Origin of the sequence: Merdibacter massiliensis, assembly GCF_900155395.1 — a bacterium.
Taxonomy (GTDB): domain Bacteria; phylum Bacillota_I; class Bacilli_A; order Erysipelotrichales; family Erysipelotrichaceae; genus Merdibacter; species Merdibacter massiliensis.
Genome location: NZ_LT699727.1, coordinates 1 through 230,686 on the forward strand (window position 1 = coordinate 1; position 230,686 = coordinate 230,686).

The 230,686-nt window shown below is 39.7% G+C and carries 208 protein-coding genes, 11 tRNA genes, 2 pseudogenes, 2 riboswitches and 1 other annotated feature (1 of these 224 cut by a window edge); of the genes and pseudogenes, 40 read left to right on the plus strand and 181 right to left on the minus strand.

Translation table 11 applies throughout. From position 1 onward, the window contains the following. Nucleotides 1-1,982, minus strand: a 1,982-nt coding sequence (gene feoB / locus BQ9859_RS07955; protein ID WP_075877678.1) for a ferrous iron transport protein B, incomplete at its 3' end; no start/stop codon positions are given. Continuing rightward, nucleotides 1,979-2,203, minus strand: a complete 225-nt coding sequence (locus BQ9859_RS07960; protein WP_075877679.1) for a FeoA family protein — start codon at nucleotides 2,201-2,203, stop codon at nucleotides 1,979-1,981. The genes BQ9859_RS07960 and feoB (BQ9859_RS07955), both read right to left, overlap by 4 nt. A gap of 225 nt (nucleotides 2,204-2,428) precedes the next feature. On the opposite strand from BQ9859_RS07960, the gene gdhA reads away from it, so the two are divergent. Beyond that, the gene (gene gdhA / locus BQ9859_RS07965; RefSeq protein ID WP_075877680.1) at nucleotides 2,429-3,760 is read left to right on the plus strand and encodes an NADP-specific glutamate dehydrogenase; all 1,332 of its coding nucleotides are present in this window, start codon (nucleotides 2,429-2,431) and stop codon (nucleotides 3,758-3,760) included. 235 nt (nucleotides 3,761-3,995) lie between these two features. Here gdhA and gmk read toward each other — a convergent pair whose 3' ends face one another. Next, complete coding sequence (gene gmk, locus BQ9859_RS07970) at nucleotides 3,996-4,574, minus strand: guanylate kinase (protein ID WP_075877681.1); 579 nt, start codon at nucleotides 4,572-4,574, stop codon at nucleotides 3,996-3,998. Between the two features lie 104 nt (nucleotides 4,575-4,678). Here gmk and BQ9859_RS07975 point away from each other — a divergent pair, with 104 nt between their 5' ends. Beyond that, nucleotides 4,679-6,346 carry an Rqc2 family fibronectin-binding protein gene (locus tag BQ9859_RS07975; protein ID WP_075877682.1) on the plus strand — a complete coding sequence of 556 codons (1,668 nt, stop codon included), beginning with the start codon at nucleotides 4,679-4,681 and terminating at the stop codon, nucleotides 6,344-6,346. Between the two features lie 33 nt (nucleotides 6,347-6,379). On the opposite strand, the gene BQ9859_RS07980 is transcribed toward BQ9859_RS07975, so the two are convergent. The 25 genes from BQ9859_RS07980 to BQ9859_RS08100 all read right to left on the minus strand — a co-directional run bounded on the left by BQ9859_RS07980 (nucleotide 6,380) and on the right by BQ9859_RS08100 (nucleotide 32,272). Further along, a complete protein-coding gene (locus tag BQ9859_RS07980; protein WP_075877683.1) occupies nucleotides 6,380-6,853 on the minus strand; it encodes a RidA family protein in 474 nt (157 codons plus the stop codon). An 83-nt stretch (nucleotides 6,854-6,936) separates the two neighbouring features. Continuing rightward, complete coding sequence (locus tag BQ9859_RS07985) at nucleotides 6,937-9,339, minus strand: DNA translocase FtsK (protein ID WP_075877684.1); 2,403 nt, start codon at nucleotides 9,337-9,339, stop codon at nucleotides 6,937-6,939. 20 nt (nucleotides 9,340-9,359) lie between these two features. Then, nucleotides 9,360-11,021: a ribonuclease J gene (locus BQ9859_RS07990; RefSeq protein ID WP_075877685.1), complete on the minus strand. Its 1,662-nt coding sequence runs from the start codon at nucleotides 11,019-11,021 to the stop codon at nucleotides 9,360-9,362. A gap of 137 nt (nucleotides 11,022-11,158) precedes the next feature. Continuing rightward, on the minus strand, nucleotides 11,159-12,610 hold the full coding sequence (gene miaB / locus BQ9859_RS07995) for a tRNA (N6-isopentenyl adenosine(37)-C2)-methylthiotransferase MiaB (RefSeq protein ID WP_075878029.1): 1,452 nt from the start codon (nucleotides 12,608-12,610) through the stop codon (nucleotides 11,159-11,161). A gap of 64 nt (nucleotides 12,611-12,674) precedes the next feature. Next, nucleotides 12,675-12,848, minus strand: coding sequence for a 4Fe-4S binding protein (locus BQ9859_RS08000; RefSeq protein WP_075877686.1), 174 nt, complete (start codon nucleotides 12,846-12,848; stop codon nucleotides 12,675-12,677). 106 nt (nucleotides 12,849-12,954) lie between these two features. After that, nucleotides 12,955-14,133 (minus strand): AI-2E family transporter, encoded by a 1,179-nt coding sequence (locus BQ9859_RS08005; RefSeq protein ID WP_083662786.1) that lies wholly within the window; start codon nucleotides 14,131-14,133, stop codon nucleotides 12,955-12,957. Between the two features lie 212 nt (nucleotides 14,134-14,345). Beyond that, a complete protein-coding gene (gene pyk, locus BQ9859_RS08010) occupies nucleotides 14,346-15,758 on the minus strand; it encodes a pyruvate kinase (protein ID WP_075877687.1) in 1,413 nt (470 codons plus the stop codon). A gap of 28 nt (nucleotides 15,759-15,786) precedes the next feature. Then, complete coding sequence (gene pfkA, locus BQ9859_RS08015; RefSeq protein WP_075877688.1) at nucleotides 15,787-16,749, minus strand: 6-phosphofructokinase; 963 nt, start codon at nucleotides 16,747-16,749, stop codon at nucleotides 15,787-15,789. 63 nt (nucleotides 16,750-16,812) lie between these two features. Further along, nucleotides 16,813-17,724: an ATP-binding protein gene (locus tag BQ9859_RS08020; protein ID WP_075877689.1), complete on the minus strand. Its 912-nt coding sequence runs from the start codon at nucleotides 17,722-17,724 to the stop codon at nucleotides 16,813-16,815. 4 nt (nucleotides 17,725-17,728) lie between these two features. Beyond that, complete coding sequence (locus BQ9859_RS08025) at nucleotides 17,729-18,922, minus strand: DnaD domain protein (protein WP_075877690.1); 1,194 nt, start codon at nucleotides 18,920-18,922, stop codon at nucleotides 17,729-17,731. Continuing rightward, nucleotides 18,906-19,508: a dephospho-CoA kinase gene (gene coaE / locus BQ9859_RS08030; RefSeq protein ID WP_075878031.1), complete on the minus strand. Its 603-nt coding sequence runs from the start codon at nucleotides 19,506-19,508 to the stop codon at nucleotides 18,906-18,908. The genes BQ9859_RS08025 and coaE overlap by 17 nt, the downstream gene beginning before the upstream one ends. After that, nucleotides 19,505-20,335 carry a bifunctional DNA-formamidopyrimidine glycosylase/DNA-(apurinic or apyrimidinic site) lyase gene (mutM, locus tag BQ9859_RS08035; protein ID WP_075877691.1) on the minus strand — a complete coding sequence of 277 codons (831 nt, stop codon included), beginning with the start codon at nucleotides 20,333-20,335 and terminating at the stop codon, nucleotides 19,505-19,507. Before mutM ends, coaE begins: the two co-directional genes overlap by 4 nt. An 8-nt stretch (nucleotides 20,336-20,343) precedes the next feature. Continuing rightward, nucleotides 20,344-22,923, minus strand: a complete 2,580-nt coding sequence (gene polA, locus BQ9859_RS08040; RefSeq protein WP_075877692.1) for a DNA polymerase I — start codon at nucleotides 22,921-22,923, stop codon at nucleotides 20,344-20,346. A gap of 154 nt (nucleotides 22,924-23,077) precedes the next feature. Then, a complete protein-coding gene (locus BQ9859_RS08045; RefSeq protein ID WP_075877693.1) occupies nucleotides 23,078-24,037 on the minus strand; it encodes a metal ABC transporter substrate-binding protein in 960 nt (319 codons plus the stop codon). Nucleotides 24,038-24,094: 57 nt separating this feature from the next. After that, nucleotides 24,095-24,841, minus strand: a complete 747-nt coding sequence (locus BQ9859_RS08050) for a site-2 protease family protein (protein ID WP_075877694.1) — start codon at nucleotides 24,839-24,841, stop codon at nucleotides 24,095-24,097. Then, a complete protein-coding gene (locus BQ9859_RS08055; RefSeq protein WP_075877695.1) occupies nucleotides 24,838-25,389 on the minus strand; it encodes a hypothetical protein in 552 nt (183 codons plus the stop codon). Before BQ9859_RS08055 ends, BQ9859_RS08050 begins: the two co-directional genes overlap by 4 nt. A gap of 49 nt (nucleotides 25,390-25,438) precedes the next feature. After that, nucleotides 25,439-26,218, minus strand: coding sequence for a septum site-determining protein MinD (gene minD / locus BQ9859_RS08060; protein ID WP_075877696.1), 780 nt, complete (start codon nucleotides 26,216-26,218; stop codon nucleotides 25,439-25,441). A 67-nt stretch (nucleotides 26,219-26,285) separates the two neighbouring features. After that, the gene (locus BQ9859_RS08065; RefSeq protein ID WP_075877697.1) at nucleotides 26,286-26,828 is read right to left on the minus strand and encodes a septum site-determining protein MinC; all 543 of its coding nucleotides are present in this window, start codon (nucleotides 26,826-26,828) and stop codon (nucleotides 26,286-26,288) included. After that, entirely contained in the window at nucleotides 26,801-27,355 is a 555-nt protein-coding gene (locus BQ9859_RS08070) for a rod shape-determining protein MreD (protein ID WP_075877698.1), read from the minus strand. The genes BQ9859_RS08065 and BQ9859_RS08070 overlap by 28 nt, the downstream gene beginning before the upstream one ends. A 1-nt stretch (nucleotide 27,356) precedes the next feature. Further along, entirely contained in the window at nucleotides 27,357-28,247 is an 891-nt protein-coding gene (mreC, locus tag BQ9859_RS08075) for a rod shape-determining protein MreC (RefSeq protein ID WP_075877699.1), read from the minus strand. 62 nt (nucleotides 28,248-28,309) lie between these two features. Further along, the gene (gene radC / locus BQ9859_RS08080) at nucleotides 28,310-28,981 is read right to left on the minus strand and encodes a RadC family protein (RefSeq protein ID WP_083662788.1); all 672 of its coding nucleotides are present in this window, start codon (nucleotides 28,979-28,981) and stop codon (nucleotides 28,310-28,312) included. After that, nucleotides 28,953-29,378: a hypothetical protein gene (locus BQ9859_RS08085; protein WP_075877701.1), complete on the minus strand. Its 426-nt coding sequence runs from the start codon at nucleotides 29,376-29,378 to the stop codon at nucleotides 28,953-28,955. Before BQ9859_RS08085 ends, radC begins: the two co-directional genes overlap by 29 nt. 117 nt (nucleotides 29,379-29,495) lie before the next feature. After that, nucleotides 29,496-30,341 (minus strand): DegV family protein, encoded by an 846-nt coding sequence (locus BQ9859_RS08090; protein ID WP_075877702.1) that lies wholly within the window; start codon nucleotides 30,339-30,341, stop codon nucleotides 29,496-29,498. 23 nt (nucleotides 30,342-30,364) lie between these two features. Then, entirely contained in the window at nucleotides 30,365-30,874 is a 510-nt protein-coding gene (bilS, locus tag BQ9859_RS08095; RefSeq protein WP_075877703.1) for a flavodoxin family protein BilS, read from the minus strand. Between the two features lie 123 nt (nucleotides 30,875-30,997). Further along, nucleotides 30,998-32,272 carry an L-cysteine desulfidase family protein gene (locus tag BQ9859_RS08100; protein ID WP_075877704.1) on the minus strand — a complete coding sequence of 425 codons (1,275 nt, stop codon included), beginning with the start codon at nucleotides 32,270-32,272 and terminating at the stop codon, nucleotides 30,998-31,000. A 187-nt stretch (nucleotides 32,273-32,459) separates the two neighbouring features. Here BQ9859_RS08100 and BQ9859_RS08105 point away from each other — a divergent pair. Then, nucleotides 32,460-32,548 (plus strand) — tRNA-Ser (locus BQ9859_RS08105). Between the two features lie 462 nt (nucleotides 32,549-33,010). On the opposite strand, the gene BQ9859_RS08110 is transcribed toward BQ9859_RS08105, so the two are convergent. Together BQ9859_RS08110 and BQ9859_RS08115 are read right to left on the minus strand one after the other, a co-directional pair. After that, nucleotides 33,011-33,086, minus strand: a tRNA-His gene (locus tag BQ9859_RS08110). Between the two features lie 126 nt (nucleotides 33,087-33,212). Further along, entirely contained in the window at nucleotides 33,213-33,557 is a 345-nt protein-coding gene (locus tag BQ9859_RS08115; RefSeq protein WP_075877705.1) for a hypothetical protein, read from the minus strand. A 184-nt stretch (nucleotides 33,558-33,741) separates the two neighbouring features. On the opposite strand from BQ9859_RS08115, the gene BQ9859_RS08120 reads away from it, so the two are divergent. Continuing rightward, the gene (locus BQ9859_RS08120; RefSeq protein WP_075877706.1) at nucleotides 33,742-35,262 is read left to right on the plus strand and encodes a 4Fe-4S dicluster domain-containing protein; all 1,521 of its coding nucleotides are present in this window, start codon (nucleotides 33,742-33,744) and stop codon (nucleotides 35,260-35,262) included. Nucleotides 35,263-35,360: 98 nt separating this feature from the next. Then, nucleotides 35,361-37,301, plus strand: a complete 1,941-nt coding sequence (locus BQ9859_RS08125; protein ID WP_075877707.1) for an NAD(+) synthase — start codon at nucleotides 35,361-35,363, stop codon at nucleotides 37,299-37,301. A gap of 129 nt (nucleotides 37,302-37,430) precedes the next feature. Here BQ9859_RS08125 and BQ9859_RS12920 read toward each other — a convergent pair. The 3 genes and pseudogenes from BQ9859_RS12920 to BQ9859_RS08135 all read right to left on the minus strand — a co-directional run. Continuing rightward, nucleotides 37,431-37,523: pseudogene (locus BQ9859_RS12920) on the minus strand (hypothetical protein); the annotation flags it as partial. Between the two features lie 39 nt (nucleotides 37,524-37,562). Next, nucleotides 37,563-38,414 (minus strand): hypothetical protein, encoded by an 852-nt coding sequence (locus tag BQ9859_RS08130; protein WP_075877708.1) that lies wholly within the window; start codon nucleotides 38,412-38,414, stop codon nucleotides 37,563-37,565. Nucleotides 38,415-38,459: 45 nt separating this feature from the next. Beyond that, the gene (locus tag BQ9859_RS08135) at nucleotides 38,460-39,260 is read right to left on the minus strand and encodes a hypothetical protein (RefSeq protein WP_075877709.1); all 801 of its coding nucleotides are present in this window, start codon (nucleotides 39,258-39,260) and stop codon (nucleotides 38,460-38,462) included. A gap of 176 nt (nucleotides 39,261-39,436) precedes the next feature. Here BQ9859_RS08135 and BQ9859_RS08140 point away from each other — a divergent pair, with 176 nt between their 5' ends. Further along, nucleotides 39,437-40,624 carry an iron-containing alcohol dehydrogenase gene (locus BQ9859_RS08140; protein WP_075877710.1) on the plus strand — a complete coding sequence of 396 codons (1,188 nt, stop codon included), beginning with the start codon at nucleotides 39,437-39,439 and terminating at the stop codon, nucleotides 40,622-40,624. 30 nt (nucleotides 40,625-40,654) lie between these two features. Here BQ9859_RS08140 and fusA read toward each other — a convergent pair whose 3' ends face one another. After that, nucleotides 40,655-42,736, minus strand: coding sequence for an elongation factor G (gene fusA, locus BQ9859_RS08145; RefSeq protein WP_075877711.1), 2,082 nt, complete (start codon nucleotides 42,734-42,736; stop codon nucleotides 40,655-40,657). A 12-nt stretch (nucleotides 42,737-42,748) separates the two neighbouring features. Next, complete coding sequence (locus BQ9859_RS08150; RefSeq protein ID WP_075877712.1) at nucleotides 42,749-43,420, minus strand: ankyrin repeat domain-containing protein; 672 nt, start codon at nucleotides 43,418-43,420, stop codon at nucleotides 42,749-42,751. Between the two features lie 410 nt (nucleotides 43,421-43,830). Here BQ9859_RS08150 and BQ9859_RS08155 point away from each other — a divergent pair, with 410 nt between their 5' ends. Next, nucleotides 43,831-44,331, plus strand: a complete 501-nt coding sequence (locus tag BQ9859_RS08155) for a flavin reductase family protein (RefSeq protein WP_143404405.1) — start codon at nucleotides 43,831-43,833, stop codon at nucleotides 44,329-44,331. A 47-nt stretch (nucleotides 44,332-44,378) separates the two neighbouring features. Here the strand turns inward: BQ9859_RS08155 and BQ9859_RS08160 are convergent, their stop codons facing one another. The 11 genes from BQ9859_RS08160 to BQ9859_RS08205 form a co-directional block, all read right to left on the minus strand. Beyond that, nucleotides 44,379-44,975: a manganese catalase family protein gene (locus BQ9859_RS08160; RefSeq protein WP_075877713.1), complete on the minus strand. Its 597-nt coding sequence runs from the start codon at nucleotides 44,973-44,975 to the stop codon at nucleotides 44,379-44,381. Between the two features lie 3 nt (nucleotides 44,976-44,978). After that, complete coding sequence (locus tag BQ9859_RS08165; RefSeq protein ID WP_075877714.1) at nucleotides 44,979-45,233, minus strand: spore coat protein CotJB; 255 nt, start codon at nucleotides 45,231-45,233, stop codon at nucleotides 44,979-44,981. Then, nucleotides 45,226-45,363 (minus strand): spore coat associated protein CotJA, encoded by a 138-nt coding sequence (locus BQ9859_RS08170; RefSeq protein WP_083662792.1) that lies wholly within the window; start codon nucleotides 45,361-45,363, stop codon nucleotides 45,226-45,228. Before BQ9859_RS08170 ends, BQ9859_RS08165 begins: the two co-directional genes overlap by 8 nt. Nucleotides 45,364-45,415: 52 nt before the next feature. Next, nucleotides 45,416-46,150, minus strand: coding sequence for a nucleoside/nucleotide kinase family protein (locus tag BQ9859_RS08175; RefSeq protein WP_075877715.1), 735 nt, complete (start codon nucleotides 46,148-46,150; stop codon nucleotides 45,416-45,418). 12 nt (nucleotides 46,151-46,162) lie between these two features. Next, nucleotides 46,163-46,381: a hypothetical protein gene (locus BQ9859_RS08180; RefSeq protein ID WP_075877716.1), complete on the minus strand. Its 219-nt coding sequence runs from the start codon at nucleotides 46,379-46,381 to the stop codon at nucleotides 46,163-46,165. A 74-nt stretch (nucleotides 46,382-46,455) separates the two neighbouring features. Beyond that, nucleotides 46,456-46,632: a hypothetical protein gene (locus BQ9859_RS12460; RefSeq protein WP_154666061.1), complete on the minus strand. Its 177-nt coding sequence runs from the start codon at nucleotides 46,630-46,632 to the stop codon at nucleotides 46,456-46,458. Then, nucleotides 46,629-48,641 (minus strand): ferrous iron transport protein B, encoded by a 2,013-nt coding sequence (gene feoB, locus BQ9859_RS08185; RefSeq protein WP_075877717.1) that lies wholly within the window; start codon nucleotides 48,639-48,641, stop codon nucleotides 46,629-46,631. The genes BQ9859_RS12460 and feoB (BQ9859_RS08185) overlap by 4 nt, the downstream gene beginning before the upstream one ends. Then, nucleotides 48,638-48,865, minus strand: a complete 228-nt coding sequence (locus BQ9859_RS08190; RefSeq protein WP_075877718.1) for a FeoA family protein — start codon at nucleotides 48,863-48,865, stop codon at nucleotides 48,638-48,640. The genes feoB (BQ9859_RS08185) and BQ9859_RS08190 overlap by 4 nt, the downstream gene beginning before the upstream one ends. Before the next feature lie 106 nt (nucleotides 48,866-48,971). Beyond that, a complete protein-coding gene (locus BQ9859_RS08195; protein WP_075877719.1) occupies nucleotides 48,972-51,533 on the minus strand; it encodes an ATP-dependent Clp protease ATP-binding subunit in 2,562 nt (853 codons plus the stop codon). A gap of 132 nt (nucleotides 51,534-51,665) precedes the next feature. Then, nucleotides 51,666-51,742 (minus strand) — tRNA-Pro (locus BQ9859_RS08200). A 90-nt stretch (nucleotides 51,743-51,832) separates the two neighbouring features. Continuing rightward, entirely contained in the window at nucleotides 51,833-52,381 is a 549-nt protein-coding gene (locus BQ9859_RS08205) for a tRNA 5-(aminomethyl)-2-thiouridylate-methyltransferase MnmM (RefSeq protein ID WP_075877720.1), read from the minus strand. Between the two features lie 45 nt (nucleotides 52,382-52,426). On the opposite strand from BQ9859_RS08205, the gene BQ9859_RS08210 reads away from it, so the two are divergent. Next, entirely contained in the window at nucleotides 52,427-53,791 is a 1,365-nt protein-coding gene (locus BQ9859_RS08210; protein ID WP_075877721.1) for a CCA tRNA nucleotidyltransferase, read from the plus strand. Nucleotides 53,792-53,798: 7 nt separating this feature from the next. Here BQ9859_RS08210 and BQ9859_RS12860 read toward each other — a convergent pair whose 3' ends face one another. The 3 genes and pseudogenes from BQ9859_RS12860 to BQ9859_RS08220 all read right to left on the minus strand — a co-directional run bounded on the left by BQ9859_RS12860 (nucleotide 53,799) and on the right by BQ9859_RS08220 (nucleotide 55,390). Next, a complete protein-coding gene (locus BQ9859_RS12860) occupies nucleotides 53,799-54,047 on the minus strand; it encodes a glycosyltransferase (RefSeq protein ID WP_328585271.1) in 249 nt (82 codons plus the stop codon). A gap of 395 nt (nucleotides 54,048-54,442) precedes the next feature. Then, nucleotides 54,443-54,799, minus strand: a pseudogene (locus BQ9859_RS12865) (glycosyl transferase family 1); the annotation flags it as partial. Nucleotides 54,800-54,892: 93 nt separating this feature from the next. Next, the gene (locus tag BQ9859_RS08220) at nucleotides 54,893-55,390 is read right to left on the minus strand and encodes a dCTP deaminase/dUTPase family protein (protein ID WP_075877722.1); all 498 of its coding nucleotides are present in this window, start codon (nucleotides 55,388-55,390) and stop codon (nucleotides 54,893-54,895) included. Nucleotides 55,391-55,528: 138 nt separating this feature from the next. Between BQ9859_RS08220 and BQ9859_RS08225 the strand changes: the two genes are divergently transcribed. Further along, on the plus strand, nucleotides 55,529-56,323 hold the full coding sequence (locus BQ9859_RS08225) for an HAD family hydrolase (RefSeq protein WP_075877723.1): 795 nt from the start codon (nucleotides 55,529-55,531) through the stop codon (nucleotides 56,321-56,323). A gap of 194 nt (nucleotides 56,324-56,517) precedes the next feature. Here BQ9859_RS08225 and BQ9859_RS08230 read toward each other — a convergent pair whose 3' ends face one another. The 36 genes from BQ9859_RS08230 to BQ9859_RS08405 form a co-directional block, all read right to left on the minus strand. Then, entirely contained in the window at nucleotides 56,518-57,174 is a 657-nt protein-coding gene (locus BQ9859_RS08230; protein WP_075877724.1) for an ABC-2 transporter permease, read from the minus strand. Further along, nucleotides 57,171-58,022, minus strand: a complete 852-nt coding sequence (locus BQ9859_RS08235) for an ABC transporter ATP-binding protein (protein WP_075877725.1) — start codon at nucleotides 58,020-58,022, stop codon at nucleotides 57,171-57,173. Before BQ9859_RS08235 ends, BQ9859_RS08230 begins: the two co-directional genes overlap by 4 nt. 3 nt (nucleotides 58,023-58,025) lie before the next feature. After that, the gene (locus tag BQ9859_RS08240) at nucleotides 58,026-58,397 is read right to left on the minus strand and encodes a GntR family transcriptional regulator (RefSeq protein WP_075877726.1); all 372 of its coding nucleotides are present in this window, start codon (nucleotides 58,395-58,397) and stop codon (nucleotides 58,026-58,028) included. A 217-nt stretch (nucleotides 58,398-58,614) separates the two neighbouring features. Beyond that, nucleotides 58,615-60,342, minus strand: a complete 1,728-nt coding sequence (locus BQ9859_RS08245; RefSeq protein ID WP_075877727.1) for a carbon starvation CstA family protein — start codon at nucleotides 60,340-60,342, stop codon at nucleotides 58,615-58,617. 68 nt (nucleotides 60,343-60,410) lie between these two features. Beyond that, nucleotides 60,411-60,656 (minus strand) — a binding site (T-box leader). Between the two features lie 171 nt (nucleotides 60,657-60,827). After that, the gene (gene rmuC / locus BQ9859_RS08250) at nucleotides 60,828-61,832 is read right to left on the minus strand and encodes a DNA recombination protein RmuC (protein ID WP_075877728.1); all 1,005 of its coding nucleotides are present in this window, start codon (nucleotides 61,830-61,832) and stop codon (nucleotides 60,828-60,830) included. Nucleotides 61,833-61,853: 21 nt separating this feature from the next. Then, the gene (locus tag BQ9859_RS08255; protein ID WP_075877729.1) at nucleotides 61,854-63,017 is read right to left on the minus strand and encodes a M20 family metallopeptidase; all 1,164 of its coding nucleotides are present in this window, start codon (nucleotides 63,015-63,017) and stop codon (nucleotides 61,854-61,856) included. 52 nt (nucleotides 63,018-63,069) lie between these two features. After that, nucleotides 63,070-63,747, minus strand: coding sequence for an orotate phosphoribosyltransferase (gene pyrE, locus BQ9859_RS08260; RefSeq protein ID WP_075877730.1), 678 nt, complete (start codon nucleotides 63,745-63,747; stop codon nucleotides 63,070-63,072). Nucleotides 63,748-63,884: 137 nt separating this feature from the next. Then, nucleotides 63,885-64,376 carry a PTS sugar transporter subunit IIA gene (locus tag BQ9859_RS08265; RefSeq protein WP_075877731.1) on the minus strand — a complete coding sequence of 164 codons (492 nt, stop codon included), beginning with the start codon at nucleotides 64,374-64,376 and terminating at the stop codon, nucleotides 63,885-63,887. Between the two features lie 10 nt (nucleotides 64,377-64,386). Then, nucleotides 64,387-65,817 carry a glycoside hydrolase family 1 protein gene (locus BQ9859_RS08270; RefSeq protein WP_075877732.1) on the minus strand — a complete coding sequence of 477 codons (1,431 nt, stop codon included), beginning with the start codon at nucleotides 65,815-65,817 and terminating at the stop codon, nucleotides 64,387-64,389. After that, on the minus strand, nucleotides 65,814-67,196 hold the full coding sequence (locus BQ9859_RS08275; protein ID WP_075877733.1) for a PTS transporter subunit EIIC: 1,383 nt from the start codon (nucleotides 67,194-67,196) through the stop codon (nucleotides 65,814-65,816). Before BQ9859_RS08275 ends, BQ9859_RS08270 begins: the two co-directional genes overlap by 4 nt. Nucleotides 67,197-67,262: 66 nt before the next feature. Next, nucleotides 67,263-68,090: a PRD domain-containing protein gene (locus BQ9859_RS08280; protein WP_075877734.1), complete on the minus strand. Its 828-nt coding sequence runs from the start codon at nucleotides 68,088-68,090 to the stop codon at nucleotides 67,263-67,265. A gap of 261 nt (nucleotides 68,091-68,351) precedes the next feature. After that, nucleotides 68,352-69,053, minus strand: coding sequence for an orotidine-5'-phosphate decarboxylase (gene pyrF, locus BQ9859_RS08285; RefSeq protein WP_075877735.1), 702 nt, complete (start codon nucleotides 69,051-69,053; stop codon nucleotides 68,352-68,354). Next, on the minus strand, nucleotides 69,053-69,961 hold the full coding sequence (locus tag BQ9859_RS08290) for a dihydroorotate dehydrogenase (protein WP_075877736.1): 909 nt from the start codon (nucleotides 69,959-69,961) through the stop codon (nucleotides 69,053-69,055). Before BQ9859_RS08290 ends, pyrF begins: the two co-directional genes overlap by 1 nt. Then, nucleotides 69,952-70,704, minus strand: a complete 753-nt coding sequence (locus BQ9859_RS08295) for a dihydroorotate dehydrogenase electron transfer subunit (RefSeq protein ID WP_075877737.1) — start codon at nucleotides 70,702-70,704, stop codon at nucleotides 69,952-69,954. Before BQ9859_RS08295 ends, BQ9859_RS08290 begins: the two co-directional genes overlap by 10 nt. Before the next feature lies 1 nt (nucleotide 70,705). Next, nucleotides 70,706-73,912 (minus strand): carbamoyl-phosphate synthase large subunit, encoded by a 3,207-nt coding sequence (gene carB / locus BQ9859_RS08300; RefSeq protein ID WP_075877738.1) that lies wholly within the window; start codon nucleotides 73,910-73,912, stop codon nucleotides 70,706-70,708. After that, nucleotides 73,909-74,988: a carbamoyl phosphate synthase small subunit gene (locus tag BQ9859_RS08305; RefSeq protein ID WP_075877739.1), complete on the minus strand. Its 1,080-nt coding sequence runs from the start codon at nucleotides 74,986-74,988 to the stop codon at nucleotides 73,909-73,911. The genes carB and BQ9859_RS08305 overlap by 4 nt, the downstream gene beginning before the upstream one ends. Next, nucleotides 74,985-76,259: a dihydroorotase gene (locus tag BQ9859_RS08310; RefSeq protein ID WP_075877740.1), complete on the minus strand. Its 1,275-nt coding sequence runs from the start codon at nucleotides 76,257-76,259 to the stop codon at nucleotides 74,985-74,987. Before BQ9859_RS08310 ends, BQ9859_RS08305 begins: the two co-directional genes overlap by 4 nt. A gap of 11 nt (nucleotides 76,260-76,270) precedes the next feature. Further along, on the minus strand, nucleotides 76,271-77,155 hold the full coding sequence (locus BQ9859_RS08315; RefSeq protein ID WP_075877741.1) for an aspartate carbamoyltransferase catalytic subunit: 885 nt from the start codon (nucleotides 77,153-77,155) through the stop codon (nucleotides 76,271-76,273). Between the two features lie 179 nt (nucleotides 77,156-77,334). Beyond that, complete coding sequence (locus BQ9859_RS08320; protein WP_075877742.1) at nucleotides 77,335-78,309, minus strand: exonuclease domain-containing protein; 975 nt, start codon at nucleotides 78,307-78,309, stop codon at nucleotides 77,335-77,337. 66 nt (nucleotides 78,310-78,375) lie between these two features. Further along, complete coding sequence (locus BQ9859_RS08325) at nucleotides 78,376-79,221, minus strand: radical SAM/SPASM domain-containing protein (RefSeq protein WP_075877743.1); 846 nt, start codon at nucleotides 79,219-79,221, stop codon at nucleotides 78,376-78,378. Nucleotides 79,222-79,242: 21 nt separating this feature from the next. Then, nucleotides 79,243-81,810 carry a calcium-translocating P-type ATPase, PMCA-type gene (locus BQ9859_RS08330; protein ID WP_075877744.1) on the minus strand — a complete coding sequence of 856 codons (2,568 nt, stop codon included), beginning with the start codon at nucleotides 81,808-81,810 and terminating at the stop codon, nucleotides 79,243-79,245. 116 nt (nucleotides 81,811-81,926) lie between these two features. After that, nucleotides 81,927-82,850 carry a transketolase family protein gene (locus BQ9859_RS08335; protein WP_075877745.1) on the minus strand — a complete coding sequence of 308 codons (924 nt, stop codon included), beginning with the start codon at nucleotides 82,848-82,850 and terminating at the stop codon, nucleotides 81,927-81,929. Next, nucleotides 82,843-83,667, minus strand: coding sequence for a transketolase (locus tag BQ9859_RS08340; RefSeq protein WP_075877746.1), 825 nt, complete (start codon nucleotides 83,665-83,667; stop codon nucleotides 82,843-82,845). Before BQ9859_RS08340 ends, BQ9859_RS08335 begins: the two co-directional genes overlap by 8 nt. Before the next feature lie 131 nt (nucleotides 83,668-83,798). Continuing rightward, complete coding sequence (locus tag BQ9859_RS08345; RefSeq protein ID WP_075877747.1) at nucleotides 83,799-84,239, minus strand: hypothetical protein; 441 nt, start codon at nucleotides 84,237-84,239, stop codon at nucleotides 83,799-83,801. 1 nt (nucleotide 84,240) lies between these two features. Then, entirely contained in the window at nucleotides 84,241-85,320 is a 1,080-nt protein-coding gene (gene ftsZ, locus BQ9859_RS08350; RefSeq protein ID WP_075877748.1) for a cell division protein FtsZ, read from the minus strand. A gap of 18 nt (nucleotides 85,321-85,338) precedes the next feature. Next, entirely contained in the window at nucleotides 85,339-86,592 is a 1,254-nt protein-coding gene (locus BQ9859_RS08355) for a cell division protein FtsA (protein ID WP_075877749.1), read from the minus strand. A gap of 126 nt (nucleotides 86,593-86,718) precedes the next feature. Then, nucleotides 86,719-88,899, minus strand: a complete 2,181-nt coding sequence (locus BQ9859_RS08360; protein ID WP_075877750.1) for a penicillin-binding protein — start codon at nucleotides 88,897-88,899, stop codon at nucleotides 86,719-86,721. A gap of 11 nt (nucleotides 88,900-88,910) precedes the next feature. Next, on the minus strand, nucleotides 88,911-89,225 hold the full coding sequence (locus BQ9859_RS08365; protein WP_075877751.1) for a hypothetical protein: 315 nt from the start codon (nucleotides 89,223-89,225) through the stop codon (nucleotides 88,911-88,913). Next, on the minus strand, nucleotides 89,207-90,160 hold the full coding sequence (rsmH, locus tag BQ9859_RS08370) for a 16S rRNA (cytosine(1402)-N(4))-methyltransferase RsmH (RefSeq protein ID WP_075877752.1): 954 nt from the start codon (nucleotides 90,158-90,160) through the stop codon (nucleotides 89,207-89,209). Before rsmH ends, BQ9859_RS08365 begins: the two co-directional genes overlap by 19 nt. Next, entirely contained in the window at nucleotides 90,157-90,588 is a 432-nt protein-coding gene (gene mraZ, locus BQ9859_RS08375) for a division/cell wall cluster transcriptional repressor MraZ (RefSeq protein WP_075877753.1), read from the minus strand. The genes rsmH and mraZ overlap by 4 nt, the downstream gene beginning before the upstream one ends. Nucleotides 90,589-90,812: 224 nt before the next feature. Further along, nucleotides 90,813-92,087: a ClC family H(+)/Cl(-) exchange transporter gene (locus tag BQ9859_RS08380; protein WP_075877754.1), complete on the minus strand. Its 1,275-nt coding sequence runs from the start codon at nucleotides 92,085-92,087 to the stop codon at nucleotides 90,813-90,815. Further along, the gene (locus BQ9859_RS08385) at nucleotides 92,068-92,820 is read right to left on the minus strand and encodes an HAD family hydrolase (protein ID WP_075877755.1); all 753 of its coding nucleotides are present in this window, start codon (nucleotides 92,818-92,820) and stop codon (nucleotides 92,068-92,070) included. Before BQ9859_RS08385 ends, BQ9859_RS08380 begins: the two co-directional genes overlap by 20 nt. A 52-nt stretch (nucleotides 92,821-92,872) precedes the next feature. After that, entirely contained in the window at nucleotides 92,873-93,250 is a 378-nt protein-coding gene (locus tag BQ9859_RS08390; protein WP_075877756.1) for a YbaN family protein, read from the minus strand. Next, a complete protein-coding gene (locus BQ9859_RS08395) occupies nucleotides 93,247-93,594 on the minus strand; it encodes a nitrous oxide-stimulated promoter family protein (RefSeq protein ID WP_075877757.1) in 348 nt (115 codons plus the stop codon). The genes BQ9859_RS08390 and BQ9859_RS08395 overlap by 4 nt, the downstream gene beginning before the upstream one ends. Continuing rightward, entirely contained in the window at nucleotides 93,591-95,249 is a 1,659-nt protein-coding gene (locus tag BQ9859_RS08400) for an amino acid ABC transporter ATP-binding/permease protein (protein WP_202613470.1), read from the minus strand. Before BQ9859_RS08400 ends, BQ9859_RS08395 begins: the two co-directional genes overlap by 4 nt. Then, nucleotides 95,230-96,984 (minus strand): ABC transporter ATP-binding protein/permease, encoded by a 1,755-nt coding sequence (locus BQ9859_RS08405; protein ID WP_075877758.1) that lies wholly within the window; start codon nucleotides 96,982-96,984, stop codon nucleotides 95,230-95,232. Before BQ9859_RS08405 ends, BQ9859_RS08400 begins: the two co-directional genes overlap by 20 nt. Nucleotides 96,985-97,177: 193 nt before the next feature. Between BQ9859_RS08405 and BQ9859_RS08410 the strand changes: the two genes are divergently transcribed. Further along, nucleotides 97,178-97,729, plus strand: coding sequence for a CDP-alcohol phosphatidyltransferase family protein (locus BQ9859_RS08410; protein ID WP_235846417.1), 552 nt, complete (start codon nucleotides 97,178-97,180; stop codon nucleotides 97,727-97,729). Nucleotides 97,730-97,931: 202 nt separating this feature from the next. Here BQ9859_RS08410 and BQ9859_RS08415 read toward each other — a convergent pair whose 3' ends face one another. The 9 genes from BQ9859_RS08415 to BQ9859_RS08455 form a co-directional block, all read right to left on the minus strand. Further along, entirely contained in the window at nucleotides 97,932-99,572 is a 1,641-nt protein-coding gene (locus BQ9859_RS08415; RefSeq protein WP_075877760.1) for a DAK2 domain-containing protein, read from the minus strand. Between the two features lie 10 nt (nucleotides 99,573-99,582). Further along, nucleotides 99,583-99,942 (minus strand): Asp23/Gls24 family envelope stress response protein, encoded by a 360-nt coding sequence (locus tag BQ9859_RS08420; RefSeq protein WP_075877761.1) that lies wholly within the window; start codon nucleotides 99,940-99,942, stop codon nucleotides 99,583-99,585. 97 nt (nucleotides 99,943-100,039) lie between these two features. Next, the gene (locus tag BQ9859_RS08425) at nucleotides 100,040-100,855 is read right to left on the minus strand and encodes a cell division protein FtsQ/DivIB (protein WP_075877762.1); all 816 of its coding nucleotides are present in this window, start codon (nucleotides 100,853-100,855) and stop codon (nucleotides 100,040-100,042) included. After that, nucleotides 100,843-101,745, minus strand: coding sequence for a UDP-N-acetylmuramate dehydrogenase (murB, locus tag BQ9859_RS08430; protein ID WP_075877763.1), 903 nt, complete (start codon nucleotides 101,743-101,745; stop codon nucleotides 100,843-100,845). The genes BQ9859_RS08425 and murB overlap by 13 nt, the downstream gene beginning before the upstream one ends. Next, the gene (gene murG / locus BQ9859_RS08435) at nucleotides 101,742-102,830 is read right to left on the minus strand and encodes an undecaprenyldiphospho-muramoylpentapeptide beta-N-acetylglucosaminyltransferase (protein WP_075877764.1); all 1,089 of its coding nucleotides are present in this window, start codon (nucleotides 102,828-102,830) and stop codon (nucleotides 101,742-101,744) included. The genes murB and murG overlap by 4 nt, the downstream gene beginning before the upstream one ends. 150 nt (nucleotides 102,831-102,980) lie before the next feature. Continuing rightward, nucleotides 102,981-104,075 carry a putative lipid II flippase FtsW gene (ftsW, locus tag BQ9859_RS08440; RefSeq protein WP_075877765.1) on the minus strand — a complete coding sequence of 365 codons (1,095 nt, stop codon included), beginning with the start codon at nucleotides 104,073-104,075 and terminating at the stop codon, nucleotides 102,981-102,983. A 78-nt stretch (nucleotides 104,076-104,153) separates the two neighbouring features. Next, entirely contained in the window at nucleotides 104,154-104,942 is a 789-nt protein-coding gene (gene srtB / locus BQ9859_RS08445; RefSeq protein WP_075877766.1) for a class B sortase, read from the minus strand. An 82-nt stretch (nucleotides 104,943-105,024) separates the two neighbouring features. Next, entirely contained in the window at nucleotides 105,025-105,747 is a 723-nt protein-coding gene (gene nagB, locus BQ9859_RS08450; RefSeq protein WP_075877767.1) for a glucosamine-6-phosphate deaminase, read from the minus strand. 85 nt (nucleotides 105,748-105,832) lie between these two features. Continuing rightward, nucleotides 105,833-106,696, minus strand: a complete 864-nt coding sequence (locus BQ9859_RS08455; RefSeq protein ID WP_075877768.1) for an aldose 1-epimerase family protein — start codon at nucleotides 106,694-106,696, stop codon at nucleotides 105,833-105,835. Between the two features lie 160 nt (nucleotides 106,697-106,856). Here BQ9859_RS08455 and BQ9859_RS08460 point away from each other — a divergent pair, with 160 nt between their 5' ends. Both BQ9859_RS08460 and BQ9859_RS08465 read left to right on the plus strand, forming a co-directional pair. After that, a complete protein-coding gene (locus BQ9859_RS08460) occupies nucleotides 106,857-107,204 on the plus strand; it encodes a helix-turn-helix domain-containing protein (protein WP_075877457.1) in 348 nt (115 codons plus the stop codon). An 8-nt stretch (nucleotides 107,205-107,212) separates the two neighbouring features. Beyond that, entirely contained in the window at nucleotides 107,213-108,076 is an 864-nt protein-coding gene (locus BQ9859_RS08465; RefSeq protein WP_083662729.1) for an IS3 family transposase, read from the plus strand. Nucleotides 108,077-108,134: 58 nt separating this feature from the next. Here the strand turns inward: BQ9859_RS08465 and BQ9859_RS08470 are convergent, their stop codons facing one another. Together BQ9859_RS08470 and BQ9859_RS08475 are read right to left on the minus strand one after the other, a co-directional pair. Continuing rightward, nucleotides 108,135-109,406, minus strand: a complete 1,272-nt coding sequence (locus BQ9859_RS08470; RefSeq protein WP_075877769.1) for an MFS transporter — start codon at nucleotides 109,404-109,406, stop codon at nucleotides 108,135-108,137. Between the two features lie 94 nt (nucleotides 109,407-109,500). Next, nucleotides 109,501-110,400 carry a LysR family transcriptional regulator gene (locus BQ9859_RS08475; protein ID WP_075877770.1) on the minus strand — a complete coding sequence of 300 codons (900 nt, stop codon included), beginning with the start codon at nucleotides 110,398-110,400 and terminating at the stop codon, nucleotides 109,501-109,503. Nucleotides 110,401-110,519: 119 nt separating this feature from the next. Here BQ9859_RS08475 and BQ9859_RS08480 point away from each other — a divergent pair, with 119 nt between their 5' ends. Together BQ9859_RS08480 and BQ9859_RS08485 are read left to right on the plus strand one after the other, a co-directional pair. Further along, nucleotides 110,520-110,765: a hypothetical protein gene (locus BQ9859_RS08480; protein ID WP_075877771.1), complete on the plus strand. Its 246-nt coding sequence runs from the start codon at nucleotides 110,520-110,522 to the stop codon at nucleotides 110,763-110,765. Continuing rightward, nucleotides 110,755-111,729 (plus strand): alpha/beta hydrolase, encoded by a 975-nt coding sequence (locus BQ9859_RS08485; RefSeq protein ID WP_075877772.1) that lies wholly within the window; start codon nucleotides 110,755-110,757, stop codon nucleotides 111,727-111,729. The genes BQ9859_RS08480 and BQ9859_RS08485 overlap by 11 nt, the downstream gene beginning before the upstream one ends. A 90-nt stretch (nucleotides 111,730-111,819) precedes the next feature. Here the strand turns inward: BQ9859_RS08485 and BQ9859_RS08490 are convergent. From BQ9859_RS08490 to BQ9859_RS08530, 9 genes are all read right to left on the minus strand, one after another. Continuing rightward, nucleotides 111,820-111,904 (minus strand) — tRNA-Leu (locus BQ9859_RS08490). A gap of 121 nt (nucleotides 111,905-112,025) precedes the next feature. Then, nucleotides 112,026-112,101 (minus strand) — tRNA-Phe (locus tag BQ9859_RS08495). Nucleotides 112,102-112,105: 4 nt separating this feature from the next. Next, nucleotides 112,106-112,182 (minus strand) — tRNA-Met (locus BQ9859_RS08500). A 16-nt stretch (nucleotides 112,183-112,198) separates the two neighbouring features. After that, nucleotides 112,199-112,289: transfer RNA gene (locus tag BQ9859_RS08505), tRNA-Ser, on the minus strand. Between the two features lie 12 nt (nucleotides 112,290-112,301). Next, nucleotides 112,302-112,378 (minus strand) — tRNA-Ile (locus BQ9859_RS08510). A gap of 15 nt (nucleotides 112,379-112,393) precedes the next feature. Continuing rightward, nucleotides 112,394-112,470, minus strand: a tRNA-Met gene (locus BQ9859_RS08515). 10 nt (nucleotides 112,471-112,480) lie between these two features. Beyond that, nucleotides 112,481-112,557: transfer RNA gene (locus BQ9859_RS08520), tRNA-Pro, on the minus strand. Nucleotides 112,558-112,573: 16 nt separating this feature from the next. After that, nucleotides 112,574-112,650: transfer RNA gene (locus tag BQ9859_RS08525), tRNA-Arg, on the minus strand. A 118-nt stretch (nucleotides 112,651-112,768) separates the two neighbouring features. Then, entirely contained in the window at nucleotides 112,769-113,359 is a 591-nt protein-coding gene (locus tag BQ9859_RS08530; RefSeq protein WP_075877773.1) for a LexA family protein, read from the minus strand. Between the two features lie 139 nt (nucleotides 113,360-113,498). On the opposite strand from BQ9859_RS08530, the gene BQ9859_RS08535 reads away from it, so the two are divergent. Further along, complete coding sequence (locus BQ9859_RS08535) at nucleotides 113,499-114,761, plus strand: Y-family DNA polymerase (protein ID WP_075877774.1); 1,263 nt, start codon at nucleotides 113,499-113,501, stop codon at nucleotides 114,759-114,761. Nucleotides 114,762-114,773: 12 nt separating this feature from the next. After that, the gene (locus BQ9859_RS08540; RefSeq protein WP_075877775.1) at nucleotides 114,774-115,115 is read left to right on the plus strand and encodes a YolD-like family protein; all 342 of its coding nucleotides are present in this window, start codon (nucleotides 114,774-114,776) and stop codon (nucleotides 115,113-115,115) included. 2 nt (nucleotides 115,116-115,117) lie between these two features. Here BQ9859_RS08540 and BQ9859_RS08545 read toward each other — a convergent pair whose 3' ends face one another. The 29 genes from BQ9859_RS08545 to BQ9859_RS08690 all read right to left on the minus strand — a co-directional run bounded on the left by BQ9859_RS08545 (nucleotide 115,118) and on the right by BQ9859_RS08690 (nucleotide 141,589). After that, nucleotides 115,118-116,041: a calcium/sodium antiporter gene (locus BQ9859_RS08545; protein WP_075877776.1), complete on the minus strand. Its 924-nt coding sequence runs from the start codon at nucleotides 116,039-116,041 to the stop codon at nucleotides 115,118-115,120. A gap of 121 nt (nucleotides 116,042-116,162) precedes the next feature. Continuing rightward, on the minus strand, nucleotides 116,163-116,579 hold the full coding sequence (locus BQ9859_RS08550; protein WP_143404406.1) for a cupin domain-containing protein: 417 nt from the start codon (nucleotides 116,577-116,579) through the stop codon (nucleotides 116,163-116,165). Between the two features lie 25 nt (nucleotides 116,580-116,604). After that, nucleotides 116,605-116,940: a hypothetical protein gene (locus BQ9859_RS08555; RefSeq protein ID WP_075877777.1), complete on the minus strand. Its 336-nt coding sequence runs from the start codon at nucleotides 116,938-116,940 to the stop codon at nucleotides 116,605-116,607. 88 nt (nucleotides 116,941-117,028) lie between these two features. Continuing rightward, nucleotides 117,029-117,913 carry a LysR family transcriptional regulator gene (locus BQ9859_RS08560; protein WP_075877778.1) on the minus strand — a complete coding sequence of 295 codons (885 nt, stop codon included), beginning with the start codon at nucleotides 117,911-117,913 and terminating at the stop codon, nucleotides 117,029-117,031. Nucleotides 117,914-118,008: 95 nt separating this feature from the next. Continuing rightward, nucleotides 118,009-118,755: an amino acid ABC transporter ATP-binding protein gene (locus BQ9859_RS08565; RefSeq protein ID WP_075877779.1), complete on the minus strand. Its 747-nt coding sequence runs from the start codon at nucleotides 118,753-118,755 to the stop codon at nucleotides 118,009-118,011. 17 nt (nucleotides 118,756-118,772) lie between these two features. Further along, the gene (locus BQ9859_RS08570) at nucleotides 118,773-119,495 is read right to left on the minus strand and encodes an amino acid ABC transporter permease (RefSeq protein ID WP_075877780.1); all 723 of its coding nucleotides are present in this window, start codon (nucleotides 119,493-119,495) and stop codon (nucleotides 118,773-118,775) included. A gap of 24 nt (nucleotides 119,496-119,519) precedes the next feature. Further along, the gene (locus BQ9859_RS08575) at nucleotides 119,520-120,344 is read right to left on the minus strand and encodes a transporter substrate-binding domain-containing protein (RefSeq protein WP_075877781.1); all 825 of its coding nucleotides are present in this window, start codon (nucleotides 120,342-120,344) and stop codon (nucleotides 119,520-119,522) included. 75 nt (nucleotides 120,345-120,419) lie between these two features. Continuing rightward, nucleotides 120,420-120,593, minus strand: a riboswitch (Lysine riboswitch). Between the two features lie 87 nt (nucleotides 120,594-120,680). Continuing rightward, nucleotides 120,681-120,956 carry a hypothetical protein gene (locus BQ9859_RS08580; RefSeq protein ID WP_235846418.1) on the minus strand — a complete coding sequence of 92 codons (276 nt, stop codon included), beginning with the start codon at nucleotides 120,954-120,956 and terminating at the stop codon, nucleotides 120,681-120,683. Between the two features lie 126 nt (nucleotides 120,957-121,082). Continuing rightward, nucleotides 121,083-123,008, minus strand: a complete 1,926-nt coding sequence (gene htpG, locus BQ9859_RS08585; RefSeq protein ID WP_075877783.1) for a molecular chaperone HtpG — start codon at nucleotides 123,006-123,008, stop codon at nucleotides 121,083-121,085. 624 nt (nucleotides 123,009-123,632) lie between these two features. Further along, the gene (locus tag BQ9859_RS08590) at nucleotides 123,633-123,965 is read right to left on the minus strand and encodes a DUF3795 domain-containing protein (protein WP_075877784.1); all 333 of its coding nucleotides are present in this window, start codon (nucleotides 123,963-123,965) and stop codon (nucleotides 123,633-123,635) included. Nucleotides 123,966-123,988: 23 nt separating this feature from the next. Next, nucleotides 123,989-124,378 (minus strand): GNAT family N-acetyltransferase, encoded by a 390-nt coding sequence (locus BQ9859_RS08595; RefSeq protein WP_143404407.1) that lies wholly within the window; start codon nucleotides 124,376-124,378, stop codon nucleotides 123,989-123,991. 28 nt (nucleotides 124,379-124,406) lie between these two features. Then, nucleotides 124,407-124,865 carry a VOC family protein gene (locus tag BQ9859_RS08600; RefSeq protein ID WP_075877785.1) on the minus strand — a complete coding sequence of 153 codons (459 nt, stop codon included), beginning with the start codon at nucleotides 124,863-124,865 and terminating at the stop codon, nucleotides 124,407-124,409. A gap of 182 nt (nucleotides 124,866-125,047) precedes the next feature. Then, entirely contained in the window at nucleotides 125,048-125,530 is a 483-nt protein-coding gene (locus BQ9859_RS08605; RefSeq protein ID WP_075877786.1) for an MGMT family protein, read from the minus strand. A gap of 310 nt (nucleotides 125,531-125,840) precedes the next feature. After that, a complete protein-coding gene (locus tag BQ9859_RS08610) occupies nucleotides 125,841-126,992 on the minus strand; it encodes a Fic family protein (protein ID WP_075877787.1) in 1,152 nt (383 codons plus the stop codon). A 5-nt stretch (nucleotides 126,993-126,997) separates the two neighbouring features. Further along, nucleotides 126,998-127,402 carry a (deoxy)nucleoside triphosphate pyrophosphohydrolase gene (locus BQ9859_RS08615; protein ID WP_075877788.1) on the minus strand — a complete coding sequence of 135 codons (405 nt, stop codon included), beginning with the start codon at nucleotides 127,400-127,402 and terminating at the stop codon, nucleotides 126,998-127,000. 48 nt (nucleotides 127,403-127,450) lie between these two features. Further along, complete coding sequence (locus tag BQ9859_RS12645; protein WP_075877789.1) at nucleotides 127,451-128,107, minus strand: DEAD/DEAH box helicase; 657 nt, start codon at nucleotides 128,105-128,107, stop codon at nucleotides 127,451-127,453. Next, entirely contained in the window at nucleotides 128,067-128,843 is a 777-nt protein-coding gene (locus BQ9859_RS12650; RefSeq protein WP_202613471.1) for a phospholipase D-like domain-containing protein, read from the minus strand. Before BQ9859_RS12650 ends, BQ9859_RS12645 begins: the two co-directional genes overlap by 41 nt. 348 nt (nucleotides 128,844-129,191) lie before the next feature. Beyond that, complete coding sequence (locus tag BQ9859_RS08635) at nucleotides 129,192-129,431, minus strand: hypothetical protein (protein ID WP_075877792.1); 240 nt, start codon at nucleotides 129,429-129,431, stop codon at nucleotides 129,192-129,194. Between the two features lie 72 nt (nucleotides 129,432-129,503). Beyond that, nucleotides 129,504-129,728, minus strand: coding sequence for an Nmad3 family putative nucleotide modification protein (locus BQ9859_RS12925; protein ID WP_075877793.1), 225 nt, complete (start codon nucleotides 129,726-129,728; stop codon nucleotides 129,504-129,506). Continuing rightward, nucleotides 129,725-129,985: an Nmad3 family putative nucleotide modification protein gene (locus tag BQ9859_RS12805; RefSeq protein ID WP_075877794.1), complete on the minus strand. Its 261-nt coding sequence runs from the start codon at nucleotides 129,983-129,985 to the stop codon at nucleotides 129,725-129,727. The genes BQ9859_RS12925 and BQ9859_RS12805 overlap by 4 nt, the downstream gene beginning before the upstream one ends. An 18-nt stretch (nucleotides 129,986-130,003) precedes the next feature. Continuing rightward, entirely contained in the window at nucleotides 130,004-130,597 is a 594-nt protein-coding gene (locus BQ9859_RS08650; protein WP_075877795.1) for a class I SAM-dependent methyltransferase, read from the minus strand. Nucleotide 130,598: 1 nt separating this feature from the next. Then, on the minus strand, nucleotides 130,599-131,702 hold the full coding sequence (locus BQ9859_RS08655) for an HNH endonuclease domain-containing protein (RefSeq protein WP_202613473.1): 1,104 nt from the start codon (nucleotides 131,700-131,702) through the stop codon (nucleotides 130,599-130,601). Nucleotide 131,703: 1 nt separating this feature from the next. Beyond that, the gene (locus tag BQ9859_RS08660; RefSeq protein ID WP_075877796.1) at nucleotides 131,704-132,042 is read right to left on the minus strand and encodes a nucleotide pyrophosphohydrolase; all 339 of its coding nucleotides are present in this window, start codon (nucleotides 132,040-132,042) and stop codon (nucleotides 131,704-131,706) included. A 19-nt stretch (nucleotides 132,043-132,061) separates the two neighbouring features. After that, entirely contained in the window at nucleotides 132,062-133,645 is a 1,584-nt protein-coding gene (locus BQ9859_RS08665) for a DUF2075 domain-containing protein (protein WP_075877797.1), read from the minus strand. Between the two features lie 526 nt (nucleotides 133,646-134,171). After that, nucleotides 134,172-136,577, minus strand: coding sequence for an ATP-binding protein (locus BQ9859_RS08670; RefSeq protein WP_075877798.1), 2,406 nt, complete (start codon nucleotides 136,575-136,577; stop codon nucleotides 134,172-134,174). Then, nucleotides 136,577-137,362 carry an ABC-three component system middle component 1 gene (locus tag BQ9859_RS08675; RefSeq protein ID WP_075877799.1) on the minus strand — a complete coding sequence of 262 codons (786 nt, stop codon included), beginning with the start codon at nucleotides 137,360-137,362 and terminating at the stop codon, nucleotides 136,577-136,579. Before BQ9859_RS08675 ends, BQ9859_RS08670 begins: the two co-directional genes overlap by 1 nt. Then, entirely contained in the window at nucleotides 137,362-138,915 is a 1,554-nt protein-coding gene (locus BQ9859_RS08680; protein ID WP_075877800.1) for a hypothetical protein, read from the minus strand. The genes BQ9859_RS08675 and BQ9859_RS08680 overlap by 1 nt, the downstream gene beginning before the upstream one ends. A gap of 451 nt (nucleotides 138,916-139,366) precedes the next feature. Continuing rightward, the gene (locus tag BQ9859_RS08685) at nucleotides 139,367-140,989 is read right to left on the minus strand and encodes an RNA-directed DNA polymerase (protein WP_083662797.1); all 1,623 of its coding nucleotides are present in this window, start codon (nucleotides 140,987-140,989) and stop codon (nucleotides 139,367-139,369) included. Between the two features lie 345 nt (nucleotides 140,990-141,334). Beyond that, the gene (locus BQ9859_RS08690) at nucleotides 141,335-141,589 is read right to left on the minus strand and encodes a hypothetical protein (RefSeq protein ID WP_075877801.1); all 255 of its coding nucleotides are present in this window, start codon (nucleotides 141,587-141,589) and stop codon (nucleotides 141,335-141,337) included. 526 nt (nucleotides 141,590-142,115) lie between these two features. On the opposite strand from BQ9859_RS08690, the gene BQ9859_RS08695 reads away from it, so the two are divergent. Further along, nucleotides 142,116-142,505 (plus strand): C-GCAxxG-C-C family protein, encoded by a 390-nt coding sequence (locus BQ9859_RS08695; protein ID WP_075877802.1) that lies wholly within the window; start codon nucleotides 142,116-142,118, stop codon nucleotides 142,503-142,505. Between the two features lie 64 nt (nucleotides 142,506-142,569). On the opposite strand, the gene BQ9859_RS08700 is transcribed toward BQ9859_RS08695, so the two are convergent. Beyond that, nucleotides 142,570-143,394, minus strand: coding sequence for a PTS system mannose/fructose/sorbose family transporter subunit IID (locus BQ9859_RS08700; protein WP_075877803.1), 825 nt, complete (start codon nucleotides 143,392-143,394; stop codon nucleotides 142,570-142,572). Beyond that, nucleotides 143,378-144,190 (minus strand): PTS mannose/fructose/sorbose/N-acetylgalactosamine transporter subunit IIC, encoded by an 813-nt coding sequence (locus BQ9859_RS08705; RefSeq protein WP_235846419.1) that lies wholly within the window; start codon nucleotides 144,188-144,190, stop codon nucleotides 143,378-143,380. Before BQ9859_RS08705 ends, BQ9859_RS08700 begins: the two co-directional genes overlap by 17 nt. Nucleotides 144,191-144,405: 215 nt before the next feature. Between BQ9859_RS08705 and BQ9859_RS08710 the strand changes: the two genes are divergently transcribed. After that, nucleotides 144,406-145,575 (plus strand): IS110 family RNA-guided transposase, encoded by a 1,170-nt coding sequence (locus BQ9859_RS08710; protein WP_075876442.1) that lies wholly within the window; start codon nucleotides 144,406-144,408, stop codon nucleotides 145,573-145,575. A gap of 175 nt (nucleotides 145,576-145,750) precedes the next feature. On the opposite strand, the gene BQ9859_RS08715 is transcribed toward BQ9859_RS08710, so the two are convergent. Genes BQ9859_RS08715 through BQ9859_RS08725 form a run of 3 tightly spaced genes read right to left on the minus strand, consistent with a single transcriptional unit; the run spans nucleotide 145,751 to nucleotide 147,392 of the window. Further along, nucleotides 145,751-146,221, minus strand: coding sequence for a PTS sugar transporter subunit IIB (locus BQ9859_RS08715; protein ID WP_075877804.1), 471 nt, complete (start codon nucleotides 146,219-146,221; stop codon nucleotides 145,751-145,753). Beyond that, nucleotides 146,218-146,967: a BtpA/SgcQ family protein gene (locus BQ9859_RS08720; RefSeq protein ID WP_075877805.1), complete on the minus strand. Its 750-nt coding sequence runs from the start codon at nucleotides 146,965-146,967 to the stop codon at nucleotides 146,218-146,220. The genes BQ9859_RS08715 and BQ9859_RS08720 overlap by 4 nt, the downstream gene beginning before the upstream one ends. Before the next feature lie 11 nt (nucleotides 146,968-146,978). Next, entirely contained in the window at nucleotides 146,979-147,392 is a 414-nt protein-coding gene (locus BQ9859_RS08725; protein WP_075877806.1) for a PTS sugar transporter subunit IIA, read from the minus strand. Nucleotides 147,393-147,522: 130 nt separating this feature from the next. Between BQ9859_RS08725 and BQ9859_RS08730 the strand changes: the two genes are divergently transcribed. Both BQ9859_RS08730 and BQ9859_RS08735 read left to right on the plus strand, forming a co-directional pair. Beyond that, nucleotides 147,523-148,248, plus strand: a complete 726-nt coding sequence (locus tag BQ9859_RS08730) for a GntR family transcriptional regulator (protein ID WP_075877807.1) — start codon at nucleotides 147,523-147,525, stop codon at nucleotides 148,246-148,248. Nucleotides 148,249-148,617: 369 nt separating this feature from the next. Further along, complete coding sequence (locus BQ9859_RS08735) at nucleotides 148,618-148,842, plus strand: hypothetical protein (protein ID WP_075877808.1); 225 nt, start codon at nucleotides 148,618-148,620, stop codon at nucleotides 148,840-148,842. A 95-nt stretch (nucleotides 148,843-148,937) separates the two neighbouring features. On the opposite strand, the gene BQ9859_RS08740 is transcribed toward BQ9859_RS08735, so the two are convergent. Beyond that, nucleotides 148,938-151,514: an ABC transporter ATP-binding protein/permease gene (locus BQ9859_RS08740; RefSeq protein WP_075877809.1), complete on the minus strand. Its 2,577-nt coding sequence runs from the start codon at nucleotides 151,512-151,514 to the stop codon at nucleotides 148,938-148,940. A gap of 250 nt (nucleotides 151,515-151,764) precedes the next feature. On the opposite strand from BQ9859_RS08740, the gene BQ9859_RS08745 reads away from it, so the two are divergent. After that, on the plus strand, nucleotides 151,765-152,439 hold the full coding sequence (locus tag BQ9859_RS08745) for a LiaF transmembrane domain-containing protein (protein WP_143404408.1): 675 nt from the start codon (nucleotides 151,765-151,767) through the stop codon (nucleotides 152,437-152,439). A 37-nt stretch (nucleotides 152,440-152,476) separates the two neighbouring features. On the opposite strand, the gene BQ9859_RS08750 is transcribed toward BQ9859_RS08745, so the two are convergent. Then, nucleotides 152,477-152,932 carry a pyridoxamine 5'-phosphate oxidase family protein gene (locus BQ9859_RS08750; RefSeq protein ID WP_075877811.1) on the minus strand — a complete coding sequence of 152 codons (456 nt, stop codon included), beginning with the start codon at nucleotides 152,930-152,932 and terminating at the stop codon, nucleotides 152,477-152,479. 12 nt (nucleotides 152,933-152,944) lie between these two features. After that, nucleotides 152,945-153,598, minus strand: coding sequence for an ECF transporter S component (locus BQ9859_RS08755; protein ID WP_075877812.1), 654 nt, complete (start codon nucleotides 153,596-153,598; stop codon nucleotides 152,945-152,947). 96 nt (nucleotides 153,599-153,694) lie between these two features. Next, nucleotides 153,695-153,809, minus strand: a riboswitch (FMN riboswitch). A gap of 86 nt (nucleotides 153,810-153,895) precedes the next feature. Here BQ9859_RS08755 and BQ9859_RS08760 point away from each other — a divergent pair. Next, nucleotides 153,896-155,758 carry a glycerophosphodiester phosphodiesterase family protein gene (locus BQ9859_RS08760; protein ID WP_075877813.1) on the plus strand — a complete coding sequence of 621 codons (1,863 nt, stop codon included), beginning with the start codon at nucleotides 153,896-153,898 and terminating at the stop codon, nucleotides 155,756-155,758. Between the two features lie 4 nt (nucleotides 155,759-155,762). Here BQ9859_RS08760 and BQ9859_RS08765 read toward each other — a convergent pair whose 3' ends face one another. Further along, entirely contained in the window at nucleotides 155,763-156,059 is a 297-nt protein-coding gene (locus tag BQ9859_RS08765) for an MGMT family protein (protein WP_075877814.1), read from the minus strand. A 47-nt stretch (nucleotides 156,060-156,106) separates the two neighbouring features. Here BQ9859_RS08765 and BQ9859_RS08770 point away from each other — a divergent pair, with 47 nt between their 5' ends. The 3 genes from BQ9859_RS08770 (at nucleotide 156,107) to BQ9859_RS08780 (ending at nucleotide 159,628) form a co-directional block, all read left to right on the plus strand. Next, entirely contained in the window at nucleotides 156,107-156,688 is a 582-nt protein-coding gene (locus BQ9859_RS08770; RefSeq protein WP_075877815.1) for a sugar O-acetyltransferase, read from the plus strand. A gap of 101 nt (nucleotides 156,689-156,789) precedes the next feature. Then, nucleotides 156,790-158,148, plus strand: a complete 1,359-nt coding sequence (gene trkA / locus BQ9859_RS08775) for a Trk system potassium transporter TrkA (RefSeq protein WP_075877816.1) — start codon at nucleotides 156,790-156,792, stop codon at nucleotides 158,146-158,148. Continuing rightward, nucleotides 158,135-159,628, plus strand: a complete 1,494-nt coding sequence (locus BQ9859_RS08780) for a TrkH family potassium uptake protein (protein ID WP_235846420.1) — start codon at nucleotides 158,135-158,137, stop codon at nucleotides 159,626-159,628. Before trkA ends, BQ9859_RS08780 begins: the two co-directional genes overlap by 14 nt. Nucleotides 159,629-159,686: 58 nt before the next feature. Here the strand turns inward: BQ9859_RS08780 and BQ9859_RS08785 are convergent, their stop codons facing one another. The 3 genes from BQ9859_RS08785 to pflA form a co-directional block, all read right to left on the minus strand. Then, nucleotides 159,687-160,637 (minus strand): magnesium transporter CorA family protein, encoded by a 951-nt coding sequence (locus BQ9859_RS08785; protein WP_075877817.1) that lies wholly within the window; start codon nucleotides 160,635-160,637, stop codon nucleotides 159,687-159,689. A 189-nt stretch (nucleotides 160,638-160,826) separates the two neighbouring features. Next, nucleotides 160,827-163,442: a translation factor GTPase family protein gene (locus tag BQ9859_RS08790; protein WP_143404409.1), complete on the minus strand. Its 2,616-nt coding sequence runs from the start codon at nucleotides 163,440-163,442 to the stop codon at nucleotides 160,827-160,829. 367 nt (nucleotides 163,443-163,809) lie between these two features. Then, a complete protein-coding gene (pflA, locus tag BQ9859_RS08795) occupies nucleotides 163,810-164,565 on the minus strand; it encodes a pyruvate formate-lyase-activating protein (protein ID WP_075877819.1) in 756 nt (251 codons plus the stop codon). A 255-nt stretch (nucleotides 164,566-164,820) separates the two neighbouring features. Between pflA and BQ9859_RS08800 the strand changes: the two genes are divergently transcribed. Continuing rightward, nucleotides 164,821-165,990 carry an IS110 family RNA-guided transposase gene (locus BQ9859_RS08800; protein WP_075876442.1) on the plus strand — a complete coding sequence of 390 codons (1,170 nt, stop codon included), beginning with the start codon at nucleotides 164,821-164,823 and terminating at the stop codon, nucleotides 165,988-165,990. 220 nt (nucleotides 165,991-166,210) lie between these two features. Here BQ9859_RS08800 and pflB read toward each other — a convergent pair whose 3' ends face one another. Then, a complete protein-coding gene (gene pflB / locus BQ9859_RS08805; protein WP_075877820.1) occupies nucleotides 166,211-168,466 on the minus strand; it encodes a formate C-acetyltransferase in 2,256 nt (751 codons plus the stop codon). 112 nt (nucleotides 168,467-168,578) lie between these two features. Continuing rightward, entirely contained in the window at nucleotides 168,579-169,286 is a 708-nt protein-coding gene (locus BQ9859_RS08810) for a serine/threonine protein kinase (RefSeq protein ID WP_075877821.1), read from the minus strand. Nucleotides 169,287-169,555: 269 nt separating this feature from the next. On the opposite strand from BQ9859_RS08810, the gene BQ9859_RS08815 reads away from it, so the two are divergent. The 3 genes from BQ9859_RS08815 to BQ9859_RS08825 all read left to right on the plus strand — a co-directional run bounded on the left by BQ9859_RS08815 (nucleotide 169,556) and on the right by BQ9859_RS08825 (nucleotide 171,781). Beyond that, the gene (locus BQ9859_RS08815) at nucleotides 169,556-170,518 is read left to right on the plus strand and encodes a P1 family peptidase (protein WP_075877822.1); all 963 of its coding nucleotides are present in this window, start codon (nucleotides 169,556-169,558) and stop codon (nucleotides 170,516-170,518) included. A 24-nt stretch (nucleotides 170,519-170,542) separates the two neighbouring features. Further along, a complete protein-coding gene (locus BQ9859_RS08820; protein WP_075877823.1) occupies nucleotides 170,543-171,139 on the plus strand; it encodes an ECF transporter S component in 597 nt (198 codons plus the stop codon). Nucleotides 171,140-171,247: 108 nt separating this feature from the next. Beyond that, entirely contained in the window at nucleotides 171,248-171,781 is a 534-nt protein-coding gene (locus BQ9859_RS08825; protein ID WP_075877824.1) for a biotin transporter BioY, read from the plus strand. A gap of 157 nt (nucleotides 171,782-171,938) precedes the next feature. On the opposite strand, the gene BQ9859_RS08830 is transcribed toward BQ9859_RS08825, so the two are convergent. From BQ9859_RS08830 to purF, 8 genes are all read right to left on the minus strand, one after another. Further along, nucleotides 171,939-172,304 carry a helix-turn-helix domain-containing protein gene (locus BQ9859_RS08830; protein ID WP_161941290.1) on the minus strand — a complete coding sequence of 122 codons (366 nt, stop codon included), beginning with the start codon at nucleotides 172,302-172,304 and terminating at the stop codon, nucleotides 171,939-171,941. A 63-nt stretch (nucleotides 172,305-172,367) separates the two neighbouring features. Continuing rightward, nucleotides 172,368-174,749 (minus strand): Cna B-type domain-containing protein, encoded by a 2,382-nt coding sequence (locus BQ9859_RS08835; protein ID WP_075877825.1) that lies wholly within the window; start codon nucleotides 174,747-174,749, stop codon nucleotides 172,368-172,370. Nucleotides 174,750-174,921: 172 nt separating this feature from the next. Continuing rightward, entirely contained in the window at nucleotides 174,922-175,539 is a 618-nt protein-coding gene (locus BQ9859_RS08840) for a recombinase family protein (RefSeq protein WP_075877826.1), read from the minus strand. A gap of 689 nt (nucleotides 175,540-176,228) precedes the next feature. Then, nucleotides 176,229-177,698: a glutamate synthase subunit beta gene (locus tag BQ9859_RS08850; protein ID WP_075877827.1), complete on the minus strand. Its 1,470-nt coding sequence runs from the start codon at nucleotides 177,696-177,698 to the stop codon at nucleotides 176,229-176,231. A 2-nt stretch (nucleotides 177,699-177,700) separates the two neighbouring features. After that, the gene (gene gltB / locus BQ9859_RS08855; RefSeq protein WP_075877828.1) at nucleotides 177,701-182,215 is read right to left on the minus strand and encodes a glutamate synthase large subunit; all 4,515 of its coding nucleotides are present in this window, start codon (nucleotides 182,213-182,215) and stop codon (nucleotides 177,701-177,703) included. Between the two features lie 15 nt (nucleotides 182,216-182,230). Further along, nucleotides 182,231-183,811, minus strand: a complete 1,581-nt coding sequence (asnB, locus tag BQ9859_RS08860) for an asparagine synthase B (protein ID WP_075877829.1) — start codon at nucleotides 183,809-183,811, stop codon at nucleotides 182,231-182,233. A gap of 45 nt (nucleotides 183,812-183,856) precedes the next feature. Then, nucleotides 183,857-185,950, minus strand: coding sequence for a glutamine synthetase III family protein (locus BQ9859_RS08865; RefSeq protein ID WP_075877830.1), 2,094 nt, complete (start codon nucleotides 185,948-185,950; stop codon nucleotides 183,857-183,859). Between the two features lie 235 nt (nucleotides 185,951-186,185). Further along, on the minus strand, nucleotides 186,186-187,562 hold the full coding sequence (gene purF / locus BQ9859_RS08870; RefSeq protein WP_075878040.1) for an amidophosphoribosyltransferase: 1,377 nt from the start codon (nucleotides 187,560-187,562) through the stop codon (nucleotides 186,186-186,188). Between the two features lie 280 nt (nucleotides 187,563-187,842). On the opposite strand from purF, the gene BQ9859_RS08875 reads away from it, so the two are divergent. From BQ9859_RS08875 to BQ9859_RS08885, 3 genes are read left to right on the plus strand one after another with little or no spacing between them, the layout of a single operon-like run. Continuing rightward, entirely contained in the window at nucleotides 187,843-189,039 is a 1,197-nt protein-coding gene (locus BQ9859_RS08875; protein ID WP_075877831.1) for a glutamine synthetase family protein, read from the plus strand. Nucleotides 189,040-189,065: 26 nt separating this feature from the next. Then, nucleotides 189,066-189,641 carry an ANTAR domain-containing response regulator gene (locus BQ9859_RS08880; RefSeq protein WP_075877832.1) on the plus strand — a complete coding sequence of 192 codons (576 nt, stop codon included), beginning with the start codon at nucleotides 189,066-189,068 and terminating at the stop codon, nucleotides 189,639-189,641. Nucleotides 189,642-189,644: 3 nt separating this feature from the next. Then, the gene (locus BQ9859_RS08885; RefSeq protein WP_075877833.1) at nucleotides 189,645-191,258 is read left to right on the plus strand and encodes a CTP synthase; all 1,614 of its coding nucleotides are present in this window, start codon (nucleotides 189,645-189,647) and stop codon (nucleotides 191,256-191,258) included. Nucleotides 191,259-191,419: 161 nt separating this feature from the next. On the opposite strand, the gene BQ9859_RS08890 is transcribed toward BQ9859_RS08885, so the two are convergent. The 3 genes from BQ9859_RS08890 to BQ9859_RS08900 form a co-directional block, all read right to left on the minus strand. Then, nucleotides 191,420-193,003, minus strand: coding sequence for an IS1182 family transposase (locus BQ9859_RS08890; protein ID WP_075877133.1), 1,584 nt, complete (start codon nucleotides 193,001-193,003; stop codon nucleotides 191,420-191,422). A gap of 91 nt (nucleotides 193,004-193,094) precedes the next feature. Beyond that, the gene (locus tag BQ9859_RS08895; protein ID WP_083662810.1) at nucleotides 193,095-193,817 is read right to left on the minus strand and encodes an N-acetylmuramoyl-L-alanine amidase family protein; all 723 of its coding nucleotides are present in this window, start codon (nucleotides 193,815-193,817) and stop codon (nucleotides 193,095-193,097) included. 89 nt (nucleotides 193,818-193,906) lie between these two features. After that, nucleotides 193,907-195,037, minus strand: coding sequence for a glycerate kinase family protein (locus BQ9859_RS08900; RefSeq protein ID WP_075877834.1), 1,131 nt, complete (start codon nucleotides 195,035-195,037; stop codon nucleotides 193,907-193,909). Between the two features lie 312 nt (nucleotides 195,038-195,349). On the opposite strand from BQ9859_RS08900, the gene BQ9859_RS12745 reads away from it, so the two are divergent. From BQ9859_RS12745 to BQ9859_RS08920, 5 genes are all read left to right on the plus strand, one after another. Further along, on the plus strand, nucleotides 195,350-196,063 hold the full coding sequence (locus BQ9859_RS12745; protein ID WP_235846421.1) for an IS110 family transposase: 714 nt from the start codon (nucleotides 195,350-195,352) through the stop codon (nucleotides 196,061-196,063). Continuing rightward, entirely contained in the window at nucleotides 196,060-196,533 is a 474-nt protein-coding gene (locus tag BQ9859_RS12750) for a transposase (protein ID WP_235846422.1), read from the plus strand. The genes BQ9859_RS12745 and BQ9859_RS12750 overlap by 4 nt, the downstream gene beginning before the upstream one ends. 279 nt (nucleotides 196,534-196,812) lie before the next feature. Then, a complete protein-coding gene (locus BQ9859_RS08910) occupies nucleotides 196,813-197,940 on the plus strand; it encodes a CdaR family transcriptional regulator (protein WP_075877835.1) in 1,128 nt (375 codons plus the stop codon). 56 nt (nucleotides 197,941-197,996) lie between these two features. After that, nucleotides 197,997-199,202, plus strand: a complete 1,206-nt coding sequence (locus BQ9859_RS08915) for an FprA family A-type flavoprotein (RefSeq protein ID WP_456237779.1) — start codon at nucleotides 197,997-197,999, stop codon at nucleotides 199,200-199,202. Between the two features lie 330 nt (nucleotides 199,203-199,532). Further along, the gene (locus BQ9859_RS08920) at nucleotides 199,533-199,964 is read left to right on the plus strand and encodes a DUF6198 family protein (protein ID WP_202613475.1); all 432 of its coding nucleotides are present in this window, start codon (nucleotides 199,533-199,535) and stop codon (nucleotides 199,962-199,964) included. A 1-nt stretch (nucleotide 199,965) separates the two neighbouring features. Here BQ9859_RS08920 and BQ9859_RS08925 read toward each other — a convergent pair whose 3' ends face one another. The 6 genes from BQ9859_RS08925 to BQ9859_RS08955 all read right to left on the minus strand — a co-directional run bounded on the left by BQ9859_RS08925 (nucleotide 199,966) and on the right by BQ9859_RS08955 (nucleotide 207,190). Then, nucleotides 199,966-201,207: a saccharopine dehydrogenase family protein gene (locus BQ9859_RS08925; RefSeq protein WP_202613476.1), complete on the minus strand. Its 1,242-nt coding sequence runs from the start codon at nucleotides 201,205-201,207 to the stop codon at nucleotides 199,966-199,968. Between the two features lie 329 nt (nucleotides 201,208-201,536). Then, nucleotides 201,537-203,414: an ABC transporter ATP-binding protein gene (locus tag BQ9859_RS08935; RefSeq protein WP_075877838.1), complete on the minus strand. Its 1,878-nt coding sequence runs from the start codon at nucleotides 203,412-203,414 to the stop codon at nucleotides 201,537-201,539. Further along, nucleotides 203,395-205,686 (minus strand): ABC transporter ATP-binding protein, encoded by a 2,292-nt coding sequence (locus BQ9859_RS08940; protein WP_075877839.1) that lies wholly within the window; start codon nucleotides 205,684-205,686, stop codon nucleotides 203,395-203,397. The genes BQ9859_RS08935 and BQ9859_RS08940 overlap by 20 nt, the downstream gene beginning before the upstream one ends. Then, nucleotides 205,680-206,147 carry a MarR family winged helix-turn-helix transcriptional regulator gene (locus tag BQ9859_RS08945; protein WP_075877840.1) on the minus strand — a complete coding sequence of 156 codons (468 nt, stop codon included), beginning with the start codon at nucleotides 206,145-206,147 and terminating at the stop codon, nucleotides 205,680-205,682. Before BQ9859_RS08945 ends, BQ9859_RS08940 begins: the two co-directional genes overlap by 7 nt. Nucleotides 206,148-206,376: 229 nt before the next feature. Further along, the gene (locus tag BQ9859_RS08950; protein WP_075877841.1) at nucleotides 206,377-206,583 is read right to left on the minus strand and encodes a hypothetical protein; all 207 of its coding nucleotides are present in this window, start codon (nucleotides 206,581-206,583) and stop codon (nucleotides 206,377-206,379) included. Between the two features lie 175 nt (nucleotides 206,584-206,758). Next, on the minus strand, nucleotides 206,759-207,190 hold the full coding sequence (locus tag BQ9859_RS08955; protein ID WP_075877842.1) for a PaaI family thioesterase: 432 nt from the start codon (nucleotides 207,188-207,190) through the stop codon (nucleotides 206,759-206,761). A gap of 110 nt (nucleotides 207,191-207,300) precedes the next feature. On the opposite strand from BQ9859_RS08955, the gene BQ9859_RS08960 reads away from it, so the two are divergent. Further along, nucleotides 207,301-208,731, plus strand: coding sequence for a deoxyguanosinetriphosphate triphosphohydrolase (locus tag BQ9859_RS08960; RefSeq protein WP_083662814.1), 1,431 nt, complete (start codon nucleotides 207,301-207,303; stop codon nucleotides 208,729-208,731). Nucleotides 208,732-208,872: 141 nt separating this feature from the next. Here the strand turns inward: BQ9859_RS08960 and BQ9859_RS08965 are convergent, their stop codons facing one another. From BQ9859_RS08965 to BQ9859_RS09005, 10 genes are all read right to left on the minus strand, one after another. Beyond that, the gene (locus BQ9859_RS08965; RefSeq protein ID WP_075877843.1) at nucleotides 208,873-211,209 is read right to left on the minus strand and encodes a hypothetical protein; all 2,337 of its coding nucleotides are present in this window, start codon (nucleotides 211,207-211,209) and stop codon (nucleotides 208,873-208,875) included. A gap of 62 nt (nucleotides 211,210-211,271) precedes the next feature. Beyond that, nucleotides 211,272-211,406 carry a hypothetical protein gene (locus BQ9859_RS12810; protein ID WP_268874600.1) on the minus strand — a complete coding sequence of 45 codons (135 nt, stop codon included), beginning with the start codon at nucleotides 211,404-211,406 and terminating at the stop codon, nucleotides 211,272-211,274. Between the two features lie 35 nt (nucleotides 211,407-211,441). After that, nucleotides 211,442-212,815, minus strand: a complete 1,374-nt coding sequence (gene rlmD, locus BQ9859_RS08970; RefSeq protein ID WP_075877844.1) for a 23S rRNA (uracil(1939)-C(5))-methyltransferase RlmD — start codon at nucleotides 212,813-212,815, stop codon at nucleotides 211,442-211,444. 92 nt (nucleotides 212,816-212,907) lie between these two features. Next, nucleotides 212,908-213,519: a hypothetical protein gene (locus tag BQ9859_RS08975; RefSeq protein ID WP_075877845.1), complete on the minus strand. Its 612-nt coding sequence runs from the start codon at nucleotides 213,517-213,519 to the stop codon at nucleotides 212,908-212,910. A gap of 49 nt (nucleotides 213,520-213,568) precedes the next feature. Next, on the minus strand, nucleotides 213,569-214,993 hold the full coding sequence (gatB, locus tag BQ9859_RS08980; RefSeq protein ID WP_075877846.1) for an Asp-tRNA(Asn)/Glu-tRNA(Gln) amidotransferase subunit GatB: 1,425 nt from the start codon (nucleotides 214,991-214,993) through the stop codon (nucleotides 213,569-213,571). Then, the gene (locus BQ9859_RS08985) at nucleotides 214,990-216,411 is read right to left on the minus strand and encodes an amidase family protein (RefSeq protein WP_075877847.1); all 1,422 of its coding nucleotides are present in this window, start codon (nucleotides 216,409-216,411) and stop codon (nucleotides 214,990-214,992) included. The genes gatB and BQ9859_RS08985 overlap by 4 nt, the downstream gene beginning before the upstream one ends. Before the next feature lies 1 nt (nucleotide 216,412). Then, on the minus strand, nucleotides 216,413-216,706 hold the full coding sequence (gene gatC, locus BQ9859_RS08990; protein ID WP_075877848.1) for an Asp-tRNA(Asn)/Glu-tRNA(Gln) amidotransferase subunit GatC: 294 nt from the start codon (nucleotides 216,704-216,706) through the stop codon (nucleotides 216,413-216,415). A 16-nt stretch (nucleotides 216,707-216,722) separates the two neighbouring features. Further along, a complete protein-coding gene (locus BQ9859_RS08995; protein WP_075877849.1) occupies nucleotides 216,723-217,808 on the minus strand; it encodes a CamS family sex pheromone protein in 1,086 nt (361 codons plus the stop codon). Next, entirely contained in the window at nucleotides 217,795-219,792 is a 1,998-nt protein-coding gene (gene ligA, locus BQ9859_RS09000) for an NAD-dependent DNA ligase LigA (protein ID WP_075877850.1), read from the minus strand. The genes BQ9859_RS08995 and ligA overlap by 14 nt, the downstream gene beginning before the upstream one ends. A gap of 15 nt (nucleotides 219,793-219,807) precedes the next feature. After that, complete coding sequence (locus BQ9859_RS09005) at nucleotides 219,808-222,021, minus strand: ATP-dependent helicase (protein WP_075877851.1); 2,214 nt, start codon at nucleotides 222,019-222,021, stop codon at nucleotides 219,808-219,810. 164 nt (nucleotides 222,022-222,185) lie between these two features. On the opposite strand from BQ9859_RS09005, the gene BQ9859_RS09010 reads away from it, so the two are divergent. Further along, a complete protein-coding gene (locus BQ9859_RS09010) occupies nucleotides 222,186-223,763 on the plus strand; it encodes an LCP family protein (protein ID WP_075877852.1) in 1,578 nt (525 codons plus the stop codon). A gap of 92 nt (nucleotides 223,764-223,855) precedes the next feature. Then, complete coding sequence (locus BQ9859_RS09015) at nucleotides 223,856-225,727, plus strand: LCP family glycopolymer transferase (protein WP_075877853.1); 1,872 nt, start codon at nucleotides 223,856-223,858, stop codon at nucleotides 225,725-225,727. A 47-nt stretch (nucleotides 225,728-225,774) separates the two neighbouring features. Here the strand turns inward: BQ9859_RS09015 and BQ9859_RS09020 are convergent, their stop codons facing one another. The 6 genes from BQ9859_RS09020 to ltrA form a co-directional block, all read right to left on the minus strand. Next, on the minus strand, nucleotides 225,775-226,965 hold the full coding sequence (locus BQ9859_RS09020; RefSeq protein ID WP_075877854.1) for a hypothetical protein: 1,191 nt from the start codon (nucleotides 226,963-226,965) through the stop codon (nucleotides 225,775-225,777). Between the two features lie 51 nt (nucleotides 226,966-227,016). Next, a complete protein-coding gene (locus BQ9859_RS09025; protein WP_075877855.1) occupies nucleotides 227,017-227,679 on the minus strand; it encodes a hypothetical protein in 663 nt (220 codons plus the stop codon). Between the two features lie 89 nt (nucleotides 227,680-227,768). Continuing rightward, complete coding sequence (locus BQ9859_RS09030) at nucleotides 227,769-228,638, minus strand: NAD(P)-dependent oxidoreductase (protein ID WP_075877856.1); 870 nt, start codon at nucleotides 228,636-228,638, stop codon at nucleotides 227,769-227,771. Between the two features lie 9 nt (nucleotides 228,639-228,647). Next, complete coding sequence (locus BQ9859_RS09035; protein WP_075877857.1) at nucleotides 228,648-229,397, minus strand: nitroreductase family protein; 750 nt, start codon at nucleotides 229,395-229,397, stop codon at nucleotides 228,648-228,650. A gap of 18 nt (nucleotides 229,398-229,415) precedes the next feature. After that, on the minus strand, nucleotides 229,416-229,988 hold the full coding sequence (locus BQ9859_RS09040) for a GNAT family N-acetyltransferase (protein ID WP_075877858.1): 573 nt from the start codon (nucleotides 229,986-229,988) through the stop codon (nucleotides 229,416-229,418). Between the two features lie 185 nt (nucleotides 229,989-230,173). Continuing rightward, nucleotides 230,174-230,686, minus strand: partial view of a group II intron reverse transcriptase/maturase gene (gene ltrA, locus BQ9859_RS09045; RefSeq protein ID WP_075877859.1) — the final stretch only. The gene runs 780 nt beyond the window's last position; only the last 513 of its 1,293 coding nucleotides appear in the window; the start codon falls outside the window, past its right edge — the gene reads right to left on this strand; its stop codon occupies nucleotides 230,174-230,176.

Here is a 230,686-nt window from a genome sequence, read left to right on the forward strand (position 1 = left end):
GGAAAAATACTCATTAACAAAATGCTGCATATCAGCAAGCGGTTTCCATATAATGTCCGGATCGTTGATAATGTCATGACGCAAGGAATGCTCAACAAGACATAAACTAAAAAACAGTATGCTTTTAAAGGCGCTTTTTCATCTTGCCATATCGTGAGCAGAGGGGTAGCGGTCTTTGCCTTTGTTTGCAGAAAGAGAGCTTGTTTTCCTGCCTGGATCCCTTCTTGTACAATAGCAAAAAAATCATTTACAAAGTCAGGTGCACGCATCACTTTTTCTTCCTGCGGATACAGATAAGTTAAGATGCTTTCCTTTGCAACGATCCCCCCTGGCAATGATGCAACACACTCCCAGCTATCGCCAAATCCTAATGGGGCAAATGCAAATGTTGCTTTTTGTGCTGTCTTTGCTAAAAAGCTGTCTTCCCTTTCTCCATTTGGAAAATAAGAAAAACACCATAATGCAACCGTCACCAGCAATACGACACTACAGGCTTTTTTCATATAGTTTATACATTCTTTGCATGCTTTTTTCCCCAATACGCGAATAGATGGCAGCCGATAAGATGGCAGCTCCATCATATAAATATCGTCTTCGCGAAAATAAGGAAACTTGCTCAATATCCACGCACATAAAAAAGCGATCAATAAACCAATTCCATATAATGAAAAAATGACAGCAGCTTCTTTTCCCCGAAAAAAACTGGCACAAAATAATAAATAAACGGGCAGTCTGGCCCCACAAGAGATAAACGGGACCAAAACGGCAGTCAACATTCGCTGTTTTTGCGTTTCCATCGATTTCGTAGCTAGAATACCCGGCACATTACATCCTGCGCCGAGTATAAAAGCTAAAAAAGCTTTCCCGCTTAGATGAAAATAAGACATGATCCGATCGCATAAAAAAGCAATTCGCGCATAGTATCCGCTTTCTTCTAAAAAAGCGATCCAAAAATACAATGTTGCTATCAGCGGCAGAAAACTCAACAGCGTTGCTATGGTCTGCAAGATTCCCTCTGTAAAAAAATCCAAAAAGAATTGCGGGCAATCTTGCAACCAATAACGTACATAGGGTATGAGATAGTCTTGTGCTAAGAAACGTATAAAATCGCTCCATGGCGTGCTTCCTTGAAATACCATTTGTAAAAACAAATAAAAAAACAGAATGCAGCAAGGATACGCTAACAATGGATGCAACAAAATACGGTCGATCCATGAATACACGCTCTTATGTTTCTTCTCTTTCATGACCGCATGCAGGATCTGATCGACCACTTCATCATAACGTGACCACACATCTTCCTGTTCATATCGCTCCTGCCATTGCTTCTCTACGCTTGATAATCCTTCTGTAACCTCTTTTCGAAAATATGCATACAAAGCAGCGTAACGCTGTCTTTCATCGGGAAATACGGTCTTTAAATGTGTATTGACCATCCGTACATGTTCATCCCAGTTTTGCGCAAACAATGGCGGGTAAACAGGGACAGACGAACGCTTTTTTTCTATCAGATCCCATAATGCCTGCCGGTCTTTTTTTTGATATGCACTCATAAAACAAGTGTCCATGCCTATAATAGCCTGCATGCGGTCACAGTCAATCCAAATTCCTTTCCGTATCGCCACATCATAAAAACTGCAAACAACGATCATCGGCAGCTGCAATTCTCTTAGCTGCATGGTCAAACGAAGACTGCGTCTTAAATGCAAACTGTCACAGACGTTTATGATCAAATCTACTTTTTGATTTTTTAAATAAGCAGCGGCGATCCTTCCTTCATCTCTTTTTTCATGCAAAGAATACGTACCGGGCAGATCAATCAAATGATAACAAGTACCACGATAAACAATCTTTGCCTCTTTTTTTTCGACGGTGACACCAGGCCAGTTGCCAACTTTAAATTGTGCATTGGCCAACAAATTGATCCATGCGCTTTTCCCTACATTCGGATTTCCTACAAATGCGACTACACATTCTTTCATAAAAGTTCCACCTCGATCAGTCTGGCATCTTTTCGACGTATGGCTAGTAATGTTTCATCCACTTCAAATAATAATGGATCACGAAACAACGTAGTGCCGTGGTATCGTATAATTGCATTTTTACAAATTCCCATCACAGTCAGCCGCTCTTTTTTTTCCTTTGAATGCTTTAATAATAAGACTCTGGCTGTTTGTTCATTCTTTAGCTGATCTGCATACATTTCATCACCCTTCTAAATTGTAAATAGTCCTAGATTCAAGAATTGTCAGATTTATTTGCATCAATTTTATTCTAAAATAAAAGCATTTTGCATATATATGCAAAACATGTTCAAACCACTCATATGAAAATATATTTCATTTAGAATGAAAATTATTTGCATTTGTATTTCATTTTAATTTCTTTTGCGATATAATAAAAATGTTTTTATGAGGAGGGAATTTAGATGAACGTTTTACAAAGCACTTTGGATCGTGTCATTGCTCGCAATCCAAACGATACGGAATTCATCCAAGCAGTGACGGAAGTTTTCACTTCCCTGGAGCCGGTGGCTGAAAAACATCCGGAATACATTGAAAATGGAATTTTTGACCGCATCGTTGAACCAGAGCGACAGATCATTTTCCGTGTACCTTGGGTAGATGATAATGGCAAGGTACAGGTCAATCGTGGATACCGTGTAGAATTCAATTCTGCAATCGGTCCTTATAAAGGTGGGCTTCGTTTTCATCCATCTGTAAACATCAGCATCATTAAATTTTTGGGATTTGAGCAGATTTTCAAAAACGCCTTGACCACATTGCCAATGGGCGGCGGAAAAGGCGGAAGCGACTTTGACCCAAAAGGAAAAAGCGATGGAGAAGTCATGCGTTTCTGCCAAAGCTTCATGAGCGAACTAGCACGCCATATCGGTCCTGATACAGATGTTCCTGCAGGCGATATCGGTGTAGGCGGACGTGAAATCGGTTATTTGTTTGGTCAATATAAACGTCTGCGCAATGAATTCAGCGGTACCCTAACTGGAAAAGGATTAAAATGGGGCGGATCTTTGGTTCGTACAGAAGCAACTGGATATGGTCTTTGCTACTTTACAGAAGCAATGTTAAAGGAGCATGGTACTTCTTTTGCAGGAAAAACAGTCGTTATCAGCGGAAGCGGCAATGTTGCCATCTACGCATGTGAAAAAGCAACACAATTAGGTGCAAAAGTAGTTGCTCTTTCTGATTCAAATGGTTATGTATATGATCCCAACGGCATTCAATTAGATATTGTCAAAGATATCAAGGAAGTGAAACGCGGCCGTATCAAAGAATATGCACAGCGTGTGGCAGGAGCTCAATATCACGAAGGAAAAGGCATTTGGAGCATTCCTTGTGACATTGCATTGCCTTGTGCTACACAAAATGAATTAAATGGAGAAGATGCCAAGACATTAGCAGAAAATGGTGTCATCGCTGTTTGTGAAGGTGCCAATATGCCATGTACTCCTGAAGCAATCGAAGTGCTGATGGAAAAAGGTATCTGGTATGCCCCTGGCAAAGCCAGCAACGCAGGCGGTGTAGCAACCAGTGGTCTGGAAATGTCACAAAACTCTTTACGTATCTCCTGGACATTTGAAGAAGTAGATGCTCGTTTAAAAGCAATCATGGAAGAAATCTTCAAAACTTGCAGTGAGACAGCAAAAGAATACGGTATGGAAGGCAACTATATGGCCGGTGCAAACATAGCCGGTTTCATCAAAGTTGCAGACAGCATGCTGGCACAAGGTATCGTATAAAAAATAATTATAAATTAACGTGAATAAATGGATGCTTCCTGACAAATACAGGAAAGCATCCATTTTCTTTTCATTTCATTATCCTGATCTGACATTTGGAAGTCACCTTTTGCGGTCGTGGTCACGGCATGCTTTCATCTAAAAAAACTCTCTGCTGTTTTTGTTCAGCAAAGAGTCTTCATATCATTTGTCTATTTTTATATTTCATTTCCAGCAAAAAAATCGAAACCGTACACTATACATTTTCTTCCACGTACATATGACGGCGAATGATCGAACTGATCAATTCTGCTGCCAACTGCGGGTCTTCATTACATACGATGTATTTATAATTGCTTACCATTTTCATTTCATTCTCAGCTTTCGCTAAACGCTGCTGAACGATTTCCTCTGGTTCGCTCCGCCGGCCGCGTATGCGTTTTTCCAGCTCTTCCATGCTCGGGGGGATAATAAAAATCGTTAACGCATCGGGGCATTTTTTTCTTACTTGATCCGCTCCTTGTACCTCAATTTCCAAAAGTACATTTTTTCCTTCTTCTCTCAATTTTTCTACTTGTGCTAACGGTGTTCCATAATAATTTCCGACGAATTCTGCCCACTCTAATAATTCGCCATTGGCAATTGCTTCCTCAAACTTTTCACGGTTGGTAAAAATATAGTCTACCCCATCTTTTTCTCCCTGCCGCGGTTTTCTTGTAGTCATGGAAATCGAATAAGTAAGCCGAAGCCGATCGTCATTCATAAAATATTGACGTACGGTTCCTTTACCGACTCCGCTGGGACCACTAATGATGATCAGCAAACCTTTTTTCATGCATCCATCCTCCCATTTTATTTACTGCATATTTTACCAGTGCATAAACATTCTGTCAAACTTTTTTTCATCTGTGATATAATCAATAAACAAGGAGTGATTATATGGCATTAGACGGCCTTTTACTATACCAGATACAAAAAGATTTACAAGAGATCTTGCCCTGCCGGATCAATAAAATACAAAATATCTCCGATGTAGAACTGCTTTGGACCTTGCGCTCTGCACATCAGACACATCGTTTGCTTATATCCTTGCATAGCACATACAATCGGATTCATCTGACGCAGGCAAACTACACGACATTAGAATCTCCTACAAATTTTGTCATGTTGTTGCGTAAACAAATTGAAGGCGGATTTATTCGGAAAATAGAACAGATCGGATTAGACCGCGTATTAAAAATAGCAATTGAAGCGCGTGATGAATTAGGTGATCTGCACATGCATGATCTCTACGTGGAGTTGATGGGAAAATATGCAAACTTGATCCTGGTCAACGAAGAAGGCATCATAGTAGATGCTTTAAAACGAATCCCGGTCTTTGAAAACAACCAGCGTTTGATCCATCCGGGCGCATATTATACTTTACCAAAACAAGATGAAAGGAAACAAGATCCATTCAACTGCGATACATCAAAATTGGATGATACTCAACCTTACAGTGCACAGCTGCATGGATGTTCCCCTTTATTATCACGTGAGCTGCAATACCGTTTTAAACACGGAGAATCACTGCATGCGATCATGCAGGAATTAACAGAAAGCCACACGCTCTACCTCTACCGAAGAGAAGGAAAGACCCTCTTTCATTGTCTAGCATTAACGCATTTAGGTGAAGCTGATAACCATTTCCCATTAACGGAAGGAATGGATATGCTCTTTTACGAAAAGGAAGAACAAGTACGAATCAAACAGCAAAGCGGCGATATTGCCCGTGTCATTCGCCGCGAACTGACAAAGAACAAAAATAAGCTGCCAAAACTGCTGCAAGCGCTGGATGAAGCAATGGATTGTGATCATTATCGAGAATACGGCGATCTCTTGTTCGCTTACCACTCGCAGATTCAAAAAGAGCCGATAATCACCCTTCCTTCTTTTGAGCGGGAAGAAAATGTGCAGATTCCTATTGACATGCGCTTTGACATCGCACGCAATGCCAACCGCTATTATCAGAAATATCACAAGCAGCGCCGTGCGCAAACGATCTTACAGGAACAGATTCATCTTTGCGAAGAACAAATTCAATATTTCGAACAATTGGATGCCCAGTTAGCGATTGCTTCTGTACCGGATGCCATCGAAATTCGCGAAGAATTAGTCCGCCAAGGACATATGAAACCGAAAAAAGCCGGGATCCACCGTCGTTCAAAAGGCAAACAGATTCCCCACTATACTACGTTCTCTATAGGTGAAACATTGGTATATCTGGGAAAAAACAATTTACAAAATGAGTATCTGACACGTACATTAGCCCGTAAAAATGATCTATGGTTTCATGCAAAGGGATATCATGGCGCCCACGTGATCTGCTGTAACAGCGAACCGGATGAATCTTTATTGCGCATTTGTGCCATGCTGGCTGCCTATTATTCCCAAGGACGTTATTCCAGCAGTGTTCCTGTCGATTATTGCCAGGTACGTCAGTTAAAAAAAGTACCCGGTTCAAAAAGCGGTATGGTAACGATGCAAAGTTATCGAACGATTTACATCGATCCAGATTCAGAAACAATCAGTCAGATTTACAAACAATACCATAAAAACAAAAGGTGATGAAATTGAAAATTTCATCACCTTTTATATTGACTAGCAGCCTCCGCAACCGCTGTCGCAACCGCCGCCGCAAGAAGAGCATCCGCCTTGCTGTGCAGCCATCTGCTGTTCATACACCATCGTATCGATTACCAGACATTCGATTTCCACTTTTGCACCTGCTGGAATATCAGCAACCGCAATGCAGCTGCGTGCAGGATATTGATCATCGAAATAACCAGCATATACTTCATTGAATGCTTGGAAATCTGCCAGATCTTTCAAGAAAACAGTTGTCTTCATGATATGGTCATAACGAAGACCCAGTTCTTCCAAGATCGCACCGATATTTTTCATGACCTGATGTGTCTGTTCTTCAATGCTGTCTCCAGCCAGTTTGCCTGTTTCCGGATCCAGTGGTACCTGTCCTGAAAGATAAACAAAATCACCTAATTTTGTAGCTTGTGAATAAGGACCGATCGCTTTTGGCGCCTTATCTGTTTGTACTTTTTTTACGAATACATTCATATTGATTCCTCCTGTATTTTCCATGCCCGTAGCACTATGTTATTTATTATAAAACTTTCTTTTGAAAATGCAACGATTCTGCATTAATAATCGCCTTGATTATCATCGTTTCCCTTTGCATACACCTCGCGTGGCTTTGATCCGCGCGAAGGTCCGATGATGCCTCTTTCCTCCAGCACATCGATCAAACGGGCTGCACGAGCATAACCGATACTGAATTTTCGTTGAATCAAAGAAGTGCTTGCTTTTTGCGAACGAATCACAAAATCACGAACTTCCTCATATAATGGATCTTCCTGTACTTCACTGGCGGAAGACTTGAATTGCTGATCCACTTCTTCTAAGCGGAAGAACGCATCTTCATAACGCGGTCGTCCTTGTTTTTTACAAAATTCAGTGATTCGCGCAACTTCATGATCATCGACAAATACGCCTTGGATACGTCTTGCGCTGGTTTCTCCTACCGGAAGATACAGCATATCTCCATAACCAAGCAATTTCTCCGCACCCATTTGATCCAAGATGGTACGGGAATCCACTGCACTGGAAACAGCAAAAGCAATGCGCGATGGAATATTGGCTTTGATCACGCCTGTAATGACATCAACGCTGGGACGCTGCGTTGCTACGATCAAATGGATCCCTGCTGCTCGCGCCAACTGCGTAATTCGCTGAATGCTGGCTTCCACTTCTTTTGCGGCAACCAGCATCAGATCGGCAAGCTCATCAATGATTACCACGATGCTAGGCAGCTTCTCATGGCCTTCCTGGGGATGGGCGTCTACATTTGCATTATATGATTGAATATTGCGCACGCCTGCCATAGCAAACATTTCATAACGGTCATCCATCATCTTTACGATGACTTTCAATGCTCGATTTGCTTCTTCACCATCCGTAATCACTGGTCCGATCAAGTGCGGTACTTCATGATAAGGGGTAAATTCTACTTTCTTAGGATCGATCAGCAGCATTTTCACCTCATCAGGTTTTGCACGCATCAAGATCGTGCAGATGATGGAGTTGATACAAACCGATTTCCCGCTTCCAGTTGCTCCGGCAACCAGCAAATGCGGCATTTTATTCAGTTCCCCATAGACGGCGTTCCCCATCAGGTCCATGCCTAAACAAAACAGCAAACGGCGGTCTGCCATGCTTTGCGGTATCGAACGCATCATATCTTTAAAATGAACGGTCGTCTTTTCTTCATTCGGCACTTCAATACCGACGGCACTTTTCCCCGGAATCGGTGCTTCGATACGAATATCTTTAGCGGCCAAAGCCATCTTTATATCATATTGCAGATTGCTGATCTTATTGACTCGCACCCCTAAATCCGGACGCACTTCGAACTTGGTAATGCTCGGTCCGATGTGGGTGCCCACCAGCGTTGCTTTGACACCGAATTGTTCCAAGATATCGATCAGCTGTTTTCCTTTTAATTTCGCAGCTTGCAGATTGGCTGTTGATTTACCCTTTTTTCCTGGTTCATTTAATAAAGAAATCTTGGGAAGCTTATAGTTGCTGTAATCTATATCAAATTTTGAGACAAAATCATCTTTTTTACCAATGATCTCTTCTACGACAGAACGTACTGGTTCCTGTACTGTATCCTGCTGAGGAGAATGATCTGTGCTCATTAAGATATGCACTCCTTCTCCATCATTTTCTACTTTTGGAACATCCAGATGGTCTGATGTTTCTTCAAACAGCTGCGGCTGTTTGAGACGATCCTGATCACTGCCGATATCTACGTTCATAAATAAGCTAGCACGCTGTTCTTTTTTACTGTGCCCTTCCTCGCTGGTATCGTCCGCCCGAATATCCGCCATCTTCGCTTCTTGTTTTTCTTTATGGCGCTGTTCTTTGACAATCTTACGCTGTTCACGTTTTGTTCGTGCTGCCTGTTGATGACTAGCAAAAGAGGCGCTCATCGCCTCTTTTGCAGACTTCATTCGCATAGAAAGGGTTCCGTGAACCGCTAAGGCTGCAGCCATTAAAAACAAAGCTACGACAACGATCTTTGTTCCGGTATAGTCAAACAAAAAGGTACATAAAGAAGTCACGGCAATGCCGATCAATCCGCCTCCTTGTGCGATTTCACCTCGAAAGATCAATGCTGAATTTTTAAGATAATTTGCGAACAACTCACTTCCTATCAGATCTTCTGTTGGAGGAATGCTTGCTAAGATCCCCCAGCCGATCAAAAACAACACGATTGCCAAGACATACTGCATTGGCAGCTGTTTCCACGATTTTCGAAAAATCGCTAATAAAGAGATAAGAATGACCACACCGTAAAAAACACCATACAGCGTTCCGATCAAATACTGTATGACAGAGGTCAACAGACCTCCGACAAAGCCGATCTTCAAGCAGCCGATCACGGCTATGGCAATTGCTGCCAACGCATAAATATAGACAAGGACATCACTTTGCAGTCCACCTTTTTTCTTTTGTGTTTTTCTGCTTTTTGTCTTTGCCATACACTTCCCCCTTTATCAATTTAGAGATTGATTTCCAAAATGACTGGAAGAACCATTGGACGTTTTCCCAGTTTCTTTACCAAATAACGTGTAATACGGTCACGCGCTTCATTGCGGACATCCATGTTATCATAACGTTTTTCTTTGACAGCATCGCGTATGCACTCTTCTAACATCACACCTGCTTCTTTGACTACATTCTCGGCATCTTTCAAATATACGACACCTCTGGTCTGTACATCTGGTCCATTAATGATCTCTTTCGTTTTTGCATTGATTCCGACCGCAACGATCATGACGCCGTCCGTAGACAAAATTTCTCGATCTTTCAAAACAACACCGGTGACGTCCCAGTTTTCTTTTCCATCGATCATCGTATCGGTCAACGGCAGATGTTCAGCAGTGCTTTTGATCTCGCCGTCTTCAAATTCTGCTACCTGTCCATTATCCAAAACCAAAATATTGTTGCTTGCATTGCCCATATCCATGGCCAAAGTGGCGTTCATATATAAATGACGATATTCTCCTTTGACCGGAATATAATATTTCGGCTTGAACAAATACAACATCATTTTTAGATCTTCCCTGCTTGGATGCATAGAAAGTACCTGACGAGAATCTAATGTAAAAATCTTGCCGCCCTCTTTATAAATTTCATTTTCCATGGAATTTGCTTCCATTTGCGTACCGCTGACGATCGGAGAAGCAATGATGATCGTATCCGTGTTGCGGAATTGAACAACCGGATCTTCTTTGTTGGCAATGTTATTCATCGTACGGAACAAATTCTTTCCTTGTCCGCTGATGATCACCAATACATCTTCCATAGCATTATTAAAGTTCTTTCGATCGATCAATAATTCACGAGGAACACGATAGTATTTCATTTCTTCCATCAACTTTAAAACATGCAACAGCGCATCATCATGAATATAGATCTTTTTATGAAATTTGATGGCAATATCCAATATTTCTTGAATTCGAAACAAGCTTTGGAAATAGGTAGAAATCAAGATTCTTCCCTCTAAATGCGTCTCGATGATCGGTTCGATCAGATTGGTAATACGATGATTAGGTGAAGTATGTCCATTTCTTTCCACGCCCTGTGACTCGCACATCAATGCCAGGACACCTTTTTTTCCAAATTCGCTCAATACGTTAAGATCGCAGTTATATTCATTCTGCATCATATCGTAATCAATGATAAATTCTCCCGTATAAACAATATACCCTTGATCTGTTTCAATAGCGATACCGTAATTATCCGGAAAAGAATGCGTCATCGGAAAAGAATGAATCTTCACACCATCGATGCGAATCGTGTCTTTTCTTTTTATGCGGTGCACTTTGGCATTGCGCACGCCTTCCTTTTTTAATAATTCACGGATCATCAACGCCGTCATCCCGCCGGTATAGACAGGTGCATTGATCTGTTTGAGCAGATATGGCAATGCGGCATCCACATCATCGTGTGCATGCGTAATAAAGATTCCTTTCACCCGCTCTTTATTCTGAATCAAATAGGTAAAATCAGGAATGATAAATTCCACTCCCAATGTTTCGCTGTCAGGATATTTCAGACCCGCTTCAATTACAAAAATTTTATCATCGACTTCCACGACGAGCATATTCTTCCCATCTTCATCGAGTCCGCCCAACGCAAAAATACGAACTTTACTCATAATTATCCTCCATTATCTTATTGTGCATAATTTATCTTGATCGTATCGTCCAGATACTTTCAATTATTATAAAACCTACACACATTATACTTCAAAGCAGAAGAAAAAGCCATCAATCAACGGCTTCTCTTCTAGATTTATTTATTTTCTTCCTTCAGCAGTTCTCCATGCAGGGACCATGTACGTGCCTGCGTAATTTTTACTTTGACGATATCTCCGCTCTGTACGCCCTCTCCCGTAAAATTGACCAGTTTATTCGTATCTGTATAACCGCTGTAAGCAGATTCATTTTTCTTGCTAGGTCCATCTACCAATACATCTACGATCTTGCCTTCATATTTCTTGTTTTTTTCAAGTGCATAGGCATTCCAGCGCTCATTCAATCGCGTTAAGCGTTTCTGTTTTACTTCCATAGGCACATTATCTTCCATCTGTGCTGCCGGCGTGCCTTCTCGCGGAGAATAGATGAAAGTAAAAGCATTGTCAAACTTGCAATAATCCACGATATCCATCGTATGTTCAAACTGTTCATCGCTCTCATTTGGAAAACCGACGATGATATCAGTAGAAACGGCACAATTGGGAATGCGCGCCATGATCTTATCAAACAAAGTTTTATACTCTTCTATCGTGTAACGGCGGCCCATGATCTTCAAGATATCGCTGTCGCCCGACTGCACAGGCAGATGAATGAAAGGCATGATATTATCATAGGTTGCGATCACTTCAATCATTTCATCGCTGAAATCCCAAGGATGTGAGGTCGTAAAACGAATGCGGTCAATGCCGGTTTTAGCCGTTTCTGCCAGCAAACGGGCAAAACCGCCTTCGATGCCTAGATCTTTTCCATATGCATTCACATTTTGTCCAAGCAATGTGATCTCACGATACCCCTCTTGTTTTAATGTGCGCACTTCATCCAGGATATCTTCTATCTGCCGGCTGCGTTCCTTTCCACGCGTATACGGGACAATGCAATACGTACAGAATTTATCACATCCATACATGATATTGACCCAAGCTTTATGTTTTCCAAAACGATGTACTGGAAGATTTTCAATGACATCGCCTTCTTTTGAATAAACTTCCACACATTTTTCATGTCCGATCATGACTTTATAAAGAAGTTCCGGCAAACGATGAAGATTATGGGTACCAAAAATCAAATTGACATGGCGATAAGTCGTTAATAACGTAGATACAATGCTTTCTTCTTGAGCCATACAGCCGCAAACACCGATCACAAGATCTTCTCTATTCTGTGCCAATTGTTTGAAATGACCAATTTCTCCTAAAACTTTATCCTCTGCATTTTTTCGAACAGCACATGTGTTCATCAAGATCAGATCCGCTTTTGCGACATCTTTCGTAGGCGTAAACTGCAGATCTTCCAGAATACCGGCAAGTGTTTCAGAATCACGCTCATTTGCTTGACAGCCGTATGTACGCAAATAATAATATTTTCCTCGTCCAATTCCCTGACATTGAGCTGGAATCGTAAATAACGCTCTTTCTATCTTACTGTCTTGATGTGTACGTTTTTGTGCTTCACGCAAATTTGGAAGTACCCATCCAGGCTGTTGTTTCATCATCTATCTTACCTCCATAAAAGACGGTCCAATAACCTTAAAAAAACCAAGCAGAATGCTCGGTTTACTGAGAAATTGCAGATACTGGGCAAGTTGATACGCAAGTGCCACAGTCGATGCAAGTACCCTCATCGCAAGTTGATTTACCCTCATCATCCATAGATAATGCAGATACCGGGCAAACACCAACGCAAGCACCACATCCGATGCAAGTATCTCTATCAATAGTTACAGCCATCTTTTGTTTCCTCCTTTACAACCGAAATTATTATAGCATTATCGATATGCAAAATCAACCGAAATGTATAGAGGAGTACTGAACTGCAAAATGTACCTTTTCTTACTCATGCTGCATCGGTCTTCTTTTCTGCGTTCATTTCTTGATTCAACCGTTCATTCACATCACGTTTCAATAATGTGTAGATGATCGAGCAAATCGGAATAAATACGATCATACCAATGATTCCCATCAAAGAACCGCCGATGGAAATAGCCACGATCACATAAAGTGCAGGCAGACCGACTGAATTGCCGACTACATGGGGATAAATCAAGTTTCCTTCTACTTGCTGGATGACAATGACCATAATGATGAAGTAAATAGCCTGCATTGGATCCACCATTGCAATAAATAACGCAGAGACCAAGCAGCCGAAAAAAGCGCCAAACATCGGAACCAAAGCAGTGACCCCGACGATCACCCCGCCTAAGAAAGCATACTGGATTTTTAAAATAATACCGCCGATCGTGACCAGAGAACCCAAGATCAGACATTCTGTACAAGAACCGCCGATATAATTCGTAAATGTTGTTTTGGTCAGATCCAGGACATACATCGTCTTCTTGTAGATTCTTTCATTGGTGTATACACGAAGCAGCTTTTTCCCGCCAATGATCAAACGCTCTTTATTAAACAGAGTTAAAATGGCGAATACAAAAGATACAATTGAAGTTACCGCCAAAGAAACGGTCGTAGATATCAGATTGACCGTAGTGGCAAAGATATTACCGGCACCTCCGCTTAATAACCAGCTGGATAAACTAGCTAGCATTTCATCATAATTCAAGTCAGTTAATCCAGCAATGCTGGAGCTTTCGGCAATGGCCTGCAATTTTGGATTATCCTGTGCCATTTTATTGAACCAGTTTACAAAATCATTTGCCGCAGATGGCAATTGCATGATAATGTTTTCAATAGATGCCGAAATATGCGGTATGACGACAAACAGAAAACAAATGATGACGACAAAAAATATCAACAAGGAACCGATTACCGCGATCCAACGTTTGATGCTTGCCCTTAATGAAGTAAACTTCAACAGATCTTCAATCTTGTTCACCAGAATATTCAAGACAAATGCAAATGCACCGCCAATCAGAAAAGGTGTAAAAACGGATAAGATTCGCATGATGATCGCCCATATCAGCGAAATATTTTGCAAACCAAAATAAATGATCAGACCAAATACGATCAAGTTGCGATACATTTTCATTTTTTCTCTATAATTCATGTCGGGTCGCATGGAATCCCTCCTCGCACTAAGGGAATACTAACATATTTTTTTACTTTCTTCAACCAATAACATTTGCTGCATTTTAGCAAGGACACCTTTAACAAACAGAAATGATGGATAATAAAAACCGTCCTGTTCTAAAGAACAAGACGGCAAACTATATGCTTTATCCTTTATCAAGATCTATACCAAATAAGTATTCCATCTCGGCATCAGAAGGATTAGACTTCGATGATCTTCATCGTGTTAGTAGCGCCGCAGCCAGTTGGATAACCGGCAACAACGATGATCGTTTCACCTTTATGAATGCCGTAGCTCATTGCGATATTTCTTGCTAAAGAAGCTTCATTTTCGCGTGTATTTACAGTATCTGAGCAAATAGCAGTTACGCCCCAGTTTGCAGCCAATGAACGTTGTGTGCGCTCATCAAAAGTCACTGCCAGAATCGGTGCCTGCGGACGGAATTTTGCAATGCGGCGAGCAGTTGTACCGCTTTGTGTAAATGCGATGATACCTGCTACATTCAACGCTGCAGATGTATCTGCAACAGAAATTCCGATTGCATCATTTTTCGTGCGTCGGCAAGATTTGATTGCTTTTTTCAAACGATCCTGATACGGAATGATCGGTTCAATTGCTTTTGCAATTTTTACCATAGTAGCCACGGCTTCTACTGGATATAAACCTGCAGCAGATTCGCCTGACAACATGATGGCATCCGTTCCATCCAAAATCGCATTTGCTACGTCGCTGGCTTCTGCACGTGTAGGACGTGGATTTCCTTGCATGCTTTCCAGCATATGCGTTGCTGTTACGACTGGTTTGCCCATTTCATTTGCTACAGCAATAATACGTTTTTGATAAATTGGTACCAATTCTAATGAAACATCGACACCTAAATCACCACGAGCGACCATGACGCCATCCGCAACTTCCAAGATCTCACGTAAGTTATCGAAACCTTCCTGATTTTCAATCTTTGGAAGAATCTGGATGTCTTCGCGGCCTTCTTCGATCAAGATACGGCGAATAGCAAGTACATCTTCTTTACGACGAGTAAAGCTTGCCGCGATATAATCCACACCTTGACGACAACCGAAGCGAATATCTGCATCATCTTTTTCTGAAATGAATGGCATGCTTAATTTGACACCAGGTACATTACATCCTTTGCGGCTCTTCAATGTATGCGGATTTTCCACACGGCATTTTAATACGCCATCGCCTTTTTCCAAAATGGTAACACGCATTTTACCATCATCCATCAGGATAGTACCGCCAACTTCAACATCATCGAACACTTCCGGACATTGAATATGGAATCTATCATGTGTACCTAATACTTTTTCACGCACGATCGTAACGATTTCACCTTTTTCGTACGTTTCCTGTTTATTTTCAAAATCACCTAAACGAATTTCCGGGCCCTTTGTATCCAATAAGATGGCAATGCTCTTGCCAGTTTCTTTTACGACCTCGCGAATTGTTTTGATACGATTGCCTTGTTCTTCATAATCACCATGTGAAAAATTCAGACGAATGATATCCATACCTGTTTCTACCAGTTTCCGCATCATTTCCTTGCTTTCTGAAGCTGGACCAATTGTACAGATGATTTTTGTTTTTCTATCCATATAGCCTTATCCTTTCCAATAACCTTTTTTATACTAATCTTTCGAACAGATTCTGCAACGGCTTGCGTGACGTACGTGGCATGACCAGAGCTTCCTGAATCGGAACAGAAACGATCTGATTCTCACGAATGCTGATACATTGCCCACCAATTCCCTGCATTAAAAGATCGACAGCTTTTTCTCCCATACGGGATGCCAAGATTCGATCGGAAGGAGTTGGTGCACCTCCTCGCTGAACATGACCCAGTATAGTGGCTCTTCCAGAAAAACCAGTATTTAAGCTGACCTTTTTGGCAAACTGGTGCACGTCCGTTATCTTTTCAGAGATTACGACGATCGCATGGCGTTTTTTCTTGATCAGATCCAAGTCACGTAAGCGTTCCAATACTTCGCTTTCTTCAAATCCAGTATCGCTTGTAATTACAATTTCTGCACCGCAAGCAATACCTGACCATAAAGCTAGATCTCCACAACGGTTACCCATGACCTCTACGATTGAGCAACGATGATGTGAATTGGATGTATCGCGCAATTTATCGATTGCTTCTACGATCGTTGTCAATGCTGTATCAAACCCAATGGTATAATCCGTACAAACGATATCATTATCAATCGTACCAGGAAGTCCGATACAATTGATGCCCATTTCTGTTAAAGCTAAAGCTCCACGATAAGAACCATCGCCGCCAATAACGACAACTGCTTCGATTCCTCGTTTTTTCAATTGTGTAACAGCTTTGCTGCGAACTTCAACATCTTTAAATTCTGGCAGTCTGGCAGATCCTAAAATCGTCCCGCCTCGGTCAATGATCTCGCCTACACTGGCTTTTGTCAAAGGTTCGATATAGCCTTCAACCATTCCTTTGTATCCATCATAGATACCAAAGACTTCAATACCGCTGTTCAAAGCAACGCGTGTGACGGCACGGATAGCTGCATTCATTCCCGGAGCATCGCCGCCGGAAGTTAAAACACCAATACGTTTCACCATATAACTTTCCTCCATTCACGAACATAATCATAGCACTATGTTCCGCTTTATTTCAAGAAAAAATTACCTTCTTGAACGCCCTTTTAAATTTTTTTCTTCACTAAGCGCTTTCACTCTTTCAAGCAAGCGTAAAGCAGCAACAGGTTCACTGTTTTTTGTGGCAGAAGCACGATATCGATCTTGTAATTCCTGCATCGTATAGTTGCTTGTAAAATAGGTTAAACGGTGTGCATTCATACGGGCATCCAGCAACGGCAGCAAGATATCATCCCTTGACCATGCAGTGACGCTTTCGCCTCCGATATCATCAAATACAACAACATCGGCATGCACGATCTTAGCCAACAATGATTCCATAGCTTCATTATCCTGAAACAGTCGTTTCAAAGAAGAAACCAGGTGGGCAACATTGACAAAAGCACAGTGTTTCTTTTGTCTTGCAAAATAGTTGGTAATGCCGATGCAGAGATACGTCTTTCCTACTCCCGGAGGACCGCTTAGATAGATTCCTCTGTTGAGATCCTCCTTTTGCAGATGCGAGATCACATGCAATACGACATCGCGGTATTCTTTGGTCTCGCCCTGCAACGGCAGGGTCGTCAGGTCAATCCGCAGGTCCGTACGCGAAAAATCCATTACGTCATAATATTTTTCGTGCCTATTGGCAAGCCGTTCATCTTTATAATATGTACATGGTTTTGATCCATACATCAAAACCCCGTCATATGACAAATCCAAATAATGGCCTGCCGGTTGAAATTGACAAAATGCAAGTCCCGCACAATTTGCACAGATATTTTTTGTTTGGATCCATTGTTGAAAGGTTCCACTATGCTGTTCAACAAACGCAGCATCTAATTGATGCTCTTTTAAAAATGAAAGCACTCTTTCATCTTGTAATAAATTGGTGATCCATGTTTGCTTTTTTGCCTTGGCTTCCTCACTCAATTCAAAGTCAAATGCCAATTTTTCCATTTTATCACCTCATCTCTTTTTTATCGCTCGTTTGTTTTTCTTTTAATTTCTGCTGCAGATCCAATAATGTTTGATCATCAATTTCTTCTACAGCATCATCCTCTACTTGTGCATACCAATCCGGAAGTTCTTTTTCTTTCTTCACTGTGGTCTTTGCCTGTTTATATTCTGACTCTGCCTGCTTTTTCGCCTTTTCAAGTGTGTCGATACCTTTACGAGCCCAGCTGGAGGCTACTTTTTCCACATAAGCACGGGCAAAAGTCTGATTGCTTTGCCTTAATACATATTCGATCAGCACATTGACTACTTCTTTTGGCAAATGATAATCAATCAGTAATGATTCGATCAAACGAGAATCACTCTCACTGACGGGAATATTCGGCTGCAAGTTTTTAAAGAATTGAACAGGCGGAGCCTGATATGGATCTTTGTATTCCATTTCGATATTTCTGCCTTTTGCTCTTACCTTCTTTTTTAACAGTTCGCTGTTAAATTCTTTGGTACGCGGATTCACGCACTGATTGACTAATTTGCGCATATCCATTTCATTGATGCCATGCACGCTAGCCAATTCCCCGATCAATGCCAAATTCTCTTTTGTCTGCAGCTGTACAGGAAAGCGGCGTTCAAACCCTTTCAAAAAACGTCCATAATCAAAATGGATCGCTTGTTTTTCCTGTTCGCTTTGCGTTGGACGAAGTCCGATAAATGCTTCAGAAGATGTCTGCAGCCATTGTGCATCTTCCAATGAAAAAGCAGTGGTCAGTTCTACAAGATCCTGTGTATTGATACGGTCTTTGGCAAAATACAATTTTGCATATTCATAAGCATCTTTCCCATACGCATGCAAATACAGCCGGCCATATACCTCATGGCGTAAAAATGCATTTCCGCTTTTCGGCAGAGCCACGCGGTATAAATACTCGTTTGTTTTTGGATCAAGGTACGATCTTAGCAAAAGATAGCGTTCTAAAGTCTGACGTTCTTTTTCAAAACGTTCGATGCTCATATGCAGCAGCTTACAGATCAAGATATGATTTTTGATCGGACGGCGCGCCTGGGCTAAAGCAGAAAGCAGCAAATACAGCTGTGCCGCCGCTGGACCGATCAATGGAGCATATAACAATTGAAAAGACTGCATGCTTTCTTCATCCAATGATACGCTCATCTCTAAGCGGCAGTTATCTTCGGCTTTCATCCTTTCCCTCACCTACTTTTGCCAATTGCTGAAGAACACTGTTTCTCAGTGCTTCTTTATCAGCATCATTGTATAACACGACATCACATAAAGCAATTTTTTCTTTTTGCGGCAATTGTGCAGAAAGACGCCGCAAAGCTTCTTTCTCATCAACACCTCTGCCTGCTTTCAACCGCTGCAATAATAACTCTTCCTTACAGGCAACGACCCATGTTTCATCAAAAGCAGTTTGCCATCCAATTTCAAACAGCAGCGGCACTTCAGCAACCGCAATAGAAGATGAGCAGGCATCCATTTGTTTCTCTAATTTCTTTTTTATGAGGGGATGCAGGATCTGTTCGATCTGCTGTTTTTCGCCTATTTCAAACATAAGGTCACTCATCGCTTTTTTATCAATTTCTCCATCTGCTTTTAAAATACGATTCCCATATCGTTCAACCAGCGCCTGATATCCTTTATTTCCTTTTTCTAGCAGTGTACGGTTGATCGCATCACAATCAAAGACCGGGATCTGCATCTCTTTTAAGATCTGGATGACGCTGGATTTACCAGCTCCCATCACGCCAGTCAGACCGATCTTCTTCACCTTTTTTTCTGACATTTTGCACAATAATAGGTGCCTCTTCCTCCTACAACGATCTTTCTGATCGGTTGTTGACAAATCGGGCATCTTTCTCCTTTCTTTGCATGGACACGCAACTGCAGCTGAAATCGTCCATCCACTCCCAAAGATGAAGTATAACTTCGAATGGTCGTTCCTCCTGCTCGAATTGCTCCATTTAAAATTCTGCGCATCTCTATGATCCAACGTTCAAAATCTTTCTTCCGCATCCTGCAAACACGGGTCTGCGGATGAAGTCCTAAAGCAAAACAGATTTCATCTGCATAGATATTTCCCACACCGGCAACTACGCTTTGATCCAGCAGCGCCTGTTTTAACGTTATATTTCGATGATGCAGGCGTTGATAAAGCCAGTTTGCTGTCAGTCTTTCATCAAAGGCATCAAAGCCGATTTTTTGAAAGCAGGGATAATCATGCAGATCTTCTTCATGCGCATACACATACATGCGTCCAAATTTTCTTGTATCGTGATAGCGAAGTTCTCTTCCATCATTTAAGTGAAAGATGACATGTACATGTTTTTGATCATACGGTTCCTGCGGCATTTGTAAATAAAATTTACCTTCCATGCGCAAATGGGCGATCCACATCACATCTCCGCAATCAAAACACAGGAATTTTCCTAATCGCCGGTAGCCTTGGATCTGATGATTTCTTAACTGATTTCGAAAGTTTTCCGTATCACCATCGATAATATTTTCCCAAAAGATCTCAATATCTTCTATCACAGGATTCCCCATTTGGTAAGCCAACGTATCCAATACGGTCTGTACTTCAGGCAGTTCTGGCATAGGATCACCTACTTTGCTTCATACCAAGTCTTGCCGAATGTCGCGTTTGCAACCAAAGGAACTTTTAATTGCATGACATTCTGCATGCCCTCTTCTACGATCTGCAGCATTTTTTCTTTTTCCTCCAGCAAGACATCAAAGATCAATTCATCATGGATCTGCAGGATCATTTTAGAACGTACCTGTTCTTCTTTCATGCGGCGCTCGATCTCGATCATCGCTAATTTTATAAGATCTGCCGCACTTCCCTGGATCGGCGCGTTCATTGCGGCCCGTTTGCCAAATTCACGCATCATATAGTTTTTGTCATTGATCTCCGGTATATAGCGGCGGCGTCCAAACATGGTCTTGACATATCCATGTTCTTCGCAGAAAGCAATCGTTCCATTCATAAATGCATGGATCTTTGGATAAGAAGCAAAATATTTTTCAATAAAACTATGTGCCTCTTTCCGCGTAATGCCCAGCTGCTCACTCAAACCATAATCCGATTGTCCATAGACAATACCAAAATTAACGGTTTTGGCACTGCGGCGCATAGAAGCATCTACTTCATCCTGTTTGACATCAAAGATCTGCATTGCTGTTTTTGTATGGATATCGATACCATGATTAAATGCATCGATCATCTGTGTCTCATCTGCCATATGCGCCAACATCCTTAATTCGATCTGCGAATAATCGGCAGAAAGGAAGATATGTCCCTCTTGTGCTACAAATGCTTTACGAATTTCACGTCCTTCTTCATCCCGCACGCTGATATTTTGCAAATTTGGTTCACTGCTTGACAAGCGGCCTGTTTGCGCCAGCGCTTGATTAAAGATCGTATGGATCTTATGATCCGATGTAATATGTTTTTTCAATCCCTGTACATAAGTAGAATACAATTTTGCATATTTTCGATATTCCAACAAGCAAGGGATGATCGGGTGTACATCTTTTAATTTTTCTAACACTTCCACAGCAGTACTGCGCTTTTTGCCTGCTTTTAATCCTAATTCATCAAACAAGATATTGGCCAGCTGCTTAGGTGAATTGATATTGAATTGCATGCCCGCATAAGTATATACTTTTTGAGCATATTCTTCCATTTTTTGACTTGTTACTTCGCCAATCTGATCCAATACGTCTTCACTGATGCATACCCCTTCTTTTTCCATTTCAAACAGGATATGTGATAAAGGCATTTCTAACCGGGTAAACAGTTCCCATAGATCTTGTTCTTGCAGCTGCTGTTTCATCTCTGATAGGATACGTGAATAACCTTGCAACTGTGCTTGCATATGCTGCAACTGCTGATTGAAATCCGGCAAGATGCTTTTCCCTTTTTTTCCATAAACGGCATCGATCGTAAGCGGCATTGCTATTTGATAGTGATCTAAAAAACGTTCATAGCTCGTGATCGAGCTATCTAACAGAAAAGCTCCCAACATCAGATCAAACGCAAATTCACTGCAAGGAATCTCATTTCTAGCACAAATATGATAGAACTCTTTTGCATTGAATGTCGTCTTTGTTTTGTTGGTGGCAAGATAAGACAACAATTGTGTATCCTTTTTAGCATCCTCATAGGAAATATAGACAAGCTGATCTGCATAAGATAATGCAAAACCATACAATTGCTTTTGCGTATAATGCGCATTATCATAATCAGCTAATATGATCGTATTCTCCTGTTCCAGATCTCCCTCAATATGATCCACGCATATGATCTTTTTCTCTTCCTTCACAATGACATCGCTTTGCTGTAAAAATGATTTCATCTCATACTTTTGATAAAATGCATTTACTTTTTCATCCATGCCATGAAAAGCGACATCCTCTAATGTATAAGGAATCGGCTCATCGATACGGATCGTTGCTAAAAATTTAGACATCATGGCACTGTCTTTTCCATCTTCCAGCTTTTCTTTCAGCTTTCCTTTGATCTCATCGACATGTGCATAAACGCCGTCTACACTGTGATAACTGCTTAACAGCTTTAATGCCGTTTTCTCTCCGATTCCTTTTACACCTGGAATATTGTCTGCACTGTCTCCCATCAATGCTTTTAGATCGATGATCTGTTTCGGCTGCAGACCGTACTGTTCCATCAGCGCTTGCCGGTCCATGCGCTGCATCTCGCTGATTCCTTTTTTCATCAGCAGCACATCTGTCGTATCATCGATCAGCTGCAATAAATCACGATCGCTCGTCAAGATCGTCGTATGAACTTCTGGATGTGCTTTAGCAAACGAACCAATGATATCATCAGCTTCAATTCCTTCACACTCATAACGGGCAATTCCGCAAGCATCCAAAAATTCGCGTGCAATCGGAAATTGTACGATCAGCTCCTGATCCAGCTCTTTCCGTGTTCCTTTATAATCTGTAAATGTTTCATGTCGAAAAGTTGGTTTCCCTGCATCCCAGGCCACCATGATGCCATCCGGGGCAATCTCCTGCAGCGCTTTTTGAAACATCGTGACAAAGCCGAAGATCGCATTTGTAGGGATCCCATTGCTTGTCTTCATCATCCGTCCGTATACGGTTGCGTAATATGCCCGAAAAAGCATAGAATTTCCATCTAATAAAAGCAGTTTTTCCATCTATTCAACACCCTGCAAGCATCATTGCAGGTTCTCCTTTCTTTTAGATTCTATTTTAACACATTTCTATCTTCTTTTTTACTAAGAAAGCTCTCCTGTTGTAAAACAAGGTTTTTCCCATCAAAAAAGGCAAGACAGGGCTTGCCTATATTTCTCATTGTCCATCCGCAATGCTTTGCAACACTGCCAGATTTTCCTGCATCATCGATAGATAATCCAGTCCTCTTTGCTTTTGTGCATCAGTCAAGGAAGAAATATTATACAGAGGCACCGGTATCAATCCTAATTCATTGATCAACTGCAAGCGAAGATCGATCATATCCTGGGGCAGGTTGCTTTCAATTGCCATATAACGAACATTATTTTCTATCAATGACTCTTTCATGATGGAAAGCTGTTCTTCATCAGGCAGCACCCCATATCGCGACAAACAGATCGGATAGATATTGATCCCATATGCATCTTGCAAATGACCAAAGTTTGGCGTCATCACCGCAATGGAAACATTGCTTCCTTTCAATTCTTGATATTGTGCATCCAAAGAGGAAAGATTGTATTCCAAATGTGCATAGTTTTTATTAAATTCTTCCTGATAAGCTGGATAACGTTCGCATAAGTAATCAAGGACACAGCTTGCCATCCCATTCATGGTGATCGCGTCCATCCAGAATGTAGGATCTGTATAGTACGTATCGATCGTACGAAAAGCACTTCCCTCATAATAAGAAGATGTCGTCTTTGATTCTACGCCATTATTGATCTTGATCGTTACTCTTTGAAAAGGAAAACTGCCTAATTGATCTGTGATATTCACCTTATCCAACGCTGCTGAACTGATTTCATCCGAATAAATTTCATAATACGATTCTAAAGGTGCAATATAGATCAAAGCATCGCTTTCTTTCAGCAACTGTTTGTAATCCTCTGCGATACCAGCTCGCTGGATGAGGGTATTTTCGCTCAACAACTGGCAGCTGATTCGATTGCCCACAATCTGTTCCACTAAATACTGCAAAGGGTAACAAGTCACTAAAACTTGATACTGTGTTCTTTGGCAGCCAGTTAAAAAAGGAAACATGAGCAATATTGACAGCAATATCTTTCGAAGTTTCATCCAACTCACCTCGCTGCTATTATAGCATACTTCCCTTGCCGTTTTTTATCTCACTTTCTACTTTTCCCTTAATATTTGTTTCAGCCATTCCCGCTCATGAAGCATTCCCTTTGATCCTATCAGATAATTTGTCCGCATTCGATATAGATCTTGTTGATGATGCAGACAAGGACGGCCATCAAACGGATGGTCCAAACGATACTGATAGAAATGCAAACGATCGATCAACCGCTGCATATTTTGTTTTATGATCTGTACCAGCAGGATTGCCAAAGTAAACATGCCCGCAGGATTGCTCATCCATCCCATTGCCAGTACGATTCCAATATCCATGATTGACAAATGATAAGCATATCGCTGTGCTTTTCCGTATGGAAATATCAAATGTAAAAAGCCAAAGAGAATCCGGGCCCCGTCTAATGGATAGATCGGCAGCAAGTTAAACAATACGATCGATTGATTTAACCATTGCAAGTAATCAGAAAATGCAACAGAGATCCAGCCAAGCCGCACCAATGCTGCAAACACAAAGGGATATAGTACATGCATACAAGGACCTGCAAGAAAAATGAATAGCTCCTGATACACATTTCCATAGCCAATGTCCGATATCTGCGCACAAAATCCGAAAGGAAATATATCGATATGTGACAGGGTATAGCCATATTTAAGAGCAGCACAGATATGGGCGCACTCATGCAGAGACATCATCAGGAATATGGAAACAATGATTTTCCAGATCCCTTGATACCAAGTAAAAAAAAGCATGATGACCCAAAAAGGCCACAGCCGCAGGCGAATCATGCTTCTACTTCCTCAAGCTTCACTTCATTTCCATCTAAATAACAATGAATCTCTACATACTCTTGATAAGTACCGATCACACTGCCTTCTTTTATACGTTCTTGTGTTTCTACTTGTACTTCTTGCAGATGCTCGATATTGACCAAAGTTCCATTGTCTAACAGCAAGGAAACACAATAGGTATCATTTTGCATTTCGATATGCCGAATCATCCCGGTAAAAGGGGCAACAGCTTGATTCGTATCATTTTGATAACGATGTTCCCCTATTGCTTGATAAGATGTCATGGTCGTTACGCTTTGCGTTTCTTCATTTTTGAACCAGGATTCAAAAGGCAGAAATGAACTCCACTGCAAGCTTTGTACATAATCCCAGGCATGTACGGCAAAAGGCAGCTGCATCTTATTTCCAATCATCAATGACAAACCAAGCACGCACACCAGCATCAATGCCAATATCAGATGATTAAATACACCGACAATGCGATATTTCGGCTCTTTATTATGATTTTTTTGAATTCGCCGACGAATTCGATCAATATCCCGCATGAATTTCACCTCATTCGTTACATGTTATGTATACCAAAAAGAAACTATGTTATGAAGCGAATAATTTTGCAAATAATCGGCGTTCGCTCAATTTCGGCAATGCAACTTTTTCTTTTAAAAACCGCCGCGTACACACATCGAAACAATGGTATACTTGTGAATCACGCGCAATCGTCAGCGGTAATCCGCGATTATTGCAGGATTGTACCTTCGTATCTTCTACGATATACCCCAATAATGGAATTGCAAGCCATTTTTCGGCATCTTCCATTCGTACACAGATTCCCTTTTCAATAGAGCGAACATTTACTTTATTCAGGATCAGTTCTAAATTGTTGATCCCTTCTTTCAACAATAAACCAATCACACGATCAGCATCCTGCAGTGCACTCACATCCAGATTTGTCACGATCAATGCACGTTGGGCAACACTGCTGGCATAACGAAAACCGCTCTCAACTCCAGCAGGAGTATCAATAAATAAATAATCAAATTGATTTTGCAAGACCCGCATGACACGAATAAATTCCTCTTGTCGGATCTTAGAAAAGTTGACGCCTTTGCATACAGGCAATAAATACAAATTTTTCTCTCGTTTATCCTGCAACAAAGCTCTTTCTAACTGACAGGATTCTTCAATGACATCCTGCATATCAAAAACCACACGGTTATCCAACCCCATCATCAGATCCAGATTCTTTAATCCTAGATCTGCATCAATCAAACACGTCTTATATCCTCGTGCAGCCAGCATCATACCTAAATGGATACAAACACTGCTTTTTCCTACACCGCCCTTGCCTGAAGTAACTGCAATGATCTCTCCCATGAATGTCCCTCCTATACTCTTTCCATGTTCTAATCTTACTGAGATGCAACTGCAAATCTTGTCGAAATTACTCAGAAGCGACGGTTTTCAAACATTGTGAATCATAATATACTTTACAAGGCTGCAAAGAATTTAACACAGCATAGGGTGTATCAGCAATCCGGATCCGTGCATTCTGCAAGGAAGAGGCATACAGAACACAATCCCGATGCAGCAGATCTATGACCCCGCTTACTCTGCCCATGACCGTGACGGAATGAGAACTAGTTACAACAGCACTAGAATGAATAGACCCAAAGAGCAGCAACGGCTGAGAAAAAGTGACTTTTTGTCCACTGCGGACAGTCCCCTCCTCCAGCCTCGTTGCTAAATCTTCCCTTTTTTGCGGATTGATCCCTAATAAAGTAATTTTTTCTGCTTTACAGATATTCAAAAAAACGAGTGCTTCTTTATCGCTCATTTTGGGAAGATAAAAAAAAGCTGACAAAGTGCCTTTGGAAGACAACAATGCCAGTTTTTGCGCAAACTGTTCCTGAAATTCTGCATAAGAATCGTATCTTACATGAATGTGCAACTGCTGTTTTATTTTTTTGACCGTAAGGTATACCATTTGACTTTCTCCTCCTGGCGGACCTTCAGAGCCTGTATACGCTGATAATCATTTTTGATTCGCTGCAGCAATACGACCAAAAATACTAAGACACCGTTTCCAATCAAAGAAAGGAATTCATAGCTGACGATCCATCCTGTAAAACTAAGCTCACTGATCCCGCTCATCCTCATATAGAAGAATATCAATAAGTCCTTGACGAAAATTGTCGCAATACACAAGATAACGGATTCTATAACAGAATCTCCCATATGCTTGGTCCACAAATGCAACAAGAGAGCTATCAAAAGATAGATGATCGCATACAACAAGAACGTATTCATGATCAATACATCCACAAGCAGTCCATACAAGAACGCCACCAAACAGCAATCTAACAGATCATAATCGCGAATGACCAAGATCATCGAACTAAAGCCAAGAGAAGAAACAAAGATCAGATCATTCATGCGAAAACTGCCTGGAAAAAGAACACTGATCGCCAGATCCAGCAAAGTACATAAAGTGAAGAAAAATACATTTGCCATCCTACTTCACCCCGATCACTGTTACATAATCGAAATACTGAAAATTAGAGACCGGCTCCACATAGATCACCTGGCCCAGCTGATTTTCCAATGACTCTGTTTTCTTTACCGTACCGACAAACAATCCGCTTGGATAGACGCCGCCTTTTCCGCTTGTGACCACCTGCATGCCTTCTTTGATTTCCTGTTCATCTAGTAAAGACACCACATATGCCTGCTCATCGCTGTCATAAGATTCTAAGATTCCTTCAACTGAATCCACTTGCTTGGTATCTTTTGCTTTCCCGCTGCTGTCTTTACTTTTTTCTTCGGCAGACGTATCTTCTTCAGTAGTGAAATTGATACGTACTGCTACTTTATTGCTTTTATCTTCACAAGTCAGCAGCTTAACGATACTGGTCGTATCCTGTACCTTGTAGATCTTGCCAACGACACCTTGTGAATTGACAACGATCATATCTTTTTCAATTCCATCATTGCTGCCAACATTCAACGTCAGCTGATCATTCCAATATGAAACATCGCGAGAAATGACTTTTGCAGAAATTTTCGTGTAATCTTCCAGCGTATCATTCATATCTAACAGTTCTTGTAATTCTTTTTTTTCACGCAGTGCATTTTCATACAATGTCTGGTAATTTTCCGTCATTGCCAACTGCTCTTTTAAATAATCATTTTCTTCCTGCACTTTCCATAGATTTGAAAAATCGCTTGCAAAATTTTTTATGGAAGTCAAAGGATAATCGATCAATCCATATTTCAAATAACTCAATGCACTATATCCTATATCACTGATGCTGGCTTGCCGCATACCTTGAAACAACAATCCTAAAGCTAAAAAAAAGCCAATCAGACACATCAGAATTTTTTGCGTTCTTGTAAATTTCGACATTTCCTCACCTTTTCTCGTCTATTCTTTTTTCTATTATAAAGGCTAAAGGAAAATGTTTCAATCTATAAAAGTCCACTTTCACGAAAACTAAACCAGGCATGTTTACAGATGATCAAGTGATCCAAAAGCGGTATACCTACGATTTCCCCGCTTTTCTGTATATGTTTTGTCAATGTTTGATCGGCCAATGATGGTTTGGCGTTCCCGCCGGGATGATTATGCACACAAATGATGCTGGCAGCACTGCAATGCATCGCTTCTTTAAATATTTCTCTTGGATGCGCAGTTGAACTGTTCAATGTTCCTAAAAACAGGCGCTGATGACGGAGGATCACATTTTGCTGATTTAAATAAATCACAACAAAATGTTCCTGCAGTTCATATCCATAACATAACTGCAGCCAATGGATCAGATCCTGTACGCAATGCACGCTTCGCTGTTCTGCTTCTTGCGTACAGATCCGTTTAGCTAACTCAATGCCTGCAAACAACTGCATGGCACGGACCTGTTTGATTCCAGAAATCTGCATAAGATCCATCGGCTGCATATACATCAATTTTTCTAAAGTTCCGCAGTATTTTAACACTTCATCTGCTAATTCCAAAACACTTTTCTGTCTCGTACCACTTTGCAGCAAAACAGCAAGCAGTTCCCGGTTGCTGAGTGTGTGCAGTCCTTGTTTCAATGCCTTTTCACGGGGTCGTTCACTCGGATCCAGTTCCTGTATCTTCATTTTCCATTTCCTGCAACACTTGCTCATACTTTTCAGCATCAATTGCTTCTATCATGTCGTTTCCTTCCACGGTGATCTTTTTCATCAGATAATTGATATCCATCTCTTTTAATGTTTCTCCTTCCTTTTTTGTCTCCTCCTCATTCTCATAAATACTGGTCACGACCACAAGCTGATCCTCTTTTTCCAATGTATACGGAACCAGATCTTTTTCACGCAACCGATCACACATCTTTTCTGCATTCGCACTCTCTTCGAAGATGCCCACTTGATTCAAATACAATACTCGAGAAGAAGATTCTTCAGCCCCCAACATCTGAAATAAGACATAATAAAACAAAGAAAATATACATGTAAAAATAACAGCAAAAATAATGATGATCTTACGGTTTCCCATGGATGCCCCTCCTCATCCCACTATATGAAAAAAGGAGCTGTCACTTGTATCAATCATCCTATACGGACAAAAAAAGAAAGAATACTAAAAAAGCTGCCATTTTTTGACAGCTGATCATTAATAATGGATACGGCGGATCCGTCCAAATCCAATTGTTCCTTTTCCCGCATGGGACAAGATAACTGCTCGAAAGACACGCTTGTCTACCGGACGTCCTGTCGCCTTTTCAAGATCTTCTCGCAAAGCGTCGCAAACAGAATCATTCCCGGCATGGATGATCATCCAGTCATATTCGCTTGGATCGATATTTTGCGTAACGTATTCGATTCCCGCTTTGTATGCGCGCTGTGCTGTACGCACCTTGTCCTGCACATCGATTCCTCCATTTTCCACTTTTAACAATGGATGAATTTTTAACATGCCTGCTAACGCAGCAGCTGCAGGTGAAATTCGACCGCCATTTTTTAAAGCTGTTAGATTTTCCGGAATCAGGATGGCAAATAACTCACCCTCTTTTTCGATCTTCTCTTTTATCTCTTCACAGCTGTATCCTTTTTCCAACATGCCTTTTGCTGCTTCCAGCATATATACGACCGGATAGCAAACAAAGGTGGAATCTATCACGATGACTTTTCCCTCATACATTTCTTTAGCTAATTTCATTGCACTGGCACAGGTTCCGCTCAATGCTTTAGAAAGAGGAAGATACAAAATTTGATCGTGGTCCTGTAATAATTCATCCCATTTACGTACCATTTCCCCCATGCTTGGCTGTGTTGTCGTGATCTTTTTTTGTGCCTGCAAAGCTGCAAAAATATCTTCATCAAAGATATCGATGCCCTCTACATATTCCTTCCCATCGACAATCACCGGCATACGTAAAACGTAGATACCTAATTCTTTGGCTTCTGCCTCGCTAATGTCAGCACTAGAATCACATAATAACGCTACTTTTTTGCTCATACTTTTTCTCCTTAATAATGATTTCAACCACATTGTGCCATTGCATGTAATGCAAATGCTTCTGCCTGCTTTTCATCTATTGCATCCGGATGGGTCTTTGCCTGATCAAAATTTTCGATCATCTGCAGGGCCATCGCATGCGTCTCTTCTTTGTCTAACATGGACTCATAACGTGTACGGATAGCCTGCGGCATCTTCCCTTGACAGACGAAACTGGCGATCACTTCATTGTCGGATGGCAATTGTCCTTTCATATGATCAGCAATTTTTCGAAAATATGCACTGTCCATGCCAAAACCACATGTTGCAAAAACAGCAATTTTTTGTTCATGCACATTTGCAATGAGCTCTTTCATCTGATCGCTAAAGCCTCCCTTATCACACCAAGAGCCTAAAAATAAAACATCTACGCTCTCTTTTGGAAGATGACTCCCAAAAGAAACACAACGGTCCTGTTTCAATGTATCATGAATCACTTGGGCAATATGTGCCGTATTTCCAGTTTTAGAATCAAAAACGATGGCGTATTTCATCGTTTCTCCCTCGCTTTCCTCCAGAAATCTATAAACTTGTATATCTAAGATTATACCATGATTTTTCTAAAAGCATTCTTTGAATTTCAAAAAAAACAGACATTTTTTGTGATTGTATATCCTTTAACAAGAAGTCATGATTTCAATGATCTCGCGATCTGTTTCCTGCATTCCTTTTTTTGCCAATAAACCTATATTGCGAATGGTGTTTTCCACGCCTTTGACAACGATTCCCTCGCCATCTTTAAATTGCTGTCCATTTCGAAACATCTCATAGCCCAGCAGTCCAGCTTCGATAGCGTTGGCTATCTTCGCAGCACAACTTGGTTTAGCGCCATCACAAACGGTACCAGATATCATTGCGATTGCATTGACCAAAGTATGCGATACTGCATAAAGATCTCCCCCATCTTGATAACAAATACCGCATGCTGCACCACAGCCGGCACTGACAACACCGCAATAGGCACTTAACTTGCCGATACCATCTTTCAAATGGATCGTTATCAAATTCGAAACGATCAAAGAACGATACAATTTGTCTTTCGATGCTTGATGTTCTCTTCCCCATACTACAAGAGGAATAGATGCTGTCATTCCTTGATTTCCGCTGCCTGAATTGATTACGACCGGAAGTTCGCAACCACTCATTCTTGCGTCACTTCCCGCTGCAGCATACGCTTTGCATCTTGTAAAAATATTATGCTGATCCATCGCTAACAAGACACTGCCAATATTTGCGCCATGATCATTCTTTATTCCTTCATTAGCAATTGCCATATTATAAGAAACCTGTCTGCAGATAATGTCTTCTACATCCTCTAAAAGAACGCTATCCGCAAAATCCAGGATGGATTCAACTGTCAGCAAACTATGATCTCCCTTAAAGCTTTCTTCAGCAGAAGTAACCTGAACTTCTTGCGGTACGCCGTCTTTTTCGATTGCCGTAATGTGATCATGCGCATTTGTGATTCTGACTGATGCGCTATGTTCTTGATGATGAACACACACGATGATATCCAATACTTCTTGCGAATCTAAACGCTGCACCTGGATAGGAACCTCTTCTAAAAAAAATGCCAGCTTTTCTAATTGTTTCACATCAACTTCGGCAATCACTTGTAAAGATCTGGAAGGTTCTCCCGCAATGATGCCAATTGCTGCCGCTGCTGCAATTCCTTTTCTTCCATTCGTATTTGGCACGATGACGCTCTTCACATTCTTTATGATATTCCCGCTCGCATAGACCTCTACTTGGTCGACTTCTGCACCCAAGATCGAACGTGCTGCTGCTGCACAATATGCGATTGCAATAGGCTCTGTGCATCCCATTGCAGGCACGAGCTCTTCTTTTAATATTTGAACAAATTGTTGATAACGTGGGTCTTCTCGATTCATTGATTATTCCTCATTTCTATTACAATCTCATTATACTTATTTCAATCCGTTACTACAAACCACAATTGTTGCATATTTCTAATTCTAAAACAAAAGAATATAATTCTACGTATTTTCATACAAAAGAATATAATTCTACGTATTTTCATTGACAAAGTGTCTGATTCCCAGTAGAATAAATGAGCATGGAGACTTGTCCGAGTGGTTTAAGGTGCGATGTTGGAAGCGTCGTGTGGCTAATACCCACCATGAGTTCGAATCTCATAGTCTCCGCCATATAGTACTGAAAGCCTTTATTTAAAGGTTTTTTTTAATATTTAAAATATTTATAGCGAAAATATAGCGAAAAATGATAATAAACGTTTTTACTATCCCTTTTTTTTATTTTCTTAATATAATTTCAGATAAATTATACTGTTTATACTGTATTTTAAATTCTATTCATCAAAAAATATAAATCTACATGAGTAATCTATTTTTTTCTACTTATGCCATACATACTTCTTTTATGCTTTTTCATAAGAATTATATTAAATAAAATAAAGGAGTTGTTTCTATAAAGAATCTACATTCATATAGACGTAATTTAATCATTTAAAATAAATATTTCCTTTCCTATTAAAATTAGTAAACAAAAAATATCTATTATATTGAATATTAATCTTTCTGAGAAATAAATATTCTCAAAATCTTCTCACATAACAAAAAAAGCCTCTATGCAAGGCTTCCTTTATTCAATGGGGCGACTGATGGGATTCGAACCCACGAGTGACGGAGCCACAATCCGCTGTGTTAACCACTTCACCACAATCGCCATGTGCATGATGTATTATACATGATTGCTATCTGTTTGTAAATAGTTTTTATCAAAAAAATCATACAAATGACTAAAAGCAAAAGTAAAAAGAAATGGGCAGGATCTGCCCATCTCTTTTATAGATTATTCTTCATTCTCATTACATTTATTGGCAAATGCTGCATAAGGATTTGAAGAATCATTTTCTTCTGAACAAGTTTCATCCTCATAACCACAAAGTCCCATACAATTTGCCACTTTTCTTTCAAACTCTTTTTCTGCACGTCGTAAACACGCGTAATCAATGGTTGGCTGTGAAGGTTGTGGCTGACATTGACAACATTTGCAACAATATGCATGACGGCAGCAGCATGGCCCATTGCCCATGACAGTAGATGAACACTGATTGACACGAATATGCTGTGCACGTCCAAACATTCCACAATTACAGCCGTTCCAACGGCGATTTTGATTACAATTACAACTCATTTTAATCCCTTCCTTTCCTGAGATTTCTCATCTCTATCACAGACTATGCTCCCTCTTTTTCAAGCCGTAGACATCTAACTATTTTTATTTTTTAAAACTTTCGTTAGAATCATGTGAAATTTTTCACTTTTTGTTTTACAAATGCTTTCGATATCGGCTATAATAATGACGAGGTGAATAAAAAATGAGAGGAATCTACAATTCAGTAACAGATATTCGTAGAAAGGTCTTTACTGAGATTGCAAGACTCGCCTATGAAGGTGGAGATTACGCAAAAAAAATCGAGGATCTTCCATACAAGATTCTGCCAGGTCACAAAGCAAGCTACCGTAACAGTATCTTTTTGGAACGTGCAATCATCGGTGAACGTCTACGTTTAGGGATTGGTCTTCCTTTACGTACAGTGGAAGAGCAATCTGCATTATCCGAAGGAATCGAAGAAAGTGCAATTGCGGAAAAATACTATGATGATCCATTGATCAACATCATCAAGTTTGCCTGCAATGCTTGTCCAGAAAAGAAAGTAGTCGTTACTGATACATGTCAAGGTTGTTTATCACATCAATGTACAGAAGTTTGTCCTAAAGATGCCATTCACATCGTAAATGGAAAAAGCCTGATCGACCAAGATAAATGTATCAAATGTGGACGATGCATGGATGCTTGTCCATATCATGCAATCAACAAGTTAGAACGTCCATGTGCTGCAAGTTGCGGAATGGATGCCATTCATTCCGATGAAGAAGGATATGCAGAAATCGATTATGATAAATGCGTGTCTTGCGGTATGTGTTTGGTAAACTGTCCATTTGGTGCTATTGTTGATAAAGGTCAGATTTTCCAAACAATCCATGCAATCAAAGGCGGAAATGAAGTGATTGCAGCGATTGCGCCTGCATTCGTAGGACAGTTTGGTCCAAGCGTAACACCAGATAAAGTAAAAGGTGCATTAAAAGAACTAGGCTTCTCTGATGTAGTAGAAGTAGCAATCGGTGCCGATCTCTGTACGATCGAAGAAGCAGAAGACTTCTTGGATAAAGTTCCAGAGAAGCAGCCATTCATGGCTACATCTTGTTGCCCGGCTTGGTCTGTTATGGCAAAGAAGCTTTTCCCAGATTTTAAACCATATATTTCCATGGCTCTTACACCAATGGTATTAACAGGTCGTTTGATCAAGAAAGAAAAACCAAATGCCAAAGTTGTCTTCATTGGTCCATGTGCTGCAAAGAAATTGGAAGCAAGCCGTAAGAGCATTCGTTCCGATATCGACTTTGTACTGACTTTTGAAGAAGTAATGGGTATGTTTGAATCAAAAGGAGTCAACTTAGAACAGTTGACAGTTAGTGATCCATTAACTGAAGGAACAGCTTCCGGTCGTGGATTTGCTGTCAGCGGCGGTGTTGCACAAGCTGTAAAAGATCAGATCTTAAAAACGCACCCAGATATGGAAGTGAAAGTACAGGCAGCAGAAGGCTTGAAAAACTGCAAGACGATGTTGATGATGGCAAAAGCAGGACGTCTTAACGGCTATCTGTTGGAAGGTATGGCTTGTCCAGGCGGATGTGTCGCTGGTGCAGGTACCTTGCAGCCAGTCATGAAATCAAGCGCTGCTGTAAAGAAATATAAAAATGAAGCGGAAAAGAAGATTTCAGGAGAAAGTGCATATAGCGATAATTTAGATCTCTTGACAGAACATAACGCTTAAAATCAAACAGAAAAAGGACGTGCGCGTCCTTTTTTCTGTTGGTAGCTATTTGTTTCAGTTTTAAAGTCTGTTATACTTAATAACAAGAGGGTGAAATTATGATAAATTATGGATATTATCATGTTGCTGCCGCAACGATCAACGTAGAGATTGCTGATGTATGGGCCAATACACAGGCAATCATTGAAAAAGCAAAACAATGTGATAAAAGAACCAACCTGCTGGTATTTCCTGAGCTTTGTCTCAGCGGCTATACATGCGGTGATCTTTTTTTTGAATCCGCTTTGTTAGATGCTTGTGAACAAGCATTAGACATACTTTGCAAAGAACTGCCAAATGAACTGATGGTCATCGTTGGTGTGCCGCTGCGAAAAGATGATCATCTTTACAATTGTGCTGCCGTCATATTTCAAGGAAGCATCTTAGGAATACAAGTAAAGTCGTATATTCCAAATTATAATGAATTTTATGAAAAGCGCTGGTTCAGTGACAGTTTTGAGCTGAAAGAGGAAACAATTTCTCTCAATGGCAATACAATCCCATTTACTTCTCATCTGCTCATTCACGACCAGACGACAAAAGCCGTGATCGGCATCGATGTGTGTGAAGATCTATGGGTTCCCATTCCTCCAAGTACGCTACACGCATTGCATGGTGCCAATGTCATCGTCAATCTTTCAGCATCCAATGAAACCATCGGCAAAACCCCTTATCGCCGCTCACTTGTTTTATCTCAAAGCGCAAAATGTTACTGCGGCTATGTCTATTGCAGTGCAAATCAAGAGGAAAGTACAAGTGATCTGGTCTTTAGCGGCCATCGCATCATCGCCGACAATGGCGTATTGATCAATGAAACGACATTTGAAGATATGGATGACAGCATCCTTTATGGAGAAATTGACATACAACGCTGTACACAGGATCGTTTACGATTTCATACCGCAATGAAATCGCCCACAGAAGCAGTCAATTATACCCATATTTATATAAACAGTACACCGCCAACCGATTCATCTTTACATTTGATTCGTAAGATCGAACCATATCCTTTTGTACCGCAAGATCATGCACATCGTATCAAACGCTGCCATGAGATCCGCCATATGCAGGCAGTCGGCCTGGCACAGCGTTTAAAAAAGATCCATTGTGATCATCTTGTCGTCGGGATCAGCGGCGGTCTAGACTCTACCTTGGCATTGATCATCGCTGTTGAAGCCTTCCAGCTCAACGGATATGACAACAAAAACATCTTTGCTGTTACTATGCCGGGTTTTGGCACCACAAAGCGTACACACACAAATTCAACCTCTTTAATGGAATTATTCGGTACTACCAGTTTAGACATTTCCATCCATGATGCCGTCAATCAACACTTTAAAGACATTCAACAAAACAGCGAAACACATGATATAACTTATGAAAATTCACAGGCACGTGAGAGAACACAGATATTGATGGATCTTGCAAATAAGTACAATGGCATCGTTCTTGGCACCGGTGATCTAAGCGAATTAGCACTTGGCTGGTGCACCTACAATGGAGACCATATGTCCATGTATGCAGTAAATGCATCAATACCAAAGACACTTGTACGTTATATTGTTGAAGGATATGCAAAAGAACAAACAGATAAAGGAAATACTGCATTGGCAGATACCCTTTATGACATCTGCAATACGCCGGTATCTCCGGAATTATTGCCTCCGACAAAGGATGGTAAAATCGCACAAAAAACAGAAGAGACCATTGGTTCCTACGACCTGCATGACTTCTTCTTATACCATTTATTACGTAATCACTTCCCGCCGGCAAAAATTTATGCATTAGCACTCTACGCATTTGGAGAAGAACAAAAAGAAACGATCCTCTCAACATTAAAAACTTTCTATCGTCGTTTCTTTACACAACAGTTTAAGCGGAATTGCATGCCTGACGGCGTAAAAGTTGGAAGTGTCTGCCTGTCTCCTCGTGGCGATTGGCGCATGCCTAGTGATGCTTCTATGCAGCTGTGGATGAAAGAAGTCAATCATCTCTCCTAGCAGTAAATGATTTTCCCTACAAGCAAATCGAAAGATTTGCTTTTTTCATAAAAGAGATTTCCTTTTATTTCATAGTAAAAAAAGGCCGTATGTTTATTACATACGACCTTTTTTCTGTTAAGAATCAAATTAATTCAATTCTTTCTTTTTCTTTAAAACGATAGCGATAGCACCAGACAATATTGCCATACTTGCAAACAATCCAGTTGTAACCATTGCACCTGTTTCAGGAGATTCTGTTTTTTCATCCGTTGCAGGAGTCTAAACAGGTTTTTCTGTAGTTGTTGTTCCATCAGTTGTTGGAGCCTCAACCTTAACCAACGCCATGCGTGCCTCTTTCAAATCAGCCAATACTTGATCAATTTCACCTTGCAATGAATTAGAGTCTGCCAATACTTCTTTTGCCGCATTAAATGCATTTTCAAATTTTTCCCAACTTTCAGCTGTAAAATTATTTTCAATTAATGCGGAATCACTGTTTACTTCTTGTTCCAGATCGCTCTTATCTACAGTTACATAGATACCTTTTTCTTCATCATATGCTATATTAGGATTTTTAGAATAATCAATAGTGATTGTACTGTTTTGTGCTTCTCCCTTAAACAGCAATGCAAACGTTTCAGGAGTTACAATATCTACATTTTCTTCAAATTTAATAGATGTATTGCTTCCCGTTTTAGAAGTCTCTAAATCAATACCATATTCACTATTACCTTCAAATGTCAATTTAGAGTCTTTGGCAACTGTTACAGAAGCATCATCTCCAATTGCATTATCTACATTAACCGCATACCAAGATTTTGCCCCAGTAATAAATTTCATATCACCTGCTAAAGTAACATCTGATGAATTTATTACTAATGGAGCTCCTTTAGCAGCATTTGTATGATCTAATGTCAAATTTTCTAATGTTGTATTTTCTGCCCCATAAACATTCACTACATGTTTATTTTTATCAGTTGCTACTAATGTACCATTTTCAACTGTTACATTTTTACCACTAATATTAATTAAATGAGAATCATTATCAAATGTAGATTTAAACTCATCAGAAGCAGTTATTGTATTTCCATTTAAATCTAATACTACATTATCTGTATTCATCTGTAACATAGAATCAATTGCAATATCATCATATAAGACAACTGTCGTACCTGATTATAATTTATCGTTGAAGATTTGTCCATTCAAATCGATATTGCTGTCAACCAAGATGGTCATGTCCGTATTATTCACTTTTACATTACTGCTTGAATTAAAGATTCCTGGACACCATCCATAACCATATGCTTCATCATAGTAACCAGCATAACTATTATCTCTAAAATCGATCGTTACATTATCTGCTGTTAAAGTTCCTGTTTCTGAATAATTTGTTGAAACCCATGAATATAACGTAACATTTTCCAATACAGCACTTCCGATATCACCAGCAGAATCCTGTGAATTGAAAATAATTGATCCGCTTCCATTTTCATCTACTTTTTTGATTGTGGAGTTTTTCAAAGTGAAATCTTTGCCCATAACTTCGATTGCTTTATTTTGTTCTTTCTTACTTAAAATATCCACATTATCGATAGTTACATTATCGCCCCATACAGAGATGAAATCTTGGCTAGCCCAAACACCATTCTGTGTTTCATAATCAGTCGTAATGGTAACATCACCTTGACCAATGATTGAAATACCATCCTCTATAATTGGGAAATACCAATTTCCTTGTCCACTTGTTCCTGGTTTTATATCAGCATATTTAGATAAATCATCTTTTGTTAGACAATACTCTCCAGCACTGATATACCAAGTTTCTCCTTCAGTTTGAGTAGCGATTGCTTCTGCCAGTTCTTCAGTAGAATCAATATATCGAACTGTCGTATTTGCTGCTTTTACCGGCATTGCCACAAATAGTGATAATACCATCAAAGCAGAAGAAAACATACCAAGTATTTTTTTTCTCATTGTGTTATCCCCTTTCCTTCGTATGTGTAAGAGCGCTTACGTTTTAAATTTACACCCTTCTATTAAAAAATCAATTGTTCGTCAACAAAATTAATAATTTTTTTACAATAGTTCCAACTCGTTTATAATATTGGTTTATAATAAAGATAGTAATAAGAAAGAGAGGAAGCTTTGATATGATACACTTTAGTTATCATGCGCCAACAAAGGTTGTTTTTGGCAAAGACAGCATTCTGCAATGTGCTACTCTTTTAAAAGAACACCATGTACATAAAGTGTTGGTCCATTATGGAGGAAGCAGTGCCTTACGTTCTGGTCTGCTTCATCAAGTATGCCAGATCTTGCAAGATGCAGATATTCCTTATACAACATTAGGAGGAGTAAAACCAAATCCACGTTTGTCAAAAGTGGAAGAAGGTATAGAACTGGTAAAAAAAGAAGAAATTGATTTTATTCTGGCAGTCGGCGGCGGCAGTGTGATCGACTCTTCCAAAGCGATTGCCTATGGCTGTGTCAATGAAGGAAATCTCTGGGATTACTATGAGAGAAAGAAAAAAGTAACAAATGCTTTACCCGTCGGATGTATTGCGACCAATGCCGCTGCAGGAAGCGAAATGAGCAATTCAAGTGTAATCACAAATGAAAACGGCTGGTTGAAAAGAGGATTGTCTTCCGAATTTGGGTATTGTCAGTTTGCCATTTTAGATCCTACCTTTACGTATACATTACCGGCTTATCAAACGATGTCCGGCTGTACAGACATCTTGATGCACACGTTAGAACGCTATTTTACAAAAGAAGATACATTGGAGTTATTCGATCAATTTTCATATGCATTGATGAAAGATGTGATCAAACATTCAAAGATCTTGCTGGATGATCCTGCAAATTATTCATCACGCGCAGAAATTTTATGGGCAAGCGAAGCATCTCACAACGGAATGACTGGCGATCGTACATTGGGGGATTGGGCGTGCCACCAGCTGGAACATGAGTTAAGCGGTATGTTTGATGTGGCACATGGTGCCGGTCTTGCTGCTATTTGGGGCAGCTGGGCGCGTTATGTACTAGACAGTGCTCCGCAGCGTTTTGCTCAATTAGCAATCCATGTATTTGGTATCGAAGCAGGAGCTGATGTGAGTGATACTGCGATCCAAGGAATCGAAGCTATGGAATCCTATTTGAAAGAAATTGGGATGCCGACTTGTTTATCTGAATTAAATATTTGCTTAACAGAAGAACAGATCAATGAATTAGCGGAAAAATGCTGTTTCTTCCATACACGAACGATTGGCGGCATTCAGAAATTGGATTATGAAGACATACGCAATATTTACCTGTTGGCAAACAAAACAAAAGCATAGGGAAATCTGATATAGCCCTATGCTTTTGTTTTATTCTTCCATTTCTGCTTTTGCAGCCGCAATGATCTTGTCTGCCAGATTAGATGGCACCGGATCATATCGGTCAAAGCTTTGGGTATAAATACCCATGCCTTGGGTCATGGCACGCAAATCAATCGGATAACGCATCATTTCTGCCATAGGCACTTGTGCAGAGATGATCTGATAGCCGTCTACCAGATCCATTCCCATGATCGAACCGCGGCGTTTATTGAAATCGCCGATGATCGTTCCTGTATATTCATCCGGTACTTTGACTTCTACATTCATGATCGGCTCCAGCAAGATCGGATTGCATTTTGGCATTCCATCTTTAAATGCCAGACGTGCTGCCATCTTGAATGCCATTTCACTGGAATCGACGTCATGATATTTACCGTCTAATAAAGTTGCTTTGATTTTGACCATCTTATAGCCTGCCAAATACCCGTGTTCACAGCATTCGCGAAGTCCTGTTTCAACTGCAGGGAAGTATTGACGAGGCACCGCACCGCCAAACACCTTTTCTTCAAAACGCATATCTTCGCAGGTCTCATCCGGTTCAAATTCAACAAAGACATGTCCAAATTGTCCATGACCGCCGGACTGTTTCTTGTGGCGTCCTTCTCCGATCGCCTTTTTACGTATCGTTTCGCGATATGGAACTTTTGGATTTGCCAAAGTCACTTCTACTTTAAATTTAGAACGCAGTTTAGCCAGGATCACTTCAATATGCTGATCACCGACACCATACATGACAGTCTGTTTTGTCTCTTTATTATTTACGATCTTTAATGTTTGATCCTCTTCCTCCATTCTTTGCAGCGCATTGCTTAATTTATCCTCATCATTTTTTGATTTAGGGAATACAGCTTGTGCATACATCGGTTCACTGAATACGATCTCCTGTGCTTTGACAGGTTTTGCTTTATCACAAAGCGTATCGTTGGTCTGGGTGCTCTGCAATTTGACAACTGCCCCAATATCGCCGGTAAACAGCTTTCCTGCTGCTGTTTGGTGTTTTCCCTTGATGATGAAGACGCTGGATACCTTTTCTGTTTTTTCTTTGTTGACATTATATACGCTGGAATCACTGCTCAATACACCAGATAAGACTTTCAAATACGAGATTCGTCCAACAAATGGATCGACGATCGTCTTAAATACTTGCGCACTCAAGGATTCTTTTTCGTTTGTTTCCATCTCCACCGGTTCGCCATCTGCACTATAAGCAGTATAGCTTCCGCTTTCTCCATAAGTAGGGAAATATTTTAAGATCAGATCCATCAAACGTTCAATACCGATGCTCTGCAAAGCACTTCCTGAGAACACTGGAGTAATTTCTCCGTTTCTTACGCCTAAACGCACACCGCGTGTCAATTCTGCTTCGCTGAAGCTTTCTCCGCTGAAGAATTTTTCCATCAGTTCATCATCGCCCATAGCCACTGCTTCTGCAATCTGATCTTTGTAACCATTGATTGCATCCAGCATGTTTTCTGGAATCGGCTGTGCCTGATCAGGATCTGCCAAAGGCCCTTTATAATACCAAGCTTTGTCACGCAAGACATTGACTGAACCGATGATTTCCCCATTTTCTACGATCGGGACTTCAAAAGGAATAACGCTCTTGCCAAATGTTTCTCTCAGCTCTTCATACGCTTGATCAAAAGAAGTATGTTCTTCATCCAGTTTATTGATGAAGAAAATCGTAGGCAGCTTTTTCGCCGTTGCTCTCTCCCAAGCAATCTTTGTTCCGGATTGATTCACATCTTTTGCATTGACGACGATCAGCGCATTATCGGCTGCAGCCAGGCCGGCTTCGGCTTCACCGCAGAAATCCAAATAGCCCGGTGTATCGATAAAATTGATCTTGCAGTCTCGCCACTCAATCGGCACCAGCGATGTATAAACAGAGATACCACGACGAATTTCCTCACTATCATAGTCGATCAAAGAACTTCCTTCGCTGGTCTTTCCGAATCGATCTGTAGCTTTCGTATAATACAGCATAGCTTCCAGCACGGCTGTTTTCCCGCTTCCGCTATGTCCTAAGACAGCTACGTTGCGCACCTCATGTGATAAATAATCTCTCATACTTCCATCCCCCTACTTCAAGATCGGCTTTAGCTGATCCAAGCAGTGTTCACGCACATAATGGATGGCCTTATTGCCCTCTTTATCAACCATTTCTTTATCTGCACCATACGAAATCAATTCTTCTACCAAACTTGCATATCCGCCATAGGCAGCTCGCATCAATGCCGTACAGCCGTTATTATCAAATAAATTAACATCTGCCCCGCGTTCCAGCAATATACGGATCGCACCTTTTTTAAATGCAACACAGGCTTCCATCAATGCGCTTCTTCCTGCTTCATCCTGTGCATTGATATCCGCACCGGCATCTAACAGCACTTCGATGCAACGTTCCTGTCCTAAAAAGGCTGCTCGCATCAATGCCGTACGTCCGCGGTCATCTTTTGCATTGACATCGGCTCCTGCTTCGATCAACTTTTTCAAGATCGTACGGTTTCCTTTTTTTGCAGCTCCCATAATTGCTGTTTTTCCTTTATTATCTACTAAATTGACATCTGCTCCATTATCCAAAAGAACACGTACGATATCTTTATAGTCGCGCTTTGCAGCACGCATCAAGCCGGTTCTTCCATCACCGTTTTGATAATTGATATCACATCCTTTTTTGATTTCAGCACATACTGCTCCAAAGTCGCCGCTTGCACAAGCATCCCAAAATACTTGGTTAAATCCCTGATCCATGATGATTTCCTCCTTTTATTTTCTTATACAAGACCAAAAAAACGGACGTAAGCAATATTTTCTTACATCCGTATGTTCCACGATGAAATGCCAGTATTTACTGGTCCTTGCGCGCGTGTCTGAACTGTTCCTTGTACCTTATTCATCTTCACCACGCTCCTTCATCCTTATGACTCTATTTTAATCTATTTTTGTATTTTTGCAAGCGTTTACATTTATTATTTCCAATCTTGCATTTTTTGCCATAATCCCATCCAATTTTACCAAATGCATCATTTTCTGTTGACTCCCTTTCCGCTCTCTTTCTCCTATTTGTGTTATAATGTGCTTGTATTCAGATTTTTTAATCGTAAGATGGATCACACATGCATAGAATACAATGCATGCATCAAATAGAAAGGGTGAATGATATGAAGGAAATAACAATCTCTGCATATGATAGCAATGTTTTTGATGCCATCGGCAAACAATGGATGTTGATCAGCGCGAAGAATGCAACAGGAGTCAACACGATGACGGCTTCCTGGGGAGGATTCGGCGTCTTATGGAAACGCGATGTTGCGACGATCTATGTACGTCCGCAACGCTATACCAAAGAATTTATTGACCAAAGCAACTATTTCTCTCTGTGTTTCTTTGATAAAAGCTGGAAAAAGCAGCTCTCTTATCTGGGAAGCGTTTCCGGAAGAGACGAACCAAAGATCCAGCGTGCCGGATTAACGATCTGCGATCAGGATGTGGCACCTTATTTTGCAGAAGCGAGCTGCGTAATGCTTTGCCGCAAGCTGTATGCACAGGAACTGAAAAAAGAGTGTTTTTTGGATCCTGCTGTGTACGAGCAGAATTATCCTTTGAACGATCTGCATACGATGTATATTGGAGAGATCGTAAAAATGTATGTAAAAGAGTAAAAGAAGGTCATTTCAAGCATTTGCTTGAGATGACCTTTTCTTTGTAATTAATGGTCAAAGGATGGATTGAAAGCATAGTAATTTGCTGGATCCAAACGGGTCTTTACAAATTCCAATGCTTCTCCAAAACGCTGATAATGCACGATTTCCCGCTCGCGTAAAAAACGAATCACCTTTTTGACTTCTTCATTTTCTACCAGCCGCAAGATATTGTCATAAGTCGTTCTTGCTTTTTGCTCAGCAGCCATATCTTCGCTGAGATCCGTGATTGGATCTCCTTTGGACTGAAAATAGCTGGCTGAAAAAGGAACGCCTGCTGCTGATTGGGGATAAATGCCCAATGTATGATCGACAAAATACGCATCCATTCCTTCAGCTTTGATATCCTCAATCGTCAATCCTTGGGTCAATTGATATAAGATTGCAGAAATGATCTCGACATGTGCCATCTCCTCGGTTGCGATATCTGTCAATAATGCCTGTATCTCAACATAAGGCATCGTATAACGCTGCGATAGATAACGCAGCGCAGCTCCCATTTCACCATCCGGACCGCCTAATTGCGATAAGATGACCGTTGCACTTTTTGCATCTGGTCTAGTGATCTCGACTGGATATTGTAATTTTTTCTCATATACCCACATCTTTTATTGCCCCCTTTCCCAAGGAAATGGCTCACAAGCATATTTGCTATAGGCAAAAGCATCTAAGCTGCGATTGCTCAATGGTCCATATTCTCCTTCATATGCACTTTTCTTTTCATCATACAAGCATAAATAGCGTTGATAATAAGCTAAAGCTGCCGGATCTTTGGGACGCAGATCCAAAAACAAGCTGCTGTCTTGCAAAGCAAAATCTAATTTCATGATTTCCAGCAAACATTTTTTTCTTTGTTCATTCATGCGGACACGCTCCCACAAATGGCTTGTTCAATTCACAAAAGATCGTCCCATGATCAAATGCTTCATGAATGGAATATAGATGCTGGAAACACTGTATCCGAATCGAACAGATCGTTAATTGATCCCACATTCTATTCACCTCCTCTCTATGCTACGCAATATAAAAAAAAGGGGTTGGTCATTTACCCCTCACTGATCTTATATTCGCCATCTTCTAATAAAATTGTGATATCGGCAGGCATGCGATGCCCTAAGACACGTCGAACATTCACTAAATCGCTTTGTTCACAAAATGCCACTGCCTCATGCGGAAGAAGTCCTCCCATCAGCTTTCTCTGGATCAAACGAGTGCGTACCTCTTCTTCTTTCACCGAAAGAAAGATCGAAATATCGCAATACTGCTTCAATGTATTCCACGGCGTTTCCTCTAACAATAAATAATTACCTTCTAATAAAACGACAGGAGAAGATACTTCTATCTGATCATCGACCACATCATGTTTCCTTCGATCATAAAGCGGCCACTTCAAATGTTCTTCCTGTTTTAAACGTTTTACAAAAGTCTGTAAACGGTCAAAGTCAAAGCTTTCCGGACAGCCTTTTACTTTCTTCATCGGCAGTATCTTTCCATCTCTTGCAACCGTATGGGTCAATATGTAACGCTGATAGTGATGAAAGCCATCCATTCCTAAAGCCTGGACCCACTTTCCTTTTTCTTTTGATAGTTGTTCAAACAATAATGCCAGTGTGGACTTTCCTGCACCCGGAGGAGCTGCTAAAAACACAACTACCCGCTGACCGCTGTCTTCTGCCTTTGACCACCATACATCGATCAATCGCCTTGCTTGTGCAACAAATGCCTCTGAATAGGACGCTTTTGTCAGATAACCATTTACCATAAATTCAAATGTTTGCATGCAGGACACCTCTCAGATCAAAGACAATTCTTTTTGTACATGATCAAACGCCAGATCATAACGCTCTGGTTTCACTCGATCTAACACGTATTCTAAAAAGCGTTCCAATTCTTCTTTCGTGTATGTTTCTTCCAAAAAACAATCCATTGCCATGTTTACTTCTTCATGATAGCGGACCTCCACCTCATGGATCAGCCAGGCAAACAAACGCTCTACTATTCGTTGATTCATACTTTCACCTCATTATTTGTTCATTGAGATAATATTATCATAAAACCGAATATTTTGTAGAAAAAAGGCATCCTTTATAGATGCCTTATGACCACATAGGGATGATCCTTGCGGTATTGTTCATAAATATTTGTTTGACAGGCGTGACAATGACCGCTGCAGCCATGACATCCATCACCTTTTGGTTTTGTCAAACGATAAATAAAGATCAGTACAACGGTCAAAGTAACGATCACCAATAAATCTATCATAAAAATACACTTCCGATCTGAAAAATCAAGAACGCTACAATATATGCAACCAGCGTTTGAAATAGAACGACCATGATTGCCTGCCGCCACGAACCAAGTTCGCGTTTTGTTGCAGCAAAGGCAGCAACACACGGCATATATAATACAGTAAAGCACAGGAAGGCAAATGCGGAAATCGGTGTAAACATCGACATCAGGGCTGCGCTGAGATTAGCATCCGAACTTGCATTCGTCAAGATTGTCAAAGTTGAAACAACGCTTTCTTTGGCAGTGACACCAGTGATCAAAGCGGTAGAAGCCCGCCAGTCTCCAAAGCCAAGCGGTTTGAACACGATCGAAAGAGTGCTGCCGATATTGGCTAACATAGACTGCGATGCATCACTGACTGCATGAAATGAGAAATCGTAGCTCTGCAAGAACCAGATAATGATCGTTGCAGCAAAGATGATCGTGAAAGCTCGATGCAAGAAATCTTTCGCTTTTTCCCACATATGCAATAATACGCTTTGTGCCGATGGAATGCGATAAGCCGGCAATTCCATGACAAACGGCACCGGATTGCCGGTAAACAGTGTTTTCTTCAAGAGCAATCCGCACACGATTGCTACTACGATTCCCAACAAATACACGCTTAACATGACCAATGCAGAAGAATGTGAGAAGAATGCAGCCGTGATCATGCCATATATCGGCAATTTCGCACTGCAAGACATAAACGGGGTCAAAATGATCGTCATCTTGCGGTCCCGCTCGCTGCTCAATGTGCGGGCAGACATGATTGCAGGCACGCTGCAGCCAAACCCGATGAGCATCGGCACAAAGCTTTTTCCTGATAGTCCTATCTTACGCAATGCTTTGTCCATGATATAAGCAACCCGTGCCATATATCCGCTGTCTTCCAATAAACTTAAGAAGAAAAACAAGATTACGATCAATGGCAGGAAAGACAAAACGCTGCCGACTCCTGCACAGACTCCGTTGATCAGCAGATCATGCAGCCAGGAAGAAACATTTGCCTGAACCAAGGCTCCATCTAACCAGGAAACGCCCATGTCGATCCAGCTCTCCAATAAAGACTGCAAAGTACCGCCAATAGGAACGAAAGTCAAATAAAAGATGATCAGCATGATAACCAGAAAAATAGGAATACCTAAGTATTTATGTGTAAACCAATAATCTAATTTCTGGCTTCGCTGTTGTTCCAATGTCTCCTGTTTTTTGAAGACACATTGTGAAACAAGTTCTTCGATGAAAGAATAGCGCATATCCGCCATTGCCGCTTCGCGATCGGTATCCAGTTCTTCTTCCATTTGTTTTACGATATGCTCAATGATCTCCTGGTCTCCTTCATGAATATTCAGCCGTTTGGTGATCAATTCATCGCCCTCGACCAAACGAGAAGCTGCAAATCGTTTCGGCACATCTTGTTCTTGTGTATGATCTTCAATGATGTGCATGATCGAATGGATCGCACGATGGACCTCTCCCTTGCAAAAATCAAGGTTAGCTGTATATGGTTTGTTTGCTATAGATTTTACTGCATCCAGCAAATCATCCAATCCATCCCGATGAGCAGCACTGATCGGAATGATCGGCAATTTCAACAATTCTGCCATTTTCTTTACATCAATATGATTTCCGCTGCGATTGACTTCATCCATCATATTCAGCGCAATGACCATCGGCCGTTCCAATTCCATCAACTGCAATGACAAATATAAATTTCGTTCAATATTGGTCGCATCCACGATATTGATGATCACATCTGGATGTTCATTCAATATAAAATCACGGGTCACCACTTCTTCGCTCGTATAAGGAGAAAGCGAATAGATTCCCGGCAAGTCAACAACTGTCATTCCTTTCTCATTGCGAATATATCCCTCTTTTTTTTCAACCGTTACGCCTGGAAAATTGCCTACATGCTGATTCGATCCCGTCAATGCATTAAACAAGGTCGTTTTTCCACAATTTTGATTGCCGGCAAGTGCGATCAATAATTTTTTCATTGTTTTTCCACCTCGATCTTATTTGCATCTTCTTTACGCAAAGTTAATCGATAACCTCTCAAGTAGAGTTCCATTGGATCTCCCATTGGAGCCATCCGTTCTACTTTCACTAATGTCTTTGGGGTCAGGCCCATATCCAATAATCGATGACGCAGTGCACCACTGCCGCCAACACGAACGATCACACCGGATTCCCCCGGTACCAAACTGTCTAATGTAATCATATGCATTCCCCCATTTCCGTGAAAATGTTAGCATATGCTGACGAAATAATCAATCCCTTTGCTTATAATTATAAGAAAGAAAAAAGGAATTCGCACTGGAATTCCTTTATGCTTCTTTGTCATGAACAATTTTCACATCATATTCGCCATTCATGACATCTACCATGATGGTATCTTCCTTGCCGGCACCGCCTTCAATGATCTTTTTCGCAATCAAAGTTTCAATGTTGCGCTGGATATAACGTTTCATCGGACGAGCACCGTACACTGGATCCACGCCTTGTGTCGCAATCAACTGATATACTGCATCACTAACCTGTAAATGCATATCGCGATGCGCCAAACGTTCACTTAATTCCATCATGAATTTATGGGCGATCTTCGCTAACATATCGTCTGTCAATGCGTTGAAGACGATGATCTCATCGATACGATTGATAAATTCCGGTTTGAAGTAACGTTTTACTTCGCTCATATATTTCTCTTCACGGCCTTCTTTTTCAAAAGCATATTGGCTTCCTAAATTGCTGGTCATGATCAATAAGGTGTTTTTAAAATCTACTGTTACACCTTTCGAATCCGTGATACGTCCATCATCCAGGATCTGCAACAATACATTGAATACATCCGGATGTGCTTTTTCGACCTCATCGAACAATACGATCGAATATGGATTACGACGTACTGCTTCTGTCAGCTGACCGCCTTCATCATAACCGACATATCCAGGAGGAGCACCAATCAAACGGGCCACGCTGTGTTTCTCCATGTATTCGCTCATATCGATACGAACAATATGCGTCTCACTGTCGAATAACTGTTCTGCCAATGCTTTTGCGACTTCTGTCTTACCAACACCTGTCGGACCTAAGAACAAGAAACTGCCGATTGGCCGATTTTCATCTTGGATCTGTGCTTTACTACGCAATATAGCATCGCTGACTAATTCCAAAGCCTGATCTTGTCCAATGACACGCTTTGCCAAAGCATCTTTTAAATGCAGCAGTTTCTGCCGTTCGCTTTCTACCAGACGAGTGACTTCGATACCGGTCCATTTTGAAACGATTCGCGCGATCGTTTCTTCATTGACTGTCTCTTGGATCAAAGCATCTTCTTTTTGTTTTTCTGCTTCTTTGCGAATTTGTTCCTCTAATTGCGGAATGACGCCATATTGCAGTTTTGCTGCTTCCTCATAACGTGCTTCATTTTGAGCCTGTTCCAATTCCAGACGTGCCTTTTCCAGACGTACCTTTGCATTCTTGCTTTCTTCCAGCTCTGCTTTTTCATCTTCCCATTTTGTATGCAATTCGTCACGCTGCATCTGCAATTCGGCCAATTCTTTATGAATATCTTCACGCCGTTCGATGGCCTTCTTATCTTCTTCCTGTTTCAAAGCGGTCTCTTCGATCTGAAGTTGCATGATCTTTCGCTGTAATTCATCCAGCTCTTGCGGCATGGATTCCATTTCTACCCGAAGAGTAGCACAAGCTTCATCGATCAGATCGATCGCTTTATCTGGTAAGAAACGATCCGTGATATAACGATTCGATAACGTTGCAGCCGCAATGATTGCTTCATCTAAGATTTTCACACCGTGATACGATTCAAAACGATCTTTTAATCCACGCAGAATAGAAATGGTATCTTCTACGGTTGGCTCTTGTACCATGACACGCTGGAAACGACGTTCCAAAGCGGCATCTTTTTCAATGTATTTACGATATTCATCAAATGTAGTGGCACCAATACAGCGCAGTTCACCGCGAGCCAGCATTGGTTTCAATAAGTTTGCTGCATCCATAGAACCTTCTGTCTTTCCTGCACCGACCAAATTGTGAATCTCATCGATAAACAGGATGATGCCGCCGTCTGCATTTTTTACTTCTTCCAATACTGCTTTTAGACGTTCTTCAAATTCACCGCGATATTTCGCACCAGCGATCAAGGCCCCCATGTCTAATTCGATTAATTTCTTTTCTTTTAAAGACTGCGGCACATCGCCTTTCATGATTCGCCATGCGATTCCCTCTACAACGGCTGTTTTACCTACACCAGGTTCACCAATCAAGACCGGATTGTTTTTTGTTTTACGTGATAATATCTGAATGACACGACGAATTTCATCATCACGGCCAATGATTGGATCAATCTTGCCATTTTTGACATCTTCTACTAAATCACGGCCATACTTGCTTAATGCCTCAACATTGTTTTCTGCATTTGGAGTATCCATTTTCATCCCTCCTCGCCGTTTTAATTCTTCTTCCTTGCATTGTTCCTCTTTTAAATGGAATGCTTTTACTAACTGTTTGGATATATAAGAACGATTAAACATCAATGCGATCCACACAGAAGCAACGCTTAGATACGTCTCTTCATGCTCCTTCGCCCATTTCTCTGCTTTATCAAATCCTTGGGCGACTTCTTGGGTAAACTGCGGATTGCTCTGAGAAACACGCGCAACGTGATCCATCTCTTCGTTGATCATCGATAAGGCTTTTCGCTTATCAATATTTAAACGCTGATAGAGTCCGTCCAGCACATCATCCTCAAAAATAGCTTTTAACATGTGAATCGTATCAACATTTGCATGTCCATACGATTTACAAATTTCGATTGCTGACATAATAATCTTTTGCAGCCTTTCTGACATTTGCTCAAAGTTCATAGGTATCCCTCCTTTAGCACTCTATATCTTTAACTGCTAATTGTATTATAGCACTATTTTTAGCACTGTCAACAACAGAGTGCTAAAAATTTATAAAAAAAAAACAATCTGCTGATTGTTTTTAAATTAAACTGGTCGGGATGACAGGATTTGAACCTGCGACCCCTTCGTCCCGAACGAAGTGCACTACCAAGCTGTGCTACATCCCGATGCATCCCTTATTCTATCACTTTATGCTTAAAATGCAAGATACAATCTGCTTTTTCATGCAGTGAACAGACAAATAACACACATTATTTTCATCTTTTCTTCTCAATGATCTGAATATATGGACAAAGGGCTTTATTGCTCATTTGAATACATGCACAATCATAATATTTAGATGGCAGTATTTTGATCCATTGATCAAAATACTGACTTTCCATCTTTCCTTGTGCATGTCCCGGATATAATACCAGCACCAAGATCCCGCCTATTGTCAACAATTCCAACGCATCTTGTACAGCCTGTTTCGAAGTATCGACCATCGTAGTGATCTGATGATCGCCTTTTGGATAAAAACCAAAGTTAAAGATCCCTGCGCTTAATGGTTCCTTTATATATTCTTTCGCATGTTCATGGCCTGCTAAGATAAACGTTACTTTCTCATATCCTTTTTGACCATATAAAAACTGTTTTGCATCCTGAATTGCTTTTTCTTGTACATCAAACGCATATACTTTTTCAACATTGCTTTCTCCCATCAGCATGGCACAATCATGACCGGCGCCTAACGTAAAATCAGCAACCGTTCCATGCAGGCCATATTGGCGAAGTATATCATGAGCGATATCAACTACTTTTTTCATACTCACTCTCTTTTCTCTTAGCTGCATCCATTATATAATAAATATATGAAATTTGTGAATATCCGCTTGCTTCCGCAGGAGGCATTGCAAGTGATCGAGACGCTCAATGCACATCATTTTGATGCTTTTTTCGTTGGCGGCTGTGTACGCGATCTGCTGTTAGGACATGAGGTACACGATTATGACATTACGACCAATGCGCAGCCTGCACAAGTAATTGAAATTTTTTCAAATATATGCAAGGTCCTTTTGACCGGGATCAAACATGGTACCGTAACGCTATGTTTTGCTCCTATGGCAATCGAAGTAACGACCTATCGCATTGAAACAGAGTATCTGGACCATCGTTCCCCAAACAAGATTGCATTTACAAATGAACTGCGTTTGGATCTGGCACGACGTGATTTTACGATCAATGCGATGGCCTTTCACCCTTCATTAGGAATCATTGACCTGTTTGATGGACAAACGGATCTAAAAGAAAAACGGATCCGCTGCGTGGGAGATCCAGAGAAACGACTAGAAGAAGATGCTTTACGCATTTTGCGCGCTGTCCGTTTTTCTGTCACGCTTTGCTTTACGATAGATCCTGCTTTGCAGTTTGCCATACAAAAAAAAGCGGCTTTGCTTACCTATTTATCAAAAGAACGGATACGGGATGAGCTCAATCGGATCTTGAAAAGCAAACAAACACGACTGCTGCGTATGTTGGACCAGCTGTTTATCTTGCCCTATCTTTTTCCGCAGTTAGTTCCTCTTCGCTTGTTAAAGCAAGAAACACCATGGCATCTTTACGATGTCTTTGAACATACCGATCGTGCCCTGGATCACAGCATTGGCGCCCCGCTGCCGCAGCGTCTCGCCCTGCTCTATCATGATTGCGGGAAAGCATATACAAAGACGATGGATGCAAATGGAATTGCCCATTTCAAGGGACATGCATCGATTTCCGCAAATATAGCAGAAAGTGCCTTAAAAGATTTAAGATACGATAAGAAAATGATCCGGCAAGTGACCTCGATCATTTATTATCATGATACTTATGTAAATACCACTGAAGTCGATATCCGTCGTTTTCTTTATGGCATTGCATTTGATTATGCGCTTGCCTATGATATTTTTGCTGTGCAATTTGCCGACAATTGCGCTAAAAATCCACATAAGGCTCAGATCAAAAACGAAAACATCAAGCAAATCCTTTCCATCTTGCATGAGATGGAAAAAAAGAACATACGCTATACGTTGCATGAACTGGCGATCAACGGATCTGATCTGCTTGCTTTGGGATTTCAAGGCAAAGAAATCAAGGCATGTTTAGAGGCTGCTTTGCTTCAGGTCATTGAAGATCCGCAAAAGAATACACGTGAACAATTACTGAATTACATTCAATCCAACAAAAAGGACATCTAGTCCTTTTTTATTTTTGCAGCAGTTCTTGATATACTTCTTCCAATTGTCTGGCAACTACCCGGATATCTCTTGCTTTCGCACATTCTCTTGCCTTTTTCCCTAAGTTAGGCAGACGATCCTGCAAGACTCCTTCTAACAATCGCAGCATTTCCCATGTATCTTTTCCTTTATAACAATGCACACCATGGAGGAGCCATGGATGATACACCGGAATATCTCTAAGAATGACTTGCTGTTCACAAGCCAAAGCCTCCAATACAACAATTCCTTCTGTCTCTTCATGGCTGGGAAAAAAAACGCATCGCTGCCGCTGAGTGCCCCTTTTAATACATCCTGTTCCACATAACCGGGAAACAAAAGATTGTTTGGCGCATGGTGCACACAGCGTTTGACTGCATGCGGAGTCAAGATTCCTGCATCATTTCCAAACCAGACAAACCGTACGTGAGGAAATCGTTTTGCCGCTTCTATAAAATCATAGATGCCTTTTCTTTCAAATAACAGTCCGACCCCGATCACAACTTGTTCATCCTTCTTGAATCCAAAAAATTGACGAAATTTTTCACCTGCTTGCACATCCCGATAAAATTGCTTTGTATCGATTCCATTGCTGATCACATGAATGGGCTGGGTCAAACCATACGATTGTAACAGTCCTTTCGCATATACACTTGGTGTGATCAAATGATCTCCCATACGATACACATGTAATAAACGTTGATAAAAAAGAGGGGAAACAAGATTGCTAAAGCGAAAAGAATGCATAAAATCTTCTTTCGTGCTATGCGCATGCAGGATGACTTTTTTTCCTTTTGCATGCGCCTGTTTCGCTACGCTCACACTTTTAGGTCCAATCGTATTGATATGTGCAATGTCATAGTCATCATCAGGTGACATTGTATAGGATATCCCTATGGATCTTAACGCACATGCCTGATGCTGCAATGCTCTGCCGATCCCGGAATGCGAAATCCATTTTTGTCCTTCAGCGTATAATAATATCTTCATCTCTCTTCATCCTTTCACAAAGAGATTATCATTTCATTTTAAAGAACAGCCTGCAAAAAAATGAAAGAAAATAAAAAGATGATCCAAAATGAATCATCCCGTACTGCCAAAGCCTCCCCTGCGTCTTTCCACAGTATCATCATCGATCGTTATTCCGAAGGGAAGAAATATTCCCTGCACGAAAGCGGTGCCTTTTTTTAACTGTACACATTCCTGTTTTAAGGAACGATTGGTAATCTGAATCAGGATATGACCTTCATTATCGGCATAAAAATAATCCGCATCGATCACCCCAACCGTATTATCCAATTGCAACTGATAACGTGTTCCTAAAGAGCTGCGCGGATACAAAGTCAATACCCAGCCTTCTTCCATTTTACAGCGAATCCCGCTTGGGATACGGATACTTTCATTAAAAGCTAACGACACGTCCATCGGCAAAAAGAAATCATAGCCAGCCGATCCAGCTGTTGCACGTTTCGGCAATTGAATTTCCACATAGGAATCATTTTCTTCTTTCCAGCCGTATTTTTCAAGATCTTTTTGAAACTGCTGTTTTGATACTTTCTTAAACTGTGCAATTTTTTGCATTTCCCTGCTCCTTTTGTCTATGCATGCATATTGTACCAAAACAGGATGTGGTACACAATGCTAATGACTCTTTATTCACTATCTTTTTCAGCATAGCTATGATACAATCGTTTCAGTAAAAAAAGGGAGGAATCTTGCATGATTCGACTCATTATCACCGATATGGATGGTACTTTGCTTCATAACGATAAATCCATGCCGAAAGATATCTTTCGATTGATCGAGCAATTACAACAACGACACATTCATTTCGCTGCGGCCAGCGGCCGGCAGTATGCCTCTTTAAGAGAAAGCTTTCAACAATATGCATCACAAATGCATTTTATTGCAGAAAACGGCGCGGTGATAGCGGATGGTTCAGATAATTCGATCATTGAAACACATCCTCTGCCTCCCTGCGATATTGGCGAAATGATTCGATTGGCGCGTTCTCTTCCCGATACAGAAATCGTCGTATGCTGCCCAACTGTTGCCTACTATGAATCAGACAGCCCCATCTTGCAAGCAAACATTGCCCCTTATTATCACGCACGCAAACGTGTAAAAGATCTAACCGCCATACAGGAAGATATCGCAAAACTTGCCGTGTTGAACATTCGCGGTACCGCGCAATATGTCTATCCGCATTTTTCATCTTTTGCTAAACACCTATCAATTGTTGTCTCTTCCTTTGAATGGATGGATATCATGATGCCAAACGTGCATAAAGGAATTGGTGTAAAAGCACTGCAGCAGCGTCTGCATATCCGTAAAGATGAAACGATGGCATTTGGCGACTTTATGAACGATTATCAATTATTACAAGAAGCGACATACAGTTATGCAATGAAAAACGCATTGCCGCAAATCAAGCAGATTGCCAATTATGAAACAAAATATACCAATGAAGAAGACGGGGTCATTCAAACGATAAAAGAAGTGTTAGATTTATAAATGATCCCTGCCTATATACAATATATGTAATAAAAAGCAAAAAAAGAATGTCATCTCTTTTTGAGAAACATTCTTTTTTTTATCAAGTTCATTGCTTATTTACATAGGTTTGTTTCTTTTTACGAAAAGCCAGTAAGCAAAAACGATGATTCCTATCACGCATAGAATACTGTCCATCATGACCTCCGCTGCCCCTAAAATTCTTTATGTTTCATAATGGAAAGACTTACCTTCAAAGAGATATACAAACAAAACAGTGCAATGAGTGTCAACAATAAGAGCAAGATACCCATATGAATCGATGTCAATCGATCAAGAACAGCGAATACATCTATGTGAAAGAAGAAATCTGCTCCCTTTGTCAACAAGATGCCCAAAACAGCAATTGCGCCAAATACACCGATCATTGCAATACGACCCTTCTCTCCTCCAAATTTCAACTGGAAAGGAAGCATGATCGCTTGCATCAAAATGATCATTGGTACGATCAAAAATGCAATCATGAGCAAATCTGCGATTGGCATCGTGCCTTTTATGCTGGATGCCGCCAATCCCATCAAGACAGCAGCGATCCATGAACCACTGCCTAACAACAGTGCTAGACCATATTTTTCAATCACATATTCTTTACGGGTAATCGGCAAAGTAAATAGAAAAGCATTTCCATTATCAAATTCATCATAACTGATCGTCGTCAGCACAAACAATGACATAACAAAGCTGAGAAAACACAAAGGGAAGATGACATCTTCATTTAAGATCATCATTCCGATGACAACGGCCAAGATCATAAATAAGAAGTTTTTCTGTAACAGCATGATCTTTAGATCTTTGATCATCAATCCTATCATATTGATTTCCCCCTGCTCATCATCATGATCACTTCATCAATCGTTCCTCTTTCGACAACGACCTGCGGATAATTTTCTACATAAAATTGTTTTTGATCCGTTAAACAGCGATAACCAAAACTTTCTTTTTTTATGCGTAGAATATACTGTTTATCCATTTCTTTATACTGTTCCTCTCTCAGTTTTAAAACACCATAATCACTTAGTAAAACATCCGTATCTTCATGCAAGATGATCTTTCCATCATCGATCATATACAGATCATCACAAAGTGTCTCCAGATCACTGGATATATGCGAACTGATCAAGATAGCACGATCTTCCTCTTTTTCCATATATTCTCTTAACATTTCTAAAAGTTCGTCTCTGGCAATCACATCTAGCCCGGAAGTTGGTTCATCCAAGATCAAAAGCTTGGCATCATGCGAAACAGCAATCAATACTTTTAACTTTGCTTTCATCCCGGTTGAGAAATCTTTTATTTTCTTATCTAACGGCAGCTGAAATCTCGCAACCTGTTTCAGAAAAAAATCTTTATCAAACTTCGAATACAATTTTTGTAAGATCAAAACAAGATCTTTGATTCGCAAATAGCCGCTGAATCCAGAGTCTGACAATACGACGCCGATCTTTTCTTTATCTTTTGCGGATAAATGACTGCTGTCTTTTCCTAATACAGTGACATCTCCTCCGTCGATAGAAATCAATCCTAATATTGCTTTAAAGGTCGTGCTCTTGCCAGCCCCATTTTGTCCGATCAAACCGCTGATACAACCGGGACGGACCTCCAGTGAACATGCAAGAGAGAAGTTTTGATAATGTTTCTTTAGATTGGTCATTTTTATCATCGATTATCCCTCCAAGATCAATTCAAATAGATTTCTGATATCTGCATCGCTGATACCGCATCGCCTTCCTTTTTGAATGGCTTTTTCCAAATCCGCTTCGAGTTCCTTTTTTTGTTCTTCTAATAGCAGCTCAGGATTGATTGCGGTCACATATGTTCCTTTTCCATGTATCGTTATCGTAAACCCTTCGCTTTCTAAACTGTCATATGCTTTTTTAACAGTCAGAGCACTGATCTTTAACTGTTTTGCTAATGTGCGAACCGATGGCAAACTATCATTTTCTTGCAATTCGCCATTACGGATCATCGTTTTGATTTGATCAACAATTTGTTCATAAATAGGAATCATCGAAGAAGTATTGATAATTATATTCATTTGACACTCCTCTTTCTGCTTGTAAACAGTGTATAACAGTATTTAACTGTTGTCAAGTGTTATACACTGTTTATTTATATTTTATTAAAAACGATCCGTTACAGCCTCTCGTAATGAAACAGCAAAACTGCAAGCAAAAAAAAACCGAGTCCTTGTTGAAAACAAAGATCTCGGTCTTATCGTTAATTAAAACATTGTCTTTTCTGTCAATAAAGTACTAATGTGCTTGATGCAATCTGCTTTGTTCTGGAGAGTCCACTAATTTTTTGCCTGAAGAGAATGTGATCAACAAACCTAAAGCAACCAACAAGATTGCTACGATCAATTGCAGACCATCTGTCATAAATACAAAACCGCCAGATACAAACAATTTTACACAAATGTTATAGATTGACATTCCTAATGAAGTCATCGTGATCACTAACATGGCAATCATTGGTACATACAGCATGAATCCTTTTCTTCCTGTTACTTTCAAGAATACAGAAAGTACGATCAATACCATGGCAGCCAATAACTGGTTGGCAGAACCGAATAATGGCCAGATATTATTGTATCCACCTAGTGATAACAGATAACCACCTAACAATGTAATGACTGTTGCAACATATTTATTTGTCAAGAAACGAACAACTCCTGTTGCTTCGCTGCCAGTATTTGTCTCAAAGAATTCCTGGAAAGACATACGGCCGATACGTGCAACTGCATCCAAAGATGTCAAAGCCAAAGCTGATACGAACATGGTCATGATGCAAAGTCCCCATTCTTGAGGTAATCCAAGTTGAGAAATCAAACCAGTAACACCAACGGAAAATTTAGTAAACGGCGTAGCTCCATCAGCCATGGCCATAGCACTTAAATTACTGTCTAAAACACCGCTGGCACTTAAACTAGCCAATGATCCGACAACAACGATAACCAATACAGCTAACAATGACTCTAACAGCATGCTGCCATAACCTACTTGCAGCATATCTTTTTCATTACTGATCTGTTTGCTGCTTGTTTCACTTGATACTAATGAATGGAATCCGCTGACTGCACCACACGCAATCGTTACAAACAAAGTTGGGAACAAATAGCTTCCACTGGCAGAAGTAAAGCCAGTATACAGTGGTGTAGAGATCTCAGGATTGCTCATGAATACACCAACGACTGCTGCAACGATCATCGCGATGAACAAGAATGTTGTCAAGTAATCACGCGGCTGTTTCAAGATCCACATTGGTGTAACAGAGGCAAAGAAGATATAAACAAAGACAATATAGATCCAAGATGTCTTGTCAAAATAAACTGGGAACATGATGCCGACAGCAAGCATCGCAATGATCAATACAATTGCAATGACCACTTGCTTCCATCCGCCGATCTTTGTTTTTCTTAAAAACAGTCCAAAAGCAATTGCAACAAATACATACAAGATAGAAATAGAACCCGCAGCTGCATTTGGCTGTAATTGTGCACCTTCAGCAGAGTAGCCATTTAATGTACCTGCTACCATATCAGCAAATGCTGCAATTACCAGCAAAGTAAACAACCATGCAAACAAGAAAAATAAACGACGACCTTTTTTACCGATGTAATCTTCGATCAACTGTCCCATTGATTTTCCATGTGATTTAACAGATGCATATAAAGCACCAAAATCTTGTACAGCACCGAAGAAGATACCACCGACAACGATCCATAAGAATGCAGGCAGCCATCCCCACATCATTGCCATGACAGGTCCTGTTACAGGTCCAGCACCGGCGATAGAAGAAAACTGATGTGCAAAGACTTCCCATTTGCTACTAGGAACAAAATCTGTTCCATCTTCCTTTTCTACTGCAGGCGTTTTTGCTTTTGGATCAATGCCCCATGTTTTCACCAAATAGCGTCCATACAGAAGATAGGCCCCAATCAGTATGACACAAGTAATGCCTAACAAAAGTAAACCATTCATACAAAATTCCTCCCTCTGATTCAATATTTAAAAAAGGTTTCCATCTTTCGCCCAGAATATAGATTCTGCGCTAAGACGAAAACCTGATTTCCGCGGTACCACTCAGCTTGCAATAAATGCCTCTTTTTTCTCGTTCGTTTGCTAAACGAGATCCCTTTAACGCAGGGAATACGATAACGCTTACTAACAATCCTGTGTTCAGCATACAGCTCGCAAGTGATAATTGTTTAATCGTCTCCTGCCATCTTTCAGCTTACGGTGGCTCTCTGTAAGGGGATAGAAGAAAACAATGTTGTCTTGTTCAATGCTTTTAAATATTGAATACTGTATCATTTTATGCACAATGCTTTTATATGTCAATAGTTTTCTGAAAATTTATATGTAAATAAAATGAATTTATTTCAAAATTATTGTAAATCGCTTTCATTTTAAAAAAAACAAATAAAAAGATACATTTGACTTCCAAACATATCTTCTTATCTATTTCATTTGCCGTCATGTATTTTTTCAATTCGCTTTGCAATTTTATTTGCTGAGATCTGGGCATCGTTCATAACCGACATTGCCTGTTCCAATGCGTGTGCACTTTTCTCAAGACGGATAGTCAATCGATTGGCATCTTCTAAAAGATCTATGATCTCTTTTTCGATTTCTTTGATATGTTCTCCGCGTCGCATTTCCCTGGTTGCATGTACAAGGGTAAAGACAACACCAATCAATGTCGTCGGAGAAGTGATCAATACGTGCTGCTGCAGTGCATATTCCAACAGGCTACTGCAATCTGAACATAAAAACATATAGACCGCTTCACTAGGAACGAACATGATCGCCTGTTCACTCGTTTGCGGCGTTATATATTTACGTGCAATATCCTGGATATGTTTTTTGATGTTAGACTTGAATGTAGATAGACTTCGGGCATATGCATCTGGCTGTCCTTCATTCTCTATCACTTTTTGAAAATTTTCCATAGGAAACTTGGAATCAATACACAAAACCTGTGCAGTGCCAGCTAAATGCAATACAAAGTCAGCGATCATTCCATTCTGCAAAGAATACTGTCTTTCATAAACTTCTGTACAATCGCCAGCATAGAGTTCCAACAACATACCAAGCTGGTATTCGCCCCAATTTCCTCTTGCCTTTTTATTGACCATGATGCGATTCATTGCTAATACATGTTCCTGTACCTGGTCAAGCGTAGCGCCGGAAGCTGCCGTATCTTTTCCTAATTGATTCAGTTCTCGAAACAACAGTTGAACCTGTTTATTCATTGCCTCAATTGAAGTTACCGTTTGCTGTGTCTTCATCAATAAATTCTGATCAGTGCTCTGTGATAATGACAACTGCTGGCGTAACAAATCCATTTCTCTTTGTTTTTGCACGATTGAATTTTCCTCATGCAAGCTATGATGACGAAGCTGTAGGATCACCAAGGCAAATCCTAAAATGATGATCAAGATCAAGATAAAAAACATCCCTGTTTCCATCTATGTATTCCTCTCTCTTATTTATTTTTGCAATGTCTGTTTCTGTTCCTCTTTTACTTTTGCGAGCAAAGCAGGATCTTGCAGCAAACGCAAGCCAACCAAAGCCAAGGCGATTCCTCCATCATGGAGTGCGCTTTCGCCCTGTGGAGAAATCGTTGCAGCTGCCATTTCTTTGGAATGACCATTGACACAAGCATCTGCAATCTTGATATAACCGTGCAATGTCGGGCACACATAACTGACCGCACCTATATCACTGGAGCCTGCCGGAATCTCATCTACTGGAAGTACGTTGTTTCTTCCTACTTCTGCATATGCCTCTTTTAGAAGATCACAAAGGGTATAGTTCACGACATTATCTTCATATGGACATTCATATACGCTCATTTGATAGGTACAACCGCTGGCCGCACAAGCACCTTTGACACAATCTTCGGCACGTTGACAAAGCTCTTTGACATACGCCATCGTTTCTCCTCTAAAATAATATTCCATGCACGCATAGGCAGGAATGACATTCGCCGCTTCTCCGCCATTACGGATGATTCCGTGAATATAAGTATTTGCCTTGGTATACTGCCGTAATAAACTGATACCGGTATAGCTCATGATTGCCGCATCTAATGCAGAACGGCCGTTTTGAGGATGGCAGCCATGTGCATTTTTACCAAAGAAATCAAACTTTAATGGATTCAAGGCCAACGTTCTTCCCCCGAGACGGTCTTCCGTAGAAGGATGAATCATCATGGCGACATCAACATCATCAAAGACATGATTGTTTGCCATCGTCACTTTGCCTCCAAAATTTTCTTCTGCCGGAGTTCCGATGACACGCACCTCCCCGCCTGTTTCTTCGACCATTTCTTTTAATGCCGCTCCTGCCGCAATGGAAATAGCGGCAATCAGATTATGACCGCAACCATGTCCGACTTCAGGCAATGCATCATATTCACAAAGATAGGCAATGACTGGTCCTTCTTTTGCAGAGCGATACACGCCTTGAAAACCAGTGGGGCATACATACGCTGATGTTGTCGCAAATCCAAGATCGTTCAATGCATCGCAAAGCAGCGCCATCGTTTGAAATTCTTCATTCCCCAATTCCGGATGCTCGTACATGGATTGTACCAGGCTCATATAATGATCTAAGTGTTCTTCTACATGTTTCTTGATTTTTTCTTCCATCATTTTTCCCTCATTTCTTTTTATTTATAAAAAGCCCTTCCGATGAAAGGCTTTATTTTACTCCATATTCTGCATAGTAAGCATCGATTCGATCTTTTAATTCATCATTGATGACCACTTTCCCATTGCATGGACAATTGTATAAATAAGATACGACTTCCGGCATGCTTACGATTGCAGCTGTATCAAATCCATAAAGATCTTTAATTTCTTCCAACGCTGTCTTCTCACCATTTTTTCCTTTTTCGTTACGATTTAAAGACACGATCAATCCCTTGATATCAACGTCAGCTTGTGCTTTTAAGATCGGATATGTCTCTTCGATGGATTTTCCTGATGTTGTGACATCCTCAATAATCACCACACGGTCTCCATCCTTCAGTTTTGATCCTAACAAAATTCCTGTATCCCCATGATCTTTTACTTCTTTTCGATTGGAACAGTAACGGATTTCTTTCCCATATAACTCACTGATAGCCATCGTCGTTGCGACTGCCAAAGGAATTCCTTTATATGCCGGGCCAAACAATACATCAAAATCCAACCCATAATGATCATGGATCGCTTTTGCATAATATTCTCCTAATCGGCGCAACTGTGTACCATTCACATAAGCACCTGCATTCATGAAGAACGGTGATTTACGACCGCTTTTTAAAGTAAAGTCACCAAATTTCAAGACTTCGCTTTCCACCATAAACTCGATAAATTCACTTTTATATTTCTCCATATAGTATCCTCCAAAAAAGTATTCTTTTATTATATTATCATAAGTATTCCACCGATTCAAACGCTTCTCCATTAAAAAAACACTTCGTTCATTTAGACGAATTTTCTAAATGACAAAAGTGTTTTTTGCTGATCTAATTATTTTGTAATAATTTGCCCGCGATTTACTTTTCCATAATCAATGAAGGAAATGCGTTCTTCTTTATTCACAGGTTCTGTAACCACCAGCATGGTCGTTGTCTCCAGTCCAGCTTTGTGCACAGCTTCTAGATCCACTTCAATGATTGGATCATTTGCATGGACCTCATCCCCCTGTTTCACATAAGAATGAAATCCTTTTCCATTTAAACTTACTGTATCAATACCAATATGAACCAGAAGGCCTGTTCCATTTTTCATACGTACAGCAAACGCATGTTTACTTGGAAATAGTACCTCTATTTTTCCATTCGCTGGCGATACGATCTTGCCATTTGTAATTTGAAAGCCAATGGTCTGCCCCATCAATTCTTTTGCAAATGTCATATCTGAAATATTTTCCGGGCTGATCATTTCACCATCCGCAACTGCAACAATCACATCATCTGCATATACATTTGTCGTTTTTTTCCATTTATCAAATAGTCCCATATTTTTACCTCTAACATTCTCTGCCGTTGGACGCGATTACTGTTTTATACCAGTAGAAACTATCTTTGCGATAACGCATAAAGGATCCATTTCCATAATCATCGCTGTCGACATAGATAAAACCATAACGTTTTGCCATTTCCCCTGTAGAAGCGCTCACGATATCAATTGCTGACCAAGGCGTGTATCCCATTACATCTGCACCATCTTCGATTGCAGCCAACATCGCCTGAATATGCTGACGCAAATAATCAATTCGATAAGGATCATGAACGCTACCATCCGTCTCCAGCTTATCAAATGCGCCCAATCCATTTTCTACGATCATAATTGGCAATTGGTAACGATCATATAATTCTTTTAAGGTATAACGCAAACCATCCGGATCGATCTGCCAGCCCCATTCGCTTGCCTTTAAATATGGATTTGCTACCCCTGCCAACAAATTGCCGCCAATCATAGAATGATCGTCTTCATGTGAAACACAGTTGGTTTGATAATAAGAGATGGCAATATAATCCACCCTTCCCAGCATGAGATCCTGTTGATCTTCTGGAAGGATTTCTAACTGAACATCCATCTCTTTCCACATCTTATCTGCATAAGCGCCATATGCTCCGCGCACCATGACGTCCGTACAGTAATAATTGATCTCTTGCCACTGTTTTTGACATTTTAACAAATCTTTTGGATGACAAGTCAGCGGATATGTCGGCATCATTGCGATCATGCAGCCTACTTGTAAAGAAGGATCGATCGTATGTGCTAATTGGACTGCCTTTGCACTGGCCACCATCTGATGATGCAAAGCTTGATAACGAAGTTGCTTGTCATCGACTTGCTGTGTAAAAGAACGTGTACCTGCATTGACGATACCTAGTGACATATAATTGCCTAATGCCAAAGTACCGCAATTGATTTCATTAAATGTCATCCAATAAGTGACCTTTGTATGAAAACGTTCAAACAATACCTTACAGTAGTTCAAAAACAGGTCGATCACCTTGCGTGATGCCCATCCATTGTAATGATTGACCAAATATATAGGCATTTCATAATGTGAAATCGTAACCATTGGTTCAATACCATTCTTTTTTAACAGATCGAATACCCGATCATAAAAAGCTAATCCTTCTTCGTTTGGCTCCGTTTCTTCACCAGTGGGAAAGATACGTGTCCAAGCGATGGACATACGATAACACTTTAATCCCATTTCAGCCATCAATGCGATATCTTCTTCATAATGGTGATAAAAATCTGAAGCAATACGATTTGGATAATACAATGATTCTTCGGTTGTTTGCGGTGTGATCTGACGAGGATGTTCCTTGGTTCCATTTGAAAGCATATCCGCACAGCTCAGTCCTTTTCCTCCTTCATCAAATCCGCCTTCTACCTGATTAGCAGCAGTTGCTGCTCCCCATAAGAAGTTCTTTCTCATTGTGCATCCTCATCACGATATAGGATAAATGTAGCAATGAATGTGGCGATGATACCAATAAGGATTGCAATGACCATCATGATCACATTATTACCTTCCGGTGAAACAAAACAAGGTAATGCAACGATACTGGATGCACCTGCAAACGCATAAATATAGACATGTACCAGACCGGCAAATGCTCCTGCGATACAGCTGCCGATCATTGCTCCTGCCATTGCCTTTTTATAACGCAAGTTAACACCATACATCGCCGGTTCTGTAACGCCACCGATCACTGCTGTGATTGCACAAGACAAAGCAGTAGATTTTAATGTTTTGTTTTTTGTTTTTAAAGCGACTGCTAAACTAGAGATACCTTGATCGATATTAGAGATTACTAAAGCAGTAAAGAAAATTGGTTCATAACCTACTGTTGCAAACATCTGTAACAAATAAGGAACAAATGCAGAATGCATACCTGTCATGATCAGGAACGGCATAACAGCAGCCAGTACTGCTACCCCAACAAATCCTAATGTATTGTATAACCAAATGACTGCGTTGGAAATATAATTTCCTAAGAATGCTCCAGCAGGTGCCAATAAGCAATAAGCAAGTGGAACCATGATCAGCAAAGTACATACCGGTTCTAGAATAGAACGAAGCATCGTAGGAGAGTATTTTGCAAAGAATTTTTCAATAGGTGCCATCACCCATGCACATAAGATAGCCGGAAAGATCGTGCTAGTGTAAGAAGCATTATATACCGGGATTCCTAAGAAATCCAAACCATTTCCTACTGCAGCGATAAAATCCGGGAAGATCAACATTCCACCAACGACCATCCCCAGTCCTTGATTTGCGCCAAACTTTTTAGCTGCATTTCCACAAACAATTACCGGCAAGAAGTAGAAACCTGCCTGTCCTACATAATATAACAATAAATAAGTGCCGCTTGTTTGATCCATGCCTAAAGATGTTGCTATGATCAGCAATACCTGAATCATACCACAACCGATCAAGGCTGGAATAGAAGGAGATAAAGAGCCGGAGATACCATTTAGTATTCCATTGATCACGCCGCCAAAAGTAACTTTTTTCTTTTCTTTGGTCTGTGTATCTGCACTCACTTCTCCACCTTCATTAAATCCATACGTCTTGCAGATTTCTTGATAAACGTCATTTACCGCTTGCCCAATAATGACTTGCAACTGCCCATTTTGCCATTGTACTCCTAAGACACCGGAAAGTTTCTCAATATCTTCTTTCTTCACCAAACTTTGATCCTTTACATTAAAGCGTAAACGTGTAACACAATGTGTAAAAAAGTCTACATTGTCTTTCCCGCCAACATACTCGCCAATCTTACTGACAAGTTCCTCATATTTCTTTTCCATCGTATTCTTTCCTTTCTTTTCTTTATGCTAATTCATGAGCCGTACGCTCTCATGATACTAGTCTTCTTATTGTATGCTTTCTCTCGAACGCAGACGATTGATATGCAAGATCAAATATAATTGTTCTTCTTCGCTTAACTCCCATCCCATATTTTGTTGCAGAAAACGATCGATCTTCTCTACACATTCATATGTTTCTGGATACTGCTGGCGAATCGAAGAAAATAACGACTGATTTTCACTCGTTATTGCCATTTGATCTTTTTGCCGTCGTAATAGAAACTGCATATGAGAAGCAAAACGTGAATAATTAAATCCTTTTTTATCAATATCAATCTGAAACTGCGATTCTATGATCTGCGTTACTTTATTTAAGATATCAGATTCATCTATACTTTCTTCTTTATTAAAATTTTGTGAATTTACTATATGCAAAGCAATGCTGATTGCCTCTTGTGCCTCTAAATGAATCTTCAGTTGTTGATTGATATATTTGACTGCCCATTCACCTATTTCCATCTCTTTTTCAAATTGCTGCTGAAAATCATAAGAATATGGAGCCTGTACAAATATTCCTTTTTGATAGCGGTCATATGCAAATTTAATATGATCTGCCAAGGTAAAAACGATGTTTGGATTCAGTTCATGTTCGATCTTTTCTTTTGCTTTATCTACTATCACAGAAGATATCGTAAAGATGCGGTCTGGTATTTCATTTAACAAACCATAATATTTTGCATTTACACCATAAAAAGTTTTTCTTATCTTGCTCATATCTTTTAATGTGTATGGCATTTTGGGAAAACCGATTCCGTTTCCTAATGCAATCAATTGATGTCCATTGTCATCGATGCATATAGCGACGTTGTTATTTAATTTCTTGATTACACGCATGAACTGATTCCCTCCTTTCACAAAAAAAGCTCTTCCAACGCACATACACTATGAAAACACACAGGTAATGCCTCAGAAGAGTAACAATCCATCATCTAAACGCTCACTATTCATGATTTCCATGATTATTCTACTTCATCCTTCAATAAAATGCAAGCGTTTTCTGCTTATATTTAAAAAATCTGTTTGCTTGAACAAAAAGAGAGAAAATTGTCTCTTTTACTAACAATTCCTCTCTTTATATTCCAATACAATAAGTACCTATCCTTCCATCGTTGCTTCAATGGCAAGATATGTTTTTAGTGGATCTGCACTTTTGGTAATCGAGCGTCCGACTACGATATGGTCACAGCCTTGTTCTTTTGCATAAGCAGGTGTTGCAACACGTTTTTGATCATCTTTTGAATCATCTGCCAGACGAATGCCTGGTGTGACTGTTAAGAAATCTGTTCCACAAGCTTCGTGGATCGCACGTGCTTCATGAACAGAACAAACGACACCGTCCAATCCTGCTTCTTTCGCATTCTTTGCATATTTGATCACACAATCAATGACTTCTCCCGGTATTCCCAGTTCATTGTTCATCGCTTCTTTAGAAGTCGATGTAAGCTGTGTCACACCAATACACAATGGACGTTTTCCATTGACTGCACCTTCTTCCAGACCTTCTATAGCTGCCTTCATCATAGCAATGCCGCCGGCGCAATGTAAATTTACGATATCGACATCCAGCTTCGCTAAATTTTTCATTGCTTGTTTCACAGTATTAGGAATATCGTGCAGTTTTAGATCCAAAAAGATATGATGACCCATCTTGCGAATTTCGGATACGATGTCTAAACCAAATGCATAGGTCAATTCCATTCCGATCTTTACATAAATCGGTTGTTCAAATTTGGACAAGAACTGGAATAAATCTTCTTTATTAGAAAAATCCAGTGCTACGATCGTCTTATCATTCATTATTTATAGCTCCTTCCGATTGCTTGCGCAATATTTGTTATGTGATATTTTTCAAAAACTTCTGGAAGATCATCAATGATCTTAATACAGCAATATGGATCCACAAAGTTTTGTGCACCTACTTCTACCGCACTTGCTCCAGCATACAAAAACTCTAAAACATCTTCCGCACTGGTAATGCCGCCAACACCGATGATTGGAATCTGTACGGCCTGGGCTACTTGATAAACCATGCGGATCGCAATTGGTTTAATAGCCGGTCCGCTCAACCCGCCTGTGACATTGGCCAAGATCGGCTTGCCGCTGCGTAAATCCAATCGCATACCCATCAATGTATTGATCAATACCAATCCATCTGCACCAGCTGCTTCTACTGCTTTTGCAATCGAAACAATATCAGTGACGTTCGGACTTAATTTAACATAGACCGGTTTGCTTGCCGCTTCCTTTACTAAACGGGTAACATGAGCTGCCAGCTCCGGTGTCGTACCTAAACCGATACCGCCATGTTTTACATTTGGACAGCTGATATTGAGCTCATAGGCTTTTACAACCGAAGATGCATTCAATTTGCGTACAACTTCTACATACTCTTCTTCCGTAGCACCTGCTACATTTGCAATGATCTCTGTATCAAATTGTGCCAGCCAGGGCAGTTCCTTTTCCATGATGACATCCACGCCCGGATTTTGTAAGCCGATTGCATTTAACATTCCCATCGGTGTTTCAGCCACACGTGGTGTTGGATTTCCCAAGCGCTTATGCAACGTAGCGCTCTTGATGGCAATACCGCCTAGACGGCTTAGATCATATAATTCAGCAAACTCTCGCCCAAAGCCAAAGCAGCCGCTTGCCGGAATGATGGGATTTTTTAAATTTAATCCAGGTAATTTTACGCTCAGATCCATTCAAATGCCACCTTTCCAATAGGGAATACAGGTCCCTCTTTACAAATGCGATGATAAAGATCCGCTTCCTTTTTGTCTCTGGCAATACAAGCCATGCATGCTCCAATACCGCAGGCCATGCGGCTTTCAAAGCTGAGATATCCTCTTTGATAACGGGCATCTACTGCTTTTAACATAGGCAGCGGACCGCAGCTGCAGACAAAGTCAATCGAAATGCCGGCTGCATCGATCGCATCGATCACGGTTCCTTTTACACCGTAACTTCCATCCATCGTCGCGATAGATACTTGGCAGCCTAAGTTTTCAAATTCTTTTTCATAAAAAACGGAATCCTGATCATTAAAGCCCAGCACAACTGCGACCTTTGCATTTTTGGCACGATATCGTTTTGCCAGTTCATAGAGAGGAGGAACGCCTACTCCCCCTCCGATCAACAATACTTTCTTTTCCTCTGTAACAGGATAGCCATGTCCTAAAGGACCAAAGACATTCAATGTGTCTTGGGCAGACAACTGGCTTAAACGCTTTGTCCCATCTCCGACCACTTTGTAAATAATGACAAAATGTTGTGAATCCATCACTTCACAGATAGAAATCGGACGGCGCAAAAAGAATGTATCAATGGCAATATTCACAAATTGGCCCGGCTGCATCTGTGCTGCCATTTTTGCTCTTAAGATCATGCGATATGTATCGCTCGCGATCTGTTCATTTTCTAAAATACAAGCTACTTCTGGTTCCATATCAATGCTCCAATTCATTCATGCTGATGGTCGTATAGCTCATGGATTCGACTACACGCAGGATTGCATAGGCAGTATCTAAAGAGGTAAAGCAGCTGATGCTGTTTTCTGCTGAAACGCGGCGAATCAAGAATCCATCATTGGATGTGGTCTTATGTGTACCTTCCATCGTATTGATCACATAATTAATACGTCCCATACGGATCAAATTTAATATATTCTTGTCTGGATTTTCACTGATCTTAATTGCATCATGCACATAAATGCCTTTTTCTCTTAAATAACTAGCCGTACCGCTTGTCGCATAAATGCCATATCCGCAATCAAAGAAACGTTTTGCAATATGATACGCTTCTTCTTTGTCTTGATCTGCTACTGTGATCAGGACATTTCCCTGCATAGGCACTTTGACGCCGCTTGCGATCAATGCCTTATGCAATGCTTTTTCTAAAGTGACATCGCCGCCAAGTGCTTCTCCTGTTGATTTCATTTCCGGACCTAAGGTCGTATCAACGCTGCGCAATTTAGCAAATGAGAATACCGGTGCTTTTACAAAGACACGGTCTTCTTCTTCTTTTACACAATCCAATGGATAACCCTGTTCTTTCAATGAATGCCCTAATACGCATAAAGTAGCAATATGTGACATTGGCACACTGGTGATCTTGCTCAAGAACGGTACTGTACGGGAACTTCTTGGATTGACCTCCAGCACATATACATTATCATCTTTATCGACGATAAACTGAATATTGTATAATCCGATAAAGTGGAATCCTTTTCCAATACGGATTGCATAATCAACGATCGTATCTTTGATCTTTTGCGAAAGCGTCGGTGCCGGATAAACAGAGAAAGAGTCACCAGAATGGACGCCCGCACGTTCAATATGTTCCATGATGCCTGGAATAAAGACATGTTCACCGTCAGCGATCGCATCGATCTCACATTCTTTACCGACAATGTATTTATCGACCAAGATCGGCGCATCATGTGAAATTTCTTTTACTGCGGTTGCCATGTATACACGCAAGTCATCATCATTCTGCACGATTTCCATCGCACGTCCACCCAATACATAAGAAGGGCGTACCAATACCGGATAACCGATGCGGTTGGCAATTTTGACAGCTTCTTCTACTTCAATTGCCGTTTCTCCTTTTGGCTGCGGAATATCCAGCTGATGCAGCATCTCTTCAAATTCATGGCGGTCTTCTGCACGGTCAATGTCCTCTAAGCTCGTACCTAAGATCTTCACGCCGCGATCGACTAATTTATCAGCCAGGTTGATTGCTGTCTGTCCGCCAAATTGTACGATGACACCTAAAGGCTGTTCCAGATCTACGACATGCATGACATCTTCAATCGTCAATGGTTCAAAATACAATTTATCAGAGATAGAGAAATCAGTAGATACTGTTTCCGGGTTATTGTTGATGACAATTGCTTCATAACCTGCTTCACGCAGTGTTTTGACACAATGAACAGTTGCGTAATCAAACTCGACACCCTGTCCGATCCGGATAGGACCGCTGCCCAGTACGATTACTTTTTTATTGTCACTGCGTTTTGATTCGTTTTCCTGTTCATATGTTGAATAATAATATGGTGTTGCACTTTCAAATTCCGCTGCACAAGTATCTACCATCTTGTAGACCGGTATGATTCCATTTTCTTTACGCAGATCATACACTTCCCGTTCGCTCATATTCCATTGACGGGCGATATAAGAATCTGCAAAACCATTGCGTTTGATCGCATATAACACGTTTGGATCTTTTGGATGTTCCATCATCTGTTTTTCCAATGTCAGAATATTTTGGAATTTGTCTAAGAAGAAGTTATCGATCATCGTAATTTCATGGATACGTGCTTTGTCAGCACCTCTTCTTAACAATTCAGAAATAGTGAACATACGCAGATCATCTTTGATTGCTACACGTTCCCATAATTCTTCATCACTCAGAGCTGCGATTTCCTTATTTTCAATATGATCGCACTTCATTTCCAAAGAACGTACGGCTTTTAAGAAACTTTCTTCAAAGTTGCGGCCGATCGACATGACTTCACCGGTTGCTTTCATCTGCGTTCCTAAACGGCGATCTGCACTTGGAAACTTATCAAATGGGAAACGGGCCAGTTTTGTTACGATATAGTCTAATGCAGGTTCAAAACATGCATAGCTTGTTTTCGTGATCGGATTGATGATTTCATCCAATGTCATGCCAACTGCAATTTTTGCAGCCAATTTAGCAATTGGATAACCAGTTGCTTTCGATGCCAGGGCTGAAGAACGCGATACACGCGGATTCACCTCAATGACATAATATTTGAATGAATTTGGATCTAAAGCCAGCTGTACATTACATCCGCCGCAGATTTTTAATGCACGGATGATCTTTAAGCTTGCATTACGCAGCATCTGATGCTCACGATCGCTCAACGTCTGCACTGGCGCAACGACCATTGAGTCGCCGGTATGAATTCCCACCGGATCAATATTTTCCATGTTGCAGACAACGATGGCGTTGTCATTGGCATCACGCATGACCTCATACTCAATTTCTTTAAAACCGGCAATGCTGCGTTCGATCAAACACTGATGTACAGGAGAGATCTTCAATCCATTGGCTGCGATATCGCGGAGTTCTTCCTCATTATCTGCAAATCCACCGCCGGTTCCGCCTAATGTGTAAGCAGGGCGCACAACTACAGGATACCCGATCGAATTTGCAAAATGCACTGCTTCTTCAACTGTATGGACGATGTCGCTTTCCGGTACCGGTTCATGGATCTCATTCATCAAATCGCGGAACAATTCACGATCTTCTGCTTTGTTGATGGCTTTTAAATCAGTACCCAAAATCTCAACACCATATTCTTCTAGAATACCTGAGTTTGCCAATTCTACAACCAGATTTAATCCTGTTTGACCACCTAATGAACCAAGCACAGCATCTGGACGTTCTTTATAAATGATGCGGCTGGCAAAATCCAGTGTCAAAGGTTCAATATAAACACGGTCGGCAATTGCTGTATCCGTCATGATCGTTGCTGGATTGGAGTTGATCAGCACGACCTCATAACCTTCTTCGCGTAAAGACTGACAAGCCTGGCTGCCTGCATAATCGAACTCTGCGGCTTGTCCAATGACGATTGGTCCAGAACCAATCACTAAAATCTTATGTATATCTGTACGTTTTGTCATCTTTTTTCTGCCTCCTTCTCCATCAGCTCCATAAACTGATCAAATAGGTAATTGCTGTCTTCCGGTCCGGGAGAAGCCTCCGGATGATATTGTACGCTGAAAATCGGATATTTTGTATGACGTACACCTTCTACGCTCTTATCATTCAGCGCTTGATGCGTCATTACCAGATCTGTTCCTTCCAAGGAACTTGCCTCTACGGCAAAACCGTGGTTTTGCGAAGTCATCTCTACTTTTCCAGTTTCTAAATTGACGACCGGATGATTGCATCCGCGATGTCCAAATTTCAATTTTACCGTATTTGCACCGCTTGCCAAAGAAATCAGCTGATGTCCCAAGCAAATACCAAAGATGACAACATGACCCATCAATTGACGGATGGTCTCGATTGCAACTGTCATATCTTTAGGATCTCCAGGACCATTGCTCAACATCACGCCATCTGGTTTCATGGCTAAAATCGTCTGTGCATCTGTATCATAAGGTACGACCGTCAGATCACAATTTCGACGGGAAAGTTCACGAATGATTCCGTTTTTCGCTCCAAAATCCATCAAAACGACACGTTTTCCGCGGTTTGGAATCGGGAAAGCATTCTTTGTTGAAACCTGTGCAACCTGATCATGCATCAGTTCGCTCTTTCGTAAAATCGCTACGATTTGTTCAACATCCGCACCTTCATCTGCCATGATTGCTTTCATCGTACCGCTTGTACGGATCTTTCGTGTTATCGCACGTGTATCCACACCTTCGATTCCCGGAATTCCTTTTTGCTTTAAAAATTCATCCAATGTATAGTCACAGCGGAAATTGCTTGGTTCTTTGCAGCATTCTCTGACAACAAATCCAAAAACTGCAGGAGCCAAGCTTTCAAAATCATCGCAATTGATTCCATAATTGCCAATCATTGGATACGTCATCATTACGATCTGACCGCAATAAGACAGATCGCTGAGCACTTCCTGATAACCGCTCATACCTGTATTGAAGACCAATTCTCCCATGCGATATTGGTTGGCTCCAAAGCCTTCACCTTCATAGACGCTGCCATCTTCCAAAATCAGTAAACGCTTCATTCTTTATCCTCCTCATATATGATCGTTCCATCTACGATCGTTTTCTTGATACGGCCTTTTACACGCCAGCCGTGAAATGGCGTATTCTTTCCTTTGGAATAAAAACGATCTCGATTAATAATATATTCTTCATCTAGATCCACCAGGATCATATCGCTTGCATATCCTTCTTGCAAAACACCTTTCTTTTGCATGCCAAAGCGTTTGGCTGGCGCTTCGCTCATCCAGTAAACAAGTTGAGATAACGTGATCTCCCCTGCGCAGACCAGTCGGCTGTATAACAATGGGAAAGCCGTTTCCAAAGAAACGATGCCAAACGGTGCTTTATCCATCGGCCGCTGTTTTTCTTCTTGGCTATGCGGTGCATGATCATTGGCAATCAGTGTCAATGCCCCGCTTTTCAATCCATTGATCAATGCCTGACGATCCTTTTCTCCTCTTAATGGCGGATTCATCTTCCAATTGGGGCCAACCACATCATGTTCATTCAAAAGCAGATGATGCGCAGTAACTTCTCCGCTGACATCGCAGCCCTTCTTTTTATACTCTTCCAGCAACTGTACGCTTTCTTTTGCAGAAACATGACAGCAATGATAGTGTGCGCCTGTCTCTTCTACTAGCTGCAGATCACGTTCCAGCTGTTTCCATTCGCATTCACTTGGAATCCCGATCCAATGGCGGTCATAAGCTTCACTTCCAGCATGCACACAAGCGCCTTCTTTGCGGTATTGCATATCTTCGGTATGGGCAACGATCATGGTGTGCAGATCATGACTTTTTTTCATTGCCTCCCGCATGATGTCATCGTTTTGGACGCCGACCCCATCATCGCTGAATGCATGAATGTCCATCTTTGTGAAAGCTTCCATGTCCACAACTTCTTTTCCGGCTTCCTGACGGGTAATCGTTGCGTAAGGAATGACATGAACGTGTGCATCGTGCTGGATCTTATCCATATATTGTTTCATCGTCTCTACATTGTCCGGATACGGAATGACATTCGGCATTGCCATGATCGTTGTAAAACCACCGGCTGCTGCCGCCATCGTTCCCGTATCGATGGTCTCTTTATACTCATATCCCGGCTCCCGCAGATGGACATGTACATCGATCAATCCAGGTAAAAGTGTATACCCTTTTCCGTCTATGATCTGCGCCTCTTCTGCATCAATATGATCATCTATTTTCAAAATTTGCTGGTCATCGAATAAAATTTCTTTGTCAACCAGCTGCTCATTCTCTAATAGTTTGACATTTTTTAGAAGTTTCATAACCATTCTCCTTAAAATTGTGCTCCAAATGCCCGTTTGACCACCGCTTTGCGCACCAGCACTCCGTTGCTCATCTGTTTGAAGATGCGGCTGTTTGGCGCCTCTACCAAAGATGTATCGATTTCAACATTGCGATTGACAGGTGCAGGATGCATGATGATCGCATGTGGTTTCATTTTCGCTGCTCTTTCTATTGTTAAACCAAATTTCTGTAAATATTCTTCTTTGCTCATCTGCATCATCGATGCATGGCGTTCATGCTGAATTCGAAGCATCATCACAACATCTGCTGTTTCAATGGCTTCATCGATATCCATGTATGGATATCCTTCTCTCTGCCATTCTTTCGGTCCGCTGAAAACGCAGGTTCCTCCCAGCATTTCCATTGCTTCCTTGTTGCTGGAAGCAACTCGTGAATGCGAGATATCGCCGATAATGGCCATACGAATATCTTTAAATGTTCCAAATTCCTGATAGATCGTCAATAGATCCAGCAAGCACTGTGTAGGATGATTTCCTGCCCCGTCACCGGCATTTAAAATTGGAATTGAAATATCGTTTAATTCAGTAAAATATTCATCTTTTGGATGACGAATGACCACAGCTTCATAACCTATGCTTTCAAATGTCTTGACCGTATCATACAGGCTTTCGCCTTTTTCTACGCTGCTGCCCTGGGCGCTGAAGTTTTCGACCATGCATCCAAGTTGATGTTCTGCAGAAGCAAAGGAAAAATGGGTGCGTGTGCTTGGCTCAAAAAAAAGATTAGCAATCAACTTTTTCTGTGGTAATTGCCAATCTTTTTTAGAAACGCCAAAAAGCTGTGCATCCTTTAAAATGCCCATGAGTTCATCTTTCGATAAATCGCGGATCCGTAACAGACTATTTTGGTTCATACTATATCCTCCTATAACCTATTTACGAAAAAAGGCCACTTTTTCTGCACAAAAAAGGACCTTGCTTGATAAGGGATCGGATTTCGCCTTCATAACCTCTCTGGATTATGTTAAAGGACCTTTTTTCTACTCCTATTTTAACATAACGTTAAAATATTACAAGTAATACAGATAAAAATTCATGCTTTTGGTTTCACCTCTGCAAAGAACCATTGATTCAAAAATTGATGTAAAGCTTCCACATTATGGTAACTGCACAATATTTGATATCGAACCTCATGGTCAAAATAGATAAAAGAGAACCAACAGCTTACATATTGATTATTACACAACAAATAGGCACGTACCTGTAACGGACTTTTTTGTTGTCTAAGCGAACGAAGGGCGCTGAAATGCAGCTGTGTGCCTAAATGGATCATAGCATCATAAAAAGGCGTCCATTTTGTTAAAGCCGTGTTTGAGAGATACAGGACCTTTCCCATTTTATCTTCCATACGTTCCTTGCATCTTTGCAATTGATGCTTGCGCCGTTTGATCGCACCTTCTATCTGTCTTTGATGCATGGATCGATAGAGTTCTTCGATGTATTGTTGATCCAGCGCTGTTTCTTCTCGATACGCCTGATGAATATGGTAAAGATCCAAGGCATCGCTTAATGCATTGTGATTTACCTCTCCTTTTACCTGATAAATATGCTTTAATGATTCTAATGAATGTGTTTTTTGAAATACTTTTCCCTGCCAAGTTACACGAGAGGACAACAAGGTCTGCAAATCAATCACCTGTTTGAACACCGCTTCACTTTCATGGTGATAGAAAGCCGCATTGTCAGAAAGCGTACGCCCATCATCAGGCCCGAAACTGTAAATAGACACTTCCTCATTTTGTGCTTGTTGTTTGATCCATTGTTGAAATTGGTCAGCAACAGCAGGAAACTTCTGCGCGCTGCGAATATCTTCATCTCTTAAATGGGTCATTCGACGTACATGCGGAGAAAGACAGCGAAAACCTGCAGGGCGGACAAAAGCATAAAAAGAACTGATGCGATGAAAATGGTCATCACACATCCAAGCACCAATTGCAATGACTTGCTGCATATATTTTCCATGCATGCGCACAGCGTCAAATTCATCATCGATATATACATGTATCATAACATCATCCTTCAAACGCTTCTATGATAACAGAAAAGTAGGCTTCTGCCTACTCCTGTCAAAAAGTTATTTTTTATCAAAACGCGTACGATAACTGCATCGCTGACACAAAGGGGAGCTGATCTTTCCTTGTCTGAAAGCTTCCCGCAATTGAACAGTATGCGGTTTTTCCAATATTTCTTCTAATGTTTCTTCAAAGATATTTCCTAAACACTCGCTTCCCTGCGCATCCAGACAACATGGAACGACACTGCCATCGCTTAAAATAGCTACCATTTCCAATAATCCTTTGCATCGTCCTGTAACAGAGATGACAGGATGCTGCAAAGAGGGCCAAACAAAAGGACGGTCAAAGCTCAAAAAACGGTTGTTTGCCAATGGGAGGCTGTCTTTCCATTTTGGCGGCATTGCAACTGCGTAATGTTTGCAAATAGTCTGTAGCAGTTCTTTTGTATGAAGATCTTCTTCATCCGCCCCTTTGACCTGCCATAATCGATAGGATATATAACTGCTTTGCGAAAGTTGATCTCCACAGGATAAAATATCATCTAAATAGTTTTTTGCCAGCGAATCAGGCTGTTCCCAATAGGAATGAACCGAAATATTGATCTGACGAGGGGGATATCGCAACAATACCGGTAGTTTTTCTTTCAATAAAGTTCCATTTGTCGTCAATTGTACATACAGACCTGCCTCTTTGCAAAGTGATAAGATCGTTTCGATATCCGGATGCATCAAGGGTTCTCCCAACACATGCAGATAAACATACTGCGAATAATGCCGTACCTGTGAAAAAATCTGCTGCAGCTGCTCGACATTCAGTTTTCTGGCTATTGCAGGACGAGAGGTACAAAAAGAACAAGATAAGTTACACGTATTGCATATTTCTACATAAACGCGTTTCAGTTTCATATGATCACCGGATTCATCTTATCATATTTTTTGTTCAGAATGAAACAACTTGGAAAATTCATTGATCACAAGAATACTGGCGCTTAATCCAAAAACAATACACCAGCTTTGTAAATCTAAAGAAACAGTATGCAGCAGCAATTGGAAAAACGGCAGCGAGCATACAAGGATCTGCAAAAGGATGCCAAAGAAAAATGTCAATATCAGCCAATGATTCTCGATCAGATCTTTATGGAAAATCGAATGGGATATTGAATGCAAGTTTAAAACATGAAACAATTGTGCCATTGACAATACCATAAAAGCCATCGTTTGTGCATGAGCAAGATCCTGATCCAGACCAAAACGAAACGCAACCAATGTGATCGTCCCGATGTACATCCCGTTCAAGATCGTAAATATGCCCATTCCATGTGCAAACAGTCCTTCTTTCACCGGTCGGGGAGGGCGTTTCATCACATCTTTTTCTTTTGGATCTACACCGAGGGCTAAAGCTGGAAATGCATCGGTCACCAAATTGATCCATAAGATCTGTACAGCAGCCAAAGGAGAAGAAAGCGATGGCAGCAGCAAGATCGATAAAAATAAAGTCATGATTTCTCCTAGATTACAGCTTAACAAATAGAGCACTGCTTTTTGAATATTCATATACAGATGTCTTCCTTCGCTGATCGCATCAATGATCGTTTGAAAGCGGTCATCTGTCAAAATGATATCGGATGCCTGCCGGCAGACATCACTTCCTTTTTTTCCCATGGCAATACCGATATCTGCACGTTTTAAAGAAGGGGCATCATTCACGCCATCGCCGCTCATGGAAACAATTGCACCGCTTCGTTTGAACGCTTCTACAATCGCCACTTTATGAGCAGGTGTCACACGTGCGAATACACGCACATATTGTACTTTTTCCTGCAGATCCGCTTCACTGAGCATGTCCAGCTGTGCTCCGCTCAAGACCTGTTCTTCCTGCTGCGCTATATCCAGTGCTTTTGCGATGGCAAAGGCAGTCAGCGGATGATCTCCTGTGATCATCACGACTTCTATGCCTGCTTGTTTGGCCACTTCGACACTTTCCTTTACGTCCTCTCGCAAAGGATCGATGAAAGCAACATACCCTAAAAAGGTCATATGCTCCTCTTGAAAAGAACCATCTTCTCTTTTTTCGGCAAATACGAGCAGCCGCTTCGCCTGCTTGGCCAAGATTTCACATGCATGTTGAATTTGCATGCGATGTTTTGCCTCCATACGGACACGCCTATCCTGTTCCCAGCAATAAGTACAGTGCGGCAACACTTGTTCTAAAGCCCCTTTTACATACATGATAGCGCCTTGCGGGGTATGATGAATGCTTGTCATCCGTTTTCGTGTCGAATCAAATGGAGTTTCTTGTATACTGGGACATTCTTTCCTTATATTTTCAATATCCACTCCTTGTTCTTGCGCATATTGCAATAATGCAATTTCCATCGGTTCACCAATCGGCGTATTTCCTAAATGCGCATGATTGCAAAGAATCGCTGCTTGTAACAAATGTCTCCCTATATCTGTATTTCCCTCCCCCAGATACACATCCACTACCTGCATTCGGTTTTGAGTCAATGTTCCTGTCTTATCGCTGCAGATCACATTTACAGACCCTAAAGTTTCCACAGCATGCAAATGACGAACGATTGCATTCTTTTTGCTCATTGCGGTTACCCCAAATGCCAAAACGATCGTAACGACGGCAGGCAATCCTTCCGGTATGGCTGCCACAGCCAAAGAAATAGAGAGCAACAGCATCGCAAAGATATCTCTTCCCTGTAACACTCCGATAAAAAACATCAAAGCACAGATACAAATAGAACCGATACCTAAGATCTTTGATAGAAATGCCAGCCGTTTTTGTAATGGTGTCTTTTCTTCCGGCTCCTGTTTCAGCAGGGAAGCAATTTTTCCGACCTCACTGTCCTTTCCGCAGCGTACAACAATTCCATAACCATGTCCAGCAGCAACCACCGTTGACATAAATGCCATGTTACGCTGATCGGCTACCGGCATTTCATCGGGATACAGGATCGTCGCATCCTTGTCGACGAGATCACTTTCCCCAGTCAGCATGCTTTCTTCACAGCGCATGGATACAGTTTCCAGTAAACGAAGATCAGCAGGAACGATATTTCCTGATTGCAGGAAAACAAGATCCCCTACAACCAGATCTTTTGCATCAATGCTTTGGTATTCACCGTCTCGTAAAACCTGCGCTTTCGGAGATGATAAATTCTTCAAAGCTTGCAATGCCTGCTCACTGCGATACTGCTGGAATACACCGATCAGCGCATTTAATATAACGACGGTAATGATAATGGAAGCATCGATCATTTCTCGCAAAAGAAAAGAGATGATCGCACCAAGCAAAAGGATCAAAATCATCGGATCTTTGATCTGATCCCAAAACAATCGCAAAATCGACCTTTTTTCCCCTTCTTCAAAAACATTGGCACCAAAATGCTGCCGCCTTCTATCTACATCTTCACTTTTTACCCCGACATTCACATCCACTTTTAAATTTTTTAGAATTTTATATGTAGGCGTTTGATATGGCATATCCACCATCCTTTCAACAAACCTTATGCAGGAAAAAAGAAGATATGCTCTTGTTGTCAAAAGCAGACAAAAAAAGTGCCTGTATGTACTATACAGGCACTGGCAAATAACATTTATTATTTTAAAACTTCATTGATCTTGTCGGCAATGGCTTTTGCATCGATCTCATATTTGCGCAACAATTCACTTGGTTTTCCGCTTTCACCAAATGTATCTTTTACACCAACTTTATAGACACGGCAGCCAAGACCCTTATCTGCCAATACATCACATACGGCACTGCCAAGTCCGCCAATGATCGAATGCTCCTCTGCAGTTATGATGATATCATGTGTCTTTGCAGTTTCAACGATCAATTCTTCATCAATTGGTTTGATCGTATGGATATTGATGACTGTTGGATCGATATCCACCATATCGCAGGCTGACAAAGCTTCTTGAACCATCAGTCCCGTAGCGATGATCGCTACTTTGCTTCCTTTACGGATCGTTACGCCTTTTCCCAGCGTAAAGTGATAATTTTCATCAAATACATCTTCCACTTCAGAACGTCCTAAACGAACATAGCAAGGTCCTTCCATTTCAGCAACTGCTCGAATCGCCTGCATCGTTTCTGTTCCATCACATGGTTGTACTACGGTCATTCCTGGAATTGCTCTCATCAAAGCCAGATCCTCGATGCATTGATGGCTGGCTCCATCTTCTCCCACGCTTAATCCTGCATGTGTCGCACAAACTTTCACATTCAAATGCGGATAACCAATCGTATTTCGAATCTGTTCATAAGCTCTTCCGCTTGCAAACATGGCAAAAGTAGAAGCAAACGCAATTTTTCCGCTAGCTGCAAATCCAGCCGCTACATCCATCATGTTCGCTTCTGCGATACCCATATCAAAATGGCGTTCCGGACAAACTTTTTTAGCCTCGGACGTCTTCGTGCTGCCAGCCAAATCTGCATCAAATACAACGATTCGATCATTTTCCTGTATCAATTGTGCCAATGCTTTTCCATAAGCATTTCTCGTTGCGCATTTACTCATGATCAATACCTCCCAACTCTTTCATTGCTTGTTCATATTGCTCATCATTTGGAGCTGTTCCATGCCATCCAGCTTGATTTTCCATGAAGGAAACCCCTTTTCCTTTTGTTGTCATCGCAATGATCGCAGTTGGCATACCCTTCGTTTCACGAGCCTCTTTTAATGCCGCTTTGATTTCATCATAATCATGACCATTGATCTTGATCACATGAAAGTTAAATGCTTTGAATTTATCCTCTAAAGGATCTACGTTCATGACTTTTGCCACTTCTCCATCAATCTGTAATCCATTATGATCCACGATTACACATAGATTGTCCAACTGATAGTGGCCAGCTGCCATGCTGGCTTCCCAAACTTGTCCTTCCTGACATTCGCCATCACCTAACAGTGTATAAACTCGATATGGTTTTTTATCCAGTTTATTGGCCATTGCCATACCAACTGCTGTCGAAACACCTTGTCCAAGTGAACCAGTAGACATATCGACACCTGGTAAGTAATTCATATTTGGATGTCCTTGTAAACGAGAATTTATGTGACGGAAAGTCAGCAATTCTTCCTCTGGAAGGAATCCCTTTTCACATAAAACAGCATAAAGAAGCGGTGAAGCATGACCTTTGCTCAATACGAAACGGTCTCTTTCGATCGAATCGACATTGTCAGCAGTAATGTCCATTTCGTCGAAATACAAAGTTGTTACGATATCTGCAGCTCCAAGGCTTCCTCCTGGATGCCCGCTATGAGCTGCATGAATCTCAGTTAGAATGTTTTTTCTTACATTTGTTGCATGTTCTCTTAATTTTTCGTTTTCCATATACTCTCTCCTTTATTTATTATAATAGTAAAAAAATTGTTTTTTTTCAATTCTCATTCCATAAAAAAGGACAGGCAAAGTAACTATTTTTACCTCATGAAAAGGGCAAAAAAGAGAGTTAAAACTCTCTTTTAGTGATAGATATGCTTTTTTGACCCAAACTTTTTTCGTAAGATATCTTCAATTTGATCCGCAAGATCCATCATGGCATCATTTTCATGATGCATGAAAAAATCTAAATAATACCGTTGCGCCAGCTTATTTTCGGTATTGATTCGATAAAAACTGCCGCTGGCACAATGACAGACAGCGCTCTCTTCCAATATCAGACGATCTGCATACAGATCACAGACTGCATCATCCAAGCGAACCTTGCAAGGGCTTGTCAATATTGTAAATTGTGTACTCATCTTTTCAATAAACTTGCTCAACTGCTCAGATTCTTTTCCTAGAACAGATATCAAGATCAGCGAAGGCGGATCTTTTTTCAAATGTTCTTGTAAACGTATATACATGGTCTTTGAAAATGCCGATTGTTGAAAAAAGGAATCATCGATATAATAAATGATCATATTAACGATTGAAGAAGAAACTAGGAATGCTCTTGTCTAAATCGTCATCGCTGTCATCTTCTTTATTTACTGTAGCTGAAGCTCTAGGAGTAGGTGCAGTACGCACCGCAGCCTTTGGCGCTGCTGCTTCTTCGGTTTGTTCTTTTTGTTCAAAACCAGTAGCGATTACCGTTACGATGATAGCATCGCCCAATTGCTCATTGATGGCAATACCAAAAATCGTATCGATCTCTCCTCCAGCTGCATCCTGAATGACAGCAACAGCACTTTGTGCATCATACAAAGATACTTTATCGCCGCCGGTAATATTGATGATCGCACTTTTCGCACCAGTGATCTGTGCTTCCAGCAACGGTGACTGAATGGCTTTTTCCGCTGCATTGATTGCTTTATCCTCACCATCAGCCATACCGATGCCAATCAAAGCAGCTCCCTGATTTTGCATGACGCTACGTACATCAGCAAAGTCCAAGTTTACCAGAGCCGGCACTGCAATCAAATCTGAAATTGTCTGGACACCTTGACGCAATACATTATCCGCTGCCTGGAATGCTTCTTCAATTGGTTTTCTACCGATTACTTCCAATAAATTGTTATTGGACACAATGATCAAAGAATCCGTATATTTCTGCAGTTCGCTCAATCCGGCAATGGCATTGCGTTCACGGCGTTTTCCCTCAAACATAAATGGTTTCGTAACGATACCAATGGTCAATGCGCCTTCTTCTTTCGCAATCTTTGCAAACAAAGGAGCAGCACCAGTTCCTGTTCCTCCGCCAAGACCTGCAGTCAAGAAGACCATATCGCTTCCTTTGATGGCTTCACGAATTTCGTTCTCTGTCTCTTCAGCTGCTTTCCGGCCAACTTCCGGATTTCCTCCAGCACCTAAACCTTTTGTCGTTTCACGACCCAAAACGATTTTGTTTTCACATTCAGAATTGCGCATTACTTGCACATCCGTATTTGCAATATAAAACGTAACTCCTTTTACTCCGTCTGCAACCATTCGGTTGACCGCATTGCTTCCACCGCCGCCGATTCCAAATACCTTGATATTTGCTACTTGATTAAATTCATTCATACCGCATGTCCCTCTTTCCTATCTATCATTCAACAACATATTTTTTAATTTTCTGGTAAATCCGCCTTCTCCTTCATGAGCGATCTTTCGGATTGCCTCAACGCTTTCTTCCATTTCATTGCGATTGACGCTGATTCTCTCGTCTTTACGGATTTCTTGAATTTCTTTCCAATTATAGATCATACCAATCACGCTCGTGAATGCTCCATCTCTTGCTCCGATCGTCTGTGGTATGTACGCGCTCGCCGGTGCACTAAATTGATCCAACATCTGTTCCAGCACTTGAATGTTCATTCCTTCACCGCTTAATACATAACGTGTGTTTCCGCCTTGTGTAATTGGCTGGCAAGTTTCATTGATTTCTACGATCCAATCCTGGATCTTTTCATAACAAAGTTCATATACATCTTTTGCACTCAGCTGGATCTGCGTATCATGGATACTATCTAAGAAAATGACATTATCACCATTTTCATTTGGATATTTGCTGAAGATATTTTGCAACAAGCGATAACATACACTATCGCTCAGACCATATTTTGCCTTCAAATCCGCATACCATGCCGCATATCCTTCTTTTAATAAAATGCATTTCATTAATTTGCCATGGGCAAATAAAGAAAGACAGGTATTAAAACGGCAAATATCGACTTCTACGATATAGCGATCAATTGCTTGCTCAAAAACAGCTGCCTCTTGTGCCATTGCATAAGAATCCAAACATATATCTAGGATTTCCAGATTTGCCTGTTCTACGCATCTTGCATATGCATAAACTGCTTTTTTCTGTGCAAATAACAGATCCATATCCATTACAAAGCTGTCACAATTTTCACCTAAAGGTATTTTTCGAGATGTGATCCCATTCACCTTGTATTTGATACACCCTACATTGACTAACTCCACGTTTGAGCCGGCCTTGTAACTGATGGCTTTATTAAAACCGCTTTGAATATGAAACAAACGAATGGTGCGGGTCCCATCCTCGATAGAAACTTGTATCTTTTGATTTTGACGTGTTACTTCCAGCGACGGGATTGCTAATAAAACCCGTTCTATACGGTAGCCCAAGGCAATTGTTGCATTCGCTACCGCTTTGCGGATCGCAGACACCACTGCTTTTTCATCTGTGATCTCTTTATTGCTTACACCGCTCACCTGTACTCTCTCAGCACGAAGAATATTCAGCCTTGCTTCGTAAAGTTCTCCAATGACAAGGCGTACTTCGTGATCAGCGATTTCCAAAGCAGCGTAGATTTCCTTTCTGCCCATAGACTTTCCTCACTTCTATATAATACCTCTACTATCATATCATAAAAAACTTTGTTCCTAAATAGGAAATTCTCGCATTTCCATCCCTTTTTTCAACATTTTTTACATTTTTCTACATCCCTCATTCTATTTCATTTTTACAGTGATCTCACTTTCTGCACTGATCGATGTTCCTTTCTTTACACTTTGCGAAGACACTTTCCCATTTCCTTCTATATTGATTGAGATACCGCTCAATTCACAAAAAGCATCAACATCTTTTCTAGTCCAGCCGATCATATTCGGCATGGTATAAGAAGTCCCGTCTGTCAGCAGCAATAACCGGTCATTGGATGTGAGCGGTTCATCTGCATTTGGATATTGTGCAACGATGCTGTTGCCATCGCCGATCATCACTGTTTCCACATCATATTTTTTCAATTTTTCATTGACATAGTTCAAAGAGTGATTAACAAGGGATGGCGTTGCATAGCTTTCCCAGGAATCACTGTTGTCTTTATCCGTTATGTTCTCTGAATCGCCTGTTACGCCAACCGAAACCAACGCTTCTTTGAATACGTTCTTAATTGGTTCATCGTTAAAATTAATAATATCATTGGATACGAATACATAATACAGCATGACTTTCGGATCATCTGCCGGTGCTGCCATCATGACACTGGATGTGTATTTGGAATCTGTATATCCATGTTCACCAGCAATCTGACCTGTACCTGTTTTTGCTATCACATCGATATCATCCAGTTGATAACGATGTCCTGTCCCATAATCTTCAGATACGACCCTGGCCATCTGCTTGCGCATATATTCGCTTGTTTCTGCACTGATTGGCTGCCCTACTTCTTCCGTGGTCCATGATTGGATCGTTTCGTTATTATAACTGTCCACGATACGATCAACAACATAAGGACGCACCATGACACCGTCATTGAATATTGCCGTATAAGCCTGTACCATCTGTAAAGCTGTTACAGAGGATGATTGCCCGAATCCCGTAGACAAGATATCACTTGGATGCGAAAAGTTTTTTACACCTGTCACATTCGAAACAAAAGGAATATCTACAGACTTGAAAAATCCGAACCTTTCCAAATATTCTTCATAAGTTTTTGCCGGAAGATAATCGGCTAGCAAACAGCAGATACCAACATTTGAAGAACGGACAAAACCTTCATCAAACGTCAAAGTACCATAGTCTTTTCCCTGGGCATCCGTAATGGTCGGATAAACGGTTTTTTGCGAAGTACGGGTAATTTTTCCCGTTTCTTCATCATACGTATAATTAAAAGCTTTCGCACGATAAGTCTGATTATACGGGTATGTTCCCGAGTCCACAGACGCGGCATACGTGATTCCTTTCATGACGGAACCTGGTTCGTATGCATTATCGCTGGCCATGTTCAAATACTGTGTAATATCGTGTTTGTTCATATCAAAGGTTGGATAACTTCCCCATCCCAAGATCTTTCCAGTTTCTACTTCTACCACTAAACCCCACGCGCTTTCACATTTACTGCTCTTCATTGTCGTTTGCAAACTTGTTTCCAGCACGGATTGCACATTGGAATCTAACGTAAGATACACATCATTTCCATCAACCGCCTGTGCTCCAACATAACGGGTTCCCGGCAATTCAGTGCCGTCTGCTGCTCGTTGATACTGCATCCATCCATCTTCTCCGGTCAGATAATCATTGAGTGCATATTCTAAACCCATCTTTCCTATGATTTTTTGTTCATCCTCATCATAACTGGCAAACCCGATCAAATGCGATGCAAAGACACCTGTTGGATAATCTCGGTCGCTTGTCTCAAGAAAGTCGATACCCGGCAGGTCTAGTTTTTGGATCTCTTCCATCTTTTCTTTACTTATTCGCTTTGTGCCTGTCCCCAGTTCTGTCTGTGTACGGCCATTTTTCTTGGCTTCTTCCATCGTTGAAACCAGGTTTTCCGCTTTCACGCTGCCTCCCAATACATCCGCTAATTTTTCAGCGGTATCTGCAATATCAACAACATAAGCAGGTTCTCCATTCAGTTCCCGATCTTCATCCAGATAAGCTATGATCGTATAGGCTGTTTTGTCTTGAGCAATAACTTCTCCGTTGCGATCATAAATCGTACCGCGCTGGGCAGTCGTCGTTGTTTTATAGATGTCCGTTCCATTTAATGCTTGCAAAACATTTTCCTGGCTCCATAAATGTTTATGTGTAAACATTGTAAAAAGGACATTCATAACAACCAATGCCCCTGCTATTACTATGATGCACATTAAGTTCAGCAATCTACGATTTGTTCGCTTCAACCGCATGATACGCTCTCCTATTGCTCACTGCTGTCCCCATCGACAACATAAATATTTTCTTGATTCGTATTGATGCCATCATCTTCAACCATGGCTAAAACACGGCTGCGTTCCTGTAATTCGTTGACATCTGCTTTCAAAACATTTACGCTGTTTTGCACATCGCTGAGCTGGGCAGCCGTTTGTTGGCGTTCATTAGACAATACGATATTATAGGATGCCAGACAAATTTTAGACAGCGCATACAAACCTGCTGATATCATCAGCACCAAAACCAATACACCCTCAATGCGAATTCTTCTTCTCCGTTTGATCAGTCTTGCTTTTGCCATATAGGCTCCCTCACTTTCTCTATAATACGCAGTTTTGCAGAATGTGAACGATTATTTTCCTGCAATTCCTCTTCTTTCGCTAAAATCGGCTTTCTGGTAATCAACCGATAATTTAACTGTTCAGCTTCTACCACAGGCAGCCGTTTGTTCACTTTTGCCGGTTTTCCAACCTTTGCAAACGTTTCTTTTACGATACGGTCTTCCAATGAATGGAAACTGATCACACACAGTCTTCCGCCTACATTCAATAATTCCAGTGCTTGTTGCAAAGCATCTTGCAGTTCCTGCAATTCTCCATTCACTTCAATGCGAATGGCCTGAAAGCTTTTTTTCGCTGGATGACCCTTTTTATTCAACACTTTTGCCGGCAAGGCATCTCGTATGACATCCACCAGCTGAAAAGTTGTATCAATGGAATGCACCTGGCGACGGCGTTCAATTGCACGTGCGATTTGCTTAGCAAACGGTTCTTCTCCATAACAATGAAGAACTCTGCACAATTCCTCATAACTATATGTATTGACCACTTTCCATGCATCTAATTCTTGTTGCTGGTCCATGCGCATATCCAATCTTGCGTCATACCGGTAAGAGAAACCTCGCGATGACTCATCCAATTGCGGACTGGACACTCCCAAATCCATCAAGATACCATCCACGCGTTCTACTCCGTATTCCAGCAGTTTCTCTTTCATTTTTGAAAATTGTGAATGAATACAAGTAAAACGATCAGAAATAGCAGCTAAGCGAAGCTGACTTTCTTGAATTGCCTGCATATCTCTGTCAAACGCATACAAGTGACCGGATGAAATTCTTTTTAATACTTCACTGCTGTGTCCGCCTCTTCCTAAAGTGGCATCTACATAAATTCCATCCGACTTTATCTGCAGTCCTTCAATACATTCATTCAACAATACACTGATATGCCCGCTCATAGTTCAAACTCCGTTAAATTTTCTGCTACATCTTCAAAACAAGCATTTTGTTCTTCTTCTAATGCTAACCAAGTTCCTTTATCCCATATTTCGATATGTGTTCCTACACCGACTACTTTGCATTCCTTTTGTAAATTGGCAAGTTTTACCAATCCAGCCGGAATCGTAATTCGTCCTTGTGCATCAAATTCACATTCCGCAGCTTTGCTCAGCATCATACGTGCATACATACGAGCATCTTTGCGTGTACTGGGAAGCGTGGACAGGCGTTGATAAACTTTGGCCCATTGCTCTTTGGTATATACATACAAGCATCCATCTAATCCACGATTGACAACTACACTGTCGCCTAGTTCATCACGAAATTTAGCAGGTAGGATCATTCGTCCTTTTTTATCAATGTTGTGATCAAATTCTCCTATCAGCACCTTTCGTCCCCCACTTTCCACCTTTTTCTGGAACTTTTCACCTCAATTATAAACTTTTTTTATTTTTTTGTATAGTATTGGACTATGTTTTTTTCATTTACATTTTTTCCCAAAATTCCTTTGTTCTCATTGCATTTGTTGAAAAACATACATATTATTCGAAAATTTCCGACTTTTTGATCTTTTCATACAAAAAAAAGAGGCCATGCCTCTTTATGTCTTCTCTATGCCCGCTTCATTCGTTCAAGCAAACTATCATAAATTGGTTGAGATCGGCAAAATTGTGCAGTGAAATATGCTACAAAAGAAACAAAACACAATGACAGCAACTGCGGCATGCCTCCGCTCATTTCCATGATCAGCACCACACCAGTTAATGGTGCACGAACGATAGCGCTGAATAAGGCTGCCATCCCTAAAATGATGAAATTATTTAAAAAAGATGTGTCCAAGTCACTGATCAAAAAAACGGCATTTCCGTAAATGGCGCCTAAATAGCTTCCCAAAACAAGCATAGGAAAGAAGATCCCGCCAGCAGCACCGCTTCCAAAGCTGATCAAAGAAAAGAAAAATTTCATAAGCAGCAGCAAAAGCAATGTTTGAAGCAGCTGTTTGGATTCAAGAAGAGAGACCATCACATGTCCACCGCAAAGCACTTGAGGCAGAAACAGCAAAAAAAGCAAACTGGCAAAAAGTGCTACGAAAACGCTGCGGCGATTTCTCAAACAATACAGCTTTGCAAACAGATCTTGTATATGCAGTGTAGCATAGTTATAAAAGGCTCCTGCCATGCCGCAAACGATTCCCAGCCCAATGATCCATCCATAGGCAGCTAGCGGCAATGAGCGGTCGATCCAAAAAGAGAAAGAAGGAGCGAAACCAAATACCATCCGAGATAGAAAATCACCTGTCATGGCTGCCGCTAATAAGCTTAATAAAGTTGAAGTGCGCAGATCTTTTGTCACTTCTTCAACACAGAACAATACACCAGCCAATGGCGCATTAAAAGCAGCTGCTAAACCTGCTCCCGCACCACAAATGATCAGCTGTTCTTGATCTTGTTCTTTATGCAAGAGCTGTGCAACGCCTTTCCCGCACATTCCTCCCAATTGAATGCTCGGACCTTCTCTTCCTAAGGATAAACCCGCCAAGGAGGCAAGCGTACCGGCAATCATCTTACATGGCAGTACACGTCGCCAATTCTCTTGAAAATCGCCATGCACCTCTCCCTCAATTTGCGGGATCCCGCTTCCGGAAATCATAGGTTCATAACGTAAAAGCCGGATGATCAATACCCCTATCACAAAAAAAAGCAGGGCTATCGGGATCAATAAATAAAGATGTGCATGAATCAGTTGACTAAGCCACATGACCAGATCTTCTGTCCAGGTAAGCAACTGCCGATAAAGTACAGAAATGATGCCCGCACAGCCCCCAACTAGAAACGCTTCTAAAATCAAGCCATATTTTTTTTGACTGTTACCCTCTTTCAATCGCATCTTCTTTCCCCTCTTCTATCTCTTGTAAAAAAATTCTCTGTAATCCTTGCATATCATCTACTTCCATATCGCCGCGAAAAGAAATAGACTGCGGTTGTTCGCTTAAGTAAATATGACTCCATATCGTCTTCCAACCTGCCTGATGTGCTCCTAAAATATCGGATGCATAACTATCTCCGATATAATAGACATGATCTTCCTTTTTTATCTGCAGCTGCTTCTCGACCCAGCGAAACAAGCGAATATCGGGTTTGTCAATTCCGATCATACCAGAAAAAAACTGGTGTTCTCTCCTTATATATGCATCCACCCCTAAAGCAATCGCTTTTTGACGTTGATGATCTTCATCGCCATTACTGATCAGCGCTAATCGTACTTTCCTATTTTTCAGCAGAAGCAGGGCTTTCTGCATCCCTTCTTCCATATATAAATGCTTTTGATAATAGGCATACGCTTCTTGAATATCCTCCAACACCTTTTGCTCTAAAGAAATATGATAATCCAAGAAAGCTGCTTCATTGCGCAGCATGACCAGTTCTTTTTCTTCATAATCCCGTTTTGCACGCAACGCATCACTATGACGCCGGCTTGCCATAAAAATCTGCTGTAGCTGTCTGTCATCTGGAACACGATCTTGCAACACCTGTTTGCACGCTCTTTCAAAAGGCTGATACAAATCATAAAGTGTCCCGTCCATGTCAAATATCACATATGTATGCATTTCATCACCCATATCATTATACACTTCTGAACATGAAAAAAAAGAGCTTTTTCACTGCTCTTTCTTAGAGTGGATCTGTGGTCTTCGTACGAATTTTAAAAAGAAAATAACATACATGAAATACCCATGCACAAAACAGGAGAATACGTGCGATCCATATTTCCCGCATCATGACAAAAGCGAAGAGCATCATGATCGTCGTGATGCTCATCATCGTTGCTTTTTGGCGAATCGTCAATCCTTCCCCGTTAAAAAAAGGAGTCATATGCTTTTGATACAGCGGTTTCGAATGCAGCCAAGCCTGTAATCGAGCAGAGCTTTTAGCAAAGCACCAAGTTGCCAGCAGATAAAACGGCACTGTAGGCAGAACAGGCAAGAATGCCCCTATCGTTCCCAATACAAATGCAATCAATCCCAATGCTGCATAAATCATCTTTTTCATCGTTCTGTCTCCTTCTTCAATCGTCGTTTTTCCTTTATAGATTCAATCATATGCGAGATGACCAGAAACGGATGGTGAAACAACATCCGCATCCCGCTGTAACGCATTACTTTTTGAATTTGTTTTCGATAGTTCGGTTCATAACAATGAACCTTGCAGTTTGAACAAAATGTCTTTTTTTCCATGAACGGACAGTGCTGAGTGCGCATGCGTGCATAGGCGATCAATTCCTCACAAGATGGGCACAATGTTTTCCCGTGGTTGCCTCTGCAATACAATTTGATCATTTCTTCAACGACGCGCATTTCTTTTGCCCGCTTTTTCTCTATATCCCTTTTTTTCATGAATGCTTCCTTCCAAATGAAGCCTGTATGCAATGGTCACACAACCGCAGAGTAGAAGGTCGATGAGAAACCAGCAAGATCGTTTTTTCTTTTTTCTGCTGATCCAGTGATTTTAGTATGACAGCTTCATTCAACGCATCCAGATTGCTGGTAGGCTCATCCAGCAAAATCAGATCCGCATCATACAGGAAGACACGGGCCAGACCAATACGTTGTTTTTCCCCTCCGGACAATGACTCTCCCAGCTCTGTTACATGACTTTCATACCCGTTTGGCAACTGTATGATAAAATCATGGATACTCGCTTTCTTGCATGCTTCAACTATTTCTTCATGCGTTGCCGCTGGTCTTACAAAGCGGATATTATTTTCGATCGTATCATGGAAAAGGTGTGTTTCTTGTGTCATATAGCTTTCAAGATCACGCAAAGAAGATGTTTTCATTTGCTGAATATTTTGATTATCGATCACTACTTTTCCTTTATCAACATCCCAGAAGCGCATCAGCAACTTTAATAATGTTGATTTCCCGCTGCCGCTCGTACCTAAAATACCTGTCATTTCTCCTTTTTTGATATGCAAAGATACATCTTTTAATATGGCTTCTTTTTCATAAGCAAAAGTGACATCATTAAAATATACATCCCCATTCGTTGCCAGTGTTCCCTCACGGTTTTCTTTCACTATTTCCTCTTCATCAAGTACATCTAATACCCGTTTGCCGCTGGCCAATGTATTCTGCAATGTGGTTCCTAAATTAGCTAAAGCTGTTACCGGTCCAAATGAAGACAGCAAAGAAACAAATGTGACAAGAACCGCTTCTTTTCCAATGAAACCACTGTTCCATAATCCATAAGCAAGAGCCAACATTCCTAAACTGAGCGTCAAAATAGCTGTATTGGTCAGTGCGCTGCCTTTGCCAGATGCAATGCGCAGCTTTCCTTCCACTTCCGAAAGGACGCTGCTTTGTTCATTTAATTGTTGGGCCCTGCTTTCTCCTGCGCCAAATTGCAAAATCACTGACACTCCGCGTAATGATTCCAAAAGAAAACTTGCAAAAGTACCTGCACTGTTCCTGCTTTCAATGCCTAGATCTTTACAATGATGTGAAAGATAAATAGGTAATACAACACCCACAACTATGTAGCTCACACATGCAAAGACACCTAATAACAGATGCCATTGAGCGATCCACAAACTCATGACGATGCTTACGATTGCTGCAATCAAGATGGGTGAGATCGTATGGGCATAAAATACTTCTAACAGTTCTACATCGCTTGTCAGCATATTGATCAAATTTCCTTTATCTCTTCCTTCCAACTTGGCCGGACAAAGCCGCCGCAATGCGCGAAAAACACGATCTCTGATCAATGCCAGTATCTTAAAGGCAATATAATGATTGCTCGCCTGTTCCCCATAACGCAAGATTCCTCTTGCTACGCCAAAAAATCCCATCGCCCCTAACAGAAACATCCAGTTCATCGACACACTGTATCCGAGCACTTTTATGATCCCAATTGCGCCAAACACCGTGATCATGATCGAGCAAAGAAAGCCAAGCACGCCTAAAACAACAGCAGCGATCATCCACATCCATAACGGACGTACCAATCCAATCAAATCGTACATGATTCTAATTCCGCTTTTTTTCATCTTCCTGCTCCTTTCCATAGTTTTCTAACGCTTGTTGCGCATTCCATAATTTGTTGAATATCCCTTTTTGATTGCATAATGTATGAAAATTGCCTTGTTCTGCCACTTGTCCTTTTTCCATCACATAAATTTGATCTGCATGACGTGCATTGGCTAAACGATGTGTAATAAGGATCACAGTTTTCTTTCTTGCAAGTTCTTCAATCAACTGCATGATCAAATTTTCACTTTCTATATCGATATTGCTGGTTGCTTCATCAAAGACATACACATCGCCGTCCTGCAACAAAGCTCTGGCAAGAGCCAAACGCTGACGTTGTCCGCCCGAAAAATTGGAACCTTGCTCTTTCAGGATCGTATCCAACCCATCTTGTTGCTTCAAATATGCAGCTAATTGGACTTTTTCTAAAACATCCCATAATTCCTTATCTGTCGCTGCAGGCTTCGCTAAACATAAATTTTCTTTTACAGTTCCAGCAAATAAATAAGATTGATAAGATACACGTGTGATCCATCGCAAACGATCTGTTTCGATCACATCTCTGGCATCTTGCATTCCAAAACGAATATCTCCGCTGTAATTTGTCAATTCCCCCATCAGCAAAGATGCCGCTGTACTTTTGCCACAGCCGCTTTCACCAATGATGGCGGAAAAGCTTCCTTTATCGAATTTCATATTTAGATCATGGATCACTTCTTTGCCCGGCTCATATGAAAAACCGACATTGGAAAAAACAACAGGGAAAGGTTGCTCTGTCAATGGCTGTGTTCCTTGTTTTGCAGCTGGACTTTCTATCAATGAAAAGATCTTGTCGCTTGCTGCCATACCATTCATCGCAATATGGAAATAAGAACCTAATAATCGCATAGGTATAAAAAATTCTGCAGCCAGCAAGAGTGTCATCAATGCCGCTTGCAACGTAATCGATCCATGTTGAAATTCAATGATCGTGATGCCAATGCCAAGTGCTGCTCCGCCAAAAGCAACTAGATCCATGATCGTGATCGAATTAAGCTGCATCGTTAATACTTTCATCGTGATCTTTCGAAATTTTTCTGCTTCCTCATTCATGATCTGTTGCTGACGTTCATCGGCCTGGTATATTTTCAAAGTGGTCAATCCTTGTAAATTTTCAAGGAAATGGTCGCCTAATTTTGTATATTGTCCCCAATAACGAGACAATAATCTTTTTGCAAAAGTCTGAACAGCAGCAATCGATATCGGAATGAGCGGTACACAGAGAAACAGGACCACAGATGCTTTCCAATTGAAAGGCAATAAAATAACAAACAAGGTCAACGGGGCCATCATACTATAAAAGAACTGCGGTAAATAGCTTGAAAAATATACTTCCAGCTGATCTACTCCCTCTACGCACACCTGGATCAATTCACTCGTTGCGATTTTTTCATGATAACTTCCCCCCATTGCCAATATCTTGTGATATATTTTCTCACGTAACTGCTGTTTTACTTCTCTAGAAGATTTTTCGCTGTATACAGCAGAACGGCAAGCCAAATAATAACGTGTTAAAATAACAGCAATAGCGATTACGATCAGCAGTAAAACAAAACCAGGATCAATGACCCTATCCATAAATAGCGAAGAAAGAAACCATGCGATCATGGTGATCAACAGAATATTCAAAAGTAACATCCCCCACTGACATATCACATTTTTTTTGATATAACGTAACGAAGAATTTACTTCTTTGATTAATTTTTTATTTATCATCTGGAGCTCTCCTTTTTAGTTATCTTAAGCTAACTTATAGGTTAGCAGAAACTAACCTTTCTGTCAACTCTATTTTGTTTGCCAATCTTTACTGTTACCTTCCGTTCACCTTCCCTATCTCCCTTTTCTTGCATTGTAAAACAAACATGTTATAATGGTTTAGATATTAATTTACAGAATGTGGGGTTATAACGTGAAATTCAAACAACTGTTTGCAATACCAAATGTATTGTGTTATATACGGATTGCATTGATTCCTTATTTTATAACAAACTATCTGCATGCTGAAAAAGCGATTGATTATCTATTTTCGGCCTTGATCCTAGCCTTTATGGAAATAACTGATTTTCTTGATGGATACATTGCCAGAAAATATCATATGATTACAGAAATAGGAAAGATCATTGATCCCATAGCGGATAAACTGCTTCAATTAACACTGCTGGTCTTACTGCTCTATCATTATCCGCTTGCCGTTTTCGTATTGATCTTATTTTTAATCAAGGAAACAAGCATGACCATTTGCGGGTTGCTCTCCATCCACAAAAAGTGCCGGTTAGATGGTGCCCTCTGGTGCGGAAAAGTTTCAACAACTGTCTTTTATCTCTGCATGGTCACATTGATTCTCCTGCCAACGATCCAGCGCTCATTCGCGAATGTGTTATTATTGACAACTGCAGCTTTTCTGCTTTATTCGTTCATCATTTATATGCGTACTTATCATCAGATGTTAAAGCGCAGGTAGACTTCGAGCTTAACCATTCATTTATAAAAACGTGCTGATACCGGCACGTTTTTTGTATAGACGAGGGCATGTTCTTCTTAAAATTGCAGACGATAGCAAAGAAAAAGAGCAACATCTGCATGATACAGACGTTGCTCTTTTTATATATTCATTATAACAACTGTATTATGGAATAATGATATTCCCAGTTTGAAAGATCCTTTTATTCAACACTTAAGATGAAAGAGTAGACTGGCTGTTCACCATTATCAATCTCTACTTCTACATTACTGATTTCTTCGATATGTGCTGCAACCTGGTTTGCTTCTTCTTCTGTTGTACCCTCACCGTAAATCAAAGTAACGATTTCACTGTCTTCATCTAGCATCGCATCCGCCAGCTTGCATGCTGCTTCCACCTTGTCTTCCACAGATACGATGATATCTTTTTCCATGATTCCCATGAACTGTCCAGCTTTGATTTCCATTCCTTCAAAAGTTGTATCTTTGATTGCATATGTCACCTGTCCCGTCTTTACAGTGGTGATTGCATCGCTCATCTCCGCAAGATTGCTTTCAAAATCAACATCCGGATTAAACATGATACATGCACACAATCCTTGCGGGATGCTCTTGCTTGGAATAACGTGTACCTGTTCTTCTTCACAAACAGTTGCGGCTTGCTGTGCAGCCATGATGATATTTGAGTTGTTTGGCAGGATGAAAATATGTTCTGCATTCACATGATGAATGGCATCCACAAAATCCTCCGTAGACGGGTTCATCGTTTGTCCTCCGCTGATCACATAATCGCAGCGTAATTCTTTGAACATATTTTTCAAGCCGTCGCCTGCAGCAACCGTAATGATCGCATACTGCTTTCTTTCCTGCTTTTTCATTGTTGCTTTTGCTGCCGGCTCCATTGTTTCATCGTCGATCAAGTTATCATGCTGTTCCTGCATATTTTCTGCTTTCAACTTGATAAAAGTACCATGACGTCTTCCCATTTTTACTGCCTTAGCCGGTTCTAACGTATGTACATGCACTTTAACGATATCGTCATCTTGTACACAGACAATTGAATTTCCTATTGTTGCCAGTTCTTCACGCATGCTGTTTTCATCAAAGTTGCGTGCGCCTACCTCTGACAAGCGAATGATAAATTCTGTACAGAATCCGTATTCTTCACTGTCAAGAGCCGCTCCTGCTTTTTCTTTGCTTGTTTCAACAGCCTGAGGCTGGATCACTTCCCCACGAATGGCAGAAAGAAACCCTTCCAATATCGTACATAAACCACAGCCGCCACTATCTACAACGCCTACTTCAGCAAGCACCGGCAATAGTTCGGGTGTACGCTGTAAAGAAGCATTGGCCTCTTCCAGCATTTTTGCCATTACTTGTTCGCATGTAACATCTTCCAGGTCCATAGCATATGCATAGGTATAATCCGCAGCTTCCCGAACAACGGTTAAGATCGTACCTTCTACCGGGCGCATAACTGCACGATAAGCAACTCGTGAACCATTAACTAAAGCTTTTGCCAACTGTGCTCCATCAATGACATCCATTCCTTCAACGCCTTGATAAATACCGCGAAAGATCTGAGAGGTAATGACACCTGAATTTCCGCGTGCTCCCATCAGCAATCCTTTAGAAAGCACCTTCATGATCTCACTTACACTATTGCTCTGGACATTCAAAGCATCTTTTACACCAGCACTAAATGTCAAAGACATATTTGTTCCTGTATCGCCATCCGGTACAGGAAATACGTTCAATGCATCAATTTCACTGGATTTATTGGAAAGCAGATTCATCCCGCTCTCCAGCATCTGTTTCAACAATGTACCATTGATTGTTTCCATATTCATCATCCTACTTCATCACTTTGACGCCTTGAACATAGACATTGATTGCATTGAATTTTAATTCCAGCGTCTTTTCCATCATATATTTTACTTTCTTTTGAGCCTCATGCACCACTTCACTGATCTTGATTCCATGAGAGACGATAATATATAGGTCGAGCTCCAATCCTTTTTCATCTTGGCGCACAACGACACCCTTTGAGTAGTTTTCCTTTTTCAATAATTCAGCGATGCCATCTTTTACAAACTTTTGACTTGCCATACCAACTACACCATAACATTCTGTAACAACACCACCTGCCAGTGAAGCAACAGCATCTAATGAAATATTGATATTTCCAAATTCGGTACTCTTAGAGATTGACATACGATTACCTCCTCCATATCAGAATAATTATATAACAATTGTTCGCTAAATTGCAATCATTGCCCGCTTTCTAACGAGAAATCGCAATACTTTGCATTCATGAATCTTCATCTTTACTGTCTGACGCTGCAAATTCATCACAAGAAATTTTGGACATAGCCCCATTTTCCTCATCCATATACAAACAAACATTATTTCCTTGCAGTTTTGTTAGAACATTTTCATATATTTGCAATACCCCAACAGAATCATAACTTCCATACAGCGTATTGCCATCACGCATGACAACACGCATCATATTTGCGTTAAAAGATGTTTCATACGGCAAAATTTCAGATATGCGAAATAAAACATTTTTATTTATCTTATCTTTCACCGTATCAAATGCGTTTGTTAATGCATCTAACTGATCATCATTAAAACCGCTGAGCAAAGGATATCTTTTAACAGAAGAAAGATCTTTATCACTGACTTTGATCTGTTTTCCTTCACTATCCAATAAATAATATTGATCATCTTTGATAATATAACCTACGACCAATTTCTCTTTGACCTGGATATGAATCACACCGTCTAGACCTTTTTCCACTTCTGCACTTTCGATCAATTGATTGTTTTGCAATGCATTTTCCATCAAAAAGGCCGGTTTTAGCAAATAACGGGTTTCATAATTCACTCCAGCTATTTCATAAATTTCTTCATCACTATAAAAATAATTTCCTTCAACGCTCAAGGAACGCACTTTAGAAAGGTCACTGAAAAAGTAAAAGCATACCATGGCAAGCAGGGTCAAAAAGATAAAGCGGCGAAAGCGGCGGCGTTTTCGCATTTTGCGTTGACGCTGAGCACGAATTTGGCGTAAACGTTCCGCACGCTCATCATAAAGAAGTTCTTCTTTGCTTATTCCTTCCAATTGAACCTCTCCACCTCAGTAATCATCTCAATGCCATAACGCTCTTTCACTTTATCTTGAATCTCTTGAATCAGCTGATATACATCATTTGCTTTTGCATCGCCGACATTAACGATAAAATTAGCATGTTTGTCACTTACCATGGCACCGCCGATCACCTTTCCGCGATAGCCGATGCTTTCAATCAACTGCCATGCCTGATTGTCTTGCGGATTGCGAAAAACACTTCCGCAATTTGGTTTATCTAACGGCTGAGAAGCCAGACGGCGAGCACGTCTGGAATCCATCAGTGTCCGTATTTCTTTTTGATCGCCTTTTGTAAGCTTTAATTTTGCACCCAGGATGCACCACGTCGGTTTTGATTGAAAAATGGAATGCCGGTAAGAATAATCTAATTCTAGTTTATCGATCCATTCTAAACGTCCTTCACGATAGACAAGGACTTGCTGCACAAAAGAAGCCATTTCGCTTTTATATGCACCGGCGTTCATATATAAAGCTCCGCCTAAAGTCCCTGGGATCCCGCTGGCAAATTCCAGTCCTGTAAAAGAACGGCGCATCGCTTCTTGCGCCAATAAAATGATCGAACATCCAGCTTCTGCCAAAAGAGTCCCATCTTCCTCAAAATAAAAATTATTAAAATAACGATCTAAACAAATGACCACGCCATGAAATGCATCATCACTGCATAAAAGATTACTGCCTTTTCCAAATATCTGATATGGAATCGCCTTTTCTTTCAATATCTGCTGTATACGTAAAAAACAGAGAATATTTTTGGGATATACGAAATAATCACATTCACCACCAATACGGAATGTTGTATGTTTTTTTAATGGCTCATTGCATAGCACATCGCCATATTGCTGTAACTGGTCAAATACATTCATTTGTTCATTCCACCTTCTAATTGTTCGCACCAATCCAGAATATCTTGACATGCTCTTGGTTTTCCTAATCGACGTGAGCATATTTTCATATGTTCCATCCGGATTGGATCATGCAAAATGCCAGAAATAGCATCATGCAGTGTTTTTGCACAGAGATTTTTTTCCTCTATCATAACTGCTGCTTCATTTTCTACCAAAACAGAAGCATTATAAAATTGATGATTGTGTGCAACATAAGGACTAGGAACCAATATGGCAGGTACTCCTAACGCCGTTATTTCAGCCAATGTAGTTGCTCCGGCACGGCACACGATCAAATCGATATGCGATAAAATCGCTAATTGATCCACATAGTCAACCACATGGATCGATGGATATTCTTTAAATACACTTGGATCCATGGAATTATTTTGTCCACAGACATACAAGAACTGACAATCTTCCTGAACTTTTCCCAATGCATCCTTCATCAGTTCATTAATAGAACTTGAACCTAATGATCCCATTACGATCAATACGGTCTTCTGCTGAGGATCCAGGCCTAATGAGCGGAAATACGCTTCATCAAAGGATGTTTGTGCTGCAAATGTAGCACGGGGATTTCCTAAAAGCCTAGTTTTATTTCGATCAAATTGTGAAAGGCATTTCTCATAGCAGCAAACGATGGCATCTGCTTTTTTCATCACCAGCTGATTTGCCTTTCCAATAATTGAATTTTGTTCATGAATCATGGTTGGAATACCGAGATGATGTGCCGCCAGAATAACCGGTGCGCTCACATATCCGCCAAAACCGATGACGATATCTGGATGAAAAGAACGTATATATTTTTTTGCTTTTTGATAAGCACGTAACAATAGAGCAACCGCCTTTGCCTTATCAATTGCATTTCCCACAAATCCGCTCGTATGCAACGCATAAAATGGATATCCTTTTTCTGGAATCAATTTTGCTTCCATACGATCATCATTCCCTACAAAGACGATCTCTGCCTGTTTTCCATATCGCTGTTTTGCTCCTTGTGCCAAAGCTAACGCTGGATAAATGTGCCCACCGGTCCCTCCGGTAACGATCATCATTTTCATAGTTTCTCTCCTCATACCAGTCTATTCTTCAAACGATAAAATGATCTTTTTTTCACTCTTATCGTGCTTATGCGAAAGATTGCACTCGTATTATACCACAGAACATTTCGAATGACATTGAAATATTCAAAAATAGAGGATCCCTGATCCTCATTTTTTCTTTTCTTTGTTATTTGCAATGCTCATTAACAGTCCCATGCTAGACATCATAACGATCAGCGAACTGCCGCCATAAGAAAGAAACGGCAATGTGATCCCTGTCACCGGAAACAAACCGACTACAACGCCCAGATTGATCATCACCTGAATGGCGAATAAAGCGGTAATCCCAATCGCCGTATAGCAAAAAAAAGGCTCTTCCTGGGATATGGCAATTTTGACTCCTTGATAGATGAGCGCTAAATATAAAGCAACCAGTGCAACACATCCTAAAAAGCCAAATTCTTCTGCAAATATAGCAAATATAAAATCGGTTTGCGGTTCCGGCAGATAAAAATGCTTTTGCATCGACTGATCAAAACCCACACCTAAGATTCCTCCAGGGGCAATAGCAAACAAAGATTGGATGATCTGGAATCCACTGCCAAGGGGATCTTTCCACGGATCCAAAAATGATATGATTCGCGCCATGCGATAAGGCGCAGATACGATCAACGCAATCAATGCGGCAATTGCAACGATAGCCAAACGAATAAAATAAGAAATGGGCGCATCTGCAGCCAACAAAATAACGACAACTGCGCACGCCATCACGATACCGCTGCCAAAATCCGGTTGTAACAAAATGAGTCCAAAACCGATGCCAATCAAAAGAAAGGGAAAGAATAAATCCTGCCAAAAATGTTTGATTCGATATTTTTTTGACAAAAAATCAGAAACATACAATATGATCGCAATCTTAAAAAACTCGCTAGGCTGGATCAGAAAACTGCCAATGCCGAACCAGCTGCGGCTGCCGTTGCGCAAAACGCCAATTCCCGGAATCAAAACCAAGATCAAGGTAATGACACTCACCCAGAAGATCTTTCGTGTATTCTTTTGCAAAAACGAAAAAGAAATACGCGAGCAAATATTCATTGCAATAAAACCGATAATTGCAAATAATCCCTGACGCCATGCATAGTAAAACGGATCTTCAAATTTATAAGCTGCCCAAACACGCGAACTGCTGGCAACCATCACGATTCCAATCACGACCAATGCAATGACCTCTATTGTCAATAAACGACATTTTCGTGTCCACATCTTATCACCTACATTTTATTTTATGCAGGCATGACTTTCCCTCATGTCAAAAAAAACCAGGTACTACCTGGTTCATCTCTATTCAACATAAGTAATCGTACCCTCCCACGGAACAAGTCTAGCATGCAGAAGAATACGTTTATCCGAATCCAATCCATAATCCAGATCACATGTGCTCAGCATTATCAATGAATCTTGCGTACTGACATCCTCAACTTCCCTAGATAAATCTGCCTGTGCATACATACGATTGAAATAGTCTGTTTTTTGGGCATCGCTCCCAAACCAGGTTTGATATAAATCCGATTTAGAGTCTGTCTTTGTCAATGCCAGTATATCACAACGATACGTCTCCTTCGGTGTCAGCAAATACAGATACGGATGTGCTTCAAAAAAAGAAGAATCCGCAAATGAGGCAATTTGTGTAAACATCACGGAGCTGTTCATTACGCTGTGTCCATAAATGATAGATTGAAAATTGGAAAAATCCGATGCTGCATTTGCATCCAAGAAGATGGCACCAATCGTATTCGACGCTTTTAAAGAAGAATGATCCAAATAGAAATCATTATCGCTGCCTTGAACGATCGGATAATTGATTTCCGTGTCCGGCACATAGATCCAACCAATGATATCCGGATTCGAACTCTGCAAGGCATCCCAATCCGGCTGCAAGGTTACGATCTTTTTCTCATCTTTGTCATCTTCGACCAATACCATTTGTTCCATCTGCTTTTGTGTCTCATTATCTTCGTGTTCCTGCAGAAGCAGCGGAATCAAATGCCACAAAGAAAAAAGCATGACGCCTAAAAAAAATACGATAGCAATATTATATATCCAATTTTTTGTTTTTCTCTTTTTATTCATATACGATCCCTCGTATCATTTATATCACAAAAAAAGTCATAACTCCACTAAAAAGTACAGTCATGACTTTCTAAAAATCCTTTTATTTTGTTAATTTGCTAGCTGCTGCTTCATCTACAATGACCACGACATCTTTATGGTTCTGCAAAACGGAAGCAGGGCATTGTGTCGTCACATCGCCTTCGACCATCGCTTTGATTGCATCTGCTTTATTTTCACCTGTAGCAACCAGCAAGATCTTTTTTGCTTTCATGATCGTTGCGATTCCCATCGTAATAGCATGTGTTGGCACTTTGTTAATGTCGCCTTCAAAGAAACGCGCATTATCTTTTCTCGTTTTTTCTGTCAATGTCACGATATGTGTTTCTTCGTCAAATGGCGTACCTGGTTCATTAAATCCGATATGTCCATTTGCTCCGATACCTAGTACCTGAATGTCCACACTGACATCTTCCATTGCCTTTTCATACGCTTCACAATCTGCTTTCGTATTTCCGTATGGCACATGCACATTTTCTTCTTTTACATCAATCCCGGAAAACAAATTCTCATGCATGAATGTCCAATAAGACTGCGCATGATCTCGCGGGATACCTACATACTCATCCAAATTAAATGTACGAACATCTGCATAACTTGTACCATTTTCTTTATGATCTTTGATCATATTTTGGTACAGACCAATCGGGCTGGATCCGGTTGCAAGTCCAAGCACAGGTGCTTTTTTGCTTGTAACGACCTCCTTCATGACCTCAAACGCTTTTTGGCTGACTGCGTCATAGTCTTTCACAATAATTACTTCCATGTGATAATCCTCCTATTTCCCGCATTTATTATAACACATGCAAATAAGGAAAACCGCCTTTTTTTGTTGATTTACTACATCTGAATCAAAAGAATTCTACTGTATATGCGCAAGTAAAAGTTTTTCCTTCAGAAAGAAGCATAGTGCCCTCTCGATGATAAAAATCTTCTTTTACTTCAGAAAAATCACCGTGTCCAAACCAAGGCTCTAAGCAAACAAACGGTGCTCTTGCCTTAGGTGTCCAAACAGCGAATAATGGATATCCGCTAAATGAAATCTTCACGCCATGTCCTTTTGGACCTGACAACGTCGCATAGGCACTTTTTACGCCTTTATAAATCAATGTCGGATCTTTTTCAAACAAAGCATAATCTAGATGGATCTGCTGCAAGCTGACCTCTTTTTCACGATATGGCTGTTTCCCTTCTTTGTCTGGAATAACTTGTATCAATGTTTCAGGATTTGCAAATCGGATCGTATAGTCTTCAAATTTTTCATCTTCACATAACGGACATAGAAAGCCCGGATGCAAACCAAAAGTAAACGGCATCTCTTTATTGCCGGTATTCGTAATCCGATAACGGATCGTTAACGTTGCATCTTGTAATGCATAATGAATCTCATAATGAAAATCAAAAGGATACTGCTTTTTCGTTTCCTCGTCGCTATCCATTCCCATGACAACTTCGCCTGCATCAGATGGCAGTTCTTTCAAATCCATGTAACGAATCAAACCATGATTTTTCATCTTATATGTCTTACCTTCGATTGTATACTCTTTGTTAAAAGTACTGCCGACCATCGGAAACAATGTTGGATTTTTCCCGCTCCAATATGGTGTATCGCCTTGATACATATATTGAATACCTGTCACTTTATCCGTAAAAGAGGCAATTTCACCTCCTTTTGTCGTAAAAGTCGCTACATAACGTTCATTCTCTAGTTTCATATCTCGCTGCTCCTTTATTTCTTGCTTTCATTATACATCATTCTTGATTCATAAAAAGAACAAAACAAAAAAAAGAAAACCACAGAATTTGTAAAGCCCCAGTTATAATAGACATGTATAATAAAACCACACATGACTCTAATAGAAAGGGGCTTTTATCATGGCTAAAAAGAGTACAAAATTTAATAAATATACTCCAGAGTTAAAAACTAAAGCAGTAGAAGATTATCTAAGTGATGAATATGGTGGATTACGCAGCATATGCAAAATATATGGTATCAAAGATAATAGAACCTTAAGAAATTGGATAAGACTATATAAACAAAATCCAGAATTACTTAAAGATGATGGCAGACGCTTAGGTAAAAAAGATGGAGTAAATAAAGGTAGATCTAAGAAAATAGATCTTGATTATATGACCAAAGATGAACAGCTAGAATATCTTAAGATGGAGAACGAAATATTAAAAAAAGCGAAGGCTCTCCGCAAAATATACGGAGAGCACTAAGATATTCGATAGTTTATGATTTAAAAGATAAATATCCAGTTAGAAGATTATGTAATTATCTTAAAGTATCAAGTAGTGGATATTATCGTTGGTTAAATATAGGCAGGCCTATAAGGTATTCATTTGATGATTTCTTAGCCGATCAGATAGAAATGATATTTTATGAATCTTATAAAGGATATCGTTATATAACAATGAAAATAGCTTTAGATACTGGTGTCATTTATAATGAAAAGACTGTTTATCGTTATATGAAGATATTAGGTTTATCCTCACCTATCAGGAAGAAAAAGTTTAAATGCTGTACGATTCAAGAAAAAGACAAAAAAGCAAGAACAGTTTGTGATAATGTCCTCGCTAGAAACTTTAAAGCTTCACGTCCTTTAGAAAAGTTAGTTACTGACGTAAGCTATATCTATTGTCAAAAAGGTCGTATGTATATTTCCGTTATTAAAGATCTTTATGACAATTCTATTTTAGCATATAAAATATCTAAATTTAACGATATGAATATCGTTATGAACAATATAAAAGAGATCATCAATGATAAGATATGGAATCCAACAATTGAATGCATCATCCATAGCGATCAAGGTTTCCAGTATACAAATATCATATATATCAAATATCTTGATAGTTATGGAGTTACAATATCACATTCAAGAAAAGCGAATTGTTATGATAATGCCTGTTGTGAAAATTTCTTTTCTCATCTTAAATCTGAATGCTTAGAACTTAATAACAATATCCCAAATACCTTTGATGATCTTATTAAGAAAGTTGATGATTATATCTACTTCTATAATCATCAAAGACCACAAAAGAAATTAAAAGGTATGCCTCCTATGAAATACAGAGAATCCTACCTATAGTGTGGTTATTTATAAGTGTCCCATTTTATTGGAGCTTTACAATTTCTGTGGTTCGTTATTACTTTGGATCTTTCACAAATATCAACAAGATGCCGCCGATCAGCATCATTGGAATCAATCCTAAAATACCGATATTGGTCTCGCCTGTGATCATGATGATCAAAGAGATTGCCATCGGACCAAGGATCGATGAAAATTTAGAAAATACTGAAAAGAAACCAAAGTATTCATTGCTGTCTTCTTTATCAGGAATCAAACGCGTAAAATAAGAACGTGAAGTGGCTTGAATTCCGCCTTGAAACATACCAATCAAGATACCCACGATCCAGATGAAATTTACATTGACCGGGATCAAAGAACCGTAAATGATGATAGCTATGTAGCCTAAAATACTGACAAACAGCATTGGACGGGAACCGAAACGCTTGACCAGCTTTCCAAAATATATAGCACAAGGAAAACAGAATAAATTGATCACGATGACTAATACTAAACTCATCACATCACTGACACCCATATCAGTAGCTAAAGATACTGCCATCTTAATAACGGTATTCACACAATCTATGAAGAAAAAATAAGACAGACAGAATATAAAAATATTACGATTTCTGCGTACATTGCGGAAAGTTGACCATAACCGCACAAAAGATTCTCTCACGACATGTTCGACTGGTTCATGATATTGACGCTGACGAACATTTTTTAACATAGGACGCGAATAGATCAGCCACCACAAGACAGCCATCGCCATCGTCAAGCCGCATCCCCATCGATAGGTCAAAGTAAAAGGCCCAATCTGAACATCACCTAACAGTGTCACAACGGCAAATGGAATCACAAAGATCAAAAAAGGCAATGTAGATCCGATATATCCCCACGCATACCCGGCAGCAGAGACTTTATCCACACGTTCATCATTCTCGCAGACATCTACGATAAACGCATCATAAAAAATAATTGATCCATTATAACCGACCATGGCAATTACGAAGATGATCAGCGCCATCCGATAGTCGATAAATGGAAGTGCCAATGCAAAACCGCCGACAATACCAATATAAAGGAAAAAACGAAACATCTTCATCTTCATTCCTTTATAATCAGCGACAGTTCCTAAAATAGGCGACATCAAAGCTAATAACAAACCATATACGGTATTTGCCCAACCCACATAAACACTGGAATCGCCCGGTGTGATATAGGCGATCAATAATGGAAATATCACGGTACAAGTAGTTAAAACTTGTGCAGAATTACCTACATCATACAAGATCCAGCTGGCTTCTTCTTTTGTATAGCCGATTTTTTCAAGAAATCTTGTGAACATACATATCCCTCGCTTTTTAACGAGATTAATTATAAAACATTTTGTTAAAAGAAACATCATAGAAATGTCAAATTATCATGATTTTCTCATCTTTTTACTCTTTTTCAACAGTGAAACTACTAGAAAACAAGCTTTGCAAATGTGCGATAAAGCGTTTGGTAATCGGCGTGAACACTTGATGGCGGCGCCACAATAAATACATCTCATTCTTCAGTTGCGGAAAAAGCGGACGAAAAACAAGACCGCTGTCTGCGCTCGTATCGATCAAGTGTTCAAATGTTAAAAGATAACCTAAACCTTCTTTTACAAAAACAGATCCGTTATAAGACAATCGAAAAGATCCTTCCAGTATTAACTGTTCTCGTCGATCTCCGCACCACCTAGGAATATCCGCATCCCAGCTCTGCTTGGAACAGAAAAGCGGTAATCCTAACAGATCCTCATAAGCGATTTCTTTCTTTTGCGCCAAATCACAATGAGCACTCATTACGACTCCCCATCGATCATATCCCGGCATTTTCAATACATGATATTTTGCATAATCAGGTCTTTCCACAATCAGGGCGAGATCCAGCAGCCCGCGATCCAATCGTTCCAATACTTGTTGTGTATCTCCGCTCGTCATGTGATAGTGAAAATCGGGATATTGTTGTTTGAAACTGCGGATAACTTTTGCAAGATGGCGAATCTGATAAGATTCTGCACACCCTAGATATACATTTCCGCCGATGATATCATCCATCGACAAAAACTCTTGCGTGATCTTATCGCTCATCGCAACCAGATCTTCGGCTCGTTTTCTTAACAACATGCCCTCTTCTGTCAATTCGATAGAAAAACTATGCCGTATAAATAAGCGTTTTCCCAGCTCTTCCTCTAAGTTTTTTAATTGTTTGGATAAAGTGGATTGTGATACATGCAGCCTCTGTGCTGCTTTTGTCATATTTTCTTCTCTGGCTGTTTCTAAAAAATAACGCAATGTACGAATTTCCATTCTCCCACCTCTATAGTATCCTATCATATTATGACATTTATTCATATCACGATATGAGAAAATACTATTTTTAATTTCATTGTATTACGATTATAATAAAGGAGAAAAGGAGAAGGTACATGACACATTTTACGCAAAAAGAACTAGTGAAAGATCTAATACAGTTAAATTGTGATATGGACTTGATCCAAGCAATCTGTGATGCGTTGCAAGCAAGGCACTATGATGAGGTACAGCATCTATTGATTCATCATAAGTGCCGTCTTTTAGAGCATTTGCATCAATCACAGGCAAATGTGGATCTAATTGATTTTCTCCTTTACAAATTAAAAAAAGAAAGAAAGGCGGTAGAATATGAAACTTGAACAATTACAGTTGGATCCCTCTTGGGACAAGACCTTCCCTAAAAGCGAAAAAGTGGACCATAAAAAGATTTCCTTTCATAATCGATATGGTATTTCCCTGGCAGGTGACTTGTATGTACCTAAAGATTTACAAGGAAAGACTGCCGGGATTGCCGTTTGCGGACCGTTTGGCGCCGTAAAAGAACAAGCAAGCGGTTTATATGCGCAAACGCTTGCTGAAAGAGGCTTTGTCACCGTAGCATTCGATCCTTCTTTCACAGGAGAAAGTGGCGGCAACGTAAGAAATGTAGCTTCTCCTGATATCAATACGGAAGATTTCTGTGCTGCTGTCGATTACCTATCCACATTAGAAAATGTCGATTCCAATCGAATTGGAATACTTGGTATCTGCGGATGGGGCGGCATGGCATTGAACGCTGCTTCTATGGACACCAGGATCAAAGCGACTGTTACTTCTACGATGTATGATATGTGTCGGGTAAGCACTTATGGTTATTTTGATGCCATGAACGAAGAAGAACGTTATCAATCAAAAGAAGCGCTGAATCTTCAGCGAACAAAAGATTACAAAGAAGCTAGCTATCAACGAGCAGGCGGCGTAGTGGATCCACTGCCGGAAGATGCACCATTCTTTGTAAAAGATTACTACGATTACTATAAAACTAGCCGCGGCTATCACAAACGTTCTCTTAATTCAAATGAAGGATGGAATACCACTTCCGCCCTTTCATTTATGAACATGAAGCTATTAAGCTATAGCAGCGAAATAAAGAATGCCGTACTTATGATTCATGGTGAAAAAGCTCATTCCTGCTATTTTAGCAAAGATGCTTTTAAAAATTTGAAAGGCAACAACAAAGAATTGTTCATCATTCCGGATGCTGTCCATACAGATTTATATGATCAAACAAACATCATCCCATTTGATAAGATCTGCACCTTCTATCATACGTATTTAAAGTAATCATGACAAAAGGAACTTTCAGCCTGCCGAAGTTCCTTTTTTATCCTATAATAAAAAAACCGTTCTGTTCAAGAACGGCTTACTGACAAATGGTGCGGGCGACAGGACTCGAACCTGCACACACGAAGGCACCAGATCCTAAATCTGGCGTGTCTGCCAATTTCACCACGCCCGCAATTACATTGCACAATGCTATATCATTATAGCATATTTTCTTTTGGTTGCAAGCTTTTTTTAATTCAATCATTCTATAAATTAAAAAAGCGATGAATTGCTTCATCACTTTCTTTTCTTCATGGTGGTCTCGGTCGGAATCGAACCAACGACACAAGGATTTTCAGTCCTTTGCTCTACCGACTGAGCTACGAGACCATCTTGGTTGCGGGAGAAGGATTTGAACCAACGACCTTCGGGTTATGAGCCCGACGAGCTACCAGACTGCTCCATCCCGCGATGTCTTTTTCCTTACTGGCGGAGGAACTGGGATTCGAACCCAGGCGCCGCTTTCACGACCTACCGGTTTTCAAGACCGGACCCTTCAACCACTTGGGTATTCCTCCATCTCTTTTTTTTGGTGGACCCTGTAGGACTCGAACCTACGACCCACCGGTTATGAGCCGGATGCTCTGACCAACTGAGCTAAGGGTCCTTTTCTTATCTCATTTGGTGGCTGGAGTGAGACTCGAACTCACGACCTTCCGGGTATGAACCGGATGCTCTAGCCAACTAAGCTATCCAGCCATTTTTTTCATGGTCGGGATGACAGGATTTGAACCTGCGACCCCTTGATCCCAAATCAAGTGCACTACCAAGCTGTGCTACATCCCGTTCTCTTACAAAAAAATGGCGCGCCCAGCAGGAATCGAACCCACAACCTTTTGATCCGTAGTCAAACGCTCTATCCAGTTGAGCTATGGGCGCATATCTCTGATGTCTTCACATCAGTGCTCGTATATAATAGCAAACTATTTCCTTTTTTGCAAGTATTTTCTTGCTTTTCTATCACCTTTCTTTATATTTATCTTAAAAACAGACTTTTTTAATAAAAATCTGTCCGCACAAAACGGACACGTCCGATGACTTTTACCGGCAGTTCTTCAATCTCTTTTGCATTGAAATATCTTGACTCTATTTTTGGATTGCTGGCTTCCAGGATCATCCATCCGTCTTTATAAATCACTTTTTTGATCGTAACTTCTTCTCCGATCATGACAACTGCAATTTTTCCGTTTTCTATTGTTTCGCATTGCTGCACATAGATCAGATCACCGTCATAAATATGAGATCCTTCCATTGAATCTCCACAAACACGTAAAAAATAATCACCATGTTTTGCATCCTGATCGCTCACTTCAATATATCCTTCGATCATTTCTTGCGCATATTGATCATACCCTGCTTTTGCACTTCCCAACAGCGGCTTTACATTTCCATCCTTGGCTAGCAGCAAAGAAAGATCACAGCCCATTACTCTTGATAATCGCTGCATCGTTTCATTTTGCAAATGCACATCTTCCTCACTGATCCAGCGATAGTAAGTAGAACGCGATACACCGATCAGCCGTGCCATCGTTTCATGATTCAGATTATTCTTGTTTTTAAAATTAATCAAAATATCTTTTAATTTCATCTGTTTTTCTCCATCATTATTGTATCGTAATCATAATCAATATGCAACAAATTTACAAAAAATGCAAAAAAATGTCCCGAAAAATTATTGATTATCGGACATAAGCATTATACAATGTGATCGTAAGGAGAAATCTCTCATGAGTGAACAAAGAATCTATTTATGCATTGATCTTAAATCTTTTTATGCTTCAGTCGAATGTGCCGAAAGAGGTCTGGATCCTTTTCAGTTCAATTTGGTTGTCGCTGATCCAGCCAGAGGAAAAGGTGCCATCACCCTGGCAGCAACACCGGCAATCAAACGCCATGGCGTCAAAAGCAGAGGCCGTCTTTTCGAAATTCCGGACACGCTCGAATATATGATCGCCCCTCCCCGTATGCAATTATACATGCAATATTCAGCCCGTATTTATGGAATCCTTTTGCGCTATGTCGCTGCTGAAGACATTCATGTGTATTCCATCGACGAGGCCTTCCTCGATATTACGCCCTATCTTCGTCTTTACCATCTTCGCGCAAAAGAATTGGCAAAACGAATCATGGAGGACATTTATCAGCAGACGCATATTACTTCAACAGTCGGTATCGGGACCAATCTTTTCCTGGCAAAAGTAGCTTTAGATATCACCGCAAAGCATTCTCCTTCGAATATCGGCATGCTGAATGAATCGATCTTCCGCCAGACATTGTGGCATCATCAGCCATTGCAGGATTTTTGGATGATCGGCAATGGCAGCGTGCAGCGCTTGCATCGATTAGGAATCTATGATTTATATGACCTAGCACACTATCCAGCAGAACCGCTTTATCAAATGTTCGGTATCCATGCACGCTATTTGATCGATCATGCATGGGGGATGGAGCCAACGACGATCCAGCAGATCAAGAACTATGTACCTAAGACAAACTCGATCTCTAACTCGCAAATATTATTCCGCGATTATACGTATCCAGAAGCTCGTCTTATCCTGAAAGAAATGGTCGATGCCAATGTGCTCTCGCTTTGTGAAAAAGAACTGGTCACAAATCATATCGCATTGACCATCCATTATTCAAAAGAGAAAAAAAAGAAAGCACACGCATCGCGAAAACTGTCTAATTTTACAGGTTCCTGCAAGATATTGACTGCCGCATTTCTGCGGCTGTATGAACAAATCGTAGATCCGCAACAGCCTATTCGTCAAATTGCCATTTCTTTTGGCAATGTTCAAAAAGAAAGCTTTGCCCAATATTCCTTATTTGCCGATGAGCAGAGCATCGAAAAAGAACGACAGCTGCAGCAAACTTTGGTTCATATTCGAAAGCGTTATGGAAAGAATGCCATTTTAAAAGGAATGAATACATGCGAAGCTTCTACACAAAGATATCGAAATCAAACAATTGGCGGGCATAAAGCTTTTTAGGAGGAATCATATATGAAATCATTTGAAGAACGCGCACAGATCTTTCAACCGTTTGATTCATTGAAAGGATTTCGTCAACTGCTGAAGCAGCAAGAACACATTACTGTCAAAAAGCCTTTTTTCAGTGAAGATGAATTGCAGGAGCTCAATACGAAACTCACTTTGATCAGAAGAGGGATGCTCCTAAGCGTTTGTTATTTAGAAAATGACGAATGTTTAGAGATACAAGGGATGGTCGCAAATATAAACATGGATACAAAAGTATTGCAGATAGTGAAAAAAAAGATCCCTTTCCATCATATCCTTTCCTTGCAGGGGGATGAGATTGAAAGCGATCCTTTTGCACTGCCATGATCCTATCGCATTAAGATATAAGCCATATAACCAACATATGTACAGATCATCAAGATGCCGATCTTGCGATCCAAGGTATGTATTCTGCAAAGCAGCCAGTAAACTACCGTGATCACCAGCAAGAACAACGTATCATATAATGCCGTTGTTTCTACAGTGATGGGACGCAAAACTGCAGAAATTCCTAAGATACATAACACATTAAATAAATTTGAACCGATGACATTGCCCATAGCAATGTCATTTTCGCCTTTACGGGCTGCGACAATAGACGTAACAAGTTCAGGCAGACTTGTACCGACAGCGACAATGGTCAAACCGATCAAAGTTTCGCTCCAGCCAAGGATCCGTGCAAGAGAAGTAGCTCCTTCCACTGTGATCTGACCGCCAATGGCAATTGCCACGATACCGATCAACAAGAATAACAACAATCGTATCATGGAACGCTCTTCCGGGGCTACATTTTCTTCTTGTTTCGCATTTTTCAATTGCAGCAGCAAGGTACAGACAAACAATACAAGCAGTACACCGGCTTCCAATCGCGAAATGTGCAGATCCTGAAACAAAAACAAAACCAGCAGCAGTTCTGCGATTGCCGATAACGGCCAATCTCTTTTCAGCAAGATGCGATCACAGATCAAAGGAAAAATACAGGCACTCCCACCAGCAACGATCAATAAATTAAAAATATTCGAACCAACGACATTTCCAACAGCAATTTCATTTGCCCCTTCCAAAGCAGCAGTGACGCTGACTGCCAGCTCCGGCAAAGAAGTACCAAAGGCAACGATCGTCAAACCGATGATCACAGGTGAAATCCCTAGTTTTTTAGCAATTCCCGAAGCATTGTCTACAAATGCATCGGCGCCTTTTACCAAAAAAACAAATCCGATGACGATCAATAAAATGGAATATAAAAAATTCATATAAAGTCTATCCTCCGCAATATGTCTATCATATTAAAAAATTACCATATTTATTTTAAACTTTTATAAATAAAAAAAGAAGTAGATTTTTTACCAATGGTATAAAATCCGCTTCATTCTCTTATAAACTATTGTATTCGCTATCGCTTACCGGTTCGCACCATTCATTTGATCCATGTTCACTAGGTACTTCAACAGCAAGATGTGCAAACCAGCTGTCTTTCGCGGCGCCATGCCAATGTTTCACCTCCGCAGGAATATTGACTACATCACCGGCCTTCAATGGGCGAGCTTCTTTTCCCCATTCTTGATACCATCCGCGCCCTCCGGTTACTAACAAGATCTGTCCGCCTCCGTGATGAATATGCCAATGATTGCGACAGCCTGGTTCAAATGTAACATTTCCAATGGCAACACCCTCTGTTGTCAGCATATTCAAATAACTGGTACCGACAAAATATTGTGCATAGGCACTATTTTCCTGACCTATTGCAAACAACTCCCCATTCAGATCCTTCAACATTTGCTCGTTTTTCATCATTTCGCTCCTTTCAGACAACCTTTTATCTGGTCATTTCACTTTCTTTATTTCGCAGTTGATCGATTAAATGATCCACTATATCTAAACGCTGATTTTCTTTATGCACTCGCTTTATGATCTCACAGCGCCGATGACGAAGACTGAATAATAGTTCCGATCGATGATTCTCTGCATCCAAATAATAAAACAACATTTTTGTTATATCCTTTTTCATGTAACCTAACTTTTTGAGTGTTAGCGCCATAGATATTTGCTGTATGACCTGCTGTTCATCGTCATGCGCAAATACACCAATTTCTTTTAACCATTGTATTTGCTGATTGGAAAGGACAAAGCGCTTTTGCATCTCTTCTATCATCAATGACCTCCAAAAAAAAGCTGTCTTTTGACAGCTACATTGTATCGCTAGTGTGTTTATATGTCGAATACTTATTTTACATCATTTATCATGCATTTATGTAATGATATACTTGTTCCAAAAAACGACCTAACAGAGGAGAATACATCTGATGTTTTTTCCAGACAAAGACCGTTCCTGTTAATAATTTTGGTGAAAAAGGAATAAATTTTACCCTCTGATCCACATGTGTTCCATAAGCCCCTCTTGTCGTAATCACCACTGCTGTATTATTTGCCGCATAGGCAACTGCATTCGATAATAAATCATAAGTAGCTACGACCGTAAGATTTTTTTCATCCTCTTGCAACCAGCTGGTGATCTCATTTTGAACGATCGAGCGTTTGGCCAGAAACAAGGGAATTCCATGTAAATCCGCAGGCAGCAAAACATCTTTTTTTGACAACTGGTAAGAAACAGAAACCAAAGCCCCCCATTGTTCAAAAAATGGAAGACGCACAAAATCATAGCGTTGCAAATCGACCGGTTCCATCAAGACACCAAAGTCCAGGATCCCGCTGTCTAATTGATCACGAATCAAATCCGCTGTACCAGAAGAGAAAGAATAGGTTACTTGCGGATAACGCTGATTAAAAAATTGAATGATCTCTGGCAAAAATACTTGAGCAGCCTCACATTCAGCTGCACCAATAGCGATCGTTCCAGTAAAGGAATCACTTTGATCTAATAGTTCTTTTTCTGTTTTATCAACCAAAGCGAGGATTTCCTCCGCCCTGCGTCGTAACAATAAACCTGCTTCTGTCAATTGAATATGGCGTTTTCCACGAATGAGCAGCTGTGTCTGCATTTCTTCTTCCAGCGATGCTAACTGACGGCTCAACGCCGGCTGGCTCAAATGCAGTTTTTCTGCAGCTTTTGTGATATTCCCTTCTCTTGCAACAAACAGAAAAGAATGCAGTGTACGAATTTCCATCTACTCACCTCTCTTTCTTTCATTGTACATATGGATCATGAACAACACAACCAAAAATCTCCCTGCTTCAACAGCAGAGAGATTATAATGATCCATCAGTTACCTTGTGTACGTAAATAACGGCTTAAAAATTCTTTGGTACGCTCTTGTTGCGGATGTTCAAAGATTTGCTGCGGTGTTCCCTGTTCTGTGATCACGCCGCCATCCATAAATACAACACGCGTAGAAACATCTTTCGCAAATGCCATCTCATGTGTGACGATGATCATTGTCATATTTTCTTTTGCCAATTCTTTGATGACATCCAGGATCTCGCCTACCATCTCCGGATCCAAAGCGCTGGTCGGCTCATCAAACAGCAAGACCTCCGGCTGCATACATAATGCACGGGCTATCGCTACACGCTGTTTTTGTCCCCCGGAAAGCTGAACGCTGCCAGCATGAGCAAATTGTTCCATGTCAACTTTCTTTAAGTATTTCATTGCCGTTTCACGCGCTTCTTCTTTGCTTTTCTTTAAAACTTTCATTTGTCCGATCATACAGTTTTGCAGGACGCTCTTGTTAGCAAAAAGATTAAAGTTTTGAAATACCATTCCGACACGGGAACGATATTGATTCACATTCATTCCCTTTTCAGCAATATTTTTCCCATGGAATAAAATTTCACCGCCGCTTGGTGTTTCCAGCATGTTTACACAGCGCAACATTGTTGACTTTCCTGAACCGCTCGATCCGATGATCGTGACAACTTCACCTTTCTCAATGTTAAAATCCACATCATGAAGTACTTGCAAAGAGCCAAAATGTTTTTTTAGATGACGTATTTCAATAATTGGTTCCATATTTCCATTACTCCTTTTTATGCACAATAATCATGATAGGATGATTGCAAATTCAAACGCTTTTCAATCTGATTTAATACAAATGTTGCAACCGTCGTTAAGATCAAATACAAGATTGCTGCTACAAAATATGTTTCGATCATCAACAAATTGCTTCCTGCAATCGATTGACTTTGAAAGAACAAATCTGTGACTGACAATACATTCAGCATACAGCTGTCTTTGATATTAACGATCAATTGATTTCCAATAGATGGGAAGGCATTTCGTATTGCCTGCGGGAAAATGATCGAAATCAGGGTCTGGACTGTTGTCATACCTAAGCTTTTTGCTGCCTCTGTCTGTCCTTTATCCACCGATTGCAATCCGGAACGGATGATCTCCGCCATATAAGCACCGGTATTGATCGATATGATAAACATACCAGCAACCGCCATGTTCCATCCGATGATATTTTTCAAAAAGTAATAGAAGAATAACGCTTGCACCATCATCGGCGTACCACGAAATACCCAAACATAAAATGCTGTAATAAGATGCCCTGCTTTTTTCAATACTTTGGTAAATGTAGAATCCGATTCGTTAATTTCTAATCCACGAATACCTCCCAAGATCAGACCAATCAAAAAACCTGCAAGGGTACCAATGATTGCATACAATAATGTAATGCGAATGCCATAAAAGAACATATCGGCATTTTGTGTAAATATTTCCCAACATTTTATTAAATCAAGACTCATAATTTTCTCACTCTATCGCCTTTCTTATTCTTGAGCAGGTTGATTCTGAACAGCTTTTTCCATATAAGCCAAACGCGTTTCTTCATCAATGTTATCCAATGCTTTTTGAACCGCCTCAAAGTCTTCGCTTCCGCGGCTGCCTTCTTTCATCGCAATGGATACAGTCGTATCTGCTTCAAATCCTTTTCCTTCATCAAATGTGATATAAGTTAGATCCGGATTTGCCGCAATGACACCTTTTGCGACTGCAACTTCTGCAGTGATGCCATCGACATCTCCAGCACGCAAAGCAACAACCATTTCCGGATATGTTTTCTTAGGCGTTACATGATTGACCCCTTTAATTTGATCGATCACATCATCATAGCTCGTTCCCAATTGTCCAACAACATTTTGACCGCTGAACTGCTGAATATCCGTATAAGATGCTTGCTCACTGTCTTTACGAACAATCATGATCATTCCTTTTGAATCATAGTACGGTGTCGTAAAATCTGCACCTTTCTCACGTTTATCACTGGCAGTCATACCGGCAATGATCGCATCCGTATCTCCTGATGTCAGTGACGGGATCAAACTATCCCAAGCAATTTTTTTGATCACTAATTTTTTTCCTAATTGATCTGCAATATTTTGAGCGATCATGACATCGTATCCATCTGCATAACCGGCTCCATCCAGAGAAACCGAAGTATCTGTCTCTTCATTTGTCTGCCAGTTGAAAGGAGCATAACCTACTTCCATACCAACGACAAACTGATCTTCTCGATCATCTCCGCTTCCACAACCGCTCAGCATCGTAAGCATCATGGCAGACGCGCACACAATAGCACCAAATCTTCTTTTCATAAACATTTCCTCCCTCTGATTTTATGCTTACAAAATAAGAGTCATGCTATTAGCACGACTCTTGATTCGATCTGGTCCTCTAATAGCGCCTCTTCATAAGATTCTTATGAAGGAGTGATGCAAGTATTTCCTGCAACCCCAGGATCGTATCTGCCGATACTTCACCTTCGGCAATGATTACCTTTCCAGTTGTTCTTCGCCCGCCGGCTCCCAGCTGTACTCTGATGCATTGCTGCCTCTAAACTCTTATTTGTATGTCAATCATTATACAGTGTTTCTCTATTTTGTCAATGAATATCAATTCTTTTTTGAACAATAAGTGAAAAATAGGGTTTTTTAAAAATGATGATGCTGTTGAATATATCGGATTCCTGTATAAATAAGCAGACACAAGATCAATCCATCTAATATTGCAATCAAAGCGGCAAACGGATTTGCACATTGCAGTTGATCTTGCAAATATTGCAGATCGTTGGGCGCATATCCTTTTTCATAAGGATGGATCGCACGACAACAAAAAAAGATCATATTTACCAGATATACTGTAAATGCACCTGTTGTTATCATGCTTTTTTTAATTTGCGGCTCATTGAGCAGTTTCTTCCATTGCATCTTCATATTTTCAGTATGAACCGCATGCTTCCTTTCTATGAAGAGAACCACTGCAAAAAATGTCGAAAAGACAAAAAAACTATTCGAATACGATCTGGCATCGATCTGTATCCGAATAGTTTTGTTTTATTGTGCAGCTTTGACCATGAAGTCACATACCTTACGTGAATATTCCATTGGATCTTCTACCGGGAATCCTTCGATCAGCATTGCCTGTGTATATAAAACATCGGCATACTCTTTAACTGCTTCTTTATCTTTTGCATATACCTTTTGCAAAGCGGCAAAGATTGGATGTTTTGGATTGATCTCTAAGATACGTGTTGCTTTCATACCATATGGATTTCCTTCCGGCATTGCAGACAATACCTTTTCCATCTCAAAAGACATTCCTTCATCACTTGACATGCAAACCGGATCATCTACTAATCGAGTAGAAATTTTTACATCCTGTACTTTATCTTTCAAAGCTTCTTTGATATCAGCTAAAAGATCTTTGTTATCCTCTGCTGTTTGTTCTACTTCTTTTTTCTCTTCTTCACTTGCCAGGTCTAAATCGCCTTGTGAAATATTTTTGAATTGTTTTTCCTTGTAGCTGCCCAATGCCTGCAAAGCAAACTCATCTACATTATCTGTTAAGTACAAGATTTCATAATCTTTTGCTTTGACAGACTGTACCATCGGCATACGGTCGATCTTTTCAACATCTTCGCCGGATACAAAGTAAATATATTTTTGATCTTCCGGCATACGAGCAATGTATTCGTCCAATGTCACTAACTTCTTCTCATGAGAAGAATAGAACAACAATAAGTCTTGCAGCAATTCTTTATGCATACCGTAATTGTTATAAACACCAAACTTGATCTGCAAGCCAAAATTGCTCCAGAACTTCTCATATTCTTCACGTTCATTGCGCAGCATCAACAGCAATTCAGATTTGATCTTCTTTTCGATACGATTTGCGATCACTTTCAATTGACGATCATGCTGCAGCATCTCTCGGGAAATATTCAAAGAAAGATCCTGCGAATCGACCAAACCTTTTACAAAACGGAAATGTTCTGGAATCAGGTCTTCTGCCTTGTCCATGATAAATACGCCGCGGCTGTACAGCTGCAGACCTTTCTTATAGTCTTGTGAATAATAATTCATAGGCGCTTTGCCTGGTATGAACAACAAAGCTGTAAAGCTGACATTTCCTTCTACGCTAAAATGAATTACTTTCTGCGGATCCGTATAATCCATAAATTTATCTTTATAGAAATTGTTATACTCTTCCTGTGTAATATCATTTTTATTACGTTTCCATAAAGGAATCATCGAATTTAATGTCTTCGTTTCTACGACTGTTTCATACTTCGGTTCTGCTTTTTCATCCGCATTTTCTTCCTCAACGCGTTTTTGTTCCTCAACTTCCATGCGAATTGGATAACGGATATAGTCTGAATACTTTTTGATCAAACGTTCAATTTCATATTGGGCTAAGAATTCATCATAGTTTTCATCTTCTGTATTCTCTTTCAGGTATAAGGTGATCTCACTTCCCCATCCTTCTTTTTCACATGGTTCAATGGTATATCCATCACTGGCATTGCTTTCCCAACGATAGGCTTCCTCTTCCCCGTATTTACGAGAAACGACAACGACCTTTTGGGCAACCATGAATGCAGAATAGAAACCGACACCAAACTGGCCAATGATGTCAACATCGCTTTCTTTGCCATCTTCTAATTTTTGTTTGAAAGCTAAAGAACCGCTTTTTGCAATCGTTCCCAGATTTTCTTCTAATTCCTCTTTATTCATACCTAGACCGTTATCACGAATCGTAATCGTACGTGCATCACGATTGACATCCAAATGAATCTCAAACGCATCACGATCAACATCCTGATAATTTTCAGTGAGTGATAAATAATACAATTTATCGATTGCATCACTTGCGTTAGAAATTAATTCACGTAAAAAAATCTCTTTATGTGTATAAATAGAGTTAATCATTAGATCCAACAATCGTTTGGATTCCGCCTTGAACTGTTTTTTTCTGCTCATCGAACATTCCTCCTTGTTAGCACTCATTATTTAAGTCTGCTAAAAGTATAACGCACATTCTTAGCACAGTCAACACCTGAGTGCTAAAAATCAATGTTTTTTTTTCAAAACTTTATGATCAAAAAAACTGCAAATAGTTTTTTGAAGTATCATATGCTCTTCAATGTGAGATTCAAAAAAAGTTGCTGATTTTGCTACCAATCTTAGATCAATGAGCGTATTATCCTGTAAACACAAATCTTATCATGAAACGTTCAATGTTACATCCTGGTGACAAAGTCTTAAAATTTATGCTGATTGATATATAAAATCAGATGAACAAGATAGAAGATCTTAATCAAAAAATAGAAAAACGATTGCTCCCCAAAGGAGTAACCGCTTCACATAAAATATTATCTTTTTTCAAGAAGTACTAGTAATCTTTTATGCAGTGAATTTAATTCACGTCTAAAATTCCTGCACTCTTGATCAACTTGTTTAATTTTTGATATCTAAATATCTTTATTGAATTTTCCAATCTATTAAATTCATTTTGCATCCATAAACTTCTCCATGATAAATTTAGATTTTTCTATAAAAATACTCCTTTCCTATTGATAATTTAGAAATTTTCAAATCGTGGATTTACCTTTTCAAATTGTTTAAAGCTGACGAATTACTTTCTAAGATTGCCCCAACAGCAGAGCAGCTTTCCAAATCTGAACAGTCACCACAAGTAGCAACCCCTTTTCTCATTGCACATTGACGGATACCACACATACTGTTGCAGAACACCGTTTTAATCCCCTCGCCACGACAGCCTTGACAGTTAATATGTTCAGGAAGAATAGGTGCATTGTTTAATTCTGCCCATAGTTTTGCCGTTTTTTCTCGCAGTTTTTGGTCGTCGTTGATTGTTGCGATATATGCGTCGCATTTTTCACAATCCAGTCCACAATATGCAATCATTTCTTTCATGAATATATGCCCCCTTATATCTATTAAGTCTGATTATCTTTTTCAATGATGTAAGACTGCAGGCTCTTTTTACACCCATTCTTTTCATAAAATTCTTCTATCCCTTGTTGTGAGCCAAAATAAAGCATGGTTGGTGTATGTTCTTTAGCAAGTTCAAGCAGCTTGCTTCCAATTCCCATTTTTTGATACTCTGGCAGGACAAGCAGCTCTGTGATTGTTCCAAAATAATAACCGTCTGTAAGTATTCGTAAACACCCGACAAGTTTATCTTTATCATAGGCAGTTATATTCAAGGTCTTTGATAGAGCATAACTCGTTTTTTCTAAATCATAATTTCCTTTCCAGACTTGATTTACAAAAGAGATAAATTGTGAAGCAGACAGGTTTTTATCGCTGATTTTATATTCTATCATCTTACATATTCCTAACCTTTATCAGAGATCATCGCATACAGGCATTTACAAATTTCATGGGAACATTCATACGCTCTGCAACCTGTTCTGGCGTCATTCCACTATCCAAGAAACGCTTGCAGACCACTTTCATGTTTTCGCCCACTTCAATTATGTGCTTGTCTGGGTCATAGAAACGCACGACACGCTGTCCCCATGAATGTTCTATAACAGGGTGAACATACTCGATTTGATATTCTTTTAGCTTATCGGTAAATTTATCGAAATTATCCTCTTCAAAGTAGATTTCGAAATTATTTCCTCCAAAAGAAATGTCGTCTGTCCCTATAAATTTACGGTATGTTTCCAGTGTCTGCAACGCTAATCCGCCAGTTAAAGTCTTATTGGCTCCAAAATCCATGATGACATGCAGTCCAAATACTTTTTTATAAAATTCAACGGACTTCTCTATATCAGATACTACCAGCATAGGATTTTTTAATTTCATTTTTTACAGCCTCCTTTAACTATTTTTATATTCAAATTATACCAGTTATAATTAAGCCATTCAACGAATTCACAGTATGACTATTTTTCTTTCACTCTAATCTGAAATTTAAGTATAGAAAAAGCGGTTGATCTCCAAGGGAGTAACCGCCTTTCATATGAAGCATGAAATTGTAGTAAGATTTACACCTCCAAATCAAAAAGAAATTTTTCGTAGTCCTTTACATAATATCGTATGTTTTTACGTCCTTTTTGAATAATAGTGTGTCCCTCTGCTTCCAATTTTTCTTTCTGTGCTTCAATACCATTTGGATATTTAACATTTAGTTCCCCGTTTGCTTTCAATGTTCTCCAATAAGGTGTTTCATTTTCTGAACGTTGATAACTTGCCCACGCTGCAATAGAAACAAAAATCCCTGCTGTAATCGGTTCTGTAAAATCTGCACCGCTCAATTTTGCAAAGTATTCTCGTATTTTTCCAACAGTAATTACTTTACCATACGGAATTTTTTTCATTACTGTATCATAGTCGATAGGTGGAGCAAGGTACATTTTACTTCCGCCATATTTTTCAATGCTTTTCTGGTCTGTAATAGTCTGAAATTTTGGCATATCCTTATTATCGTGCAACATAGCATTGAAATCCTTTTTATCTTCATTTGCCATTTTGCCACCTCCTGCTTTAAGGATAATCAGATTATCTTGACTATGCAATGAGACTGTTTGAAAAATGTCAACAATTTCAAATTTTGTATAGATCCGCACAATAATGATTGCTTTTTATTTGGCTATCTCTAAACACCGAGTAATTTAATAAAGTCTTGACACTTCTATATCAATTGGTTCAACCATACTCCATTTACCGCCTCAGCAATACTTGTAATTACAACACCTGGGTGCTAATTTTTTAAATATTTTTCTAATATTAAATAACGACTGCACCTTTTCTAATTTTAAAAGTACAGACGTTATCCTTTTACTTTTTCATTTGTCCTGATTTAAATTTATATTTGCCTTTCCCATATCCAGACACCGGTTCTATGATTTCTGCCTCCACTAAATTTGCAAGAAATTTAGATGCCCCCGATTCCTTCAATTCAAGAAGTTCCATAACAACACTTCTGCCAAATATTTGGTCAAAACCAAATTCATCGAAGAGTTTCCTGATATGAGACATAGTTTTAGCAGAAAAATGATTTTCTCTTCCAGAAATCACACTATCAATATCCACTTTTCTATTTCCAATATCTACTTTTCCATCTTGAATATCCACTTTTTGAGTTTCAACGTGTATTTTCATATCATTTAATATCCCGCTTATATGCAGATTTCTATTGTGAAGTTCATGTTTCTCGTTTAGAAGCAGATTTCTAAGAAACATCTCAAGATATTCTGTAGTTTCGAAAATACCTTTTTGTAGATTTGTATAGTTAGCACGGACAAGTGCATTTCTGAAATACCATGCATTTTCCGCAAATATATCATTCGTCGCCGAAAACCCAAGTGTTCTTAAATATTTAATGAAAAATACTGCTGTTGTTCTTGTATTGCCCTCACCAAATATATGAATTTGCCACAATCTTGAAATAAAAACGGCAAGATGATGAATAATTTCATCTATTGTAAGACCTTTATAGCTAAAACCTTTCTCCAAAGACAAGTCATATTCAAGTGTAGCCCTCAATTCTGAGGCACTACCATACATAACTGTTTCACCATCGAGCACCCATTCTTTTTTCGTAATATTATAATCTCTGATTTCCCCGGCATGTGCATATATTCCCTGAAAGAGTTTGCGATGAATCGAAATATACTCATTTGGAGTCAGTGAAAACGCTGTTTCTGAAAGTATCTCCACAATACGGGAAGATACCTTATCTGCTTCTTCAGTACGCTCCTCATCTGACAGATGTACAGGTTTTTCCTCATAATAGCTGTCAATGAGAATTTGTGCTTCTTTCAGAGTAATTTTACCCTCAATATTCTGAATAGCAGTATCAATCAGATATTTTGACGGTTTAAGACCATCTACGTCCTGAAGTCCGATTGCTGTGCTCCATGCATAACTCTTTCTTACTCTGTCCGGTTCAGATTCTTTCAAATATTCCTTAAACGGATCCTTTTCCACCTCTGTTACCTCATTTCATAATAATACATTTTTTCTTTTATCTTTTCAATCAATTCCACGTCTGACGGAAGCCATTCTACACTATGCAACTTCTCTTTTGTCAGCCATTTAGCTGCTTCATGCTCTTTCAACTCCAATCCACCTTTCACAATCTCACACCAAAAGCAATCCATAGACAGGTGAAAATTGGGATAATCGTATTCGATTGTATCAATCAGATCTCCTACATTGATATCGGTATCCAATTCTTCTTTGATTTCTCTGGCAAGGGCCTGTTCAGGTGATTCCCCATCTTCAATCTTACCTCCAGGAAATTCCCATCCATCCTTGAATTCTCCATATCCTCTTTGCGTAGCAAAAATTTTATCATCTTTTCTAATCACCGCTGCTACTACACGTACAGTCTTCATCACATTTCTCCATTCTGATTCTTTTAGTTATTTTTACGTTTTTTACCATTAATCACTCACAATATAATCATAGATATCACTTCTTACCGGCACGTCTAATCGATAGTCTATCTCAAAGGCATTATCCTTTGTTTTTTCCATATAAATTTGTCTCGGATTTCCCTCCGCAAAGATTTCTCCCAAAAAATAGAATTCTTTTGCCTCATCTTTTCGACTACAGAAAATTAGCCCTTTTACTCGATCTCCGCTAAATCCATAGTAATTTGCTTTCTCGATTACATAATTGACTCGGTCATCAAAAATCAGATTCGAAAAATTCTTTACACCTGCATTGTCATCGAATACTTCTCCATTTATTTCCAGATCTGTAATTCCAAAATAATGGAAAGGACATAATAAATCTTCCTCAAGAGCCTGCTGAAGACGTATTTCATAGGCAATATGATGTTCAAAAATCGAATAGATATCATACTGATTGGTATCTGGACTGGCTGTCATTCCCAGCCAGAACTTTGGTTTGAAATACCGCATAATCTTCTGGTAACTCTCAGCACCAGCATGATGACACTCATCGAGAATAATCACGTCAAAATCCGTGGGGCTATAATGGGACAGAATATCTTCTTTCGAGAGCATTTGCATAGTAGCAAACAAGAAATTTGCCTCAAACTCTCTGCTGTTTCCGCGTACGAAACTTTTTTTCATTCAGATACTCTTGACGATAAGTATCAATAAAATCTTCAAAAGCCAAGGAATGCTCATCTTGCCATAGATCATCGAATTCCCATAAAACTGCCTGAGTCAGCTCACCCTGTTCTGTAGAGACAATTTTGGTATTCCACTCTTTGTTTTTTGTGATGGCACTGAGTGTCATATTGGAACTTCCGATGATAATCCGATAAATTTCTTCTTCACGAAAAATATATCCTTTTGTATGAAATCCACCAGTTTCTAAACTTGCAACAAACATTTTCAATTCAATGTTTTTTAATCCAGCCAACTTTTCCAAAGCCTCTGGCTCACTGAACATAAGATAATTTGTCGTCAAGATTTTCCCTGGAATATTTTTTTGTTCCAAATCTTTTAAAGTCTGAAGAAGCGGTGTAATTCCGCTTTTGGTAATAAAAGCGACACTGATACAGAATTCTTCACATCTCTGTAATTCCTCTTCAATTGAAACAAGAACTTTTTTTCCAAGCTTATAGTTATTTGAAATAAATTCTGGTCGATATGCCAGATTAGAATTTGCAGTATGATCCAGATATGCTGTCTGAATTGCTGTCTGCAATGTTTTTATTTTGTCATTGTATAACTGCATTACCACTAACCTCCCTGAGGTTTTAAGTTGTATATATTGTATCACAATTTCCCTTTTCTCACTAATGATAGATATTTTGTTCCTACATAACTTGTCAATGTTTGTTCCAATATTGTTCTTCATTATAATACTTCTCAAAAAGAATCACTTTTAAAATGTCGCTTTCTATTTTATATAATTGCATAGACTTTAATTCTTTATGATGGGTATGGATCTAACCTATTATGTTTTTTCTCTGAATAAAAATCGGAACAAATCCATATATTATTCTCCTTTGAAATCCGTATACTTACATTACTCTGTAAATCATTACATTTTAATTTACTTTTTAAATTTTCAAATATTATTTCTTCCACTTCTCTTTGACACTTTGAATCTGACAAGTACCTTTTTCCATAAATATCCACTATACCTCTGTGTACCATCAACAACAGATTACCAAAATAACAATTTCGCCCATTCTTCATAAAATTAATTTTCTATTAAAACGATCTCCTTCCTGATTCTGACATAATAGATACCTTCATCAATACTTTTCACAGAATTCTTTCGATTGCTTTCGATGTTATCAGTATCATATACTTTGCAATATTTCCAGGTCGCTTTTGATTTTCCAGGCATCGTCAGCACACGTTTTTTATCATACAGAAATGTGCCTGCACCCGGCATTTCGGGAGCAAGGGAAAGTTGTTTGCTTGCTGTAAAAATCACATTATTCTTCTCTTCATAAATACGTTTATCACAGGCATGTGGAGCCAGAACAATTTCTTTTGCTCGTCAGGATCAGTGATAATGCCCCCCAACCTGTAAATATCCCCATACGACCTGCAGCGGCATTCCCAGATAAGTATCCTCTGTTTTATCCGTTCTTCGAACATATTCATACTTTCCATGATTCTGCTTTATATGGCGAAAATTGCCAAAGAAAAGAAATAGATCTCCTTCAGAAATATGTTGATTCTTTAGATAAGTTGCAGCTTGATTAATCTGTCCAAAAGCCGGTGTCACTCACGAATTGATTCCCGCCTTCTGTCTTTCACCAGATCGGGATCCAAATGGCAATGTTCTGCTCCCCGATACCCAAGCGCATTCAAAATTGTTTTCATGCAAATTCCATCACAAAACAATTCGTCATATCGAATGTTGTCCTTCTCCACATCTTTACTTGGGATAGGGAATGAAACCATTGTCCCATCTTCAAAAATAGGACTCATGATACCGCCATTAGCGCTATCAAATCCTTTACGACTTAAAACTACTTTCATTGCTCTCACCGCTTATCATTAAGAGTTATTTCTTCTCAATCTTAAAACCGCATTCAGCCACCGAAATCCCCGTCTCCCTCTTACATCTTCGGTATACCACAGCTGCTCCAGCTTCAATTGTTTATTTACCGTCAGGATTTTCTCTACCAGCTGTTCAGTAAACTCAAGAAAAAAACGTCCATCCTCCACTTTTCCCGTGGGAATTCCATTTTTCCCAGAAATGTATATAATTCCATTGTCATCCAGATACTGATCGATCTTTTCAAAAAACTGCAGTACTTCTTCTTCCTGCAGATGAATCAATGATGCACACGCCCAGATCCCATCGTACCGTTCCGTCGGCCGATAGTTTTGGATATCTGAACATATAATTTTTCCTGAGAAAACTTTCCGGATTTCTCTGCCTAGATTCTTCGACGGTTCCAATGCAGTCACCTGATATCCCTGTTTCTGGAAATAACATGCATCACGTCCGCTACCGCTTCCCACATCCAGAATCTTGACCCCATTTTTTAACAGGGGAAGGAATCTTTGATACTGTTTTGACATATCAGCGGAAAATGTTTCTGCCACATAGCGTTCTGCATTGCTTTCGTAATAGTTACTCATCATCTTATGTCCTCAAGCTCCAACTGGAAAATCCCATACTTTTTGCCGACTGATAGACCGGAAACATAATCTCTTCCAAACGCCCGGAAAACTCCGTTTCCGTCAGACCTCTCTGATAAAGTCTATGCCTGATCTCCTGATTGTTCAGATGCTCCTTCGCACATTTTTCAAAGGCTTTATGTACTTCCGGATATTCCCACATCAATTCATAGGACAAATATTCCATTTTACATAATAATGGGAAATACATATTCCAGTCTGGAAGGCTGTTGCTTTTACTGCTGTTGATACTCCGGGTTGTAGGCGTCAGATTCCACAATTCATCATGTGCCACATACGACCAGGGTACAAAATGATCAATGGATAAATTGTTTTCACTGAGTCGATTTTCCCCATAGATTTCACAAATAGGTTTTATGGAGACAAGCATTTTCCAATATTTTTTTACCTTTTCCAGATTCCGTTCTTTTGGCGGATAAAGCTTGTCCACAATTCCCGGAACACTGGGATTCCTTTTCTGAAGATACTGGATCAGATTCAATTCCACCCATCCCTGTATGATTTCATAATTGCGGTCAATATAATCCGCCCATTCTTCCTGTATCTGGATTTGGGTATTTAGGCCACTGAATTGCAGGAAATAATACATCAGTCTTTGTTCCTGGTTGATTCTTTTCGCAAGATTTTCCCCGGATCTGTTCCATTCTTTTCCTTTCATAGATTCCATAAAAGGCGCCTGTAAACGATAGGGAACATTATAAGATAACGTCCGTTTCATGGCTAAAACTTCTTTATCTTTACATGTCTTCACATACTCCAGAACAACGTCTTTCTTCTCACAGGATTTCATATTACTGATCTCACCCAGCCGGTGAACCAACCGTTCCAGTGCATCATTAGGGCCAAGATTCAACCGGTACTCCAAAACCATATACCAGGCATCTGCGATCATTTCATCAATCAACGTTTCAAATGTAATTGTTTTCTGTCCTTCTTTTATTTTCCGTGCGATTGCCTGAAACCAAAATAATTTGTAACACTCGCTTTTGTTATCAAACAATCTGGAAAAATGGGCAATATCCAATATATCAGAATGTGGCAGCTGCATGTCATTCTCCCAGTTCCGTATATTTCTCTTTATGTCCGTATGCTTTTTCTACCGGATATTTTTCTGCATTCCGCTTTACCTTTTCCTGAATGATTTCATCTAAGTCCAATCCGCAGGTATCTGCCATTAAAATACAGTAATTCAGTACATCCGCCAGTTCTTCCCTGACCTTGTCTTTTTTCTCCTCGCACCAGACATCATCTGCACTCCACTGAAATATTTCCAGCAATTCCGCCGCCTCCAGGCTGATGGAAATAGCCAGATCTTTCGGGTTATGGAACTGTTTCCAGTTCCTATCATCTCTAAACTTCAATACTTCATCTATTGTCTCCTGTTTCATATAGACCTCCCCTTTTTTCTTACTGTACATCTATATACTGTGAAAAATATTCTCTCAAATCAGGATCACATATATAAAGATATGTGCCTTGAATTCCTCTGGTCATCAGTACATAATAAATATGTTGAATATACTCTAATAGTTCTCCATAATCTGCTGTTTTTTTACCGTTTTGATCAAAATACTCTTGTGGTCGAATGATGATACGTTTTTTATCTGTATCATAGCCTATTTCATTTCCCATAATTATAAAGCCATAATTCAAATCGTATCCCTGAGTAGAATGTATACAGCCCACTTCATCAACGGCTTCTTTCGAAAGGACCCATCCCTCTGTACAATGATTCCATTGTTTTTTTATTCCCTGAATTTCAATATCGTATAATGACTTATTTTTTTTACTGATCCAATCCCAGGCATATCCTGCCGCCATTCTTACTAACTGAACTTCTTTTTCTTTCTGATACATCAGCTGATTAAATTTTTTAAAGTCTGTCACTATTTTCAGATCATAATTTGAGAAATTCTTCTTCTCTTTCACAGTTCCAGATAATAATTCTTTGACATAAGAAATATAGTCATTTCCACCTCTTACTCTCATCTGGGTAAGGAGATTAAAATACGTTAAAATACGTTTTGATTGATCATTCTTCATCTTCCTACGAAATCTTTGTACATCAATTCCCGATGGTCCTACCACTTGCATTTCGTCATAAAATAGTATGGGACATTTGCATTGGTGCAGAATCCAGTCTAATTCGTCACTTTCTGTAGTTAATCCTATACGCTCACAACATGCCTTAAAGGGGCCCATATATGAAATATTCTTATATTGATGAAGCCTATGCGCTTCATCCACAAGCAAAATATCGTAATACTGTTTTGTTACATCCGATGGAGATAAAATATCTGATGCTTTTAATCCATAAATACTTTTAAAAATCCCTTTCAGTGTTTTTCTTAATGAAGTCTGAGGAACTACAAAACCAATTTTCTTTTCTCTGAATTCTTCACTGTCTTTCAGATATTTCATTAAAAAAATTGCAACGATTGTCTTTCCACTTCCAGGCATCCCATTTACAACAATTGTTTGGTTATCTTCCTTTTTTAAGGATTCCATAATTTTGTCCACCGCTGCTCTCTGATCATTATTCAGCTCCTTGAACGGTGAATATTTAAACAAATCAGAATTTTCAAGTTCTTCCAAAGAATGCTTAACTAATTTTGATCTCTGGAGACTTCGCCACAAAACATGGAATTTTTCATCATATTCTTTTTTCCCGTAATATTCTTTATCAGCCATCCCAGCATTTTTATTACGAACCTCATATAGTTCATCCGCAACAATATACTGAATGAGTTTCGATTCATAATCGAACGTAACTGATTGATTAAATTTGGAAGAATAGATGAAATGTACTTTATCAAAAATGCGCTTATCTATAGAATGATAATGTTGAGACATACGATTTATCACATGATTAGATTGCCCGATATATGCCTGTTTGCCATTTTCTAATATGTAAAGCATTGGCCAGTTTGACAGATAACTTTCGTCTCCATATTTTTGCTTTTTAAAATCACCTTCTGTTATCTTAAACATCCTTACCACCTTGATTCATCATTTTTCGGTTAAAAAATATCAGCCCACCTGTAATAATTTCCCTGAATGCCCTTCTCGATGAACATATATTTTAAATTTTATCATAATACCCATTATTTTTCTATATAACTAAATGCTATATTATCCCCCTCCTATTGCCCATATTATTCTTCACCCTTATGCTCCTTAGATTGTGAACCCCATTCAATATATACAGTAAACCACATACATATTTAACACTTCCAAGGAAAACTCAAAAGCCCGTAAAGCCTTGTAAAATAAGGCTCTACGAGCTTTAACAACGCAGAAAAAATCATACAAAACGAGCTAAAATTTAACACCAGATGTTTCTAAGCTCCATGAATTCATTCGGATCTTCCCCATTTTTTCCAATGCAAAACTGCCTCATTCGCGCTTGCTTTATTCACGAAATGGGGCACTATGAATTTTTTATTTCTAACATACAAATATTCTAATCTGATTAGCAATACGAAAATATTCTATACTAAAGCACTTTTTGAATAACTTATCCATATATTTCTTCCTTTACATTAAACGATTGTCCTACTTGATTATATTTATAAAATTTATATAAAATATAGTTCTCTTTATCTATTTCGTGTGTCGATAAGATTATTTGTTTATCCGAAAAATCGTTTCGAAGCACTTCTAATAAAGAAGAAATATTTATATCATCCATAGTTTGTACTGGATCATCAATAAGAATAAATCCAATGTCATCCGAAGACGCTTTAATATACTGTTTGTTCATAGCAAAAAGGAACGCTAAGACAAAACCAGAAAGCTGACCCGAGCTAAAAGTGTTTAATATATCATGTTTAGCATCCCCCTTTGAGACAAATCTCATTTCATCCTTACTTACAAATACACCTAGTCCACTTTGATAATCTTGAAGTATTTTTCCTGTATATATCAATAAAGGTACTCTTAATTGCTTTAAAGTAAAATTTTTATATTCTTCCGCCGCTTTTTCATATGCTTTACCTAATTTATGTAGCTGTTGACGAATTTTTGTTACTTTTGCTTTCCTGATAATTAATTCCTGCATTTCTTTCCTAATTGTATATTTTTCGATGTTCTCCTTTTCCAAAACAATTCCTTCAAGATATTTGCATTTCTTTTTTACGAGATCTATCGGGAGCAATTTCTTCATCTCAGCAACATCTATACCATAAAGTTTTTCTATATTATCATATTTATATTCATCATATAAACTTTCAAATTCCGTATTCTGAATATTTTTAATCAGTCCAGATAATACTCTTTGTATATCTACCACCATTTTATTCCTGTCTGTTTGCGGCACATAATCTGTATTAGCTAAGTATTTTGCAACTTTCTCAACATTTGCTATCCTCCCTAAATCACTGATAAACCCTTTTAATGATGTTTTGCTTTGAGCAATTAGGTTAATTGTATTTTTGTCTAATCCATCCATGTATGGATGAATTATTTTCTTTACCCGTTCAACTTCACTATCCAGCTCATTTCTTTTTAGTGCAATCCTTTCCCCTGTACTTCCACTTTCATTTTGCAATAATTTTTCTACTTCCTCAAAGCCATCATTTAAAAAAGTTACATTTGTAAATTTTGTATTACAAAACGGACATGATGTTCCCTGTTTATCATACTCATCTTTCGCATTTTTCAACGCATTTCGAGCACTTGATAGTCTATCTATTATTTTTTGACTAGTAGAAAGTGTATTTCTTAAGCTAAGTATTTCATTGGATATATTTTTAATTAATGAAAAGTCATATTCCTTCAATTCTGGAATTAATTTTTTTAGCACAACAACATCTTCGTCTTTGTAATTAGACGCATCTGGAGTGGCCTGTCTAAACATCAAGGTACTATTATATATCTGTATCATAGAATCCCACTTTTCCAGTTGTTGCTCTGCTTTTTGCCTTGAAACAAGATTGTCAATTATATACTCTCTATTATCTACATAATCTCTTATCGAATTCCCTTTAAGTATTTTCAAGATATCTTTATTCCATCTATAATTTCTATAATCACTTTCATTCTCCCAAAAAGAAATTATACCATCTAATATATGCAGGCCCCTTTTAATCTCAGAAATATTTGCTTGCGCAATATCCTCTCTATCCCAAAAATATAAATTTGAATCTTTCTTGTAAAGACCCAAATCCACGTACTGGGACTTTTCTGTCTCGTCTTCCGAGTTATTATTTAACAAAACTTTTAGTTTTATTGCCTTATTTTTCAATTCATTTTCCAAATTCCTAATCTCATCATTAACCAAATGCCCGCTTGTTCCATTTTTATTTCCAATAAGATCTGTTACAACATTTTTTCTCCCATCTATAAAATCCGTTTTTAGCAAAACATTCATTGCATTTTTCCTATCAGTAATAGTTCTTTTTAAAAAATGCACCGATTCCGCCTGTGAAACATAATAATATACATTAAAATTGTCTGCTCTATATTTTAATGATGTTTTATTATCTAAAGTATCGTTCCAATTATCGTAACTATGAAGAAACTGATCCAATTCTTCTGTAAAAATAAATTTGTTAATATTTCCATAATATATTGAATTTTCAATCTCTAATTTATGAGAATTATTTGATATTTTTGCAAATAGTGTAAGGAACTCATTTTCTTCTCTTTTTAAAGTTAAAACTACATATCCGTCCACATCTGCTTTATTAAGCAATATATTTTTCCCCAGATTCGTTTTCTTATTCTCAATTGCTTTATCAAGACGTGTAATATTCTTGGAAAATATTAATTCGATTGCATCAAAAAAAGTAGTTTTTCCAAAACCATTTGGCCCAGATAAAATAATAGGATTTTTTTCATAATCAATACAGAATTCATAAAACTTTGCATTATCAAAACACTTAAAGTTTTTCACACGTAAATTAACAATTTTATATTGCATCATTCCACCTCCTTTATTAATTGATTTATAATTTCATCAATCTCTTTTTCGCTAATGTTCTCTTCTTCTAAAGATATTAATTCTTCCAATGCAATTCTATTTTCTTTAATCGCTTCGTCATACTTTACTAAATCATCGGTCAAAGACTCTTTGACTATTTTTTCCAATGAAATATCATCAGATGTTGCTTTAAATCGGTATTGTAAAAAAGGTATCTTTGAAAACAGCCTAATTACAAACTCATAGACGCTATTATTATTTGTTCCATTCATAAGAGAATAATAATTCTCCTCTACATCTGCCAACTGAGAAAGTATCTCAACAATATTTTTATCACTATAATCAGCTAAAACATTTTTCAATCCAGCAACTTGCTTTTTTGTATATGGGAGAATATATCTTTTGAAATAATCCGGAGATTCTTCAATTGAATAAATCAGATTCCTATATTTAGACAAAATATTTATTTCCGAAAATTCAACAAGATATATTGCGGATGTATTTTTATCAATCTGCGACACCTCCTGCTTATTTTCAAAGGAGTTAATTATGGAATACTTGATTCCTTTGTTTTCATTCCTACCATTAACATATTCCTCCTCCAATTTACTTAATTCTTTTCTTATCAACTCTTCATCATCTGAGATATTAGTACAGTCAATGAAATTTAAAATAAAATAGCTTACAATGTTTTTGTCTGCATTAATAAAAAACATTTTGTTATTTTCTTCCCAGGTTTTTATAAAGTTGTATTCTCCAAAAAGCTTAATCATTATATCTTTCATTACTTCAATTCTCCTAATGCCGTCTTTCTATCTACAAGTCTGATAACTTTAGGTCTATTACAGTCCTTTTTCATCTTCTCAACTGTAGAAGAAGTTATTCCACTTATCTCCCTTAATTCGCTTCCTCTTAACACATTTATATCTCCCCCATTAAAGAATAGATTTTCCTCACATAGACGATCTGTAATCAAAACATCACATTCATATAATAATGATCTATCTGTTTCTTTTTCTAATTCCTTTCTCAAATTTCTCTGAAATTCATCTATGTCATAACTACTATCTAATGTTAACCTGTATGTCTTATTTCCATCTTTTATCGTTTCATAGGCATTATTTCTACTAAGCCCTAACGTTTTAATCTCATCCAAAAGATTCAGAAACAAATGAGAAACTAAACTATCTTGTGGTAAATTGTTATTTTTACCTATTTGCGGGGTTCTTAATAATAAATTATGTATTATCAAGTTTTTATCAGATTCTGGTTTACCATTCAAAATACTAATCTGTTTAAATAAATTGCAGACATCAGAATCTGCACAATCACCACAATTACTTTCAACACAATTATTCCACGGTTCACTTGGATACTCTGCATAAGCATCCCGAATACTTCTCAATACTTGAAAATACTGATATTCAATTGTGTCTATTCTTTCATGATAGTCTATCACTACCTTTTTTACTATCTCATCAAATGTTAATATACATTTCCCTCTTCGATTTCCCTTAATATAAAAGTCTGTTATTATTTCTTTCATATACAGAAATATGCTGTCATATACTAATGCAGCATAACCGACATCAACAAATGTATAGTGAAGGCATTTTATTTTTAATATATCAATTATGATATCATATGCTTTTAGACGAATCTCTTTTGTATTATCATATTTTTCTTTATATACACACAAATATGCTTCATCTTCAGACAAAGATGGATTGTCCTTTTTAAACGTTGCTATCTTTTTCTCTATGATTTCTTTATATGTTTTTAAAGCATTATCAATCTCACTAACTGCCCATTCTATTTTTGCTATATCTTTTACATTTCCAGACACAAACTTTATTATGCTGTAAATATCTGCCTTTTTATGGTTGCCAGACACTTTATCGCAAATAATATAATCGTCTTCTTTATCCATCGGCGGAATATCTTTTTTTAAAATAACCTTTTGCCTCAACTTTTGCTGTAGCGTATTAATATAAGCCAGTGTTGTTGAAACAAAATCTGATGGGATTTTCTTACTTTTTGATATATGAAAATACCCATATTCTGCTTTATTCTGAAGAATCCCTATTATAAATGAAAATTTATCACTCGCATCTACATTTACTGCTCCTGCCTTAACTTGATGTAAGGAAACGTATTTATCGTTTTTTCTTATAGAAAAATCTTCTTCTCCCTCAATTTGCAAGTCATATTCAGAAATACTTTTTCCACTCTGTAATAAATCATATATATTTTTTAAAGCAATGTACAACGCTATATGCCCTTGATATTCATAGTTCTCCCATGAAGTAATTGCGTTAAAAGGCTCAACTAATATCATCTATATTCTTTTTAACAAATTGCTTGTTAAAAAATCCTCCTCCCTGTTTCTCATAAAAAATTTAATACTTCCACATTATAAATCATAAAGACAAATATCTCCAAAATCAACATTTTACTATACCATTTTCATAAAATGTGACTATTGGAGACATGCCAGATAAAAAGTAAGAACTCGCAAAATCCTTATTTTATAAGGATTTTGCGAGCACAAACATCTGCCCTACGAGCTACCGAAATCCCGGAAATGATCAATATCATCTGGACTTCCGTTTCCTGTTCTGTAATAAAAGGCAACATTCTAGTCGGTTAATACGTGAACAATAACTAGGAAGTAGCTGTCGTAACATAACCATTAAATTCCTTTATGAACAACAAAATAATTTCACCCTGTTTATATGTGCAAAGTAAAACTGCTAAATCTAAAAAAGATAATCTCAATTTATTTTCCATCACTTACTTTTTTTAAATAAATACTTTAACCATACATCATCTGTATATATTTCAACATCCTTGTAAAACGGTCTCTTTTCTCCAGATGAAAAACCTTCATCGATTAATTTTACAATCTGACGGCGTTCCCAATTATCTGCTCTATAAAAATACTCTCGTATTTCTAACAATTCTCCTCTGCTAAGCTTGCCTTCTAATGCCTCTAGCAAGGCTCTCCCTATATAATCACCTGAATTTCTTTTAAGATTTCTAAACAAATTTAATAAAATCTCTTTATTATTAAACATTTTCGAAGCAAATAATCTTACTAAATACACTTGAATATATTCTGGTGTATCTTCAATAAACCATTTTTCAAACTCTTCTTGTATAATTTTTCTATCTTGTTCAACAATATTTTCTCCTGTCTTTAGCATCACATCTACAAAATAGGGAATAAATTGTGGGAATTTCTTTAATATCAATGGTAACTTTACTAAATGCTCATATTTTTCTTGTGCTACTATAGTTTTAATTAATTCTGTTACCTCTTCAGGTTCTATTAGCAAACTATTTTGTGCTTTAGTAATCAGTTCATCTATATTATTTTGTAATAATTTTTGTTTTTGACTTTCTGATAACTTTCGAAATTTTGTGGGTATCAGACCCGAATATCCCCTTATAATTTTAGCTCGCTCTTTTTGAAACTCATCCTTCCTTTCATCGAACACATCAGAATTTTTTTGAGCAGTTGTATCTTTAGCACTTTCATTTTTATGATTTATACGAATTTTATCGGAAATATCCTTAATTTTGGTTTTTTGCGTATTTAAACAAATGCCCTCTCTGCTCAAACAATGAACTAAAATGGCTAAATGGCTATGTGCCGTATATGCATCCTTTGCAAAAATCCGATAATCATCTACGAAACGACAAAAATCAATTTTTTTAGAAATCAAATAATTATCTACTTCTATCAATGAAGCTTCTGCCAAAATTCTGGATGCATTAGATCCCACTGGCAAACCATATGAATCTCGATTTGCCCAAAATAATAAAACTTCATTGATTAATCTTACAATATCCTCATCTATACTATTCGAAGATAACAGAATTGATTCAACTCTATGTATATTTAAGCGATCATAAAAATTGGCAAAATCACATTCAACCATTACTTTATTTTTATTTATTTCACTTTTCTTGACGATTTCATCACGAAAAGCTGAATAATTATACTGATTATCAAATAACCTGCCATTATCTTGTGGTTTAAATCGATAAGAGAAAACTCTTTGTTTACTTTTATTAATACGCAAACATTCAACTTCGGCAGCAACAATTAGGGTCAGTGTTAAAAAAACTATTTCATCATAAATTTCCGTCAAGGCACACTTACGATAATCAGACAAACTTTTTTTAGGAATCAGCACATGTCCTAATTTATGTAATTTTAATTCTGATAATTTTCCAGTTAGAATAGATCTCGTAATATTACTACATAGCTCATTTGCAAGTTTTTCATGTTTTAATAAATCTATTTCAAAAGGTCTATTAAACAACTCTACATCTGTAGTTCCTTCATATAGTATATTTTTGATTGCCATACGACAATATTTCTTCACAATCTCTTTTTTAACCATAAATCTCCTCTAAATTCATTAAATTTTCCTTCACCACAACCAATTTTTTCTTCTATTATAACTACCCATACTGATTCTAAAATACGTTTGCATTTCCAACAAAATAAAGTGTACAAGAGAAGTAACTTTAACACTTTAATTTTTTAATGTCCTCTTCTTTATGCATATATTTTATCAAATGAGATAGAAATTATCACTTTTTAGAAAGCAAGTTTTTATTTATTACCTCCAGTGTGTTTCTTGCACTCCGCCGGAATTTCTTGTTTAATGATAAAAATCCACCTGCTCCTAGAATACAGAGAACTATTCCCGTAATCTTTCTAGTGGAAGATTCTCTTTCAGAACTCAGAAACTCGTTATTTTTTCAATTGCTTTCTCCATGATACAATCCAATTCTTCAAGTCGCTTATATGCTCCATTAATTTTTTCCGCATCATCGCTTGTTTTAATTATTTCGTAAAGCTCCATACGCTTAGATTTTTGAGAATCCGATACAATTTTTGCATATTCATTTGAAGCTTTCACTGTTTGTACATGAATTCTTCCTATAGAATCCATCCCTTTTTCCGCCCTTTCTTTAACAGTGGCCAGCTTATCCATAAATTTTAGATGGGCCTTATCACCTCGTGTTAGTTTAGTATTATTTGTAAATTATTTTGCCATAAATAATCCTCCCCTATTTTGTTTGGTTATAAAAACTCAATCCTAAAAATCAGCTCTATTATTTTGAATGTCATTATATTCTTTTATTCAATTATACCATCACTAATTAAATTACAAAGATTTCCTTTTTAGGTTCACATCGTTATTTTAATGTAAATCTATTAAAATAATTTTACCAGATTTCCGTACTTTCTCCAATTTCTATTTTTAATTACTTATTCTGAGTTTTATATCTTTCCCACTACACCATTTACTACACCATTTTCTTTCAAAATGACGATTTTTGACGCTCTCAGACAAAAAGTAAGAACCCGCAAAAACCTTATAAAATAAGGCTTTACGGGCTCTGACACCACAGGACAAAACCACCCCAAACGAGCCAAGAGGTGAGTGCTAAATTTCTCGCTTTATTTTGTTGATTATTTATCATTCATGATATACTGATTCAAAGGAGGAATGATCGATGTTAAAAGAAAAAGCAGAAAGCTATTATTTATCAGGATACAACTGTGCAGAATGTATTCTCCGCGCGGCTAATGATCTCTACGTATTAGGTCTTGATGAAAATGCACTTCATTTAGTATCTGGATTTGGCGGCGGTATGCAAGTTGGCGATGCTTGTGGTGCGCTTTGTGGTTCAATCAGTGTAATTTCCCGGCAGCTTGTCAAAACGAAGGCACATGATACCGCTTCATTACAACCAATGATCCAAAAAATGGTTTCCGATTTTGAAACCCAATTTCATACCATTCGCTGCAGAGAGATAAAACCGCAATGTTTTGACCCGGACACTCGATGCTTGAAGACCGTACACATAGCTGCCGATATACTTGAGAAAATCATCACACAGTGAAAAGAAAAGAATCTATAAAAAATGTGACAGCCCGATTGATCAGCCGTCACATTTTTTAGTGTTTTTATAAAATACCAAAGAACGCACAAATACAAGATAGAATGATCAAAAATACAAGAATGGTAGTCGTTTTAATGTTTTTTCCTAACAGCCAGTACATAATGCCAAATGTAAGCAATGGCAATAAACAAGGCATGATCTGATCAATGTACTTTTGCAATGGTTCACTTGCTCCCGATACACCAATTTCTAAAGGGATAGTAATGTTCACTGTCGAAGCAATCATTGCCCCAATGACCATAAGGCCTAAAATGGACGCTGCTTTTGTTAAATTTTCAACAATTCCAGATTGACTCATGTCGCCAAAAAACTTGACCCCATAACGCATCCCTGCTTTCAAGCAATAGAATCTAGCTAAAAATCCAGGGATATTGATAATTAGCAAAAATGCAATTGGACCAATGATGCTTCCTTGTTGTGCAAACGATACGCCAACACCAATAGCGATAGTTAATAAGGTTCCCCAAAAAAACGAATCGCCAATCCCTGCCATCGGCCCCATCAAGGAAGTTTTCACAGCACTGATGCTGGAAGCATCAAAATTTTCATCTTTTGCATTTTCTTCTTCCATAGCCGCTGTGATTCCAGCTAACAGTGAAACAATATGTGGAGTACAGGACATAAATTCCAAATGTCGCTGTAAGGCTGCTGCCATCTGCTCCTTATCATCTTTGTACAATTTTTTTAATACTGGAATCATCATATAACAATACATCAAATTTTGTTGTCGTTCATAATTCCATCCTGCATCCAAAGTACAGGAACGAGTAAAGACTTTACGAAGCTCTTTATTCGTGATCAATGATGTCTGGTTAAAATTCGTTGTCATCGATTAAAACCTCCTTCTGTTTCTTGTTATCAGAGAAAAATCCCAAAGCTGCAATGACCAAGCCTGCCAACGCAACGCCAAATACAGGAATCTGTAGATAAGCAGCTAACAAGAAACCTGCTAACAAATACGGAGACAGTTCTTTTGTCACGATCATTTTTGCCAACATTGCAAAACCAACTGCCGGCAAGATACCTGCAGCTACATCCATGCCATGGGTAATAAATTGTGGAATCATAGCTAACACATCTTCAATGACAGGGACTCCTAAATAGAAAGCGATACCTACCACAACCGACAATACGATCTTATTGCCGATACCAGCAAACCGTGCGATCCATTCTACTTTTTTATAATCTCCTAAAGCTGCATATTTATCTGCTAAATGTGTTGCCCAGGTTAGTAAAAACATCATCTGCAGATTATCAAACAGAAGAACCAAAGTTGCTACCGGTACCGCCAATGCTACCGCTGCACCTACTTCTTGGCCGGTCAAAATCACAAAAGATGTACCAATAATCGCACCGGAAGTAATATCAGGAGGATTGCTCGCACCGATAGGGACCGCACCTAAGAAAATCAATTCCAAAGAAGCACCAACCATGATACCTGTTTTTAGATCCCCCAGTACGAGACCCACTAAGGTGGCTACTACAATAGGGCGATTATTCATCGTTGATCCCCAATAACTATGCATGTAACCAACAAATGCTACCAATGTGATCAATAATGACTGCATCAATAAATTTTCATTCATATATTTCTTGTATGATACAAATGTACCTTGTCGTAGCATTCATATCACTTTTCCTTTCCAACCTTTTATATAATGTAGATAGAACCTTAGTACTCTTATATATTTATGTGGTTTATCTACTCAAAGGAGAGTGAATCTATAGGATCTTATTACATCTGTTTATAGCTGGATAGGTTTTGATATCTTCATGTCACGCAAGTTTACACTAGTAAGACCACTATAGAATGACAAGGTTCTAGAAAGGTGGTCTTTTTATGTCTAAACTGTTTTGTGGTATCGACGTTGCTAAATTTGAACACGTCGCAAGTATCTATGATCCTTCTACTGGTGAAATGATTCTTGATTCACTTCATTTTGATAATAACGATAAAGGTTTTAAAACATTATTATCTTCTCTTTCTAAATTGAACAAACGTTGCGAAATACTGATTGGTTTTGAATCAACCGGTCACTATCATCAGGTCTTATTCAATTTTCTAACTTCCAAGAAATATAAGTGTTTTTTAATCAACCCTTATATGACCAGTAAGTTTAGATCTATTTCTTTGCGTGATGCCAAGAATGACGATATCGATTCCAGAGCCATCGCAAAGTTCTTATCGTTTGAATATAAATCTTTGATTGAACAAGAATTCTTAAGCAGCGAATTGAAAGAGCTGGTTAATCAAAGACATTTCTTAATAATCGAGTCTTCAAAAATGAAAATCAAGCTAAAATCATATCTCGATAGAACATTTCCTGAACTTGAATCCATTGTTGATATCAACACAGCTGCTATTCGAGCTATTTTAAAGGAGTATCCAACCGCTAATTCTATATCTGAAGCTAGAATAGATAAACTAAAGAATCTAGCTAAAAAGGCTTCTAAAGGTAAATATTCTCTATCAAAAGTTGAAGCTGTTAAAGAAGCAGCTAAGACTTCAATCGGAATTCACTCTTTAAGCATTGGTTTGAATATCATTCAATGTATTGAAACTTTAGAACTAAAAGAAAGGCAGATTGATAGAATCGAAAAAGAAATCAAAGAACATCCTACTGTGCTTGATTCTCCTTTACATCAGTTAATTGGGATTAACGATATAGAAATCGGTTATATCATGTCTGCCATTATTAGTATAACTCGTTTTAGCTCTCCAGAAAAGATAGTAGCTTATGCAGGTTTAGATCCAAAGGTTAGACAATCCGGTACATGGAAGGCAAATACGACTAGAATGTCCAAAAGAGGAAACAAACTATTAAGATATGCTTTGATATGGACAGCTTTCAATATGACCAGAAGACCTGGACCTATGAAAAACTATTTTGCGCTAAAGAAGTCTCAAGGAAAGTCTCACTACAACGCCTTAGGACACTGTGCAACAAAACTTTGTCGTTACATTTTCTGGATACTTAATCATCCTGATTCAAACTTTGAATACCAATAATTTCAAACAATATTTTCATAAAACAAACTTTTTTATATAAATATATCATTTATAGCTATTCGTTATTTAAGACTACTTATATAACTGAGCTTTCGTATACCCTAAATATACTTTATTGAATTTTGACAATTCTTATCTTTTTTTACTTGACAGATTCATAGCTGGTCTCCTTTTCCTATAGCAGATCCATAACATCTTGTTTGGAATCACCTGGAACCAAACGTACTTCTAACTCAATTCCCTGCTCTCTTATCGCTCGTAATTTTTGTTCATCTTCTTTACTGATGAACACGGCCTTTGCAATTTGTCTTCTGCCTTCCATCTGTTTCATACCACCGATATTGATCGTATCGATGCATTTTGTTTCTTTGCTTAATCGATAAGCATCCTCTACACTACCGACGATAATAAATAATTTATACTTATCTGTTACATTGCTATTCAACGCCTTGATGGAATCATCGATGGATTTCATCACTAATTTGACTCCAGTCGGTTTCGCCATCCGCATGGCGCTCATCTTTAATTCATCTTCCATCAATTCATCATTGGCAATCAAGATACAATCCGCATCTAGAAATTTTGTCCAAGAAAATGCAACCTGTCCATGCAGCAATCGATGATCGATTCTCATAAGTTTTATCATGCTTCTCTCCTCCTGATTCTTTCTGCGGCCTCCACAATGGCCTTAACATGCTCACCGCTGACTTCCCCATCATCTTTATAAGTATCTTTAAAATAACTTCCTACAATTGCTCCATCTGCATAGGCAAATTGTTTTTCCATGTTTTCTGGCGTAATTCCTGCTCCAACGATCAATGGGAAATTTCCGATTCCTTTTCGAAATTGTTGAATTTTTTCTAAAGATGTTTCTTGTCCTGTGGCATCTTGTGTCACGCAAATTGCATCACAACGCTGCATTGCAATCTTCAAATCTTCTTCTAAAGTATTGGCTGATAAAACCGGCTGATATTTAAATCGGACTCCACCTAGAATCTTTCCTGTATATTTACTTCTGCATAGTTTGAAAAAAGCATCCAAGGTATCTTCATCCCGAGGTTTTACATGTCCAACCACGGAATCCAATTGTACAAATGAAGCTTGATATTTTTCTGCCAAATAAAATCCCATTGCATCCACATTCAAACAATTTACACCGTAAGGAATGCTGAGATTCAAGTTTTTCACATATTGCAATGCTTTTTCCATATTGTGATACTGACCAAAGTAATTTTCTATAATGATGCAATCTACTCCATTTTCTACATATAGATCAATTTCTTTTTTCATCCTTTCTTCAATATCTGCATCCGTATCACCTTTTAGATGCAGCATTGCTAATATAGGTTTTTTCTTGCGAAAAATAGATAAAAAATCTCTTTTGTCATCCATAAATACTCTCCTCAAAAATCTTCTTCCTCTAATTTTGTAATACCAACAGATTTTATACCTTGTTGTGCATCAGATTGGATCTGCATTACTGCTCTTTCATCCAAAGCATTTGGATATTCCAGACATAACGACAGCAACATATTGATATTCATTCCTGTAAATAACCAAACATTTTTCAAAGCGGACAGTGGATACATGGCTGAAAACACGCTTGCTCCATATAAATCTGTTAAGATTACGAATTCTCTTTGCGGATGTGCTATAATTTCTTGTGACAATTCTCTGCTAAAATCTTCTGCTAATCTTCCGGGCTGCAATTCATATGTAACAGCCTCATAAGCAATTTCACCAATGATCATCTTTGCTGTATCAAGCAATCCTTCCGCTAACTTTCCATGAGATGCCAATACAATAGTTCTTTCCATCAATTTCCTCCTAACTTGTATTAACTTGTATTTTCTAAATACATCTTAACATGTTATGTAACCGCTGTCAATTCTTGCAAGTACATTTTTTTTTACTATAATTATTACTATAGAATATAGGAGCTGAACGATGAAACCATTAAAGCAATTCTGTGCTGTTACACTACAAGAACAGCTGCATGATGAATTATTTGAACAAATCCAAAGTGGAAAATATCAACCAGGAGAACGTATCCCTTCTGAAATGCAATTAAGCCAAATGTATAATATAAGCCGGGTAACTGTTCGCAATGCCATTCAACAATTAGTAGATGAGAACATTTTGGTCAAACGGCATGGCAAAGGTACATTTGTAAAAGTAGAAGTACATACCGAAGGCGTTTTCACTGGCGGCAGCTTTACCGATACTTGTTTGCGAATGAATGCCACACCTTCCACAACGATCATCGAATGCAAGATCAATAAGATAGAAAAAGAGGTTGCTTCTTATTTTCAAGACCATCCTTCTCACTGTATCGAAATCAAACGTGTTCGTTTTGTAGACAAAGACCCCTGCATCATTGAACTGGACTATTTTCCAACTAAATATGATTTTCTATTAACAAATGATTTAAAAGAGCTCTCTCTTTTAAAATTCGTCTCTACACAGACAGGTCTAAAGCCGTCAAATTTTGAAGATCATTTTACAATTGTTTATGCGAATAAAGAATTTGCTGAATTATTAAATTGTACAATAGGTACACCTTTGCTCGAAGTACAGCAAAGAGTCTTGACATTGGATGATACAACTATCTATGTTAATAAACAATATATTTTAACCAGCAAATATATTTATGCCGTTCGTTCATCTAAATAATTATTTAAACATAAAAAAGGATGATTCCTGCATGTAGAGAAACCATCCTTTTTTCGCACTTATTATTTTTCTACCTGGATATACATCACTGCATATCCATTAATGAATCCACAGGATGCGCCTTGTCCTTTCTAATACATTTTTCAATTTGCATCACCTTCCTTGTGTTATGCTTTCTGCTTATATTATGTCACATATTGCTATCTATACAAGCATTGTGGAAAATTTGGATACATTCCTGGTAAAATGGGCAAATCTGACTATCCAAATTATTCACATTATGCGAAATTATGTGAATAAGTGCAAAAAGCGTGCAACCTTTCCTGATTTCTGTATAATAATATTATCAAAGAAAGGTAAGGTGACCACATGTATCTGTTATACTTTTTTGCAATCATTTCCATCCTGCAGTTGGTTATGTTCCGCATGCCAATGCTCTTGCTGTTCCTTGTGGTCGCATATGCCGTTTATTCCCTGATTCAATCACGAAAGGCACATCAAAGTGCAGGCCCCGCTTATACGCAGCAAACATCGTCCTCTCGATCCTCGAAAAAAGATGTCATTGATGTAGAATATACAGAGCATGAACTTTAGAAGCAGAATACTGCTTCTTTTTTTATGAAAAAGATCCCGCTTTTAACTGTGTAATGAATCGTTTCACAGTACCTCTTTGCGGGATCTTATTTGTTTTATTCGCTGCGAAGTGCTTCCACCGGATCTTTCTTTGAAGCGATACGAGAAGGAATCAGACCAGCAATCGTTGTCAGCAATAATGAAATCAAGATCAAGACAATTCCACCGGCAAGCGGCAATGATGCGATATTCGGCACATCTGTTAAATTCTCAACGATGATGGAAATCGGAAGATTTAACAATACTGTCACACCAATACCTAACAGACCGGAAATGAGACCAATGATGAAAGCCTCTGCATTGAATACATGCGAAATATCCTTTTTGCTTGCACCAATCGCACGCAGGATACCGATTTCTTTCGTTCTTTCCAACACAGAAATGTACGTGATGATACCGATCATGATGCTGGAAACGATCAAGGAAACACTGACAAACGCCATCAATACATAACTGATCATGTCAATGATCGATGTGATGGATTCCATCATGGTTCCTACCATATCATTGTAAGTGATGACATTGGCATCATTTCCGCTTTCCTGTTGTTGTAAATTATAGTCATCGATCAAATTAGAAATCGTTTCTTTATCTTCAAATGAATTTGCATAAATGCTGATCGTATTAGGAGAATCTAAATCAATTGCTCCTAATTTATTCAAATTGCTCTCATATGTTGCATTTTTATTTTCGCTGTAGTCAGCCATATATTGTGCAAGCTCTTGCTGGCTCATCGTAGCAAACTGCATTTGCTGCTGCGGAGAAAGAGAAGTGATGTCAAATTCACCATCATCGCCAAATTTTGTTTGAGTGAACACATTGATGTCTGGATCTGCTTTTTGCTGTTTAACGATTTCTGAATCTTCCACCTGATCGATCACATACTGCTGCAGATCCTTTGTGTAATAAATGCCTCCAGTTTCTCTTTTAGAAGAATTTTCACTTGGCATAATGATACCAACGACACGAATGGTCTCTCCCTGATCAACCGCCTTTTCAAGAAAATCTTCATCTTCGCTCATATCGATCCACAAACCGTTCACATTTTCATAAAGGTCGCTATTTAATACTAATTGAAATTCCATCCCTAAAAGATCTTTTGGCTCATAGCTCACGCTTTCTCCTAATTCTACTTTTCCGCCGTCTTGCAAAGCCTGAAACCCGTCAATGACTTCCTGCTGATCCAACAGACCTAACGAATAAAGAGCAAAGTCGGTAATTTCACGATTTTCATCCACTGCCAACACGACTTCATTATATGCTGTCGGCCATTTTCCTTCGACCAGTTCATACTCTTCATCCCGCAGCGTTTCACTGTCTGGAAGCTTGTTCCAAACTTCATTTTGTGCAGTCGATATGCTGCCCATGAAAGATTCACTCAATTGGGTCATCGTAGAAAAACCGATTTTATCTAACAATGTATTGGGAGAAACTTGTACCAATCCGGCATCACTATTCTTATTGTAAACATTTAACTGCAGATCATATCCATATTCGATAGCCTTTGCATAGGTATCAAAAGTGGAAGCATCACTGTCTAGGAATTCTTTAAATGCAGCTAGATTATTTTTTTCCATCTTGTCAGACATCGTTTCCAAGATATCCTTGATCATGGCTTTTGAATAAATTTTGTCATCTTTATGTGTTTTGCTTTCCTCATTCAATCCCATCATGGTCTGCATCATCACGCTCATATCCATTGAACTGTCTTCTATGGTGAGCGGATAAGAAGACAAGGTATCTTTTTCCACACTGTTAATATAAGACTGCACTCCATTTGAAAGCGATAAGATCAAAGCGATTCCAATGATACCGATACTTCCGGCAAACGCCGTTAAAAAAGTTCTGGCTTTTTTGGTCATCAAATTATTTAAGCTCAAAGAAAGAGCAGTGACAAACGACATAGAAGGTCTGCGCTTGTTTTCTTTCTTTTTTATCTCTTTTTGTTCATCGATCATAAACGGATCGCTGTCATCTACGACATTGCCATCTAATAAACGGATGATCCTAGTGGAATATGTATCCGCGAGCTGTGGATTATGGGTAACCATGATCACCAGTTTATCTTTTGCAATCTCTTTCAACAGATCCATGATCTGTACGCTGGTGGCGGAATCTAGCGCTCCTGTTGGTTCATCAGCGAGCAGTATATCCGGATCATTGACCAATGCACGCGCTATGGCAACACGCTGCATTTGCCCGCCGCTCATTTGGCTTGGCTTTTTATGCAGCTGATCTGCCAATCCTACTTTTTCCAGGGCTTCTTTTGCCCTTGCTCGCCGTTCTTCCTTTGAAACTCCCGATAATGTCAATGCCAGCTCAACATTGGATAACACATTTTGATGCGGAATCAAATTATAACTTTGAAAAACGAATCCAATCGAATGATTACGGTATTCATCCCAATCGCGATCTGTAAAATCTTTCGTGGATTTTCCATTGATGATCAGATCTCCTGTTGTATAGTGGTCCAAACCACCAATAATATTTAATAATGTCGTTTTCCCGCAACCGCTTTGTCCTAAAATGGAAACAAATTCACTTTCACGAAATGATAAAGAAATTCCTTTTAATGCATGCACCACTTCATTTCCGCTGCTATAATCTTTTGTTATTTGTTTTAACTCAAGCATAAATTCGTTCTCCTTTTTATCTACATCTTATGATACCATTTTTTGCTATGAAAAAATGGTATCATTGTCCTATCAAAAAAACAATAGCGCCCTTTCCTGCATTTTTCCCTTTTCAATCGAATTTTAAAACATCTTTCTCATAGAAAGTTTACAGATGTCAAAAAATATGTTTATCTATGTTATGGAAAACAAGTTAAAAACAATGAAGGATCCAAAACCCTTGTTTTCCAACAGAAAGGAGATTTCTACCATGCAGAATAAAAATAAATTATGGGGATTCTTATTTCTTTTTGCCGCAGTCCTCGTTTTATTAAACCAGTTTTCTATTTTTCAAGATATTTCTATTTGGCGTATTTTATTTACCATAGCTTTGATCATCTGGCTGCTGCAATCCATTTTTTATCGTTCGATGACCGGTATCTTATTTTCCATTGCTTTTCTATATCTTCTTTATGATGAATGGATCCCGCTTCCGCCGATACGCCCGTTTCCTTTGTTGTTTGCAGCCATGCTGGGCAGCTTAGGATTTCATTTTCTCTTTCCTAAAAAGCAGCCTGTGATCGATAAAGATCCAGCTGGCGGAGAAACAGTATATGGTTCTTATATACAGATAAAAACAACGATGTCCAGGCAGACAAAACATATTTATACAGATGATTTCAAACAGGCAAATATCGATTGTTCCATGGGTTCATTAAAAGTCTACTTTGATCATGCCACAATGTTGAACACAGATGCTTATCTGCATATTTTGGCAAACATGTGCAGCATAGAATTGTATGTTCCTAAAGAGTGGAAAATCCAGACAAATTGCCAGCATACTTTCAGTTCTATTCAAGAAACAGGAAATCCGCTAAACACTGAAAAATGGATTCGGATCGAAGGAAATCTATCCTTCAGCAGCATCAAAATATACTATCTGTAAAAAGAGTTCATTCAGCTTAAAACTGAATGAACCTTTTTTAATCATACGGCTTATATTCCACTTCTTCTTTGTCAAAATCAAGAAATAACTGGAATGCATTGCGGTTTTCATCTTCATCCCAAATTTCAACAAACTTTGGTGTTACTTCGATCAAGATCTCACTGTCTACATGAGAATAGGCATTATAGCTCTGCCATAGATATTCTTTGTATTTTTTTTCAAACACGCGTCCTTCTTCCTCAATGACCAATCCTTTGTTTTTTGCAATGCCTTCCACTTGTACTCCGTTAAAACACATGGCTACCCGATTATTCTCAAACAGCTGCTGCGTCTTACGGAAGTTTTTATCTGTCTTAAAATAGATCTTGTCATTGTAAAAAATACAGCTTACATTACGCACCATGGGATAATCATGAACACAGCTGGCAAGTGCCATGATCTTATATGCACCTAATTTTTGATCCATGATCTTTTTTGCTTCTTCAAATGTCATCTTCTTACCTCCCTAAATGATCCCTTGAAATCCAAGCACAAAACAAACAGCAGTGATAAATAAGAACAAACCGATAATGGCCATTGTTTTTCCATTGGAAACGATTTGCTGGCTGTGGCTTTGCTCAACCAAATTGCCGTTTCGAAACAAAGTAACCAATGGTTTGTAAAGAAATAATGTAACACCCGCATTCATTGCACACTTTAACAAATTAAAAGGTACGATTCCCGGTACCAGAATAGCTACGACAGCTTCTCTAGGCATTCCAAAGTAAATCGGCGTTACGATATAATTCCATAATACCATGCTGCACACACAGCAAACAGTTCCAAGTCCCAGGCCGATCAAAGCACCATTGCGTGTATGTCTCTTTTTATAGATCCATGCCGCAACACACGCAAATGTACAAGTAGAAATCACATTCATCAGCACATCTAACAATGTTCCTCCGCGATACATGATCTCCAAAAAAGAAGTGATCACGCTCATGATAAAAGCGGTCATTCCTCCATATATGAACCCGCCGATCACGATGATGATATCTTTTGGATCATAGCTCAGGAAACTGACAGCAGGAACCATCGGGAAATGGATGAGAAGATTAACGATCACCGAAAGCGCACAAAGCATTCCGACCGTTGTGATTTTCTTTGTATTTGTATTCATCTTCACCACATCCTTTCAAAACAAAGAAAACGTGCCTAAAATATACTTCTAGACACGTTTTTTCCGATGGACACATAACGAATATTCCAATAAGAAAAACAACTTCTTCCATCCAGACTTTCACTGTTGCTATCGGAATTTCACCGATTCGGCCCGAAGGTTCGCGGAGTTTACCGCCAGTCGAGAATTGCACTCTGCCCCGAAGTTATATTTTATGCGTTTTCATCATATACCTCATCGGCTCAATTGTAAAGACCTTCATTGCAACTGTTACAGACTTCTAGTATAATCATGAATATGAAAAACGAAAAAAAGAGAACTTATTCCAATCATTATTTTCTGCTGTGGATCCGCAATACGATCCGCTTTGAATGTATGTATCGTCTGATCATGATCATCATTGTGTATCCCCTGACCAATGCATTGCTCAACTATTATATCAGTCAGGTAAATTATCAATCTTCTTTGACCAATTATACGATCTTTTCCGCTTTTCTTACTCCCTTTGGAATCTTTGTATTATTGATCATTGCCTTGACCGCTGTGTTATCCATTGTATTTGAATTATTGACAATGCTCGCCATGACTTATTGTATGCTGCACAAAATAGAATATACGACATCTTCGCTTTATTCGACCACTTTTGCCATGCTGCGATCATTGCGTCATCCTTCCTCTTTTTTTGCACCCATTTATTTTGCCGGATTGCTGCCGTTTACCCATATCGGTTATCTATCCACATACTTAACAACCTTGCGCATTCCGAATTTTATTACAAATGAACTGTCTATGACGACTTCTGGAAAAGTATCGGTGCTGTTCTTTTTCATCTTAGCTTTTATTCTATATGGACTCTTCGTCTTTGTACCCGTGCATTTTTTCAAACAGGAAACTTCTTTTTGGAAAGCATGTAAAAAAAGCATTTGCGAAGTACTTCATTCTTCCATCCGCACAAAGATCAAATTATCCTTTCTCCTTTTAGTAGGCTTTATAAGCAACATCATCGTATTGCGCTGGCTACAGGTACCTGTGTTAAAAAACAGCGATTTCAACATCTACCTCTTTCGTTATCTTTTTCATTCGTATCATTTTCGGATACAATTCATCTGTACGATTTTCTTTTGGATCTTCCTGTATGTCCTTTCACTGTTCTTCCTTGTATGTATCTTAAAAATGTATGAACAGGATCAAGAAACAATCAACTTTACATTGAAAAAAGAAGACCGTCCTTTTTTTGCCTATCGAATATCTTCTTTATTTAAACATTCAGCCAAACATGTTCGCCGCTATTTTTTAGAATATTATACGCATGCCCCTCACCGGAAGATCGTGATCCTCATTTTATGTCCGCTCATGCTGTTGGTCATGTTTCAATATTTAAATCAAAAACCGCTTTTGCATTCACCTTGGATCATTGGGCATCGAGGAGATAACAGTGCTCCTGAGAACTCTTTGCTCGCCATACAAAGAGCACAGCAGCACGGTGCCAATTACGCCGAAATCGATATTCAATTAACAGCAGATGGGCAGCTGGTTGTCTTTCATGACAGTTCGACCAAACGCCTGGCAGCACAAGATCTTTCGATCCATGATCATACTCTTCAAGAACTGCAGAAAGTACAATTATCCTCTCATGGACAATCCTATTATATGCCTTCTTTGCAAGAAGCCATTCAAACAGCAAAGCAGACAGATCCGTCATTTGGGTTATTGATCGAATTAAAGCCAAAAAAAGGAGAAGAGCAAAAAATGGTCAATCAATTGATTGAACTGATTGAAAAAAATCATTTTGAAGAAAGAGCGATTTTTATGTCCATTGACTATGAGGCTGTGACCTTATTACAGCATCTTCGGCCAGAATGGTGGATCGGATATTGTGTCTTTGGTTCTCTGGGAAAGATCGATTATCATCTGGATGTCGACTTTTTAGCAGTGGAGGAAGAACAGATCAACACCAGATTTTTGGAACAGGCAAGAAAAAATGGTATTCCTGTCTATATATGGACCGTCAATAATTATTATGATGTTTTGAATTATCTTCGCATGGGCGTCAGCGGTATCATCGGCGATGATGTCAAAGAGATGCATCGGGCAATGGAAGATTATCAACGATACGATGAACAAACATATTTTTATGAAGGAGAAGGATATCCTCACTGATTCATCATTGTTTCCATTGATCAACCGCAAGATCTACGCATCCATTCCTTTGAAACTGTACGCCTTCTTCTTCTAACAAAAGACGCTGTTCTTCCCAATTCGGTGCAGTCCTTCCTTTGCTGTTGACCACACGATGACATGGATAATTACCATATCGATTGGCATTTGCCAAAATACGGGCAACTAATCGCGCATTCTTGTCTCTGCCCGCCAATCGGGCAATCTGTTGATAAGTAGCCACTTTCCCATAAGGTATTTCTTCCACAATGGAAAGAACCAGATAAACAAAATGTTCTTCCATATTTCTCACATCCTATAAACAGTATAAATCAGAAAGGAGATCTTGCGATGAGCGAAAAAGAAAAAATGCAAAAAGGTGTATGGTATGATGCCAATAATGATGAAGAGTTATGCAAAGAAAGAGCACAGGCAGAAGAGCTTTGCTTCTTATTGAATCATCTGCATCCAGGCAACTGTGAAGAAAAAGCGCGCTGTATCTCAAAACTGCTGCCAAATGCAGATTCTGATATAACGATCTTATCCCCTTTTTATACCGATTACGGGTATAATTGTTTTATTGGAAAACATACATTTATCAATCGCAATGCGTATCTGATGGATGGCGCCAAGATCACGATTGGCGAACATTGTTTCATCGGACCCAATTGCGGCCTTTATACAGCAAACCATCCTCTGTGCTGGCAAGACCGCAACAAAGGATATGAGAAAGCTGAACCAATCACGATTGAAAAAAATGTATGGATCGGTGCGGATGTAACCATCCTGCCAGGAGTGACGATCCGTGAAGGCGCCGTGATTGGCGCAAAAAGTGTTGTTGCCGAAGATATTCCTGCACATGTTATTGCTTTTGGAAATCCCTGTAAAATAATTCGGACAATTACAGAAAAGGATGCGATCAAGTATGATTGAATAAAGCATCCCTTCATAAAATAAAAGAAAAATATAGACTTTTTTTTATGTTGTAGTAAAATGTAGGCGCATATATCAACATTTAGAAAGATGGGGACAGGATGAAAATCGTAATTATCGGGGATGGAAAAGTCGGTTTTGCAATTGCTAAACAATTGAGTCATGAAGGTTATGATATCACGATCATAGAAAATAAACCGCAGGTATTGAATTTAACAATGAATTTATTAGATGTTGTCGGTATTCAGGGAAATGGCGGCAATTACGATGTATTAAAAGAAGCAAAAGTCCATCAGGCAGATCTGGTGATTGCTGTTACCTCCAGTGATGAAATCAATATCATCAGCTGCTTATTAGCTAAAAAACTAGGAGCAGATCATACGATTGCCCGTATTCGCAATCCCGAATATGTCCATGGCATGCGCATGCTGAAGGAAGACCTTGGTTTAAGCATGCAGATCAATCCTGAACTGACTGCAGCAAGAGAGATCCTGCGCTCTTTGAGTTTTTCCAACGGCATCAAAGTCAGCTCTTTTGCAAAAGGAAGGATGGAATTAGCGGAAATCAAGATTTTTGAAGAAAGCCCTTTGTGCAATCAAACCATCCATCATATCGACAGTGCTTTAAAATCTTCTATCCAATTTGTAGCCGTCCAACGCGGAGAAGAAGTAGTCATTCCTGAAGGCAATACCACATTGCAAAAAAATGATAAAGTTACGCTGACTGCCACTGCCAAACAGTTAGAAAAGTTCTTATGCGAAGTAGGTATCATAGAACATAGAGCTATTCATGAGGCAATGATCATCGGAGGTGGAAAGATTACCTTTTATCTTGCACCGATGCTGATGGAAATGGGAATCGATGTAAAAGTAATTGAAATCAAACGGGAACGGTGTGAAGATCTGGTAGAACGGTTCCCTAAACTGACCGTCATCCATGGAGACGGAACGGATCATGAACTCTTATTATCCGAAAATTTAGAGGAGATGGATGCATTTATCGCGCTCACCGATAATGATGAAGAAAATGTCATCATTTCCATGTTTGCTTCCAATCATGGCGTACCGCGCGTCTTGCCAAAAGTAAACCGTATGGCGCTTGGTTTCCTGTTAGAAAAACTAGGTTTGGAAAATACGATCACACCTAAAAATCTGACTGCCAATCAGATTGTACAGTACGTACGCGCCATGCAAAATACGCTAGGCAGCAGCGTAGAGTCTTTAACAAAAATTGTGGATGATCAAATCGAAGTCTTAGAGTTTCGCGTACGTGAAAATTGTCGGTTCATCAATAAGCCGATCAAAGAAATCCAGTTCAAAAAAGGAATATTGCTCAGCAATATCTTACATAAAGGAAAAGCTTCTATCGCAAGCGGCAGCTCTCGAGTTGAATTAGGCGATACAGTGATCATCATCAGCCAGTTACAAGGCTTAAGGGAGATCAATGATGTTCTCGCTTAAGCGTCATCTCCATAAATTGAACTGGAAAATCATTGGAAGCATCATTGGCTATGCTTTGATCATTGAAGGCTGTTTGCTCTTTCTTCCTGTAATCGTCGACTTTTTATATAAAGAAGGTCATGCCTCTGCTTATCTTTTTACCATCGTGCTCTGTTTCCTATTTGGCTTTGCTTTAGCCTCTTTAAAAACGAAGCATTCTTATTTTGCTAAAGACGGCATGTTCGCAGTCGGACTGACCTGGATCACCATCTCTATATTCGGAGGTCTTCCTTTCTTTTTCACCAGAGAAATTCCTTCTTTTGTAGATTGTTTTTTTGAAACCGTATCTGGCTTTACTACCACCGGATCCAGTATCCTTACAGATGTAGAAGCACTGTCTCATGCGTCCTTGTTTTGGCGAAGCTTTACTCATTGGATCGGCGGAATGGGCATCCTCGTCTTTTTATTGGCAGTTGTTCCACGCTCCAATGGACGTATGATGCATATCATGCGCGCAGAAGCACCTGGCCCTGTCATTGGAAAGCTGGTTCCCCGGATACGGGAAAGTGCAGCGATCCTTTACAAGATTTATTTAGCGCTGAGCGCTTTGATGCTGCTTTTCCTGCTTCTTGGCGGCATGCCTTTATTTGATGCATTATGCACGACATTTGGCACCGCTGGAACAGGCGGCTTTGGAATCAAAAACAACAGTATTGCTTTTTACGACAGTGTCTATCTCGAGATGGTCATTTCATTCTTCATGTTGTTATTTGGCATAAACTTCAACTTATTCTATTTTATGCTGATCAAAAATGCACATTCTGTTTTACACAATGAGGAAGTGCGCATGTATCTACTGGTAGTAACATTCAGTATAGTAACTATTTCACTCAACATTCAGTCTATGATGGATGGTTCGCTGTTATTATCGCTGCGCTATGCGATCTTTCAAGTCGCGTCGATCATCTCTACGACCGGCTTCACAACTGCAGACTTTAGTCAGTGGCCCTTGTATTCAAAAACGATCCTGTTGATCCTCATGCTGATCGGTGCCTGTGCCGGCAGTACTGCAGGAGGTTTGAAAATCAGCCGGCTTTTGATTTTGTTAAAACAAACCAAACTGGACCTGCAGCGGCTGATTCATCCGCAAAAAGTAGATGTGATCACCATGGATGGAAAAAAGGTAGACCATAACATTGTTCATCAGATCTGCAGCTATTTCTTTTGTTATCTTCTCATCCTGGTCATTGTCGTATTGATCGTTTCTTTAGACAATTTCGATTTAGAATCGACCATTGGTGCATGCTTTGCTTGTTTAGGAAATGTTGGCCCCGGTTTAGGCATAGCGGGTCCATTAGGCAATTTTGCGTTATTTTCCGATCTTTCCAAGATCACCTTGTCTTTTGCCATGTTGATCGGGCGGCTGGAAATTTACCCAATATTGATCTTTATAGCTGCATTTTTTCAACAAGACAAGAGGAAATATGCCATGAAAAAATAAGTTTTATCACTCCTTCGCCAAGGAGTTTTTTTATAAAGAAAAAGTGGACCTTCGTCCACTAATGAAACATATCTTTCTTGATAAAGATCCAAGTTGCAATTCCCATTGCAATCAAAGCCACGATCATTGGAGCAAGCCATGTTTGCGCCAACGGCAGCCCGTTTACATTCATTCCATAAAAACCAAATACGATATTCGGAATAGCCATAACGATCGTGATGACCGTTAACACCTTCATGACGATATTCAGGTTATTCGAAATAACGGAGGCAAAAGCATCCATCGTACCGGATAAGATATTGGAGTAAATATTACACATCTCTATCGCCTGATGAATCTCGATCAATACATCGTCCAACAGATCTTGATCCTCTTCATACAATTTGATCAACTTTCCGCGCATGATCTTGTTCAGAACGATCTCATCGCTTTTTAATGACGTCGAAAAATAAACTAACGATTTTTCCAAACCAAGCATCTGGATCAATTCTTCATTCTTCATCGACTGATGCAATTTCTGTTCCGTACGAGATGACAGGCGGTCGATCTGGCGCAGATAAATCAAATAACGTTGTGAGATGCGCAAAAACAACAGCAATAAAAACCTTGTTTTCATATCCGTGCGTACACCGCGCACAACCCCGCTGGCCATGTCCTCAATATTCAAATTTTCATGTAGGCTGATCGTGATGACATACCCCTTCATGATAACGATACCTAATGGCAATGTCGTATATTGCAAGGTATTTTCATCATATTTATCCTCTCGCTCTTCCGCACTAGGATAATCAACGATGATCAATGTCTGATTTTCATCATCGTCATAATCGATATGGGAACTTTCTTCTTCATCTAACGAAGACTTTACAAACTCTGGCAAAACACCCACTTTGTGAACCAAAAAATCAACTTCTTCATCACTTGGAGATACGGCATTGATCCAGCAGCCTGGTTCTGGCTGCACAATGTGTTTGGTTTCGTTGTCCAATGTCTTGTAAAACTCAAGCATTATTCTTCCTCCTTATTGACAGGAGGATTATTTTGCATATACCTCCTGATACTCATTTTTACTTTTATTCTTACGGTAATTCGCTTCGGGCTCAGGAGCCATATACAACACCTTCTTTCATTCCTTGGCTATTATAACACAAATATAGGAAGCAATGTCTATGAGAAAATAAAATTTGAGTAAAAAACATCATTTTTCTTTATCCTGCCATTTTCGCAAATCCGCCAACGGCTGAGACAATCCATTTCCTTGGTAATCCAGCGCTCGCTGTGTCCCTTTGCCGTGTTCCCGCATCACTTCTTCATGAAAGCCGCGGGCAGAAATACGGATGGCACCATGACCGCCGGCTATCAATTGTTCCAAGCCATCCGATGTTGCTACCGTAACGCGATATTCTTTTGCTAAATGGTGTGTTGCTTGTTCAATATAACTGTCTGCCGTTTGTGCTGTCTTTGTATAAACCACATAAATATTATCTATTTTTTGTACGCTGCCGTTTTGATCTTTGACCTTATACGCATCAAAAACAAGAATCAATGTACATTTGCGATATCCTTGGTAATTGCACATTAGATTGATCAACGCATGACGTGCCGCATCCAGATCTTGATGAGCGGTCTCCCGCAGTTCTTCCCAATCATGGATGATATTATAACCATCGACCAATACACATTCGGGCAGGAACGATACCGTTTCCATTTTTCTTTGCTGTTCATGTCTTTCATAGGTTTCACGGTCTTGTATCTTTTTCTTCTTTGACTTTGACCCATATGTTTTCTCAAAAATAGCTTGCAATTGTGCATCTTCTTTGTCCGAATCTTGTTTTTCTTTCAAAACACGTGGAAGCGAAACAACTGTCTGTTCTTCCTTTTTCTCATTGAGCTGGTAAGGAAGATGCATATATTTTTCTACTTCGTCCCAAGGTACATAAAAACCTGCTCCATGCGTACAGAAAATAGACCCGCATGGATGTTGCAAGTCACGGTCACAATCATATGCCTTTTCTTCTAAAACGGTTTCTGCATGCTGGCAGGGATGATAATTTTCAAATGTATAGTAGATTCTTCCCTTGCCTTTCGTATAAGAAGGCAGTTCCTTTGCACATTGTTGAATGCCGCACAGAGGCGCATTGCCTATGACTTGACTCATTCCCTCTTGCGCATCCTTTAATTGAAATGTCCCGTTGATCTTTTCGATATCATAGATCACTCGTCCGATATTTTCTTGCGGTACTTCTATTCGAAAATTTCCATATGGTTCCAATAAGATGCTTTTTCCACGACGCAATCCATGGCGGATCGCACGATAAACGGCTTCGCGAAAATCACCGCCTTCCGTATGTTTTAAATGTGCTTTCCCATTTAATAACGTGATTCGGATGTCAGTTACAGGAAAACCGCCAAGCACGCCGACAGGCTCTTCTTCCTGAATATGGGATAAGATCAAACGCTGCCAAGAGGGAGCCAAGTCCTCTTGTGCACATTGATTGGCAATCTGAATGCCGCTGCCCGCTGGCAAAGGTTCCAACATGAGATGTACTTCCGCATAATGACGCAATGGTTCAAAATGTCCGACACCTTCAATTGCTTCCGCCAAAGTCTCTTTATATAGAACACCGCCTTCATCTAAATCAACTTCCAGAGCAAAGCGTCTGACTAACTCTTGTTGCAATATTTCTCCTTGAATTTCCCCCATCAGTTGAACATGCAGCTGTTGCGTGCTGGAATCAAACTGCAGATGTAATTGAGGATCCTCTTGCGCCAACTGTTTACAGGCTGTATATAGCTGAGTGATATCACCTCCTGCAACAGGATGCAGCTGATAGGTCATAAAAGGAGCCAGTGCAGGCTCAATTTTTTTCTTTTCAAACCCCAGTCCCTCTCCTGGATATAATGTCTGCACCCCTTTGATTGCACAAACCATTCCAGCAGAAGCAACATTGAGCAATTCAAAATGTTTTCCACAATAGCGGCGGATCTGGTCTGCCTTCTCATCCTTCCCTATTTTTTCTTTGACTTTGAGCATTCCCCCAGTGATCTTTACAAATGTTAACCGATTTCCCTGTTCATCTTGATTCACCTTAAAGACACGTGCACCAAAATCATCCGGATACGCAGGCATTTTGGTATACTGGTCGATCGTATCCATCAATAAATCAATACCTTGCATTTTTAAAGCAGATCCGAAAAGGACAGGAAACACTTTCCGTTCTTGAATCATCTGCATGATCCTGTCTTCTGATACATGTCCGCAAGATACATATTGTTCCAAAGCTTCTTCATCGCACAAAGCAATTTCTTCATCCCTGCGTGCAGGATCAAGATGAAAACAGATACAATGCGGATCCAGTTCTTTTTGAACCTGCAGTAAAAGCTCTTCTTGAGTCATATGCGTCAGATCCATCTTATTGATGAATAAAAAAGTAGGTACCTTGTATCGTTCTAATAAACGCCATATCGTTTGGGTATGCGACTGTACACCATCCAATGCACTGACAACGACCAGTGCATAATCCAATATTGCGAGCGTGCGTTCCATTTCTGAAGAAAAATCCACATGTCCCGGTGTATCCAACAAAGTATAGCCATTTTCATGATACGTGATATAGGCTTGTTTAGAAAAGATCGTAATTCCACGATCCGTTTCCTGTTGGTAAAAATCTAAAGCGGCATCTCCATGATCCACTCTTCCGCGTTTTCGAATAGCACCGGCAAGATACAATAAGTCTTCGCTCAATGTCGTTTTTCCAGCATCAACATGAGCAAGCAGACCTAATGTTATTTGTTTATTGCTTCCTATTTTCATTTTTGACTCCGGCATGGTGAATCTACCCTTTCTATCTTTTTATACATGCATTATGATAGCACAGACTCGCTTTTCCGTCGATAAAGATGCAGAGCTCTTTTCTTCATTCAAAATAAAAAGACCGAAAACGGCCTTTTTATCTGGTTGTAAAGTTTGCAAGCTGTAAAGTGTTATCCAAGTGCTGTATGGGAGGAAGTTTCGTATATGTAATCATTTGGTTGAGGTTATTGAGAGGATTTCATCATACGAATAATGGCTGTAATCTCCAATACATCAGTTACCCTTGTCTAACTGATTATAGGATAACATACTTTATTGCAAAAAGCCAGTATTTTTATGAAAAAAAGTTAGTTATTGCTAATAAATGTCATGAATTCCGAAATTCTTGATAATCTGCTGTATGCAATATGGCATTGGCATGATCGATCAATTCCTGAGAAGGAGGATCGATTCCTTCTAACGGATAAGGAATGCCCAGCTCTTTCCATTTATAGACCCCTAACGTATGATATGGAAGTACCTCAAATCGTTTTACATTGTGCAAGGAACGCACAAAGGTGTCTAATTGATACAGATCTTCATCTTGATCATTTCTTTGCGGTACTAATACATGACGGATCCAGACTGGTTTATTGATATCCGATAGAAAACGTGCACATTCCAAAATATTAGCATTGGATTTTCCTGTTAATTGGATATGTTTTTCATTGTCCATTACTTTAATATCCAGCAAAACAAGATCTGTTACTTGCATCAGCTGTTGAAATTTAGAAAAAAATGGTTCGTCTTTGGTAAATGGTTGACCACAGGTGTCGATCACCGTATGCACGCCTTCTTTTTTTGCCAATGTAAACAATTCTAACAAAAAATCGATCTGCAGCAGAGGTTCGCCGCCGCTCACGGTGATGCCTCCTTTATCGCGCCAGTAACTTTTATAGCGTAAAGCCTTCTTTAATACTGTCTGTGCACTCTCCGTTCCTTCTTTTCTCTGCCAAGTATCCGCATTATGACAGAACTGACAACGCATCTGACATCCTTGCAAAAAGATCACATAGCGTATGCCCGGTCCATCCACCGATCCAAAAGTTTCAATTGAATGCAAGGCGCCTTTCTTGTTTTCCATATAAATCCTTGTATGATACAAATGTACCTTGTCGTAGCATTCATATCACTTTTCCTTTCCAACCTTTTATATAATGTAGATAGAACCTTAGTACTCTTATATATTTATGTGGTTTATCTACTCAAAGGAGAGTGAATCTATAGGATCTTATTACATCTGTTTATAGCTGGATAGGTTTTGATATCTTCATGTCACGCAAGTTTACACTAGTAAGACCACTATAGAATGACAAGGTTCTAGAAAGGTGGTCTTTTTATGTCTAAACTGTTTTGTGGTATCGACGTTGCTAAATTTGAACACGTCGCAAGTATCTATGATCCTTCTACTGGTGAAATGATTCTTGATTCACTTCATTTTGATAATAACGATAAAGGTTTTAAAACATTATTATCTTCTCTTTCTAAATTGAACAAACGTTGCGAAATACTGATTGGTTTTGAATCAACCGGTCACTATCATCAGGTCTTATTCAATTTTCTAACTTCCAAGAAATATAAGTGTTTTTTAATCAACCCTTATATGACCAGTAAGTTTAGATCTATTTCTTTGCGTGATGCCAAGAATGACGATATCGATTCCAGAGCCATCGCAAAGTTCTTATCGTTTGAATATAAATCTTTGATTGAACAAGAATTCTTAAGCAGCGAATTGAAAGAGCTGGTTAATCAAAGACATTTCTTAATAATCGAGTCTTCAAAAATGAAAATCAAGCTAAAATCATATCTCGATAGAACATTTCCTGAACTTGAATCCATTGTTGATATCAACACAGCTGCTATTCGAGCTATTTTAAAGGAGTATCCAACCGCTAATTCTATATCTGAAGCTAGAATAGATAAACTAAAGAATCTAGCTAAAAAGGCTTCTAAAGGTAAATATTCTCTATCAAAAGTTGAAGCTGTTAAAGAAGCAGCTAAGACTTCAATCGGAATTCACTCTTTAAGCATTGGTTTGAATATCATTCAATGTATTGAAACTTTAGAACTAAAAGAAAGGCAGATTGATAGAATCGAAAAAGAAATCAAAGAACATCCTACTGTGCTTGATTCTCCTTTACATCAGTTAATTGGGATTAACGATATAGAAATCGGTTATATCATGTCTGCCATTATTAGTATAACTCGTTTTAGCTCTCCAGAAAAGATAGTAGCTTATGCAGGTTTAGATCCAAAGGTTAGACAATCCGGTACATGGAAGGCAAATACGACTAGAATGTCCAAAAGAGGAAACAAACTATTAAGATATGCTTTGATATGGACAGCTTTCAATATGACCAGAAGACCTGGACCTATGAAAAACTATTTTGCGCTAAAGAAGTCTCAAGGAAAGTCTCACTACAACGCCTTAGGACACTGTGCAACAAAACTTTGTCGTTACATTTTCTGGATACTTAATCATCCTGATTCAAACTTTGAATACCAATAATTTCAAACAATATTTTCATAAAACAAACTTTTTTATATAAATATATCATTTATAGCTATTCGTTATTTAAGACTACTTATATAACTGAGCTTTCGTATACCCTAAATATACTTTATTGAATTTTGACAATTCTTATCTTTTTTTACTTGACAGATTCATAGCTGGTCTCCTTTGGATAAAAAGGTCTGTTCCACAAAACAGACCTTTTATGATTATTTTTTTATAGATGATCGTGGCACGTACGTGCGATAACATCTAATTGTTGTTCGCGTGTTAAATCAATAAATTTGACAGCATAACCGGAAACACGAATCGTAAAGTTTGCATACTCTTCTTTTTCTGGATGTTCCATCGCATCTTTTAATTTTTCAACGCCAAATACATTGACATTCAAATGGTGTGCTCCTTGATCAAAGTAGCCATCCATTGCTCTTACCAGATTTTCTACACGCTCTGCTTCATCATGACCCAAAGCACCCGGGTTGATCGTCTGCGTATTAGAAATTCCATCCAATGCATACTCATAAGGAAGTTTTGCTACCGAGTTCAAAGATGCCAGCAATCCGTTTTGTTCTGCTCCGTAAGAAGGATTTGCTCCTGGAGACAACGGTTCTCCTGCTTTACGGCCATCAGGCATAGCACCTGTTGCCTTTCCATATACCACATTGGATGTAATCGTCAAAATAGAAGTCGTCGGTTCTGAATTACGATATGTATGACGTTTTTCAATTTTTCCCATGAAGGTCTTCAACAGCCATACGGCAATATCATCCGCACGATCATCATCATTACCATAGCGTGGGAAATCTCCTTCCACTTCATAATCCACTACCAAACCATCTTCGTCACGAATTGTTTTTACTTTCGCATATTTGATTGCGCTTAAAGAATCAACTACGTGAGAGAAGCCTGCGATACCTGTCGCAAACGTACGTCGAACATCTGTATCGATCAGTGCCATCTGCGTTGCTTCATAATAATACTTATCGTGCATGTACTGGATCAAATTCAAGATATTGACATAAAGATCCGCCAGCCATTCCATCATGACATCATAACGATGCATGACTTCATCATAATCCAAGTATTCACTTGTAATTGCTTTGTATTCTGGACCAACCTGTGTCTTGGTTCTTTCATCCACGCCGCCATTGATCGCATATAATAAACATTTTGCCAAGTTTGCACGTGCTCCAAAGAATTGCATTTCTTTTCCTGTCTGTGTAGCAGACACACAGCAGCATACAGAATAGTCGTCGCCCCATACCGGACGCATCACATCATCATTTTCATACTGCACAGAACTTGTCGCAATAGAAATCTTCGCTGCATATTTTTTAAATGTTTCCGGCAAACGGGATGAATAAAGAACTGTCAGGTTCGGCTCAGGTGAAGGCCCCATATTTTCTAATGTATGCAAGAAACGGAAACATGTTTTTGTAACTTGATGACGTCCATCCATTCCTAAACCTGCAACATCCAAAGTTGCCCATACAGGATCTCCAGAGAACAATTGATTATAAGAAGGAATACGGGCAAACTTCACCATACGGAATTTCATTGTCATATGATCGACCAATTCCTGTGCTTCTGCCTCAGTCAAGATTCCTTTCTCCATATCTCTTTCAATATAGATATCCAGGAAAGTAGACACACGTCCAACGGACATTGCTGCGCCGTTTTGTGTTTTGATTGCTGCTAGATAAGCAAAATATAACCACTGGAATGCTTCATGGGCATTTTTTGCCGGCTGCGAAATGTCATAACCGTAGATGGCTGCCATTTCCTTCATTCCATGCAATGCTTTGATCTGCTCTGCCAGCTCTTCACGCTGACGAATGATATCATCGCTCATCGTTCCGCAGCCGCAATTTGCTTTATCTTTTTCTTTTTCCTGAATCAAGAAATCGATACCATAAAGAGCTACACGGCGATAATCACCAACGATACGCCCGCGTCCATATGTATCTGGTAATCCGGTGACGATCTTGTTGCGTCTTGCCAAACGCATTTCAGGTGTATATGCATCAAATACTGCCTGGTTATGTGTTTTATGATATTTTGTAAAGATCTCGTGTAGTTTTTCACTCGGTGTATAACCATACGTCGTACAAGCTTCTTCCGCCATCTTGATACCGCCATATGGCATAAATGCACGTTTCAATGGCTTATCTGTCTGAAGACCAACAACTTTTTCCAAGTCTTTTAATTCTTCTTTGATATAGCCTGGACCATAAGATGTTAAAGAAGAAACAACTTCCGTTTCCATATCCAGAACGCCGCCTTTGGCACGTTCTTCTTTCTGCAATTTCTGCAATTCACTCCAAAGCGTATTTGTTGCCTCTGTAGGTCCAGCTAAAAAGCTTTCATCCCCATCGTAAGGTTTGTAGTTATGTTGAATAAAATCGCGGACATTGACCTCTTCTTTCCAGATTCGTCCACTGAATCCTTCCCATTCTTTACGTTCAATATTCATTTGCTTGAAGCACCTCCTGATTGATATTATAAGGAAAAATTTCGACAGAATCAACTAATTCAACCAGAACTTCGCAAAACGAAGTTAGTATAAGCTAACTATTGTTGAGGAATCACTTCTTTTCAATGAGATCCTTTTTTAATTCCAGACAGCTCTGATATCTATTTTGCGGACGATATTGTGTACATCGATCCAAAATATCCCATAATCTGCCATCTCTTTCTTTATCCCATAACCGATACATAAGTACTCCTAAAGAATAAATATCGCATCTTAAATCACTTTGTCCCATACCTCCATATAATTCAGGTGCTGCGTATCCTTTACTGCCTAATAAAAATGTATCCTCCTTTTTATCTGGCTGATATCTTCGAACAGCTCCAAAATCAATCAAAACCAAAGTATCCTGTTTTGTTACCATGATATTTTGCGGTTTTAGATCTCGATAAACAAGCGGCTGTTCCTGAGAGTGCAAATAATGCAATACTTCGCACAAGGAGATTCCCCAGCTTCTTATCAGCGAAAATGGAAAAGGACCTTCCTTTCGCCATTTTTTGTCTAAGGTCTCTCCATGTATATATTCCATTCGAAAGGAAGTTTTTCGCTGATCGAATCCCTTACAAGCCGGAATCATCGAATGTGACAGCATAGAGAGTAATGCACATTCCTTTCGAAGCAAATAAACAGAGAGCGGATCCTGCTTGTATGCGCGTTTTACAACAAAAAATTCCTTTTGCTGCGTATCCCAAAACAATTTTGTCGTTGCAAATGGATTTTTTCCCAAGATGCGAATCAATTGATGGTGCTTTTTTCTATACATCAAAAATCCCCTTTTTTTAATGTATACGCCCAAATATCCGTTTTGCGCTAAATTATCACGAACCTGCTTTCGTTTTGAATGGATCTGTGTTATCATTTTCTACGGTGGTATTCCCATATATAGGAAACTGCACAGAAAAAGAAAAAACGATAAAGGCTGTATTCAGGAGAAACAGTACTTTGCTCAAGATGCAATGATTCCTTTTTGGAATGCTTTTTCTGTGCTGCTCATGCAGCTTTTTTATTTACCATTCGAATGGAGGGAAAGATATGAAAGAAATTACCATCTCTCAGATGCGCCATGTGCAGGTAGGACAAGCACAAGATGAGGTAAATGCAACCGGTTGTACAGTCATTCTTTGTAAAAGAGGTGCAACTGCCGGAGTAGATGTCCGCGGAGGCGGTCCAGCTACACGCGAAACAGACTTATTGAATCCGAAGAACATGGTGCAGCAAATACATGGTGTCATTCTTTCAGGCGGCAGTGCATTTGGCTTGGATGCTGCTGGCGGTGTCATGCGCTATTTAGAAGAAAAAGAATGCGGATTTGCCATTGCCGGCCAACATGTCCCTATTGTTTGCGGAGCATCTCTGTTTGATCTTTGCGTCGGTAATGGAAAGATCCGTCCAGATGCTGCCATGGGGTATGCGGCATGTCAAGCCAGTGAACAAAACCTTTTCCTGAATGGAAATTATGGAGCCGGTACAGGTGCAAGCGTCGGAAAACTGTTAGGCAGTGACTATGCGATGAAATCTGGTCAAGGCATGTTTGGGGTGCAGTGTAACGATCTGCAAGTGTGTGCAATTGTAGCAGTCAATGCATGCGGCAATGTAAGGGATGTTGCAACCAGACAATACATTGCTGGAGTCTATAAAGATGAACAGCTATTGGATTCTCTCTCCGTGATGGAACACATGCAGGCAGCAGATCAGTTGCCGCAAGGCAATACGACCATTGGCTGTATCCTGACAAATGCCAAATTGGATAAAGCACAATGCAACAAGATTGCCAGTATTGCACACAACGGCTATGCCGATGCCATCTTTCCTGTACACACGATGAGCGATGGTGATACGATCTTCACGTTGGCTTTGGATGAAGTAGATGCCATGCCAGATGTCGTCGGTACACTTGCTGTTTATGCGATGGGAAAAGCTATCAATCGTGCCGTTTTGTCCGCCCAAAGCGCTTATGGGCTGCCATCGGCCACATCCATACGCCGTATCCGTTAGGAACGACAGTAGAAAGGAATTTATATGAAAAACACAAAAACAAAAAAAATGGTCTTATTTTCTATGCTGTTAGCAATCGAGGTAGTACTTTCTTTCACACCCCTTGGGTTTTTACGTGTTGGTTTTCTAAGCATTACCATGCTGCATATCCCAGTCATCATATGTGCCATGGCATTAGGAAAACGATATGGGGCAGCACTGGGCTTTGTCATGGGATTTTGTTCCTTTTACAATGCAACCTTTTCACCGACGATCACCAGCTTCTGCTTTACACCATTCTTCTCTATGGGAGGGGTACAGGGCAGCTGGACATCACTGCTCATCGCATTTGTCCCTCGTATTGCTTTGGGTTATGGCAGCGGCTGGTTCTATGAGAAACTATCTGCCAAAAATGAAAAAGCTGCACCGATAGTAAGCGGCCTATCCGGTGCTTTGATCAATACGATCGGTGTTCTGGGAGGCATCTGGATCTTCTTTAAAGAACCCTATGAAACCGTATTAGGAAATACGATCGTTACTTTATTATTAACGACGGTAGGAATCAACTCAATTGCAGAAGCAATCGTTGGTATGATCGTCGCTATTGCTATACATGCCGTCTTAAAACACAAGACATTATAATGGATCGTTAACAGGGGCTTACATGCTCCTGTTTCTTTTTTTTTGTTTTGTTTGATTTTCAAACTTTCTTTTGCTATAATCACTTCAACACAAAAAAAGGAGTACTTTATGCAAACAAAAGAATTGACCTGCTGCGCATTTTCAGCAGCATGCATCACATTATGCTCATGGATCTCGATACCCCTGACTATCCCCTTTACATTGCAAACATTGGCAATTTTCTTTATCTGCGGTGCACTGGGAGGAAGAATTGCTACTTTCAGCATCATTCTATATTTATTGTTAGGCTGTATTGGAATCCCTGTATTTTCAGGCTTTCGCCAGGGGTTTTCGACACTGTTTTCGATGACCGGCGGTTATATATTTGGATTCTTGCTTAGTTCCTTGTTATTGTGGAGCTTGGAAAAATGGTGGAAAGATCACACGGTCCGTTTCTTTTTTTCATGCCTTTTTGCGCTGATGATCTGTTACTTATGCGGCACTCTGTGGTTTGCCTTTCTCAATATGCAAACCACAGAGCCTCTTGGGATCCTGTCGATCATAGCTCTATGCGTATTGCCGTATCTCTTGCCTGATCTCTTAAAGATCCTGATTGCCATCTATTTGATCAAACGTCTTCGCATCTTTTTCATCACAAAATAAATATTATATTGGATATTTCTGGATCGAAGCAGTTCTATCTATGCCGATTGATTTGCTGTGTTTTCCCTGCTTCAAATATAAAAAAGCGATTCCTCTTTATTTGTACGGTATCCACACTTAGATACTCGGCAACATTTTTATAGAATCGCTTTTTTCATCATCTGGTTTCCATCTTTTTCGGACGTCCCCGTTTATGTTCGATCACAGTATTGCCATTTCTTATATAGTCCTTTATCCATTTTGTTAAAGCGGTCTTGCTGGATAAACCGTATTTGATAGCAGTGCTCCCGATGCTTTTGTTCTCGTTTAAGACCTCGCGTATGGCCTGCTCTTTTAACTCTACAGGATAATGGCGGCTCCTGCCATTTCTTAAGATGTCGTAACCATGCACATCAATTAATCGAATCAGGTATTTTACTCCTTCTTTGCGCAATCCATATTCTTTTGCCAGTGCATTGATCGTTGTTCCATCTTGCCGCTTTTCATAGAGCTCTATTTTCTGCTCTCTAGACAATTTTCTCAATATATCCTCCTCCTATATGACAAATAAAGGCAGCTAGGATCAGCTGCCTTTTGAACATTCGTATTATTTATTCAGTCTACGCTTTGTCAATGTTGCAGCAAATCCAACCAGCGACACAGATGCAAGCAGCATCCATAAAGAGGTCACGCTGGAAGAAGAGGTATGTACATCTTCTTCCTCTGCTGCATCTTTGTTCGGTGATGTATGATCTTCCTCCTGTTCTTCTCCCGTCGAAACAGGAATATACGTATTGGTAATGATGAAACCTTTATCCATATTGCCTGTAATCTCTGTCGTATAACCGCTTACTGCATCTTCCGTGATCGTGTATGAAATGGGCTGTCCATTTTTATAGGCAGGAAGTGCATCAAACACCCAGGTCCAATCGTTTTGTGCACTGAGCACTGCTTGTTTTGCTTCGGTTCCATCCGCGTAAAGATGAACAGTCACTGTTTCAGGACGAATTCCATTTTTATCATTTTCATCCTTCCATATTTTCTCCACTGTTACGTTCACTGGCAGCATCTCATTTGTCACTTGCACCTGGTAAGTTGCCGTCTCTTCATTCAATGTTGTTTCACTGACAATGGATTGCATGTCATCTGGAACATTCAGTTCTTTGACAGTGTAATTTCCTTTCGGCAATCCTGTAAAAGCGGCTGTCCAGTTATTCTCTTTGTTTAAAGTAACACTGTCCAGCGTATATCCGTCACAAACTAAAGCTGCTTCAATTTCCTGTTTTGCTGATGCAGGAACGTCGGCAGACCATTTTTTTGTTACTTCTAATGTATATTCTGTAGTCTCTTCTCCTGTATTTGGCGCATCCCCGATAATGACACTGCCATTTGCACCGATGCCAGCACCGCGATTTGCCTTATTTTGCGTAATGAGCAGCTGTGCTTTTTCTTTTGATAAAGATTTAGCATTTTCAGAAATCACAGATTTCAGTGCATAGCTGCCAGAAAGCAGATCAATGCTGCTGATTGCTTTTCCCGGCTGATCCGCATCATAGCGGGCACTTCCATCTGCTGTTCCTAAATAATAGGCACTTGTTCCGTCCGTACCTTCTCCGCCGTTATCTTCTTCTACATACACACCGCCATCTTCGTAGTAATGGACCTGTCCTCCGCCAAGTGCACGCTGTGCGAGGAAAAAATCCGGTTCACTATCTTTATGCTGAACAAATGCCAAATCATCCCCAGCGGATCCATCCTCTGCGCCGGCAGCCATATTATCAAAAACAGCACCGCCATTGGTAATATACATTTTTAGATTGCCGGTTGAACAAGTCCAAATACCGCCGCCAATGATCGAAGCCGCATTTTCATAAATGGCCGCATTTCGCAATTGCACTTCTTGTCCTTTGACGACATAGATGCCGCCGCCTTGTCTGCTCACCTCATTTTCAGCAATCAATCCTGCATTTAACTGCACATCTGCTTTCCAATCCTTGCCTTGAATACTGCTAACAAAAATACCTGCACCATACATCGACTGATTTTGAATGATCGAACCGCCATTCATGATCAATACAGCTTCTGGATTAGAAACCAAAGCAATGCCGCCGCCATAATACTTCCCTGTATTGCCTTTAATTGTACCGCCATTCATCGTGACTTCGCCATCCACGATATAGATACCCCCTGCATAAAATGATTCTCCACTATCATTGTTGCGAATCATGCCGTCATTCAGTGTCATGATGCCTTTTCCATCGACAGATGCATTGCCGGAATTACTGCCTACATATACAGCACAGCTCAAATTTTCTGCAATTTCTCCGCCTTCCATTATGAAAGTGTTTTCCCCGCCATTATTCGATACATACACAACTCCTGAGGCACCCTGAGGATCTGCCACTTGATTTTTACTGATCATTCCGCCATTCATCGTGAATGTTCCACCATTTTCTAAAAAGACGATTCCATGATAATATCCTGTTTTTAATACATTCTCTGAAATGGTGCCTCCATTCATCACAAAAGAGCCTCCGTCTATTAATAATAGATGACTATGGCTGCTTGTACTGGTGCTGATGAAATTTTGGATATTTCCATCCATAAAAATAAATGTTCCTTCTACATCTAAGAAAGCTGCAGAATTTTTACCATATGCCAATGTTGCCTGCTTTCCATCAAAACAAACACTGTCTAATGTGAATGTCGCATTTTTCTTCACTGTGATTGGCGAAGCAGCAGTTTCGTTCCACGCAGACGATAGCTGAATAGTAGCACTGCCGGTTAATGTTACATCTTTTTCGATTACCAAAGGTTCTTCTAAAGTTATGTCAGAAATAACATTTACCGTACCTCCTTTTGCAATTGCATCTGCTAATTCTTGGTAAGTTTTAACATTTTGTTCACCAGAAGCAAAGATCGTCACTGGCAATAATATAAGAACCAACAAAAAAAACAGCAGACATGCAATCATTTTTTTTATTCTCACAATTTCACTATCCTTTCTCTTAAAATGTGTAGGTTTTGACAGTGAAAATAGTAAGTGAAAAAAACTGCAAAATCTGTCATATAATATCGATTTTCTATGTATTTTTTGTCTTGAAAGTAAAAAAATATGGTGTAAAATAAAAATGAAGTGATACTCAAATAGTACACTTTTTTTAGTATGCATTATCTTCCTTTAAATCTCTACATTCCTTTAATTTTCGGTAAAATGTTGCTTCGCTCATATTGCAGATCGATAGTACATCTGCAATCGATAACTGCTTGTTTTCCCATCTGGAAACAATTTGATCAAATTCTTTGGGCAGTTCTATCTTAGGTCTTCCAAACTTCACCCCTTTTGCTTTGGCTGCCGCAATTCCTTGCGCCTGCCTTTTTTTTATGTTTTCCCGCTCATTCTGCGCAGTAAAAGATAGAATTTGCAATACAAGATCCGCAATAAAAGTTCCTAACAAATCTTTGCCAAAGCGCGTATCTAACAATGGCATATCGATGATACATACATCAATACCGATATCCTTGGTCAATATGCGCCACTGTTCTTGTATTTCTTCATAATTTCGTCCTAACCGATCAATGCTCATCACATAAAGAAGATCACCTTTCTTTAACTGAATTAACATTTTTTTATATTGCGGCCGATCAAAATCTTTTCCAGACTGCTTATCTAAAAAAATATGATGTTTGGCAATATCATAAGATAATAAAGCACGCATTTGTCTGTCCTCATGTTGGTCTGCAGTTGATACTCTTGCATATCCATATACTGTTGTCATTTTTTCCTCCTTTAACTGTATTTTACTAAAGGGTAGTGCATCATATTTTCAAAAAAATGTCGAAAATATGATCAAATATATAAGAAAAATGAAAAACTACCTACTGTCCTTTATATTTGAAGAAGTACAGCAAGTCAAGCAATTATATTTTCACCCCCCCTTTCACGCCCACTTTTTTATAACAGGAGGAATATATAGAAAAAAACTAATGACTGAGATCATTAGTTTCTATAAAAAAGCCCTGCAGGTAAAATGAAGTGAACCCCAAAGTTTGGACACCAGAAAAACATATGAATTCGTTTCAAAAGTTATTGCGTGTAATTCTAAAACGAATGTGGCGCTAAAAGCTGTTATTAGTACTCAGTACCAAAATGTTATATCAATGGTTTCGCAAATATAAGATCTATGGATATAATGACCTTATAGATAAGAAGAAAGGTCGTAAGTATAAGAATTTGGATATGAAAAAGATTATTCGCCCTTTGAAAAGTTTTCAATAGCACTTGAAGAATATATAGATTACTGCAATAATGAGAGAATTCAGGTAAAAACAAAAATGGATGCCTCCTATAAAATACAGAATAGCATCCATATGCTCTGTTTAGTTCATAAATATGTGCCCAGGATTCTAGGTACATATCATCGAACAATTACTTTTTTCTTTTTTTTATATCATGTACAATCCATCTTTATGATCCGATTTGTGTATATCCCATCAAGTAATGATCTATCTCACGAGCACATTCTTTTCCTTCTGCAATGGCCCAAACGACCAAAGATTGTCCGCGTCGGGCATCTCCTGCAACGAATAAATTGCTATCCTCGATTTGATGACCATTAGCTTTTGCAGCGATCGTATGACGTTTGGTCAATGGCAATTTACCTGCATCACTAACATAGGATTCACAACCTACAAAACCAGCCGCAATCAGCACCATATCTGCTTCCAGCACTTGTTCGCTGCCGGCAACTTCGACCATCTGACCATCTTTTCTTTCCAAACGGACGGTTTCAACAGCACTTAATTTTCCATCTTTCTGAATGAAACGTTTTACCGTTGTTTCATAAATACGAGGATCTTTTCCAAACACAGCTGCACATTCTATTTGTCCATAATCCGTTTTGCAGACACGCGGCCATTGAGGCCAAGGATTGCCTGGTGTTCTCTGCAGCGGCGGTTGCGGCATCATTTCCAATTGGATGACAGATGTGCATCCTTGACGTATACAGGTAGCTACACAATCATTTCCAGTGTCTCCCCCGCCAACCACAATTACTTTCTTGCCTTTTGCCTGAAAAGCATCTTCTTTAATCTCTGTATGATTTAATAAAGCTTTTGTTACCGTGCTTAAATAATCCACTGCGAAATGAATATAAGGATTGTCTCTGCCTTCTACAGCAAGATCACGCGGCTGTTTGGAACCGCAGCAGATCGCTATTGCATCATATTCCTTTTCTAATGCTGCAAATTTGATATTTTTGCCTACATCACTGTTGAAGTGAAAGACGATGCCTTCTTCCTGCATTAATGCAATACGGCGTTCCACAATTTCTTTATCCAGCTTCATATTCGGAATGCCATACATCAAAAGTCCGCCTGCACGCTCTTCTCGCTCATATACATGGACTTCATGTCCTCTTTGATTCAAAGTATATGCTACGCTCAAGCCGCTGGGCCCGCTTCCGATCACTGCTACTTTTTTTCCGCGGTGACCCGTATTTTTATGCGGCTGCATCCAGCCGTTGGCAAATCCTTCCTCAATGATAAAACGCTCATTGTCATGAATCGTAACCGGTTCATCATTCATGCCGCACACACAGGCTTTCTCGCACAAGGAAGGACAAACCCGACCTGTAAATTCAGGAAAGGGATTTGTCTTTAATAAGCGAATGAGTGCATCCTGCATATGACCATGATACAGTTCGTCATTCCATTCTGGAATCAAATTATGCAATGGGCACCCAGTGACCATTCCCGCTAATTCCATAGCAGACTGGCACAAAGGTACGCCACAATTCATACAGCGTGCTGCTTGCTGTTTTCTTTGCTCTCTTTGAAAAGGTTCATACAATTCTTCAAAATCAGCAATACGTTTTGCTGCCGGGCGCGGTGTCATATCCACACGTGCATATTCTAAAAATCCACTTGGCTTACCCATGATCATCGCACTCCTTTCTTTTTCTCAAAAGCTCGTAATTTTGCTTCTTCTTCATTAAATCCATGCTGCTGCAGCTGATGGATCGTGTGCAGCATCCAACGATAGTCCCTAGGTATGATCTTTTTGAAGTTTTCTTTCACATCTTCAAAATGATCCAGTATCCATTGACCATGTTCGCTTTGAGTCGCATCTACATAATCCACGATCATTTCCTTCAAACGTTGGAAGTCGCTTTCCTCATGGATTTCTTCCAAATCCACAAGATCTTTATTTACCCGCAAATAAAGGTCATGATGCTCATCTAAGATATACGCAATACCGCCGCTCATTCCGGCAGCGACATTCTTTCCTGTAGGTCCTAAGATCACGACACAGCCACCGGTCATATATTCCAAGGCATGATCGCCGCATCCTTCTACAACGGCGATTGCCCCGGAGTTTCTTACCGCAAAACGTTCTCCGGCCACACCATTGATATAGGCACTGCCGCTTGTTGCTCCATACAGTGCAACATTTCCAATGATGATATTTTCATTTGCACGGTAATTTGCTTCCTTTGGAATCGTAATGCTTAACTTGCCTCCTGAAAGTCCTTTGCCAAAATAATCGTTGGCATCCCCTTGCAAGTGGATCGAGATCCCTTTTGGCAAGAATGCGCCAAATGACTGTCCGCCGCTTCCGCTGCAAGCAATCTGACAAGTATCATCTTTTAATGTTTTGCCATAATGCGAAGTAACATAAGATCCCAATAAAGTACCAAAGGTACGATCTGTATTATCTAGACGCAATGTACAGTGATAGGTCTCTTTATTTTCCATCGCCTTTTTAAATCCAGGAATCAAAATCTTTGCATCTTTTGTTTGATCCAAATGGAAATCATAAACATCCTTTTGGTCAAAATGCTTCTTCTCTTCACTTGGATGCAGCTGCAGTAAATTATCGATTTTTAAACGATGTTCTTTTGCTTCATCGCTTACTTTCAAACACTCTTTATGTCCAATCATCTCTTCCAATGTATGGAACCCCAACTGTGCCATGATCTCACGCAACTGCTGTGCAACAAACATCATAAAATTAATGACATGTTCTGGTTTTCCCTGGAAACGACGACGTAAGCATTCATTCTGCGTAGCAATACCGACCGGGCAAGTGTCCAGATTGCAAACACGCATCATCATGCAGCCCATCGCTACCAACGGTCCGCTTGCAAAGCCAAATTCTTCAGCTCCTAATAATGCTGCAACTGCTACATCTCTGCCGCTCATCAGCTTTCCATCCGTTTCCAGACATACACGGCTGCGCAATCCGTTTTGAACTAATTGTTCATGTGTCTGAATAACGCCAAGTTCCCACGGCAAACCTGCATGATGGATCGAACTTTGCGGTGCAGCCCCGGTACCGCCGTCAAATCCTGAGATCAAGATGACTTGTGCACCCGCCTTGGCAACACCACAGGCAATCGTGCCGACACCATCTTCACTTACCAGTTTGACTGAGATGCGTGCTCTTGGATTTGCATTTTTCAGATCATAGATCAACTGTGCCAGATCTTCGATCGAATAAATATCATGATGCGGCGGCGGGGAAATCAGTGTCACACCCGGTGTTGAATAACGCGTGGTAGCAATCCAAGGATATACTTTGGTACCAGGCAGATGTCCGCCTTCTCCCGGTTTCGCACCTTGTGCCATTTTGATCTGGATCTCTTGTGCACTATTCAAATACTCGCTCGTAACGCCAAAACGCCCGCTTGCCACCTGCTTGATGGCACTGTTTCTTTCCGTACCTAAACGTTCTGGTTTTTCTCCGCCTTCTCCGCTGTTGCTCTTTCCATGCAAACGGTTCATGGCGATTGCCAAACAAGTATGCGCCTCTTCTGAAATGGAACCATATGACATAGCGCCTGTCTTAAAGCGGCGAACGATATTTTCTGCACTCTCTACTTCCTCTAACGGAATCGGTTTTCGTTTACTATCATCAAATTCCAACAATGAACGAATCGTAAACGGCTGATGCTCTTGATGAATCAAATCTGTATAGCGTTTAAATTCCTCATAATCACCGTTACGTACTGCATTTTGCAAAGTAACGATGGTTTTTGGACTATACAGATGGCGTTCTTTTCCTTCTCCGCTGCGCAAGCGATGGAAACCGATCGTATCAAGAGAATAATCGACACCCATTCCTAGCGGATCGAAGGCACGGTCATGATACCAGCGAACATCCCGTTCGATATCTTCCAGACATACACCGCCGACTTGAGAACGTGTATTAGTAAAATAACGATCGATGACGCTGCGATCCAAGCCGATTGCTTCAAAGATTTGCGCAGACTGATAAGACTGCAAAGTCGAAATGCCCATCTTAGCTGCTATCTTTACGACGCCATGCAGAATAGCATCATTATAGTCGCGTATAGCTGCGCTGCTTTCTTTATCCAGTACATCTTTTTCGATCATCTCTCGAATGCTTTCATGTGCTAAATATGGATAGATCGCACCTACCCCATAACCTAATAATGTCGCAAACTGATGTACATCGCGCGGTTCTCCGCTTTCTAAGACGATCGATACCGTGCTCTTCTTTTTCGTCTGTACAAAATGCTGTTCCAAAGCTGCTACTGCAAGCAAGGAAGGAATTGCTAAGTGTTCTTCATCCATTCCGCGATCGCTTAAAATCAAGATATTTGCTCCATGCTGGCAGGCATGATCACAAGTGACAAATAAAGTCTCTAAAGCCTCCTCCAGACTCATCCCCTGATAAAATAACAATGAGATTTCTTCTACATGGAATTTTGGATGCTGCAGTGAACGGATCTTATCCATATCGCGACCATCCAAAATTGGATTATGTACTTCCAATACCGTACAATTATGATCTTGATCTTCTAACAGATTCCCCTGCGAACCTAAATATACAGAAGTATCCGTAACTACTTTTTCTCTTAGTGAATCGATCGGCGGATTAGTAACCTGTGCAAACTGTTGTTTGAAATAATGAAACAATAACGGATGACAGTCACTTAAAGAAGCCAATGGAATGTCACTGCCCATAGAAGCTGTCGGCTCAACACCGTTTTTGGCCATCGGCAAGATCTGTTCACGCAGATCTTCATATGTGTAACCAAACACTTTGTATAACAGGTTGCGCTCCTCTTGCTTCATGATAACAGTCTTCTTTTCCGGAGCAGGCAAATTCTTTAATTTTAATAAACAGCGGTCCAACCATTCTCCATACGGATGACTATTGACATAATACTTTTTGCATTCTTCATCACTGATCAAACGTTTTTCTTTCGTGTCCACCAGCAGCATTCTGCCTGGATGCAAACGGTCTTTTTGTACGACATGCGCTTCATCGATCTCTAACACACCAACTTCGGATGACAAGGTCAATGTATTATCGTCGGTTAACCACCAACGCAGCGGGCGCAAACCATTTCGATCCAAGACAGCGCCTAATTTCACACCATCAGAGAATAAAATAGCAGCTGGACCATCCCATGGTTCCATCATAGTTGCATAATAATGGTAAAAATCTTTTTTATCCCTCTCCATAAAGTCATTGCGCCAAGGTTGCGGAATCGTGATCATCACTGCTTTTTCCATCGGCACGCCATTCATGCGCAAAAACTCTAATGTATTGTCTAACATAGCAGAATCGGAACCAGATGGATCAATAACCGGAAGGATCTTTCTTCCGTATTGTTCCATAAACGGAGAATGCATATTCTCTTCTCTGGTCAGCATCCGGTTGCAGTTTCCGCGAATCGTATTGATCTCCCCGTTATGAGCGATCATATGATTCGGCTGCGCTCTTTCCCAGCTTGGCTGTGTATTGGTAGAAAAACGCGAATGCACGATTGCCAAAGCACTCTCATATTTATCGCTATGCAGATCTTCATAGAAAGCGCGAAGCTGATTGACCAGAAACATTCCTTTATACACGATCGTTCGCGATGACAAAGAGACCACATAAGTATCTGGACAACTCTTTTCATATTGTCTGCGAATGACATACAACCGTTGTTCAAAGGCATCTCCTGCCTCTACATCTTTTGGACGGGAAAGAAAACATTGACGGATCATCGGCATGCATTCTCTCGCTTTTTCCCCTAATATTTCTGGTCGACAAGGTACATCGCGCCAGCCAAGAACGGTTGCCCCTTCATGTACGCTTATCGTTTCAAATAACTGTTCGCTTTTGCGGCGAGCAAATGTTTGTGTAGGCAAAAAGAGCATAGCAATGCCGTAATCCCCTTCTTTCGGCAAAGCAAAGCCCTCTTTTTTTACTGCTTTTGTGAAAAAACGATGAGCAATCTGCAACAAGATTCCCACACCATCTCCAACTTTTCCACTGGCATCTTTTCCTGCACGATGCTCCAGACGCTCTACGATAGAAAGAGCTTGGTCAACGATTCGATATTCCTTTCGGCCGTCGATATTTACCAAGGCTCCGATACCGCAGGCATCATGTTCTAAGACCATGTCTGTTTTTCTTCGTACTTCCTTGCACATTCCATATTCCTCCCTCTAACAGCCGCTATCGCCATAATTTGAGAGGACGCGAGCACTTGGATCGTTTACATCACAGCCTTCCCATTCGCGATTCGGCATCCAGAAACCAGCGACCATTTGTGCTTGGTTTGGATAAAATGATTCAAATAATTCTCGATATAACAGCGATTCCTTGCTGAAAGGTTTCGCAAAATCATACTTTTCACTTTTCTCTTTGAATTCTTGATCTGTGTAATACTTTTCAGCATACAGTTGCAATTCATCACGCAGTGAATGCCCCACAGCATCTGAAAAAGCTGCTTTCTCTCTCATCAAGATATTCTGCGGCAAATAGTCTCCTTCAAATGCATGACGCAATAAATATTTTCCTTTTCCATAACGGTTCAATTTTTTTTCTGGATCGATGCTCATAACGTATTCAACAAAAGCGAGATCTCCAAAAGGCACCCTGGCTTCCATCGAATTCACGCTGATACAACGATCGGCGCGCAGGACATCATACATATGCAATTCACGAATGCGCTTTTCACTTTCTTTTTGAAATGCCTCCGCATTTGGTGCAAAATCCGTATACTTATAACCAAATAACTCATCCGAGATCTCTCCGGTCATCAACACACGGATATCGGTATTTTCATGAATCCATTTGCATAACAAATACATACCGATCGAAGCACGGATCGTTGTGATGTCATAAGTTGCTAAGGTCTTGACAACTTCCGGCAATGCATGAATGACATCTTCCTTCGTAATGATCACTTCATGATGATCACTGTGCAGATATTCTGCAACTTCTCTTGCATATTTGAGATCAATTGCATCTGTTGCCATTCCAATTGCAAACGTGGGAATTGGCTTTTTCAATAATTTTGCTGAAATTGCACAGACCAATGAAGAATCCAGCCCGCCGCTTAACAAAAAACCTAAAGGGGCGTCTGCATCCAAACGTTTCGCTACACCGTCAACCAAGCGGGCATGGATTTCTTCACAGACTGTATCCAGATCTTCCTTATGCACCCGGCTTACCTTTGTCATATCACGATAACAATGAAATTCTCCATCTGCATAGTAGTGACCTGGTGGAAAAGGGTAGACCTTTTCACACAGTGAAGTCAAATTCTTTGGTTCACTGGCAAAAACGATCGACCCTTTTTGATCATATCCATAATACAAAGGACGTATACCAATCGGATCACGGGCAGCAATAAACTGATACTTTTTCCCATCGTAGAGGATCAAAGCAAATTCTGCATCCAATTGTGCAAACATCGCTGTTCCTAATTCCTCATATAATGGCAATAATATTTCACAATCACTATCGCTTATAAAAGAATATCCCTTTTCTTCTAACTGTTTGCGCAATGAACGAAATCCATAGATTTCTCCATTGCAGACGACCATGGAATCATCCTTTATAAAAGGCTGCATTCCGCGCTCATCCAATCCCATGATTGCAAGACGATGAAATCCCAGGATCCCCTCCCCAGTATCTAAGATCCTTGTATCGTCTGGTCCTCTTGATTTTGTTTTTGCAAAAGCTTCCTCAAATGCTTTCAAAGAAGCTTCTTTGCGACAATACCCCATGATCGAACACATGGTACATCCCTCCTCGTATTTATTCCTATCGACGTTCCTTATTGATTATAAAATTCCAAATAAAAGCTTTCCATAAGTTGGGAATGGCCAGTATTCTGGTGATGTCATCGTTTCTAATTCATCACAAGAACTACGCAGCGCATCCATAGCAGCCAAGATCACATCACGATAGTAAGCTGCTACTTCTTCGTAATCCATTTTTTCTGCAGCTTTGACTGCATCTTCTAATTTCTCCAAGCTTTCAGCCGCCTGTGCTTGCAACTCGCTCGCACGGGCAACCACTTTTTCTTCATAAGTGGTATTGATAGAAGTACTTACCTGGCGTTTGCTGCAAACCGTATCGCTCCATGCTTTGATCTGTGCACTTGTTGCAGGCAAGATCAATTTATGTGCCATATCGATCATCGTTCGAGCTTCGATGTGAATTGTCTTCACATATTCTTCCATCAAGATCTCATAACGCGAACGCATTTCTTCTTCGCTGAATACACCATGACGCTCAAACAATGCAATATTTTCATCATGAATGAAATAAGGCAAAGCGTCCGGTGTCGTACGCAGATTCAATAAACCGCGTTTTTCTGCTTCTTCGATCCATGCATCATCATAACCATTGCCATTGAAGATAATACGTTTATGCTGATGGATCGTATCTTTGATAATAGCATGCAATGCACTTGGCAGATCTGGCGCAACTTCCAATACATCTGCAAATTGTTTTAATTCATCCGCAACTACTGTATTCAATACAATATTGGCACCTGCAATGGAAGAAGAACTTCCCGGCATACGGAATTCAAATTTATTTCCGGTAAATGCAAATGGTGAAGTACGGTTACGATCAGTCGTATCTTTAGGGAATTTCGGCAATACATGGGCACCGATCTTCATCAATTCTTTTTCTTTGCCGCTGTATGCGCGATCTTCTTCAATTGCATCCAGAATTTCTGTCAGCTCGTCTCCTAAGAACATGCTCAAGATAGCCGGCGGAGCTTCATTTGCACCCAAACGGTGGTCATTTCCGGCTGTTGCAACGCTTAAACGCAATAAATCCTGATGTTCATCTACTGCTTTGATTACTGCACATAAGAACAATAAGAATTGTGCATTTTCATATGGAGTATCCCCTGGCTCTAGTAAGTTTACTCCCGTATCTGTAGAAATGGACCAGTTATTATGTTTTCCACTACCGTTGATGCCTTCAAATGGTTTTTCATGCAATAATGCAACCAGATCATGTTTTTTAGCTATACGCTGGATCAATTCCATGGTTAACTGGTTATGATCTGTCGCAATATTTGTTGTTGAGAATACAGGTGCGATCTCATATTGTGCAGGCGCAACCTCATTATGTTCCGTTTTTGCTGCGACACCTAATTTCCACAATTCTTCATTCAATTCATTCATGAAAGACTGTACTCTGGATTTGATCGTTCCAAAATAATGATCTTCCATTTCTTGACCTTTTGGAGTAGGAGCACCAAACAATGTACGTCCTGCATAGATCAAATCTTTTCTTTGACGATAATATTCTTTATCTACCAAGAAATATTCTTGTTCACTGCCGACTGTTGTTTTTACTGAACGTACATCTTCATTGCCGAACAGCTTCAAGATACGCATCGCTTGCTTATTAATTGCTTCCATACTGCGAAGCAATGGTGTTTTTTTATCTAGTGCATGTCCGCTGTAAGAGCAAAATGCTGTTGGAATGCACAAAACGTGATTCTTTATGAAAGCATAGGATGTTGGGTCCCAGGCAGTATACCCTCTTGCTTCAAAAGTAGCGCGCAATCCGCCACTTGGAAAAGATGATGCATCTGGTTCACCTTTGATCAGCTCTTTACCAGAAAATTCCATCATCACTTTGCCATGTCCGTCTGGATTGATGAAACTATCATGTTTTTCTGCTGTAACGCCTGTCATTGGCTGGAACCAATGTGTATAATGGGTAGCTCCTCTTTCTACTGCCCAGTCTTTCATCGCATTCGCAACTGCATTGGCAATTTTGATGTTAAGTGGTCGTCCATCTAAAATGGTTTTCTGTAATTCTCGATATGTGTCTTTTGGCAGACGTTCACGCATAACGCCTTCATCAAAAACCATAGAGCCGAACAGCTCTGTAACCTGTGTTTTCATAAAATTTCACTCTCCTTAACAAAAAAAGAACGGCAGAGGCGAACAGTATCTAAAAAGATACACGACGCCTTTGCCGTTTCTAGATGCATTTCGAGGAAGGAATTCATGGAATGCGGCGGGGATGTCCACGCGTACATGATCGCCTCCATCGTTCATGCTATGCATTATGAAACAAAACAAGAAAAATGTCAAGTGTTTTGTTGAAAATAATTTCAAATGATGAAACTTTTTTTCTTTAATCTTTTAACTTTTCAGCATAATCATAAAGTTTCGTGACATATTTTCCGTCAAAACAAGCTGTACACAGACCGCCTTTACAAATCGTGGTCATATCTTCAATGCTCAAAAAGCGCAAAGAATCTGCCTGGATATAGGTGCACAATTCTTCACAGCTCTTATGTGCGGCAATCAATTCCTCCCGCGTGGAAGTATCTACACCATAAAAACAAGGATATTTGATCATAGGGGAAGCAATGCGCATATGAATTTCTTTTGCACCTGCTTCTTTCAACAATTGAACGATCCGTTTGGATGTGGTACCGCGAACGATGGAATCATCGATCAATATGATTCGTTTGCCCTCCACGATGCTGCGGATAGCAGACAGTTTCATACGTACACCGCGATCACGCAATTGTTGTGTTGGCTGGATAAACGTACGTGCAACATAACGGTTTTTGATCAAACCCATTTCATAAGGGATACCGCTCGCTTCCGCATATCCGCTTGCGGCACTGATAGAAGAATCCGGTACACCGATAACGATATCTGCTTCTATGCCTTTGTCTTTTTTTGCCAGTAATGCACCGCTTGCTTTTCGGAACAAATGCACATTGATACCGTCCAATGTACTGTCTGGACGAGAAAAATAAATATATTCCATCGCGCACATGGCATGTTGTTTCGCCGGGGCAAAGCGATAATGCTCGACACGGTCGTCACAGAATTTAACGATTTCGCCAGGTTTTACATCTATAATATCGCTACCGCTGATGACATCATATGTACAAGTCTCCGAACTGATGCAATAGCCATCTTGAACCTTTGCATATGACAAAGGACGAAGTCCATAGCAATCACGTACTGCGTAAATACTGTTGCCGCTCATGATCAAAAAAGCAAATGAACCTTCCAATTGTATCGCTGTCTTTTTGATTTTCTCTAACAAAGAGCCTTTTTCTCTTTGAATGAGATGAAGGATGATCTCGCTGTCACTAGTTCCTTGAAAGATGCTTCCTGCATCTTCCAAAGCATTACGTAATTGTGTTGCATTTACGATCTGACCATTATGGACCATGGCCAAAGTTCCCTGATGAGAAACAGATAACATGGGCTGCACATTTTCCAGGATGTTCCCCCCTGCAGTTGAATACCGCACATGCCCTACTGCTATATTTCCTTTTAAGGATTGCAACTGTTCTTCTCCAAATACTTCAGCGATCAAACCGCGCCCCTTATAACTTTTCACCTGTGTCCCATCACTGACAGCAATACCGCACCCTTCCTGTCCGCGATGTTGTAATGCATGTAAACCATAGTATGTCAAAGACGCCGCTTCTTCCACATGGTAGACGCCAAAGACACCACATTCTTCATGCAATTCATCCCACATCAAAACCCCTCCATTTCTTAATGCATGCATATTACATCACCTCGCCCTTTTCTGTCAATGCTCAATTGTGATGATTTCCCGAAATCAAGCGCATTTTTCTTGCTTATTGTCATTTCTTTCATGCCCCCTGTAAAAATACAAAATGTTCATTGACTTTTCATTTCATATTTTGTATAAATATTATGTTAATTCATGAGATTTGAGCAATGGCGTTCATCTAAAGGAAGGAGTGTCTTTTCTTATACGATGAGCGTTTTCATTTTAGACAGGAGGGTTATACATGTATTCACAGGAAGATGTTCTTACATTTGTTGAAGAAGAAAATGTGAAATTTATCAAACTCGCTTTCTTTGACGTATTCGGTGTACAGAAAAACATCTCTATTCTTCCTCAAGAACTTCCTCGTGCTTTTGACGAAGGTATTTCTTTCGATGCAAGTGCAATTGCTGGATTTGGCAACGAAGGTAAAAGTGATCTTTTCCTACATCCTGATCCAAGCACATTATGTATCTTGCCTTGGCGACCAATGGATGGCCGTGTGATCCGTTTGTATTGTGATGTTCGCTATCCGGATGGAAGCATTTTCCAAGATGACAGCCGCTGGATATTAAAACAAGCAGTCGCCTACGCACAAAAAAATGATATTGAGATCAATTTAGGAGCAGAAGTCGAATTTTACTTATTTCAAAGAGATGAAGAAAATAAAGATCTGCGCATCCCGTTTGATCAAGCCGGTTATATGGACGTTGCGCCGAAAGATCAAGGAGAAGATATCCGCAGAGAAATCTGCTTTACCTTGATTGAAATGGGCATTCAGCCGGAAGCCAGCCATCATGAAGAAGGACCGGGACAAAATGAAATTGATTTCCATTATAGTGACGCATTGACTGCCGCAGATCATACCTCTACTTTTAAATGGGTAGTTGAAATGGTAGCATCTGGAAATGGATTAGAAGCAGATTTCTCGCCAAAACCATTAGCAGATCACGCAGGAAATGGAATGCATATTAATCTTTCTTTACCAAAGAACCCTGAATTACAAGAGGCTTTTCTGGCAGGGATCTTAGACCATATCTGTGAAATGACGGTTTTTTTCAATCCGCATAAAGACAGTTTTCTTCGTTTAGGAGAGAAAAAAGCACCTCGTTTCGTAAGCTGGTCAAAAGAGAATCGTTCTACATTAATCCGCATTCCTGCTGTCAAAGGGGGACAGCAGCGAATTGAGCTAAGATCTCCTGATCCAATGGCCAATCCTTATCTTTGTTATGCACTTTTGATTTATGCAGGAATCGATGGTATCCAAAAGCATCGAAAAGCACCTCAAGCAATTGATGTAAATCTCTATACAGCACAACGATCTGTAACCGATCTGTTGCAAAAATTACCTACTACCCATGCAGAAGCATGGAATCGTGCGGCAGCAAGCGATTTTATCAAACAATTTATTCCTGCTGCATATCTGCACGCATATCGATAAGAATAAGAAAGGGGAGGAGGAAAAGCATGCCTAATTACAGCATTCTGGTCGTTTCTAAAAGTGAAATTCCTATGCAAATTTTAAAAGAACTTTTACCGAAAGATCAATATAACATCCTTTTCTCCTCCACCATTGCACAGACACAGCGTTTGCTCATCGGACGCAAGATCGATTTGCTGATCATTGATATGCCGTTAAAAGAAGAAAGCGGCCTTCGTTTTGCGCAATCGATTGCACAACGCAGTATTCCTGGTCTGTTATTATTGATGAATGCGACATTATATCATACATTGGCAGCACGCATGGAAGAAGTAGGAATTCCAGTCCTTGCCAAGCCCCTTTCACATCAAGCGCTCTATCAAAGCGTTCGTTTGATGTGTACCCTGCAAAAGCGTATCGAGCGCTATGAAAAAGAGACGCTTGTTTTACAAGATAAAATGAAAGAAATTCAAGCAATCAATCAGGCAAAATGGTTATTGGTCGAACATTTTGGTTACAGTGAAGATAAAGCACATCACTTCATATTAAAAAAAGCGATGGACCAGTGTTGTACCAAATATGAAATTGCAAGACAGATATTAAAGAAACTAGGAGGCAGTTAGTTTATGACAAAATATATTTTTGTAACCGGCGGTGTTGTTTCTGGACTAGGTAAAGGAATCACAGCCGCATCTTTAGGCAGATTATTAAAAGCGCGCGGATTGAAAGTGGCAGCACAAAAATTAGATCCTTATATCAATGTTGATCCGGGAACCATGAGTCCTTTTCAACACGGTGAAGTATTCGTAACCGAAGATGGAGCCGAGACCGATTTAGATTTAGGCCATTATGAACGCTTTATCGATGAAAACCTAAACCAGTACTCTAACTTAACCACAGGAAAGGTATACTGGAATGTATTAAATAAAGAACGCAGCGGTGAATATTTAGGAGAAACCGTTCAGGTCATCCCTCATATCACTAATGAAATCAAGACATTTATCTATCAAGTAGGTAAAAAAACGGATGCCGATATCGTCATCACTGAAATCGGCGGTACAACTGGCGATATCGAAAGTCAGCCATTCCTGGAAGCGATTCGTCAAGTCGGTTTAGAAGTGGGAGAAGAAAACGCCCTGTTTATCCACGTAACGCTGGTTCCTTATTTAAGCGGCAGTTATGAACACAAAACAAAGCCGACCCAGCATTCTGTCAAGGAATTACAGGGAATGGGAATCCATCCAGATATCGTCGTCTTGCGTTGTGATCGTCCTTTGGATGATTCCGTCTTTAAGAAAATTGCCCTTTTCTGCAATGTAAAAGAAGATTGTGTAATTGAGAATCTGACTGTTCCACAGTTATATGAAGCACCGATCATGTTGGAACGGAATCATTTTTCAGATATTGTCTGCCGCGAATTACATTTAACGACTGCTCCATGTGATTTACAGGAATGGAATGCAATGTTGGAAAAGGTACACAACTGCCATAAACGGACTACGATCGGTCTCGTTGGAAAGTATGTTCAATTGCATGATGCTTACTTATCTGTCGCAGAAGCCTTGCGCCATGGAGGGTATGCTTCCGACTGCAGCGTATCCATCGAATGGATCGATTCTGAATTATTAAATGAACAAAATGTAGATGAATGCTTGAAAAATTGCGATGCAATCATCGTACCTGGCGGTTTTGGAGAACGCGGTATCGAAGGAATGGTCGCTGCTGCCAATCATTGCCGCCGTACAAAGAAACCATATTTAGGCATCTGCTTAGGCATGCAGATTGCTGTCATTGAATTTGCCCGCCATGTACTAGGTTGGGAAGATGCGGATTCTAGAGAATTCCATCCCGATTCTACACACAAAGTCATAGACTTCCTTCCAGATCAAAATGATTCCATCAACAAAGGCGGAACACTTCGTTTAGGTGCCTATCCTTGTGTCATCGCTGAAGGAACACAGATGATGAATTGTTATCAGACAAAAGAAATCCAAGAACGCCATCGTCATCGTTATGAATTTAATAATGACTACCGCAAAGAACTAGAAGAAGCCGGATTAGTGATCAGCGGCACCTCACCTGACGGTCACATCGTTGAAACCATTGAAATCAAGGATCATCCATTCTTTATCGGAGTACAATTCCATCCTGAATTCAAAAGCCGTCCAAATCGTCCGCATCCATTATTCTTAGGCTTTGTACGTGCTTCCTTGCAACAGGCAAAAAACAACTTAAAATAAGAGGCTGTAACGAAATAGAAGATTTTAATTAAACGAATCTGTCTATTGAGGTTACGACCTCTTTTTTCTTTTCTTTACTTTGAAATTGTTTCAATTCTCCCAATTATCCCTGTTTTTTGGCATTATGAAAACACCTATTGTGGAAAACCCATCAACATTATTTATGCTTGTGCTTTTTTTCTTGTTTTTTTGTTATGATATTTCATCAGATTAAAGCCTACGCACACCAACAGGAACTCCATTTCTACATTTTTGATGCTTCTCCTATGTAATCTGTCATAAGCATAATCTTCTTTTATCACTCCAAATGCTCCTTCGCTTTGTATGGATCTTTGCACTCGATGATGGATTCCTTCTTCGCTATTTAGTTTTTTTCTCGCTGTTCTTTCAAACTCCTCAAGTATCGGATTCACGCTTATCGTTCGATCTCCCTTGGCTTTCGTACATTGAGATTTGAGTGGGCAATCCGTGCATTTGCCACAACTGTGCGTTTGATTGATTCGATAATATTTGCTTCTCTTATCAACCGTTTCATTGATACAGCCAAATTCATGTCCTGCCGGGCAGATATATCTTCCATTTCCATTTCTGTTCCAGTTTGATTTGATGAATGTTTTTTTCTTGTAGCTCGTTTCTTTTTCTTTTGAATACATCATATATTTGATATAGGCTTCCATATCATTTTCTAAACAGAAGAAATAATTATCATAGGATCCATATCCTGCATCCGCTACTACTGTTTTAGGCATCCTGTTATAAAGTGCTCTGAATGTTTCAAGAAATTTGATAAATGTCTTTTGATCGGTTCTATCCTGATAGATACAAGCCAATTGGATATATTCACTGCTTACTGCTATCTGTGCATTGTATCCTGCCTTGAAGATTCCTGTCTTCATGTAATGGTCCTCTTTCATGTGCATCATCGTTGCATCGTGGTCTGTTTTCGAACAGCTGTTTCTGTCAGGTCCGCATAGTTCAATTCTTTCCAAACAGTTTTGCAGTGTTTCTTTGTATTTCATCAATTCATCATAATAACGCTGAATCTGGCTTTTTCGCTTACCTTTTCCATAAATGAAAGTGATTCCCTCTTGTTCAACGATATGAAAAATTTGGTTAGCCATATTCTCTATGTCTTTTATTGTCCACTCCTCTTTTTGAGATGCTTCAATACGATCACCCAGTTTCTTGACCCATTCGTTTAATCGAGTGAATATTTTATCTCTTGTTTTGATTGCGGTCTTTTTCCAGATGAAAGTAAACTTGTTGGCATTGGCCTCAAGCTTGGTTCCATCAATATAAACCGTATCATGATCAATTGACGGATCTAATATCTCAATTGATTCAAATATATCTCTAAAAATGAATTGGATGTCATATTTTAAATACTTTTGGATGAAACGATGAAATGCCATGTGACTTGGCGTTTCCTCCTGCATCAAGAACATGAAACGGATGTCCGTTCTACAGCTTTTTTCAATATCTCTTAGACTATAAATATGATTCATGAACGCAAACAGGATGACTTTGATCATCTTGAAGGGATTATATTCTTCACGCCCTCTGTGAGCAGGGTGATCAAGATATTTGTTCCAGTTGACTCCTTCCATCACTTCAAGAAAACTGTACACCGGATCAGAAGAATCGATCTTTTTTTCACAATCCAGTGGTAAAATCATCTGAAATGCGGTATAATTCCTATTGCTCAAATAGGAATGATTTAGCTCTAACACTTCGATGTTTTTCATAGCTAAATTATACCAAAAAATGCATCCTTTCTCTTTCGAGATTAGATGCATTTTTTATTTTTGGCTATTCCTTATTCGTTACAGCCTCTTTTTATATGCTTTCTTGAGCAATGCTCATGATAATGCCCTTTGCTACTGCCTGGGCTAATTCTTCCGGATTGGAAAGAATAAAATTCATATCTTGCGCATTGCTCATAAATCCTAATTCTAATAATAAAGACGGAATCGAATTCTTACAGATCACATAAAGCGAACTATCATACGCATCTTTTAATCCTCGATCTATGCTGTAATCCAAATCAGACAGCTGTGAATGAATATTTTCTGCCATGCTTACCGTTGACGCTTCGTTTAGATCTACATACGTCTCATAACCGCGAATGTCATTTCCATCTTCACTGGAATTTAAATGAATAGAGATAAAATAATCCGCTTGCGCATCTTCCGCAATTTGTACACGAGATTGCAAATCAATCAAATTATCGCTTTCCCACTCCACATCGTCGCTTGTTCGTGTATAAACGACATTAATTCCTTCCTCTTCCAAATAGTCTCCTATTAACAGCACCAGACCTAATGTGATGTTTTTTTCATATACTCCCTCCAAGCTGACACTGCCGCTGTCGTAACCGCCATGACCAGCATCCAGAACGATTGTCAAAGAATCATCTTGCTCCGTGTTTGAAATCAAAATGGTACTTGCATTCTCATATGAAAATAAAGGAAAAAATAATTTAACAACAACCATAATCATGATAACCGATAAAATGATCAGGATTTTGTTCTGCTTTCGTTTCTTTCTATTCTGCTGCATATCTATACTCCTCTTTCACTTAAGAAGAGTATAGTAAACAAATATGAATATTATTTGAATGAATACTGTTTCTACAATGAAGAAACAGACTATCGATCTTTAGAAGCATGAATCAGACGAAATAACTGATATGCACTCTCTTCCAGATACTCTGCTGTATGGGCGATTGCTTCTTTCAACGGATATACCCCTTGCTGTATAGAGAAGATACCATCAAAACAGGCTGACAGCTCATCGATGTTGCCTGTTTTCTGCCCGCAAAGTGCAATAACCGGTTTTCGATATTGCTGTGCTAGTCTTGCAATACAGAATGGTAACTTTCCCTGTAAAGTCTGTTCATTCATGCCGCCTTCTCCTGTAACGATCCAGTCAGCATCTTGTATTTTCTTTTCCAATTCCAATGAGCGGCTGATTACTTCAAAACCTGAAGTCAGGGTACCGCCTAACAAAAGCATGCCTGCTCCACAACCGCCGCCGGCACCGCAACCTGGTTGAGTCAGATCTTCTTTTACATAGTCTTGTAAATAATGCAATTGACGTTCCAATAACACTTGCTGTCTTAAATTGGCTCCCTTTTGCGGAGCATAAAGCAAAGCACATCCTGACTTTCCAAACAAAGGTGCATTTACATCACAGCCGATGACGATCTCTATTTTTGAACAAATTTCTTTTGCCTGTTGAAAAGTAGAAACATCCCAATGATGGAAAGAAAATAAGGGATTGATCGTAGAAGAAATCAGATGGTTTTTCGCATCAAACAGCTGTACCCCTAATCCCTGCAATAAACCTAAGCCGGCGTCTGTCGTGATCGTCCCTCCTAGAAAAAACAATAGTTTTTGGACATGGGCGTCCACCAAGGCTTTGATCAATTCACCAACGCCAAATGTATTGGTCTCCTCTACGGTCTGATAAGAAACCGCATGACCATGCAAGCCGAAAATAGAGGCTGCTTCTACTCCTGCACATAATATGCCGTTTTCCTCGAATAAGAAAACATCGACATCAATTGGATGATGAAAAGCATCTCTGCAAGTAAAAGCACGAAACTGTCCAGTCTTGTGTGTAGCCAAAGCTTCTACGCTTCCTTCTCCTCCATCTGCTACTGCATAGACTTCACTTGAAGCTATTTTTGTCCTTTCGATACCACGTGCAACTGCCATTCCTGCCTCAAACGAAGATAAGGATCCTTTAAAAGAGTCAACCGCAACTAATACTTTCATATTTTCTTCCACCTGGTATATTGTAAAAGACTCATCTAATAGTCACTACAATATACCTTTTCCTTTCTATCAACCTTTTATAACCGTAGGTTGAAGACGGTAAGTTTCATTTGTAGAATATTGAAATATGTGAATGTGGATTTGTATTCCTCCTTGTGGCTTTGACTACTTTGGAAAGGTTCTTACCACGCCTTATTCCAAAACAATGATTAGTTAGATGAGTCTTTGAATTCATATCGCGCACCAGGATTTGTGGTTTAAGTGCTGTGGTTCTTCACTTCACATAGTTTTTAGAAAGGACGTGTTTTTTTTATGTTTCTTGTCGGAATCGATATCGGTAAACTCTCTCATGTCTTCTGTATCATGGATTCGACTACCGGTGAATTTCTTGTCGAACCTGTTTCGTTCAAAAACAATAAACAGGGATTCGATCTTTTAATAAACAAAATCAAATCATTTCCTGAAAAGAATGTTCTCATCGGAATGGAAGATACCGGTCATTACCATTTCAATCTTTTGAAATTCTTACTCGATGCCGGTCATACCGTTGCCCTGATCAATCCAGTAACTACCGATATGACCCGTAAAATGCAGCTTGGTGCCACCAAAGATGATAATCTGGATGCCCAGCTGATTTGTGATATTCTGGCTTCCAATCAAAGAAGAAAGGGTTACCGGATATCAAAAGTCAACAGCTTTGAACTCTATGAACAGAAACGATTGACCCGCGAACATCACGACCTCAAGGAACAGCTGAATGTCTACTCCAACAAGCTACAGAAATGTATCGATATCGTGTTTCCTGAATTTAATTCTTTGTTTAGATCCAAATACGGAATCGTTTATATGAATGTGCTGAAAACATTCGGCAGTGCCGATTCTATCGCTCATGCCAATATACGCAGTATCCGTAAATGTTTTGAGACGAATGGAAGAGGCCGTCAGATTGCACTGACACCGGAAAGGCTGAAGAAGTGGCTAAAAATTCGATTGGTTTCCCCTCCAAGGCGGAAGTCATTGAAATGAAACATCTGATTGCCATGATGGAACTGATCCATGAGCAAATCAGAGAACTGGACAAAAAAATAGAAGAATTCAGCCTGCAACTAAACTCTCCTATCCTCAGCATACCAGGGATTTCTCATTTCTCTGGTACTTCCATTTTAGCGGAATTAGGAGATTTGCACAACTATTCCACGGCTTCTCAAATCATAAAGTTTGCCGGTGTATCTCCCTACAAGCACAAATCGAGCCAGTATGAAGCACAACATACGGCCATCACCAAGAAAGGATCGCGCTATTTAAGGAAAACACTCTACCAGGTTATCCTTCCGGTTATAAACTTCAATCCCGTGTTCCATGCCTACTATCGTCATAAACTGTCACAGGGCAAAGGACATCGATGTGCACAGGGGCACTGTGTAAGAAAGTTATTACGCATCATCTATCATTTGGTAACAACAAATCAACAGTTTGATTCGGAACTTTTAAGATAAATAGATCGAGCACATCAAGATCAAAAAATTGAACCTTTTTCAGGTTGTTTTTGTCATGCCTTTTTATTCACATTTTCAAAGATCTCTACAAAATTAGCTAACTGGTATCAACAGTTTTACATTTTCAAACTTTTTCATCTAAACTACTTGATTTTTATATAGTTAGCTTTCATAAGGGATTATATCGCTCTTCTGCCTATTTAAATATATTTTATAGACCAAAAAATGATATAATTAATAAGTAAATATATGGTACAAAAGACAAAGGAGGATGCTGAAGTGAAATTATCACCTGTTTTGGCACAACAAATCGTTCACGATATTCATGATGTGCTGCATCAAGAAATAAATTTTATGGATGAAAACGGGCTGATCATTGCCAGCACAGATTTCAATCGTATCAACCAGATACATGAAGGTGCACAGATTGTCATACAGAGCAAAAAACAGCTGACGATTCATAGTGATCATCAATATGAAGGTACTAGAAAAGGAATTAATATGCCCGTTTTTTTTGATCATGAAGTCATTGGCGTCATAGGAATCACTGGTGATGAAAAAGATGTACTGTATTATGGACAGATTTTGCAAAAAATGACACAGATATTGATTCGTGACGCCTATGATCGGGATATTCGCAATCAAAAGCGAACAAATGATCGGTTATGGATCGAGCAGCTGATCCAAGCACGTGATGATCCTCATCTGCATCCATCTTTTCACACGATTCAAAATCATGCTTTTCAGTTTCTTTATGCAATTCCTTCCCGCCCCATGAATGCTGGACAAATAGAACAGGTGCATCGACTGACAGAATCTCCTACTTATGCAGAAATGATACAGAAAAAAGCAATTTATTCATCTGAAATGATCTTGCTCATCAATAAAACTCCATTACAAAAAATAGATTCATTGATAGATGCAGCAAAGAAAATTGCTGATGAAATCTACTGGGGCATAGGAAATACATATGAAGAGAAAAAAGCGTTATACACTGCTTATCAACAAGCGAAACAGTCTGCCATCTGGGGGAAAAGAATCCTGCATATACCATTGATTGCCTATGAAAAAAGTGAATTAGGCATGCTGGTGCCATGGCTGACGCAACAGGATAACACTCCATTTTTACAATCTGTTTTTCATTCCCTTCCGCAAGAAAAAATCATGAGTATCCTTTCTTTTTTAGATCTTTATGAACAGGCAAACGGTTCTTTGAAAAAAGCCGCAGAAATAGGGAATATGCATAAAAACACAATACAATACAAGATCTTGCAGATCATCCAAGAAACAGGATATGATCCTCGTCAATATCATGATTTCACTATTTTGAAAACAGCTGCATTGCTGTACCGTTATAAATATGAGCTGAATTTGCAAAAAAATAGTGCATATCATTGGACAATATGAAAAAAATGGATATAATAATACCGATTGAAGAAAAGGCAAGAAAGAAAAGAGGTTATATGATGTACTGTACTCGTAAAATCACAGATTCTATCGTATGGGTCGGTGGCAGTGATCGCCGGTTAGCTTTATTTGAAAATTTATTTCCGATCCCACGTGGTGTCTCATACAATTCTTATCTGATATTAGATGAAAAAACTTGTTTACTAGATACGGCAGATGCTTCCATCCGTCAACAGTTTATTGAAAATGTGTTGGCAACATTAAACGGACGCTCATTAGACTATTTGGTCGTGAATCATATGGAACCCGACCATTGTGCAAATATTGAAGAATTGGCACTGCGTTTTCCTGATATGAAAATTGTAGGAAATGCAAAAACATTAAGTTTCATCGGACAATTCTACGATATGGATCTCCATGATCGCACTATTACAGTAACAGAAAAAGATACGCTTTCTCTTGGAACACATGAACTGCATTTCGTATTCGCACCAATGGTTCATTGGCCGGAAGTCATGATGACTTATGAAGCCAGCGAAAAGATTTTGTTCTCTGCAGATGCATTTGGCAGCTTTGGTGCTTTAAACGGCACCCTGTTTGATGATGAAATCGATCTGGACAGCGAATGGTTAAATGATGCACGCCGCTATTATACAAATATCGTTGGAAAATATGGCGTTCAAGTACAGACGGCATTGAAAAAGGCAGGGGCTGTCGATATTCAAATGATCGCACCTCTTCACGGCATCGTCTGGAGAAAGAACATTAGCTATATTTTAGAGAAATATCAATTGTGGAGCACCTATACTCCGGAAGAAAAAGGTGTTGTCATTCTTTATGGTTCCATGTATGGAAATACAGAAAATGCAGCGAATATCTTAGCAGGCATGCTTGCTGACAAAGGAATTCATAAAATAGCAGTATATGATGTCTCCAATACGCATGTATCGACGTTGATTGCCGAATCATTCCGTTACAGTCACCTTGTACTGGCTGCACCTACTTACAATAATGAGATCTATCCAGCTATGTACAACTATCTCCATGATCTGAAGGCGCTCAATTTACAAAAACGCTGTGTAGCATTGATTGAAAATGGAACATGGGGACCACTGAGCGGCAAATTGATGAATGAATTTTTGCAAGGAATAAAAGATATGCAAATTCTGGAACCAAAAGTTACCGTTCGTTCATCCTTAAAGGAGGATAGCCGTCAGCAACTAGAAACGCTGGCTCAATGCATCGTTGATTCATTGGCATAAACATATATGCATCGATCAAGGCTGATTCTATATCGGCCTTTTTCTTTTTGACTAAGGGGGATTTATATGAATAAAAATACTGTTTATCGTTTTTTTCTTTTACACGTTGGGATTATTGATCTTGTCCATGGGTTTGACGCTAAATACAAAAGCGGGATTAGGGGTCTCCCCGATCATTTCTGTGCCTTACAGTATTTCAAATATCTTCTATTTCAATTTTGGAAATGCGACACTGATTTATTATTGTTTTTTTGTTATTCTGCAACTCCTATTGCATAGCTTTTACATCAAAAAAGCGGCAATAAAAACGACAACAAACTAATCTTGTTGATGGATGTTTTACAAATACCGCTCAGTATCATATTTACTCGATTTTTAAATATCTTTGCTTTTTTGCTGCCAGCTTTTTCATCCGATGCGAATGAGCAATTACCGATTCGTCTTCTCGTCCTTTTTTTCGCAATCGTATTTACAGGTGTAGGAGCAGCTATGTCGCTTTCGATGCGATTAGTTCCAAATCCAGGAGATGGCATCGTACAAGCAATCGCCGATGCGATACATAAAAGTGTTGGATTTACAAAAAATTGTTTTGATCTGTTAAATATTTCGATCACGATTTGTTTGAGTCTTTTGATTGCCAATCAAATTGTAGGAATCGGCATTGGTACACTGATCGCAATGATCGGTGTCGGGCGGATCATGGCTCTCTATCATCATTTTACGCAGAAAAAGATCAGTAAACTGACGAATCTAGTTTATTGATTTAATAAGTTTGGACAGCAAAATGGAAATTGGTTTCTTTCATCAGCTCTAAAAACGGCATCGGATCAAATGCTTCTAATGAGTAGACGCCTGCCTGATGATAAATATCTCTTGCATACAATTCAATGGCAATGGCAGCTCCAAATCCTGTTTGAGCAACAACTGCCTGCAAGCCAAACTGCTGCATTGCTTCTTCCTGTGAAAATTTCTGATACATCATCACTTTTTTCTCTTTTCCATCTTTTTGTCCAATGGCATAGACGCCGACAATCATATTGCCGGCCATTTTTGTTTGCTCGCTCGGCTGAGGTGCGCAGGCTGCAATAACATCTCTTGGTACGACCATCGTATCTTTTACCTGAACAGGTTCGATTGAGTTTAAATGGAGCTTATCCAATACCTTTAGTGCCTGAATCAAGTTTTCATCTAGTGCAATCTTAAAACTGCAGCGCTTCAAACCATACTGTGACAAATATCTCGGCATCGTTACTGTTTCTTCATGTTCTACCTTCACCAAAGTATTCATGCCTGCTTCCGGCATGCAAAACTGCTCTTCACCGGCAAATGCTTTTTCTACGATATATCTCCCATCTATATATTCAACATTGGGATTCATCACTTCATCTAATACGGTCCAGACATTAAAACCAAATACGATATCCTCCGGATCAGATTGCAAAGCATGAAGATCTCCTCCATCTTTTACATGCAGTTCCTGTACCCGGTCAAATTCATATGCGCATAAGTATTTGGCAAATACATTTACGACACCTGGATCAATGCCTAGACAGATCAAAGCCATGTTTCCTTGTTTTTTCCATTGTTCATGACGGTCAAAATGATAAGCAGTCATGACTTCATCATAACTATTTTCGATTCCCTCTCCATAAGCCGGTACTTTCTTAGGTACAGACCAAGTACCTAAATTTGCATAATCTGCCTTTGCCTCAAATGCTGCATCAAAAATATAGTTTGCACAAAAAGGACTAGCCGCATCCAAAACAAACGTGATCTGGTGTTCCTTCATCAAATCAACCATTGCTTGCTTGTCTGTCGCATCTAGTTTTGCGCATGCAATACGCGTGTCGCTGCAATCTGCCTGAATCTTTTCTGCATGTCTGATATCAATATCACATAACAATGCGTAAGCAAACCACTCTTTCTTGGGATCGCGTTTTAACAGCTGTTTGACGATACAGTGTGCGACGGCACCGGATCCTACGACCATCATTCTCATTTTCATCTTCCTACCTCCTGGCATTTGAATACAAAAAAAGAAGAAAAATGCTGCTGCATTTTATCTTCTTTGTCCCTTTACCAGTTGGTTATATCCACGTAGGTGATACATATTCGTATTCTCTCCAAAGAGCTGTCAGCCAACCTTCCTTTTGCCTGCTAGTTTCCGCTTTTGATCCAAATGCAGATATCAAACAGCTTGCTGCTTCGGCCCTATATCCAGTGTCTAAAGTTGGCGTCATCCAATTCAATTTTTGTATGTTCAATGTAACAAAAAATAATCAAAATGTCAATTCATAATCGATCCTAAAAAAAGCAGCATCCGCTGCTTTTTATTTACTCTTCTTCGCTGTCAAATTGAGAATTATACAATTGTGTATAGAAACCATTCGCCTTCATCAATTCTTCATGATTGCCTGCTTCAATGATATCGCCATCTTTCATGACCAAGATCAAATCCGCATCACGAATCGTCGATAAACGATGAGCAATGACAAAGCTGGTACGATTCTCCATTAATTTATCCATACCTTTTTGGATCAATACCTCCGTACGCGTATCGACACTGCTCGTTGCTTCATCCAAGATCAAGATCTTTGGATCCGCAAGAAAGGCACGGGCAATGGTCAACAACTGTTTTTGTCCTTGTGAGATATTGCTGCTTTCTTCATTGATGATCGTATCATATCCATGATCCAGCGTACGGATAAAATGATCAACATAGGCTGCATCTGCTGCTTTGATCACTTCTTCATCACTGGCATCTAATTTTCCATACCGCAGGTTTTCCATGATCGTTCCATTAAACAGCCAGGCATCTTGTAACACCATACCAAACAAAGCACGCAAATCTTTTCTTCGCATCTGTGTTGTTTGAATGCCATCGATATAAATGGCACCGCTGTTTAATTCGTAAAAACGCATCAGCAGTTTGATGATCGTTGTCTTTCCAGCACCGGTTGGACCAACGATTGCAATCTTCTTGCCTGGTTTGATATACATCGAGAAATCATGAATGATGATCTTATCCGGTGTATAACCAAAGTGTACATTTTCAAATGTAACCTGACCTTGAATCTTTGTATTGCCTTGTGCATCAAAGATTTCTACTGGATCTTTGCATTCTTCTACTTCTTCCTCTTCGCTTAAGAATTCAAATACACGTTCTGCAGCTGCCGCAGTTGACTGCAAGATATTCATATTCTGCGCAATCATTGAAATCGGCTGATTAAAGCTGCGGACATAAGTGATGAAGGATTGAATATCACCAATCGTGATCGATCCCTGCATCGCTAAATAACCGCCAAGAATAGCCACGCCTACATAGCCTAGATTGCCGACAAATACACTGATCGGCTGCATCAATCCACTTAGAAATTGCGATTTCCATGCCGACTCATACAATTCATCATTCAAGCGGTCAAAGGTTTCCATGCTCTCCTCTTCCCCGTTGAATGCTTTCATGATGATATGCGCCCCATACATCTCTTCAATATGACCGTTGACATTTCCTAAAGAACGTTGCTGTGCCGCAAAGAATCGCTGCGAGTGTTTAACAACGGTCGTGATCAAAAGCAGTGAAAGCGGAACAACGATCAAAGCAATCAATGTCATCGGCAATGAAATGCTCAACATCATTACCAGATAACCAACCACTTGTACAAAACTGTTCAACAATTGTGATAAAGATTGATTCATGGTCTGTTGGATCATATCCACATCGTTTGAAAAACGAGAAAGTACCTCTCCATGTGACTGTCTATCAAAATAAGCAAACGGCAGCCGATTTACTTTTTGAGCCATCTCATTGCGCAGATTGTAAGCAACTTTTTGAGAGACCCCGGCCATCAGCCAACTTTGGATGAAACCGCAAAGAGTCGAAATCAGATATAAGCCGATCAATTGCAATAAGATGACCTCAATTGCGCCAAAATCAATATCACCAGTGCCATAGATCTTGGCCATAAAACCTTTTGTCAATTCGGTCGTTGCATTTCCCAAGATCTTTGGTCCCACGACCATAAAGATCACTGAACAAATAGAGAATAGAAAGGATATAAGAATATTGATACGGTACGGTTTCAGATATCGAATCAGACGTATCATCGTACCTTTGAAATTTTTTGCTTTTTCAGCAGGACCGTGTCCTCCATGCATGCCGCCCATTGGACCTCTTCTCACTGGTCTTGAAGAATTATTCGATTGTTTGCTCATCTTCCAATTCCTCCTTTGATAACTGACTGTAGGCGATCTCGCGATAAACATCGCAATCGTTCATCAATTCCTGATGGGTGCCGATTCCTACGATTCTTCCTTTATCCAATACAATGATCTGATCTGCATGCAAAATAGACGAAATACGCTGTGCTACCATCAAAACGGTACTGCCCTTTTCTTTGCACATTTTAGTCAACGCTTTTCGTAAACGAGCATCGGTCTTAAAATCCAATGCAGAAAAAGTATCGTCAAAGATAAATATTTCTGGTTGTTTCATCAATGCGCGTGCAATGGATAATCGTTGACGCTGACCGCCGGATACATTGCTTCCCCCTTGTGCGATCGGTGTATCAAAACCTTCCGGCTTTTCCTCGATAAATTCCATTGCCTGCGCAATGCTGCTGGCTTCTTCCATCTCTTTTCTGTCTGCATCTTTTTTCGCATACTGCAAGTTTGTGGCAATCGTTCCTGTGAACAGATACCCTTTTTGTGGAACATATCCGATACGTTCCCGCAAATCATGCTGGGAAACATCCTTCACATCGACACCATCGACCAGTACCGTTCCTTCGCTTGCGTCAAAAAATCTAGGAACCAAATTGATCAATGTTGATTTGCCGCTGCCAGTGCTTCCGATAAATGCAGTCGTTTGACCGGGCTGTGCGGTGAAACTCAAATGATGCAGAATGGGTTCTTCTGCTCCAGGATATCGAAAAGAAACATCTTGGAATTGTACACAGCCTTTCTTTGTTTCATCAAATGATTTTACCTGCACAGGATCTTTGATCTGCGGCTGAGTCTTTAAGACTTCATCGATTCGTCCGGCAGCTACTGATGCACGTGGGATCATGATTGACAACATTGTGATCATCATAAAAGCCATGATGATCTGCATCGCATACTGCATGAATGCCATCATATCTCCAACCTGCATGACACCGTCACCCACTTGATGTGCCCCGACCCAAACGATCAAAATGGAGGTGCAGTTCATCACCAGCATGATCAACGGCATCAACAAGCCCATTGAACGGCCGACAAACAACAAGTTTTTCATGATGCGGCGGTTGGCTTCTTCAAATTTTTTCTCTTCCACTTTCTGATTGTTAAATGCACGAATCACAGACATACCGTCTAAAAATTCACGAACAACTGCATTCAAGTGGTCCATCAATTTTTGTGTGATGCGGAATTTTGGTAATACGACCAGGAACGCACTGCCCATGATTCCCAAGATGACAATGATGACCAGGGCAATGATCCAGGTCATGCTGACATCGGATGTCAACACTTTGATCAAAGCTCCGATACCGATGATCGGCGCATAAATGACCATTCGCAGCATCATGACCAAAACCATCTGTACCTGTTGAATATCGTTGGTCGTTCTTGTCAATAACGTATTTGTTGAAAAACGTCCAAATTCTATGAGGGAAAAACTTTCTACTTTTTCAAAAACATCATGTCGAACATGCTTTCCCAATCCAGCTGCAATACGGCTGGCCAAGAATCCAACACAGACCGCACAGGTTGCTGATCCCAGTGCCAGCAACAACATGAGCCCGCCATTGCTAAACAAATATGCATATTGAATAGAATCGGTATCCATACCGATTGCCTTATATTCTTCCAAGACAAATTGTGCATTTGCAGTATCGATCGTGCTTTGTCCCATTGCATCCCCCAATACATTCATTTGCGATATCATCGCATCTAACTGTTCTTGCGGCAGCATCGACAAAAGATCATACAGATCCTTTCCTTCTGGCAGCTGTTCGTACATAGCCAGCATTTGTTTTTGTTCATCCGTTAAAGAAGCTCTCGTATCTGCATCTTGCATTGCCTTTTTCAACGTACCTTCTTGCTGATCCACTCCCATCACGCAAGTTTCTGCTTGTGACAATGCCATTTTGATTTCTTCATGCGAATAAGGGGCATTTTCCTTTAAAACAAAAAGATCTTCCTTTTTCACTGCAGGATACGCATCCTGATCTGCCTGTGTCGCATCTTGAACTGTGATCAGTTCATAGCTGTCCGCAAAGACCTTCTTTTGTTCATCACTCATAAATACAGCCATTTTTTCATACTCTTGTGAACGAACAGCCTGTAACACCCCATCTTCAATGCCATGTGCATTGATACCGGTATTGACGATATTGGACATATAGTCTGGCATGGTCAATTCGCACATCGCCTGTCCAAAAAGCAAAACGATGATGACAAGTATGGATCCGATAAATGGTTTCAGATACTTTCTCAGTTTTAACATGCAGTTTCTCCTCTCTTAGATTCCACGTTGCTGTCTTGTTCCTGATAATAGGCTACAGCTTTATCTAATATACGTACAAGTGCATTTGCATCCTCTTCTCCAAGTGACAAAAGAAACGAATGCAGGTTTCTTTGGACTTGTTGATAACATCTTGACATCTGCAACTGTGCCTCAGACGTTGCATGCAGATAGGTCGTTCGCCGATCATTTGCAGGAATGACCCGTTCCACCCATCCTTTTTCTTCAAATGTCTTTACTACCTGCGATACCGCTGCCGGCGTCACTTTAAAATGACCGCTGATATCATTCATCTTTACCGGGGCACCTCGCCGTTGACATTGTAAAATGGAATGCAAGATCATCAAATCACGAAATTTCATCCCGCTGTGCACCTTTTTATTCTTTTTTTGAAATATATAGAATAAAGTCAGTAATTGATGCATAATCTCTTTTTCATCCATCGAATCGCCTCCAAAAAAACTTAAGTTACTTAACAATTAACTTACTAAAGTATTATATGCAAAAAATGTTTCTTGTCAATCATTATCGTTCACAAAATTTCCCATAATTTTATAAGGACATTACAATAGAAAAGGATAGGTGTCACGATCACCTATCCTTTTCTATTACAACGCTCTTTGGTCAAAAGAAGAACACCATTAAAAAAGAATCCCCCAATCACGGATTCCTCTACGGCTCATTCAGCTCAACAATCTTCCGATGTCCCCGCTGATTCCGCTTCAGCCATTTGCTGGCTGCTTGCTCGTCTTTCAGCCGTACAATGATTGCGTTAGGACAAGAGGCAAGAATCCGCTGAACATCTGCGGTCGTGCCTCTTATCAGTCGAATCTCACGTCGCAGTTTGATGCCATAGATGCATTCTCGTCCATGCTGCATATCATCACTCCTTATACATATTGTAATACATTATTTCTATTTTTACAAAATGAATATACAGCTTTTATCTACATTCTGTGACGTGTTTCGACTTTTCAATCAGCGATTGTATGCTTCTCATTGAATAGAAACAGCTTTTCAATGAAAGCGATTTCTTTTCATTGTTTACAATCTCTTACACGCTTTTTGTATTGATTGCATATGCGCCGTTTGCGCTGGCAATGACATTCCCCTCTTGATCATAAGCAACTGCTCTGGTCATTGCCATGCGGCTTCCTGCATGATCACATGTAGCTTCAATACGCAATATATCCCCTGCCGTAGATCCTTTCACAAAATTTACGGCTAATTGGATCGTGGGCGTAAAAACTGCTTGTGAAAAAACATAGGCAGCTCCGCCCATGGCCACATCCAGCATAGCAGACAGAATACCGCCATGCGTATGATTCACCGGATTCATTTCCCAAGATTGCAGCGGAAACTGAACTACCAGTGTCTGGCTATCTTTTTTCAGTTCTATCAACTGCATCTCCAACATTGCGTTGATCGTGTCTTTCTTCTCGTTTCGCAGATTCACAAAGTGATGAATTCTTTCGTCCAAGTTCATCTCCCATTCCTCCTATTCACATTTTTTTATTCTACCCTTTTCTACCCAATAACGCAAATCAAGTTACAATGAACCATGTTATAATAGTAAAAGAAAATGGAGGGATCTTCATGAATAGAATGAATTGGAATCAATTGCTCAGTGAAGAACGAATTCCGCAAAGCAAGAAAAATAACAATCTGACATCTTTGCGCAGCGAAGTGGAAAGTGATTATTATCGAATCATCAACAGTGCTTCTTTTCGCCGCCTGCAGGACAAGACACAAGTGTTTCCTTTAGACCGCGGGGATTTCGTACGGACACGGCTGACACATTCACTGGAGGTATCAGCGGTTGCAAAATTTATTGGAAAACAGGTTTGTTCACAGATCATTGAACAAGGATTGGAAAAAGAAGATATCAATACCCATGATATGGTAGAAACATTGGCGTGTGCTTCGCTGATCCACGATATCGGCAATCCGCCTTTCGGGCATTTTGGAGAATCTGCCATCCAAAACTGGTTTCAGCAGCACTTAAAACAAATACCTTACAACGAGCAGGAAAGCATCCATGATGTATTAAATGAACAACAGCGAAATGATCTATATTATTATGAAGGAAATGCACAAAGCCTGCGGATCATCACCAGACTGCACCGTCTCAACAGCAAATACGGATTGCATTTAACAAGCGGGGTTTTGGATACGATCATCAAGTATCCTTGCGATTCTACAGCCAAAAAAATGGAAAGTGACAAACCAAAAGATCAACGCTCTTTATTACGAAAAAAACACGGATATTTTTACAGTGAAGAAGCAATCTACAGACAGATCAAAGAAAATACCGGTACAGCGCAGACAAGGCATCCTTTGACATTCATCCTGGAAGCAGCTGATGACTTAGCCTATATATTCTCTGATCTAGAAGATGGCTACAATAAAGGATCTTACAGTTATGATGAATTGCGGCAGCAACTCATTGACGGAAAGGATGAAGGCGGTTTACGCCGATTGGAAAACTTATATAAAAAATTTCAGGAAGATCACACACTGCAAAATAACTCGACCCGCACCGCTATATTTAACTGGTTGACCGCAAAACAGCTCTTTTGCATTTCAGAAGTATCAAAAGCATTTATCGAGCATTATGAAGAAATCATGCACGGGACATTTGAAAAAGAGCTTTTGGCTGTATGCAGTCAAGCTTCCGTGATTTCCAGATTGAAAAAATTTGCTTTTGACCGCGTATATCAAACACGGCCGATCATCAAATTAGAACTGATGGGAAATGAGATCATCTCCTTTCTGCTTGCACAATTTGTAGATGCAGCGTTACACCTAGATCGTCCTGAACCGATGAATGACATCCAAGAAAAATATTATCGGTTATTATCAAAAAACTATATTGAAAATTATTACGATTCCGTTCAAGGGTTACAGGATGATCGTGAGAAGGTCTACTATCGTTTGCTGTTAGCTGCAGACTTTGTTGCCGGGATGAGCGATTCTTATGCAAAGACCCTCTATCAAGAAATCAAAGGAATTGCTGCATTAAGTTAAAAAGGAGACCATTTTGGTCTCCTTTACAGGCAGTAAAAATCAATCAGATATGGGATATATTGTATCAACCATCTTGCCGCAGAAGACAAGATGGTTTTTTAATTACTTGCATATCTCTAGTTCCCTTCTTCCTGCATGCTCTTATTCGCTCTGTGAAAGGAAAGACTGGATTTGCTCGCTTTTTGAAGAAAAATCATAGGTCAAAGGATATAGTTCCGATAATAATTGTTTTACAGATATGACATACGTATCTTCTGATGTATAGGGAATGATGATTTGTGTAGGTGGAGGAGCATCCCCTGTTTTGTAATAGAAGCACAAGCCTTCTTTACAAAGTACATATTCAGTATCTTCCTTTAGTATTTCTAGCTCTGTATCTGTTGGCGTGCCTAATGACTTTTCAAAATAATATCTTAGAATTCTATCAATTTCCTCATCTGTTCCCTCTAAAATATCCGAGTACGTCAGTTCCCTTCCCGTAATCAGATCATAATTCAAACCGAACACATTTTGATAGGGATGTACCCCTCCTGTCCACATCGAGTGATTTTCTTTAATGGAAAAAGCACCTAAATCATTATAAACTACTTGACATATGACATCCTCATAGTAAGGCAGGACAAAGGTATTTGATCCCTGCTCTACAAACATTTGATACCACTCCTCAAAATCTCGATCATTTCTTTTACAGTCCAAGATCATATCGGCGTATCGCTGGTTTAAAGTCGTTCCTACCACAGAAGTATTGTTAAAAGAAGGATATTCAATGATATTTCTATAAAAGCATGTGCCATCTGAAACAGGAAATTCAATTGTTTCTTTCTGCATCACATAATTCAATTGCATTTCATTTGCTGTTTGATCTTTAACAGTAAAAGAAGTGATATCTAAAGGAAGATAATTATAATATCCATCATCCTGAAGTACGCTCAATTGATACAGCGATACTGCCAGCCTATCTATTTTAGATTCAAACTGATGTACCCGCTCATCTTGATCCTGTCCAAATTGATCTCCCATTGTGATCAAGTTTTCGTACATGGCAATCGAAGTTTGATCATAAAGCTGCAAGGCTTGGATATATTTGGCATAGACCTCACGATCGCCCCATTGTCCCTGCATTCGCTGGTGCATGCGCACAGCTGCCTCATGCACATTTTGCTGCAATTCAGATAAATACAAGACTCTTTTATCTGTGCTGATTTCTGTCAGCAAAGATTCATCCAAAGGAAAATGATCTTTCAGCTGCTGTGCAAAATCTTGACTATATTCCCAAGAACTTTCATTGACAGCTGATGCATCTGTTACATCTGCGCCGATTAACGTTTCCCAGCTAAGCTTGTTCATAAAGAGCTGAATAGCTTTTGTTTCCATCTGCGGTGCTGACATTTTCCATATGTTCCGGTATTGGTCAGCGATACTCGACCATTTATTGTCCACTGTTGTCATTTCCAAGGAATCCAGATTTTCCTTCCCCATTACATTGTAAATCAAATTATCAGTGGTATTGATATGCTTCATTTGCTGTGCAGCGTCTGCGGCTGCAGAAACAAACAGCAAGAGATAGTCGGTATCATCAAAATACGTTTCTGCTGTTTCCTTTGTTTTATATTTCTGAATGAACGCTTCATAAAATTTCTCTCCATGATGTTTGGTATCGGTTTTCTTACCTGTTTCCAAAGCATCATATGCACGGCGAACAAATGAATTCTCAACTGCATTATTGTAATACTGGATATACCACTGCGTTGGCTCAGCTGTATCAGACAAAATACTTCTGATTACTTGCAAAAATTCGTTTCCTTTTTTTGAATAAAGGTCCAAATACAAATCGCTTTGACTAGATTCTTTATACTTTTGGACAGAGGAATAATCGTATGGATCCACACGCAAAGCAGCAAGATAAGCATCGTGCAAATACGCATCCTCTGCAGAGCTGGCATTTGATGTGGAAGAAAAGATCTTATTTCCTTCATCATCACATAACGTATGGATGTCTGTCAAAGTATCCGAGTCATCCGTATAAAGTGCCTCCCAGGCAGTATACAGAGTACCATTTTCAATACAGGCGCTCGCCTTGAAATAGTTCAAAAACAGCAAAGCAGGGACAGCATATTTATTCTCGGATAGTTTTAGGATCGTTGTGGGTGCCGATTGATAACCATCATCGAATTGTTGTTTTCCAATATCAAAGGTAACGCTCCAGCTTCCCTGTGTAACAGAAATGATATCTCCATCTGTCTGCTGTGTACACCGTGTCAATTGGCACAAGTCCTCCAAGGTGATATAGTGTATTGAATCAAATAAATACAGATCAATCGAGGAATCATCACTGACAGCAGTATTTAGCGAAAGACTCACTTTTTCAACATCATTTTTCGTGGAATGTTGTGAACGTACAATCAATGTTAACAGCAAAGCACAGACAGTGGCAATCATCAGCAATTGTTTTCCACCAACATGGACTTGAGTTCTCATTTCCAATCCCCCTAACACTTAAATGAATCTTTCCTCTCTATTCCTAAACTAACCTTTCTCAATTACTTGCTTCTTAATCTTTTTCTGTTCTTTTCTATATCCATTTCAGCCATGTGCTCTAAAACAGAAAAATGTTTTTCTTTTGCACATTCTGGCGCATCATCTAGCAGGCAACGCTGGGATAGACATATCTTCATCCCGCCTTCCCACCTATTGCATATCGTCCATCTGTTTATTCCTGCAAAGAGGACTTTTTACAAACCTTCTGAATGCCGATTGCTTCTTTGGTAAGCAAAGCAACATTTTCTATCGAATGGGTTTGCGGAAACATATCAACAGGCTGTACCATTTCACAATGGTATCCCAGATCTTCTAAGATTCGCAGATCACGTGCTAATGTACCTGGATCGCAAGATACGTAAACGATGCGCTTTGGCTGCATGCTGACGATATCTTCTAATACGCTTTTTGCACATCCTTTTCTTGGCGGATCTACACAGACAACATCTGGATGCAATTTCTCTTGTGCCAGTTTTTTTGCATAAGCGGTGGCATCGCTGCAGACAAATTCAATATTATGGATCCCGTTTCTTTTTGCATTTGCCTTTGCATTGCGGATTGCCGATGGGACGATCTCGATACCGATCACCTTTTTGGCATGTTTTGCAAGAAACATAGAAATTGTCCCCACTCCGCAATAAAGATCGATCACGATCTCTTGTCCGCTCAATTGACACGCCTGCAAAGCTGTGTCATACAACACTTTTGTTTGTACAGGGTTGACCTGATAAAAAGATTTTGCGGAAATATGAAATAAAAAATCCGCCATTTGATCGACAATATAGTCACGTCCATACAAGCATATTTCTTTCTCCCCTAAAATCACATTATCCTTTCGATCATTGATATTCAACATGACACTTTGGATCTTTGAATGTAATGAAACCATTTCTCTTGCTAATGCATTCCAATCCTGACTATCATTGGGACGGCTGATAAAAACAAGCATGATCTCATCTTTATACACTGCATGTTTGATCAGCACATGACGCAGGGAAGATGCTAAATGAGGATAGCGCAATAAAACTTGACGCACATCTGCATATATTTGATTGATTTCCTTGCTTTGAATGCAGCATGTATCCATATCGATTATTGTATTGCTGTTGATGCGATAAAATCCGCTGTGTAAATGACCATCTGTATAACAAAATGGTATTTGGGCTTTATTGCGATAAAAATATGGTTCTTCCATCCCTTTTACCGGAAGGACCTCTAGATTCAAATGTGCAATTCGTTTGATTACGTCCTGCACCTTTTGTCTTTTAAAGCGAAGCTGTTCATCATAAGACATATGCTGCAGCTGACAGCCGCCGCATGCTTTCGCTATCGGACAAGCAGGCACTTTTCTTGCATCCGATGAATCCAATAATTCAATGATGCGGGCATAGCCGTAGGTCTTCTTTAACTTAGTAACACCGATCAATGCTTTTTCATTTACTAGCAATCCTTTGACGAACAAAGGAAAACCATCTGCTTTTACTACGCCCATTCCATCATATGTATAATTTTCACAGGTACCAATCAGGGTATCGTTTTTCTTCATCTCTATTCCTCTTTTCACTTGCCAACATTATACCGCATGTTCCTTCTTCCTGCTATAAAAAAAAGAAATGGATCATTTCCATTTCTTTCTTACTATTCCACGGTCGTTCCGTTCATCACCGCTTCTGCTGTTTCCGGATCTCTTGCTTCACTAACAACATCTAGCACACTGTCTTCTGACGCAGAATTTTTAATCAAGCAAATATAGATCCATTGATCTTCTGGATGTGTATCATCAAAGTTGGAATAATTATACACATTGATGGAGAGATCATACATCTTTCCATCTTCTTTTTGCTGGAAGTACGTATCTACTGGCAATATTTTATTAATGGCACTGTAGGCACTCTTTGCAATACTTTTCACAGTATCTTTATCGCTTGCTGTCAGATTATCCGCCAAATTGATATTTACGCGAAGCGTAGCACTTTTTAAATTCACCTCTACGCTTTCTACAGAATCAAGACCTTCCATTGCTTCTTTTACTTGTGCAATCTGATCATCGCTAATAGCAGGATTTAAATCACTTTCGGAAAAACGATTTCCCACAACCGGCTGTCCAGAATTTTCGGTCGAAGTCATAACGACTATTCCTATCAACAACATTGGTATCAAAATGACAGCACAAGCGATCCAGACAAGGATGTGACTTTGCTTTTCTTTATTTTTTTTCATCCCCTGTTTTTTATTTGTAACTTTCTTCATCGTTATCACTCCTGATCAACTCTATTCTACTAGAAATCTGTAAAGAATGCTATCTTTTCTTTAATTCTTGCTGGATCAGCTGATTGGTCATTGCAGGATTTGCCTGTCCTTTGCTGGCTTTCATCACTTGTCCTACCAAATAGCCGACAGCGCGATCTTTTCCATTTTTAAAATCTGCAATCGACTGCGGATTGGCATCTAATACGCTTTGGATCATCGCTAACAGTTCCCCTGTATCGCTCATCTGTTTCATGCCTTTTTCTTCGACGACTTTCTTCGGATCTTTTCCTTTTAGTATTTCTTCAAAGACAACTTTTGCTTGTTTGCCGCTGATATCTCCCTTTTCGACCATATTGATCATATCAGCTAAATAAGTTGGATCGCATGGATTATCTTTCACTTTCAAATTTGCTTTGTTTAAAGCGGCTGTCAACTCAACGATGACCCAGTTAGCTGCTTTTTTATATGCTTTTGTATGCTGGCATACACTTTCGAAGAAATCAGCCAGTTCGCGTGTTGCTACCAATACGCCGGCATCATAATCATTCAAACCAAAATCGTGCATGTAACGCTCTTTTCGCTGATCTGGCAGTTCCTCCAAATGATCTTGGATCTCTTTGATCCATGCATCATCTAACCTTATAGGGAAGATATTCGGTTCCGGGAAATATTTATAATCTACATTTCCTTCCTTTTTACGCATCAAGATCGTCGTCTTTTGCGTTTCATCATAACGACGTGTCGCTTGTTCAACTTCGCCGCCTGCCTCTAAGATCTGGCGCTGACGTTCAACTTCGGCATCGATTGCTTTTTGAACATTAGAAATAGAGTTTAGATTCTTAATTTCGGTTTTGACGCCAAAGGTATCACTGCCTTGCGGACGAAGGGATATATTGACATCGCAGCGCATGCTGCCCTCTTCCATCTTTACATCACTGACACCAAGATATAACAAGATCATACGCAGTTTTTCTACATAAGCTGCTGCTTGCGCACCATTGCGCATATCTGGCTCACTGACGATTTCCACTAACGGCGTTCCAGCACGGTTAAAATCGATCAGAGTTCCCGCATCGCTGTGAAACTGTTTTGCCGTATCCTCTTCCATATGCATACGGTTCAAACGAATTTTTTTCTTGCCCTCTTCTGTCTCGATTTCCACATAGCCTCCGCTTCCAATCGGGTGAAACTGCTGGGTAATCTGGAAACCTTTTGGAAGGTCTGAATAATAATAGTTTTTACGATCAAAGCGAATCAGCGGATCGATCGTACAATGCAAAGCGGTTGCTGCTTTGATAGCTAAACGAACTGCTTCTTTATTTACACATGGCAAAATACCAGGATGCCCTAAATCAATTTCATTGACACATGTATTTGCCACTTCTCCAAAGCGAACAGGAGCACTGGAAAACATTTTTGTATTCGTTTTCAGTTCGCAGTGGATCTCAATTCCGATGACTGTTTCGTAATTCATGCTTTCACCTCCACTGTATGATCGGCTAGTCCTGTTTCTTCTTCGATTGCTTTGCCGATATTGAACATCGTCTGTTCTTCAAATGGCCGACAAGTAATATTGACACCGATCGGCATGCCGTCGATAGACCCGCTTGGCAATGTCATGCTTGGATAACCAGAAAAGTTTCCCAACTGCATATGGTTATCTGCAACCAAGCGTTCCAATCCCAGTGCTTCATCCATTGCCTCATCCTCATATGGCGCAATCGTCGGTGCTGCACTTGCGATGATGCAGTCGCATTCTTCAAACAAGGCACGATAGTGGTCAACGATCAGACGGCGGATCTTTTGCGCTTTGCGGAATAATTTATCTTGATTTTCAACAAACAAAGAATAACTTCCGATGATGAAACGCTTGCGTACATAAGCAGAGAATCCTTTGGTACGGGAATGTTTCATCACTTCTTCTACGCTCTCCCCATCTTCGCGCATTCCAAATCGAATGCCGTCCAAATTGGAATGATTCGCTGTTGCTTCCGCATTTGCAATGGTCAGATAAACTGGCAAGATCGTCTCCATCAGTTCTTGCGGCATTTGTACATGACGGATCTGTGCTCCCCGTGCTGCTAATTTTGCACAAAGCTCTTCAACATTGGTTTTAATGCGTTCTTCTTTGATCGTATCTTGTACACTGTCCAAGATGCCGATGACCTTTCCTTTTAGATCACTGTTCAAATGCTCACGATAAGCTTCCACTTCACGATAGGAACTTGTCATATCACGGTCATCTCTGCCTGCAAGCACTTCTAACATCGTACATGCATCTTCAACGTTAGTTGTGAAATAACCAACATGGTCCAAAGAAGAAGCATACGGTATGATTCCATAACGGCTGATACGGCCATACGTTGGTTTGACACCAATAATTCCATTGTAAGCTGCTGGTTTGCGCACACTGTCGCCTGTATCCGTACCAATTGCAACAGCAACCCCGCCTGCCGCAACTAATACGGCACTGCCTCCGCTGCTTCCCCCGGATATACGTTTCAGATCATATGGATTATTGACTTTTCCTGTATAGGCATTCTTATTCGTACCTCCCATACCAAGCTCATCCATACTGGCTTTGGCAATGATGATCGCACCTTGTTCTTTCAAACGTTCGACGATATTTGCATCATATACCGGCACATAGTTGTCTAAGATGCGGCTGGACGCCGTTGTACGAATGCCTTTTGTACTGACATTGTCTTTCAAAACAATCGGCATTCCATATAGTTTTCCTTTTGGATCTCTGTCTTTTAAAGCTTCTAACTGTTCATCAATATCACAAAACGTAACTACTGCATTTAATTGGGGCTGCAGTGTACGCAGTTTCTCCAGCGCCTGTTCACAACGTTCTCTGATTCCCTGTTTTTCATAATCACATAAACGCATCTTACTTCACCACCTTTGGCACATGAACATGTCCTGCTTTTACGCTCTTTGCATTTTTCAACGCATCTTCCTGTGAAAGCACATGCTCTACGACATCTTCCCGCAAAAATGTCGTCGGTTCTTCAAATGGATAGACCATTGGTTCGACCCCTTCTGTATCTACCTTGTCAAACAGATGAATCTGCTTCGTCAAGACTTCAAATTCTTTTTGCAGATCCGCAATTTCCTCGTCATTGACATCCAGCATGATCCCATTGGCGAGCTTTTGAAAATACTCTTTGTCAAATGTTTCCATCAAATCCTCCTGCTTTCTATATCAACATGATCGTCTGTGCATCCGATGATCCTTGAGACCTTCGAATGACAGCTACATGTTCATTATCGCTTGATATATCGATCGTTAATTCGTAATTTGTGCTTGTAAACAAAGACGTCTGTCCGCTGATATACTGAGAAAGCGCAATCGCTTCTGCAGCAGTTTTCGCATGCAGATTGACCGTGATATTCAGTTCGACCAACGCTCCATCCTTAAATCTGCCCTGTCCGATCAAATAAACGTCATCCGGCGTAAAACCGGACAATCCGTTTTTCAGTTCGCTGAACTGTGTTGCAACATCCCCGTCTTTTTCCGTAAATGATGTACTAGGCAATAATACCCACTCCTCATTTACATCCGAAAAAGATGCTGAATTCGAGGTGCAGTATGCCTGCATGACATAATGCCCCGGCAATACTTCATCTTCGCTCAATACATACACAGCAATCAAGATCGGCGTATTGCTGCTGATTTCTGGAAAATTATCACGCATATAGCTGTTTAATTTCTTTCCCTGTGAATCCGCAAATACTTTCAATTGATCTTCACTGATCGTCACGCTGTTATTGTTCGCATCTTTGGTAGATGCGCTCAATACCATCGATAGCGAAATACCTTTTAACTCGCTGCCGGAATACCAGTCCAATTCATAAATATCAATCAAAGGGGCAACTCCCTTGGCTGTTTTTCCTTTACCTGTGTCAAAATCTTCATCTGCGCTTTGATTTAAGCCATCTGGATTAGAATCGCTCGCACGTCCTAATAAGCCTGTCGTATAGTCTGATGCATCCAATACATCATAAGTTAAAAATTGACTTTCTTTAAAAGCAACATTATTTGTTTTAAAATAATTTTCAGATAATTCCATCAAACCGGTCGTAATATTGTATCGTTCTCCTTGGTCGGACGTCACGGAAGTATGTTTTTGTCGAGCATCCGATGTAGAAAAAGGCAAGATAGCAGCATAATCCCCTTCAGTCGCAACGGTTTGTGTTTCCTGTCTGTTTTTTTGATCGCCGTTGCATGCGCTCAAAAAGAATGCGCCTGTAATGACTGCTAACAATAATTTATTGGCTTTCATATGCTTTCACCTCCTGAACAAAGGCTTCTTCATTCATCATTTCCACACCCAACTCTTGTGCTTTGGTTAATTTTGAACCAGCATTTTCTCCATAGATGACCAGATCGGTTTTCTTGGAAACACTTCCAGCAACATTGGCCCCTAATGACAACAAGATGGCTTTTGCTTCGTTGCGAGTGTAATAAGACAAAGTTCCTGTCAATACGATCGTCTTATTTGTAAATATGCTTTCTTTGATCTCCTCTTTTTCACTGTCCATGCGAAGTCCAAAAGAGCGAAGCTGATCGATCATGTGCTGGTTTTTTTCTTCAGCAAAGAACGCTACGATGCTTTTTGCCGTGATTTCACCGATATCGCGGATCATCGTTAACTGTTCTTCATCGGCTGCCATCAATGCATCCATGCTTAAAAACTGTTTTGCCAAGATCCTGGCTGCCTTTTTTCCTACCTGACGAATTCCCAAACCAAACAGCAGATCTTCCAATGGATTTTCTTTGCTTTTTTCGATCGCATCCAATAATTTCTGCACGGATTTTGCTTGATAGCCTTCTTTTGCGAGCAATTCTTGACGATGTTCCTTTAATCGATAAATATCCTCGATCGAATCCAGCATGCCCCATTCATGAAGCTGTTCCACACGCTTATCTCCTAATGTATCGATATCCATCGCATCCCGGGATGCAAAATGAATGATGCTTTCTACGACTCTTGCCGGACAGTCTTGATTGATGCAATAATGTGCAGCTTCCTGAGGCAGTCTTAACAAATGTCCTCCGCAAATAGGACACGTAGATGGAAATACATAAGGCTGCTGAGAGCCGTCTCTGCGTTCGATATCCGGTCCAACCACTTCTGGAATGATGTCCCCCGCTTTTCGTACGATCACGATATCATGAATACGAATATCTTTTTCTTTGATCATATCTTCATTATGCAATTGTGCAGCACTGACTGTTGTACCTGCCACTCGTACTGGTTCCAATACGGCATTTGGCGTGATTCGTCCCGTTCTTCCCACGCTCAAGACAATATCCAACAAACGTGTCTTCACCTCTTCAGCAGGAAATTTATATGCTGTTGCCCAACGCGGTACTTTCACCGTCGTACCTAAACGGGTCCAGGCATTCAGATCGTCCACTTTGATAACAATTCCATCAATTTCATAAGGAAGGTCATGACGCTGCTCACTGATTTCCTGAATAAACTGCCAGATTTCATCTACTGTATCACAACAGCGGCGCAGCGGATTCACACGCAGATGCATCTGTGACATCGTCTCTAATGCTTCCTCTTGCGAATGAATGCCATATTCCTGGGCATTGACAAAATAATACCAAAAAGCATCCAGACCGCGTTTTGCACAAATGCTGCTGTCAAGCTGACGAACGCTTCCAGCGGCAGCATTTCGCGGATTGGCAAACAGTTCTTCTCCATTTGCTTCTCTTTCACTATTCAGACGGCGAAAACTTGCCTTCGGCATATACACCTCGCCACGGACTTCTACCTCTCCCATCAAATCGATATGCATCGGAATGCTTTGAATCGTTTTGATATTATTTGTGACATCTTCACCGATATTTCCATCTCCGCGTGTTACGGCTTGTACAAAATTTCCGTCTTGATAAATCAAAGACATAGCCAAACCATCAATTTTTAACTCTACGACATAACGCACTTGCGATTCACTCGCCCTCACACGTTCATCAAAGGCTGCCAGCTCTTCATAATTGAACACATTTCCCAACGATAACATCATGCGTTTATGTTCCACTTTTTCAAATCCATCCAATACGGCACCGCCAACACGCTGTGTCGGTGAATTGGGATCATATTCTTCCGGATGCTTTTCTTCCAAGGCGATCAATTCCTGCATATAACGGTCATATTCTTGATCACTGCGACTTGGATGATCCAGTACATAATATTCATAAGAAAGCTGTTCAAGCAATGCGCGCAGCTCCCTTATTCGTTTTATTTCGTCCATGGTTGTTCCCTCCATTTATTTTCTGCTTAACGAAGGATGATCGATCAAGATCTTACGCACGCCAAATTTTTGTTCAAATGCAATGGTAGCTAAACCATCTTCTATCTGAATGATCACTCCATCTCCAAAAGAATCATGATGCACAAGATCTCCCTTGCGCATGCGGCCATCCCGTTTACGGCGTTTCTCTTTTTTCTTATCTTCTGTTGCAGGTTTTCCATGACCAGCCACCTGGCGCGTGGCTCCAAAACCACCTTGCTGATATAAATCAATATCATCACTGAATCGATTCCGTGGTTTTGCTCCTACATCTTCCATCAGTTCACTTGGTATTTCCATAACAAAGCGCGATGGGGTCTTGATCTTGTCCAATACAAAGCTGTATCCCATCGAGTCTGAAATAAACAACTGCTTTTTCGCACGTGTCATCGCTACGTAGATGAGCCTTCTCTCTTCTTCTAAAGCAGCGCTTCCACCCTCGCTGATACTTCTTTCGCTTGGGAAAATACCTTCACACAGATTATAGATGAATACACAGTCAAATTCCAATCCTTTTGCTGCATGGACCGTCATCAGCTGTACGACATCATTTCCTTCATAAAGATCATTATCTGTATACAACGCAATTTCCTGCAAATAATCATTGAGATCCGCTTCGGGATTCCATTCGATATATTGCTGCATGTCATTCAACAATTCTTTGATATTTTCCATCCGATCGCTTTCATTGTCTTCCTGCAGCATTTGCAGATAGCCGCTATCTTCCAATACCTTTTTCATTAACAGATCGATACTTAATGTAGATGCACATGCGCGGCATTCTTCGATCACATGTACAAACGAGGCAATACCGCTTTTGGCTTTCGACTGTGAAAGCGCCGGATGCTTTAATACCTCATATAAATTTGTATCTTCTGCTTTTGCCTGTGTTTCCAATTGTTCTATGCTTTTTGCACCGATTCCCCGCTTTGGTACATTTAATACACGTCGAACGGCCAAGCTTTTCCACAATTCTTTTGTATCTCCTTCTATCTTAGGAGCTAACAGGCGTAGATAAGAGAGCGCATCTTTGATCTCGGCACGCTCATAGAAACGGATGCCCCCATAGATACGATATGGAATGTGTGCATCTAAAAACGCTTTTTCCAATGCTCTCGACAAATAATTGGAACGATACAATACTGCCATATCCCGATACGAAACACCGCTGTGGTGTAATGTCTTAATTTTTGCCGCCACCCAAACCGGCTCATTCTGTTCATCAGAAGCAGAGAAATGGATGATTTTTTGATCGCTGTGCTGACTGGTAAATAAATCCTTTTCAATACGATTCTTGTTATTTTTGATTACCGCGTTTGCTCCTTTGAGGATATGTTCCTGACTACGGTAATTTTCATTTAAGATAACTGTCTTGCAATCAGGAAAATCTTTTTCAAAATGCAAGATGATATCCACTTGCGCCCCACGCCATGTATAGATCGTTTGATCTGGATCTCCTACTACGCATAATTTTGTATGTTCTCCGCAAAGCAATCGGATGATATTATATTGCAAGTCATCTACATCCTGAAATTCATCCACATGAATATAAGAAAAGCGGCGCTGCCATTTTGCTCGCAGCTCCTCACTTTTTGCTAATAAATGATAAGCATCCAATAAAAGATCATCAAAATCTAAGGCGTACATATCTTTCAATCTTTTTTCATAAGTTTCATAAACATCGGCTTTGATGCGCTGTCCTTCTAACTGGGCCATCTCTTTTGCCTGCACTGGTGAAACAAAAGCACTTTTGCATGCAGAGATATAGCCTAGCATTGATGGATATGAATAAACCTTGGAATCAACGGACTTCTCTTTATATAGTTCTTTTAAGATGCTTTTTTGATCTTCGCTGTCTAATATCGTAAAATTACGAGGATAACCAAGTTCACGAATATCTTCCCTTAATAAACGGACACAAAAAGAATGGATCGTCGATATTTGCACGCTGTGAGCCATCGGCCCCAGCATGTTCTCTACCCGCTCCTTCATTTCCCTTGCAGCTTTATTGGTAAATGTGATCGCCAAGATTTTATTGGGATACACATGACATTCCTCTATCAAATATGCGATTCGTGTAGTAACGACTCTTGTTTTTCCACTGCCTGCTCCTGCAATGATTCGAACATGCCGATCTACACAAGCAGCAGCTTCTCTTTGTTTGGCATTCAATCGTTCTAGAACGGACACAAGACCACCTCTGCACTATTATACACTAAAATCCATTAAAAACATCTGTTTGTTTTTGAAAAATACGATGAATAGTGAAATATAACAAAATAGATACATCCTTAAAAATCAATAGCTTTTTCACTATCTCTATATTATAATAAGGGACGTATTGAGGTGTCACAATGAAGAAAAAAAGAAGAAATTATTCACGCACCATTGATTTGCTGTTTCTATTGGTGTTACTGATTTCGATCATTTACAGTTTTTATACTTTATTTGCAATGAACTTATTACCTACTCTTTGGTTGGTTCTTGCATTGATCGTAACAGTTATGATCTATATTTTATTGTTTTATTCTATCACGAAACGATGGGCCAAATGGTTCGTCTATGCAAAACGTGTTTTTATTTGCCTTCTATGCGCCGCATTTATGATTGCCGGCCATTTCAGCGGCCGCATCAACCGCTTGCTGAATGATATTTCTACTGCAGAAGATGAACAAATTCAAGTATATGTCTTAAGCAGAAATGAAAGTGATCTCTCCGGTATCCAAAGTCTTGACGATGTTGCGACAATTGGTGTTCAAAACGGAAGCGATGCCGAAGTCGGTACCTATATGAAAGAACAATTAGCAAAAGATGCCCCTGCTGCACAGATCAGTGATGATACCTATTATTCCAATCTGATCACCAATCTGTCTTTAGGCAATTTGGATGCTGTTGCCATCAGCGCCAACTATTATGATATGATGATCCAGAATAAAGAGATTCAGCAAGATGATTTTCGAACCATAGCAACATATTCTTATACAAAGACATGGCAAGATGACAGCAATAAGAATCTGGCTACCGATGGATTTGTCGTTTATATCAGCGGAATCGATGAGATGGGTTCACCTGATCAGCAGTTACGAAGTGATGTCAACATTTTGCTGTTCATCAATCCGATCGCTCATCATGTTACGATGATCTCATTGCCAAGAGATGCCTATATTCCTAACGCAGCCTATGAAGGCAGTGAATTTACTTTAGATAAACTCACGCATACCGGTTTGTATGGAGCAGACATTACTGTAAAAAGCGTGGAAGACTATTTCAACATCGATATCGATTACTATGCGCGCATTTCTTTTTCCAGCGTCATTGAAATTGTAGATGCGTTGGGGGGAATCGATGTTGACGTCGAAATCGATTTCTGTGAGCAAGATGAAAATCGAAACAAAGATGCAGAACATCAGATTTGTTTAAGTGCCGGAAAACAGCATTTAGATGGGCAACAAGCATTGGCATATGCACGCCATCGCAAGACAGTTGGTTATGATACTGCTGGTAGAGAACGTGCACAGCAGCGAATCTTAAAGGCAATCATTGACCGTTTGATATCGGTGCAAGGTGTTTCTTCCATCGAAACATTGATGGATATCATTCCTTCCTATGTTGAAACGAACATGCCGACATCAAAAATGACAGAATTTGCAAAGCAGCAACTCTCTAACATGCAACCTTGGACAATCGAGAGCCTGTCATTAGACAATGGCGTCAATGCACATTATCTCTATCAAGCATCTTTAAACGATCTTTCCGATGCCTATGTTTTTAGCAAAACCGATGTACAGTATGTAGAATATGCTTACGAATCCAACGCCACGAATCCAAAGATGAAAGATTTCTATTTTGACTTGAATGACCTTTCAAAAGGCAGAAAGCAATTCCAAGACAAGGAAGAATATGTGTGGAGCAACGAAGTAGAAGCTTACTAAAATTTGTGAAAAGTATGTGAATATCCTCATTCACATACTTTTTTTATTTCTTTTCCTTCACACTTCCTCTATAATAAAAAAAGGTGATATTTATGAAGAAAGAAAAAAAAGCAATAAAAAAAGATACACGCCTGCTGTCTCCTAAGATAGACTGGGCCGTTTTCGTTATTTTTGCCATCGTGGCACTCATTTCCTTTTATTACTTCTTCCACTTGTATACATTGCTGCCAAGCAATCGTGTCTTGTGGATCTTACTTGCAGTATCCGCTGTCATACTCATCATCGGCGTAGTCAGTTTTCTGCTGATCTTCTTTAAAAAAAGAAATGCAGTCGCTACTTGGATCCACCGCATATTTCTGCTTTTGCTTTGCGGTGTCTTATGTTTTTCCAGTTATACGATCCAGCACTCCAGCAATACATTAGCAATCGTTACACAAGGTGATCAATCAGTCATCAAAATTTCAGTTATCACGCCTTCAGATTCATCTATCCGCTCCATTGCAGATTTAAGCGGGCATAGTGTCGGCATACAAAGCGGACTGGATTCAGACAATGCACAATATGCCAAGGAACAATTAGACGAAGAAGTCAATGATATAAATTATACAGAGCTTCTGGATTATACTTCCATGTATGAACAGATGCAAAATGGCGAGTTAGATGCCATGATCATTTCCAACACCAGTATTTCATTATTAGAAGAACAATATGAAAATATGCAAAGTGAGATACGGGTATTAACCACTTATGAACGCGAAAGTTCTTCTGTCAACACAGCAACGACAGATAAAGATCTGCGCACGGAACCATTTGTTGTTTATTTAGGAGGAATGGATGAAGGAGATGATCCGAGCATCAACGGACGATGCGATGTCAACATTTTATTGATGATCAATCCAAAAACAAACAAAATCACTACCATTTCAATTCCACGCGACTCTTACGTTCCTAATCCGGCATTAGGCAATGCAAGCGACAAATTGACCCATTTAGGAAATAACGGGCCGGAAAACAGCATTGCCGGTCTGGAAGAATTTACAGGTATCGATATTGACTATTATGCCAAAGTAAACTTCTTCTCCGTAATTGAGATCGTTGATGCGATCGGCGGCGTTGATGTTGATGTTAAATTAGATTTTTGTGAACAGGACGAATACCGAAATAAAGACAGTGAACATCAAATCTGTTTAACAGCAGGTCAGCAGCACTTGAATGGAAAACAAGCATTGGCATACTCCAGACATCGCAAAACAGAAACTTGGGGTACACAGGGCCGTGAATTTGCACAAACCCAAATCATTGAAGCCATCATCAAAAAACTGACAACTGTAGAAGGTGCATCCAATGTCAATAAAGTGATGAGCATTGCACAAAAATATGTTTCTACCAATATTCCAATGACGCAGCTTTCTTCTTTTCTTTCTTACCAATTGGATCATTTATCTCCTTGGAGCGTAGAAAGCATTACGCTGACAGACGGCTATGATATGCAGTTATCTACAGCGAGCATGCCTGGAACACCGCTGTCTTGCCATTTATTGACAAAAGAAGATGCGCAGCTGATCAATCTTGCATATAATAGCATGTTCGAAACTCCTTCTATGTCCGCATTTACGTTCAATGTGAATGATTTAAATTTCAATGACGTGGAATTTAAAGAAAGCAGTTATATGGTTTGGGCTGATGAAGCCGCAAACCTGAACCCATACAGTGTCTATTCTGGATCGGATAACAGCGTTTCATATGAAACTCCTTCTGTTGAAACACCGCCGCAGACCACACCTTCTACCCAAACACCGGCAACACCAGAAACCACACCTCCTGTTACTGAAGAAACTCCAACACAGCCAACAGAACCGGAAGTACCGCAGGAACAGCCAACTACTCCGCCGCAGGAAACAACGCCTAGTGAAGGTACACAGGTACAAGATCCTTCTCAATCACAAACAGCACCTGCTCAATAAACAGGGTACTAAAAAAGTCATTCTATCATAGGATAGGATGACTTTTTTTACTCAGCTGTTATAGGATGTAAATGATATTGACAACGGCGGATACAAGTTTTTAAATATGGAATATCTTTTTCATCTCGAATTACGATCTCAATATACAATGGATGTTCTCCGTATAAAATGGCCTGCAGATGATCATATTCATCTTTATTAGAAACCAGATACTGGCCATTGACTGTTTCGTTCTGCCATTTTTCACCATTTTCTTTCACCGTTGTCCAATGAGACGGTTCCTGCAGATGAGTGGAGATCTTCCACATCCATTCCCATCCGCTTTCCGCATTTTCATAAGGAGCCATCAAATACAGCTCATCATGAATGACATCATAGCTTCTTTCACAGCATCCAGGTGCATAAATGCTCCATTCGTGAAATAAATGATATACTTCTTGCAAACGATATTGCGAAACTTCTTCATCCATCATCACACCATCCTGGATCTGCTCTTCTCTATGCAGTAATTGACATAATTCATGATAGGCTTGAAGAGGCAACGTGATAGCAGGATCCTTCGAATAAGCAATTTCAATATAATCGACAATTGCAGAAGCATATTTTTCACTTTGCTCATTCATGCACGCATACATGCCATACCCTTCTTTTGCCAACAGGTGCAATGCACAATTTTTATAAAATAGCGCATCTCTCTCTTCATTGATCCACAGAAAAAAATAAGGGGCCAATCGCTCTGTATCCATTTCTTCAAATTCTTTACGATCTAAGAATCCGCAAGGCGTAATGATCACATCTTCGCGATGGATGGGCAAATAATGTGTTGTATCAAAATAATAATTGTGATGCTGCATTGTCCCTTCCAAGATCAAGCGTTTCAAATCGCTTAACCAAGGAAAAAAGACTTCATATTTCAAATGTTCAAAATTTGGATTTTCCATATATCCACAATCATCTTGTACATGACATTGTGCATCGCATTCTTCATCGACCCATTCCATCAGATTGACACAAAAAGCATGAAAGCCAGGACCGCCGTGGCTGGTATGAGCTTCCATATGGATCACATTGCCATTCTCCAAGCATTCGATCGCCCCTTGTGGACAAACGTCAATTACAACTCGCTCTCCGCGCTCCTCAATTTGTAATTTTTCTTGATCGCAGATTAATTTTAAAACTTCATAAAATTCATTTTTTTGTTTCTCATCTTTACATATTGCCCGTAAAGTTACTTGCATAGATACCCTCCTCGTTCAAAAAAGAACTGATAGAATCAGTTCTTCATTTTTTTACTCTAATGCAATGACACGCATCAATGTTTTTGGTGACGGCGTTTCGCTCAGCTCGCCATTATTGATAGAAACCAAAGTATCATAGTCATAATCATCCATCTTGATGATCGACAGTGTTGCTGATGTTTTCAAATCAGAGGCTTTTGTATCATCATAAGCAATATCTACACTGACTTGATATCCATCATAATTGGTATTTCCATAAGTAATCTGTGCTGGTGTTGTCTCTTTTACAGTGACCTCTTTGACCGTCGGCAGTTCTTCTTTGCCTAACTCAGCAACAATCGATGAATAGTTATTGTAAAAGTAAAAACGTGCATACGTTTCCATATCCTCATATGTCTCACTCGGAACATAATTTAATCCGCCGATATCGGTATCTGAATCCTTATTTGATAATGTAAAGAAATCTGCTACAAACAATTTTGCGACTGCCTGCGCTTCTGCCTCTGCATCTGATTGCCGCAAAGCATCGCTTACTTCATCATAAGCCGTTTTCATATAAGAAGTTGGTTCATCCGGTACCAGATAAACAGCATTTTCCGTAATCTCGATCTTTTCTTCTTTCGTTGTTTCTTCATCCTGTTTGTTGCTGCAGCCGCCTAATAACAAAGCACCTGCGCAAAGCACAACAAATATCCGCTTCAAATACTGAGCCATCAGTATACCTCCTAGTCAAAATAACAAATAAAGTATACCATATTCTTTTTAGAAAATCATGGGATTGCTGTGTTTTCTATACGAACATTTTATTCTTTTGGAAGATACCATGTAATCAGCTGCTGTGTTCCGCTGTCTGCAAATCCTTTTTTTGCTAAATCCTCAAAATTGGAAAGGACGAGTTCTAGAACATTCAGCGCAAGCGCATCTTCTCTTGCCTCTTCTTTTGCCAGTCGCATATCTTTGATAAAATGTTTGATAAAAAAACCAGGTGCAAAATCTTCATTTACCATCTTCGGACCTAATAATTGCAATTGTCTTGATCCGGCAGCCCCATCTTGTAAATATGAAATGACCATGGATGGATCGATTTCCTGTTTTTTTGCATAAGCGAGTGCTTCACAGACCCCGCTTAATGTTCCGGCAATCATGATTTGATTGGCCAGCTTCATATGCTGTCCTTTACCGGCTGCTCCACAGTAGTAAATATGCGTTCCCATAGCTGTAAATAATGGATATGCACGTTCGAATATCTGCTTTTCTCCACCGACCAAGATCGTTAAAGTTCCTTCTTTTGCTCCAACATCACCTCCAGTGACAGGAGCATCCAACACATCTAAAGATCGTGCTTTTCCATGTGCATACAGCATGTCTGCCAGTTTTGGGGAGGAAGTCGTCATGTCGATCAGCAAGCTTCCAGCGGACGCCGCTGCAAAGATGCCATTTTCTCCTAAATATACTTCTTCTACATCGCTTGGATAGCCTAACATCGTGATGATTGCTTCACTTGCTCGCACACAATCAGCAATCGTATCATGCAGAACGGCTCCTTCTTTCACGATGGATTCTACTTTTTTTGGGTGACGTGCATAAATGTGCACTTCATATTGATTTTTCATCAAATTGCGAACCATGGAGCTGCCCATGATACCAACGCCGATAAATCCGATTTTCTTCATATTCCTTGCCTACTTTTCCTTGTCTGCAAAAAAATGCAGATAAGCTTGTGCACTTCGATTCATCTCATTTGAGAATGCACTCTCATATTTTCTTTTCCAAAAAGCCTCAACTTGTGCATGAAAATCAACGATTGGCGCTCCGTTGCGTTGTGCTCTTTCTTCATAAAAAGCGCGATGTTTCTCATCATTCATCAATTCGTATTGATCAATGTGTACAATATAGTCTTTATGGAAACGAGCAGGTTTTTTCCTATCGATCTGCTGCTGTGTTGGATAACCAAATACCAACATGCAGGCCGGGAATACTTCATCTGGTAAACAAAGTGCATTTTTAACCGTTTCATACTGCTCAATGATATCACCGATATAGCAGCTTCCAATACCCAAAGATTCAGCTGCAACAACCATATTCTGCGCAGCAATATTGGCATCGCTCATCGCTAGCCAGGCATCGCCTAATCCCGGTTTTCTTGGTGTACAATCTGCTGCTTTATACAAATCGCACCAACGTCGGTGGTCTGCTACAAAAACAACGATCAATGGAGCTTTTAATATCCAATCTTGATGATCGCATGTTTCTGCCAAAAGCTTTCTCTTTTCTTCACTTTGGATCTCAATGATGCTATACAGCATTTGATTGCCAGCGGTCGGTGCTTCAAATGCTGCTGTGTATAATTTTTCCTTCGTTTCATCATCTATCGGCCGTTCCTCAAATACACGGACACTTTTTCTCTTTTTTAATTCATCTAATACGCTCATCTTTCTTTCCTCCTTAAATTATCTTTCTTTTAGTATTGCACCCTTTTGCTCCTTCAGCGTTGTAACTTCTTGAATCGGGCAAATAGGTTTTGGCTCACATGGTTCATACAGCATTTTTTCCATCCAAACCACATCATGCCATTCGCCAAATTTATAACCGCTTTTGCTCAAACATCCTGCTTTGTGAAAGGACATCCGTTCATGAAATCGAATACTCTTCTCATTTCCCTCGGTAATGATGGCATAAACGATACGGATATGTTGGCGTAATAACAATTCCATCAATGTTTCGTATAGCAGACGGGCTCCTCCATGATGCGGATGATCCATCTTAAAATAAATAGCAAGATCTACACACCAGTCATACGCTGCTCTTTCAAATGCTCTTGATGCATACGCATATCCCAGAATCTCCCCGTTTTCTTCGGCAACTAACCATGGATAGAAGCAGGAAATCGCAAGAAATCGTTTTTGAAACTGATCAAAGGCTGGTACTTCTGTTTCAAAGGTAATTGCTGTTTTTAAGATATAAGGACAATAGATATCATAAATTGCTTGCACATCATTGATCTGGGCAAAACGAATTTGCATATAGCCCCCTCCTTAAATATAACACTGTATATTCTATCATAACTTCTATTTCGTGTATAATTTTCTTTTCCAAGATCTGCTTTGCGGATCAAATAGAGTAGAGGGAAGAAATTAATCTTCGCCCCTCTCATTGCACCGTACGTACGGGTCTCGTATACGGCGCTACATTTATATGTTAATACAACCTATCTTAGATAGTATGCTAGAGGATTGACCAATCCAGGTCTTTCCTCTTTTCTTATGGCTAGAATATCCGCATTAAGTAAGAAATTAATTACATTCCCATTTGCTTGTTTATATAGGCCAAGCCTTGTATTCGCTACCGAGTAGAGTTGTTCATCACTGAAGTGATATGGCAATTTCTCATTCAACTTTTGTAGATTTTTATATATCCTCGGTGGTACTTTCCACTGTTTTAAGATGATGACCCTTATTTTGTGCCTTAACCATTGTCCAAATTCATCGATGAAGTTCTTCATCCTTCCGATTCGAAAGTAGTTTATCCATCCTTTGACGATTTGGTTTATCCTGGTGAATGTTTTAGCGTTGGTCTGTGCTACACATTTCTTTCGAATGAGTTCCTTTCGACATTTATCATACAGGCTTTTCTTACTCTTCTTTGTAGGAATACATTCCCATTTTGATGAGTTCTTCCAGTATGTAAAACCTAGAAAATTACTATTCGTTGGTCGTACTAC

Coding starts and splice junctions, on each gene's coding strand:
- BQ9859_RS07960 (WP_075877679.1), bottom strand. CDS start 2,203: ATGTATGCAGATCAGCTAAAGAATGAACAAACAGCCAGAGTCTTATTA.
- gdhA (WP_075877680.1), top strand. CDS start 2,429: ATGAACGTTTTACAAAGCACTTTGGATCGTGTCATTGCTCGCAATCCA.
- gmk (WP_075877681.1), bottom strand. CDS start 4,574: ATGAAAAAAGGTTTGCTGATCATCATTAGTGGTCCCAGCGGAGTCGGT.
- BQ9859_RS07975 (WP_075877682.1), top strand. CDS start 4,679: ATGGCATTAGACGGCCTTTTACTATACCAGATACAAAAAGATTTACAA.
- BQ9859_RS07980 (WP_075877683.1), bottom strand. CDS start 6,853: ATGAATGTATTCGTAAAAAAAGTACAAACAGATAAGGCGCCAAAAGCG.
- BQ9859_RS07985 (WP_075877684.1), bottom strand. CDS start 9,339: ATGGCAAAGACAAAAAGCAGAAAAACACAAAAGAAAAAAGGTGGACTG.
- BQ9859_RS07990 (WP_075877685.1), bottom strand. CDS start 11,021: ATGAGTAAAGTTCGTATTTTTGCGTTGGGCGGACTCGATGAAGATGGG.
- miaB (WP_075878029.1), bottom strand. CDS start 12,610: ATGAAACAACAGCCTGGATGGGTACTTCCAAATTTGCGTGAAGCACAA.
- BQ9859_RS08000 (WP_075877686.1), bottom strand. CDS start 12,848: ATGGCTGTAACTATTGATAGAGATACTTGCATCGGATGTGGTGCTTGC.
- BQ9859_RS08005 (WP_083662786.1), bottom strand. CDS start 14,133: ATGCGACCCGACATGAATTATAGAGAAAAAATGAAAATGTATCGCAAC.
- pyk (WP_075877687.1), bottom strand. CDS start 15,758: ATGGATAGAAAAACAAAAATCATCTGTACAATTGGTCCAGCTTCAGAA.
- pfkA (WP_075877688.1), bottom strand. CDS start 16,749: ATGGTGAAACGTATTGGTGTTTTAACTTCCGGCGGCGATGCTCCGGGA.
- BQ9859_RS08020 (WP_075877689.1), bottom strand. CDS start 17,724: ATGGAAAAATTGGCATTTGACTTTGAATTGAGTGAGGAAGCCAAGGCA.
- BQ9859_RS08025 (WP_075877690.1), bottom strand. CDS start 18,922: ATGAAAGCCGAAGATAACTGCCGCTTAGAGATGAGCGTATCATTGGAT.
- mutM (WP_075877691.1), bottom strand. CDS start 20,335: ATGCCAGAACTGCCTGAAGTACAGACCGTATTGGATACGTTGGCTTAC.
- polA (WP_075877692.1), bottom strand. CDS start 22,923: ATGGAAAAACTGCTTTTATTAGATGGAAATTCTATGCTTTTTCGGGCA.
- BQ9859_RS08045 (WP_075877693.1), bottom strand. CDS start 24,037: ATGAAACTTCGAAAGATATTGCTGTCAATATTGCTCATGTTTCCTTTT.
- BQ9859_RS08050 (WP_075877694.1), bottom strand. CDS start 24,841: ATGATTCGCCTGCGGCTGTGGCCTTTTTGGGTCATCATGCTTTTTTTT.
- BQ9859_RS08055 (WP_075877695.1), bottom strand. CDS start 25,389: ATGCGGGATATTGATCGAATTCGTCGGCGAATTCAAAAAAATCATAAT.
- minD (WP_075877696.1), bottom strand. CDS start 26,218: ATGGGAGAGATCATTGCAGTTACTTCAGGCAAGGGCGGTGTAGGAAAA.
- BQ9859_RS08065 (WP_075877697.1), bottom strand. CDS start 26,828: ATGGTATACCTTACGGTCAAAAAAATAAAACAGCAGTTGCACATTCAT.
- BQ9859_RS08070 (WP_075877698.1), bottom strand. CDS start 27,355: ATGGCAAATGTATTTTTCTTCACTTTATGTACTTTGCTGGATCTGGCG.
- mreC (WP_075877699.1), bottom strand. CDS start 28,247: ATGTCGAAATTTACAAGAACGCAAAAAATTCTGATGTGTCTGATTGGC.
- radC (WP_083662788.1), bottom strand. CDS start 28,981: ATGAAGATACAGGAACTGGATCCGAGTGAACGACCCCGTGAAAAGGCA.
- BQ9859_RS08085 (WP_075877701.1), bottom strand. CDS start 29,378: ATGGGAAACCGTAAGATCATCATTATTTTTGCTGTTATTTTTACATGT.
- BQ9859_RS08090 (WP_075877702.1), bottom strand. CDS start 30,341: ATGAGCAAAAAAGTAGCGTTATTATGTGATTCTAGTGCTGACATTAGC.
- bilS (WP_075877703.1), bottom strand. CDS start 30,874: ATGAAATACGCCATCGTTTTTGATTCTAAAACTGGAAATACGGCACAT.
- BQ9859_RS08100 (WP_075877704.1), bottom strand. CDS start 32,272: ATGAATCGAGAAGACCCACGTTATCAACAATTTGTTCAAATATTAAAA.
- BQ9859_RS08115 (WP_075877705.1), bottom strand. CDS start 33,557: ATGAGTTGTAATTGTAATCAAAATCGCCGTTGGAACGGCTGTAATTGT.
- BQ9859_RS08120 (WP_075877706.1), top strand. CDS start 33,742: ATGAGAGGAATCTACAATTCAGTAACAGATATTCGTAGAAAGGTCTTT.
- BQ9859_RS08125 (WP_075877707.1), top strand. CDS start 35,361: ATGATAAATTATGGATATTATCATGTTGCTGCCGCAACGATCAACGTA.
- BQ9859_RS08130 (WP_075877708.1), bottom strand. CDS start 38,414: ATGTTACAGATGAATACAGATAATGTAGTATTAGATTTAAATGGAAAT.
- BQ9859_RS08135 (WP_075877709.1), bottom strand. CDS start 39,260: ATGAGAAAAAAAATACTTGGTATGTTTTCTTCTGCTTTGATGGTATTA.
- BQ9859_RS08140 (WP_075877710.1), top strand. CDS start 39,437: ATGATACACTTTAGTTATCATGCGCCAACAAAGGTTGTTTTTGGCAAA.
- fusA (WP_075877711.1), bottom strand. CDS start 42,736: ATGAGAGATTATTTATCACATGAGGTGCGCAACGTAGCTGTCTTAGGA.
- BQ9859_RS08150 (WP_075877712.1), bottom strand. CDS start 43,420: ATGGATCAGGGATTTAACCAAGTATTTTGGGATGCTTGTGCAAGCGGC.
- BQ9859_RS08155 (WP_143404405.1), top strand. CDS start 43,831: ATGAAGGAAATAACAATCTCTGCATATGATAGCAATGTTTTTGATGCC.
- BQ9859_RS08160 (WP_075877713.1), bottom strand. CDS start 44,975: ATGTGGGTATATGAGAAAAAATTACAATATCCAGTCGAGATCACTAGA.
- BQ9859_RS08165 (WP_075877714.1), bottom strand. CDS start 45,233: ATGAATGAACAAAGAAAAAAATGTTTGCTGGAAATCATGAAATTAGAT.
- BQ9859_RS08170 (WP_083662792.1), bottom strand. CDS start 45,363: ATGTGGGATCAATTAACGATCTGTTCGATTCGGATACAGTGTTTCCAG.
- BQ9859_RS08175 (WP_075877715.1), bottom strand. CDS start 46,150: ATGCAAACATTTGAATTTATGGTAAATGGTTATCTGACAAAAGCGTCC.
- BQ9859_RS08180 (WP_075877716.1), bottom strand. CDS start 46,381: ATGAATCAACGAATAGTAGAGCGTTTGTTTGCCTGGCTGATCCATGAG.
- BQ9859_RS12460 (WP_154666061.1), bottom strand. CDS start 46,632: ATGATAGATTTATTGGTGATCGTTACTTTGACCGTTGTACTGATCTTT.
- feoB (WP_075877717.1), bottom strand. CDS start 48,641: ATGAAAAAATTATTGATCGCACTTGCCGGCAATCAAAATTGTGGAAAA.
- BQ9859_RS08190 (WP_075877718.1), bottom strand. CDS start 48,865: ATGATTACATTAGACAGTTTGGTACCGGGGGAATCCGGTGTGATCGTT.
- BQ9859_RS08195 (WP_075877719.1), bottom strand. CDS start 51,533: ATGAACTTTGAGCAAATGTCAGAAAGGCTGCAAAAGATTATTATGTCA.
- BQ9859_RS08205 (WP_075877720.1), bottom strand. CDS start 52,381: ATGAAAAAAGTAGTTGATATCGCTCATGATATACTTCGCCAATATGGC.
- BQ9859_RS08210 (WP_075877721.1), top strand. CDS start 52,427: ATGAAATTTGTGAATATCCGCTTGCTTCCGCAGGAGGCATTGCAAGTG.
- BQ9859_RS08220 (WP_075877722.1), bottom strand. CDS start 55,390: ATGCAAAAAATTGCACAGTTTAAGAAAGTATCAAAACAGCAGTTTCAA.
- BQ9859_RS08225 (WP_075877723.1), top strand. CDS start 55,529: ATGATTCGACTCATTATCACCGATATGGATGGTACTTTGCTTCATAAC.
- BQ9859_RS08230 (WP_075877724.1), bottom strand. CDS start 57,174: ATGATAGGATTGATGATCAAAGATCTAAAGATCATGCTGTTACAGAAA.
- BQ9859_RS08235 (WP_075877725.1), bottom strand. CDS start 58,022: ATGATAAAAATGACCAATCTAAAGAAACATTATCAAAACTTCTCTCTT.
- BQ9859_RS08240 (WP_075877726.1), bottom strand. CDS start 58,397: ATGAATATAATTATCAATACTTCTTCGATGATTCCTATTTATGAACAA.
- BQ9859_RS08245 (WP_075877727.1), bottom strand. CDS start 60,342: ATGAATGGTTTACTTTTGTTAGGCATTACTTGTGTCATACTGATTGGG.
- rmuC (WP_075877728.1), bottom strand. CDS start 61,832: ATGGAAACAGGGATGTTTTTTATCTTGATCTTGATCATCATTTTAGGA.
- BQ9859_RS08255 (WP_075877729.1), bottom strand. CDS start 63,017: ATGGAAGAAAAAATCAAGAAACATGTAGAAGAACACTTAGATCATTAT.
- pyrE (WP_075877730.1), bottom strand. CDS start 63,747: ATGGAGAAATATAAAAGTGAATTTATCGAGTTTATGGTGGAAAGCGAA.
- BQ9859_RS08265 (WP_075877731.1), bottom strand. CDS start 64,376: ATGGGACTATTTGATAAATGGAAAAAAACGACAAATGTATATGCAGAT.
- BQ9859_RS08270 (WP_075877732.1), bottom strand. CDS start 65,817: ATGAGAAAGAACTTCTTATGGGGAGCAGCAACTGCTGCTAATCAGGTA.
- BQ9859_RS08275 (WP_075877733.1), bottom strand. CDS start 67,196: ATGGAAAAGAAATATGAGGAACTTGTCAGTAAGATTGGCGAGTATGTT.
- BQ9859_RS08280 (WP_075877734.1), bottom strand. CDS start 68,090: ATGCGTGTAATCAAGAAATTAAATAACAACGTCGCTATATGCATCGAT.
- pyrF (WP_075877735.1), bottom strand. CDS start 69,053: ATGAATGATAAGACGATCGTAGCACTGGATTTTTCTAATAAAGAAGAT.
- BQ9859_RS08290 (WP_075877736.1), bottom strand. CDS start 69,961: ATGGATCTGAGCGTAAAATTACCTGGATTAAATTTAAAAAATCCCATC.
- BQ9859_RS08295 (WP_075877737.1), bottom strand. CDS start 70,704: ATGGAACCAGAAGTAGCTTGTATTTTAGAAAATGAACAGATCGCGAGC.
- carB (WP_075877738.1), bottom strand. CDS start 73,912: ATGACAAAACGTACAGATATACATAAGATTTTAGTGATTGGTTCTGGA.
- BQ9859_RS08305 (WP_075877739.1), bottom strand. CDS start 74,988: ATGAAGCGTTTACTGATTTTGGAAGATGGCAGCGTCTATGAAGGTGAA.
- BQ9859_RS08310 (WP_075877740.1), bottom strand. CDS start 76,259: ATGAAACTTCTAAAAAATGTCAAACTATTAGAGAATGAGCAGCTGGTT.
- BQ9859_RS08315 (WP_075877741.1), bottom strand. CDS start 77,155: ATGAACCAAAATAGTCTGTTACGGATCCGCGATTTATCGAAAGATGAA.
- BQ9859_RS08320 (WP_075877742.1), bottom strand. CDS start 78,309: ATGATACATGTATATATCGATGATGAATTTGACGCTGTGCGCATGCAT.
- BQ9859_RS08325 (WP_075877743.1), bottom strand. CDS start 79,221: ATGAAACTGAAACGCGTTTATGTAGAAATATGCAATACGTGTAACTTA.
- BQ9859_RS08330 (WP_075877744.1), bottom strand. CDS start 81,810: ATGCCATATCAAACGCCTACATATAAAATTCTAAAAAATTTAAAAGTG.
- BQ9859_RS08335 (WP_075877745.1), bottom strand. CDS start 82,850: ATGAGTAAATGCGCAACGAGAAATGCTTATGGAAAAGCATTGGCACAA.
- BQ9859_RS08340 (WP_075877746.1), bottom strand. CDS start 83,667: ATGGAAAACGAAAAATTAAGAGAACATGCAACAAATGTAAGAAAAAAC.
- BQ9859_RS08345 (WP_075877747.1), bottom strand. CDS start 84,239: ATGATCATTTATTATATCGATGATTCCTTTTTTCAACAATCGGCATTT.
- ftsZ (WP_075877748.1), bottom strand. CDS start 85,320: ATGAATGAATTTAATCAAGTAGCAAATATCAAGGTATTTGGAATCGGC.
- BQ9859_RS08355 (WP_075877749.1), bottom strand. CDS start 86,592: ATGGGCAGAAAGGAAATCTACGCTGCTTTGGAAATCGCTGATCACGAA.
- BQ9859_RS08360 (WP_075877750.1), bottom strand. CDS start 88,899: ATGCGGTTGAAGCGAACAAATCGTAGATTGCTGAACTTAATGTGCATC.
- BQ9859_RS08365 (WP_075877751.1), bottom strand. CDS start 89,225: ATGGCAAAAGCAAGACTGATCAAACGGAGAAGAAGAATTCGCATTGAG.
- rsmH (WP_075877752.1), bottom strand. CDS start 90,160: ATGAGCGGGCATATCAGTGTATTGTTGAATGAATGTATTGAAGGACTG.
- BQ9859_RS08380 (WP_075877754.1), bottom strand. CDS start 92,087: ATGCGATTGAAAGAGGGTAACAGTCAAAAAAAATATGGCTTGATTTTA.
- BQ9859_RS08385 (WP_075877755.1), bottom strand. CDS start 92,820: ATGGGTGATGAAATGCATACATATGTGATATTTGACATGGACGGGACA.
- BQ9859_RS08390 (WP_075877756.1), bottom strand. CDS start 93,250: ATGAAAAAGATGATTTATGCAGCATTGGGATTGATTGCATTTGTATTG.
- BQ9859_RS08395 (WP_075877757.1), bottom strand. CDS start 93,594: ATGAAAAAAAGGGATATAGAGAAAAAGCGGGCAAAAGAAATGCGCGTC.
- BQ9859_RS08400 (WP_202613470.1), bottom strand. CDS start 95,249: ATGAAAAAAAGCGGAATTAGAATCATGTACGATTTGATTGGATTGGTA.
- BQ9859_RS08405 (WP_075877758.1), bottom strand. CDS start 96,984: ATGATAAATAAAAAATTAATCAAAGAAGTAAATTCTTCGTTACGTTAT.
- BQ9859_RS08415 (WP_075877760.1), bottom strand. CDS start 99,572: ATGGAAACAATCAATGGTACATTGTTGAAACAGATGCTGGAGAGCGGG.
- BQ9859_RS08420 (WP_075877761.1), bottom strand. CDS start 99,942: ATGTCAATCTCTAAGAGTACCGAATTTGGAAATATCAATATTTCATTA.
- murB (WP_075877763.1), bottom strand. CDS start 101,745: ATGAATGTATTTGACCAGTTACAGCAATATGGCGATGTGCTATGCAAT.
- murG (WP_075877764.1), bottom strand. CDS start 102,830: ATGAAAATGATGATCGTTACCGGAGGGACCGGTGGGCACATTTATCCA.
- ftsW (WP_075877765.1), bottom strand. CDS start 104,075: ATGTGGACACGAAAATGTCGTTTATTGACAATAGAGGTCATTGCATTG.
- srtB (WP_075877766.1), bottom strand. CDS start 104,942: ATGAATAAAAAGAGAAAAACAAAAAATTGGATATATAATATTGCTATC.
- nagB (WP_075877767.1), bottom strand. CDS start 105,747: ATGGAAGTAATTATTGTGAAAGACTATGACGCAGTCAGCCAAAAAGCG.
- BQ9859_RS08455 (WP_075877768.1), bottom strand. CDS start 106,696: ATGAAACTAGAGAATGAACGTTATGTAGCGACTTTTACGACAAAAGGA.
- BQ9859_RS08460 (WP_075877457.1), top strand. CDS start 106,857: ATGGCTAAAAAGAGTACAAAATTTAATAAATATACTCCAGAGTTAAAA.
- BQ9859_RS08470 (WP_075877769.1), bottom strand. CDS start 109,406: ATGTTCACAAGATTTCTTGAAAAAATCGGCTATACAAAAGAAGAAGCC.
- BQ9859_RS08475 (WP_075877770.1), bottom strand. CDS start 110,400: ATGGAAATTCGTACATTGCGTTATTTTTTAGAAACAGCCAGAGAAGAA.
- BQ9859_RS08480 (WP_075877771.1), top strand. CDS start 110,520: ATGACACATTTTACGCAAAAAGAACTAGTGAAAGATCTAATACAGTTA.
- BQ9859_RS08485 (WP_075877772.1), top strand. CDS start 110,755: ATGAAACTTGAACAATTACAGTTGGATCCCTCTTGGGACAAGACCTTC.
- BQ9859_RS08530 (WP_075877773.1), bottom strand. CDS start 113,359: ATGAAATTAAAAGATATTTTGATTAATTTTAAAAACAAGAATAATCTG.
- BQ9859_RS08535 (WP_075877774.1), top strand. CDS start 113,499: ATGAGTGAACAAAGAATCTATTTATGCATTGATCTTAAATCTTTTTAT.
- BQ9859_RS08540 (WP_075877775.1), top strand. CDS start 114,774: ATGAAATCATTTGAAGAACGCGCACAGATCTTTCAACCGTTTGATTCA.
- BQ9859_RS08545 (WP_075877776.1), bottom strand. CDS start 116,041: ATGAATTTTTTATATTCCATTTTATTGATCGTCATCGGATTTGTTTTT.
- BQ9859_RS08550 (WP_143404406.1), bottom strand. CDS start 116,579: ATGAAAAACGAGCAAATGTTGAAGGATCTGAATGGGGAGTTGTTTGCA.
- BQ9859_RS08555 (WP_075877777.1), bottom strand. CDS start 116,940: ATGATAGAAGAGATGCAAAAGCGCTTTGTCCTTTCCAATCAGCAAATA.
- BQ9859_RS08560 (WP_075877778.1), bottom strand. CDS start 117,913: ATGGAAATTCGTACACTGCATTCTTTTCTGTTTGTTGCAAGAGAAGGG.
- BQ9859_RS08565 (WP_075877779.1), bottom strand. CDS start 118,755: ATGGAACCAATTATTGAAATACGTCATCTAAAAAAACATTTTGGCTCT.
- BQ9859_RS08570 (WP_075877780.1), bottom strand. CDS start 119,495: ATGAGTCTTGATTTAATAAAATGTTGGGAAATATTTACACAAAATGCC.
- BQ9859_RS08575 (WP_075877781.1), bottom strand. CDS start 120,344: ATGAAAAGAAGATTTGGTGCTATTGTGTGCGCGTCTGCCATGATGCTT.
- BQ9859_RS08580 (WP_235846418.1), bottom strand. CDS start 120,956: ATGCAATGGAAGAAACTGCTCAATGAGCCGCAAATTAAAAAAAGCATG.
- htpG (WP_075877783.1), bottom strand. CDS start 123,008: ATGAGCAGAAAAAAACAGTTCAAGGCGGAATCCAAACGATTGTTGGAT.
- BQ9859_RS08590 (WP_075877784.1), bottom strand. CDS start 123,965: ATGAAAGAAATGATTGCATATTGTGGACTGGATTGTGAAAAATGCGAC.
- BQ9859_RS08595 (WP_143404407.1), bottom strand. CDS start 124,378: ATGATAGAATATAAAATCAGCGATAAAAACCTGTCTGCTTCACAATTT.
- BQ9859_RS08600 (WP_075877785.1), bottom strand. CDS start 124,865: ATGAAATTAAAAAATCCTATGCTGGTAGTATCTGATATAGAGAAGTCC.
- BQ9859_RS08605 (WP_075877786.1), bottom strand. CDS start 125,530: ATGGCAAATGAAGATAAAAAGGATTTCAATGCTATGTTGCACGATAAT.
- BQ9859_RS08615 (WP_075877788.1), bottom strand. CDS start 127,402: ATGAAGACTGTACGTGTAGTAGCAGCGGTGATTAGAAAAGATGATAAA.
- BQ9859_RS12645 (WP_075877789.1), bottom strand. CDS start 128,107: ATGAAAAAAAGTTTCGTACGCGGAAACAGCAGAGAGTTTGAGGCAAAT.
- BQ9859_RS12650 (WP_202613471.1), bottom strand. CDS start 128,843: ATGAAGAACAATATTGGAACAAACATTGACAAGTTATGTAGGAACAAA.
- BQ9859_RS12805 (WP_075877794.1), bottom strand. CDS start 129,985: ATGAAAGTAGTTTTAAGTCGTAAAGGATTTGATAGCGCTAATGGCGGT.
- BQ9859_RS08650 (WP_075877795.1), bottom strand. CDS start 130,597: ATGATGAGTAACTATTACGAAAGCAATGCAGAACGCTATGTGGCAGAA.
- BQ9859_RS08655 (WP_202613473.1), bottom strand. CDS start 131,702: ATGCAGCTGCCACATTCTGATATATTGGATATTGCCCATTTTTCCAGA.
- BQ9859_RS08660 (WP_075877796.1), bottom strand. CDS start 132,042: ATGAAACAGGAGACAATAGATGAAGTATTGAAGTTTAGAGATGATAGG.
- BQ9859_RS08665 (WP_075877797.1), bottom strand. CDS start 133,645: ATGTTTAAGATAACAGAAGGTGATTTTAAAAAGCAAAAATATGGAGAC.
- BQ9859_RS08670 (WP_075877798.1), bottom strand. CDS start 136,577: ATGCAATATAAAATTGTTAATTTACGTGTGAAAAACTTTAAGTGTTTT.
- BQ9859_RS08675 (WP_075877799.1), bottom strand. CDS start 137,362: ATGAAAGATATAATGATTAAGCTTTTTGGAGAATACAACTTTATAAAA.
- BQ9859_RS08680 (WP_075877800.1), bottom strand. CDS start 138,915: ATGATATTAGTTGAGCCTTTTAACGCAATTACTTCATGGGAGAACTAT.
- BQ9859_RS08685 (WP_083662797.1), bottom strand. CDS start 140,989: ATGGTTAAAAAAGAGATTGTGAAGAAATATTGTCGTATGGCAATCAAA.
- BQ9859_RS08690 (WP_075877801.1), bottom strand. CDS start 141,589: ATGGATAAGCTGGCCACTGTTAAAGAAAGGGCGGAAAAAGGGATGGAT.
- BQ9859_RS08695 (WP_075877802.1), top strand. CDS start 142,116: ATGTTAAAAGAAAAAGCAGAAAGCTATTATTTATCAGGATACAACTGT.
- BQ9859_RS08700 (WP_075877803.1), bottom strand. CDS start 143,394: ATGACAACGAATTTTAACCAGACATCATTGATCACGAATAAAGAGCTT.
- BQ9859_RS08705 (WP_235846419.1), bottom strand. CDS start 144,190: ATGCTACGACAAGGTACATTTGTATCATACAAGAAATATATGAATGAA.
- BQ9859_RS08710 (WP_075876442.1), top strand. CDS start 144,406: ATGTCTAAACTGTTTTGTGGTATCGACGTTGCTAAATTTGAACACGTC.
- BQ9859_RS08715 (WP_075877804.1), bottom strand. CDS start 146,221: ATGATAAAACTTATGAGAATCGATCATCGATTGCTGCATGGACAGGTT.
- BQ9859_RS08720 (WP_075877805.1), bottom strand. CDS start 146,967: ATGGATGACAAAAGAGATTTTTTATCTATTTTTCGCAAGAAAAAACCT.
- BQ9859_RS08725 (WP_075877806.1), bottom strand. CDS start 147,392: ATGGAAAGAACTATTGTATTGGCATCTCATGGAAAGTTAGCGGAAGGA.
- BQ9859_RS08730 (WP_075877807.1), top strand. CDS start 147,523: ATGAAACCATTAAAGCAATTCTGTGCTGTTACACTACAAGAACAGCTG.
- BQ9859_RS08735 (WP_075877808.1), top strand. CDS start 148,618: ATGTATCTGTTATACTTTTTTGCAATCATTTCCATCCTGCAGTTGGTT.
- BQ9859_RS08740 (WP_075877809.1), bottom strand. CDS start 151,514: ATGCTTGAGTTAAAACAAATAACAAAAGATTATAGCAGCGGAAATGAA.
- BQ9859_RS08745 (WP_143404408.1), top strand. CDS start 151,765: ATGCAGAATAAAAATAAATTATGGGGATTCTTATTTCTTTTTGCCGCA.
- BQ9859_RS08750 (WP_075877811.1), bottom strand. CDS start 152,932: ATGACATTTGAAGAAGCAAAAAAGATCATGGATCAAAAATTAGGTGCA.
- BQ9859_RS08755 (WP_075877812.1), bottom strand. CDS start 153,598: ATGAATACAAATACAAAGAAAATCACAACGGTCGGAATGCTTTGTGCG.
- BQ9859_RS08760 (WP_075877813.1), top strand. CDS start 153,896: ATGAAAAACGAAAAAAAGAGAACTTATTCCAATCATTATTTTCTGCTG.
- BQ9859_RS08765 (WP_075877814.1), bottom strand. CDS start 156,059: ATGGAAGAACATTTTGTTTATCTGGTTCTTTCCATTGTGGAAGAAATA.
- BQ9859_RS08770 (WP_075877815.1), top strand. CDS start 156,107: ATGAGCGAAAAAGAAAAAATGCAAAAAGGTGTATGGTATGATGCCAAT.
- trkA (WP_075877816.1), top strand. CDS start 156,790: ATGAAAATCGTAATTATCGGGGATGGAAAAGTCGGTTTTGCAATTGCT.
- BQ9859_RS08780 (WP_235846420.1), top strand. CDS start 158,135: ATGTTCTCGCTTAAGCGTCATCTCCATAAATTGAACTGGAAAATCATT.
- BQ9859_RS08785 (WP_075877817.1), bottom strand. CDS start 160,637: ATGCTTGAGTTTTACAAGACATTGGACAACGAAACCAAACACATTGTG.
- BQ9859_RS08790 (WP_143404409.1), bottom strand. CDS start 163,442: ATGAAAATAGGAAGCAATAAACAAATAACATTAGGTCTGCTTGCTCAT.
- pflA (WP_075877819.1), bottom strand. CDS start 164,565: ATGGAAAACAAGAAAGGCGCCTTGCATTCAATTGAAACTTTTGGATCG.
- BQ9859_RS08800 (WP_075876442.1), top strand. CDS start 164,821: ATGTCTAAACTGTTTTGTGGTATCGACGTTGCTAAATTTGAACACGTC.
- pflB (WP_075877820.1), bottom strand. CDS start 168,466: ATGAATATTGAACGTAAAGAATGGGAAGGATTCAGTGGACGAATCTGG.
- BQ9859_RS08810 (WP_075877821.1), bottom strand. CDS start 169,286: ATGTATAGAAAAAAGCACCATCAATTGATTCGCATCTTGGGAAAAAAT.
- BQ9859_RS08815 (WP_075877822.1), top strand. CDS start 169,556: ATGAAAGAAATTACCATCTCTCAGATGCGCCATGTGCAGGTAGGACAA.
- BQ9859_RS08820 (WP_075877823.1), top strand. CDS start 170,543: ATGAAAAACACAAAAACAAAAAAAATGGTCTTATTTTCTATGCTGTTA.
- BQ9859_RS08825 (WP_075877824.1), top strand. CDS start 171,248: ATGCAAACAAAAGAATTGACCTGCTGCGCATTTTCAGCAGCATGCATC.
- BQ9859_RS08840 (WP_075877826.1), bottom strand. CDS start 175,539: ATGACAACAGTATATGGATATGCAAGAGTATCAACTGCAGACCAACAT.
- BQ9859_RS08850 (WP_075877827.1), bottom strand. CDS start 177,698: ATGGGTAAGCCAAGTGGATTTTTAGAATATGCACGTGTGGATATGACA.
- gltB (WP_075877828.1), bottom strand. CDS start 182,215: ATGTGCAAGGAAGTACGAAGAAAAACAGACATGGTCTTAGAACATGAT.
- asnB (WP_075877829.1), bottom strand. CDS start 183,811: ATGTGTTCGATCATGGGGTATTGTCGCAAAGAAGCTTCTTTGAAAGCA.
- BQ9859_RS08865 (WP_075877830.1), bottom strand. CDS start 185,950: ATGAAAACACAGGTTACAGAGCTGTTCGGCTCTATGGTTTTTGATGAA.
- purF (WP_075878040.1), bottom strand. CDS start 187,562: ATGTGGGATGAATTGCATGAAGAATGTGGTGTCTTTGGCGTCTACCAT.
- BQ9859_RS08875 (WP_075877831.1), top strand. CDS start 187,843: ATGTATTCACAGGAAGATGTTCTTACATTTGTTGAAGAAGAAAATGTG.
- BQ9859_RS08880 (WP_075877832.1), top strand. CDS start 189,066: ATGCCTAATTACAGCATTCTGGTCGTTTCTAAAAGTGAAATTCCTATG.
- BQ9859_RS08885 (WP_075877833.1), top strand. CDS start 189,645: ATGACAAAATATATTTTTGTAACCGGCGGTGTTGTTTCTGGACTAGGT.
- BQ9859_RS08890 (WP_075877133.1), bottom strand. CDS start 193,003: ATGAAAAACATCGAAGTGTTAGAGCTAAATCATTCCTATTTGAGCAAT.
- BQ9859_RS08895 (WP_083662810.1), bottom strand. CDS start 193,817: ATGCAGCAGAATAGAAAGAAACGAAAGCAGAACAAAATCCTGATCATT.
- BQ9859_RS08900 (WP_075877834.1), bottom strand. CDS start 195,037: ATGAAAGTATTAGTTGCGGTTGACTCTTTTAAAGGATCCTTATCTTCG.
- BQ9859_RS12745 (WP_235846421.1), top strand. CDS start 195,350: ATGTTTCTTGTCGGAATCGATATCGGTAAACTCTCTCATGTCTTCTGT.
- BQ9859_RS12750 (WP_235846422.1), top strand. CDS start 196,060: ATGAAACATCTGATTGCCATGATGGAACTGATCCATGAGCAAATCAGA.
- BQ9859_RS08915 (WP_456237779.1), top strand. CDS start 197,997: ATGATGTACTGTACTCGTAAAATCACAGATTCTATCGTATGGGTCGGT.
- BQ9859_RS08920 (WP_202613475.1), top strand. CDS start 199,533: ATGGATGTTTTACAAATACCGCTCAGTATCATATTTACTCGATTTTTA.
- BQ9859_RS08925 (WP_202613476.1), bottom strand. CDS start 201,207: ATGAAAATGAGAATGATGGTCGTAGGATCCGGTGCCGTCGCACACTGT.
- BQ9859_RS08935 (WP_075877838.1), bottom strand. CDS start 203,414: ATGAGCAAACAATCGAATAATTCTTCAAGACCAGTGAGAAGAGGTCCA.
- BQ9859_RS08940 (WP_075877839.1), bottom strand. CDS start 205,686: ATGTTAAAACTGAGAAAGTATCTGAAACCATTTATCGGATCCATACTT.
- BQ9859_RS08945 (WP_075877840.1), bottom strand. CDS start 206,147: ATGGATGAAAAAGAGATTATGCATCAATTACTGACTTTATTCTATATA.
- BQ9859_RS08950 (WP_075877841.1), bottom strand. CDS start 206,583: ATGCAGCATGGACGAGAATGCATCTATGGCATCAAACTGCGACGTGAG.
- BQ9859_RS08955 (WP_075877842.1), bottom strand. CDS start 207,190: ATGAACTTGGACGAAAGAATTCATCACTTTGTGAATCTGCGAAACGAG.
- BQ9859_RS08960 (WP_083662814.1), top strand. CDS start 207,301: ATGAATAGAATGAATTGGAATCAATTGCTCAGTGAAGAACGAATTCCG.
- BQ9859_RS08965 (WP_075877843.1), bottom strand. CDS start 211,209: ATGAGAACTCAAGTCCATGTTGGTGGAAAACAATTGCTGATGATTGCC.
- BQ9859_RS12810 (WP_268874600.1), bottom strand. CDS start 211,406: ATGAAGATATGTCTATCCCAGCGTTGCCTGCTAGATGATGCGCCAGAA.
- rlmD (WP_075877844.1), bottom strand. CDS start 212,815: ATGAAGAAAAACGATACCCTGATTGGTACCTGTGAAAATTATACATAT.
- BQ9859_RS08975 (WP_075877845.1), bottom strand. CDS start 213,519: ATGAAGAAAGTTACAAATAAAAAACAGGGGATGAAAAAAAATAAAGAA.
- gatB (WP_075877846.1), bottom strand. CDS start 214,993: ATGAATTACGAAACAGTCATCGGAATTGAGATCCACTGCGAACTGAAA.
- BQ9859_RS08985 (WP_075877847.1), bottom strand. CDS start 216,411: ATGCGTTTATGTGATTATGAAAAACAGGGAATCAGAGAACGTTGTGAA.
- gatC (WP_075877848.1), bottom strand. CDS start 216,706: ATGGAAACATTTGACAAAGAGTATTTTCAAAAGCTCGCCAATGGGATC.
- BQ9859_RS08995 (WP_075877849.1), bottom strand. CDS start 217,808: ATGAAAGCCAATAAATTATTGTTAGCAGTCATTACAGGCGCATTCTTT.
- ligA (WP_075877850.1), bottom strand. CDS start 219,792: ATGGACGAAATAAAACGAATAAGGGAGCTGCGCGCATTGCTTGAACAG.
- BQ9859_RS09010 (WP_075877852.1), top strand. CDS start 222,186: ATGAAGAAAAAAAGAAGAAATTATTCACGCACCATTGATTTGCTGTTT.
- BQ9859_RS09015 (WP_075877853.1), top strand. CDS start 223,856: ATGAAGAAAGAAAAAAAAGCAATAAAAAAAGATACACGCCTGCTGTCT.
- BQ9859_RS09020 (WP_075877854.1), bottom strand. CDS start 226,965: ATGCAAGTAACTTTACGGGCAATATGTAAAGATGAGAAACAAAAAAAT.
- BQ9859_RS09025 (WP_075877855.1), bottom strand. CDS start 227,679: ATGGCTCAGTATTTGAAGCGGATATTTGTTGTGCTTTGCGCAGGTGCT.
- BQ9859_RS09030 (WP_075877856.1), bottom strand. CDS start 228,638: ATGAAGAAAATCGGATTTATCGGCGTTGGTATCATGGGCAGCTCCATG.
- BQ9859_RS09035 (WP_075877857.1), bottom strand. CDS start 229,397: ATGAGCGTATTAGATGAATTAAAAAAGAGAAAAAGTGTCCGTGTATTT.
- BQ9859_RS09040 (WP_075877858.1), bottom strand. CDS start 229,988: ATGCAAATTCGTTTTGCCCAGATCAATGATGTGCAAGCAATTTATGAT.